We start from the raw sequence: 224480 nt of genomic DNA, 5'->3' as shown, positions 1-224480 counted from the left end.
CCACCCGGCCGTCCACGCTGGAGGCCGTCACGGTCGCGGTGGACGCGCAGGAGTCGCGGCGGCTCCAGGAGGAGTGGGACGCGCTGGACGTCCCCGTCCCGCTCAAGATCCTCGACTCGCCGTTCCGGGAGATCACCCGGCCGGTGCTCAACTACGTCAAGAACGTGCGCCGCAAGAGCCCCCGCGACGTGATCACCGTGTTCATCCCCGAGTACGTGGTGGGCCACTGGTGGGAGCATCTGCTGCACAACCAGAGCGCGCTGCGGCTCAAAGGCCGGCTGCTGTTCGTGCCCGGGGTCATGGTCACCAGCGTGCCGTGGCAGCTGCGCTCGTCCGACCGGCTCAAGGGCCGGCCCGAGCCGGTCGCGCCGGGCGCCTCGCGCCGTCCCCCGCGCGCGCCGTCCGATCAGGAGGGAGCACGCCCGGGCGGCGGTATCGTTTCGGACCGTGACTGATCTCGAGCCCGAAACCCCCGACCTGCTCGACCTGGAGGTCGGCAACGTCGCCAACGGCGGATTCTGCGTGGCCCGGTACGAGGGCCGGGTGGTGTTCGTCCGGCACGCCCTGCCGGGGGAGCGGGTCCGGGCCCGGGTCACCGACCGCACCCGCAACTTCCTGCGCGCCGACGCCGTGGAGATCCTCGAGGCGTCCCCGGACCGGGTGCCGGCGCCCTGCCCGTTCGCCGGGCCGGGCCGCTGCGGCGGCTGCGACTGGCAGCACGCCTCGCTGCCCGCCCAGCGCCGCCTGAAGGCCGCCGTGGTCGAGGAGCAGCTCCAGCGGGTGGCCGGCATCACCCGCGGCGTCACCGTCGAGGAGGTCCCCTCTCCGCCCGCCGAGATCGACCGCGGCCCCGGGCTGGGCTGGCGCACCCGGGTGCAGTTCACCGCCGTGGACGGCGTGATCGGGCTGCGCCGCCACCGCTCCCACGACATCGAGCCGGTCGACGAGTGCCTGATCGCCCACCCCGGGGTGGAGCTGATGGGCATCGAGCGCAAGCGCTGGCCGGGGGCGTCGTCGGTCGAGGGCATCGTGTCGGCGACCACCGGCGACCGGCTGGTCTCCCTCAAGGGCCGCCGCAACGCCCGGGTGCCGCGGCTGGACGTCCCGGTCCGGCTGGTCCGCAAGGGCCCGCCCCGCAAGCCGGGGCCGGGCGGCGCGCCCGCGCAGGTGCCGTACGTGCGCGAGGAGGTGTCGGGCCGCCTGTTCCAGGTGAGCGGCAGCGGGTTCTGGCAGGTCCACCCCGGCGCCGCGCAGCTGCTGGCCGACGCCGTCCTGGACGCCCTCGACCCGAAACCGGGCGAGATCGCCGTCGACCTCTACTGCGGCGTGGGCCTGTTCGCCGCCCTGCTGGCCGAGCGCGTCGGCTCCGACGGCCTGGTGGTCGGGGTCGAGTCGGACGCCCAGGCCGTCCGGGACGCCAAGTTCAACCTGCGCGACCTGCCGCAGGCGGCGGTGGAGCGGGGCCAGGTGGAGGAGGTCCTGCCCGACCTGGAGTTCGGCCGGGCCGACGGCTCGGACCGCACCCAGTCCAAGCGCGGCGGCGGCCACCACCGCGGCGCCCGGGTCCGCGGCGCCGACGTCGTCGTCCTCGACCCGCCCCGCGCGGGCGCGGGCCGCGAGGTCGTCGACCAGATCGCCCGGCTGGCCGACCGCAAGATCGCCTACGTCTCCTGCGACCCCGCCACCCTGGCCCGCGACCTGTCCTACTTCAGCGAGCGGGGCTGGACCCTGGAGACCCTGCGCGCCTTCGACGCCTTCCCGATGACCCAGCACGTGGAGTGCCTGGCGGTGCTGGTCAAGGGCTAGTCCCTCGCTCTGACCCGCATGGCCGCATGGTGACAGAACGCTGACCGCGTCAACGCGGACCGTGATCGTTTCGTCTCATCATCACCGTGCTTCGCGGGGGCCACGCCCCCGCCACGGACCATCCTGATGAACGGGGATCCACTATGCGCACCTCCATCACCGCCGTCGCCCTCGGTCTCACCGCGGTCCTCACCGTGACCGGCTGCGAAATCGAGGGCGCCGAGCCCACCGCCGTCCAGCCCGCCGACAAGGGTGCCGGCTCGGCCAAGCCCAAGAAGAAGACCACGGTGAAGCTGGCCGCGACGCCGGCCAAGGCCAAGGCCAGCGTGCTCAGCGACGGCAGCGCCCTGTCCTGCGTCCGCGTCACCATCACCAACCAGCGCAAGGGCAACCTCGCAGTCAACCCGCTGTACTTCTCCCTCGTCGACGGCAAGGGCGAGAAGCACGAGAGCAGCGACGCCCTGGGCGACTACCAGGGGCAGGTGCCCACGACCACGCTGGCGCCCGGCGAGACGGCCAAGGGCACCGTATGCGCGAAGGGGAAGTTCACCCCGGCGATCGTGGCGATGACCGATGAGCTGCTGCAGGAGCTGGCCCGCGCCGAAGTGGCCTGACGCACTGACGAGATTCGGCCCTGCGCCTTAGCCTGAAGGCGCGACCACTCAGGAAGGTGCAGGGCCAATGCACGATGGGATTACCGTCGGTGCCCGACTTCGGGCCCTACGGCGGTGGCGGCAGATGAGCCTCGCCCAGCTCGCCGGGCAGGCCGACCTGTCCGTCTCGTTCCTGTCCATGGCCGAGCGCGGCCTGCGGTCCCTTGACCGCCGCTCCCACATCTCCGCGCTGGCCGGCGCGCTGCGCGTGTCGGAGACCGAACTGGTCGGCGGACCCCACCTGGGCCGCGACCCCGCCCAGTCCGACCCGCACGCCGTCATCCCCCCGATCCGGCTCGCGCTCCAGACCAACAGCCTCGTGGCGCCGGCCGCCGAACGCGCCCGGCCGCTGGACGAACTGGTCGCCGAGATGGTCGAGATCGAGGCACACCACCAGGCGTGCGACTACGTGGCCGTGGGCCGCGCCCTGCCCGACCTCTTGGACGAACTCCACCTGCACGCCGCCGACCCCGCCGACGAGGCCGCCTACCGCGTCGCGCTCGAGACGCTGGTCGAGGCGTGCACCGCGGCGACGTTCACCAGCAAGGACCTCGGATACCCGGACCTGGCGCACCTGGCCGCCGTCCGTGCCGAGGAAGCCGCGGCGATCCTCGACGACCCGGTCCGCCTTGGGCAGGCCGCGTTCTGCCGCGTGCACACGATGCCGCGTGTCGGCTCGTGGAACAGGACGCTGGCGGCCGCCGAACGCGCGGCCGAAGCACTCCAGGCCCACGCCACCGGGACGCGCGGCCAGCAGGTCCTGGGCATGCTCGGCCTGTCGGCATCGCTGGCCGCGGCAGTCGAGAAGGACGCAGACCGCGCGCGCAGCTGGCTGAGCGAGGCCGCCGCCCTCGCCGTACACCAGCCGGACACGCCGGACGAGAACTGGATGAGCTTCTCCACCACCAACGTGCGCGTCTGGGACGTCGCGGTGAACGTGGAGTACGGAGAGCGCGGCGGCGCCGTCCTCGAACTCGCGAGCAGAGTGGACGAGTCCAAGCTGACCGGCGCCCCGGACCGCCAGACTGCCGGGCGCCGGGGCCGGTACGCCGCCTTCCTCGCCGACGTGGGCCGAGGCCTGGCGCGGGACCGCAAGACCCAAGGCCAGGCAGAACGGTGGCTGCTGCGGGCCGAGTACGCCGCGCCGCAGTGGATCCGCAACCACAAGCCGGTCCAGGAGGCGGTGGCGGTGCTCTACACCCAGGCGCACGCGCGCGCGACGACCCGGGAACTGCGCGGGATGGTCGCACGGATGGGCATCCCGCACTGACTTTCTTCCCCCGATTTCACACTTGTGAAATCGGAGTGTGTTCGCATGCCTACTGTCCGTGGGCATGGACGACATCGCCCACCTGAACAAGCTCCACGAGGAGTTCGTCGCGCGCGGCTGGCCGGCTGAGGCGCGGACGGCGCGCAGCCGCACGGTGCTGCACGTCACCAACCCCGACGACCCCGCCCTGAACGACACGTTCGTCGTCAAGAACGGGGTCGTCCGGTTCGCGTGGGGCCAAGGCGTAGGCCCGGTCACCGAACTCTCCGCAGTGGCCGACCGAATCCAGGACGTGCTGCGCGGGGTGGGCCGGTGACGGCGTCGGCGACGGACGAGGAGACCAAAGCTCAGCTCGTCCGGGACTTTCCGGGCTGGTCGATCATCCACACCGACCGGGGCAACTGGTGGGCGATCCGCCTGCCCGAGATCGACCGGGCAACGGGCTGGCCCGCACAGCACGCGGTCTCCGAGGTCGAGGCCGTCACCGCGGACGAGTTGGGCAACCGGCTGCGCCGGCTGGCGATGACCGACGTCGAGATCCTCCGGGAGCTCGGCCGGGCGCTGGCCGAGGCGGGCTGGCGGGTCGAGGTCCGCCCGCACGAGCTGCCCGTGCGGCTGCGCGTCGTCCACCCGTCCCTGCCGGAGACCGGCAAGACGGTGAGCATGGCGGCGAGCGGGGCGTGGTTCCGTTCGTCCACGGGCGCGCACATGGCCCGCTGCGACGACCTGCAGGGCGCCGTCGACTACCTCGGACGCGAGCTGGACGCGGTCCTGCGGAGGGCGACGTCGTGAGCGACGCGGAGCGGGCGCGTGTCGGCCGGAAGGCCGCGGCGTTCGATCGGTTGATGCGCAACCTCGGCACCGAGTCCGATCCGTTCCGCGGGAACCCGGACGAGGTCGACGAGGCGCTGGAGATCCTCGCCGAGCCCGTACCCGAGCCCGATTCGAACTCGGGCAGCAAGTAGGCCCATCTGAGGAGCCGCCGTGAACGATGAGCCGGTAACACCCTCGTCAAGGGCTAGTTTTTACCCGCTTTTACCCGCAGGGGCGCTGACCTGCGGATTCGTACGTAGACTCGGTCGTGCCCGACATGACTCACGTCCCGGGCACCGCGGTTTGGCCGGCCGCACACGGTGCGCGGACGTCCCCGTCAGGTCATGCACGCATGCCTGAGAAACGGGGACGAACCGCTTGCGCACCATCGTGACGAACCTGGCCCTGGCCGCCGCCCTGCCCCTGGTCCTGGCCTTGGCCCTGCCCCTGCTCGCGGCCGGTTGCACCGAAGACGCCGACCCGACCGCCGCCCAGTCCGCCCCACCCGCGATCGGCCGGAACGCGACCGGGCCGGTCGGGCTCGGCGCCGCGGAGGCCGGGTTCCGCCCGAGCACCCTCTACCACGGCGGCGACTTCTCCTGCGCCCGCGTCACCGTCGTCAACCGGACCCCCGGGACGCTGGAGGTCAACCCCATGTACTTCGCCCTCGCCGGTGCCGACGGGGCGGTCCGCGACGCGGGCCGGGCGCTCGGCCAGGACGCCGCCGAGCTGGAGTCGGTGACCCTGGGCCCCGGCAACATGGTCATCGGCAAGGTGTGCGCCAAGGGCGACTTCACGCCGAAGACCGTGACGTTCACGTCCGGCGGCACCGTGCAGGCCCGCGCCGAGGTCGGCTGACGCGCCTTCCCCGCCGTCTCCGGGGTCAGGGGGCCGCCAGGGCTTCGGTGGGAGAGAGGCGGGCGGCCCTGATGGCCGGGTAGAGGCCCGCCACCGCGCCGATGGCCAGGGTCGCGACGATCCCCCCGGCCATCGCCCACGCGGGGACGACCGTCGGCCAGTCCTGGCTGACGGCGTAGACCGCCGTCACCGCGATGCCCAGGCCGACCCCGCCCACCCCGCCCAGAGCCGCCAGGAGCTGGGACTCGGTGAGGAACTGCAGGCGGATCTGCCCCCGGGTGGCGCCCAGCGAGCGGCGCAGGCCGATCTCCGCCCGGCGCTCCAGGACGGAGATCACCATCGTGTTGGCCACGCCGACGCCCCCGACCAGCAGCGCGACCCCGCCCAGCCCCAGCAGCAGGCCCGTGAACGCCTGGTCGGTGGCGTTCTGGGCGGCCAGCGCGTCCGAGGGCCGGCTGACCTCGATCTCGTTGGGCGACTCCGGGTTGGCGGTCGCCGCGAGCAGCTCCCGCACCTCCTCGACCGCGTGCTTCTCCGCGCGCGTGTAGACCGTCGTGGGATGGCCGTCGAAGCCCAGCCGGGCCCGCGCCGCGTCCCAGCCCACCAGCGCCGCCGCGTTCAGCTCGGGCGCCAGGCCGTTGGCCTCCAGGATGCCCACGACGGTGAACCACTGCGACCCCAGCCAGACCTGGGCGCCGGGCGCGGCCACGCCGAGCCGCTCGGCGGCGGCCGAGCCGAGGACCACGGCCGGGTACCGGGCGGTGCCGTCGTTCAGCCACGTCCCGGCGGCCATGGTGAGGCCCACCGTGCGGGGCAGGTCGACCCGGGCCGCCAGCACGCTGATCCCACCCGTCTCGCCCTCCGGGATGCGGTCGTTGCGGTAGACGGCGGTGTCGGTGACCTTGCCGGTCGCCGACGCCGACTCCACCTTCGCCATCCGGCCGATCATGCCGACCGCCTCCTCGGGCATGCCGGCGTCCGCGCCGAAGAAGTCCCGGCCGGGCGCCACCGTCAGCAGGTTGGTGCCGAGCCGGTCCAGGGTGGCCTGCAGCTGGGCGCGGCTGGAGGTGGAGATCCCGACCACGCCGATCATCGCGGCGATGCCGATCGCGATGCCGAGCGCGGACAGGAACACCCGCAGCGGGCGGGCGCGCAGGCCCGCGGCGCCGACCCGGAGCACGTCGCCGGCGCCCAGCCGGGCGGGCGCGTCGTCGTCCACGGTGGTGGTCATCGAGCGGCCTCCACCGGGGTCCCGCCGGGGACGGCGCGGTCGTCCCCGACGATCCGGCCGTCGTGCATCCGCACCCGGCGGGGCAGCGTCGCCGCGATGTCCCGGTCGTGGGTGATGAGCAACACCGTCGTGCCGCCCGCCGCCAGCTCGCGCAGCAGATCGAGCACCCCGGCGCCGGACGCCGAGTCCAGGGCGCCGGTCGGCTCGTCGGCCAGCAGCATCGCCGGCTCGCCCGCCACCGCGCGGGCGATCGCCACCCGCTGCTTCTCACCGCCCGACAGCTGGTGCGGCCGGTGGCCGAGGCGGTGCCCCAGCCCGACGCGCTCCAGCGCCGCGCGGGCGCGGCGGCGGCGCCCGCCCACCGGGACGCCCCCGTACAGCAGCCCGTCGGCGACGTTGTCCAGCGCGGTCACCCCGGGCGCCAGGTGGAACTGCTGGAACACGAACCCGATCCGGCGGGCGCGCAGCGCCGACAGCCGCCGGTCCGGGAGCCGCGACACGTCCCGCCCCCGGACCAGGACGGTGCCCGAGCTCGGCCGGTCCAGCGTGCCGATCATGTGCAGCATGGTGGACTTGCCGGAGCCGGACGGCCCCACGATCGCCACCAGCTCGCCCGCCGCGACCGACAGCGAGACCGCGTCGAGCGCGGTGACGTCCCCCGGATAGGTCTTGGTGACCTCGCGGAGCTCCACGACCGCTTCGCTCACTTGGGCACCCCCACGCGCATGCCCTCGGCCAGGCCCGATCCGGAGACCTCCACCTTGCCGCCGGTGAACACGCCGGTCTCCACCGGCACGGTGCGGACCCGGCCGCCCTCCACCACCTGCACCGCGTAGCCGCCGCCCGGACGGGCCGTCAGCGCCGCGATCGGCACGGCCAGCACGCCCGCGTGCCGGTCGGCGGTGATGCGCACGGTCACCGGCGCCTTGTCGTAGGAGCCGAGCGAGCCCTGCCCCTCGACCGCGACCGTGACCGCCACCGTGGTCGGGTCCTCGCCCCGCCCCTGCTTGGCGACCTTGCCCACGGCGGTGATCGTGCCCTTGACGGTGTCGCCCTCCGGCAGCTCGATCTCCACCTCCGTGCCCTTCCTGGCCAGCCGCTGGTACTGCACGTCCAGGTCGACGCTGACCTTCCGGGCGGTGCCGGTGTAGGTGAACACCGCACCGCCGAGCCGGTCGCCGACGGTCGCTCTGCGCTGGGCGACCCGGATCTCGCCGGACGCGATCAGCACCGAGCCGGGTGCCACCGTCCCGGTCTCGGGCACCCCGAGATCGTCCTGCCAGCGCTTGACGGCGGCGGTGGTGCCGGACTCGAAGGAGCCGTCGACCGTGAAGCCGGTGTAGCCGAGGGCCCGCAGGTTGCGTTCGAGCTGCTTGACGTCGGGGCCCTCGCGGCCTTCGGACAGCGTCCGGTAGAGGGGCAGCGACCCGTACAGCAGCGGCACCGGACGGTTGTCGACCCGGTAGGCGGTCCGCCCGCGCGTGATGCGGTCGCCCGGCCGGGGCAGCCAGGTCACGGTGCCGCCGCCGGAGCCCGCGGCCGTGCGCTCCGAGCCGTAGCCCAGGGTGCCGTCGGCCTGCTGCGTCTCCACCAGCGTGGTCCGTTCGACGGCCGTGGTGTCGGGCGGCAGCGCCCCTCGCGCGGGGGCGGGACGGCCACCGCCGCCGAGGCCGGTGGTCGCCAGCCCGGCGCCGGCGACCACCACCACCCCGGCGGCGCTCAGCGCCGCGGCGCGCGACCTCCTCACTTGCCGTCCCCGCTGCCGCTCAGGCCGGGGCCGTCGCCGCCGTGGGTGACCATCCGCGCGCCGGCGGGGGCGCACTTCTTCTGCGCGTTCTTGAACGTCTGGCTGTCGGGGTCCAGGCCGCCGCCCTTCCGGGCCTTGATCGCGATGCCGCCGGACGCGGGGTCGGGGTCGGGGAAGTCCGGTACCCCGTTCTCCCGCATGCACTTGGACTCCGCGCGCATCTTGGCCAGCTGCTCGGGCTTGGGCTTGGGCGGCTTGCCGCCGTTCGGCATCAGATGGCGGCACTTCTGCTGGGCCGTCTTCATCTTCTCGTCGATCCTGGTGGGCGGGCCCGAGTGCCGGATCGAGACCCGGCCCTCGGCGTCCGGGTCGGGCATGTCCACGCCGTTGGCGCGCATGCACCTGGCGAACTCGCGCATCTTGTCCGCTTCCTTGGCGGCGGGCTTGCCGGTGGCGGTGCCGTTCCCCTGGCCGTCCCCGCCCCCGCAGGACGACGCCCCGAGAGCGAGCAGCGGCACCATGACCAGCGCCGCGAGCGCTTGCCGTCGCATCGATCGATCTCCTCGTGACCGCCCGCCGGGCCGTTCCCGGCGGGTTCCGAATCCGGGGAGCAGTCCAGTCGGCGGCCGGTAACCCCCGCGTAACCGGTTCGCGTTATGCCCGCGTTACGCCGGTTGCCGGATGCTGTGGCGCGGACCGGTACGAACGGGTGGATGGGGACGGGACCGTGCGGATACTGATCGCCGAGGACGAGCGGATGCTCGCCGACTCGATCGCCGAGGGGCTGCGGGCCGAGGCGCTGGCCGTCGACGTCGTCAACGACGGCGACGCCGCGCTGGAGCGGCTGGGCGTCAACGACTACGACGTGCTCGTCCTGGACCGGGACCTGCCGATCGTGCACGGCGACGACGTGTGCCGCGCCGTCGTGGAATCGGGCGCGCCGGTGCGGGTGCTGATGCTCACCGCGGCCGCCGCCGTCCCGGCGCGGGTGGACGGGCTGCGGCTGGGCGCCGACGACTACCTGACCAAGCCGTTCGCGTTCGAGGAGCTGGTGGCGCGGGTGCACGCGCTGGGCCGCCGCGCCCGCCCGGCCGACCCGCCGCTGCTGGAGCGCGCCGGCGTCCGCCTCGACCCCGCCCGCCGCGAGGTCTACCGGGACGGCCGGTACGTGCACCTGGCCCGCAAGGAGTTCGGGCTGCTGGCCGAGCTGCTGCGCGCCGGCGGCGCGGTCGTGTCCGCGGAGCGGCTGCTGGAGAAGGCGTGGGACGAGCACGCCGACCCGTTCACCAACACCGTGCGGGTGACGCTGATGAAGCTGCGCCGCAAGCTGGGCGACCCGCCAGTGATCGAGACCGTCCCGGGAGCGGGGTACCGCATCCCATGACGCTCATCGCCGCCGACAGGTTCAGGCCCACGATCCGGGTGCGGCTCACGCTGCTGTACGGCGGGCTGTTCATCGCCGCGGGCATCGTCCTGCTGGCCCTCACCTACTTCCTGGTGCAGAACAACCTCCGGCAGACCATGCAGCCGGCGGGCGCGGTCAGGACGGCCATCGCGCCGAGCGGTCCCGTCCCGGAGGGGGCCGGGCGTGCGGCGCCGCCGGCGCACGACTTCACGATGCGCCAAGTGGAGGGGGTGCTGATCCGGGAGCGCCAGGACTACCAGGAGACGACGACGCGGTCGCTGCTGACCCAGGGCGGCATCGCGCTGGCCGTGGTGGGCACGGCGGCGCTGGGGCTGGGCTGGCTGCTGGCGGACCGGGCGCTGCGTCCCCTGCACGCGATCACCGAGACCGCCCGGCGGGTGGCGTACGGCCACAACCTCACCGAGCGGATCGCCTACCGGGGGCCGCGCGACGACGTCCGGGAGCTGGCCGACACCTTCGACACGATGCTGGAGCGGCTGGCGCGGTCGTTCGACGGGCAGCGCCGGTTCGTCGCCAACGCCTCGCACGAGCTGCGCACCCCGCTGGCGATCAACCGGACGCTGGTGGACGTGGCGCTGCGCCGCCCGGACGCCACCGACGACGTGCGGCGGCTGGGGGAGTCGCTGCTGGTGGTGAACGGCCGGCACGAACGGCTCATCGACGGGCTGCTCACCCTGGCCGGCGGGGAGAACGCGGTGAGCGACCCGGCCCTGCTGGACCTGGCGGACGTGGCCGGGCACGTGCTGGACCAGGCGGCCGCCGAGGCCGCGGAACGGCGGCTGACGGTGCGGAAGACCGCGCGGGCGGCGCCCGCCGCGGGCGATCCGGTGCTGGTGGAGCGGCTGGTGCAGAACCTGGTGGAGAACGCGATCCGGCACAACCGCGACGGCGGCGAGGTGTGGATCGCCACCGGGCGGCGGGACGGCGCGGCGGAGCTGGTGGTCGCCAACACGGGGCCGGCGGTGCCGCCGTACGAGGTGCAGACGATCTTCGAGCCGTTCCGCCGGCTGCGGCAGGACCGGGTGCGCTCGGACCGCGGGTCGGGGCTGGGGCTGTCGATCGTGCGGGCGGTGGCGACGGCCCATCACGGGTCGGTGGCCGCCGAGCCGAGGGAGGGCGGCGGGCTGGTCGTGACCGTCCGGCTGCCGGTCCGCGAGGGGCCCGGCGCGGGCGTCGCGGGCTCCGGCGCGGGCGTCGCGGACGTGGGCGGGCCTCAGGAGCCGTGACGGACGCGGAGCTTGGCGTTTCGGCGCATTCTCGCGGGTATGCATGAGTCATGCATGACAGCCGGACCGCGAATCTGCTCGGGGCGACCGCGCTCGCCGTGACGGACCTGGTCCTGGCCGGGGCCGCGCGGGCGGCCGGTGTCGCGCCCAGCGGGGCGGCGGCGCTGGTGGTCCTGGCCGCCTCCCCCGAGGTCACCGTCACCGAGCTGGGGCGGCGCGTCGGGCTGACGCAGTCGGCGGCGGTCCGCATGGTGGACGGCCTGGCCGCCGCCGGCCTGGTCGAGCGCGGCCGCGGGCCGGGGCGCGCGGTGCCGGTCCGGCTCACCGGGCGGGGACGGAGCACGGCGCGCGAGCTGCTGGCCGCCCGCGACGCCCCGCTGGCCGCCGCGCTGGACGCCCTCGGCGCGGGCGAGCGGGAGACCCTGGCGGACCTGCTGTCCCGGCTGCTCACCCGCCTGTACAACGAGGTCGGCGACGCCGAGCGGATGTGCCGGCTGTGCGACCGCGATGCCTGCACGGCCGGCGCCGCCTGCCCCGTCGGCGCGGCCGAGCGCCGCCGTACCCGGGAGCGGGACGACGGCGCCGGGAGGGAGGGCGGCTGATGGGGCCGCTGCTCGCGCTGGCCTCGGCGGTGCTGTACGGGATCGCCGACGTGGCGGGCGGGCTGCTGTCGCGCCGCGCGGGCTTCGCCGCCGTCGCCCTGGCCGGGCAGCTCGGCGGGCTCGTCCTGACCCTGGCGGCCGCGGCGCTGTCGGGCGTCGGGACCGGGCTCGGCATGCTCTACCTCTACCGGGGGCTGAGCCGGGGGACGATGAGCGTGGTCGTCCCGGTCAGCGCGGTGAACGGGCTCGCTCTGCCCGTGCTGGCCGGGGTCGTGCTGCTGGGCGACCGCCCGTCGGCGCCGGCCTGGCTGGGCGTGGCCGTCGCGGTGCCCGCCCTGTGGCTGGTCTCGCGGGACGCGGGGAACGGCGACGGAGGGCACGGCGAGGGCGGTCCCGGGAGCGGGGCCGCGACCATCGACGCCATGATCGCCGGGGTGGGGATCGGCGTGCAGTACCTCGCGCTGGCCCAGGCCGGCCCCGAGTCGGGGCTCTGGCCGGTCGTCGCGGGCCGGTGCGCCGCGGCGCTGGCCATCCTGCCGCTGCTGCGGACCTCGCCGCGGACCTCGGACGGGGCCCGCGGCCTGCCCGCGCGGCTCGTCCCGTGGGCGGCGCTGACCGGCGGCCTGGCGGCGCTCGCGCTGGTCTGCTACATGCTCGCGGCCCGGCTGCAACTGGTCGCGGTGGCCGTCGTGCTGTCCTCGCTGTACCCGGCGATCCCGGTGCTGCTGGGCGTCACCGTGCTGCGCGAGCGGCTCCGCCGGGCGCAGGCGGCCGGGCTCGCCGGGGTCGCGGCGGCCATCGTGCTGCTCACGGCCGGATAGCGCACGGGCTTGGCCGAAGTTTGACCGTCCGCGTCGGTGGACACGCCGCGCCCGGGCTAGATGATCAAGCGCGCAGCCGCTAGAACGAAGATCATCGGCTGGACCCGACCGGTGTCCGGCCAGGTCGACGGGGGGCGACATGAACAACGACGCATCGAAGGGGCGCGCGGCCGCGCGCCGTCTCGCCGTGCTGGCCGCGGCGCCGCTGCTCGGCGCCGTCGCGCCGGCGGGCGCGCACGCTGCGGCGCACGCGACGGGGGGGCGCGCGGGACGTGGCCGACGTCTCGGTGGAGGCGGAGGCCCCGGCCAGGGTCCGGCCAGGCGCGGAGGTCCCGTACGACGTGACCGTCCGCAACGCGGGTCCGGACCGGGCGCGGAACGTGATCCTCACGGCGAGCCTGCCGGACGGGGCCGTCCGCACCGACAACATGGGGGACTTCCAGCACAGCTCGTGCACCCGCGGCGGTGCGACGGTGGCGTGCTCGATCGGCACGCTGGAGGCGAGCGAGGAGCGGTCGATGCGGATCACGCTGCGGCCGTCCCAGGACGTGCGGCCCGGCACGGTCCTGCGGGCGCCGGTGCGGGTGACGACCTCGACCCGCGAGACGGACCTGACCGACAACCGGACTCAGGTCCGCACGACCGTGGACGGCGCCGCGCCCGCGCAGAAGGGCCAGCAGAGCCAGGGTCAGCAAGGTCAGCAGAGCCAGCAGGGCCGGCCTTCCGCGCCGGAGGGGCGGCCCGCGACGAAGTACCAGCCCAAGCAGAAGGAGCAGTCGACCAAGTACCGGCCGTCCTGGCGGGACTGACGCCCGGCGGGATCCGGGACGTTTCCCGGCCCCGCGGCGCGCGGGGCCGGCCGTTCGTACGAGGATGGGATCATGCGTCTTCGGATCTTCACCGAGCCCCAGCAGGGGGCCGCGTACGAGACATTGCTGGCGGTGGCCAAGGCCGCCGAGGACCTCGGCTTCGACGCCTTCTTCCGCTCCGACCACTACCTCAAGATGGGGGACGTGTCCGGGGAGCCGGGGCCCACCGACTCCTGGGTCACGCTGGGCGCGCTGGCCCGCGAGACCAGCCGGATCCGGCTGGGCACGCTGGTGACGGCGGCGACGTTCCGGCTGCCCGGCCCGCTGGCGATCTCGGTCGCGCAGGTCGACCAGATGAGCGGCGGCCGGGTCGACTTCGGGATCGGCACCGGCTGGTTCGACGCCGAGCACACCGCCTACGGGATTCCCTTCCCCGGCCTGCGGGAGCGCTTCGAGCGGCTGGAGGAGCAGCTGGAGATCATCACCGGGCTGTGGCGGACGCCGGCCGGTTCCACCTTCGACTTCGAGGGCCGCTACTACCGGCTCGCCGAGTCTCCGGCGCTGCCCAAGCCGGCGCAGGACGGCGGGCCGCCGGTGCTGATCGGCGGGGTGGGGGCCAAGCGCACGCCGCGCCTGGCCGCCGCGCACGCCGACGAGTACAACGTGCCCTTCCACCAGGCGAAGGACACGGCGGCGGCGTTCGACCGGGTGCGGGCGGCCTGCCGGGAGGCGGGGCGCACCAAGCCGATGGTGTACTCGGCCGCGCAGGTGGTGTGCGTCGGCAGGGACGAGGCCGAGGTGAAGCGGCGGGCCGACGCGATCGGCCGCGCGGTGCCCGAGCTGCGGGAGAACGGCCTGGCCGGGACGCCCGGCGAGGTGCTGGAGAAGATCGGCACGTTCCGTGAGCTGGGCGCCGAGTGCCTGTACCTCCAGGTCCTGGACCCGCACGATCTCGATCACCTGGAGCTGGTGGCCGCGGAGATCCTGGCCAAGCTGTAGCGGGCGCGGGCCGCCCCCGTGCGAACGGGAGGCGGCCCGTCCCGGGAAGAACCTCGGGGCTCAGCCGGTGAGACCGGCGAAGACCTCCTCGAACGCGGCGTGCCTGGGCGCGCCCTCGGCGGTGTCCCAGACCGCGAACACCACGTGCTCGAACGCGCCCGCCCACTCCCCGCCCGGGCCGAGCAGCCCGGCGAACACGGCGGCGACCTCCCGCGGGTCGTTCCGGAAGACCCCGCAGCCCCACGCGCCCAGCACCAGCCGCCCGTGGCCGTGCACGGCCGCGACCGCCAGCACCTTGCGGGCCCGTTCCGCCAGCACCGCCGGGATCAGCGCGGTCTTCTCCGGGTCGCGGATCGCGCCGCGGTTGGGCGCGGGCGAGGTGAGGAAGGCCACCGGGTACGGCTCCTCCAGCAGCCGGCCCGCGTCGTCGCGGAACACCGGGACGGCGGGCGAGTAGATCATGTGGTCGCTGTAGAGCAGGTCGCCCTGCTCGCGGTGGAAGTCGTAGAACCGGCGCCGGGCGCGCAGCGACGCGTACAGGCCGGAGGAGCGCGCGAGGCCCTCTTCCTGCGCGTGCGCGCCATTGAGAAAGCCGCCGCCGGGATTCTTGGCGGAGGCGAAATTGAGTGCGAACGGCACTTCCGAGGCGTCGCCCAGGCGCCTCGCCGCCGCCAGTGTCGTCTCGCCGGTGACCTCGAGCCGGGTCCCCCGGTCGGGCTCGGCCGCCGCGCGGGACGGCCCGGCGGCCAGCAGCGCGTCCAGTTCCTCCGGGGTGTGCAGGACGCTGTCGCGCACGGATCGTTCGAGGTCGTCGGCGATCCGGACGGTCCGTCCGGACGGCGCGCCGTACGCGCCCCGCTCGATGATCGCCACCGTCTCCTGCGCGGTCGCCCGCCGCGGATGTCTGCTCATATCGCCGAGCATTCTGGCAGAAATCATTCGAAAGGGCGTCTGAATATCGGCCACACTGAACCCGTGCTTTTGACGATCACCACCACGGCCGCCCTCGCGGGATCGCCCGCGTCCGACCTCGGTTTCCTGCTGCACAAGCATCCGGACAAGGCGCAGGCGTTCGGGCAGTCCTTCGGCACCGCGCACGTGTTCTATCCGGAGGCGGGGGAGGAGCGCTGCACGGCGGCGCTGCTGCTGGACGTCGACCCGGTCGCGCTGGTGCGCACGCGGGGCAAGGGCACGCCCGACTTCTCCCTCGGCCAGTACGTCAACGACCGGCCCTACGCCGCGTCGTCCCTGCTGGCCTCGGCGATGGCGAACACCTTCCGCACGGCGATGCGCGGCCGCTGCGACGCCCGTCCCGAGCTGGCCGCGCGCCCGATCCCGCTGGAGGTCGTCCTGCCCGCGCTGCCGTGCCGGGGCGGGCCGGAGCGCGCCGAGCGGTACTTCGCGCCGCTGGGCTGGCGGGTCGAGGCGGCGCCGGTGCCGCTCGACCCCGCCTTCCCCGAGTGGGGCGACTCGCGCTACGTCACGCTCCGCCTGGCCGGTGAGCTGCGCCTGGCCGACGCGCTCAACCAGCTGTACGTGCTGCTGCCCGTGCTGGACGAGGCCAAGCACTACTGGATCGCCTCCGACGAGGTGGACAAGCTGATCAGGGCGGGGGAGGGCTGGCTGGCCGCGCATCCGGACCGGGCCGCGATCACCCGCCGCTACCTGGCCAACCGGCGCGGCCTGGTGCGGGCCGCGCTGGGCCGGCTCGCCGACGCCGACGGCGCGCCCGAGGACGAGCTGGACCGCGACCCGCTGGAGGAGGAGCCGCCCCCCGTCGACCCGACCGCCGCCGAGCCGGGCGCGCCCGAGCCCGATCCGGAGTCGGAGGGTGCCGCCGAGCCGCCGGTGCCGCTGGCCGAGCGGCGGATCCGCGCGGTCCTGGAGACGCTGCACGCCGAGCGCGCCGCGCGCGTCATCGACCTGGGCTGCGGCACCGGGAAGCTGGTCGCCCGCCTCAAGCAGGACCGCCGCTTCGAGAAGATCACCGGGGTGGACGTGTCGTACCGGGCCGTGCAGATCGCGCACCGCCGCGGCCTGCCCGACCAGGCCGGCCCGGACCGGCCGCCGCGGGTGGAGATCCTGCAGAGCGCGCTGACCTACACCGACGAGCGGTTCCGCGGCTACGACGCGGCGGTGCTCATGGAGGTGATCGAGCATGTCGACCCGCCCCGGCTCGGCGCCGTGGAACGCGTGGTGTTCGGCGACGCCAGTCCCGCGGTGGTGGTCGTGACCACGCCGAACGTCGAGTACAACGTCCGCTACGAGGGCCTGGCCCCCGGCGCGGCGCGCCATCCCGACCACCGGTTCGAATGGACCCGGGCCGAGTTCGAGGAGTGGGCGGGCCGGGTCGCCGCCGCGTTCGGCTACCGGGTCCGGTACGTGCCCGTGGGCGACGACGACCCCGAGGTCGGCGCGCCCACCCAGATGGGCGTTTTCGTGAAGGAGGCGGCTTGAATACGACCACCGCGGCGCCGACGACGATCAGGGTGCCGGAGATGGGCCTGGTCGTGCTCGTGGGGATCTCCGGCTCCGGCAAGTCGCACTTCGCCCGCAGGCACTTCGCGCCGAGCCAGGTGGTGTCGTCCGACCGCTGCCGGGCGATGGTGTCCGACGACGAGAACGACCAGTCCGCCACCGGCGACGCGTTCGACCTGCTGCACTACATCGTCCGCAAGCGGCTGCGGCGCGGGCTGCTGACCGTCGTCGACGCGACCAACGTGCAGCCCAAGGCGCGCGAGGCGCTGCTGCGGATCGCCAAGGAGCACGACGTGCTGTCGGTCGCGATCGTGCTGGACGTGCCCGAGCGGGTGGCCGCCGAACGCAACGCGGCACGCCCTGAGCGGTCCCACCTGCCCCCGCACGTGATCCCGAGGCAGCGCCGCGAGCTGCGGCGGAGCCTGCGGGCGCTGGCGGGACGGGAGTTCCGGCGGTCCTACGTCCTGGAGGGCACGGAGGCGATCGACGCCGCGACCATCGCCTACGAGAAGGCGTGGAACGACAGGCGCGAGCTGACCGGTCCGTTCGACGTCATCGGCGACGTGCACGGCTGCCGCGCCGAGCTGGAGGACCTCCTCGGCGACCTCGGCTACGAGATCGAACGCGACGCGCTCGGCCGCGCCGCCGGGGCGAACCACCCCGGCGGCCGCACCGCCGTGTTCGTCGGCGACCTCGTCGACCGGGGGCCGGACTCGCCGGGGGTGCTGCGCCTGGTCATGGGGATGGCGGCCGCCGGTCAGGCGCTGTGCGTGGCCGGCAACCACGAGGCCAAGCTGGTGCGGGCGCTGCGCGGCCGGAAGGTGCGGGTCGCGCACGGGCTGGCGGAGTCGCTGGAGCAGCTCGCGGCCGAACCCGCCGGGTTCCGCGACGAGGCGATGCGGTTCATGGACGGCCTGATCAGCCACTACGTGCTCGACGGCGGTCGGCTCGTGGTCGCGCACGCCGGGCTGAAGGAGGACTACCACGGGCGCGCCTCGGGACGGGTCCGCTCCTTCGCGCTCTACGGCGACACCACCGGCGAGACCGACGAGTACGGCCTGCCGGTGCGCTACCCGTGGGCCCGCGACTACCGGGGCGAGGCGATGGTCGTCTACGGGCACACGCCCGTGCCCGTACCGGAGTGGATCAACAACACGATCTGCCTCGACACCGGGGCGGTGTTCGGCGGGCGGCTGACCGCGCTGCGCTACCCCGAGCGCGAGCTGGTCTCCCGTCCCGCCCGGCAGGTCTGGTACGAGCCGGTCCGCCCGTTCGAGGCCGAGCCGGAGACGGCGCCGGCCGGAGGGCACCGGGAGAGCGACGTCCTGAAGATCGAGGACGTGCTGGACGCCGAGGGCGTGCACACCCGGCTGCTCGGCCGGGTCGCGGTCCGGCACGAGAACGCGGTGGCGGCGCTGGAGGTGATGAGCCGTTTCGCCGTCGACCCGCGCTGGCTGGTGTACCTGCCGCCGACGATGGCTCCCGCCGACAGCCGCAGCGAAGCGAGGACTGACGGCGCAGCCGTTGCCGGGGGGTCTGGGGGGTCGTCCCCCCAGAATGACACTGACACGTCCGAGCTGCCCGGTCTGCTGGAGCACCCGGCCGAGGCGCTGGCGGCGTACCGTGACGCGGGCGTGGAGCGGGTGGCGTGCGAGGAGAAGCACATGGGCTCGCGCGCCGTGGTCGTGGTCTGCCGCGACGACGGTGTCGCCGCCGCCCGCTTCGGCGTGAACGACGGCACGACCGGCGCGGTCTACACCCGTACCGGGCGGTCGTTCTTCCGCGACCCCGCCCGTACCGGCGAGGTCCTCGACCGGGTGCGCGCCGCGGTCACGGCCGCGGGGCTCTGGGACGAGCTGGAGACCGGCTGGCTGGCGCTGGACTGCGAGCTGCTGCCGTGGTCGGCCAAGGCGATGGACCTGATCCGCACGCAGTACGCGGCGACCGGGGCGGCGGCGCGGGCGGCGCTGCCGATGGCGTCCGGGGTGCTGGCGGCGGCGGAGGCGCGGGGATTGGACGTGGGCGCGTTGCGCGAGCACGTCGACCGCCGCGCCGCCAACGCCGGCCTCTTCCGCGACGCCTACGCCCGCTACTGCTGGACGGTCGACGGCCTGGACGGGGTCAGGCTGGCCCCGTTCCAGGTCCTGGCGGGCGAGGGCACGGCCTGGGCGATGCGGCACGGCCACGACTGGCACATGGCGGTGGCCGGGAGGCTCGCGGCGGCGGACGAGTCGGGGCTGCTCCAGGCGACCGAGTGGCGCGCCGTGGACCTGGGGTCGGAGCGTTCCGTCGCCGACGTCACCGCGTGGTGGGAGAAGCTCACGTCCGAAGGCGGCGAGGGCATGGTCGTCAAGCCGCTGCTCGGGGAACAGAACCCTCCCCCGGAGGAGAGGCGAATACAGCCGGGCATCAAGTGCCGCGGCCGGGAGTATCTCCGGATCATCTACGGCCCCGACTACACCGAGCCCGGGAACCTCGGACGGCTGCGGCGCCGTTCGCTCGGCCGCAAGCGGTCACTGGCGATGCGGGAGCACGCGCTGGGGCAGGAGGCCCTGACGCGGCTCGCGGCCGGGGAACCGCTGTGGCGCGTCCACCAGGCGGTGTTCGCCGTGCTGGCGCTGGAGTCCGAGCCCGTCGACCCCCGCCTCTGAGCGCCCTCCCCGCCCGGCCGCGGCGGGCACGGCTTCGACGGCGGGCACGCGGAACGCCCGCGGGATCGAGCGATCCCGCGGGCTCTTCCCTCTGGTCGCTCCCCCGCCTGGGATCAGGTGGAGAAGAGCATGTGGAAAACGCCGCCACCGTAGGGACGGTGGTGGTGCCCGCCGTGGTGGTGATGGTGCACCTGGGCGGGCGCGGCCGGGGCGCCCCACGCGGGCGCGGCCGGCGCGGCCGGCGGGGCGGCCCTGTACTGGGCCTCCATCCTGCTCAGCGCCTCAAGCTCGCCGTAGTCGAGGAAGATCCCCCGGCAGTTGTCGCATTGCTCGATGTGGACGCCGTTGCGGGTGTAGGTCCGCATCACGCCACGACACTTGGGACAGTGCATCGCCTTGTCGTCCTTCCGGTATGGATCCCCAGGTAGAGGCTAAATGTAGGGCAGCTTAGACGCCAGGTCATGCCGGGGACCCCACGCTGGAGATTCTGGTGCAGGTGTCGACGAGCGCCTGTTCGGGCCCGTCGAGCGGTCGTTCGTCCTTCCGTGCGGATTGGACGCACGTGGCCGCGATCTGGATCACCAGAGTTCGCGCGGGAACGTCCAGGACCTCCCAGGGGTCTCCCTCCGCCGGCACGGCGGGCCCCCGGAAGGCGCGGTAGGCGCCCAGGAAGCGGGACCAGTCGTCGTGCGCGAGGACCCCGGCGGAGTACAGCGCCGCGGGCCGGGCCAGGTCCCAGGCCGGGTCCCCGAGGCCGAGGTCCTCCACGTCGATCAGCCGCCATGTGCCTTGGACGCGCACCATCTGCCCCAGGTGCCAGTCCCCGTGCAGGAGGCCGCGCGGCGCGTCCGGCGGCGGGGCCGCGCCGGGCTCTTCGCGGATCCAGGCGGGGAGCGTGCCGAACGCGCGCCGGATCTCCTGCTCGGCGGCCGTGCCGCCGTCAAGTCGCGTCACCAGCCGCGCGACTCGCTCCGGCCGCCCCCAGCCCGGCGTGCCTTCGGGCGGCGGGGTGGAGTGCAGCCCGGCCAGCAGCCGTGCCCCGTCCTCCCAGGGCAGCGCGCCGGGTTCGGGCGTCACCGGCTCCCCGTACGGCCACAGCGTGACCACGCGGCCGCCGGCCTCGCGCGGCGGGCCCAGCGACGGCAGCAGCAGCTCGGGCAGCGCGTCGGCCACCCGCATCCGCGCCTCCAGGAGCGGGCCGCCGTCGCGGTCGGCCTGGTGGGCCTTGACGACCACGTCGCCGACCCGCACGACCAGGACGCCGTGCCGGTCGTACAGGATCTGCGGCTCATGCCCGGCCCCGGCCTCGGCCGCCCCGATCTCCGCGAGCCGGCCGAACAGCTCCGGCGAGGGGGGCGGCCGGTCGGGGTCGGGAGGCATCCGTCCAGTGAACACCATCCCGCCCCCGGCGCGTCAGCGGTCGTAGATCTCCATCTCCCACAGCGAATAGCCGTACGTGGTCGCGCGTTTGACGCCGTACACGCGCACCCAGCGCGCGTCGCGCGGCGTGAACGGGACGACGTCGATCCCCCCGTCGCCGTTCGTGCGGGTGTGCACGGTCGTCCACACGCCGCCGCCGGTGGAGGTCTCGATCCGGAACCCGGTCGCGTAGGCGGTCTCCCAGCGCAGCAGCACGTAGCCGACGCTGCGCACGGAGCCGAGGTCGACCTCCAGCCACTGCGGGTCGGCGCGGACGCTCGACCAGCGGGTCCCCGGCGGCGGGTTGGCCGGGATCCCGTCCACCGCCTTCGGGCCCTCCAGCCCCGCCTTCTCCACGCTGGACACCTTCACCGGCCGGTTCAGCGCCAGGTTCGTCTTCAGCTTGTAGTTGGCGGTGAGGGTGACGTCCCCGTCGTCCGCGGTGATGTTGTGGGTGGCGGCGCCGCCGTCGGACCAGCCGGTGAACTCGTACACCTTGCTCCCGACCAGCTGGGTCTCCGTCGGCGCCGACACCGACACCGTCGAACCGTTGATCACCGGGCCGGTGAACGGCGCCGCCTGCGTCCGCTCCAGCAGCGTCAGCGGCACGCCCGGCGGGTTGCTGGCCAGCGTGACCTGGCTGGTCTTGGGGTACAGCTCCACGCTGCGGGTGTCGGCCAGGCCGTCGGAGTCGGTCGCGGTCAGCCGCAGCTCCAGCCAGGACGGGTGCTCGTGGTCGGGCGCGGTGAACTCGCCGCTCTGCCCGTTCTGCCCGGTGATGGTGTGGACGTGGCAGTTGCTCGGGCAGTGGTGCATGATGATCTCCCATTTCAGGGAGTCCCCGGTCAGCTCGCCGTCCTCGGCGTCGGTGGCGCGCCCGGCGAACGGGACCTCGTCCCCGACCGTCCAGGTCAGGTCGGCGCCGGGCGAGGTGATCGCGGCGACCGGCGGGGTGGACCCGGCTGTGATCACCGTGGTGGCGGTGTCGGTGGCGCCGCGGGTGTCGGTCACCTTGAGCCCGACGGTGTACTTGCCCTTGGCCGTGTAGGTGCGGGTGGGCCTGGCCGCGGTGGAGTCGTCCAAGGCGCCGTCGCCGTCCAGGTCCCAGGCGTAGGTGAGCGGCACGTTGCCGTCGGCGTCGCTGGAGGTACTGCCGTCGAACGTCACCTCCAGCGGCAGCGGGCCGCTGGTCACGTCCGACTTCACGACCGCGACCGGCGGGTTGTTGACGCCGTTGTAGACGTAGCGGACGACCCGGCCGCCGGCGATGTCGACGGCGAAGACGTCCCCGCCGGGGCCCTGCTGCAGCTCGACCATCGACCCGGTGCCGGTCGCGAACGTCTCGATCTTGGTCTTGTCCGGGAGGCCGTCGGCGCCGGGCTTCATCGCCCACACGCACTTGCGGGCGTAGTCGGTGAAGAACAGCGCGTTCCGGTACTGCGCGGGGTAGGTCGTCCCGGCGTAGAACGACAGGCCGCTGATGGAGGAGCTGCCGGTGCCGCAGCTCTCCCCGGGCACGATCTTGTCGCTGTGCTTGTAGATGTAGCGGGCGTAGACGGTCGCCGAGTCGCCCGCCGCGTACAGGTTCTCGCAGATGTTCAGGTTGGCGGCGTCGTAGCCGGGGGTGCGGCCGTACCCCTCGTAGCAGGGCCAGCCGAAGTTGCGCACCTCGGTCGTCGGCGACCACACCCGGTTGATCTCCTCCCAGGTGGTGTAGCCGACGTCGCCCACCCACGCCTCGTTGGTGCCGGGACGCATCGTGAACCGGTACGGGTTGCGCAGCCCGTAGGCCACGATCCGCTTGGCGTTCTCGTCCCCGGTGGTGGTCGGGTTGCCGGGGGCGGCCCGGCCGGTGTCGGGGTCGAGCCGGACGATCGTGCCGTCCAGCGTGGTCGGGTCGGACGGGGTGCGCCGGTCCTGCGCGCGCAGCGCCCCGCCCTCGCCGGTCGGCGCGGTCAGCGAGGTGCCCGCGGGCCGCGGCGGGTCGCCGCACGGGTTGTTCTTCTGGCCGTAGTCGGCGTACTGGAAGCTGGCGCCGTCGCCGCCGCCCGCGTACAGCATCCCGTCGGAGCCGAACGCGATCGTGCCGACCGAGTGGCTGGAGAACTGCTGGCAGTAGTCCTCCAGCAGCACCTGCTCGGTGGGCGCGGCCCGCGCCGCCTTGAGGGCGCCCTGCGACTGCACCGCCTGCGTCAGCACGGAGATCCGGCCGGCGACGACGCAGCCCTCGTTGTTGGCGCCGGGCGGGTCGGGGCACTGCTCGTTGCTGCCGTCGGAGGACGGCCAGCGCGGGTGGGGACCGCCCAGCACGCCGTTGTAGGTGTACATCACGTACACCCTCGGGTCGGCGGGGAAGTCGGGGTGCAGCGCCAGCCCGAGCAGGCCGCGGTCCCAGCCGTTGAACGTCTGCGGCCGCAGGTCGGCGAACACGGTCGGGGTGGTGTCGGTGAGCGAGTCGAACACCTTGATGACGCCGCTCTTCTCGGCCACGAACACCCGGCCGTCGGGGGAGAACTCCACGTTCGTCGGCATCGTCAGCCCGGAGAAGACCGTCTTCTCCTGGAAGTTGGCCGGGAGCGCCGCCGCCCGCGCGGGGCGCGGCCAGTTCACGGCCGCCAGGAGCGTTCCGACGAGGGCGAGGACGAGGAGCCCGGCGAGAAGGGAACGGCCGCGATCGCCGCGTAGCGCGGAACGTCGCCCGGAATTTTCAAGGACCACGACGCAAACCCCTTCTGTGCCCCGAGGGGAGTCATACGATCTGCTACCCCGACTGGAACGATGAATGATTTCCAGGCGTAGGGAAGTGATCAGACCGCACGTGGCCAAGCCCCCAACCGCATGCGGTCAGCGGGTCAACGGCGCGCCGGGGCACCGCGTCTCACGCGCCTACAGGCCGCTCCGGGCGCGCGGGGCGGCCGCGGCGGCGGCGTCCTCGCGGATCCGGCGGCGGACGACCTTGCCGAGCAGGTCGCGGGGCAGGTCCGGCCGGGGGCGGTACTCGGCCGGCACCTTGTAGCGGGTGAGGTACTTCTCGCAGTGCCGGCGCAGCTCGTCGGCGGAGAACGGGTAGGCGGGGTGCTCGACCACGTGCGCGACGACGCGTTCGCCGCGCCGCTCGTCCGGCTCGCCGGTGACCGCGCAGTCGAGGACGGCGGGATGGCGGCGCAGCACCTCCTCCACCTCCGACGGGAACACGCTGAACCCGCTCACCTTGATGAGGTCGCTGCGCCGCTCCAGCACCGTGACGAACCCGTCCCGGTCCATGACCCCGACGTCGCCGGTGCGCAGCCAGCCCTTGGACAGCGTCTGGGCGGTGACCAGGGGGGCGTTCCAGTACCCGGCGAACACCTGCGGGCCGCGGACGACCAGCTCGCCCGGCTCCCCGGGCCCCAGCACCCGGGTCGGCCGCTCCTGGTCGACGACCACCACTTCGGTGCCCGGCAGCGGCACCCCGACCGTGGCGTTGCGGGCGCCCGGCCCGATCGGGTTGGCGGTCACGGCGGGGGACGCCTCGGTCAGCCCGTAGCACTGGATCAGCCGGTGCCCGCCGAGCGCGCCGAGCCGTCCGGCGGTCCGCTCCCCGAGCCCGGACGCGCCGGAGATGAAGACGCGCACGCCGCGCAGGTCGGACGGGCGCAGCCGCGGACTGTCGAGCACCTGGTCGTACAGCGTCGGCACGCCCGGGAACACGGTGGGCCGGTACCGGCGCAGCGCCTTCACCAGCTGGTCGCGGTCGAAGCGCGGCAGCAGCACCACCGCGCCCGCCTTCATCACCGGCGCGATCATCGAGCTGGTCAGGCCGAAGGAGTGGAACAGCGGCAGGACACCCAGCGTCACCTCCGCCCCGTCGCGGACACCGGTGTCCCAGGCGTGCTGCTGGCAGGCGTTGGCGACCAGGTTGCGGTGGGTGAGCATGACGCCCATGGGGCGGCCCTCCGTCCCGCCGGTGTAGCAGATCGCGGCCAGCCGGGACGGATCGACGCGGTGCCCGCCCTGCCGCCGCCGCGAGGGCCGCTGCAGCTCCGCGAACGGCACCACGCCGGGGTCGTCCGGCACCGGCGCGGTGAGCAGCGCCCGCCGCCGCTGCGCCTGCACCAGCGGGAGCCGCAGCGCCAGCCGCCTGCTCCACGGCAGGTGGTCCACGAGGGAGGTCACGATGAGGTGCTCCAGCGGCAGCGAGCCGCGCATCGCCCGGACCGCCGGGTAGGAACGATCCAGCACGACGGCGACGCGGGCCCCGCAGTCCGCGAGCTGGTGGCGCAGCTCCTCCTCGGTGGACAGCGGGTTGTGCGGGACGGCGATCGCCCCCCGCCGCAGCACCCCGAAGAACGCGATCACCTGCTGCGGGCAGTTCGGCAGGATCAGCGCCACCCGGTCGCCGGGCTGCACGCCCAGCCGGTGCAGCCCCGCGGCGAACCGGTCGGCGGCCTCGCGCAGCGCCCGGTAGCCGATCGTGCGGCCGAAGAAGTGCAGCGCGGGGCGGCGCGGATGGCGCTGGGCCGCCTCGTCCAGCAGCCGCGGCACCGAGACGCCGGGCACCTCGAGATCGGCGGGAACCCCCGGCTGATACCACCGCAGCCACGGCTGTGATCTTTGTGACGAGGGCCACATACCGTCCGATTCAACCATCAATCAGCTGCGCGTGTCGCGCCCGCCACGCGAACGACACGTCCCGCGTGGTCGGATGGGAAGGGCCGCGCAGGGGCGCGGCGCAGACCGAGAGCGAGGCCCGATGGAACCGACGATCCGCACCGTCTCCTCCCGCGTGGTGTACGAGAACCGCTGGATGACGGTGCGCGAGGACCGGATCGAGCGGCCCGACGGCTCCCGCGGCATCTACGGCGTCGTCGAGAAGAGCGACTTCGCCCTCGTGATCCCCGCCGAGAACGGCGGATTCCACATGGTCGAGGAGTACCGCTACCCGATCGGGCGCCGCACTTGGAACTTCCCCCAGGGCTCCTACCCCGACCGCCGCGCCGGCGCCCCCGAGGACCTGGCCCGGCACGAGCTGGCCGAGGAGACCGGGTTCCGCGCCGGCACCATGACCCCGCTCGGCTACCTGCACTGCTCCCACGGCACCAGCACCCAGGGCTTCCACGTCTTCCTGGCCACCGACCTGGAAGCGGGCGAGACCGCCCGGGAACCCGAAGAGCAGGACATGCGGCAGCGCTTCGTCACCCGCGAGGACTTCAAGCGCTACATCCGCGACGGCGCCATCACCGACGACTCCAGCCTCGCCGCCTACACCCTGCTCCTCCTCCACGAAGAGGCTCAGGGCTTGCGCGCGACACCGCAGAACTGAGCCACCTCGGCGTGCTCCCCGGGCTCGTCGGGACGCCAGCGCGAGCACGCCACGACCCCGGGCTCCAGCAGCTCCAGCCCCTCGAAGAACCCCTCCAGCTGCCGCCGCGACCGGGCCACCAGGGGCGTGCCGCCGCGCTCCATCACCTGCCGCATCGACTCGTGCATCGCCTCGCCGTGCAGGTCCGCCGTCGGATGGCTGATCGCCAGATAGCTGCCCGGCGGGAGGGCGTCCACCAGGCCGCGGACCACCATGCGGGCCTCCGCGTCGTCCAGGATGTGGTTGAGGATGCCCAGCAGCATCAGCGCGACCGGCTCGCCGAAGTCCAGCGTCCCGGCGGCGGCCTGCAGGATCGCGTCCGGGCGGCGCACGTCGGCGTCGATGTAGTCGGTGGCGCCCTGCGGCGTGCTGGTCAGCAGCGCGAGCGCGTGCACCAGCACCAGCGGGTCGTTGTCGACGTAGACGATCCTCGACTCGGGCGCGAGCCGCTGCGCGACCTCGTGGGTGTTGTTCTCGGTCGGCAGCCCCGTGCCGATGTCGAGGAACTGCCGGATCCCCTCCTCGGCCACCAGATGGCTCACGGCCCGCACCAGGAACCCCCGCGTGGCCCGCGCCGCCTCCGCGATCCCCGGTACGATCTCCGCCACCGCGTCACCGGCCTCCCGGTCGGCGGCGTAGTGGTCCTTCCCGCCCACCCAGTAGTTCCAGATGCGGGCCGAGTGGGGCCGCTCGGTCTGAAGCTCGGGCTCACCGCTCATAACCGCCATCCTGCCCCATGCCCCCGCCCGTCGCCGGTTCCTTTACCTCCCACGTCATCGCCACGCCCACCCGCGACCCGCCACCCTGGACCCATGACCGCAGACACCCGCGAGACCGTCCAGCTCCTCCTGACCCGCATGGCCGCCGGAGAGGACGTCGCCGACCTGTTCGCCGAGCGCGTCGACTGGCGCCTGGACTGGCCCGACGAGGAGCACCCCGACACCCCCTGGATCCGCCCCCGCTCCACCCCCGAGGAGGCCGCCGCCCACTTCCGCGAGCTGCGCGCCCACCACGTCCCCGAGAAGGACGCCTCCCGCGTCCACCAGATCCTCGTGGACGGCCCGGACGCCGTCGTCCTCGCCACCATCGACCAGACCGCCCGCTCCACGGGCCGCGCCTACACCTCCGCCTGCGCCCTCCACATCACCGTCGCCGGCGGCCTCATCACCCGCTACCACGTCTACGAGGACAGCCTGTCGGTAGCCCGGGCCCACCGGCCGTGATCAAACGGGCCGTCATCGCGCTCCTCGCGCTGGCCGTCGGCGCGGGCGCGTTCTTCTACCTCACCCGGGACACCCGGCACGACGTCGTGATGCGCCACGCCGCCGAGTTCACCGCCATCCGCGGGCAGCTCGCCCGCCTCGCCGCAGTGATCAAGCCCCCGCCGCCACCGCCCCGCCGCATCCCCGCCACCCACTGCGACGGCGTCCCGCCGGAGCCGTTCAAGTACGACCATGACGACCTGACCGGCACCAACACGGGCCTGGTGACCTACGACCAGCTGAAGAACCCCTCCGCCCCCGCCGGCAAGTGGTCGGTCACCACCACCGACCTCGCCCACTACGTCGCCGCCGCGACCCCCGGCTACCGGCCGACCGACGCCGACAAACAGCGGGCCGACGACGCGTACACCCGCTCGGTCGAGACGATGGCGAAGGTGCGCTACGTGGTCGCGGTCTGGACGAACCACTCCGAAGGCTTCGAGCAGAACGGCCCCTGGGACGACACCCTGGGCGTCGAGGCCCACATAGCCGACCTCCGCACCGGCAAGAGCCTCTGCTTCGTCCACGCGGCCGGCGGCCTGAGCGACCGCGTCCACTACGCCTACCCCCGCGACGGCGGCCCAGGGGCCCAGCGAGAACACGCCACCGAGGCGATCGAGAACAACCTCCGCGCCGCCGGAGCCACCGCCTTCGAGCAAAAACTCAACACCCTGGGCCACGGCCCCTTCAACCTCCCCACCCCGTAACCCCGCCCTGTGGCCTGTCTCTCAACGCTTCCTTAAGCACGGCATAAGCGGGTGTTCTTGGGGGGGCTTGGGGTGCGAAGTTCGGGGCGTGGCACTGCGATCCGGCAAGAACACGGACATGTACCTTCCCGCCAGGCCGGGGGAGCGGGTTCGTCCGGTGAGCGTTGTTCGGGCCTTCCAGGCGTTGCCGTCCGCTCACCGGGAGATCCTCAACGAGACCGTCTTCCGCGAGCGGTCGGTCAACGAGGCCGCTGTTTCGCTGGGGATTCCGGTGGACGTGGTGAAGACGCGCGTCTACCACGCCCTGCGCGCCCTCCGGGTGGCGCTCGACACTCCTGAGCCGGGGCGGTACGGCACCGGCTAGGCCAGGTCGCGGACGGTGTCGGCGAAGCCGCGTACGAGCGGGTCGCCGTCCTTGGCCCAGGCCAGGGCGACCTGCAGGGGCTCTACGTCGGTCAGCGGCACCCAGGCCAGGTCGGGCCGCGAGTAGTACAGGGACATGCTGAACGGGGCGAAGCAGATCGCCGTGCCCTCCGCCACCTGTTCCAGCATCTCTTCGACGTTGTCGTTGGTCGGGCCCCAGCAGGGGGCGGAGCCGTCAGGGCGGGGGTTGACCGCCCACCAGTCCACCCATGCGCGAGGGGCCTGCTCGGTCCACAGGAGGGGCTCGTCCTTGACGTCCATGATGGAGAGCCCCTTTCGGGTTGCGAGTGGGTGGTGTGCGGGGAGGCCCACGACTCTGGGTTCGGTGTGGACGACCTCGGCGTGCAGTCCTGTGAGGTCCGCGGGGAGCCAAACGAAGGCGATGTCCACGCGGCCCTCGCGGAGCGCGGCCACCTCGCCGCTCCAGTCGAAGCGTTTGGGCTCCATGCGGACGCCGGGGTTGCGGCGGGTGAACTCGGCGCGGGCCTTGGTGGTGAGTTCCCCGGCGCCGCTGGCCTCGAACCCGACCCGCAGCGTGCGGCCCCTGCGGTGCCGCTCGGCGGCGGCGGTGACGCGGTCGGCCTGGACGAGGGCCTTCCTGGCCTCGGCCAGGACGTCGCGTCCGGCGGGGGTGGGTGTGACGCCGCCCGCGTGCCGGTCGAACAGGCGGACGCCGAGCTCTGCCTCCAGGTTCTTCAGCGCGTAGGAGAGGGCCGGCTGGCTCACGTAGAGCTTCTGCGCGGCCCGGCCGATGTTGCCCTCGTCCGCGATCGCCACGAGATAGCGCAGCCGGCGGAGCTCCATGCTGCGATCATAAGCGCCCTTTATGGAGTTAGTGATCTTCTGTCTTGGACGTGCCGGGTTCGGCGGTGCGATGAATGGAGAGAGTCGAGCAGGGAGGAAGGGCTATGAAGGTCTGGCTGATCACGGGGGCGTCGTCGGGGTTCGGCAGGGCGATCGCGGAGGCGGCGTTGGAGGCCGGGGACACGGTGGTGGCGGCCGCTCGGCGGCCCGAGGCGCTGGATGATCTGGTCGCCGCGTATCCGGGCCGGGTGAACGCCGTCCGGCTGGACGTGACCGACCAGGCGCGGATCTCGGCCGTCGTCGCCGAGGCGGTGCTGTGGCACGGCAGGATCGACGTGCTGGTCAACAACGCCGGCCGCGGTCTGGTGGGCGCGGTCGAGGAGACCGGAGACCGGGAGTTGCGGGATCTGATGGACCTGCACTTCTTCGGGCCGGCGGCGCTGACGCGCGCCGTGCTGCCGCACATGCGCAGGCAGGGGTCGGGCGCGGTGGTGCAGATGTCCAGCATGGGCGGCCGCTTCTCCTTCGCGGGGGTCGGCGGGTACTCGGCCACCAAGTTCGCGCTCGAAGGGCTGTCGGAGGCGCTGGCCGCGGAGGTCGCCCCGTTCGGGATCAAGGTGCTGGTGGTGGAGCCGGGCGCGTTCCGGACCGCGTTCGCGGGCGAGCGGGCGCTGCTGCAGTCGGCCGCGCTGCCGGAGTACGAGGCGTCGGTCGGCCCGCTGCGCAGCGACCTGCCCGGTAGTGACGGCAAGCAGCCGGGCGACCCGGCCAAGGCGGCCGCGGCGATCATCCGGGCCCTGGACGCCGCGGAGACGCCGCTGCGGCTGCCGCTGGGCAACGACGCCGCCGACGCGGTCGCCGCGAGCCTCGAAGGGGCCCGCGCCGAATTCGCCGCCTGGGAGGACGTCGCACGCGGCACCGACTTCTGACGGGAAAAGGCGTTGCGTGCCCGGAGCAGATCCGGCACAGTGAAAGTCGAACGAAACGAGCCGGGACCGGAAGGGGTGCGGAAGGATGCGACGCCGAATGCGCAGCGACAGCAGCCGGAGCCTTTTCGGTCCAGGGCGCCATCGGACGTGACCAGCACGTGCGCCGCCCTCGTGGACCGGGTCCGCGAGGGCGGTTCTGTTTTTCCCGGGAGGGTTGGCCGAGCTGGTAAGGCAGCGGCTTGCTAAGCCGTCGTCAGGGGCGACTCTGGGCGAGTTCGAATCTCGCACCCTCCGCCCGGGCGGGTAGGAACGCTGGTGCGTTCGGCGGCCTCATAAACCGCTGCAGGTGGGTTCGATTCCCACACCCGCTACGCAGGAAAGTTCTGGTCTCCGTGGCGCAGTGGAGAGCGCGTCGGGTTGCGGACCCGAAGGCCGCAGGTTCGAGTCCTGCCGGAGACGCCATCACCAGCTCGGACGTACGGTGATCTGCCTGCTGAAGGTGTGGAAGACGGTTCCCTGCGCCTCGGTCAGCGTCGCCTGCGCGGATGCCGTCCCGTTGGCCCAGCGGTCGTCCGCGAAGCGGAAGGTCTGGACGAACTGGGTGTTGATCTCGGTACAGGTGAAGGGGCGTTCCTCGGTTCCCCCGGCGCCGGGGGCGGCCTGCTCGACGTTCATCGTGATCTGCGTGTCGAGAAGCGCGCGGCAGATGATGGAGATGTCGAAGCCCATGCGTTTCACGCCGTGATGTTCCGCCGGCAAAGGCGAATGAATGTGCGGCGGGCAATTCCCGGAAATCGGGGTGCGGCGGCGGGGGAGACGGAGCCGCGTGTATGTCCGGTTCGCGTGGGCAGGGTGTGGAGTGACCGGGTTCACCGGTCACTCCAAGACCGCCTGGTGGGGGAGGCTGACATGGAGTACGAAGCGGAGCGGCCCATGCCCGCCGACAGCCGTACCGTCTTCCAGGTCGCCGCCGATGTGTGGGCGATGCGGCACTGGATCCCCGAGGACGTCGTCCTGCGGCCGCTGGCCGACGACCTGGTCGAGGTGCGGGGCAGGGACAGGGTCCTGCTGCGGCGCGTCCCGGACCAGCTCCGCCTGGAGTGGGGAATCCTGGCGCGGCCCGACTACACGGGCTGGCTGCAGGTGCTGGACCGGGCGGACGGCAGGAGCAGCGTCCTCGCCCATCTGTCCTTCCTCGGCGACCAGCCGCAGAACACCGGCTCCAAACGGGTGCGCGCCGAGACCCAGCGGCTTCTCGAAGAGTCCCTCGGACGCCTCGCCGAAGAAGTGACCCGGCGTTCCGTCCGTACCTGAACGCGTTTCCCGCATTCGGAGATTTCCCCGTGGTGCGTGCCGTGACCGTCCCTTTTCCGGTTTTTCAGAAAATCGGGATACAGCCCCGGAAGAGACGGCCGTGGGCTGGTTCGATCACTGCGTTTACGCTGGTCGAGAACGGAAACACAGGTAGTAGTCAGACAACTCCGGAATCGGAGAGCGGGTACGGGGAAGCCCTGCTCAGTGGGGGTGTCGCCGCGGTGCAGGTCCGCGGGTCCGGCCGGGGGAACCCTTGATCCCGTCGCGCACGGCGCCGGATTCGGCCCTGCCGAGAGCACGTCCGCCCGGGCGCGGACGGGGCCGCCCGCCCACAGGGACGTCAGTGGAACAGGGGTGTTTTCGCGTGCAGACGCAGACGAATATCAAGGACCTGATGGACTGCGACGTGACCGACGGTTCCGGTCACAAGGTCGGGACGATCAAACAGGTTTATCTGAACGACGTTTCCGGAGAACCGGAATGGGTCAGAGTGCACACCGGCTGGTTCGGCACGCGGGAGAGCTTCGTGCCGCTGGCCGACGCCCATCTGACCGGTGACGCCCTCCAGGTGCCCTATGACAAGGACAAGGTCAAGCACGCCCCGGCCGTGGACGCCGACCAGCACCTGTCCCGCGAGCAGGTCGCCGATCTCTACCGCTACTACGGGCTCCGCGCCCCGACCGGGCGCAAGGCCGTCCCGGACCAGGTGGGGACCGCGCGCGAGGGCCGTACCCAGGCGCAGGCGCAGGAGCAGGCGAGGGCGCAGGAGCAGGCGGCGGCCGGGATGCGCGACCGGGCCGAGGCGGAGCAGCCGCTGCGGGAGGAGGCGCCCCAGGACTGGAGCGAGGGCGGCAGGAGGCCCGCGGCCGAGCCCGCGCCCCGAGCGGAGCCCGCGCCCGCGCCCCGGGCCGAGCCGGCGCCCCGGGCCGAGCAGCCCAGGGCCAGGGCCGAGCAGCCGATGTCGAAGACCGAGCAGATGCGCACCGCCCACGGCCGGGTGGCCGGGGAGCGCGCCACCGCGCGCGGCGCCCCCGGCGACGACGGCATGATCGAACTGACCCTGTCGGAGGAGCGGCTGCGGGTGGGCACCGAGCGGCGCATGGCCGAGCGGGTCCGGCTGCGCAAGCGGATCGAGATCGAGCAGATCGAGCGGACCGTCGCCGTCTACCGCGAGGAGTTGCGGATCGAGCGCGAGCCGATCGCCGACGAGGAGGCGGAGGCCGGGATCGGCCGGTTCCGCATCGGCGACGCGGAGGAGCGGGAGATCATCCTGCACGAGGAGCGCCCGGTGGTCACCAAGGAGACCATCCCGGTCGAGCGCATCCGGGTGCGCGCCGAGCGGATCGCGGGCGAGCAGACCGTCCGGGACGAGATCCGCAAGGAGCGCATCGACATCGCGCACGACGACGGCGAGGGGACGGCCGAGGGCTGGAGCGAGCCGGCTCCCGGCGGGACGGCCGGCCGTGGGATGGACGGCCATGTGATGGGCGATCGGGACATGTCCGGCCGTGCCGACCTGGGCGAACGCGAGTCGGGCGGGCGCGAGACCGGCCGTGACATGGGCCGCGAGATGGACCGCGAGATGCGTCCGCCCAGCGGTGGCGGCCGCCACGAGCGCCGGTAGCGGCGAGCGGCGGCGAACAGCGAGGCCCCGGCCCGATCCGGCCGGGGCCTTCGCGTGCCCGCCGGTGCATCGTTCCCACGTGGCCGCCGTCACGCTCCGGGGCGGCGCGGCCACGCGGAACCGCGGGACGCAGGACGCTCACGGGTATTGTCGCGCCGCCGTGCACGACTTACGTTGCTTTTTGTTGGGGCAGAACACAAATCTGCCGACATGCCCTGAGCGGAGGCGACGATGCACCGCAGCCCACCCCGGTCCCTCGTACTCGGCCTGCTCACCGCGCTCATGCTGCCCGCCGCCGCGGGCGGCGCCGCGGCGGAGGCGGTCCCCGCCCACCTCGACGCCGGACGCCCGGTGAAGGACCGCGTCGAGAGCCTGCTGTCCCGGATGACGCTGGACGAGAAGATCGGACAGATGACGCAGCCGGAACGGCAGAACGTCACCGCCGACGACATCACCCGCTACCGGCTCGGGTCGCTGCTGTCGGGCGGCGGCTCGGTGCCCACGCCGAACACCCCCGAGTCGTGGGCGGACATGTACGACGGCTTCCAGCGGGCCGCGCTCGCGACGCCGCGGCGCGTGCCGCTCATCTACGGCGTGGACGCCGTGCACGGCCACAACAACGTGGTCGGCGCGACGATCTTCCCGCACAACATCGGGCTCGGCGCCACCCGCGACCCCGAGCTGGTCCGCAGGATCGGCGCCGCGACCGCCGAGGAGGTGTCCGGCACCGGCGTCGACTGGAACTTCGCGCCCTGCCTGTGCGTGGCCCGCGACGACCGGTGGGGCCGCACGTACGAGTCGTTCGGCGAGGTGCCCGAGCTGCCCGCCGCGATGTCGTCCATCGTGACCGGGCTGCAGGGCCCGCGGCTCGGCGGCCCGGCCTCGGTCCTGGCCACCGCCAAGCACTACGTCGGCGACGGCGGCACGACCGGCGGCACCGACCAGGGGAACACCGAGGTGTCCAAGGCCGAGCTGCGCAGGGTCCACCTGCCGCCGTTCCAGGCCGCGCTGCGCCGCGGCGTCGGCTCGGTGATGATCACCTACAGCTCGTGGAACGGCGTCAAGGCGCACGGGCACGAGTACCTGATCAACGGCTTGCTGAAGCGGGAGCTGCGCTTCTCCGGCTTCGTGATCTCCGACTACAACGGGATCGACCAGATCGACGGGCAGCCCGGCTTCACCCCCGCCGAGGTCCGCACCGCGATCAACGCGGGCATCGACATGGTGATGGTGCCGAGCGAGTGGAAGAGGTTCATCGAGACGCTCAGGGCCGAGGTCGAGGCGGGCCGGGTGCCGCTGTCGCGGATCGACGACGCCAACCGGCGGATCCTCACCAAGAAGGTCGAGCTGGGCCTGTTCGAGCGTCCGCTGACCGACCGCCGCTACCTCGGGACCGTCGGGAGCGCCGAGCACCGGGCGCTGGCGCGGCAGGCGGTGGCCCGCTCCCAGGTGCTGCTCAAGAACGACCGGGACGTGCTCCCGCTGGCCCGCAACGGCAACAGGATCTTCGTGGCCGGCAAGAACGCCGACGACATCGGCAACCAGTCCGGTGGCTGGACGATCACCTGGCAGGGCTCGTCCGGGCCGATCACGCCGGGCACCACGATCCTGGAGGGGATCAGGCAGACCGCGGGCCGGTCCAGCACGGTCACCTACAGCAAGGACGGCAGCGGGATCGACGGGTCGTACAAGGCCGCGGTCGCGGTGGTCGGCGAGAAGCCGTACGCCGAGTTCATGGGCGACCGGCCTGGCGCGATGGGGCTGGACGACGAGGACCTGCAGACGATCGAGCGGCTGCGCGCCTCCGGCGTGCCGGTGGTCGTGGTGCTGGTCTCGGGCCGCCCGCTGGACGTGGCGGAGCAGCTGCCGCGGTGGAACGCGCTGCTGGCGTCGTGGCTGCCGGGCACCGAGGGACGCGGCGTCGCGGACGTGCTGTTCGGCGTCACCCGCCCCACCGGCAAGCTCCCGGTGTCCTGGATGAAGAGCGCCGGCCAGCAGCCGATCAACCGCGGTGACGGCAAGGCGCCGCTGTTCCCGTTCGGCTACGGCCTGACCTACCGCCGCTGAGCACCGGCCACGCGCCCGGCCGGGGATGATGGCGGGATGACGCAGATCCGGATCGAGGCCACGGACCTCCCGGGCCGCACGTTCGGCCCGGGCGACGATCACCCCGTCCACTCCGGCGTCCATGTGGGGGTCCAGCGGCGCGGCCGTCCCGGCGAGCTGCTGGACCTCCACCCGGGCGACGCGCCCGCCGCGGTGTGGACGCTGGAGTGCACGCTCAAGGGCCGGGACATCACCGGCCCGTACGTGGAGGGGCGTCCCGGCGGCCGGTTCGTCTACCTGTCCTGGGGGACGCTGGACGAGCGCGGCGCGTTCGCCATGTTCCGGCGGGCGAAGCTGATGTTCGACGGCATCGGGGCCGACGTCCTGGACGCCGCGGTGCGCTCGGGGCTCCTGGTGGCGAGGCTCCGGCTCACCGACTCCCGCGGCGGGCCGCTGTGCGCGGCCGTCCGTCCACCGCTGATCACCTGGTCCGCCCGTGCCGACTGACCGCGTCGTACTGGACGAAGCAAGGGGTGGCCTGGGTAAGCCCGGCCACCCCTTGCCTCATTCGTTCATGGTGTGAAGACGCCCAGTGCGTCGAAGGCGTGCCAGGAGCCGATCTGCTTGTCGATGGTCAGGACGTTCTCGCCTGCCTTGAGCGCGGACAGAGGCAGGGCCAGTTCGACATAGGACGGCTTGAGCGGAGTGCTGGGAAGGGTGGCGTCGCCCTCCAGCGAGCCGCGCGTGCCTCCGTTCTCCAGCTTCACCTCGCGTACGGGGGTGCCGTTGAGGGCGAGCTGGATCGTGCCCGGGATGGAGGCGTGGGTGTCCACGAGCCAGATGGCCAGCCACGTTTCGGCGGTGGGGACGCTCTCCAACGGGAACCGGAACGTCGTGCGGCTCGCCTTGTTGCCCGCCCAGGAGTCGGACGGGCCCGGCTGGATGTAGGACCAGTCCGTCCCCGGAGAGCTCGTGCCGTAGGTGTAGTCGACCCCGTTGGGGAAGCGCGTCCGGTATTGGGCGTAGCCGGCCGGGGCCAGGGCGAGTTCAAGGGTCTTGTGGTCGAAGCTCCCCACCGTGGCCACGGGCTTGCCGGACACGGTGACCGACTCGGCGCTGTGGGCGGCTAGCTCCGCCGTGGGGCGGCTGCGGTTTCCGGCGGCGTCCACGGTGACGACGCGGTAGTACCAGTCCTGGCGGCGCCCGCCCATGCGGTCGTGCAGGAAGTAGGTGTACACGGTCTTGCCGAGGAGCGTCGCCGGGCCGATCTCGAAGCCGCGCGACCGCGACCCGTAGACGGCGTAGTGGTCGACGAGCGGCTCGTACGCCTCGCCCTTCCAGCTCAGCCGGACGCGGCCGATCTCGCCGGCGCCGCGCAGCCGCTCGACGGGACGCGGCCCGCGCGCCGCCGCGCCCAGGCCGAGGGCGGAACGGCGGCTGACTGCGGTGTTGGTCATCGGTCACACCTCTCGGTTCAGGCCGGGCCGTCCGGCCTCGGTGACGAAGCGCGCCGCGGTGCGGACCGGGGCGCCGGGCTGCCGGACGTAGTCGACGGTCTTGAACTCGGAGGTGAGCCGCCCCGGCGTGAGGGTGGCGCTGACGTAGCCGCGGCGGGCGTTGTAGAGCTTGACGTGCGGGTTGCCCAGCCAGATCGGGCCGGTCCCGTCGGTCTCGCCGCCGTCGCCGTCGGAGCCGATCGACCCGGTGACCAGCTCGGTGCCGATCGTGCGCGAGCCGGGGTCCTTCCAGTCGGCCTTCAGCTCGGCGGCGACATGGCGGTGGATGTCGCCGGACAGCGCCACCGGGTTGGCGATCTTGTGCTGGGCGAACGCGTCCCACAGCCGGTTCCGGTTGGCCGGGAAGCCGTCCCACATGTCGTTGCTGTAGAGCTCGCCGGCGCCGGTGTCGCGGTCGATCTGGGCCATGACGACGCCGGTGCCGAGCAGGTTCCAGGTCGCGTCGGAGCGGCGGAGACCGTCGTACAGCCACTTCTCCTGGCGGGCGCCGAGGATCGTGCGGCGCGGGTCGTGCCGCTCCGGGGAGTTGTCGATGACCAGACCGGCCGGGTAGACGTCGCGGTACTGCCGGTTGTCGAGCATGTCGATCTGGGCCAGGCGGCCCCAGTGGTAGCGCCGGTAGAGGTCCAGGTCGGGGCCGTCCGGGCGCATCACGCTGCGCAGCGGCAGGTTCTCGTAGAAGGCGCGGTACGCCACGGCCCGGCGGCGCAGGAAGTCGGCGGGCGGGATCCCGGTCTCCGACCACTCGTCCGCGTAGTTGTTCTGCACCTCGTGGTCGTCGGTGGTGAACAGCCAGGGCGCGTTGGCGTGCGCGGCCTGCAAATGGGGGTCGGTCTTGAACAGGGAGTACCGGAGGCGGTACTGCTCGAGCGTCTGGATCTCGACCGCGTGCTCCGGGCCGGGCAGGGGCACGCCCTGGCGCCACATGTTGGTCTGGGTGATGCCGTACTCGTAGATGTAGTCGCCCAGGAACAGGACGAGGTCGAGGTCCTGCTCCTGGGCCATGTGCTGGTACGCCGTGAAGTGCCCGTGGTACCAGGCGGCACAGGACGCGGTGGCGAAACGCAGCGCGGACGGCATCGCCCCGGGGGCGGGCGCCGTCTTCGTACGGCCGACCGGGCTCAGCTCCGAACCCGCGCGGAACCGGTAGAAGTACTCCCGGCCGGGACGCAGGCCGTGCACCTCGGCGTGGACGGAGTGGGCCAGCTCAGGCGTCGCCACGACCTGGCCGCGCTTGACCACGCGGGTGAACGCCTCGTCCTCGGCGACCTCGTACCGGACCGTGTACGGGCGCGGCGGCATCCCGCCGTGCCCGTCGGGGGCCAGCGGGGCCGGCGCCAGCCGCGTCCACAGCACGACGCCGTCGGGCAGCGGGTCGCCGGACGCGACGCCCAGCCCGAACGGGTCGGCGGGCACCTTGCCGCCGACCGTCTCATCGGCCGCGGCGTGGCCGGTGCCGACCGCGAACGCGGCGGCGCCGACGCCGGTCATGGCCAGGAACGTCCGGCGCCTGGGGGCGGGCAGGGGGGATCTCATGCACGTACTCCAGAGGGATAGGGCCCCGCAAGGGGGCGACTGGAGGAATCTTGGGCACGGTGGGTGGACGGGATCCGTCCGGGGGGTCAACCCGCGGTGAGCAGCAGCGGTGCGATCAAGGGATCACGAGGTCACGGGGTCATTTGAGGCCGCCGGAGGTGAGACCGGCGACGATGCGGCGCTGGAAGGCCAGGACGACCAGCACCAGCGGCACGGTGACGATCACCCCGGCCGCCATCTGGGTGCCGAACGGCTGGTCGTAGCCGTGCTGGCCGGTGAACTGCGCCACGATGACGTTGGCGGTCTTCATCGACTGGTCGTTGACCATGCTGACCGCGATCAGGTACTCGTTCCACGCCACCACGAAGGTGATGATCGCGGTGGTGAACACCCCGGGCGCGGCCAGCGGCAGGATGATCTTCCGGAAGGCCTGCCCGGCGGTGCAGCCGTCCACCATCGCGGCCTGCTCCAGCTCGAACGGCAGCCGGCGGAAGAACGCGGTCAGGTTCCACACCGCCAGCGGCAGCGCGAACGACAGGTTCGGCACCACCATCGCCTGGTAGGTGTTGATCCATCCGATGTCGGTGAACAGCCGCAGCAGCGGGACGATCAGCAGGCTGCCGGGGAACATCGAGGTCGACACCACGATCGCCAGCACCAGCCGCTTGAACCGGAACCGCAGCCGCGCCAGCGCGTACGCCGCGGTCGTGCCGATGACCAGGGTGAGCACGGTGGTGGTCCCGGCCACCACCACGCTGTTGCCGAGCGCGCGGACGAAGCCGTTGCCGGGCTGGAACACGGCCCGGTAGTTCTCCAGCGAGAACGGGCTGGGCAGCACCGACATGTCGAGGATGTCGTTGGTGCGGCGCAGGCTGGAGACGACCATCCAGTAGAACGGCGCCAGGCAGAACAGCGCCATGAGGACCGGGGAGAGCCGGTCGGTCCACCGGCGGATCATCCTTCGTCCTCCTTGCCGATGATGTCGGCGCCGAGCAGCCGCACGAACACGTACGCGGCCAGGGCGATGTAGAGGAACAGGACGGTCGCGGTGGCGGCGGCCGGACCGTACCGGAGGTTCATCGCCTCGTCCCAGGCGAGCTGGGAGAGCGTCTCCACCGACGGTTTGCGGGTGCCGATGAGGACCTGCGGCAGGTCGAACATCCGCAGCGAGTCCATCATCCGGAACATCACCGCGACCAGCAGCGACGGCATCACCAGTGGCAGCGTGACGTTGCGGAAGCGCTGCCAGGCTCCGGCGCCGTCGACCCGGGCCGCCTCGTACACCTCCTCCGGGATCACCTGCAGCCCGGCCAGCACCAGCAGCGCCACGAACGGCGCCGTCTTCCAGGTGTCGGCGATGATCACCGCGAACCTGGCCTCCAGCCCGTCGGCGGTCCACAGGATCTCCCGGCCGAGGACCGCGTTGGCCACCCCGTCCGCGGAGAAGATCCACCGCCACAGCAGCGCGGAGATCGCGGTGGGGATCGCCCACGGCACCAGCACGCTGGCCCGGAAGATCGCCCGGCCGCGGAACGCCCGGTGCATCAGCAGCGCCATCGCCAGCCCGATGACGGTCTCGATCGCGACCGTGGTGACGGTGAAGAACGTGGTGTTCCACAGCGCGGTGGTGAACCGGTCGTTCCCGATCAGCGAGGTGTAGTTGGCCAGGCCGCTGAACCGCTCGGCCTCCACGACCATGCCGTCGGCGTCCACCTCCTCGCTGGTGCGGTGCAGCGAGTCCCACACCGCCGCGACGATCGGGAAGGCGATCACCACGCCCAGCACGGCGAAGGCCGGGGACAGCAGGGCCGCCGCCAGCCGCCCCTGCCCTCCGCCGCGCCGCCCGTGATCGCCGCGGGCGGGCCGTCCCCGGCCGGGGCCCTCGTGGCCTGGGGAAGCGCTCCCGGCCGGGGACGTGACCGACGGCGCGGCCGGATCGCGGCCGGCGTCGGTGGTCGGGTTCCTCATCGCCGCGCGGTCAGTCCGCCAGGCCCGACAGGGCGGTCTGCAGGTCGGCCGCGGCCTGGTCCACCGTCTTCTTCCCGGTGATCGCCGCGGTGACGTGGTCCTGGACGGCCGAGCTCACCTCGCTGTAGCGGATCGCGACCGGCCGCCCCTTGGCCGCCTCCAGGCTCTTCTTCATGACCGGCAGGTACGGGTACTGCTTGATCATCGCCGGGTCGTCGTACAGCGCGGACCGCGACAGCGGGAACGACTGCTCCTTGCCGTACTCGCGCTGCACGTCCAGGCTCACGATGTACTGGACGAAGTCCCGCGCGGTGGCCTGGTGCTTGGAGAAGGCCGACACCGAGAGGTTGTTGCCGCCGAGCGTGCCCGAACCCGGGCCGTCCTTGCCGGGCAAGGGCGCGACGTCGAACTTGCCGTTCACCTTGGACGTGCCGTCCTTGGCGGAGGCCAGCGCGTACACGTAGGCCCAGTTGCGGTGGAAGACGAGCTGCCCGTCCTGGAACGCGCGGCGGCTCTCCTCCTCCTTGAGGGTGACGCCCTTGGACGGGATAGTGCCGTTCTTGAAGCCGTCCACCAGGAACTGCAGCCCGGCCTTGGCCTGCGCCGTGGTCACCTGGGGCTTGCCATCGGCGTCGAAGACCTGGCCCCCGGCCGACTGCACCGACTCGGAGTAGTTGACGGTCAGGCCCTCGTACTTGTCGTACTGGCCCGCGTAGCAGTCGACCCCCTTGCCCTCGGAGGTCTCCTTCACCTTGGCGCAGGCGTCCTGGAGCTGGGCCCAGGTCGTGGGCGGACCCTTCACGCCCGCGGCGTCCAGCAGGTCCTTGCGGTAGTAGAGGATGCCGGTGCCGGTGAGCCACGGCGCGGCGTACAGCTTGCCGCGGTACTTACCGGTCTCCAGGGCGGCCGGGACGAACGTGCCCGGGTCCAGCTTGGTCTCGTCCAGGGGCAGCACCCAGCGGCGGGCGGCGAACTCGGCCGTCCACACCGCGTCCAGGCGGATCACGTCGTAGGCGTCCGACTTGATCTGGGCGTTCTGGACGAGCTGCTGCCGGGTCTGGTCGCCGTCCTCGGGCAGCTCGATGATCCGCACCTGCTCCTTGGGGTGCGCGGCGTTCCACCGGGCGGCCAGCTTCTGGATGGTGCCCGACAGGTCCTTGCCGGTGGCGAAGGTGATGTTCCCGCGCCCCTGGTTGGCGGCCGGCGCGGACGCCCCGTCCCCGCCGGAGTCGCCGCAGGCGCCCAGCGCCAGCGTCAGGGCCAGGGCCGACGCGGCTCCGGCGAAGAGTTTGCTGTTCATCGGATCCCAGTACCTTTCGCGGGGGAGTGCGGGGGTGGGGCGGCGAAGCCGTCCGGAGGGGTGATGTCGACGACCGCGCCCGCGTGCCGGGCGCGCTCGGCCGCCCACACCACGCGGTGCGAGTCCAGGCTCTGCCTGCCGTTGGAGCTGAGCGGGGCCGGGTCGCCGGTGGCCAGCGCCTCCACGAAGGCGTCGGCCAGCGCCTCGTCGGCCGCGTCGTGTCGGCCGTCGGGCGACTCGTGGTCGGACCCGGTGTCGACGGTCTCCAGCTCGCCGGTGACGAAGTCGCGCAGCGAGATCCGCACGCCGTCGCCCTCGACGCAGCCCGCCGAGCCGAAGATCCGGGTCTGCCGCTGGGCGTACGGGGTGAAGGCGGTCACGGTGAAGGTGCCGGTCGCCCCGGACGGGAACTCCATGTTCACGACCTGGTGGTCGACCACGTCGTTGTCGCAGGCGTACACGCAGCGCCCGTACGGGCCCTCGCGCAGCGCCGTCAGCACGCCCTCCTCGGTGAGGTCGTGGGTGACCGCGCCCAGCGGCCAGGCCTCCCGCCCGGGATCGCCGAGGCAGGACAGGTAGAGCCGCTTGGCCGAGTACGCGCAGCCCGGTTCGATCGCGCAGTTCAGGCAGCGGTCAGCCGCCCCCGCCGGGCGGTTCTCCGGGCGCAGGTGCGACAGCCGCCCGAACGAGCCGACCCGGGACGGCAATTCGCCCATCACGTGCACGATCCAGTCGATGTCGTGCACCGACTTGGTCATCAGCATCGGGCCGGACTCGTCCTCCCGGCGCCAGTTCCCGCGCACGTAGGAGTGCGCGTGGTGCCACCAGCCGACCGGCTCCAGGTGCTGGACGCTGATCGGCGTCCCGATCCGGCCGTCCTCGACCAGCCGCCGGATCGCCCGGGTGTAGGGCGTATAACGGAGCACGTGACAGACGGCCAGCATGGTCCCGGCGCGCTCGACGGCGGCGACCACCCGCTCCGCGTCGGCCTCGGTCGTGGCCATCGGCTTCTCCAGCAGGATGTGGTAGCCCTGCCCGGCCAGCCGCACCGCCGGTTCGGCGTGCTCGGCGTCCTGGGTCGCGATGATCACCCCGTCCGCCAGCCGCCCGGCGCCCTGCGCGTCGCCGGCCGCGACCAGCTCGCGCCACCCGGGGAAGACCCGCTCCGGCGGGATCCGGTGCTCGGCGGCGAACCGCGCGCGCCGTACCGGGTCCGGTTCGGCCACCGCGACCACCCGGCCGCGGCCGGCGGCCAGCACCCGCCGCGCGTAGGTGGCACCGCGCAGGCCCGCCCCCACGACCGCGACCGCGGGTCCCGTGGTGTCGACTGGAACCAACCCGTCACCTGCCCTCTGAGCTGCGTTTCCCTTTACGAAGGGATGTTTCATAAGTAGGTTGGCAATAATGTCCTCGGTCCGCCCATCCCTGTCAAGGGCCGATGTCCGATCAAGAGGTGACGTGTCCGAACCGTTCGACGCGGGACGACCCCCCGCACCCCCCGGCGGGGCGCGGGGCGCCCTGCACGGGGGCGACCCCTCGGTGCTCCGCCGGCTCAACTCCGCCGCCACGCTGCGCGCCCTGCGCGCCGGCGGCGAGCCGACCCTCAGCGAGCTCGCCCGCCAGGTCGGGCTGTCCCGTCCCACGACCGAGGGCGTGATCGCCGAGCTGACCGACCGCGGCCTGGTCACCGAGGTGGCGCCGCGCACCGGCACCGGCCTGGGCCGGCCCGCCCGCCGCTACCGCTTCCGCGCCGACGCCGGCCACGCGCTCGGCCTCGACATCGACGCGCACTGGGTCCAGATCTTCCTGGCCGACCTCAACGGCGAGGTCGTCGGCTCCCACCGCGCCGGCCTGGACGTCGACTGGGAGCCCGCCGAACGGCTCGCCGCCGTCCGCGCGGCGATCAAGACCTGCCTGGCCGGGGCCGGCGTCGAGCGCTCGGCGCTGTGGGCGGTGGCGGCCGGCACCCCCGGCGTCGTCGCCCCCGACGGCTCGGTGGCGTTCTGCACCGTCGTCCCCGGCTGGCAGGGCCTCCACCTGTCCCGCGAGCTGGGCCGCTCCTTCTCCTGCCCGGTGTACGTGGAGAACGACGCCAACCTCGCCGCCATGGCCGAGCGCTGGCGCGGCATCGCCGAGGACGTCGACGACGTGATCTGCGTGCTGGCCGGGCTGCACACCGGCGTCGGCGCCGTCATCGGCGGCCGCCTGCACCGCGGCCGCTGGGGCGCGGCCGGCGAGATCGGGATGCTGCCCGAGCTCGGCCTGCGCGACACCATGGCCACCCTCACCGGCGCCCCGATCGGCCGGTCCGGGCCGGGCGAGGCCGAGGCGGAGGCGGTCCTGGCCGCCGCGCAGCGCGACGACCCCGAGGCCGTCGCCCTGGTCGAGCGGCTCGCCGGCCGGATGAGCCGCGGCATCGCCGCGATGGCCCTGGCCATCGACCCCGAGATGATCGTCGTCGGCGGCGCCATGACGCGGGCCGGCGACCGGCTCATCGACGAGCTGCGGCGGCGGGTGCGGCCGCTGTGCCTCAGCGCCCCCCGGATCGAGGCGTCCCGGCTCGGCGACGAGGCCGTGGGGCTGGGCGCCGTCCGGCTCGCGCTCGACCGGATCGACGACAACCTCTTCCGCATCGACTAGGCATCGGCCGGGCGCTTTCTCCTGGATGTTTAATTCCGCGGGTTGTGTCCGGCAGATTGTGCTCAATCTCTGAAAGGAGCGTTGACGGGGCACCGCGCGCCGCCTAGCGTCCCGGGCATAGACGTCCACCCCGTTCGTCGAACGCTGTCATGGGCCTTGTCAGGGGGCGGCCCGCGAGGAGGCGCCGCGTTCATGCCCGCACGCTTTCCGCTCCCACGCTTTTCCTTTCACGCCCCGACCGCCGTCCTGGCGATGACCGCGCTCGTGCTGGCCCTCGTGCAGGGCGCCGCCACCGCCACTCCCCGTCTCGCCCCACCGCCGGACGCCTACACCTACCTCGACGACCCGGAGATGGTCGCCGAGGGCCAGGAACCCGCCCACGCCGTCCTGCGTCCCGCCGACGCCCGCCGCTGGACGCGCAGCCTGGACGGCGAGTGGCGCCTGAAGATGGCCGAACGCCCGGCCGAGGTCCCCGCCGGCTTCCACGGCAAGGGGTACGACACCTCCGCCTGGCCCAAGGTGACGGTGCCCCACACCTGGCAGAGCGACCGGCTCGACCACCCGGTGTTCCGCAACATCCCCACCGAGGTGTGGCCGGACGACCCGCCCAGGACCCCGCGCGACATCAACCCGACCGGCGCCTACGTCAGGACCCTCGACATCCCCCGCGACTGGGACGGGCGCCGCACCTTCCTGCGCTTCGAGGGCGTGACCAGCGCCTACTTCGTGTGGGTGAACGGCGAGTACGCGGGCTACGACCAGGGCGGCTACACGCCCGCCGAGTTCGACGTCAGCGACCACGTCCGCCCCGGCGCAAACACGGTGGCGGTGCAGGTGCACCGGTGGAGCACGGGCTCCTACCTGGAGGACGTCGACCAGTGGCGCTACAGCGGCATCTTCCGTTCGGTGTGGGCCTACTCCACGCCCCGCACCTACGTGCGCGACGCGTCCATCACCACCGACCTCGACCCCTCGTACCGGGACGCGACGCTCAACGCCACCCTCACCCTGGCCAGTAAGCAGGGCACCCGGGGCGACCACACCGTGAAGGCGACCCTCCTGGGCCCCGGCGGCGGCCCGGTGACGACCTTCTCCGGTAAGACCTCCATAACCGGAGAAGGCGCCACACTCCGCCTCAGCACCCCCGTTTCCAGCCCCGCCACCTGGACGGACGAAACCCCCACCCTCTACACGCTCCGAATGGAACTGAGCGACCCATCCGGAAAGGTCACCCACACCACCACGCAGAACATCGGCTTTCGGGAAATCGAGATCAAAGACCGGCGGCTCCTGGTGAACGGGAAACGCGTCCTCATCAAGGGCGTGAACCGTCCCGAGACCGATCCCGACACCGGACGCCACCAGACGCGCCACCGCCAGGAAAGCGACGTCGCGCTGATGAAGCGCCTCAACATCAACGCCGTCCGCACCGCCCACTACCCCTCCGACCCCTACCTCTACGAACTGGCCGACCGGCGCGGGCTGTGGATCGACGACGAGGTCGACATCGAGACCCACAACTACGAGGACTGCACCAAGCCCGCCGGCCACCCGCAGGACTGCCTGGCCGACCGTCCCGAATGGCAGAAGGCCTTCCTGGAGCGCTTCCAGGCGATGGTGGCCCGCGACAAGAACCACCCCAGCGTCATCCTCTGGGACACCGGCAACGAGGCCGGACTGGGGAAGGCCCACGACAGGATGGCCGCATGGGCGCGGGCGGCCGATCCGACCCGTCCCCTCTACCACCAGCCCAACAACCCCGACGGCGACGCCCCGTTCGCCGACGTCTGGGGCCCCCGCTACCCGACCCCGGCCAAACTCGCCCAGCAGGCCGCCTCCACCAAGAAGCCCATCATCATGGGGGAGTACGCCCACGCCATGGGCAACAGCCTGGGCAACTTCCGGGAGTTCTGGGAGGTCGTACGGCGCAACCCCCAGGTGCAGGGCGGCTTCATCTGGGACTGGGCCGAGGCCAACATCCGGCACCCGCTCATCACCACACCCGACGCCTCGGGCAACGACATCCCGGCCTGGCTCCAGGGCATGCCCAGAACGGTCGACGGCCACCGGGGCAAGGCCCTCTACTTCTCCGGCCTGGACGACTTCGTCGAGGTCTACCGCGATCGCAGGCTCGACCTCACCGGCAAGGCCGTCACCCTGGACGCCCGGGTCAAACCCGCACGCCCCTGGACGGGCGACTTCACCATCATGACCAAGGGCGACCACCAGTACGGCCTCAAGATGTCCGACGAGACGACGCTGGAGTTCTACATCTACAGCGGCGGGGCCTGGCGCACCGTGCGGGCGCCCGTGCCGTCCGACTGGTACGACACCTGGCACCGCGTCACCGGCGCCTACGACGGCACGGCCCTCCGCCTCTACGTCGACGGCCGCGAGGCCGCCCGGGTCCCCTACACGGGGAACATCGACTGGTCGTCGGGGGACGTCAACATCGGCCGCAACTCCGGGACGATGCAGGACAACTACAAGGGCCGCATGGCCAAGGGCACCATCGACGACGTCCGTATCTACGGACGCGCCCTGACCCCGGCCGAACTGACGTCCGGCGCGGACCCGTCCAAGGAAGCCCTGCTCGCCCTCGACTTCGACGACTTCACCCGCAAGGGCACGTTCCTCTCCAACGGCCAGAGCCTCTCCGGTGTGGACGGCCTGGTCGGAACGGACCGCTCCCTCCAGCCCGAACTGGCCCAGCTCTCCTGGGTCCATTCACCGATCCGCGTCACCCGCGCGGGGGACGCCGTCACGGTCACCAGCGAACGCGCCTTCACCGGCACCCGCGACCTGGAACTGCGCTGGCGCCACATCGAGGGCCGCCGCACGATCCGTTCCGGCGTGCAACCGCTCGACCTGGGACCCGGCGGCTCGACCCAGGTGACGATCCCGCCCGCCCCCTCCGGGAACGAACGCTGGCTGAACGTCGACGTCGTCCTCAAGAACAAGACCTGGTACGCCCCAGCCGGGCACGTCGTCGGCTTCGGCCAGTTCCCTTCCGGAGGCTCCACCGTCCCCGGCATCAGGAAGAAGCCCACCGGCACGGTCAAGACCACGCAGAAGGACAACGACATCATCATCACCGGCCGCGACTTCCGCTACGTCTTCGACCGCACCAACGGCACCCTCACCTCGATGCGCCACAACGGCACCGAGCTCATCCGCACCGGCCCCGAACTGGACGTGTGGCGCCCGCCCATCAGCAACGAGACCTACACCTGGGGCCGGGCCGAGGGCGAAGACTGGCGCAAGGCGGGCCTGGACCGCCTCACCACCACCCCCGGCCGCATCACCGTCACACCGGACGGCCCCACAGTGAAAGTCGAGATCCCCAGCCGGGTCACCGGCACGAACAACGCCTACTTCGACCAGACCACCACCTACGCCATCGACGGCTCCGGCCAAGTGCAGTTGACCCACCAGGTCGTCCCCCAGGGCGGCGCCCGCTCCCTGCCCTACCTCGCCCGCATGGGCTACACGGTCAAGATGCCCGACCGCTTCTCAACACTCTCCTGGTACGGACGCGGCCCGGTGGAGAACTACAACGACCGCAAGGACGGCACCCGCATGGGCGTCTGGTCCTCCTCCCTGGACGACCAGTACGTCTCCTACTACCGCCCCCAGGATCACGGCAACCATGACGACGTCCGCTGGGCCATGCTCACCGACGGCCGCGCAGGCCTCCTCGTAGGCGGAGACCTGGAAGTGAGCGCCACCCAGTACGACGACCTGGACCGCGCCCTGTACCCCTTCGCCCGCCAACGCAACAAGGGCTGGAACACCCTGCACGTGAACCACGCCGTCACAGGAGTGGGCGACACCCCCAACCCGGTACGCCCCGAATACCAGGTGAGCCCCGCCCGCGCCTACTCCTACACGACCGTCCTCCGCCCCCTAACCCCCACAGAAGCCCGAACCACAACCCCCGGCTGACCCCACCGCGCCCCCGGCCCGCCTCTCACAGCGGGCTGGCGGCGTTAACGGTGGCGTCGTGACGAGGAACTGTCGGTCACCGGCCCTATCGTTTGGGGTAGGTCCAGACGCCGGACTACGCTCGAAGGGAACCGGATGTGACCGCACAGCATGAGTCGCCCGACGTGTTCGTTTCCCCGATTCCCCGAACGATCAACGCCATCGGTCCGGCGCTGACCGAGGGGAAACGAGCGGAATTCAGCCGCGAGGTGCTCGCGGCCGAGCAGGGGGCGCAGCTCGACGAAGTGATGAACCGCTGGTGGATGGAGGCCATGCTCGACCGAGCCCCCGGTCGCGAGAGGCGCGGACGTGATGCCCGCGCAGGACGTGGTCTCGTGCCTCTACCTGGGCGTGTGGAGGACGGTGGATGACCGGGCCTGTGCGAGGTTGACCGTCTACTGCACGGAGGATGCGGCGGAGACGATCGAGATGTTGCCGGGCCCGTCCGGAATGCGATCGTCGACTTTCTCATCGACCGCTGGGCCGCCACCTGCCGCGTCCACCTGGGCCCTCAACGGGGTCGAACGGTCGTTCCTGGACGCGGCCGCGGGGCTGGCCAGGCGCCGCGGCAGGTTGCGCGGTCTGCTCACCGCCGCTGAGGCGTCGGGGCAGGCCCGATACGCCGCCTCAGTCGCAAGCCGGCCCCACCCTCCAGGCAGCGTGAGGGCTGTTTCTCGGCGGGGTGCCGGGGAGCGTCCCAGCCGGATCACGTCTCGGACCCGGTCCGGGCTGGTGAACGTCACCTCGGCGATCCGCGCCGTGTCCATGCCCTGCGCAGACAGCAGCACCATCTGAGCCTGCCGCCAGGTCACCGGATGATCCGCAGCAGCCGCTGTCCCTCGTCGTCATCGATCTCACGGACCCGCACCCGTTCAGCCATGCCCGCAGTCTGAGGCGAACCCGCCCGGCCGGACGGGAATCCCGGCGGGCGTGTCCCACGATTGGTGGCGGACGTCTGTAAGCGCTGGTGGTCGGTCTTGAAAGTGCTGGTCCGGAAGGACACGCAAAGGGCTGGGCGGCTCAGCCGGATTCTGCGAGCAGGTGAACGACGCCGGCCGGGTTCTTGATCCAGTGGGTTCTGGATTCGATGTTGTGCAGTGGTTCGACCTCGTCACACGGGCGGATGCCGGCGCCGGCCAGTGTGGCCGTCGCCGCGTCCAGGTCATCGGTGTGGAGCTGCAACCACAGGTCGGGCTGGCTGTAGTTGTCGACGCAGTCCAGCCACAGCGTGTTAGGACCGAACCGCACCGAATGAGTTCTTGAGACGGTCGGGGCGTAGGAAACGTCCTCCTCTTTGACGTCGAAGCCCAGGGTGTCGTGGTAGAAGGCCACGGTGGCCTCGTACTGCGCCTTGGGGATCTTCATGGCGATGTTCAGGCCGGCGGTGAACTCAGGCCGGTTCATTGTCAGGTGGCTCCCTGGTCGGGTGTCGGGGTGGCGTCCAGTGCGCGTTCCAGCGCGGTCAGCCGGTCATCCCAGCTGTTGGCGAGCGCGGCCAGCCATATCTGGGCCGCGCGGATGGGCGCTGGTTCCAACCGGTAGGGGTGGCGGCGGCCGGCCGGTTCACCGGAGCAGATCAGGCCCGCTTCGGCGAGCTGATCGAGGTGCTTGGCCACTGCCTGTCGGCTGATCGGCAGCCGCCGCGCCAGATCGGTGACGGTCGCGGGTCCGGCGCGGGCGAGTTCGTCCAGCAGCGCCCGCCGGGTCGGATCGGTGAGCGCCGCGAACACCGCGACGGCCTGCTCCTGTGAATCAGGCGGCCGCATCGAGGTAGGTCTCCAGGTCGCCGAGTTCTGCGGCCCATCCATGGCTGTTGGCCCGGTGGGCGCACCGGGCAAGGTGGTCGGCGGCCTGGGTGAACCCGCTCTCCACCAGACGCAGCCGGGTCCCATCGGCAACGGGCTCCAGGGTGAACGTCACCAGCGTCAGAGGCGCGTCGTCCCCCAGCCAGCCCTCGATCGGCCACCTGAACGCCAAACGGTGTGGTGGATCGACGATCGTGATCGTGGCGACGGATTCTTCGTCGAGGTCATCCCAGCGGAAATACGCTCGCCCGCCGGGCCGTAGATCGATCTCGGCCACCGAGCCGAACCATTGCGACAGCCCTTCTGCGGTGGTCAGCGCGGCCCACACCCGCTCGGCGGGGTGCCGCAGCACCGTCTCGCGTTCGATCCTGTCCGGAACCACACCCATACTCCTTCGCAACCCTTGAGTTGCCATCATGATGGCAACCTAATGGTTGCAATGGGCATCCCGCAAGCCCGGCCCGGAACGCGCGATCGCTCCACGACATGCCGACCGTCCGCCGTGACTCATCCACCACAGCTCGAGCCGCGACCGGCACTTTCCCTGGCCGCGTGTCGGCACCCGCTGTTCGTACATCTGTCCGACTACCGGCACTTCTGGGTGTCCACGAGCACGATCAAGGCCGGGCGAACATTGCCTGATGCGGCACTAGTTCAGCTAGGTCAGAAGAGCGGGTTTGCGGGCGCTGCCCCGCGCGGGCGTGCGGGGACCGGTCCGGATCTTGGCCGGGGACTTCAACGCCGGCGCTGACCGGATCCGGCTCTGGGATGTGGCGACCGCGCAGCCGGTCGGCCTGCCCATCACCGGCCACACCCATGAGGTGCACGGGCTCGCCTTCACCCCGGATCGCAGGTCTCTCCATCGGCATGGACGGCAGGATCCGCCAGCATCGGCTCACGCCGGAAGGGCTCGTCTCCGAGCTGTGCGGAAAGGCGGGCGGGCTGACGCGCGCGGAGTGGGACCGGCACGCGGGGCAGGTCCCGTACCGCGAGACCTGCCCCTGACGCGCCTCGGCCTCAGGCGACGATGAGGAGGGGGTTCTCCAGGAGTTCGGCGAGGCGGGCGAGGAAGGCCGCGCCGGTGGCGCCGTCGCAGGCGCGGTGGTCCACCGACAGCGTCACCGACAGGCGCGTGCCCGGGACGACCTGGCCGTCGCGGACGACCGGCTCGTCGCGGACCGCGCCGACCGCCAGGATCGCCGCCTCCGGCGGGTTGATCACCGCGGAGAAGCCGGCGATGCCGTACATGCCGAGGTTGCTGACGCTGAACGTGCCGCCGCTCATCTCCTGGGCCGACAGCTTGCCGTCGCGGGCCTTTCCGGCCAGCTCGCGGGTCTCGGCGCCGATCTGCGAGACGCTCTTGCGGTCGGCGTCCTTGACCACGGGGACGAGCAGGCCGTCCTCGACGGCGACGGCGACGCCCACGTTCACCCGCTTGTGGAAGAGCAGCTCCTCCTCGGTGTAGGAGACGTTCACCGCGGGATGCTCGCGCAGCGCGGTCGCGCACGCTTTCACGATCAGGTCGTTCACGCTGACCTTCGCGGGCGCGAGCGCGGTGTTGAGCGTGGCCCGGAACGCCAGCAGCGCCTCGGCGTCGACCTCGCGCGTGAGGTAGAAGTGCGGGGCGTTCCGCTTGCTCTCGGTGAGGCGGCGGGCCGCGACCTTGCGGAAGCGGGTAAGTGGGACGCGCTCCACGTCGGCGTCGTCGACCTTCGGAGCGGGCGTCTGGGGCGCGGGCAGTTGCGGGGCCGGGCCGGAGGCGCGCACGGCGGCCTCGATGTCGGCCCGCACGATGCGGCCGCCGGGGCCGCTGCCGGTCAGCGTGGCCAGGTCGATGCCGTGATCGCGGGCCAGGCGCCGCGCCAGCGGGGACGACGGCGGACGCGTCCCGCGCGAAGGAGCGGGCGAGGTCGTGGCGGGGGGCGCGGCAGCGGGTGGGGCCGGGGCGGGAGCCGGGGCCGCGGCAGGGACGGTGGCCGCGGCCTTCTCCTTGGGGGCGACCGTGGAACCGGCCGGGACGACCACCGCGATGGGGGCGCCGATGGGGGCCGACTCGCCCTCCGCGACGAGGATCTCGCCGAGCACGCCGTCCTCGTAGGCCTCGTACTCCATGACGGCCTTGTCGGTCTCGATGTCGACGATCACGTCGCCCACGGCGATCGCGTCTCCCGGCTTCTTCTGCCAGGAGCTGATGACGCCCTCCTCCATGGTGTCGGAGAGGCGGGGCATGAGGATCTCGGTCATGAGGCGGTCGTCTCCAGTGCGGGTACGCGTCCGGTCGCGCGGAGCGTGTCGCGGACGGCGGTGAGGAGGGAGTCGGCGGAGGGCAGCGCGGCCAGCTCCAGCGACTTGGCGTACGGCAGCGGCACCTCGGCCATCGCCACCCGGCGCACCGGGGCGTCCAGCCAGTCGAAGGCGCCCTCCTGGATCGTCGCGGCGATCTCGGCGCCGATGCCGTAGGTCAGCCAGTCGTCCTCGGCGACCACGGCGCAGCCGGTGCGGCGCACCGACGCGACGACGGTCTCGCGGTCCAGCGGGCGCAGGCTGCGCAGGTCGACGACCTCGGCGGAGATCCCCTCGGCGGCGAGGGTCTCGGCGACCTCGGCGGCGACCCGCGCCATCCGCGAGTAGCCGATGATCGTGATGTCGGTGCCGGGACGGGTCACGGCGGCGCGGCCGATCTCGGCGGGCTCGATCTCGGCGACGTCGGCGGGGAGTTCGCCCTTGGTGTTGTAGAGGGCGAGGTTCTCCAGGAACAGCACCGGGTCGTCGTCGCGGATCGCGGCCTTGAGCATGGCCGACGCCTCGGCGGGCGTGCTCGGCGCCACGACCTTCAGGCCGGGGATGAACGAGTAGAACAGCTCGACGTTCTGCGAGTGGGTGGCGCCGAGCTGCTGGCCGCCGCCGCCCGGGGTGCGGATGACCATGGGGACGCTGCACTGCCCGCCGAACATCCCGTAGATCTTGGCGGCGTGGTTGACGATCTGGTCCAGCGCCAGCAGCGAGAAGTTGATCGTCATGATCTCGACCACCGGGCGCAGCCCCAGCATGGCGGCGCCGATGGCCGCGCCGACGAAGCCCTCCTCGGCGATGGGGGTGTCGCGGACGCGGCGCGGGCCGAACTCCTTGAGCAGCCCCTCGGTGATCTTGTAGGAGCCCTCGAAGAGCCCGATCTCCTCGCCCATCAGGAGGACGTTCTCGTCGCGCAGCATCTCCGCGCGGAGCGTGTCCCGGAGGGCCTGGCGGTAGGTGACAAGTGCCATGGGACGACTCCTCAGGAACGGAAGACCGGGTCGGCGGGCAGCCGGCGCTGCTCGCCGGGGACCGGGGTGGCGTAGGTGTGGTCGAAGAGGGTGGACGGGTCGGGCGCCGGGCTCCGGTCGGCGAACGCGGCGGCGGCCTCGACCTCGGCCATGACCTCGGCCTCGACGGCGGCGCGGTCGGCCTCCGGCAGCACGCCGTCCTTCTCCAGGCGGGCGGCGAAGGCGGTGAGCGGATCCTGCTCGAGCAGCGCCTGCCGCTCCTCCTTGCTGCGGTAGCGGGCCGGGTCGACGACCGAGTGGCCGCGCAGCCGGGGGCTGACGGCCTCCAGCAGGTAGGGGCGGCTCTCGGTGCGGGCGCGCTCGACGGCGAGGCGGGCGGCGTCGCGGACGGCGAGCACGTCGGTGCCGTCGACCCGGGCGCTCTCCATGCGGTACGCGGCGCCGCGCCGGTACAGCTCGGGCTCGGCGGCGGACGCCTCGACGGTGGTGCCCATCCCCAGCCCGTTGTTGATCACGACGAAGACGGCGGGCAGGTCCCAGAGCGCGGCGATGTTCAGCGACTCGTGGAAGGCGCCGATGGCGGCGGTGCCGTCGCCCATCTGGCACATGACGACCTCGTCGCCGCCCTTGTACGACACCGCGAGCGCGGCGCCGGTGGCCAGCGGGAGCTGCCCGCCGACGATGCCGTACCCGCCCAGCAGCCGGGCCTCGGCGTCGAACAGGTGCATGGACCCGCCCCAGCCCTTGGACACCCCGGTGGAGCGGCCGTACAGCTCGGCCATCACGCGGTCGGCGGAGATGCCCTTGGCGAGGGCGTAGCCGTGCTCGCGGTAGTTGGTGAACAGGTAGTCGGTGGGGCGCAGCGCGGCCATCAGCCCGACGACGGTGGCCTCCTCGCCGAGGTTGAGGTGGCAGTAGCCGCCGATCTTGGCCTCGGTGTAGGCGCGGGCGGCGCGTTCCTCGAACCGGCGGATCAGCAGCATCAGCCGGTAGTGGGCGACCAGCTCGTCCCGGTCGGCGGGGGCCGCCTGCGCGGTGCCGGTGGCGGTTCGGCCGCCGGCCTTGGTCCGGGGACGGGTTGCCGCGCCCCGCGCTTTGGTGGTCTCGGCCATCGGCGTTCTCCTCAGGGCTCGGGAGCGCGCCGCGGGGTCGCCGCGGGACTCCACCCGATCATCATTGATCAATGATCGATCATATCTCCTCAAGGGTCAGTATGCACTGATCCGCACGTTACCGGCCGGTCACCGGGGCGATCCCTCCTGACCTCTACCATTGTGCGCGTGAACGTCTCCGCTCAACTGCTGCGCACCGGCCTGGCCGACCAGATCCGGGAGTTCATCGTCGAGGGGATCAGTTCGGGCCGCTGGGAGCCGGGCGAGCGCATCGTGGAGCGCCGGATCGCCACCGAGCTGGGCGTCAGCCAGGGCCCGGTCCGCGAGGCGCTGCGCCAGCTGGAGGCGCTGCGGCTGGTGGAGAGCCTGCCCAACCGCGGGGCCCGGGTGCGGGCGTTCACCGAGGAGGACCTGGGCGAGATCTTCCCCGTCCGGGCGGGCCTGGAGCGCACCGCCGCCGAGCTGGCGCTGCCCCGCCTGGCCGAGCGGGTGGACGCGCTGGAGCGGCACAACGCGCTGCTGGCCGAGGCCGCCGAGACCGGCGACCTGCACGCGCAGATGCGGCTGAGCATCGAGTTCCACCGCGAGGTGGTGGAGACGGCCGGCAACCGGCTGCTGATGTCGGTGTGGGAGTCGCTGGGCATCGAGTTGTGGACGACGCTGTCGCTGCGCCTGCACCAGACGGAGATCTACTCCAAGTCCGCCGAGCACGCCCTGCTGATCGAGGCGTTCCGCCGCCAGGACCCCGAGGCCCCGCGGATGCTGCACGACCACGTGATGAACTACGCCCCCTGAGCACCCCCGCGGTGATCCATTGTGTGATGGCTCACAGCGGTTTAGGCTGCACACGGCCGAGAAACTTTCGAAACGTTTCGACGGCCGCCGTTCCGCGGAGCCGAGGAGGGGCAGTGCTGGTCGCCGGGATCGATTCCTCGACGCAGTCGGTCAAGGTCCTGCTGTGCCGGGCGGAGGACGGGACGGTGGTCGACGCGGCCTCCGCGCCGCACCCCGACGGTACCGAATGCCATCCGCGGCACTGGTGGGACGCCCTGCAGCGGACACGTGACCTGCTGGAACGGGCCGACGCGGTGGCGGTGGCCGCCCAGCAGCACGGCATGGTCGCGCTGGACGAGGACGGCACCGTGGTCCGCCCCGCGCTGCTGTGGAACGACACCCGCTCCGCCCCGCAGGCCCGCGCGCTGGTGGAGGAGCTGGGCGGCGCCAAGACCTGGGCCGGGCGCGCCGGGAGCGTCCCGCTCGCCTCGTTCACCGTTTCCAAGCTGCGCTGGATGGCCGAGCACGAGCCGGAGAACGCCCGCCGCACCGCGACCGTCCTGCTGCCGCACGACTGGCTGACCCTGCGGCTGGGCGCGGCCGGGCCGGTCACCGACCGCGGCGACGCGTCCGGCACCGGCTACTGGTCGCCCGGCGACGGCCGCTACCTGCCGGAGTTCGTGCGGGCGGCGCTCGGGCACGAGCCGGTGCTGCCGCGCGTGGCGGGCCCCGCCGAGACGGTCGGCGAGACCCCGTGGGGCGGGCGGCTGGCGCCGGGCACCGGCGACAACATGGGCGCGGCGCTCGGCCTGGGCCTCGCGGAGGGCGACATGGTGGTGTCGATCGGCACCTCCGGCACCGTCTTCGCGGTCGCGCCGCGTCCGGCCGCCGACCCGTCCGGGCTGGTCGCCGGGTTCGCCGACGCGACCGGGCGCTACCTGCCGCTGGTCTGCACGCTGAACGCGGCGCGCGTGCTCACCTCGGCGGCCGCGCTGGTGGGCGCCGACCTGGACGGCCTGTCGGAGCTGGCGCTGGCCGCCGAGCCGGGCGCCGGGGGCCTGACCCTGCTGCCCTACCTGGACGGCGAGCGCACCCCCGACCGCCCGGACGCGACCGGGACGCTGGCCGGGCTGATCACGTCCAACGCCACCCGGGAGAACCTGGCCCGCGCGGCGGTCGAGGCGCTGCTGTGCTCGCTGGCCGACGCCGCCGGCCATCTGGTCGCGCAGGGCGCCCGGCCGCGCCGCACCCTGCTGATCGGGGGCGGGGCCCGGTCGGCCGCGGTCCGGGCACTGGCCCCCGCGATCCTGGGTACGCCGGTGACCGTGCCCGAACCCGCCGAGTACGTGGCGCTCGGCGCCGCCCGCCAGGCCGCGTGGGCGCTGGCGGGGACGCCCGCGCCGCCGGAGTGGCCGGCGCCGCCCGCCACCGAGCACACCGCCGGCACCGCCGCGGCCGCGGCGGTGGAGGAGATCCGCGGCCGGTACGCCCTGCTCCGGGACGCCGGGCGGCCGCGCGACACCACTGGAGGACAGGGATCGTGAGTGACGACCGTTTCACGCCGCGGCCGGAGGACCGGTTCTCGTTCGGCATCTGGACGGTGGGCTGGCAGGGGGTCGACGTGTTCGGCCCCGGCACCCGCCCGCCGATGCCCGCCGACCGCGCCGTGCGCAAGCTGGCCGAGCTGGGCGCCTACGGCGTGAACTTCCACGACAACGACGTGTTCGACTTCGACGCGACCGCCGCCGAGCGGGACGAGCGGGTCGGCGCGTTCCGCAAGGCGCTGGACGAGACCGGGCTGGTGGTGACGACCGCGACCACCAACCTGTTCTCGCATCCGGTGTTCAAGGACGGCGCGTTCACCGCCAACGACCGGGACGTGCGCCGGTTCGCGCTGCGCAAGGTGATGGACAACCTGGACCTGGCCGCCGAGCTGGGCGCCCGCACCTACGTGTGCTGGGGCGGCCGCGAGGGCGCCGAGTCGGGGGCGTCCAAGGACGTGCGGACGGCGTTGGACCGCTACAAGGAGGCGTTCGACACCCTGGCCTCCTACGTCGTCGACAAGGGCTACGACCTGCGGTTCGCGATCGAGCCCAAGCCGAACGAGCCGCGCGGCGACATCCTGCTGCCGACCGTCGGGCACGCGCTGGCGTTCATCGGCGCGCTGGAGCGTCCCGACCTGGTGGGCCTCAACCCCGAGGTCGGGCACGAGGAGATGGCCGGGCTCAACTACGCGCACGGCCTGGCGCAGGCGCTGTGGCACGGCAAGCTGTTCCACATCGACCTGAACGGCCAGAACGGCCCGCGCTACGACCAGGACCTGCGGTTCGGCGCGGGGAACGCGCGCGGCGCGTTCTGGGTGGTCGACCTGGTCGAGAACAGCGACTACGACGGCCCGGTCCACTTCGACTTCAAGCCGCCGCGCACCGAGGACGACGAGGGCGTGTGGGAATCGGCGCGCGGTTGCATGCGCAACTGGCTGATCCTGCGCGAGAAAGTGCGGGCGTTCCGCGCCGACCCCGAGGTGGGGGAGGCGCTGCGCGCGGCGCGGGTGGACGAGCTGGCCGTGCCGACCCTGGCCGAGGGCGAGGACTGGCGGGCGGTGCGCGACTTCACGCCCGACATCGAGGGGCTGGCCAAGCGCGGCGCGGCGTTCGAGCGCCTCGACCAGCTCGCCCTGGAGCATCTCTACGGCACCCGCTGACGGGCCCGCGGCCACGGGCGGCGGTCCGCCGTCCGTGGCCAAATGTGGGAGCGCTCCCATATAGCGTCGCAGGTCAGCGGCCCGCGCCGATTTTGATGCGGCCGGACGTATTGTGTCGCAGCTCACGTGCGGCATACGATCCCCGCACGATTGGCAGTCGAAGCGCTTCGATTGAGCGGGCCCTCGAGACCACCCCCCGGAGGAAACCCATGATCAAGGCACCCCGGAGCGCGGCGCTGGCGGCCGTGCTCGCCGCGGGATCCCTGGTGCTGGCCGCGTGCGGAGGCGGCGGCGAGTCCGACCCGAACGAGCTGCGCCTGTGGCACTACGAGGCCCCCGAGAGCGCGATGGGCGTGGCCTGGAGCCAGGCGATCGAGGAGTTCAAGAAGACCCACCCGGGCGTCACGGTGAAGTTCGAGGAGAAGGGCTTCGAGCAGATCCAGAAGACCGCGCCGATGGTGCTCAACTCCAAGGACGCCCCCGACGTCATGGAGTACAACAAGGGCAACGCCACCGCGGGCATGCTGTCGCGGCAGGGCCTCCTGGAGGACATGACCTCCGAGGTGACCAGGCGCGGCTGGGACAGGCTGCTCAGCCCCAACGTCCAGGTCACGGCCAAGTACAACGCCAAGGGCACGATGGGCGGCGACAAGTGGTTCGGCGTCCCCAACTACGCCGAGTACCTGCAGGTCTACTACAACAAGGACCTGTTCGAGCAGCACGGCGTCAAGGTGCCCGCCACCTACGCCGAACTGGTCGCCGCCATGGACGCCTTCGTCAAGAAGAACGTCGTCCCCCTGACCAACGCGGGCGCCGAGTACATGGCGCACCAGTTCGTCTACCAGCTCGCCCTGGACAGGGCCGACCGCCCCTGGGTGGACGCCTTCCAGCGCTACACGTCCAAGGCGAACCTCACCGACCCCGCCTGGACCTACGGAGCCGCCACGTTCGCCGACTGGGTGAAGAAGGGCTACGTCTCCAGGAGCTCGGTGGGCATCAAGGCCGAGGACGCCGGGGTCGCGTTCATGAGCGGCAAGTTCCCGATGATGTTCTCGGGCAGCTGGTGGTTCGGCCGCGTGGCCAAGGAGGCCAAGTTCGAGTGGGAGACCTCCGTGTGGCCCGGGGCCAAGCTGACCCCCGGCTCGGGCGGCAACCTGTGGGTCGTCCCCAAGGGGTCGAAGAACAAGAAGCTCGCCTACGACTTCATCGACATCACGATGAAGAAGCACATCCAGAACACGCTGGGCAACGCGGGCGGCATCCCGGTCGCGGCCGACGCCGCGGCCATCACCAACCCCAAGGCCAAGAAGCTCATCGAGGACTTCAACACCCTCGCCCGGAACAACTCCCTGGCCTACTACCCCGACTGGCCGGTGGCCGCGTTCTATGACAGGTGGGTCGCCGAGGTGCAGAAGCTCATGAACGGCTCGGCCACGCCCGCCCAGGCCCTCGGCGCCGTCCAGCGCGCCTACGACGACGGCCTGCCCAATTGACCTCCGCGCCTTCCAGGGAGGCGCGGCGGGAGCGGTTGGCGTACCTGCCGTACCTGGTCCCCGGCCTGGTCCTGTTCACCGGTGTCATCGGTGTGCCGTTCCTGATGAACGTCGGCACGAGCTTCACCGAGTGGAGCGGTGTCGGCACCCCCGAATGGGCCGGCCTGGCCAACTACCGGGAACTGGCGGGCGACGCGGAGTTCTGGTCCTCGTTCCGCAACAACGCGCTGGTCATCGTGGCGATGGCGATCGCGCCGACCGCGATCGGGCTGGTGCTGGCGGCGCTGCTGACCGACCTGGTGGACCGCCACTTCGGACCGCGTGCCGCCAGCTTCCTGCGCGCCTGCGTCTACCTGCCGCAGGTGCTGCCGATGGTCATCGCGGGCGTGGTGTGGAGCTGGCTGCTCAACCCCGACAGCGGCGCGGTGAACGAGGTGCTGCGCGCGCTCGGCCTGGACGCGCTGGCCCGCGACTGGCTCGGCGACCCCGGCACCGCGCTGTGGGCCGTGATGGCCGTCATGGTGTGGGTGCAGATCGGGTTCCCGCTGGTGGTGTTCATGTCCGGGCTGCAGCGCGTGGACCCGTCCCTGTACGAGGCCGCGGAGATCGACGGGGCCGGCTGGTGGCGGCGGTTCCGGCACGTCACCGTGCCGCAGATCCGGCCGGAGATCTTCGTGGTGCTGCTGTGGACGACCATCGCGTCCCTGAAGGTGTTCGCCCCGATCTACGTCCTCACCAAGGGCGGCCCCGGCGGCGCGACCAACGTGCCGTCCTACTACTCGTACCAGAACTTCTTCGACAAGACCGAGGTCGGCTACGGCTCGGCGATCACCACCGTGCTGACGCTGATCATCGTGGCGCTGACCGTGGTGTTCCTGCGCCTGCAGGGCCGGGGCCCCGAGGGGGAGCGATGACCACCGCCCTCACCGGATCGGCGACCGGCGCCCGCGCGAAGCGCGGCCGGGCGCGCCGGCGCCGCCGCGGCCCCTCCGCCTACCTGGTCCTGGCGGCGCTGCTCGTCCTGGCCGGGATCATGCTGGTCCCGTTCGGCGTGGTGGTGCTGAACGCGCTGAAGACGCCGCAGGAGTACTCCTCCAACGGCCCGCTGGCGCTGCCCGAAGGGTTCCATTTCGACGGCGTCACCGCGTTCTGGGAACGGGTCGGCTTCGGCCAGGTGCTGCTGAACAGCGCGCTCATCAGCGGTTCGGTGGCGGTCCTGGCGGTGCTGCTGTCGGTGCTGAACGCCTACGCGCTCGGCATCGGCCGGATCCGGGGCCGGATGTGGATCCTGGTGCTCCTGCTGCTGGCCAACACGCTGCCGCAGGAGGCGCTGGTCTACCCCCTGTACCACCTGTCCAAGCAGGTCGGCCTGTACGACACCCGGCTGGCCGTGATCATCGTGTTCACGGTGATTCAGAGTGCGTTCGGCACCTACCTGCTGGCGTCGGTGCTGTCGGCGTTCCCGCGCCCGCTGCTGGAGGCGGCGCGGATCGACGGGGCGAGCCGGTGGCAGGTGCTGTGGCGGGTGGTCGTCCCGGTGATCCGGCCGACCATGGCGGTGCTGGCGGTCTTCTTCTTCGTCTGGACCTGGAACGAGTTCCTCATCCCGCTGGTCTTCCTGGTGAGCAACGACAACCAGACCGTCTCGGTGGCGCTGGGCGTGCTGCAGGGGCAGCGGCTGATGGACGCCACCATGTCCAGCGCCGCCTCGCTGCTCGGGCTCCTGCCCACCGTGGTCTTCTTTCTCATCTTCCAGCGCACGCTGTCCCGCGGCCTCACGGCAGGAGCGATCAAGTAGATGAAGTTCAGTGATGGCTACTGGATGATGCGGGAGGGCGTGCGTGCCGTGCACCCGGTCGAGGTCCTCGACTGCACGGCGTCCCCCGGCGCCTCGCTGGTCGTCCACGCGCCCGTCCAGCGCGTCCGGCATCGCGGCGACCTGCTGAAGGGGCCGCTGGTCACGTTCGAGTGCTCGGCGCCGATGCCGGACGTCATCGGCGTGACGATCACCCACTTCGCCGGTGAGGAGCCGCGCGGCCCGGCGTTCGCGCTGGCCACCGACCCGCCCGCGGACGCCCTCGCGGAGGTGGCCGAGGACGCGGCCACCCTCACCTCGGGGGAGCTGACCGTGCGGTTCGCCCGCGGCGGCGAGTGGGCGGTGGACTTCCTGGCCGGGGGCCGCCGCCTGACCGGCACCCGGCCCAAGGCGACCGCGGTCATCGATACCGACGACGGCCGGCACTACGTCCGCGAGCAGCTCGACCTCGGCGTCGACCACTTTGTGTACGGGCTCGGCGAGCGGTTCGGGCCGCTGGTGAAGAACGGCCAGTCGGTGGACGTGTGGAACGCCGACGGCGGCACCGCCAGCGAGCAGGCGTACAAGAACGTGCCGTTCTTCCTCACCAACGCCGGCTACGGGGTGTTCGTCGACCATCCCGGGAAGGTGTCGTTCGAGGTCGCGTCGGAGGCGGTGGCGCGGGCGCAGTTCAGCGTCGAGGGCCAGTCGATGCGGTACTTCCTCATCTACGGGCCCACGCCCAAGGACATCCTGCGCAAGTACACGGCGCTGACGGGACGGCCCGCGCGCGTCCCGGACTGGTCGTTCGGGCTGTGGCTGTCCACCTCGTTCACCACCTCCTACGACGAGGAGACCGTTTCCTCGTTCATCGACGGGATGGCCGAGCGGGACCTGCCGCTGAGCGTGTTCCACTTCGACTGCTTCTGGATGCGCGAGTTCCAGTGGTGCGACTTCGAGTGGGACCCCCGGGTGTTCCCCGACCCGCCGGGGATGCTGCGCCGCCTCAAGGAGCGCGGCCTGCGGATCTCGGTGTGGATCAACCCCTACATCGCGCAGCGCTCGCCGCTCTTCGCCGAGGCGAAGGAGCGCGGCTACCTGCTCAGGCGCCCCAACGGCGACGTGTGGCAGTGGGACCTGTGGCAGCCGGGCCTGGCGGTGGTCGACTTCACCAACCCCGAGGCCCGCGAATGGTACGCGGCGAAACTGGACGCGCTGATGGAGATGGGCGTCGACTGCTTCAAGACCGACTTCGGGGAACGCATCCCCACCGACGTCGTCTACTTCGACGGCTCCGATCCTGAGCGCGCCCACAACTACTACACCTACCTCTATAACCAGACGGTCTTCGAGTTGCTGCGCAAGCGGCGCGGCGAGGGGGAGGCGGTCGTGTTCGCCCGTTCCGCCACCGTGGGCGGGCAGCGCTTCCCCGTCCACTGGGGCGGGGACTGTGAATCGACCTTCGAGGCCATGGGGGAGAGCCTGCGCGGGGGCCTCTCTCTGGGGATGTCGGGGTTCGGCTACTGGAGCCATGACATCGGCGGTTTCGAGGGGACGCCCGACGCGGGCCTGTTCAAGAGGTGGATCGCGTTCGGGTTGCTGTCGTCGCACAGCCGCCTGCACGGCAGCCACTCCTACCGGGTGCCGTGGCTGTTCGACGAGGAGTCGGTGGACGTCCTGCGGCACTTCACCCGCCTGAAGATGCGCCTGATGCCCTACATGGCGGGCGCGGCGCGGCAGGTGTACGAGGAGGGCCTGCCGATGATGCGGGCGATGGTCCTGAACTTCCCGGACGACCCCGCGTGCACCCATCTGGAACGCCAGTACATGCTGGGCGACGACCTGCTCATGGCCCCGGTCTTCTCTGCGGGCGACGAGATCGCCTACTACGTCCCCGACGGCGTGTGGACGCACTACCTCACCGGTGAGCGCGTGCACGGGGGCCGTTGGGTGCGGGAACGGCACGGCTACGGCAGCGTGCCGCTGCTGGTGCGGCCCGGCGCGGTCGTCCCCGAGGGCGCGGTCGAGGACCGGCCTGACTACGACCACGCGGAGGGCGTGACCCTGCGCGTGTACGAGCTGAGGGACGGCGCGGCCGCCACCACCCGGATCGGCGCGGCGTCGTTCACCACCTCCCGGAACGGCGCCGCGCTCACGGCCTCCGCCACGGGCGGGGGCGCGTGGAGCCTGCTGCTGGTCAACGTCGATCCGGCGGGTATCAGGGTCGACGGCGGCGCCGTGACCGGGCACGAACAGGGGGCCCTCGTCCGCGCCACCGCGAGAGAGGTCGTCGTCGACATGGAGGGGGCCGGCCGATGAGCCTGCCGGACGGTTTCCTGTGGGGCGCCGCCACCGCCGCGTACCAGATCGAGGGTGCGGCGGACGAGGACGGCCGCGCGCCCTCCATCTGGGACACCTTCAGCCGCACCCCGGGGAAGACGCTGAACGGCGACACCGGCGACGTGGCGACCGACCACTACCACCGCTGGCGCGAGGACGTCGCGGCCATGGCCGACCTGGGCATCTCGGCCTACCGCTTCTCCATCTCCTGGCCGCGCGTGATGCCGGGGGGCACGGTCAACCGGAAGGGCGTCGACTTCTATTCGCGGCTGGTGGACGCGCTGCTCGACAACGGGATCGCGCCCGTCGCCACCCTCTACCACTGGGACCTCCCGCAGGAGTTGGAGGACGCGGGCGGCTGGCCGGAGCGGTCGACGGCGTTCCGGTTCGCCGAGTACGCCGTCCAGATGGGGAAGGCCCTGGGCGACCGGGTGCACACCTGGACGACGCTGAACGAGCCGTGGTGCTCGGCGTTCCTCGGCTACGCCGCGGGGGTGCACGCGCCCGGCCGCACCGACCCGGTGGCCGCGCTCACCGCCGCCCACCACCTCAACCTCGCGCACGGCCTCGCCTCCCGCGCGCTGCGCGAGGAGGCCGTCCCGTCGGCCCTGCACTCGATCACGCTCAACCTGCACCACCTGCGCGGGGAGCCGGAGGCGGTGCGCCGCGTCGGCGCCGTCTCCAACCGGGTCTTCCTCGACCCGCTGACCGGCCGCGGCTACCCCGCCGACCTGCTGGACGACACGGCCGCGCTCACCGACTGGGCGTTCGTGCGGGACGGCGACGAGAAGACCGCGGCCGCGCCGCTGGACGTCCTGGGCGTCAACTACTACTCGCCCACCCTCGTCCGGACCTGGGACGGCGTGTCGCCCCGCGCCAACGCCGACGGGCACAAGCAGGGCGCCGCCACGCCGTTCGTGGGCTGCGAGGGGATCGACTTCCTCGACCAGCCCGGCCCGCACACGGCGATGGGCTGGCCGGTGGACGCGACCGGCCTGGAGGAGATGCTGCTGGGCCTGCGCCGCGACCGTCCCGGCCTGCCGCTGATGATCACCGAGAACGGTGCCGCGTTCGCCGACGAGCCCGGCCCCGACGGCCGGATCCGCGACCGCGACCGGATCGCCTACCTGCGCGACCACCTGGCGGCGATGCGCCGCGCGATCGAGGCGGGCGGGGTGGACGTGCGCGGCTACTTCGCCTGGTCGCTGCTCGACAACTTCGAATGGGCCTACGGTTACGACCGCCGCTTCGGGCTGATCCATGTCGACTACGCCACCGGGGAGCGCCGCTGGAAGGACAGCGCGCACTTCTACAAGGACGCGATCTCCCGCGGCGGCGACCCGCCGTGACCGCCGCGCCCGGGTTCGAGAAGGAAGTGGAGACACCTGGTGGTCAAGATCACTGATGTGGCCCGGCATGCCGGGGTCTCGCCCAGCACGGTCTCCTACGTGCTGAGCGGCAAGCGCTCGATCTCGCCGGAGACCCGCGAGCGCGTGCTGGCCAGCATCGCGGTCCTCGGCTACCGGCCGCACGCGGGCGCCCGCGCGCTGGCCAGCAGCCGGTCCAACGTGCTGGCGCTGATGGTCCCGCTGCGCAGCGGCATCCACGTCCCGGTGGTCATGCAGATCGCCGTCGCCGCGGTGGCCGAGGCCCGCCGGCACGACCACGACGTGCTGCTGCTCACCCAGGAGGAGGGCGTGGAGGGGCTGCGCCGGGTGGCCGACAGCGCGCTGGTGGACGCGCTGATCGTGATGGACGTCCAGATGCGCGACCCGCGGCTGCCGATGCTGCGCACGCTGGACCGGCCCAGCGTGCTGATCGGGTTCCCGGCCGAGGCCGCCGACCTCACCTGCATCGACCTGGACTTCCGGGCGGCGGGCCGGGCGTGCGCGGAGCGGCTGGCCGAGCTCGGGCACCGCCGGATCGCGCTGGTCGGCTCGCCGCCGGAGGTGTACGCGCGGCAGACCGGCTACGCGCAGCGGGTCGCCGAGGGGTTCCGCACGGCGGTGGAGCGGCGCGGCCTGGACGGCGAGGTGTACCCGTGCGAGTCCGGTGCCGAGGCCGCCCGCGCCCTGGTGGACCGGCTGCTGGCGGAGCGGCCTGGGCTCACCGGGGTCGTGGTGCACAACGAGCCGGTCATGGAGCCGCTGGTGCGGGCGTTCCGCGCGGCCGGGCGGCGGGTCCCCGAGGACCTGTCGGTGGTCGCGATCTGCCCGGAGGACCTGGCCGAGCGCGCCGATCCGCCGCTGACCTCGGTCGCCATCCCGGCCGATGAGGTGGGCCGCCGCTCGGTGGAACTGCTGATGGCCAAGCTCGGCGGCGCGCGGGTGCCCGCCGCCACGCTGCTGCCGCCCCGCCTCACGGCGCGCGCCAGCGACCGCCGGACGGCGTGAGACGTGCGGCGGCCGTGAACGCTCACGGCCGCCGCACGTCCCCTGACCGCCGTCAGCCGGCGAGGCGCCGGTGCAGCTCGCGCATCCGCTCGGTGAACTGCTCGACGGGCCCTTCCACGACCACGCCGGGCGCCACCTCCCGCGCCGGCAGCGCGACGACCGGCGACGCGGGCACGCCCCACTCCGCCCGCCACTCCGAGAGCCGGGCCGAGGAGACCGCGTACACGATCCGTCCCAGCCCCACCCAGCCGTGGGCGGCCGAGCACATCGGGCAGTGCTCGCCGGAGGTGTAGACGGTGGCGGCCGCCCGCTCGGCCTCGGTCATGTTCGCCGCCGCCCACCGGGCCAGCTCGAACTCCGGGTGCGCGGTCGGGTCGCCGGTCGAGGTGATCCGGTTGTGGTCCTCGGCCAGGACCGTCCCGTCCCCGCCGACCAGGACGGACCCGAACGGCTCCTCCCCGGCGTCGAGGGCCTGTTCCGCCAGTTCGGCGCACCGTTCCAGATGCCGGAGCGCAACCTCATCGATCATGAGCACCGTCCTACCACACGCCGCGGCGGTCAGAAGGCCGTCGTGAAGTGCGTGGTCGCGGACGGGACCGTCAGGACGGCGTCGAACGCCTCCGGGACGGGCGTCACCATCTCGGAGCTCTGGCTGCGGATGCCGCCGAGCAGAGCGTCCCCGTCCGCGGCGCGCGGGGCGTGCCGCAGACCGGTGAGCGTGATGGCGGAGCCCAGACCGGCGTCGAGGAGGGCGCCCTCGACGCTGCCCGGCCGGGCCGGGGCCGCGGCCGTGTCGACGAGCGAGAAGCCGACCTCGCCGCTCCCGTCGGGGTTCATCTCGGGGACGCTGTCGGCGGTGTGCGTCATGGCGATCGCCCGGTAGTCGCCGCCGAGCGCGCCGGCCAGGTAGTGGCCCATGACGTACCCGAACAGCTCGCCGTCGTAGTGGACGGCCGTCTTCTGGATGTGGTTGTTGTGGGCGGCCAGCACGACGCGCTCGCCCGGCTCCGCGCGGTCGAGATGCCAGAGCAGGCTGCCGGCCATGAAGTGGTCCCGCACGGAGGTGTCGAGCGGGAGGCCGGTGCCGGTGAAGACGCCGTTCAGGGCGCCGACCATGTAGTCGGCGTGCCAGGCCGCCTCGATCCGGCGCAGCGCGGTCTCGTAGCGCTCCCGGCCGCCGCGTTCGACGTAGCGCGGCTCGAGCGCGCGGGCGCGCAGGACGACGCGGCCCAGCGCCGCGGTCAGGGCGTCCTGGTCGGCGCGGTCGAGCCCGGCCCACACGGGCGCGGCCGCGGCCACCGATCCGCCGGCGAACCGGTCGGAGATCTCCAGGGCCCGCTCCACGAACGGGAGCGCGTCCGGGTCGACCTCCCGCAGGTAGCCGGCCACCGGCTCCAGCGCGGGACGCAGCGTCCCGCCCGCCTGCGGCACGTCGATCCCCAGGAACCGCAGCGGGCGGGCGGCGGTCGCGTTGTACCGGCGGAGCCAGCGCGCCAGCTCCCCGGTCACGCCGGAGGCGGTCGTGCCGCCGAGCGCGGCGAGGTCGTCCTCCCCGCCCTCGCCCCGCAGCCAGCGGTCGAGGGCCGGGCCCTCGGCGAAGCCGAACTCGAACGCCAGCGCGGTGAACCCGCAGCGTTCGGCGAGGAACCGCAGGAGGCGGCGGCGGGCGGTGGTGAACTCGCGGACGAAGTGGCAGCCCTCGCCCAGGGCGACGACGCGGGCGTCGCCGATGATGTCGCGCAGCGGCTCCAGGTCGTCCAGCGGCGCGTCGGGGTCCAGGGTGTCGAGGGTCGCGGCGTTCTCGCGGATCCAGCCGGCGAGGCGGGCGCGGTCGTGCTCGGGCATGACGGTGTTCTCGGGCATGACGAAATCGCTCCATGGTGAGACTGGTCGTTGTCACCGGGGGAGCGCGGCTGCGTGGTGTCGCGCGGCGCTCCTGGAGCGCGTCAGAGGAAGAGGCTGCCCACTGCCATGCGTCACACGCTACCAGCGTCGCGGCGGCGGTAGCCCGCGGTCAGCTGCGCCTCGGCGTCGTCGAGGTAGGACAGCAGCTCGCGCTCGGCGGCGCCGACCTCGCCGCGCGCCATCAGGTCGGCCAGCAGCCGGTTGCGGGCCAGGTACGGCTCGTGGAACTCGCGCGGCGAGCCCATCTCGTGGAACACCAGCCGCAGCTCGGCCAGCAGGTTGCGCATCGCCTCGTCCACCCGGGGGCTGCCGCACAGCGCACCGACCGCCTGGTGGAAGCGGATGTCGGCGGTGCCGACCTGCGGCCAGCGGCCGTCCCGGGCGGCGCGTTCGCCCTCGGCGACGGCGGCCTCGATCCGCTCCAGGGCCTCCGGCGGGGCGGCGGCGGCCTCCCGCACGCCCGCGCATTCCAGGATCCGCCGCACCCGGTAGACGTCGGCGAGGTCGTCCACGCTCAGCCGGCGGACGAACACGCCGCTGTTGAAGCGGTGCTCCAGCAGCCGTTCCTGCACCAGCAGCCGGAACGCCTCGCGCAGCGTGTTGCGCGAGACGCGGGCGGCGCTGCACAGCTCGGCCTCGGGAAGCCGCTCGCCGGGGGCGAGCAGGCCGTCGGTGATCTGCTCGCGCAGCAGCCCGGCGACGCGGGCGGCGGTGCTCGACCGGTCGAGCTCGCCGCGGGCCGCCTCGATTCTGCCGATCCAGGTCTCCTGCGCGGGCATCGGTCTCCCTTCACTCATGAAACATGACCGTCACATCAGAGTATCGCTCAATCCATCAATTCAAGGATTGCAGGATTGTTGAACAATCCTTACGCTGCTGGGAAGCGTACCCTCCACAAGAGGAGCGACATGACCGACCGCACCACGCTCGACAGGCAGGGGGCGTCAGCGGCCGCGCCTCACCGCGGCGCGCTGCTCGGCGCCATGTTCCTCATGGCCACCAGCGCCATCGGACCGGGCTTCATCACCCAGACCACGGTCTTCACCGCCCAGCTCGGCGCCGCGTTCGCGTTCGCGATCCTCGTCTCGGTCCTGGTGGACATCGCGATCCAGCTGAACGTCTGGCGCGTCGTCGGCGTCTCCGGCCGCCGCGCCCAGGACCTCGGCAACCGCGTCTTCCCCGGCGCCGGCTACCTGCTGGCCGGGCTGGACGTCGCCGGCGGCCTCATCTTCAACATCGGCAACGTGGCCGGCACCGCGCTCGGCCTCAACGCCCTCCTCGGCCTGGACGTCAGGATCGGCGGCACGATCTCCGCGCTGGTCGCCGTGGCCGTCTTCCTCAGCCGCCGCGCCGGGGTCGCGATGGACCGCATCGTCGTCGTGCTCGGCCTCGTCATGATCGTGATGACGCTGTACGTCGCGATCGTCTCCTCGCCCCCGATCGGCGACGCCCTGGTCCAGACCGTCGCGCCCGAACAGGTGGAGTTCCTGACCATCACCACCCTGATCGGCGGCACCGTCGGCGGCTACATCACCTACGCCGGCGCGCACCGCATGATCGAGTCCGGGCTCACCGGCGCGGAGAACGTCAAGGGCATCACCCGCAGCTCCGTCTCCGGCATCCTCATCACCGGCCTGATGCGGGCGCTGCTGTTCCTGGCCGTCCTGGGCGTGGTCGCGGGCGGCGCGAAGCTGGCCGCCGACAACCCCGCGCCCTCCGCGTTCGAGCACGCCGCCGGCGAGGCCGGGCTGCGCGTCTTCGGCCTCATCATGTGGTCGGCCGCGATCACCTCGGTCATCGGGGCGTCCTACACCTCGGTGTCGTTCCTGGTGTCGTTCTCCTCCTGGATCGAGACCCACCGCAACCGGCTGGTCGTCGCCTTCATCGCCCTGTCGACCGTCCTGTACCTCTCGCTCGGCACCACCCCGGTCAACCTGCTCGTCCTCGCCGGCGCGCTGAACGGCCTCATCCTGCCCGTCGGCCTCGGCGTGGTGCTGTGGGTCGCCTGGCGCCGCCGCGACCTGCTCGGCGGCTACCGCTACCCGGCCTGGCTGGCCTCGCTCGGCACCGCGGCCTGGGTCCTCACCCTCTACCTCAGCTGGAACTCACTGACCAAGATCCCGAACCTCTGGAACTAGGTGACTCCATGAGCGCCATGCCCACCGACCCCATCGACCCGGCCGCACTGACGCCCGACCAGGCCCGCGCGCTCTTCAGGGCCGGGCTGCGCGTCCCGACCGCGGGCTGGTGCGCGGGCCGCACCCAGGCGAACCTGATCGCCGTGCCGCGCGAGCACGCCTACGACTTCCTGCTGTTCGCCCAGCGCAACCCCAAGCCGTGCCCGGTCCTGGACGTCACCGAGCCCGGCCAGACCTCCGCCCGGCTGTTCTCCGGCGACATGCGCACCGACCTGCCCGGCTACGTCGTGTACGAGCACGGCGAACCGGTCGCGCAGGTCTCCGACGCCACCGAGTACTGGCGGGACGACCTGGTCTCCTTCCTCATCGGCTGCAGCTTCACCTTCGAGAACGCCCTGCTGGAGGCGGGCGTCCCGGTGCGGCACATCGAGCAGCGGCGCAACGTCCCCATGTACCGGACGAGCCGCCTGTGCCGCCGCGCCGGCGACCTGGGCGGCCCGCTGGTGGTGTCCATGCGCCCGATCCCGGCCGAGCAGGTCGGCGACGCCGTCCGCGTCACGGCCCGCTACCCGTCGGTGCACGGCGCGCCCGTCCATGTCGGCGACCCGGCCGAACTGGGCATCGCCGACCTCGACGCGCCCGACTTCGGCGACCCGGTCGACCTGCGGCTCGGCGAGGTGCCCGTCTTCTGGGCCTGCGGCGTCACCCCGCAGGCCGCCGTGATGGCCTCCCGCCCCAAGTTCGCGATCGGGCACGCGCCCGGTCACATGGCCATCACCGACGCCCGCGACTCCGACTACATCGTGCCCTGACCGGGGGCCGGCATGGCCCCCCGAGGGGAAGGGGCCATGCCGGGGCTCTCAGTGCCGGGCGGCGTAGACGATGATGTTGTCCCGGTAACCGCCCCTGGCGCGGTCGAACGTTCCGCCGCAGGTGACGAGGCGGAGCTCCGGGCCGGCCGCGGGCCGGTAGACCGCGTCCGGCACCCCGTTCTTGCTGTGGCGGACGACCCGCGTCACCCGGAACCGGGCGGTGCTGCCGTCGGCCCGGTCGACCTCGACCCGGTCGCCGGCCCTCAGCTCGCGCAGCCGGTAGAACACCGCCGGGCCGGTGCGGGAGTCGACGTGCCCCGCGATGACGGCGGTGCCGCGCTCGCCGGGTTCGGGTCCCGCCTCGTTCCAGCCCGCGACGTCGTAGCCCTCCGGCGCGGCGAGCGTCCCGGAGCGGTCGATCGCCAGGGGGACGATCCCGGCCGAGACCTTGATGGACGGGATGCGCACCCGGGACGGCGCCGCGGCCTGCGCGTCGGCGGCCATCGCCCTCGCGGGCTCCGGCGCGTCGGCGGCCATCGCCCTCGCGGGCTCCGGCGCCGCCGGCGTCCTTGGCCGCTCCGGCGGATGCGACCGCGGCACGGCGGCCTCGCCCGTGCAGCCGCCGAGGACGGCGGCCGCCGCGGCGGCCGCGAGGACGACGCCCCCGCGACCGCCGTGGCGGTGGATCCTGCCCGGCATCGTCAGCCGGCCGTGCCGCGCCGTCGCGTCCACAGGAGCCCGCCGCCGGTCAGCGCCGCCGCGCCGAGGAGCGCGCCGATCGCCCAGGCGGTGGAGTCGTCCGCGGTGCCGCCGTGGCCGGTGTCCACGCCGCCGCGCGGCTGCTTGTCGTCGCCGCCGCGCGCGGGCGGGGCGCCGCCACCGTCGTCATCGTCATCGTCGTCGTCAGGGTCGTCGTCGGCCTGCGCGACGGCCGAGACGCCCAGCCCGCCCAGACCGGCCGTCGTCGTGACCGTGGCCACGCCCGCCGCGGCGCCGACCGTCAGGGCCAGCACCAGCAAGCAGCGCTGGAACACTGCCGCCATGGCAACCTCCCGAGGAAGGGGCCGCGATGTCTTCGCGGCCGTACTTCGAGGCTCGGGCGCGCGGATGAGCCGGGGATGAGCGCCATATGAGGCGACTTTCACGAAACGCGCTGACGGGTTATGTGAAGCTTGGAACCCGGGACAGGCTGCGGGCGAGGGGAACGGCGATGGAACCTCTCGGGGCGGATGATCCGCGCCAGGTCGGCCCGTACGTGCTATCCGGACGGCTGGGGGACGACGCGACCGGCCGGTTGTTCCGCGGGACCTCGCCGGACGGGCGCGCGGTCGTGGTGACGCTGGTGCGCCCGGTGGACGGCGACGACGCCGGGTTCCGGCAGCGTTTCGCGAAGTCGGCGGAGGCTGCCGGGCGGGTCGGCGGCACCCGGGCCGTGCCGGTCCTGGACGCCGATCCGGAGGCGGACCCGCCCTGGCTGGCGAGAGCCCACGTGGAGGGCCCGTCATTGCTGGAAGCGGTCGGCTGGGACGGCCCGTTCCCGGTGGACGCGGTGCTCGCGCTGGCGGCGGACCTGGCGGAAGGGCTCGCGGCGATCCACGACTGCGGCCTTGCGCACGGGCGTCTGGAGCCGGGCAACGTGATCCTGAGCCCGGACGGGCCGCGGATCGTCGGCTTCGGAGTCCCGGGGCCGCCGCCCGCCGTGCCGTACGTGTCGCCCGAGCACCTCGGGGCGGCGGAGCCCGGGCACGCCTCCGACGTGTTCTCCCTCGGGTCGGTGCTGGCCTTCGCCGCGACCGGCGCCGCGCCGTGGGGCGACGAGGCCCTGTACACGATCCTCCACAGGGAGCCCGAGCTCGAAGGCGTTGCGGCGGAGCTGCGGGAGGTGATCGTCCGCTGCCTGGAGAAGGACCCGCGCCGCCGCCCCAAGGCCCGCGACCTCCTGGCCGCCGTGCCGGAACCCGCCGACGACGAGCCGTCGGCGGTGTTCCGGGTGTCGTGGAAGCGGGATCTGCTGCACAAGACCGCCCTCACCGCCCTGGCGGTCATGGGCTTTCTCCCGGCGCTCGTGGCGGTGCTGATGGTGCTGGACGTGCACGTCCCGGGCTTGCTGTGGGTCCTCGCGGTGCCTTCCGCGGCTCTGCTGGCCGCGGTACTGTTCGGAACGGTCATCACCGAGGAACGGCTCGTGGTCGACCGGACGGGGCTCACGAGGATGACCGGGGGCGATCCCCAGCACTACCCGTGGGAGGAGATCGAGGCGGTCGGCTTCCACGGGGCCTATCCGCGCAAGCCCCGATGGCTCTCGGACGAGTACCTCGCCGTCCGGCCGAGAAGCGGCACGGCGCTGGCCGTGGACCGCTCGTCGAGATGGTCGAAGGCGGACGGGCGCTTCAACGTGATCGACATCCCGATCCTGGCCGGGGCGCCGCGGGAGGAGATCAGCCGGGCCGTCGCCCTGTACTCGGAGGGGCGGTTCGAGGTCCGGCTGCCCCCGGCGGGGTCAGCGGGGCGCTGAAGGCCCAGCCCTTTTCCAGGAGGGCGTCCACCGTGGTGAGGGCCTGGCTCAGGCGGGTCTCGTGAGGGCCGGTGACGGTGATGTGGGGGAGGCCGCGGCGCTCCAGCTCCTCGCGGAACCGGCCGGCCATCCAGTCGCGGATCGTCGCGCCGTCGCGCCAGCCGTCCTGCTCGAACGGGACCCCGGCGGGGTCGGTGAGAATCCACAGGTGGTGGCGGTCGTTGCCGCGGTGGTACGACTCGGGCGCGGGCTCGCCCAGGTAGCGCTCGTACCAGAGGGCCGTGGCGAACGCGTCGGTGTCGCAGATCAGGACGGGCGATCCGGTACGGGCCGCCGCGTCCTCCAGGGCGAGGTGGCGTTCGGCGATGCGGGCGAAGTCGGCGGGCGTCCAGGTCAGGTCGTCCAGCCAGAGGGACGGGTCGGCCGCGGCGCGGCGGGCGGCGGCGAGCTTCTCTTCGGTGTAGGTGCGCCCGTACTCGGGGACGCAGCGGGTCGCCGCCCAGACGCCGCCGCGCTCGGCCAGGCGCGCGGCGAGGGCGCGGGCGAGGGTGGTGGTGCCGGTCGACTCGGCCCCGGCGACGACGACGCGGCGGGCCAGATGGCCGCGGACGGGCGGGGCCAGGTGGTGCCAGTGCGCGACCGGGTCGTCGCGGACGGCGGTGCCGCTGACGGGGAAGCGCGTGCGGGGCGGGTCGACGGGGACGTGCGCGGCGCCGAGCCGGCGGGCCAGTTCGGGACCGTACGCCTCGGAGCTGAAGACGGCGTCGACCGGGGCGGTGAGGCCGCCGCGGAACGCGGCGACGTGCGCGCCCCAGGCGTCCTCGGAGTCGTAGTCGATCTCGTGGTCGTCCACCACCGGGACGATCTCCACGTGCGGCTGCGGGTGCGTCTCGCGGAGCCAGGCGGCGCGCAGCGCGAGCGGGACGCTCTCCACCGTGGACGCCGCGACGATCACGGTGAGCCGGTCGCAGGCCGCGGCCGCGGTGTCGACGAGGTGGTGGTGGCCGGCGTGCGGCGGGTAGAACTTGCCGACGACGAGGCCGTGCCGGTGCGTCATGCGGGCGCCGGGGCGGTCCGGGCGCGGTGGTCGGCCCGCCAGGCGTTCAGGCCGAGCACGCACAGCGTGAGGAAGATGACGTAGAGCGCGCTGGTCAGCTTCAGGTCCTTGTGGAAGTAGAGCGGGATGTAGACCAGGTCCGCGGCGATCCAGATCCACCAGGACTCCAGCAGCTTGCGCGACTGGCCGTAGATCGCCATCAGGGACAGCGCGGTGGTGAGGGCGTCCCAGAACGGGACGGTGGAGTCGGTCCAGGCCGTCAGCGTCCAGGTGAGGACGGCGGTCGTGGCGGCGCCCGCGGCGGCCAGCGCGATCCAGGTGTCGCGGGACGTGCGGGTGACCGGCAGGTCGTCGCGGCCCTCGCCGCCGTACAGCCACACCCACCAGCCGTAGGCCTGGAGCGCGACGTACACGACCTGGAGCCCGGCGTCGGCGTACAGGCCGCCGTCGAGGAAGACCAGGCCGAGCAGGATGACGTTGGCGATGCCGATCGGCCAGTTGAGGATGTTCTGCCGGACGACCAGCCAGACGTTGACCGCGCCGGTGGCGAAGCCGAGCAGCTCGGCCCAGGTGGTGGGGACCGTTCCAAGGTGGAAGGCGGGCTGGAGCAGCGGGCCGAGCAGGTCGTGCAGCGTCATCGACGGCTCCCCGGGGGATCACAAATCGTCGAAGAGACGATAACAGGGGCAAGCCGCCCGAACGCGCTCAGGCGCTCTCCCGCACCACCAGATGGGGCTGCAGGATCACCACGGGATCGGCCACGGCCTCGCCCTGGATCCGGGAGATCAGCAGCCGGGCCATCCGCCGCCCCATCTCCTCCACCGACTGGTGCACGGTCGTCAGCGGCGGATCGGCGATCGGGGCGCTGGCCGAGTCCTCGAACCCGATCACCGACACGTCCTCGGGGATCCGCCGCCCCCGCTTCTTCAGCACCCGCATCGCGCCCAGCGCCATCGGGTCGTCGGCGGCGAACACCGCGTCCAGCTCCGGATCGAGCTCCAGCAGCTCCGCCGCCGCCGCGACCCCGCTGGCCTCGCTGAAGTCGCCGTACACCACCAGCTCGGGCAGCCCCGCCCCGGCCAGCGCCTCCCGGTACCCGGCCAGCCGGTCCACGCCCACGCCCATGTCCTGCGGGCCGGCGATCGTCGCGATCCGGCGCCGGCCCCGCCGCAGCAGGTGCTCGACGGCCTGCCGGGCGCCGTCGCGGTTGTCGACGTCCACGTACGACACCGGCGTCAGCCCCGGCGGCCGGCCGCCCAGCACCGTCGGCACCCCGCCCGCCTCCAGCTTGGCGGGCAGCGGGTCGTCGCCGTGCAGCGAGGTCAGCAGCACCCCGTCCACGTGCTGCCCGGTCAGGTAGTTCTCCAGCCGGGCGTACTCGTCGGGGGAGCGGGCCAGGGCCAGCAGGAGCTGCAGCCCGGTGTCGTTCAGCTCCGGGCTGATCCCGCGGATGATCCCGGCGAAGAACGGCTCGTCGAAGATCCGCTGCTCGGACTCGGCCACCACCAGCGCCACCGTGTCGGTGCGCCGGGTCACCAGCGTCCGGGCGGCCCGGTTGGGGACGTAGCCCAGCTCGTCGATCGCCGCCAGCACCGCCTCCCGGGCCTCCGCGCTCACCCGCGGCGAACCGTTGACCACCCGCGAGACGGTGCCCCGGCCGACCCCGGCCCGGGCCGCCACCTCCTCCAGCGTGGGGCGGCCCGAGACACGCCTCACCACCCTCGCCTGCCCATCGCCCGCATCGCGCCCCTCGCCCCTTCCGCCCTGACCCGCACCCGCCGCCGCGCGCCCGCTCAGCGGCGATCCGGCAGTCCGCCCGCCCGGATCACGCCCGCGTACCAGCGCGCGCTGTCCTTGGGCACCCGGCGCTGGGTGGCGTAGTCCACGTGGACCAGCCCGAAGCGCTTGGAGTACCCCCACGACCACTCGAAATTATCCAGCAGCGACCAGGTGAAATAGCCGCGTAGCGGAACTCCGCCGGCGATCGAGGCGTGCGCGGCGCGCAGATGCGCGTCGATGTAGGCGATCCGGCCCTCGTCGCGCACCGCCCCCTCGCCGTCGAGGGCCTCGTCGTAGCCCGCGCCGTTCTCGGTGATGTAGAGGTCGACCGGCGGGTAGTCGCGGTGCAGCCGGGTCAGCACCTCGTGCAGCCCGCCCTCGTCGATCTCCCAGCCCATCCCGGTGACCGGGCGGCCGCCGTCGACGAACCGCACGAACTCGCTGCCCACCCACGGCGAGTGGGTGGAGAACGGCGACGACACCGCCTGCCCGGTCACCTCGGTGTCGCCGGTCACCGTGAACCGCGAGTAGTAGTTGACGCCGAGCTGGTCGATCGGCTGGTTGATCGTGGCCAGGTCGCCGTCCCGCACGCACGCGTCGAAGTCCAGCTCCTCCAGGTCGGTGAGGACGTCCGCCGGGTACGAGCCGCGCAGCAGCGGGTCGAGGAAGAACCGGTTCTGCATCCCGTCGACCCGCCGCGCCGCGTCCAGGTCCCGGTCCGCCCCGCTCGCCGCGGAGATCGCGTACAGGTTGACGGCCGCGCCGAACCGGTGCCCGGGGTGCCGGGCCCGCATCGCCCGCACCGCCGCGCCGTGCCCCAGCATCAGGTGGTGCGCCGCCCGCAGCGCCGCGGCCGGCTCCCGGCGGCCGGGCGCGTGCTCGCCCGAGGCGTAGCCGAGGAACGCCGCGCACCACGGCTCGTTGATCGTCATCCACTGCGACACCCGGTCGCCCAGCGCCGCGTGCACGTGGCCGGCGTAGTCGGCGAACCGGAACGCGGTGTCGCGCTCGGGCCAGCCGCCCGCGTCCTCCAGCGCCTGCGGCAGGTCCCAGTGGTAGAGGGTCGGCCACGGCTCGATGCCCGCCTCCAGCAGGACGTCCACCAGCCGCCGGTAGAAGTCCAGACCGGCCTGGTTGAGCCGCCCCGACCCGTCCGGCTGCACCCGGGACCAGGAGATCGAGAACCGGTAGGCGGTCAGCCCGAGCTCGGACATCAGCGCCACGTCGTCCCGGAACCGGTGGTAGTGGTCGACCGCCACGTCGCCGGTGTCGCCGCCCAGCACCTTCCCCGGGGTCCGGCAGAAGGTGTCCCAGACGGAGGGCCCGCGCCCGTCCTCGGCCGCCGCGCCCTCGATCTGGTACGCGGCGGTCGCGGCGCCCCAGCGGAAACCGGCCGGGAACGCCAGGGCCGCGGCCGGGGCCCTCTCGTCGTCATGCTGCCCGTCGCCCTGCTGCCTGTCGCTCTGAGTGGGAGAGGTCACGCCTTGATCGCACCTTCCATGATTCCGCCGATGATCTGGCGGCCGAACACGATGAACACGACCAGCAGCGGCAGGATCGCCACGGTCGTCCCGGCGAACATGAGGGTGTAGTCCTTGAAGTGGGCGTTGGCCAGGTTGTTGATGGACAGCTGCACGGTCGGGTTCTCGGGGTTGAGCACCGCCAGCGGCCACATGAACTCGTTCCAGGTCTGCATGAACGTGAACAGCCCCAGCACGCCCGCCGCCGGCCGCAGCGCCGGCAGCACGACCCGCCAGTAGATGCCGAAGGTCGTGCAGCCGTCCACGCGCGCGGCCTCGATCAGCTCGTCGGGCACCGCCTGCTGGGCGTACTGCCGCATCATGAACACCCCGAACCCGGTGACCAGGAACGGGACGATGACCGCCTGGAGGCTGTTCTGCCAGCCCAGCTCCACCATGATCATGTAGAGCGGGATGATGCCCATCTGGACCGGGATCATCATGGTCGCGATGATCGTCAGCAGCAGCGCGTTCTTGCCGCGGAAGCGCAGCTTGGCGAACGCGAACCCGGCGAGCGAGGCGAAGAACACCGTCGACACCGTCACCGCCGACGCGACGATCGCCGAGTTCAGCAGGCCCTGCGCGAAGTAGGCGTCGGGGTTGTCGAACAGCCGGCCCACGTTGTCGCCCAGGTTGCCGCCGGGCACCAGCGGCGGCGGGACGTCCGCCACCACCTCGTTCGTCCGGGTCGCCACCACGATCATCCAGTAGATCGGGAAGATCGACAGCGCCACCGCCACGACCAGCGTCACGTAGGTGAGCGGGCTGGCCTCCCACAGGCCGCGGAGCCGGCCGTGGCCGCCGTTCCGGCGCCGCCCGGGGCCCTTCCCGGCGGGGGAGGTGATCAGTGTGGTCATCGGGTGCCCCCCGTACGCCGCACGAACAGGAAGTTGAGCAGGGAGAACACGATGATCAGCAGGAACAGCGCCCAGGCCACCGTGGCTCCGTAGCCGTAGCGGTCGTCGGTGAAGGCGTTGTCGTACATGTACATCGTGATCGTCTGGAACTGGCCCAGCGAGCCGCCGTCCATCCTGTTGGTGATGCCGCCGCCGGCGCCGAACAGCACCGGCTCGGTGAACAGCTGCAGCCCGCCGATCGTGGCGATGATGACGGTGAAGATGATCGTCGGCTGCAGCAGCGGCACCGTGATCCGCCAGAACTGCCGGGCCCGGGACGCGCCGTCGATCGCCGCCGCCTCGTACAGGTCCCTGGGGATCGCCTGCATCGCGGCCAGGTAGATCAGCGCGTTGTAGCCGGTCCACCGCCAGTCGACCATCACCGCGATCGCCAGCCAGGACCAGTACCGGCTCGCCTGCCAGTCGATCGCGTCCAGGCCCACCAGGTCCAGCGCCCAGTTGATCATGCCGAAGTCGCGGTCGAACATCTGCGTGAACACGATCGCGACCGCGGCGGTGGAGGTGACCAGCGGGGCCACCATCCCGATCCGGAACAGCGTGCTCGCCCGCATCCGCCGGGCGAGGGCGTTGGCGACGAACAGCGCGATGAGCAGCTGCGGGACGGTCGCCACGACGAAGATCCCGATCGTGTTGACCGTGGCATGCCAGAAGTCGCCGTCGGTGAGCAGGTAGCGGAAGTTCTCCAGCCCGGCCCACTCGCGGGTGCCGGAGGCCAGCCCCCACTCGTGCAGCGACACCCACAGCGTGTAGAGCAGCGGGAAGAGCCCGAAGAGGATGAAGACCAGGTAGAACGGCGAGATGAACAGGTAGGGCGAGGCCTTCACGTCGAGCCGGGCCAGCCGGGACCGCCAGCCGCGGCGCGGCGCGCCGCCCTTGGCCGGAGGCGGTGCCTCGGCCGTGCCGGCGGGACGCACAGAGACGCTCATGCGCCTCCTTCCGGGGTTCGCGCCGGTCCGTGGCGCGTCCGCCGAACGGCGAACGGGGAGGCGCCACGGACCGGCGGCGCGGGGGGAGGGGTGGTTACCTGGCGGCCTTCTTGGCGGCGTCGACCGCCTGCGTCCAGGCCTCCTCGGGCTTGACCTCGCCCTGGCCGACCGCGATCAGGATGTTCTCCACGGCCTGCCGGACGTCCTCGTTCTTCGGCCCGAGGTGCACCGGCTTGACCTGCGCGGCCATCTCACCGAACAGCTTGCCGGTGGGCGCGTTGCTGAAGTAGGCGTTGGTGGCCCCGGCGACCGCCGGGTCCTGCGCGGCCTGCGGCGAGGACGGGAAGGTGTTCTTGTCCTTGAACGCCCCGATCTGGCCCTGCGGCGAGCTCAGGAACTTGGCCAGCTCGGCGGCCTCCTTCTGGTGCTTGGACTGCTTGGGCACCGCCAGCCACGAGCCGCCCCAGTAGCCGCCGCCGCCGGGCACCGACGCCACGTCCCACTTGCCCTTGCCGAAGCCGGCGGAGAACTCCTCGATGCCGCCGAGCATCCACGACGGGCACGGCACGGTCGCGAAGGAGTCGCGCTTGAGCGCGGTCTGCCACGGCGGGGTGAAGATCGCCATGTCGGCGGTCATCTTCGCCTGGGCGAACTTCAGCGCGGTGTCGAACGCCTGTTTCACCGCGGGGTTGGTCTCGAAGGCCAGGTTGTTGCTCTTGTCGAAGTAGCTGTAGCCCGGCCCCGCCCCGGCGTTCTGCAGGACGGTGGCGCGCAGGATCGCGGTCGGCCCGTCCAGCCACTTGGTGCCGGGGACCTCCCGCTGGAACTTCTGCCCGGTCGTCAGGAAGGCGTCCCACGTCGGCCACAGCTTGCCGACCTCGCCGCGCTCGGTGGGCAGCCCGGCCTTCTCGAACAGGTCCTTGCGGTAGCACATGGCCAGCGGGCCGATGTCGCTGCCGAGCCCGACCAGCTGCTTGCCGTCGGGGCTGAGCCCCATCTGCCACTTCCAGGGCAGGAAGTTCTGCTGCAGGTCCCGTCCGCCGTGGTCGAAGAGGTTCACGAACTTGCCAGGCTGCTCCATGTAGGTGGGCAGGATGCCCTCCTCCAGCGCGACCACGTCCCCGGCCCCGCTGTTGGTGGCGATCCACTGCTGCAGCCGCGGCTTGTAGTCGTCCAGCGTGGAGACCTTCCGCTGCCGGATCTTCACGCCGGGGTGCGACTGCTCGTACTGCTTGTAGAGCTGCTCGTAGCCGAACTCGCCGAACACGTCGACGGTCAGCTCGACCGGCCCGGAGGCGCTGTCGCCGTCGTCCCCGCCGCCGCAGGCGGAGGCGGCGGCCAGGACGCCGGCCAGCAGCGCGGCGATCGCGGTCCTGGCAGCGGTCCTGCGTCCGCCTCGCTTGGTGACCCTCATTCCGACCCCTCTCAGGTCGTGCCGGGTAAATGGGATGGGTGTGCGCGGACGCCGAACCGGCCGGGCGGCCTCCGCATGGGAGCGCTCCCACGAAGCGAAGCCGCCGCGTCATGGACTTGTCAATGGCCCGCAACACAACCGTTATCTCGCCGCCCCGCGAGCCGTCCGGCCGGTGTTGACAGCGGGCGCGGAAGGAGTGAAGCTCTGATATGGGAGCGCTCCCATGCAGATCTCATACTGGCCGGGCCTCGGGCGCCGGCGCGGCGGACCGTACCTCCCCAGCCGCGCCGGACGTCCTCCCAGAGGGGGCGGAGGGCCGCTCCTCGTGTGCGCGGGGTGCACGAGGAGCGGCCCTCCGCCCCGAAACCGTCCGGACGGAAGAGCAGACCGCGTGGCCGCACACCGCCCTGCGGCCACGCGGTCACGGTGCCGCGTGGTCAGCCTTCGGCGGCCACCGACAGGTGGGCCGCGACCGGTGCGGTCGAGCGCCGCACGACCAGTTCGGGCCGGTACAGCAGCTCGGTGCTGGGCACCTTCGTGCCGCCGATCTCCTCCAGCAGCGTGCTCACCGCCGCCAGCCCCATCTCCCGCACCGGCTGGCGCACCGTGGTCAGGGGCGGGTCCAGGTAGGCGGTCATCGGCGAGTCGTCGAACCCCACGATCGACACGTCCTCCGGCACCCGCAGATGCCGCTGCCGCGCCCCCCGGATCGCCCCGATCGCGATGATGTCGCTGCCGCAGCAGATGGCGGTGCAGCCGCGGTCCAGCAGCCGCTGCACCGCCGCCTGCCCGCCCTCCACGGTGAACAGCGTGTTGGCGACCAGATCGTCGACCTCGGTGATCCCGAGATGCTCGGCCATCCCCCGGCGGAACCCCTCGGTCTTGCGGATCGAGGGCACGAACCGGTCCTGGCCCATCGCCAGCCCGATCCGCCGGTGGCCGAGAGAGGCCAGATGCGCCACCGCCATCTCCAGCGAGGCGACGTCGTCGTTGGAGATGAACGGCGCCTCGATGTCGGGGCGGTAGCCGTTGATCAGCACGATCGGCAGCCCCCGGTCGAGCAGCCGGGCGTACCGGGCCCGGTCGGAGCGGGAGTCGGCGTGCAGGCCGTTCACGAACACGATGCCCGACACCCCGCGCTCCAGCAGCAGCTCGGTGTAGTCGTCCTCGGTGATGCCGCCCGGGGTCTGCGTGCACAGCACCGCCGTGTAGCCCGCCAGCGCGAGCGCGCTCTCGATGACCTGGGCGAACGCCGGGAAGATCGGATTGCTCAGCTCGGGCACGATCAGCCCGATCAGCCCCGCCCGCTGCTGCCGCAGCCGCGCCGGCCGCTCGTAGCCCAGCACGTCCAGCGCGGTGAGCACCGCCTGCCGGGTGGCGGCCGCCACGCCCGGCCGGCCGTTGAGCACGCGGCTCACCGTCGCCTCGCTCACCCCCGCGTGGGCGGCGATGTCGGCCAGGCGCATCGTCATGGCCATAAACTTACCCGTCCCCGCTCTGCGCGCCCGTGTCCGTGACTTCGCACCATACGGCGGTGTCGGGCGGAAGGACCAGGCACTCGCCGTCCGGCCGGACCGGTCCACTGGCGAGCAGCGGACGGCCGTAGGAGGGGATCCGGGCGGTTCGCCCGCTCACGTTCACCGCGCAGGTGATCCGCCGCCCGCCGCCCTCGCGGGAGAAGACCAGCGTGCCGGGCGGGCCGACCAGCCAGCGCAGCGCCCCGTCCCCGAGCGCCGGATGCTCGCGCCGGAGCCGCAGCGCCGCCCGGTAGAGCGCGAGCATCGACTCGGGGTCCCGCGACTGCCGCTCGACCGTGAGCCCGGCCCACTCCGGCGGCATCGGCAGCCAGCTCGACCCGCCCGGAGTGAAACCGAAGGGCGGCTCCTCACCCGACCACGGCAGCGGCACCCGGCAGCCGTCCCGGCCCGACTCCGGGTCGCGGGCCCGCTGCGGATCCTGCAGGTACTCCTCCGGCAGGTCCAGGACCTCGTTCAGGCCCAGCTCCTCGCCCTGGTAGATGTAGGCCGAGCCGGGCAGCGCCAGCATCAGCAGCGCCGCCGCCCGCGCCCGCCGCAGGCCCACCTCGCCGTCCCCGTACCGGGTGACGTGCCGCTTCACGTCGTGGTTGGACAGCACCCAGGTCGACGGCGCGCCCACCTGCCCGGCGGTGAGCAGCGACGCGTCGATCACCTCCCGCTTGGCGCGCGCGTCCCAGTCCACGGTCAGGTAGTGGAAGTTGAACGCCTGGTGCAGCTCGTCCGGGCGCACGTACAGCGCGAGGCGGTCCTGCGTCGGCGCCCACGCCTCCGCAACGGCGATCCGCTCGCCGCCGTAGGAGTCCAGCAGGCGGCGCCACGACCGGTGGATCTCGTGCACGCCGTCCTGGTCGAAGTACGGCAGCACGGTACGGCCCAGCATCCTCACCTGGTCGGCGAAGCCCACGTCCGGCAGGCCGGGCGCCTTGACCATGCCGTGCGCCACGTCCACCCGGAAGCCGTCCACGCCCAGGTCGAGCCAGAACCGCAGCACGTCCTCGAACTCGGCGCGGACCTCGGCGTTCTCCCAGTTCAGGTCCGGCTGCTCGGGGGCGAACAGGTGCAGGTACCACTGCCCGTCCGGCAGGCGCGTCCAGGCGGGGCCGCCGAACACCGACTCCCAGTCGTTGGGCGGCAGCTCCCCGCCCTCGCCGCGGCCGTCGCGGACGATGTAGCGGTCCCGTTCGGGGGCGCCCGGCGCCGCCTCCAGCGCGGCCCGGAACCAGGCGTGCCGGTCGGAGGTGTGGTTGGGGACGACGTCCACGATGACCCGCAGCCCGAGCCCGTGCGCGTCCCGGACGAGCGCGCGGGCGTCCTCCAGCGTTCCGAAGATCGGGTCCACGTCCCGGTAGTCCGCGACGTCGTAGCCGAAGTCGGCCATCGGGGAGGTGTAGAACGGCGTCAGCCACACCGCGTCCACGCCCAGCTCGGCCAGATGGGGCAGCCGCGCGCGCACCCCGGCCAGGTCGCCGATGCCGTCCCCGTCGGAGTCGGCGAAGCTGCGGACGTACACCTGGTAGATGACCGCGTCACGCCACCACCGGGCCCGCGGCTCGCGCGGGCCCTCGGCGGCGGGCGTGACGTCGGCGATGTTCTGCGTCATCAAAGGACCTCCGAGGAAACCCCGGCCTTGAGGCCGGGGAGGAAGCGGACCCCTGCGGAACAAAGCAGGGAAAGGAGACTCGCTCCCCGGGGGCGAATGTCGGTTGACCAGGCACTATCCAGCACGTTCTCGTTCCTGTGTTCGAGTGTTCACGCTACGATCCTCGCGTGTCGCGTTACCGCCTGGCCCCGACGCCTGAGCAGGAGCAAGTCATGCTCTCGCATTGCGCGCACGCGCGGTACGTGTGGAACCTTGCGGTGGAGCAGCACGGTTTCTGGTCCCGGCACCGGCGATGCGGGGCGCCCGGCTACGGCGAGCAGTCCCGGCAGTTGACCGAGGCTCGTGCCGAGTTCGGGTGGTTGCGGGCGGGGTCGCAGACGGTGCAGCAGCAGGCGCTGCGTGATTTCGCGCAGGCGATGGGCAACTTCTTCGCCGGCACTCACCGCCGTCCGACCTGGCGCAGGCACGGGGTGCACGAGGGGTTCCGGCAGGTCGGCGTCAAGCCGCACCAGGTCGTGCGGTCGTCGCGTAAGTGGGCCGCCCCCACGAGACCAGACTCCTCTGCACGCTGGTGGGCACGGCGGCCGGACCGGCCGTCGCTGCGCGGGGACGCCCCGGGTCGCCGGAGCGGACGAACCGCGAACCCCAACCTGTCCTCCTCTCCTGAGGCCACGGGTTGAAATCCTTCTCGTTGACGAGGGGAGGAGGTCAAGGTGTCCTTTTCTACTTCACGCCGCCGGCCGCGAGACCCGCCACGATCCGGCGCTGGAATATCAGCACCACCACGACCAGCGGCACGGTGACGATCACCCCGGCCGCCATCTGGGTGCCGAACGGCTGGTCGAACCCGGAGACCCCGGTGAACTTGGAGATCGCCACGGTCGCCGTCTGCATCTCCTTCTCGTTCACCACCGACAGCGCAATGATGAACTCGTTCCACGTGGTGAGGAACGTGATGATGGCGGTGGTGAACACCCCGGGCGCGGCCAGCGGCACGATGATCTTCCGGAACGCCTGGCCGCGGCCGCAGCCGTCCACCATCGCGGCCTGCTCCAGCTCGAACGGCAGCTGCCGGAAGAAGGCGGTCAGCAGCCACACCGTGAGCGGCAGCGCGAACCCCAGGCTGGGCAGCACCATCGCCTGGTAGGTGTTGATCCACTCGATGTCGGTGAACAGCTTCAGCAGCGGGATCAGCTGGGAGATGCCCGGGAACATGGTCGTCCCGATGATGATCCCCAGGATCGCGTTCTTGAACGGGAAGTCCAGCCGGGCCAGCGCGTAGGCGGTGAACACGCCGATCACCAGGGTCAGCGCGGTGGTCGCCCCGGCGACCACGAAGCTGTTCACCAGCGCCCGGCCGAAGCCGTTCCCGCCGCCGAACACCGCGCCGAAGTTCTCCAGCGACCAGCGGACCGGGACGATCGAGTTGTCGAACTGGTCCTGCGGCCGCCGGAACGCCGACACGACCATCCAGTAGAACGGGACCAGGCAGTACAGCACCACGGCCGCGATGCCGGCGTACGGCAGGAGACGGCGCGCCCGGCGGGCCCGCGCCCGCGGCGGCGGTGCGGTGACGGCGGCGGTCATGCGGCCCGCCTCCTCTTCTTGGCGCCGCGGGTCTGCTGCCGGGCCTCGCCGATGATGTCGGCACCGAGCAGCTTCACGAACAGGTAGGAGATCACCGCGATGTAGACGAACAGGATCGTGGCGTAGGCGGCGGCCGAGCCGTACCGCAGGTTGTTCGCCTCGAACCAGGAGATCATCGTGAGCGTCTCCACGGACTTCTTGTTGACGCCGATCAGCACCGCCGGCAGGTCGAACATGCGCAGCACGTCCAGCATCCGGAACAGCACCGCGACCAGCAGCGCCGGCTTCACCAGCGGCAGCGTGATCCGCCAGAACCGCTGGAACGCGCCCGCGCCGTCCACCCGGGCCGCCTCGTACACGTCCCGGGGGATCAGCTGCAGCCCGGCCAGCACCAGCAGCCCGATGAACGGCGAGGTCTTCCACACCTCGGCGATCACGACGGCCAGCTTGGAGGCGAAGCCGTCGGCGGTCCACAGCACCTGGTGCCGGATGACCGCGTTGAACGCCCCGTCCGCCTGGAAGATCCAGCGCCACAGCAGCCCGGAGATCGCGGTCGGGATCGCCCACGGCACCAGCACGCTGGCCCGCACCAGGCCGCGGCCGCGGAACGCCCACGCCATGATCAGCGCCATGCAGACCCCGATCACCGTCTCCAGCGTCACGGTGGTGACGGTGAAGAACGTGGTGTTGGAGAAGGCGTTCCAGAACGCGTCGGAGCGCTCCCCGGCGAAGACCGCGGTGTAGTTGTCCAGGCCGGCGAACCGCTCGCCCTCGACCACGAAGCCGTCGGCGTCCAGGCTCTGGCCGCGGGTGAACAGCGACTCGCGGAACCCGGCGACCACCGGGTAGCCGACCACGAGCGCCAGCACCAGCAGCGTCGGCGACAGCAGCAGCGCGGCCAGCCGGCGCGAACCCGACACGTCCTTCCTGGGCTTCCGAGGACTGCGGGGCGTGCCGGGGCTCCCGGGCGTCGTCCGGTGCGGGGCCTGCTCCGTCTCAGGGGACGCGGCCATCCGCCTCATCTCTCTGCGCGCCATCACCGATCACTGCGCCGTGGTGAGCTGCCCCAGCTTGGACTGGAGGCCGGTCAGGGCCTGGCCGGTGGACGTCCTGCCGCCGAGCGCGTCGTACACCGCGCCCTGGATCGCGGAGGTGACGTCGCCGTACTTCACCGCCGACGGGCGCGACTTCGCCTTCTCGATCGCGGTCTTCAGCGTCGGCAGGAAGGCGTACTTCTTCACCATGTCGGGGTCGTCGTAGAGCGCCGCGACGGTGGGGGCCTGCGAGGTGGCCAGCGAGTTCGCCTTCTGCTGGGCGCCGTCGGCCATGTACTTGATGAAGTCGAGCGCGGTCGCCTTGTTCTTGGCGAACGCGGAGATCGCGTAGTTGTGGCCGCCCAGGTTGGCGGCTCCGGGGCCGTTCGGGCCCGGGATCGGCGCGACCCCGAACCTGCCCGCGACCTTGGACGAGCCGTCGGTCTTGTTCGCCAGGTCGTACTGGTACGGCCACTGCCGGTGGAAGAGCACCTTGCCCGCCTGGAAGTGGCGGCGCCCGCCCTCGCCGTCCAGGGTGAGCGCGGCCTTGGGCATCCGGCCGTCCTTGACCGCCTTCACCAGGAAGTCGAGCCCGGCCTTGGCCTGCGGGGTGTTCACGGTCGGACGGCCGTCGGGCCCGACGATCGTCCCGCCCGCGCTGTTGATCGCCTCGGCGGTGGAGACGGTGAGGCCCTCGGTCTTGCCGACCTCGGTGAGGAAGCAGTCGACGCCCTTGCCCTCGGGCAGCGCCTTCACCTTGTCGCAGGCGGCCCACATCGCCTGCCACGTGCTGGGCGGGTCGGCGACGCCCGCCTTCTCCAGCAGGTCGGTGCGGTAGTAGAGGAGGCCGGCGTCGGAGGTCAGCGGCATCGCGAACAGGCGGCCGCGGTACTCGCCGGTGGTGACGGTGGCGGGCAGCAGCTTGGAGGTGTCGAGGCCGCCGGGGCCTTCGGGCAGCTGCGCCAGCCACCGGTTGGCGGCGAACTCGGCGGTCCACACCACGTCGAGGTTGAGGATGGAGTAGGCGTCGGACCTGGTGGTGGCGTTCTGGATCATCTGCTGGCGCTGGTCGTTGGGCTCGTCGGGCAGCTCGATGACGCGGGCCTGCTGGTCGGGATGGGCCCGGTTCCAGGCGTCCACCATCTTCTGCATGTTGCCGGAGCGGTCCTTGCCCGTGGCCAGGGTGATCGGGCCGCGGCCGGTGAGCGGGGCGCCGGCCGCGGCCTTGCCGTCGCCCTCGGACGGGCCGCCGTCGCCTCCGCCGCACGCGGCCAGGGTGAGCGTGAGTCCGGCGAACGCGCAGGCCAGGGGGGTGCGCCGCATGGGGTCCTCCTCGAAGTGGGCGCCTGGTGTGCCGGGACCGTAGCAACGTTCTTGCAAACCGGTAAATCCCTTGCAGAAACTTTCTGCAGGATCGTGGCCGGACCGTTATCTCGACCGCGTCTCGGCGCCGTGGGTGGGGTCTCTGGGGCCATTGGGGAGGGGGCGGGTGGTATTTGGCTGCAATTTCTTGCTGAAGTCTTGCAAGAGGCGCCATCGGCTGTAACCATCCGGCACACGGAACGACTCCTGCCGTGACCACGCCCTCGGGGGACCCCCGCCCCACCCGTACAGGAGGCACGCAGATGGGATCGAGATCCAGAACGCGCCGCAAGGCCGCCGCGTCCGCCGTCGTGCTGGCGGCCGCCGCCATGGCGCCCACCACCGCCGCCGCGCCCGCCGCGGCCGCTCCCCCCACCGCGGCCGCTCCGCCCGGCGACCGGACCGTCATGGTCCAGCTCTTCCAGTGGAAGTGGGCCGACGTGGCGAAGGAGTGCGAGACCTTCCTCGGCCCGAAGGGGTTCGGCGCCGTCCAGGTCTCGCCGCCGCAGGAGCACATCGTCCTGCCGAACGCCGGTCAGGGCGGCTACCCGTGGTGGCAGGACTACCAGCCGGTCGGCTACCCGGGCCCCGGTTTCGCGACGCTCACCACCCGCCGCGGCGACGCCACCGCGTTCCGCGACATGATCCGGCGCTGCCACGCCTCGGGCGTGAAGATCTTCGCGGACGCCGTCATCAACCACACCACCGGAAGTTCGAGCGGCACCGGCAGCGCCGGGACGTCCTTCCCCGGCAAGTACACCTACCCCGGCACCTTCTCCGACGCCGACTTCCACACCTGCCGCCGCGACATCGCGAACTACGGCGACCGCTGGGAGGTGCAGAACTGCGAACTCGCGAGCCTCGCCGACCTCCGCACCGACGACGCCGGCTACGTCCGCCCCCGCCTCGGCCGCTACCTCAAGGACCTGGCCTCGCTCGGCGTGGACGGCTTCCGCATCGACGCCGCCAAGCACATGCCCGCCGCCGACATCGCCGCCATCCTCGGCGAGATGCGCGGGCAGATCGCCGCCGACCCCGCCTTCCCCGCGGACGGCACCCGCGACCCGTACGTCTACCAGGAGGTCCTGTACGGGGCCGGCGAGCCGGTGAAGCCGTCGGAGTACCGCGGCAACGGCGACCTCAAGGAGGTCCAGGCGATGAACTTCATCTCGCAGAAGTTCTGGACGACCTCCGACGCCGGAAACCGCCTCCACCAGTTGCACGCCTTCCCGAACAACTGGGGCGAGGACATGGAGCCCGGCGGCAAGGCCGTCGTGATGGTCGACAACCACGACAGCCAGCGCGACGCCCTCTCCGGCCGCCGCATCCTCACCTACAAGAACGGCGCCGCCTACCGGCTGGCCAACGTGTTCATGCTCGGCTGGGACTACGGCACCCCGCTGGTGATGTCCAGCTTCGCGTTCACCCAGCGCGACACCAGCCCGCCCACCTACGGCGGCGGCACGACCAAGGACGTGTCCTGCAACGGCACCGAGTGGGTCTGCGAGCACCGCTCCAGCGAGATGGCCGACATGGTCGGCTTCCGCAACGCGGTCGGCGGCGCGCCCGTCAACAAGGCCGACGACGCCCCCGAGCAGGACTGGTACACCGACTACGCGGAGGGCGGACCCGGCAACAAGATCGCGTTCAGCCGGGGCGACCGGGGCTACGTCGTCATCAACCGCGACGAGGGCACCGGCTGGAACCGCATGTTCCGGACCCGGCTGCCCGCCGGACGGTACTGCGACGTGATCGGGGGCGGGCACGACCCGTCCGCCGGGACGTGCGCGCCGTCCCACGTCGTCACGGTCGCCGCCGACGGCACGTTCACCGCGAACGTCCCGAGCATGACCGCCCTCGCCCTGCACGTGGGCGCCCGGCTCGGCTGACCGGGCGGCACGTCCCCGCGACCGCCGGGTGGGCCCGTTTCCGGCACCGTTTCCCGCACGGTTTTCCGCACGGCCCACCCGGCTCTGGCGTGCCCGAGTTCCCCCATGTCCCCCGAGTCGTCAATTATGTGTGGTTCGGCGCAACCGAGCAGGCGGACCGTTACGTACCAGTGGTGAGGTACCGACGGTGACGAGGGGGAAGATGCGCGACCACGCCATTGGCTACGAGGACATCGCGGAGGCCGAGCTCGTGACCCGGAGGGGAACCTTCCGGGCCGTGGCGTTCCGCGATCCGGTGGACGGCAACGAGCACATGGCCCTGGTACGGGGCGAACCGGGGGCGCGCGACAGCGCCCTGGTGCGGGTGCATTCGGAGTGCATGACAGGAGACATCTTCGGGGCGACGCGCTGCGAGTGCGGTGACCAGCTCGGCGCGGCCCTGGACGCGATCGTCCGCGAGGGCGCCGGAGTGCTGGTCTACCTGCGCGGCCACGAGGGACGCGGGATCGGGCTGGTCGCGAAGGTGCGCACCCACATCCTGCAGGACGAGCAGGGCCTGGACACCGTCGACTCGGCGACCGCGCTGGGCCTGCCGGTGGACGTCCGGGACTACGGCCCGGCCGCGCGGGTGCTGCGGCATCTGGGGATCGGCCCGGTGCGGCTGATGACGAACAACCCCGACAAGGTGGGCGCGCTGGAGGCGTGCGGGATCGAGGTGGCCGCGCGGGTCCCGCTGCTGGTGAAGGCCAGCGACGACAACGTCGCCTACCTCACCGCCAAGCGGGACCGGCTCGGCCACGACCTGCCGCAGCTCGACGCCTTCCCGGGCGCCCGGCTGGGCGAGGCGAGCGGGTCGGCGTGAGCGGCGGGCCCTCAGGGCGCCGCGACCTGCTCGGCGACCTTCTCACCGCCGCGCCCGGCGCGCCCGGCGCGTCCGGCGCGTCCGGCGCGCTTGGCGGCCTCGCCGGTGGCGGGCGCGTGCGCGTCGCGCCACAGCCCCGCGATGTCGCGGCCGAACGACCACAGCAGCGCGGCCAGCGCGGCGACGACCGCGGCCACCGCGACGGGACCGGGCAGCGCGCCCGATCCGGCCGCGACCAGCACGATGCCCTGGACCGCCGCGACGGTCTTGCGGGCGAAGCTGGGCGGCAGCGGCCCGCGCAGCCACGGCAGCGACCAGGACGCGGCGACGAACGCGTACCGCATCGCGCCGATCGCCGGCACCCACGCGCCGAGGGACGCGGCGACGTGCACGCTCAGCACCAGGACCAGGAACGCGTCGGTCTCCATGTCGAAGCGGGCGCCGAAGGAGGAGACGGTTCCGGTGCGGCGGGCGACCTGCCCGTCCACCCAGTCCAGCGCCAGGGCGACGGCGGCCACGGCGGTCAGCGCCGCGACGGCCGAGCCGTCCACCACCAGTGCCGTCACGACGCCGGTGAGGACGGCGCGGGCCAGGGTGACGCGGTCGGCGGGGCCGAACGGGCCGCGCCTGCAGCGGTGGAGGATCGCCCAGAGGGCGACCGCGTACAGGGCCCCGGCCAGCCAGGCCAGCGGAGTGATCATCACGTCGGTTCGTCGTCCTTTCGGGATCGCCTGGAACCGTACTCCCAGGGGAACGGCCGTCCGGGAGGGACGACGATGGAACGTACGGCTGCACTCGCCTTCTGGGTACGTGAACCCGGCCGTGGTGAGATCAATTCTGTGGAAATGGCCGAACGTGGGCCGAAAGATGTCCTAGTTCGTACGCTTTTTTCGGGGGTGAGCCGGGGGACCGAGGCGCTGGTCTTCCGCGGCGGCGTCCCGGCGAGCCAGCACGAGGCCATGCGCGCCCCGTTCCAGGAGGGCGACTTCCCGGGACCGGTCAAGTACGGCTACCTCAACGTCGGCGTGGTGGAGGAGGGGCTGCCGCACCTGCTCGGCCGCACCGTCTTCTGCCTCTACCCGCACCAGACCCGGTACGTCGTCCCGGCCGCGGCCGTCACGCCCGTGCCCGACGACGTGCCGCCCGGCCGCGCCATCCTGGCCGGCACCGTGGAGACCGCCGTGAACGCCGTGTGGGACGCGGCGCCGCTGGTCGGCGACCGGATCGCGGTCGTCGGCGGCGGGATGGTCGGGTGCGCGGTCGCGGCCGTGCTCGCCGGGATCCCCGGCGCCCGGGTGCAGCTGGTCGACGCCGACCCGTCCCGCGCCGAGGTCGCGCGGGCGCTCGGCGTCGGATTCGCCCCGCCCGGCGACGCCGCCGGCGGATGCGACCTGGTCGTGCACGCCAGCGCCACCGAGGCGGGGCTGGCCCGCTCGCTGGAACTGCTCGCCGACGAGGGCGAGGTCATCGAGCTGAGCTGGTACGGGGACCGGGCGGTGCGCGTCCCGCTGGGGGAGTTCTTCCACTCCCGGCGGCTGACCGTGCGGGCCAGCCAGGTCGGCGCGGTGTCCCCGGCCCGCCGGTCGCGCCGCACCCACGCCGACCGGATGGAGCTGGCGCTGCGGCTGCTGGCCGACCCCCGGTTCGACGCGCTCGTCACCGGGGAGAGCGGCTTCGCCGACCTGCCCCGCGTGCTGCCCCGGCTCGCGTCCGGCGACCTGCCGGCGCTGTGCCACCGCATCGTCTACGCACCGGTCGAGGAGGCCGCCCTTGTTCAGCGTCACCGTCCGTGACCACTTCATGATCGCGCACAGCTTCAGCGGCGAGGTCTTCGGACCCGCGCAGCGACTGCACGGCGCGACGTACCTGGTCGACGCGGCGTTCCGCCGGCCCGAGCTGGACCCCGACGGGCTCGTGGTCGACATCGGGCTGGCCATCCGCGAGCTGGGCGCCGTCCTCGCGGAGTTCAACTACCGCAACCTCGACGACGTGGCCGACTTCGCCGGGGTCAACACCTCGACCGAGTTCCTCGCCAAGGTCGTCGCCGACCGGCTCGTGGAGCGGATCCGCGCGGGCGCCCTGGGCGAGCACGCCCACGGGCTGGCGGGACTCACCGTCACCCTGCACGAGTCGCACGTCGCGTGGGCGAGTTACGAGTGCACGCTGTGACGGCGTTGCGGGAGATCCACCCGCGCGACATTCACATCGTGCTGCCCGGCGACGTGGACGACCCGTCCGTGCCCAGCGGCGGCAACGTCTACGACCGGCGCGTCTGCGAACGCCTGGCCGCCGCCGGGCGGACCGTGCGGGAGACCGCCGTCCCGGGCGCCTGGCCGCTGCCGGACGGCACGGCCCGCGACGCGCTGGCCCGCGCCCTCGCCGCGCTGCCCGACGGGTCCGCGGTGCTGCTGGACGGGCTCGTGGCCTGCGGCGTCCCGGAGGTCGTCGTGCCGGAGGCGCGGCGGCTGGCGCTGGCCGTCCTGGTGCACCTGCCGCTGGCCGACGAGCCGGGCCCCTCCGACCTGGACGAGCGGGAGCGGGCGACGCTGCGCGCGGCCGCCGCCGTCGTCACCACCAGCCCGTGGGCGTCCCGCCGCCTGATCCGGCACCACGGCCTCGACCCGGCCCGGCTGCACGTCGCCGAACCGGGCACCGACCCCGCGCCGCTCGCGCCCTCCGGCGGGGAGGGGACGCGGCTGCTGTGCGTGGCGTCGCTGACCCCGCGCAAGGGCCACGACCTGCTGGTCGAGGCGCTCGCGACGGTGTCGGACCGGCCCTGGACCTGCGAGTTCGTCGGGCCGCTGCGCCGCGACCGCGCCCACGCCGACCGGATCGCCGGGCTCGTGCGCGAGTACGGCCTCGGCCGCCGCGTCCACGTCGCCGGGCCGCTGGGCGGGGCGGCGCTGGACGAGGCGTACGCCGCCGCCGACCTGGTCGTGCTGCCGTCCCGCGCCGAGACCTACGGCATGGTCGTGGCCGAGGCGCTGGCCCGCGGCCTTCCGGTGCTGGCCACCTCCGTCGGCGGCGTGCCGGGCACCCTGGGACGGGCGCCCGGCGGCGAGATCCCCGGGCTGCTCGTGCCGCCGCGGGACGTCGGCGAGCTGGCGTCCGCGCTGGGCCGCTGGCTCGACGACGCCGAGCTGCGCCACCGCCTGCGCGGTGCGGCCCTGGCCCGCCGCGAGACGCTCCCCGCCTGGGACGGCACCGCGCGCCGCCTCGCCGCCGTCCTGGACGGCCTCCGCGCCCCCGTGGCGGACGGCCCCGGCCTGAGGGAGGCCCGGTGAACCTTCCGGACGCGGCCCGCTTCACCCCCGACTGGCTGGCGCTGCGCGAGCCCGCCGACGCCGGCGCCCGCGCCGCCGAACTGCTGGCCCCGCTGCGCGCGCACCTGGCCCGCACGGCCGCGGCCGCGCCCCTGGTCGTCCGCGACCTCGGCTGCGGGACCGGCGCGCAGGCCCGCTGGCTCGCCGGGCGGCTGCCCTTCCCGCAGCGCTGGATCCTGCACGACCGCGACCCCGGCCTCCTCGCCCGCGCCCGCGCGAGCCTGCCCCCGTCCCTCCCGGCCGAGGCGCGCGAGGGCGACGTCACCGCGCTGACCGCCGCCGACCTGGCCGGGACCACCTCCCTGGTGACCGCCTCCGCGCTGCTCGACCTCCTCACCTTCGACGAGGTGGACGATCTCGCCGCCGCGGTCACCGGGGCGGGCTGCCCCGCCCTGCTGACCCTCAGCGTCGTCGGACGGGTCACCCTGCATCCCTACGACCCCCTGGACACCGTGATCACCGCCGCCTTCAACGACCACCAGCGCCGCTCCACCGGAGGCCGCCGCCTCCTCGGACCGGACGCCGTCACCGCCGCCGCCGGGGCCTTCGGGCGCCGCGGCGCCACCGTCCGCACCGGCCCCAGCCCGTGGCGGCTCGGCCCCGGCCAGGCCGCGCTGGCCGCCGAATGGCTGCGCGGCTGGGTCGCCGCCGCCTGCGAGCAGGAGCCCGATCTGCCCGGTGAGGAGTATCTGCGGCGCCGCCTCGACGCGTGCGCCGCCGGGAACCTGAGCGTCGTCGTCCACCACCGCGACCTCCTCGCACTGCCCGCGTCCGGCGGAGGTGAGGCGTCATGACCGGACGGAGCGACGGCATGGACACCCTCCTCCCCGCCGCGCGGCTCGCGCACGCGACGCACGCGACGCACGCGACGCGCACGGCGCGCACGGCGCGGGTCAGGCGCGCGAGGGCCCTCGCGCACGGCGAGACCGCCACGACGGGGGCGGACGAGGTCGCGGGCGGCGACGCGTCCCCTCGCCGGCGGGCGGGCCGCGGGCGGGCCGGGTACGGTCCCTGGCTGCGCACGCTCGCCGGGGCCGCCATCATCGGCGCGCTCATCTGGTGGCACAGCGCCGACGCCTTCGTCGCCGCGCTCGGTTCGATCACCGCCGGCTCGGTCGCGGCCGCGCTCGGCGTCGGCCTGCTGACCACCGTGTTCAGCGCCCTGCGCTGGCGGCTGGTCGCGCGCCGCCTGGGCCTGCGGCTGCCGTGCGGCGCCGCCGTCGCCGACTACTACCGGGCGCTGTTCCTGAACGCGGTGCTGCCCGCCGGGGTGCTCGGCGACGTGCACCGCGCGGTCAGCCACGGCCGCGACGCCGGCGACGTCGGCCGGGCCGTGCGCGCCGTCGTCCTGGAACGCCTCGCCGGCCTGATCGTCGTCATCGTGGCCGGGGCCGCCGTGCTGCTCGCCCAGCCCGCGCTGCTCGCCGCCATGGCCCCCGGCCTCCTCGGCCCGGCCGCCGTCGTCGCGGCGGGCGGTCTCGCCGTCGCGGCCGTCGTCGTCCTCGCCCGCGGCCGACTGGGGCGCGCGCTCTCCGCGGCCACGGCCGACGCCCGCCGCGTCCTGCTCGGCCGCGACACCTGGCCGGGGATCGTGCTGCTGTCCGCCGCCGGGTTCGCGGGCCACATCTCCCTGTTCCTGGTCGCGGCCCGCGTCGCCGGGGCGGACGCGCCGCTCACCCGGCTCCTCCCGCTGGTCGTGCTGGCGCTGCTGGCGATGGGCCTGCCGCTGAACGTCGGCGGCTGGGGGCCGCGCGAGGCCACCATGGCGCTGGCGTTCGGCGCCGCCGGGCTCGGCGCCGGTCAGGGCCTGGCCGTCGCCGTGGTGTACGGGGCGCTCACGCTCGTCTCCAGCCTTCCCGGCGCCGCCGTGCTCGCCGTCCGGGCCCTCCCCGCCCTCCGCGCCCCCCGCGCCGCCCCGGCGCTAGCGGTCGAGGGCGCGCAGGTGGTCCCCGAACGCCGTGACGAGCGCACCGAGAAGGTCCCGGCCCTTACGGGAGGAGGCCAGTGACGGACGCCCGACGACCCCCGAGTCGGTGTACTCGTCCAGTCCCAGGGTGAGCAGGTGCCGCCGGTCGCCGGCCACCACGTCGCCCGTCTCGTACCCCGGCAGCACCAGCTCGGGATGGGCGTGCAGCAGGATCGAGGTCTCGATCTCCCCGGCGTGCATGTCCTCGTCGACGGACGTGCGGATCCCGGCGGCGGTCACCGCGTCCGCCCAGTCCTGCACGCCGGGGAACAGGGCCATGTCGCCGCCGGCCTCCTGCACGAGGTTCCCCAGCACGTAGTTGCCGCCGTGCCCGTTCACCAGGACCAGCTTGGGCACCCCGGCCCGGCGCAGCGACTCCGCCACGTCCCGGACGACCGCGTACAGCGTCGCGGCCGAGACGCTCACCGTCCCGGGCCAGGCCGCGTGCTCGTGCGAGCAGGAGATCGTCACCGGCGGCAGCGTCCGGACCGGGTGGACGGCCGCGATCTCCCGGGCGAGCGTGCAGGCGATCACGGTGTCGGTGGCCAGCGGCAGGTACGGCCCGTGCTGCTCGAAACTGCCCACCGGCAGCAGCGCCACGGCGGCGTCCCGGCCGGCCTCGTCGGCGGTGGTCGTCATCGGAAGGAGGTACGCGCTCGCATCTGGACCCATGCCGACCGATTTTTCCTTATTCCGGCCCGGCCGGCACCCGCCCGGGAACCCGTGCCGCGGCGCGGGGACGCCCGAGGGCGGCCACGGCCACGGCGCCGCCGAGGAGCGCCGCGGCCACCATCCCGTCCAGCCAGTAGTGGTTGGCGGTGACGACCACCACCAGCACCGTCGCGGGCGCGTGCAGGGCCACCACCCAGCGCCACGGGCTGCGCGACACCCGCAGCACGGCCAGCACGACCAGCAGCGCCCAGCCGATGTGCAGCGAGGGCATCGCGGCGTACTGGTTGGCGAGGCCGTCCGCCGCCGCTTGTACACGGCGAACAGGGCCAGCAGCAGGGCGGCCTCGGTGAGCAGCGGCCGCACCCGCGCCGCCAGGCCGAGGGGCCCCACCCGCCTGAACGGGATCGCTTCGTTCGCCATGCCGGGTGCCTTCCGTACGAGCCTTCCGCGCCGACATCACCACCCTCGCCGTGAACGCCCCGCCGGACAGGAGACCCACCACCCGGACGGAGGAGCCCGAACCCCCCGATCCGTGGTGGACTTAACCCCACCCCCGGTGAAGGAGGAGCGTTGCGACCGATCCCCTGGGACGACGGCACGTGGCTCAACCCGCCGCCCTCGGCCGTCCGCGACGGCGGCGACCTGCTCGTCACGGCGGAGCGCGGCAGCGACTTCTGGCAGACCACCTCCTACGGCTACGACCGCGACTCCGGGCACGCCCTGCTCGCCTCCCTGGGCCCCGAGGCCGCCGTCGAGGCGTCGTTCGCCGCCGCCTTCACCGAGCAGTTCGACCAGGCCGGGCTGCTGGTCCGGCTCGACGAGCGGACCTGGATCAAGGCCGGGGTCGAGTTCGCCGACGGCGTCGCGCAGGCCGGGGCCGTCGTCACCCGCGACCGCTCCGACTGGTCGACCGGGCCCGTACCGGACTGGACGGGCCGTACCGTCACGATCCGGGCCAGCCGCAGCGGCAACGCCGTCACCGTCCGCGGCCGTGCCGAGGACGAACCGTGGCGGATGCTGCGCGTCGCGCCGTTCCCGGAGGGCGTCCCGGCCACGGCCGGGATCTACTGCTGCGCTCCAGAACGGTCTGGCCTGACCGTGCGCTTCACCCGCCTGGCGTTCGGCCCTCCGGACCGTTCCCTTCACGGCTGAGCTTCCCGTTCCTGACCGGCCGGCTGTAGATCCTGGTGATGCAGGTGGGGAGCGCGTCGTCCCACTGGTGGGAACGCGCCTTGTAGGCGCTGGGGCACTCGCCGACCAGCTCGGTGAACCGGGTGCTGAACGTGCCCAGCGACGAGCAGCCCACGGCGAAGCAGACCTCCGTCACCGTCAGGTCGCCGCGCCGCAGCAGCGCCTTGGCGCGTTCGATCCGCCGCGTCATCAGGTAGCTGTAGGGCGTCTCGCCGAACGCTGCGCGGAAGCTCCGGGAGAAGTGCCCGGGCGACATCAGGGCCGTGCGCGCCAGTGCCTCCACGTTCAGCGGCTGCGCGTACTCGCGGTCGATCCGGTCGCGTGCCCGCCGCAACCGCACCAGATCCTCAACCGAAGCCACCGCCCCAGCATCCCATCCGCCACCGACATCCGGACCCCGCGGGCCGCCCGGCCGGGACCGGCCGCCGCGGGCGGGCCGGATGCGCGGGTTGTTGCACGGGCAAGGGCCCGGCGCTGCGATCATGAACGGGTGAACGACGCATGGACAGTCCTGCCCTTCGAGGGCCTGGCGGGTGTGGTCCCGGAAGGGATCGGCCTCGGCGGCCGCCGCTCGGAGATCGCCGGACGCCTCGCCACGGCGTTCGGCCGCGGCCTGGGGGAGCGGCAGCTGTTCCGGAAGGCGCCCTGGGCCACCGGCCTGTGCGAGCAGTACGCGGACGGCGGCCTCATCCTCTTCTTCGACGACGTCGACCGGCTCGTCTACCTGGAGCTGTACGAACCGGCCCCGGTCTCCTACGCCGGTGTCGCGCTGCTGGGGCGCGACACCGGCGCGGTCATCGCGGACCTGGCCGCCGCGGGCTGCCGCCTCGTGGAGGGCGAGGAGGGGTACGACGTCCCCGACGCGGGGTTCAACCTGACCGGTGAACCCGGACTGCCGGTGGAATCGGTCGGGATCTACGCGAAGAACCCCGCCGAGAGCCTGCTGGGCATGTCGGGCGAGGAGCCCGTCGAGGCGATCTCCGAGCACCACCTGGTGTCGGGCAAGGGGACGCGGATCGTCCAGCTCGGCCAGGACAGGCTGCGCCTGCGCTCCGTGCTCGGACCCGCCCAGCAGAGCCGTCCCGACTACGGCGGGGAGAACCAGGACTGGTACTTCGACCACGGCCTGATCCTGGGATTCGACGGGGACGACCGCCTGATCTCCCTCGCCATCAGCTATGTCGGCCGTACGGGCACGGCGTGGTTCAACGGCGTGCAGCTTCTCGACCGCCCCTATGACGAAGTGGTCGCCGACCTGGGGGCGCAGGGCGTGCGGGTCGAGCGCGAGGCCCTGGGAGGACGCGCTCCCGAGCACGGCTTCGCGCTGCATCTCATAGGACTGCGGAACCCCGCGATGCCGGTCGTCGCCGTTTCCTTCACCGCCGAGAACGAGTCTGGCCACGACCAGAGCTGAGCCCGCGCCTTGGGGCGGACGACGTCATCGCCTGGGCATGCCGCCCAGCGGGCTGTTCACGACCATGGGGGCTGAACCCTCTTCAAGATAGGGGTGGTCTGGATAGTGCTCGATGTGGACGTGGCCGCCGTCCGTTGAAGCGGCCATGTCCTCGAGGACGTCGGCCAGCACGCCCAGGTGCTCGCGGTCGCCGCTGATGGTCAGGGTGCGGCCCCCGGCATCGGCGGTGAGAAGGACGAGGCCGTCCGCCGTGCGGACCGTCACCCGCGTGAGCGCGATCTCCCCGTAGGGGGAGGCGCCCTCCTCGGCCGGAAGCGTCCCGTCGCCGGACGCCACCAGCGAGGCCAGGCGCGACAGGCCGGCACGGTCGGACGACACGTCCACCATCGCGGTCGGCGGATGGAACATCAGTCTCATCCGCGCGATTCTCCTACGTTCGCAGCGTCGCAGTGGTCACAGCGCGCGGAGTCGGCGGCGCAGGAAATCGCGTTCGGCGCCGTTGTCCGTGCGGGCGATGGCGGCCTCGTACGCCTGGGCGGCCTCGAACGTCCGGTCCAGGCGGCGCAGGAAGTCGGCCCGGACGGCGTGGAACAGGTGGTAGCGGTCGAGATCGAGATCGTCCAGGAGGGCGAGGGCGGCCTCGGGTCCGTCGACCTCGGCCACGGCCACGGCGCGGTTGAGCGCCACGACCGGCGTCGGCGCGATCGCCAGCAGCTGGTCGTACAGCCGGAGGATCTGCCGCCAGTCGGTGGGCGGCGACTCGCTGTGCACCGCGTTGATCGCCGCCTGGATCTGGTACGGGCCCGGCCGCCCGCGGCGCAGGCAGCGGCGCACGAGCTCCCGCCCCTCCCCGGCCAGGTCGCGGTCCCAGAGGGCGCGGTCCTGGTCGGCGAGCAGGACCAGGCGGCCCTCCCCGTCCGTGCGGGCCGCGCGCCGCGACTCCTGGAGCAGCATGAGCGCCAGCAGCCCCAGGGCCTCCGGCTCGTCCGGCATGAGCCCGGCCAGGAGACGGCCCAGCCGGACGGCCTCGGCGCAGAGGTCCGCGCGGATCAGCCGGTCGCCGGAGCCCGCCGCGTACCCCTCGTTGAAGATCAGGTACAGCACGGCCAGCACGGCGCGGAGGCGGCCGGGCAGGTCGGCCTCGTCCGGCACCCGGTACGGGATCCGCGCGTCGCGGATCTTGTGCTTGGCGCGCACCAGCCGCTGCGCCATGGTCGGCTCGGGGACCAGGAACGCCCGCGCGATCTCGCCCGTCCCGAGTCCGCCGAGCAGCCGCAGCGTGAGCGCGACCTGGACGTCGGTCGCCAGAGACGGATGGCAGCAGGTGAAGATCAGCCGGAGCCGGTCGTCGTGCACGGGACCCTCCTCCGTGGAGCCCTCGGCCCGCAGCAGGGCGGCCTGCGCATGCCGGTCCTCGCGGGACGCCTCGCGGCGCAGCCGGTCCAGGGCCCGGTTCCGCGCCGTGGTGATGATCCAGCCCGCGGGGCTGGGCGGCGTGCCGTCCACCGGCCAACGCCGGACGGCCGCGGCGAACGCGTCCTGGACCGCCTCCTCGGCGAGGTCGATGTCGCCGAAGCGGCGGACCAGGACGGCCACCGCGCGCCCGTACTCCTCGCGGAAGACGCGCTCGATCCGCGGTGCCTCGGGGGTCAGTGCGATCCGTCCTGGAACGGCCGCACCTCGACCGGCAGCGTCGTCGCGCGTGACAGCTTCCGCCCCCATTCGAGCGCCGCGTCGAGGTCCTCGGCCCTGATCACGGTGAGGCCGCCGAGGACCTCCTTCCCCTCGGTGAACGGGCCGTCGGTCAGCAGCGGCTCGCCGTCCTTGGTCCGGACGACGGTGGCGGTCTCCGGGGCGTGCAGGCCGCCGGCGAAGACCCAGGCGCCGGCCGCGTGCATCTCCTCGTTGACCCTGCCCACCTCCCGCATGATCGGCTCGAGGAACTCGGGCGAGGGGGCGGGACCGGCGGGCTGGTAGATGCTGAGCAGATAGTGCTGCATGTCTCCTCCTTGCGAGTCCGTACGAGTCCGTGCGAGCCCGGAGCCGTTCCGGGTGCTCACCCTCTACACGAACGCCTTCCGCCCAGATCGACAGCCGACACCGCACTTTCCGAAAAAAGGCGTCCGGACCGGGGATCAGGCGGGGGAGGGGGCGGCGGCGGCGAGGGCGGTGTCGACGGCCTCGGGGGTCAGGATGTGGTCCAGGACCAGGGCCGCGCAGCCGATCAGCCCGGCGGTGTCGCCCAGGCGGCTGGGCTCGATGCGCAGGCGGCGGGTCGCCAGGGCCGTGGCGCGCTGGTAGACGACCTCGCGGACGCCCGCGATCAGCGGTTCGTACGCGCCGGTCAGGTCGCCGCCGAGCAGCACCACCGCCGGGTTGAGCAGGTTGACCGCGCCCGCGACGACCTCCCCGACGCGGCGGCCCGCCTCCCGGACGAGGGTCACGGTCTCCGGGTCGCCCGCGCGGGCGAGGGCGACCAGCGCGGCCAGGTCATCGGCGGCGGGGGAGCGGGCGAGCAGCGCGGCGCCGCCCGCGACGGCCTCCACGCAGTCGAGGTTGCCGCAGCGGCAGCGGACCCCGCCGCCGTCCCGCACCGGGATGTGGCCGATCTCCCCGGCCGCGCCGAGCGCGCCGCGCTGCACCCGGCCGCCGGCGATCAGCCCGGCGCCGACGCCGGTGGAAAGCTTGACGAACAGCAGGTCGCCGGTCTCCTGGCGGAACCGGGACTGGTACTCGCCCAGCGCCGCGATGTTGACGTCGTTGTCGAGGTAGGCGGGGACGCCGAAGCGCTCGGTGATGGGCGGGCCCACCGGGAAGCCCTCCCAGCGGGCGGGGGCGAACTCCACGGCGTCGGGCACGCCGATGCCCGCTCCGCGCACCGCGGCGACGCCGGTCCCTTCGAGGAGCCGGGCCCACTCGGTGAGCAGGCCGGGGAGGGTCGCCTCCGGGGTCCGGCCGGTGGTGATGCCGGCCTGGGCGAGGATCGTCCCGGCCAGGTCGGTGACGGCGACCTGGCCGCGCGACCGGCCCAGGTTGGCGACCAGGAGGGCGCCTCCGGAGGCGTTGAACGACAGCCGCGCGGGGGGACGGCCGCCGGTGGACGGGCCGTCGGCGCTCTCGGCGACCAGGCCGTGCGCGATCAGCGCGTTCACCCGGAGGGCCACGGCGGGCCGGGAGAGGCCGGTGACGCGGCCGATTTCGGCGCGGGTGGCGACGCCCTCCTCGCGGATTAGGCGGAGCACGTCCCCGCTGGACGACGGGCGTCGTGTCATCCGGTCAGTGAAGCATGGCCGTGAGGCTGTCACAAGCTCGCCCACTTTTGTTAATCGCCATGCCTAAGTAGGTTGTGATGCTTGCCCGAAGGGCTTAGTTTTGCCGAAGTCCTCCTCCCCCCGGCCGAGAGCAGGAGCGTCCCCATGACAGGCTCACCGCAGGCAGGCACACCGCGGGCAGCTGCACCGCACCCCGTCGTCGCGCGGGTCACCGAGCGCGTCGCCGAGCGCAGCGCGGCGCGGCGCGCCGCCTACCTGGGCCGGATCGCGGAGGCGCGGAGCCAGGGCCCCGCCCGCGCAGGGCTCGGCTGCGCCAACCTCGCGCACGGCTTCGCCGCCTGCGGCCCCACCGAGAAACTGCAGCTCAGGGGGACGACGGCGAAGAACATCGCGATCGTGTCGGCCTACAACGACATGCTGTCGGCCCACCAGCCGCTGCACGGCTACCCCGAGCGGATCAAGGCCGCCGTCCGGGACGCGGGCGGCACCGCCCAGTTCGCCGGGGGCGTGCCCGCCATGTGCGACGGGATCACCCAGGGCCGCGCGGGCATGGAGCTGTCGCTGTTCAGCCGGGACGTGGTCGCCATGTCCACCGCCATCGCCCTCGCGCACGACATGTTCGACGGCGCCCTGATGCTCGGCGTCTGCGACAAGATCGTGCCCGGCCTGGTGATCGGCGCGCTGTCGTTCGGGCACCTCCCGGTGATCCTGGTCCCGGCCGGGCCGATGGCCTCCGGGCTGCCCAACGCGGAGAAGGCCAGGGTCCGCAAGCGGCACGCGGCGGGCGAGATCGGCCGCGAGGAGCTGCTGGCCGCCGAGGCCGCCTCGTACCACTCGCCCGGGACGTGCACCTTCTACGGCACCGCCAACTCCAACCAGATGCTGATGGAGGTCATGGGCCTCCATCTGCCGGGCGCCAGCTTCGTCCCGCCGGGCACGCCGCTGCGCGACGCGCTCACCGACGAGGCCGCGCGGCGGGTGCTGCGGCTGACCACGCCGGTCGGGGAGATGCTGGACGAGCGCGCGTTCGTGAACGGCGTCGTCGCGCTGCTCGCCACCGGCGGCTCCACCAACCACACGCTGCACCTGGTCGCCATGGCCGCCGCCGCGGGCATCGAGCTGACCTGGGACGACTTCGACGAGCTCTCCTCGGTCACCCCCCTGCTGACCCGGCTGTACCCCAACGGCACCGCCGATGTGAACCACTTCCACGCCGCGGGCGGCACCGCCTTCCTCATCGGGCAGCTCGCCGACGCCGGGCTGCTGCACGAGGACGCGCGCACCGTCGGCGGCGAGACCCTGGCCGCCTACCGCCGCACCCCGGAGCTCACCGCCGAGGGCATGACCTGGGTTCCGGCGCCCGCCGTCTCGGGCGACCCCGAGGTGCTCCGCCCGGTCGACGAGCCGTTCGACGCCCAGGGCGGCCTGAACACCGTGCGCGGCAACCTGGGCCGGGCCGTGATCAAGGTGTCGGCCGTCCGGGACGAGCACCGCGCGATCGAGGCGCCCGCCCGCGTCTTCGACTCCCAGCAGCAGCTCCAGGACGCCTTCGCCGCGGGCGAGCTGGACGGCGACCTGGTCGCGGTCGTCCGGTTCCAGGGGCCGCAGGCCAACGGCATGCCCGAGCTGCACAAGCTGACCCCGCCGCTGTCGGTCCTGCAGGACCGCGGCCACCGGGTCGCGCTGGTCACCGACGGCCGCATGTCGGGCGCGTCGGGCACGGTCCCGGCGGCCATCCACGCCTCCCCTGAGGCGGCCGCCGGCGGCCCCCTGGCCCGCGTCCGGGACGGGGACGTGATCCGGCTCGACGCCGGCAAGGGCCTGCTGGAGGTCCTCGTCCCCGACGAGGAGTTCGCGGCCCGCGAGCCCGCCGCGTCGACCGCCCCGCCCGGCGACGCGGGCACGGGCCGGGAGCTCTTCGCGGCCTTCCGCCGGGCGGTGGGCCCCGCCGAACGGGGTGCCGGGGTCTTCGCATGACCGGGTACCCGTGGCTGGTCGCGGACGTGGGCGGCACCAACGCCCGCTTCGCCCTGGTCGAAGGGCCGGGGCGGCCGCCCGCCCGGATCCGCGCCCTGCCCACGCGCGACCACGCCGGTCTCGCGGAGGCCGCCGCCGCCTACCTCGCCGGCCTCGACGCGCGCCCCGCGGCGGGCTGCCTGGCGATCGCGGGCCCGGTCGCGGACGGCCGCATCAGGCTGACCAACGCGGGCTGGGTCCCCGACTCCGTTGACCGGATCCGCGCCCACCTGGACCTTCCCGACCTTGAGGTCGTCAACGACTTCGCCGCGCTGGCCCTCTCCCTCCCGCACCTGGACCCTCGGCGGGATCTGCGTCCGATCGGCGCCGCCTCACCGCCCGCCGCCGACGGCACCGCCCCTCTGGCCGTCCTGGGCCCGGGCACGGGTATGGGCGTGGCCGCCCTGGTCCCGGTACCAGGGGCGGCGACCCGCTGGATCCCGCTGCCCGGTGAGGGCGGCCACGTGGACGTGCCCGCCGCGACCGACCTCGAGATCGAACTGATGCGCCTGCTCCGCGCCGAACTCGGCGTGGGCAACGCCGAGTACCTCCTCTCCGGCGACGGCCTGACCCGCATCCACCGCCTCCTGGCCCTGATCCACGGAATCAAGACCGCCCCCCTTACCCCCGCCCAGATCACGCAGGCGGACGACGCCCTGCGCGCAGAGGCGGTCGAGGTCTTCTGCGGACTGCTCGGGTCCTTCGCGGGGAACGTCGCGTTGACGCTCGGCGCGCGCGGAGGGGTGTACCTCGGCGGCGGTATCCTGCCGCGGATCGCCGACACGCTGGAGGCCAGCGGGTTCCGGCGCCGGTTCGAGGGCAAGCCGCCGGTTGAGGACTTCCTGCGGGCCATCCCGACCGCGCTCATCGTCCATCCGCATCCGGCGCTCGTCGGTGCCGCCGCGCACCTCGCCCGAAGCCGTGACACCTCATTCCTGGAGCCCGTGTGAAAGCCGAAGAACTGCTGGACCTCGCCCCGGTCGTGCCCGTCGTGGTGCTGGACGACCCGGACGCGGCCGTACCGCTGGCAAGGGCGCTGGTGGCGGGAGGGCTGCCGGTCATCGAGGTCACGCTCCGCACCGAGGGCGCCCTCGCCGCCATTGAGCGGATCGCCGCCGAGGTGCCGGACGCCGTCGTGGGCGCGGGCACGATCGTTCAGCCCGAGGACGCGGAGCGTTCGGCGCGGGCGGGCGCGCGTTTCCTGGTCAGCCCCGGTTGCACCGGCCGTCTCCGCGAGGCGATGACGGCGACGGCGCTGCCGTTCCTGCCCGGAGTTTCCAGCGCCTCGGAGGCGATGGCGCTGCTGGAGCACGGGGTGACCGCGATGAAGTTCTTCCCGGCGGAGGCGGCCGGGGGCGCGCCGTACCTGAAGGCGCTGAACGGCCCGCTGCCCCAGATCCGCTTCTGCCCGACCGGCGGCGTCACCCAGGACAACGCCACCCGCTACCTGGGCCTCCCCAACGTGGGCTGCGTCGGCGGCAGCTGGCTGACCCCGGCCGACGCCGTCCGGGACGGCGACTGGGACCGGATCGAGGACCTGGCCCGCAAGGCCGCCGCCCTCCGCTGAGGCCCCCGGCCGCGGGGCCGGGGGCGTGTCCGGCCCTAGCGGGGGCGGGTGCGGCGGACGGCGACCGCCAGGACGATCGCCTTGACCGTCCAGACCAGCAGCGCCAGTTGCAGCACCGCCAGCATCGCCGCGCCCGGCCCGACGGTGAAAGCCACGATCATGAACACGCCGATCATCAGCGGGAACGCCGGGAACGGGCCGTGCCGGTGGCCGTGGCGACGGGCCGGATGGCCGTGCGCCCACGCCGCTTGCGGCCCGCCGTGCGGGTGCCACGGCGCCGGGTGGCCGTGCCCGCGGGCCCGGGACGGTTCGGGCAGGCCGTTGTCCCCGGGCAGGTCGCGGACGACCGCCTTGAGATCGCCCTGGGTCTTGGCGGCCAGTGTCGCCGTGAGCCGCTCGTCGAGCTCCTCGCGGTCGAGGCGGCCCGCGGCGAAGTGCTCGTGCAGAGCCGCCGTCACCGCGTCGCGCTCGGCGTCACCGATGCGCATGTCGTCCAGACGGGTCGTCACCGTCGTTCACTCCTCCGGGGTGTCGCGGGTGGTGGGGCCCGGATCGGCCTCGTCGTCCTCGGCCAGGATGAGGTAGAGCCTGCGCCGGGCGTCGGCCAGCACCTCCTTGGCCTGGGCGACCTGCTCCGGCGACCCCGAGTGGACGACCTGCATCAGCGCGGCGCCGGTCTGGGCCGCGTGCTTGAACAGGTCGGGCACGCCCTCGCCGAAGTCGGGCGTCATCTCCGCCCAGGGCTCCGACAGCTCGTCGGCGTGCTCGGCGACGTGCGCGCGGCCCTCGTCCGTCAGCTGGAACGTCTTGCGCCCGCCGTCCTCCTCACTGCGGATGAGCCCCTCGTCGGCCAGCTGCTGCAGCGCCGGGTAGACCGCGCCGGGGCTCGGCTTCCAGCCGCCGCCGCTGCGTTCGTTGATCTCCTGGATGATCTGGTAGCCGTTGCGCGGCTCCTCGGCCAGCAGCGCGAGGACGGCCGCGCGCACGTTCCCCTTGCGCGCCCTCGGCCCCCGTCCGCCCGGGCCCTTGGCCCACGGTGGACGGCCCCGGCCCCACGGGCCGCCCCAGGGGCCAGGCCCGGGAGGCGGACCCCACGGCCCCGGGCCGCCGCCGAAGAACCATCCGAAACCGCCCGGTGCGTCACCGCGGGCCTTCGGGCCGCAGCCGGCCGCCCAGCCCCGTGCGTGCCCGTGCTCATGCCCGCGCTCATGCCCGCGCGCCGCGTGCGCCGCCAGGTGGGCGGCCTTCGCGCCGAGCGCCGCCGCGGCGAAGGCCCAGCGCAGGTCCGGACCCGGTCCGTGCGTCGTCCCCATGTTCTCCACCGCCTTCCGAGATCCCTCTTTGATCTCTCGCGATACGACAACGATATATCGAAGACGAACGCAGAGGCCAGTAGGTTCCCGCGGTCGCTGCGGGGAAGTGAACGACCCGGGAGGCGTGCCGTCCGGCGGCCTCCGCGTGCGAACGTCCTGGCAGGAGGGGTGGGACCGGCGGGGACAAGATAACTTGATATCGAGATAAATCAGAGATAGCTTGACGTCAAGAGAAAACCCGCGGAAGTTAGGCGGACCCGGGTCCCGAGCAGGCTTGCCACTAGGGCAGGATTCAGGGAGATGACCATCCGCCCGCCGCGGATCGCCGCACCGCCCGGCAGGCAGGGGCGACGGCCGCGTGGGCGCCGGTATCGACCGGTATATCGACACATGACGCAAGCGTCGCGCGCTCACGTCCCGGACCCGACGCGCGACGGTGACGGAGGAGGAGTCCGTGTCCGCGAACAGCTTCGGCAGCCGTAACACGCTGCAGGTGGGCGAAAAGTCGTACGAGATCTACCGGCTGGACGCCGTCGAGGGCTCGGCCCGGCTCCCGTACAGCCTCAAGGTGCTGCTGGAGAACCTGCTGCGCACCGAGGACGGCGCCAACGTGACCGCCGCGCACATCCGCGCGCTGGCCGGCTGGGACTCCCAGGCCCAGCCCAGCAAGGAGATCCAGTTCACCCCGGCCCGGGTGATCATGCAGGACTTCACCGGCGTGCCCTGCGTGGTCGACCTGGCCACCATGCGCGAGGCGGTGCGCGACCTGGGCGGCGACCCGTCCCGGATCAACCCGCTCGCGCCCGCCGAGATGGTCATCGACCACTCCGTCATCGTCGACTACTTCGGCTCGCCGGACGCCTTCGAGCGCAACGTCCAGCGCGAGTACGAGCGCAACGGCGAGCGCTACCAGTTCCTGCGCTGGGGCCAGACCGCGTTCGACGAGTTCAAGGTCGTCCCGCCCGGCACCGGCATCGTCCACCAGGTCAACATCGAGCACCTGGCCCGGGTCGTGTTCGACCGTGAGGGCGTCGCCTACCCCGACACCTGCGTCGGCACCGACTCCCACACCACGATGGAGAACGGCATCGGCGTCCTCGGCTGGGGCGTCGGCGGCATCGAGGCCGAGGCCGCGATGCTCGGCCAGCCGATCTCCATGCTCATCCCGCGGGTCGTCGGCTTCAAGCTGACCGGCAAGCTGCCCGCCGGCACCACCGCCACCGACCTGGTGCTCACCATCACCGAGATGCTGCGCGAGCACGGCGTGGTCGGCAAGTTCGTCGAGTTCTACGGCGAGGGCGTGGCCGCGCTGCCGGTCGCCGACCGCGCCACCATCGGCAACATGAGCCCCGAGTTCGGCTCCACCTGCGCCATCTTCCCGATCGACGGCGAGACCCTGTCCTACCTGCGCCTCACCGGCCGCACGGACGAGCAGGTCGCGCTCGCCGAGGCGTACGCCAAGGCGCAGGGCATGTGGCTCGACCCGTCCGCCGAGCCGGAGTTCTCCGAGTACCTCGAGCTCGACCTGTCCACCGTGGTGCCCTCCATCGCCGGGCCCAAGCGCCCGCAGGACCGCATCTCGGTCGCCGAGGCCAAGCAGACCTGGCGCCGCGACGTGCGCAACTACGTCTCCGCCGGCAGCATCCTGGGCCCCGCCGACGAGGCGTCGGACGAGTCGTTCCCGGCCTCCGACTCCCCGGCGATCTCCCGCGGCGGCAACGGCGACAAGCCGCGCCGGCACGCCGCCGACGGCGCCACCCGGCCGAACGCCCCGACCCCGGTGACCCTCGCCGACGGCACCACGTTCGAGATCGACCACGGCGCCGTCGTCATCGCCGCGATCACCTCCTGCACCAACACCTCCAACCCCTACGTCATGGTCGGCGCCGGGCTGCTGGCCAAGAAGGCGGTGGAGAAGGGCCTGACCCGCAAGCCGTGGGTCAAGACCTCCCTGGCCCCCGGCTCCCAGGTCGTCACCGGCTACCTGGAGCGCTCGGGCCTCGCCCCGTACCTCGACAAGATCGGCTACAACCTGGTCGGGTACGGCTGCACCACCTGCATCGGCAACTCCGGCCCGCTGCAGGAGGAGATCTCCAAGGCGATCAACGACGCCGACCTGGCGGTCACCTCCGTCCTGTCGGGCAACCGCAACTTCGAGGGCCGCATCAACCCCGACGTGAAGATGAACTACCTGGCCTCGCCGCCGCTGGTGGTCGCCTACGCGCTCGCGGGCTCGATGGACGTCGACATCCTCAACGACCCCATCGGCGACGGCGTCGACGGCCCGGTCTACCTGCGCGACCTCTGGCCGTCCGCCGAGGAGGTCAAGGAGATCGTCGAGGGCTCGATCGGCCAGGAGATGTTCCTCCAGGACTACGCCGACGTGTTCAAGGGCGACTCCCGCTGGCAGGAGCTGGCGATCCCGACCGGCGACACCTTCGAGTGGGACGCGGCGTCCACCTACGTCCGCAAGGCCCCCTACTTCGACGGCATGGGCATGGAGCCCGCCCCGGTCACCGACATCGGCGGCGCCCGCGTGCTGGCCAAGCTGGGCGACTCGGTCACCACCGACCACATCTCCCCGGCCGGCGCCATCAAGGTCGGCACCCCCGCCGCCGAGTACCTCCAGGACAACGGCGTCACCGCCAAGGACTTCAACTCCTACGGCTCGCGCCGCGGCAACCACGAGGTCATGATCCGCGGCACGTTCGCCAACATCCGGCTGCGCAACCAGCTGCTGGACGACGTCGAGGGCGGCTACACCCGCGACTTCACCCAGGAGGGCGCGCCGCAGTCGTTCATCTACGACGCCGCGCAGAACTACGCCGCCCAGGGCACCCCGCTGGTCGTCATCGCGGGCAAGGAGTACGGCTCCGGCTCGTCCCGCGACTGGGCCGCCAAGGGCACCGCGCTGCTGGGCGTCCGCGCGGTCATCGCCGAGTCCTACGAGCGGATCCACCGCTCCAACCTCATCGGCATGGGCGTGCTGCCGCTCCAGTTCAAGGAGGGCGAGTCCGCCGCCTCCCTCGGCCTGACCGGCACCGAGACCTTCGACATCACCGGCGTCACCAAGCTCAACGAGGGCGGCGTCCCCGACGAGGTCACGGTCAGCGCCGACGGCAAGGAGTTCACCGCCACCGTCCGCATCGACACCCCGGGCGAGGCCGACTACTACCGCAACGGGGGCATCATGCAGTACGTCCTCCGCAACCTCCTGCGCAAGTAGCCTGACCGGCACGAACGGACGGGCCGCCTCCCCCTGGGGAAGGCGGCCCGTTCCGCGTTCCGGGCGGGGGAGCGGCGCCAAGGGGTGGGGCGGTCGCCGGTGCGGTGGGGCGGGCGCGGTTGGATCGTGTCATGGCTGAGTTCAAGAACAAGATCGGGGACCTGGACGTCTATCCGCTCGCGCTCGGCGGGAACGTCTTCGGCTGGACCGCGGACCGGGAGGAGTCGTTCGCCGTCCTGGACGCCTATGCCGGAGGCGGCGGGAACTTCGTCGACACCGCGGACACCTACTCGGCCTGGGTGGAGGGCCACCGGGGCGGCGAGTCCGAGGAGATCATCGGGGAGTGGCTGGCGGCGCGCGGCGGCCGCGACCGGATGGTGCTGGCGACCAAGGTCGGGGCGCACCCCGAGCACCGCGGCCTGGCCGCCGGGACGATCAGGGCCGCGGCGGAGGCCTCGCTGCGCCGCCTGCGCACCGACCGGATCGACCTCTACTACACCCACACCGACGACCTCACGGTGCCGGTCGAGGAGATCATCACGGCGCTGGACGAGCTCGTGCGGGAGGGCAAGGTCCGGCACATCGGCGTGTCCAACATCGAGCCGGAGCGGCTGGAGGCGTCGCTGGCGTTCAGCGACCGCGAGGGCAAGGCCAAGTACGTCGCCATCCAGGCCCACTACAACCTGGTGTCCCGCGACACCTACGAGGGCGCGCGGATGCGGATCGCGCGGGAGCACGCGCTGGCGGCCGTGCCGTACTACGGGCTGGCCTCGGGCTTCCTCACCGGCAAGTACCGCGCCGGGGTCAGGGTCGACAGCGCCCGCGCGAAGAAGGCCGGCGCGCATCTGGGCACCGAGCGCGGCCGCAAGGTCCTGGACGTGCTGGACGAGATCGCCGCCGACCGCGGCGTGCCGGTGCCGACCGTGGCGCTGGCCTGGCTGCTGGCCCGGCCCACCGTGGTCGCGCCGATCGCCAGCGCCCGCACGGTGCGGCAGGTGCCCGCGCTGCTGAAGGTCGCCGAGCTCGCCCTCACCGCGGAGGAGGTGGAGCGCCTGACGGCCGCGTCCGCGTGATCGTCCCTTCGCCGGTCGGAAATCGGGGGATGTAACGTTCCAGCCCATGCCCTCACTCGAATTCCTCCTGGTCGGAGGGCTGGCCGCGCTCCTCGGCGCGATCGTGCAGAGCAGCGTCGGGCTGGGCGTGGGCCTGGTCGCCACCCCCGTCGTCACGATGTTCTTCCCCTCGCTGATGCCCGGTTCCATCCTGGTGGCCGCGACCGTGCTGCCGCTGGCCACGATGGCGCAGGAGATCAGGCACGCCGATCTGAAGGGCCTGGGCTGGGCGTTCGGGGGACGCCTGGCGGGGACGCCGCTGGGCGTCTGGGTGGTCGCCGCCGTCCCCGGCCGGGCCCTCGGCGCGATCGTCGGCGTCATGGTGCTGGCCGCCCTCGGCGCCGGCCTGTGGACGGGAAGGGTCCCGCGCAACCGGGCCACCCTCACCACCGCCGGCCTGGTCGCCGGGACGACCGGGACCGCGTCCGCGATCGGCGGCCCTCCGATCGCCCTCCTCTACCAGCACGAGAGCGGCCCCAAGGTGCGGGCGACGCTGGCGGTCTTCTTCACCGGCGGCGCCCTCCTCTCCCTCGCCACCCTCGCCGCCGGGGGACAGCTGCCGGGCGAGCAGGTGAACGCGGGACTGGCGCTGACCCCGTTCGTGCTGGCGGGATTCCTGGTGGCGGGCCCGGTGCGGCGGTACGTGGACGCGGGCCGCATGCGCACCGGCATCCTCGTCGTCGTGGGCGCGTCCGCCGTGACCCTGATCGTGCGTAGCCTGATCTGATGCGTCCGACCAAGGCCGACCTGGACGCGGCCCGCGACCGCGTCATCCCCGACGTCCTCCCGTCCGGCGGCGAACCGCTGCGCGTGCTGTTCTGCGGCATCAACCCGGACCCGCACGACTGGACGGGCCGCCTCCCCCGACGGGGAGGCGGCCCGTTCCGCGTTCCGGGCGGGGGAGCCGGGCCAGGGCCTTCGGCTGTGGGTCCTGCCCAACCGTTCCTAAGGACTGTGCATGAGTTGCTCAGCCGCGCGCCCCGAACGGTCTTGGACGCACTGGTCCCCGGCGTACTCGACCCCGGGGCGGCGACACGCATCCTGTGCGTGGTCCGTTCCCGGGAGGCCGGTTCCCTATGCGACCTGGCCATGTGGGCTCGACCAGAGGCGACGGGGAGGCCCCAGACCATCACTCCGGTGGAAAGGGGGCCCCGCACGCTGACACCGAACCCGGCGTCCCAGGTTGCGCTACTGAAAGTACGGAGGCCAACACAAAACGTCAAGTCCGATCACTTGATTACCCGCATGTTCACTCAACCGACCTCACAGGCGAACAGTTCGCACCCCAGCGGCCTCAACGCGAGCTGGACGCTCGACAGGCTCGCCGGGGAGTTCGGCCGCCTCCGCGACTCCGCGCTCGGCTGAAGCGGCGCTCAGGGGGCGGGATTGGCCGGCGCCGGCGTCGGTGCCGGGGCGAGCATCATCTGGACCTTCGTCATGAGCGTGGGAGCGGGCTCCCACAGGCTCGGGCGGCCCAGCGCGACGATGGGACGCGGCAGGGCCCGGACGGAGGTCAGCTGCCAGTGGTGGGCGCCCGCCTCGGCCCAGGGACCGCAGTCGCAGGCTTCGCCCTGGAACCCGGCCGAGCAGACGTGGTCCAGCTCGGCCATGGCGATGACCGCGCCGATCGTGGCCAGCGGGTCGCGCGGGTCCCAGCCCGCGGCCCGGATCAGCGGGGAGTCGCAGGCCTTGAGATCGACGCGCATGGAGGCGTGGATGAGCAGCGGGCCGCGATAGGCGGTGGGCACCGCCTGGTTGGAGATCGCCCGGCCGCCCCGGGCGATCGCGAACGCCCAGGGCTGCTGAATGCTGATCGCCTGCACGCGGTCTCCTTTGTCGTGCTCGACTGGTGTCCCCGTCCCGGCCGGTGTCCGCGGGGTGGGCCGGACGCTCGCCGCCTCGGGCGGCCTTGCTCGGCCGGGCCGTGAACGGGGTCAGAAGTGATTTTCCCCGATTTGTCGTTATCGGCCAAGCCAGGCACGCCGGGCCTGGACCGTTCCCCCTCCGGATGGGAGAGGGGGAACGGCGCCGAAAAGCAGGTCAGGCGGGCTGGACCAGCTTCGCGAAGGCGATGAGATTCTCTTTGTAATGCCCGGTGCCCGCGTCGAAAGCGCCACCGCAGGTGACCAGACGCAGCGAGGAGTAGTCGATTTCCTCGCCGAACACCTTCTGGTGAGGGAAGGCGTCCTTGTCCACGCTCTGCAGGCGCTGCACCGCGAAAGTCGCGGTGGAACCGTCCTGCCGGACCACCTGGATGAGATCGCCCGCCTTCAGTTCCTTCAACCGGTAGAAGACGGCCGCCTTCTTGCCGGCGTCCACATGCCCCAGGATCACCGAGGGACCGGCCTCGCCGGGCGTGACGCCCTCCTTGTACCAGCCCGTCAGGTCGGGACGGCTCAGCGGAGGCTCCTCGATCCGCCCGTCGGGCCGCAGCCCGATCTGGGAGACCGGGGCGGAGACGCCGATCTTGTCGATCTTGATCGTCTTCGGCAGGGACTCGCTCATCGGCGCCGCGTCCCGCCGCGCCTTCTGCGCGGTGGCCGCGGCCGAGGGCGAGGCGGCCGCGGGGACGACCGGGGGATCGTCGCCGCCGCCGTCGTCACCGCCGCAGGCGGTCAGCAGGAGAGCGGAGAGCAGCACGCCGGCCGCCGCGGCCAGAGCCCGGCGACCGGCGGCATGCGCGCTGCGAAGGAACGGCGTGCGCTCGGGCAACTCAGGAACGCTCCTGCCCGATCCCGCGGCGGCGCAGCAGCACGACGCCCGCGCCCGCGGCGGCCAGCACGGCGGCCGACCCGCCGGCCAGCAGCGCGGCCGAGCCGCCGCCGCCCGCCACCGTGCTGCCGTCACCGGTGTCGATCCGGCCGGTGGGGATCTTCCCGGTCGGCTTCTTCGGCGACAGGTCGCCCTTCTCGGGGCTGGTGGAGTACTTGACCGAGCCGTGGTTCTTGCAGGTCACGGTCGCCAGCGTGGGGTCGGGGAGCGAGGACTTGAACGTGCCCGTCGCCGTCCAGGTCTTCTCACCGGCCTTCTTCACCGGCAGCGGGTTCTGCGTGTAGCCGTTGCCGGTGATGGTGACCTCGGTCGGGCAGGTGACCGTGAACGTGGTCTTCCCGTTGGGGACGACGCGGGTCGTGGACAGCTTCACGTCGTCGTACCCGAAGTCGAACTTCGGCTGCTCGGGCTCGTCGTCGTCCTCGGCGGTCACGGAGACGCGGAGCGTGAACTCCTCGCCCTCCATCTCACAGGTGAAGAACGCCTGGTAGGTCTTGCCCGGGGCGACCTTGTTCGTCGTGGCGACGGCCGTCCAGGTGCCGTTGTCGCCGGCCTTCTCCCACACCGGGAACCCGGTGAACAGCCCGCCGTCCTCTTCCTGGACCGGCTTGGTGTCGCACTCGGTCGCCTTGAGGTTCAGCTTGCCGCCCGGCACGAACGGGTCGGGGGTCGCCGAGATCTTCGGGTCGGCCCAGGCGGGACCCGCCGAGAGGGCGACGGCGGCGACTCCCGCCGCTCCGGCCGCGGCCAGTCGTCTGATGGTCATTGACATTCCCTGTGGTCAGGCGGGGTTTCCTGTCACTGGCCTTTATACGACGCTTATGTGGCCGCAGTGGTTGACGTGAATTCCGCCCTTTTCGTTGATCAGCCGCCGGTCAGCCCTTGAGCGCGCCCGCCATCAGACCGCGCATGAAGAAACGCCCGAGCAGAAGGTAGACCAGCAGCGTGGGCAGCGACGCCAGCAGCGCCGAGGCCATCTGCTGGTTGTACTGGACGGCCACCGCCCCCGACCCCGCGGTGTTGTTGAGCAGCACCGTCACCGGCCAGCTGTCGGGCGCGCCCAGGAACACCGCGAACAGGAAGTCGTTCCACGCCGAGGTGAACTGCCAGATCAGCGTGACCGCGAACGCGGGGCCCGACACCGGGAGCACGATCGACCAGTAGGTGCGCAGCATTCCGGCGCCGTCCACCCGGGCCGCCTCGATCAGCTCGTCCGGGATCGTGACGTAGTAGTTCCGGAAGATCAGCGTGCAGATCGGGATGCCGTACACCACATGGGTGAGGACCAGGCCGCGAATGGTGCCGACCAGTTCGATGTCGGTGAGCATTCCGGCCAGCGGGATCATGACCGCCTGGTACGGGATGAACATGCCGAACAGGAACAGCGTGAACACCGCGTCCGAGCCCGGAAAGCGCCATTTCGACAGCACGTAACCGTTCAGCGACCCGAGCACCGCCGAGATCAGCGACGCGGAGACCGCGATCTTGACGCTGTTCTCCAGGCCGGGCCGCAGCGTCTCCCACGCCGACGACCAGCCCTGCGTGCTCCACTGCGCGGGCAGGTTCCAGGCGGTGCTCGGGTCGGCCTCCTGGAGCGACTTGAAGCTGGTGACGAACAGCACGTACACCGGCATCAGGAAGACCAGCACGAACGCCATCAGGATGACGAAGCGCACGATCCGCATGGTGCGGGGGTCGCGCAGCCGGGAGCGCCGCGCGTCCGGCGCCTTCTTCGCACCGGGCCCTCCCGCCGCCGGCTTCGCGGCCGTCCCGGCGCTCATCGGGGGCGCTCCGCCCGCACCGACCACACCAGGTAGGGGATCACCAGCACCGCCACCGCGAGCAGCAGGTAGGTGGCGATGGTGGCGCCGTTGGCCGGGTCGTGGGAGTCGAACACCTCCACGTACGTGGCGATGGCCGGCACGTACGTGATGATCTGCTTGCCCGCGATCGCCATGATCAGGTCGAACACCTTCAGCGAGATATGGCCGAGAATGATCAGCGCGGAGAGCGTCACCGGCCGCAGCTGCGGGAAGACGACGTACCGGTAGACCTTCCACTCGGAGGCGCCGTCGACCCGCGCGGCCTCCCGCAGGTCCTCGGGCACGGCGCGGAACCCGGCGAGGTACAGCGCCATCACGTAGCCCGACATCTGCCAGATCGCGGGCAGCGCCATGGCCGCCATGCCCCAGGCGGGGTCCTGCCACCAGTTGTTGGCCAGCGCGTCCAGCCCGGTCTTGCCGAACAGCTGGTTGAGGCCGACCGCGCGCTCGGGCGGCGCGGGGTTCATCAGCCAGCGCCACACCACCCCGCTGGCGATGAACGAGATCGCCATCGGGAACAGGTAGACGGCGCGGAACCCCGCCTCCCACCGGATGCCCTTCTCCATGAGGAAGGCGAGGAACGCGCCCAGCAGCAGCGCGCCGCCCACGAACACGACGGTGAACAGGAGCGCGTGCCGGACGGCCGGCGGCCAGCTCGGGTCGTCCCACAGGTCGACGAAGTTCCGGCCCTTGTCGAACCCGTACGGCGTGACCTCGTCGTGCCGCCCGCTCACCGCGACCCGCGTGTTCCAGAAGATCAGCCCGTAGACGAACAGGCCGATCGCCAGGATCGACGGCGAGACCAGCAGCAGTCCGGGGAGCCATCGCCGGCTGCGTCCCGGCGTCCACCGGCGTCTCACGCGGGCGCTCTCCAATCGCGTCAGTCGAGGGCGTTGCCAGCGTCGCCGGTCACTGGGCGTTGCTCTTGGCGGCGGTCACCAGGGCCTGCTGCAGCTTGCCCACGTTCCTGTCCTGCAGGAAGAGGCCCACCGCGGTGTCGATGTCGGTGTGCCACTTCTTGTTGGAGTACACGCCGTGCCAGAACGAGCCGGCGAGCTTGACGCCGGGCTTGTTCCACTCGTTGAACGCGTACTCCAGGTAGCCCTTGTAGAGGCTCTTGTCGGCGTCCTTGCGCGCGGGGATGGAGCCCTTCTTCGGGTTGAAGATGTCCTGGCCCTCCTTGCTGGAGACCTGCTTGAGCCAGGCCAGGGCCCCGCCGCGGTGCGGCGCGTCGCGCGGCAGCGTGAAGCTGTCCGAGAGCCACATGTAGGTGCCCTCGGTGCCCGGGGACGCCGCGTACTTGAAGTCGGTGTCCGGCTTCTTGCCGAGCCCGTTGGGAGCCGGGTTCACGAAGTAGCCGTAGGCCCAGTCGCCCATGATGTTGAAGGCGGCCTTGCCGTCCACGACCGCCTTGGACGCGCCCTGCCAGTCGGTGGAGGCCGCCTCCGCCGTCGTGTACTTCATGATCTCGGCGAAGTCGGTGAGCGCCTTGGTGACCGCGGGGCTGCTCCAGTCGCCGCCCGGCTTCCACAGCGCGTTGTAGGCGTCCGTGCCCAGGTCGCCGAGCAGGACGTTCTCCAGCAGGTGGTCGGCGGTCCACTGCGCGCCCAGCGACAGCGGCACCTTTCCGGTCTTGTCCTTGACGGCCTTCAGCGCGGTGATGAACTCGGCGATCGACGCGGGCGGCGCGGAGATCCCGGCGTCCTCAAGGATCTTCGGGTTGTACCAGAGCACGTTGGAGCGGTGGATGTTCACCGGCACCGAGTAGATCTTGCCCTGGTAGGTGATCTGCTCCAGCAGTTGCTGCGGGTAGGCCTGCTTGAGGTTGTTCTCCTCGTAGAAGGAGTCCAGCGGCTCGATCTGGCCGGCCTTGATGTAGTCGAGCAGCTCGGCGCCCGCGTGCCCCTGGAAGGAGTCCGGGGGCTTGCGGTTCTGCAGCCGGCTGGCCAGCACGGCCTGCGCCTGGGTGCCCGAGCCGCCGGCGATCGCCGCGTTGGTGAACTTGATCCCGGGGTTCTTCTTCTCGAAGTCGGCCTGCAGCGCCTTCAGGCCGTCGGCCTCGCCGGGCCCGGTCCACCAGGAGAAGACCTCCACCTCGGAGCTGTCGCCGCCGCCGTCATCGCCGCCGCCGCAGCCGGAGAGCGCCAGCGCGCCGCCGATGGCCACGGCGGCGATCGCCTTCCACCGTCCTCGCATCGCACGTCCCTTCGTCACCCAGAAGAACAAGCGTCTGCTCGACGGCGGGAGGGGTCAACAGGGCGAGGCGAAAAGAGATCTCGCGGTTACCGGGTGGCGGCCGGGTGGTGATGATCGTGGCCGGGCCGCTACCAGGCCAGGGACGGGGGGAGGCCGCCGACGCCCGCGTCCGGCCAGCTCAGCGGGGCTCCGAGCGGGGCGAGCTCGGCCATCTGCAACCGGAACCAGGGCGAGGACTCGGGGCGCTCGGCCAGCGCCAGGCACTCCTCCCACGTCCACCACCCGGCGTCCTCGACCTCCTTGGGGTCGCGCCGGACGGCGGGCGCGGCGGTGGCGGTGAGCGCGCGCACGACCGGGCAGCGCTCGTTCTCCAGCGTCCCGTCGTCGGCGGTCGCGCGGTAGCGGAACCCGGGCAGGACCGGCACCAGCGAGCGCGCCGACACGCCGAGCTCGTCGCGCAACCGCCGCAGCACCGCCGCCCGCAGCCCCTCGCCCGGACCCGGGTGGCCGCAGCAGCTGCCCGTCCACACGCCGGGGAAGGTGCGCTTCACCAGTGCGCGCCGAGTGATCAGAACCTTGCCCTCCGTGTCCACCAGAAAGCATGAAAAAGCCAGGTGGTAGGGGGTCTCCCGGTGGTGGCTCGGCACCTTGGGCGCCGATCCGATGACTTCGTCGACCTCGTTGAGCAGCACGATCTCTTCGACACCCATGGCCACCTTCCTACCCCATGGTCCACGATCTCTCGCGTGAGGGTTCTGTGCGGGAAACGTGAGGGAATTCGGTCACCGGTACGCGGCGGGCAAAGCGCGACTAAACTCGGAACGGCCCGAGTCCAGGGGCAGAGGGGCCCCTGATGGAGGAGTTGACGCGCGTGTCTCTGCTGGAGTCGATCAAGGGTCCCGAGGACCTCAAACGACTGGACGCCACGCAGGTGCCGCGGCTCGCCGGGGAGATCCGGGAGTTCCTCGTGGACGCCGTGGCCAAGACCGGCGGTCACCTGGGCCCCAACCTGGGAGTCGTCGAGCTCACGATCGCGCTGCACCGGGTCTTCGACTCGCCGCGCGACAAGATCCTCTTCGACACCGGCCACCAGGCCTACGTGCACAAGCTGCTCACCGGCCGGCACGACTTCGGCCGGCTCAAGCAGCGCGGCGGCCTCTCCGGCTACCCGAGCCGGGCCGAGTCCGAGCACGACATCATCGAGAACTCGCACGCCTCCACCGCGCTGTCGTACGCCGACGGGCTGGCCAAGGCGTTCGAGCTGCGCGGCGAGAGCGACCGCGTGGTGGTGCCCGTGGTCGGCGACGGGGCGCTCACCGGCGGCATGTGCTGGGAGGCGCTCAACAACATCGCCGACGGCAGGGACCGCCGCGTCATCATCGTGGTGAACGACAACGGCCGCTCCTACTCGCCGACCATCGGCGGACTGGCCAGCCACCTGGCCGACCTGCGCGTCACCTCCACCTACGAGACCGCGCTGGAGCTGGTCAAGAAGACCGTCCCGCGGGCCCCGGTCGTCGGCACCGTCGCCTACGAGGCGCTGCACGGCATCAAGAAGGGCCTCAAGGACATCCTGCAGCCGCAGGCGATGTTCGAGGACCTCGGCCTCAAGTACGTCGGCCCGATCGACGGCCACGACGAGCAGGCCGTCGAGCACGCGCTGCGCAAGGCGCACGACTTCGGCGGCCCGGTGATCGTGCACTGCATCACCCGCAAGGGCCACGGCTACGCGCCCGCGGAGAACGACGAGGAGGAGCAGTTCCACTCGCCCGGCCCGTACGACCGCGAGACCGGCGTGCAGAAGCCCAAGGGCCGGATCTGGACGAACGTCTTCAGCGAGGAGATGGTCGCGCTCGGCGCGGAGCGTCCCGACATCGTCGGCATCACCGCGGCGATGCTGCACCCGGTGGGCCTGGCCGCGTTCGCCGACGCCTACCCCGACCGCACCTACGACGTCGGCATCGCCGAGCAGCACGCGGTCACCTCGGCGGCGGGCCTGGCGATGGGCGGCATGCACCCGGTCGTCGCCGTCTACGCCACGTTCCTCAACCGGGCGTTCGACCAGGTGCTGATGGACGTGGCGCTGCACCGGCAGGGCGTCACCTTCGTGCTGGACCGTGCCGGTATCACCGGTGACGACGGGCCCAGCCACAACGGTATGTGGGACCTGTCGATCCTGCAGCTCGTCCCGGGCATGCGGATCGCGGTGCCGCGCGACGGCGCGCGGGTGCGCGAGCTGCTGCGCGAGGCGGTCGAGGTCGACGACGCGCCCACCGCGCTGCGCTTCCCCAAGGGCCCGGTCGCCGACGACATGGAGGCGGTCGGCGCGCTCGGCGGGATGGACGTGCTGGCCCGGCACGACGGCGCCAACGGCGCCCGGGTGCTGGTGGTCGCGGCCGGCGCGATGGCCGCCCCGGCGGTCGAGGTGGGCGAGCGGCTCGCCGCGCAGGGCATCGGCGCCACGGTGGTCGACCCGCGCTGGGTCAAGCCGCTCGACCCGGCGCTGGTGGAGGCCGCCGCGGGGCACAGCATGGTCGCGGTCGTGGAGGACAACGGCCGGGTCGGCGCGGTCGGCGACGCGGTGGCGCGGCTGCTGCGCGACGCCGACGTCGACACGCCCGTCCGCACGTTCGGGATCCCGCAGGAGTTCCTCGACCACGCCAAGCGGGCCATGCTCCTGGCCGATCTGGGGCTGACCCCGCAGGACCTCGCCCGCGACATCATCGAGGCGGTGTCCCGGGCCACCTCCGCCGAGACGCGGGAGCCCGCCCCGTCCGACTGAGCGGCCGTGCGCGGTATCGCTTCGCGATCTGGCCGGTGAGGCTCGCCTCACCGGCCAGGCCGTGTTTCAAAGTCCCGGCCTACGGCGCTCGCCTGGCGGCTCGCTCCTCACCGGGCCTTGGCGAGCGCGGCATCGCGCTCGCGCGGTACCTGGGGCCGCTTTGAGGCAGTCCCTAGAACCCCGGCGGGCCGGCGAGCTCGCGCGGCATGGCCGGCATGCTCGGCTCCTGCGGCAGGTTGGAATCGCGCAGCATGGCGGGCATGCGCGGCTCGCGCAGCGGGCGGCTCGGCCTGCGCGACTCGCCGCGCGGCTGCTGCGGCTGCTGCGCCTGGTGCGGCTTGTGCGCGGTGCGCTTGGGCGTGGTCGGCGTCTGCCTTGCCGGTCGGCGCGGCCCGCCGGGGCCGGAGCTCGTCGCGGCTGGAGCCTTCTGCGCGGCGGGCTTGCGTGCGGCCCCGGACGTGCCGTTCGCGGCCGGCCTGGCCTTTTGGGCGTTCTGACCGGTGGCGCCTCGCGGCCTGCCGGACGCGGCCCCCTGGCCGCGACCGCCGGCGACGCTGTGCGTCCGGCGGATCTCGGCACCCTGCGCCGTCGCCACGTACACGAACTCGGTGAAGCTGGTGCGCCCGTCGGCGCCCACGCGGGCCTCCCGGACGTGGAGCTCCGCCCCATAGGGCCGCGCGGTCATCTCACTGGACGAGTGCGCGGTGGAGGAGTCGGCCCACACCACCGTGGGCGTTGCCGTGACGAGGCCGAACGCGGCAAGGCCCGGCAGGGCGATGCGGCGTGCCGTGCGTCTGCTCATGGAAGTCCTTTACGAGAGGCAAGATCCTGAACGGCCCCGCCCGTGAGCGCGGGCGGGGCCTGGAACCGGGAACGGGTCCCGATCAGGGACGTCAGTCGGCGAAGCTGCCGACCTTGAACGATGTGGCGCCGTGCTTGTCAGCGATCGTGCCCCACTTCTTGAAGAAGGCCTTGCCGTGGCGGTGGTTGCCCTCCTTGCCGCCGTCCTTGCCCTCGTGGCCGTGGCCGGCGGCGGAGACGAGACCGAAGGACGCCGCGCCCTTCGGGGTGGCCGTCTCGAACTCGCGGGAGTGCCAGGTGTCGGCCATCGCCGCCGACCCGAACATGGCCATCCCGGCAGCGGCGAAGCCGACGATCGCGACGCGTTGCACGTTGTTCATTTCTTCGTTTTCCCTTCTCACCCCGACGGCGCCCTCGCACCGTCGCGGCCCAGTGGTCGCGGACCGTCCCCCGATCACGACCTCGGTGGCGGCCCGCGCGCTTCCACGCCAACAACTACCCCACGTGCATGATCAAACACAGTTCGTGATTAAACGTCGCCGGACGCGTACTTGGCCCTCTCCTGACCTGTACGCCGTTTGGTTTCAAAGCGTCGCCGTCTGGTAACAGTGTGTAGTTGACCGAAGTGATCAAGGTTTCGGCGTGACGGGAGACGAAGAACATGCGACACATGAACGCAGGACACGGGAACGGCAGACCCGGGAACGGGCGGGGCGCGGGGGCGGTCCGGCGGGCCGCGCTGCCGGCGGCGGTGCTGGCGGTGGTGACCGCGCTCCCCGCGGCGGCGGTGGCGGCGCACACGCCCGCCGCGGAGGAGGATGAGCCGACTTCGCTGGCGTGCCCGGAGGGCGTGGGGGACGAGGACGAGCTCGCCCAGGCGTTCCGGACGGGCGGCACCATCCTGCTGGAGTCCCGCTGCACCTACACCCTGACCAGGCGGCACGGCAAGGTCTCGGCGCTGCCGCCGATCGAGAACGACACCGTCATCGACGGCGGGGGCTCCACGATCGCCTGGGGCGGCAGCGAGCGGGTCGGGTCGCTGCTCGAGATCGCCGGGTCGCAGATCCGGCTCGAGCTGCGGGACGTCCACTTCAGGCCCGGCGCCGGGATGACCCTGATGCGGGTCCGGAGCGGCTCGTCGGTGTCGGTCAGCCAGACCGGGGGCGGCCGCGACCTGGCCAACCTGCGCGAGGGCGACAACGCCAAGGGCACCGTCAGGGACAAGTTCGAGGATGCGGGGAAACTGGCCTCGTGGCTGCTGCCGGCGCTGGGGGAGGCGCCCGCCATGCTGGGGGAGGCGGTGCGGGAGGAGCTGGCGGAGAGGTCCGACCGTTAGACGCCCTCCGCCGACGCCAGTCGCCAGTAGTGGGTGATGGACGCCGCGGCGGTGCCGAGGTCGCGGCCGGAGTAGGTCCACCGGCCGCGCAGCCGCCACGGCCGTCCGGCGCCGTCCTGGACGAACACCTGCAGAGGGAAGGTCGCGTCATGCGCCCGGATCACTCCGGACGGATCGACGGTCGGCCGTAGTTCGGGCTCGCCCTCGCAGCGCACGCCCATGACGCGCGTCCGCGGATCCTGGCGCAGCAGGCCGCGCGTGAGGTCGTACACGAGCACGGACACGTAGTCGGGGCCGAGCCACCGCAGATCGGGCAGCCTGCCGGGAGGGGGGAATCCGTACAGCTCTGGACCGCCGGTCACACGCGCACCGTAGCGCTCCGGTCAGGTCTGCGTCACCACCCCGTGGCGGGGATTGTCCGGCGGCCCAGGTGGTCTCCGCGGTGTCGGAACGGACCATTCACCGGCGTCAGCCGGGGTGGCAGGCCGACCGCATCGCCTCCCAGCGGGCCAGCTTGACCCGCTCGCCGCGGCCCAGCGAGCCGGCCAGCTCGATCTCGGCGGTGTCCAGGTTGAGCCAGTCGGCGTAGGTGACCACGCGCAGGCCCCGAGACTCCAGCAGTTCCTCGACCGTGCGGTCGGGGCGGGGGCCCTCGGGGTCGAGGTCCTCCAGCAGGTGCCGGACGGTCTCGGCCGCGTCGGACTTGTTGGTGCCGACGACCCCGGTGGGCCCGCGCTTGATCCATCCGGCCACGTACTCGCGCGGGATAGCGGCGCCGTCCGGGCCGGTGATCCGGCCGCCCTCGTTCGGCACGACGTAGGCGCGCTCGTCGAACGGGACGCCGTCCAGCGCCACGCTCTGGTAGCCGACCGAGCGCAGCACCAGGCCGACCGGGAGCGTCTCGAACTCGCCGGTGCCCCGCACCCGGCCGTTCTCGTCCAGCGTGGTGCGCTCGACCCGCAGCCCCTCGACCCGCTCGGTGCCGAGGATCTCCACGGGGGCGCGCCAGAACCGCACGTCGATGCGGCGCGGGGCGCCGCCGTCCGGTTCTCCGGTCCAGCCGCCCAGGACCTTGACGTTGCCGCGCACGTGCCGGTCGGACTCGACCTGCTCCGCGCTCGCCGGGTCCAGTTCCATGTCCTCGGGCCGCACGTGGACGGCCACGCCGGGCAGCTCGCCCAGCTCGCGCAGCTCCTTGGTGGTGAACTTGGCCTGCGCCGGGCCGCGCCGCCCGATCATGTGGACGCGCTTCACCCGGCTGGCGGCCAGCGCCTCCAGCACCTGCTCGGGCACGTCGGTCTCGCGCAGCTCGTCGGCGGTCTTGGCCAGGATCCGCACCACGTCCACGGCCACGTTCCCGACCCCGATGACCGCGACCTCCTCGGCGGTGAGGTCGAAGACGTGGTCGGCGGCGTCGGGGTGGCCGCAGTACCAGTTGACGAAGTCGGTGGCGGCGATGCTGCCGGGCAGCTCCTCGCCCGGCACGCCCAGGTGCCGGTCGACCATGGCGCCGGTGGAGTAGAGCACCCCGTCGTAGCAGTCGAGCAGGTCGGCCCGGGTCAGGTCGCGGCCCAGCTCGACGCAGCCGAAGAACCGGACGGCCGGGTTCTCCAGGACCTTCTGCAGGTAGCGGGCGATCGACTTGATGGACTTGTGGTCGGGCGCGACCCCATATCTGACCAGCCCGTACGGCGTCGGCAGCCGGTCGAAGACGTCCACGCGGACGTTCCCGTCGGTCTGCTTGACGAGGGCCTCGGCGGCGTACAGGCCCGCGGGCCCGGAGCCGATCACTGCGACACGCAGAGGAGCAGCCATGCGCGCCATTGTGCCCATCCGGCCGCGCGAAGGACACAGCGACCCCGGAAGAGGTTGCGAATTCGCAGGTCACAGGGGTGTAGCGCAGGCGCGCCGGGCGCGTCAGCGGGCCCCGGCACGGTGCGCGGCGGCGCCGAGGCGGCTCTTCCGGCGGCCGTAGGCGAAGTAGATCAGGAAGCCGATCGCCATCCAGACCAGGAACCGCAGCCAGGTCTCCACCGGCAGGTTGAGCATCACGAACAGGCAGGCCAGCACCGACAGCGCCGGGACCAGCGGCACCAGCGGGGTGCGGAAGGCGCGGTGCAGATCGGGACGGGTGCGGCGCAGCACCACCACCGCGATCGACACCACCACGAACGCGAACAGCGTGCCGATGTTGACCAGTTCGGCCAGCGCGGCCAGCGGGATGAACCCGGCCAGCACCGCCGCGATCACGCCCATCAGGATGGTCGAGCGGTACGGCGTGCCGAACCGCGGATGCACGGCCGACAGCCACTGCGGCAGCAGTCCGTCCCGGCTCATCGCGAAGAACACCCGGCTCTGCCCGAGCAGCAGGATCAGCACCACGGTGGTGAGACCGGCGACCGCGCCGATGCTGATGATGGTGGCGAAGCCGGGACTGCCGACGGACTTGAACGCGTCGGCCAGCGGCGCGGCCTCGCTGAGTTTCGTGTAGTTCTGCATCCCGACCACGACCAGGGACACCGCCGCGTACAGCACCGCGGTGATCACCAGCGAGCCGATCAGGCCGAGCGGCAGGTCGCGCTGCGGCCGGCGGGCCTCCTCCGCGGCGGTCGCGACGATGTCGAAGCCGATGTAGGCGAAGAACACGATGGCGATGGCGGCGAAGATGCCGAACCAGCCGTAGCTGACCGGGCTGATGCCGAACAGCACCTGCAGCAGCGGGGCCTGGAGCCCCTCGACCGCCGGGGTGGGCTCGGCCGGCGGGATGAACGGGGTGTAGTTGTCGGCCGTGACGTAGAACAGCCCCGCGATGATCACCAGCAGGACCACCGACACCTTGATGGCCACGACCACCGCGTTGACCCGCGAGGAGAGCTTCACGCCCAGCACCAGCACCGTGGTCACCGCCAGGACCAGCAGGATGGCGGGCACGTTGACGGCACCGCCCTCCGTGCCCGGCGGATTGGCCAGCGCCGGCGGCACCGTGAGCCCCACGGTGTCCAGGAGCGACACCGCGTACCCCGACCAGCCGACCGCGACCACGGCCGCGGCCAGCGCCAGCTCCAGGATGAGGTCCCAGCCGATGATCCAGGCGGGCAGCTCGCCGAGCGTGGCGTAGGAGAAGGTGTAGGCCGACCCCGCCACCGGGACCGTCGAGGCGAACTCGGCGTAGCACACCGCCGCCAGCCCGCACACCACCGCGGCGAGGACGAACGAGATCGCCACCGCCGGCCCGGCCTTGTCCTTGGCGACCTGCCCGGTCAGCACGAAGATGCCGGTGCCGATGATCACACCGACGCCGAACACCACCAGGTCCACCGCCGACAGCTCGCGGCGCAGCCGGTGCTCGGGGGACCCGGCCTCGGTGTCGCGGATCGACTCCTCGACGCTCTTGGTACGGAACAGGCTCACGCCGTCCTCCTCGGCGGGGGGAATGGTATGGACCTATGATCGCCATTTGCGACCGTCCGAAACCAGCGCGTGATGGTTCGGGAGGAACGCGCGGAAAGGGCGTTCCAGAGTGAAAACTCTGGAACGCCCTGTTCGCGATCCGCGGCAGACCTCCGGGCGGAACCTCCGGTGTCAGCGGGGCGGCGAGGCCACGCCTGGCTCCAGGAAGCGGACGCCGTTCACCCGCTCCGCGATCCCGGTCCGGTCCAGGTACGGGGTGATGCCGCCCAGGTGGAACGGCCAGCCCGCGCCCAGGATCATGCACAGGTCGATGTCCTGCGCGGCGGCCACCACGCCCTCGTCCAGCATGATCCGGATCTCCTCGGCCAGCGCCCGCAGCGCCCGGTCCAGGACCTCCTCCTCGGTGGACGGCGACGTGCCGCCCCCGAAGAGCTCCACCGCCTCGGGGTCGAGGGTGAAGTCGGGCCGGTACACCCCCGTCTTCCCGGCCTTGACGAAGGCGGCGAACTTCTCCGACAGCGGGAAGCGGCCGGGGAACGCGCCGTGCAGCGTCTCGTTCACGTGCAGCGCGATCGCCGGGCCGACCAGGCCCATCAGCACGAACGGCGGCATCGGCAGCCCGAGCGGGGCGGCGGCGCGCTCGGCCGTCTCGATCGGGGTGCCCTCGTCCACGGTCTGGATGATCTCGGCCATCAGCCGCAGCAGGATCCGGTTGACCACGAACGCGGGCGCGTCCTTGACCAGCACGCACGACTTCTTCAGCGCCTTGCCGGTCGCGAACGCGGTGGCCAGCGCCGCCTCGCCGGTCCGCTCGCCGCGCACGATCTCCAGCAGCGGCAGCACCGCGACCGGGTTGAAGAAGTGGAAGCCCACGACCCGCTCGGGGTTCTTGAGGCCGGAGGCCATCTCCGTGACCGACAGCGAGGAGGTGTTGGTCGCCAGCACGCACTCGGGGGAGACGTACTCCTCCAGTTCGGCGAACACCTTCTGCTTGACCGACATCTCCTCGAACACGGCCTCGATCACGAAGTCGGCGTCGGCGAAGGCGTCCTTGGCCAGCGAGCCGCCGATCAGCGACTTGAGCCGGTTGGCCTTGTCCGCCGGGACGCGGCCCTTGGCGACCAGCTTGTCGATCTCGCCGTGCGCGTACCCGACGCCCTTGTCCAGGCGGTCCTGGTCGAGGTCGGTCAGGACGACCGGGACCTCCAGGCGGCGGGCGAACAGCAGTGCCAGCTGCGAGGCCATCAGGCCCGCCCCGACCACGCCGACCTTGGTCACTTGACGGGCCAGCTCCCTTGCGGGCGCCCCGGCGGGCCGCTTGGCGCGCTTCTGGGTGAGGTCGAAGGCGTACAGTCCGGCGCGCAGCTCCTCGCTCATGATGAGGTCGGCGAGCGCTTCGTCCTCGGCGGCGAAGCCCTCGTCGCGGGTGCGGTCCTTGGCGGCGGCCACCAGGTCGAGGGCGCGGGTGTACGACGGCGCGGCGCCGTGCAGCTTGCCCTCGACCGTCCAGCGGGCCTGCGCGATCGCGTCGTCCCACGCCTTGCCGGTGTCGACGGCGGGCCGCTGCACCCTGATGTCGCCGTTGAGGACGCGGGCGGTCCAGGCCAGCGACTCCTCCAGGAAGTCGGCCGACTCGAAGATCGCGTCAGCCAGGCCCAGCTCGTGGGCCTCCCGGCCCTTGATCATGCGGTTCTGGGCGAGCGGGTTGTCGATGATGACCTTGAGCGCCCGCTCCGCGCCGACCAGCCGGGGGAGCAGGTACGTGCCGCCCCAGCCGGGCACCAGGCCCAGGAACGCCTCCGGCAGCGCCAGCGCCGGGACGCCCGCGGAGATCGTCCGGTACGAGCAGTGCAGGGCGACCTCCACGCCGCCGCCCATCGCCGCGCCGTTGACGTAGGCGAAGGAGGGCACCTCCAGCTCGCCCAGCCGCCGGAACACCTCGTGCCCGAGCCTGCCGATGGCGTGCGCGTCGCCCCGCTCCCGGATCAGCGGCACGCCCTTGAGGTCGGCCCCGACCGCGAAGATGAACGGCTTGCCGGTCACGCCGACCGCGGCGAGGTCGTCGCGGGCGGCCACGGCGTCCAGCGCGGCGTTCAGCTCGGCCAGGCCGGCGGGGCCGAAGGTGTTGGGCTTGGTGTGGTCGTGCCCGTTGTCGAGGGTGATCAGCGCCAGCGTGCCGGCGCCGTACGGCAGCGCCACGTCCCGGACGCGCGCGTGCGTGACGACCTCGTCGGCGAAGAGTTCCTTGATGCCCGTCACTTGGCGCCCTCCCGGTTCGCGTTCTCCCAGAGGACGGTGCCGCCCATGCCCATGCCGACGCACATGGTGGTCAGCCCGTACCGGACGTCGGTGCGCTCCTCGAAGAGGCGGGCCAGCTGGTTCATCAGCCGGACGCCGGAGGAGGCCAGCGGGTGGCCGAGCGCGATCGCGCCGCCCCACGGGTTCACCCGAGGATCGTCGTCGGCGAGCTTGAAGTGCTCGAGGAACGCCAGGACCTGGACGGCGAACGCCTCGTTGATCTCGATCAGGCCGATGTCGTCCATGGTGAGGGCGTTGCGGGCGAGCAGCCGCTCGGTGGCGGGCACCGGGCCGACGCCCATCACCTCGGGCTCGACCCCGGCGAAGGAGAAGTCGATCAGCCGCATCCTGGGCGTGAGGCCCAGCTCGCGGGCGACGTCCTCGGCGGCCAGCAGGCAGGCGGTGGCGCCGTCGTTGAGCCCGGCGGAGTTGCCCGCGGTGACGTTCCCGGCGACCCGGAACGAGGTCTTCAGCCCGGCCAGCCCCTCCATCGTGGTGCCGGGGCGGGGCGGCTCGTCCTCGGTGGCCAGGCCCCATCCCTTCTCCACCGAGCGGATCGCGGTCGGCACCAGGTCCGGCTGGATCCTCCCGGCGGCGTAGGCGGCGGCGACCTTCGCCTGGCTGCGCACCGCGTACGCGTCGGCGCGCTCCTTGGTGATCTGCGGGAACCGGTCGTGCAGGTTCTCCGCGGTGGAGCCCATGACCAGCGCGGACGGGTCGACCAGCTTGTCGGCGAGGAAGCGCGGGTTGGGGTCGACGCCCTCGCCCATCGGGTGGCGGCCCATGTGCTCGACGCCGCCGGCGATGGCCACGTCGTAGGAGCCGAAGGAGATGCCCGCTCCGGTGGTGGTCACGGCGGTCATCGCGCCCGCGCACATCCGGTCGATGGCGAATCCGGGGACGCTCTTGGGCAGCCCGGCCAGCACGGCGGCGGACCGGCCGATGGTCAGGCCCTGGTCGCCGGTCTGGGTGGTGGCGGCGATGGCGACCTCGTCCACCCGCTCGGGCGGGAGGGACGGGTTGCGGCGCATCAGCTCGCGGATCGCGCGGACGACCAGGTCGTCGGCGCGGGTCTCCGCGTACAGGCCCTTGGGGCCCGCCTTGCCGAACGGCGTGCGTACGCCGTCGACGAACACGACGTCACGTGCGGTACGGGGCACGGCTCGGCCCTCCTCTACTCGTCGGTAACCTCAATACTACTCGTCAGTAACCACTGACTCCCGCGAGGTCCGGCGAGGCCGCCCGCGGCGCCCTTGTCCACTGGGGGAACCCGTGGGTAACGTGGCCGGAAATCACCGGAGGAGGGCACGGTGGTGCACGCGAGGCCCGTCTATCGTCCGGGGGCGCGACGGCGGATCGGGCACGTGCGCGACCTCACCGCGCTCGTGCTGCGTTCCGGGGTCGTCTCCCACGGCCGCCCGCTCCGCACGTTCCGGCAGATGGGCGCGCTGCGCCGGTGGGGCACCACCCTCGCCGGCCTGGTGGCCGCCGCCGTCGCCCGCGTCCCCGACCGCCCCGCCGTCATCGACGAGCGCGGGATGCTCACCTTCGCCGAACTCGACGACCGCAGCACCCGGCTCGCCGTCGGGCTGCCCCTGGACGGCCCGCGCCCCCGCGTGGGCGTGCTGTGCCGCAACCACCGCGGCATGGTCGAGACCCTGGTGGCCTGCAGCAAGCGCGGCGTCGAGGTCGTCCTGATCAACACCGGGTTCGGGGCGGGACAGGTGCGGGCCGTGCTCGGCGAGCTGCGGATGGACCTCATCGTCGCCGACGCCGAGTTCGCGCCGCTGCTGGCGACCGTGCCGATCGCGCTGCGCCGTACCGTGGTGTGGGCCGACCACGCCCCGGGGCCCGAGGGCGGCCCGCCGGGCCCCGCCACCGGCTCCGGCCCCTTCGCCGCGCCCCCGCCCGCGACCGGCCACGCGGGGCCGACCCTCGACCAGATCGTGCACTCCGCGCCCGCGCCCAAGCTGGCGCCGCCGCAGGTCCAGAGCCGCACCATCGTGCTCAGCTCGGGCACCACCGGACGGCCCAAGGGCGCCCGCCGCCGCCCCCGCCCCGGACTCTGGTCGCTGGCGTCGATGGCCTCCCGGATCCCGCTGCGCGCCCGCCAGACGATGATCATCGAGGCGCCGCTGTTCCACACCTGGGGGTACGCCGCCCTCCAGATGGCCTGGGGGCTGCGCGCCCCCGTCGTGCTGCGCCGCCGCTTCGACCCCGAGGCCACGCTGCGCTCGATCGCCGCGCACCGGAACACCGCGGTGTTCCTCGTCCCGGTGATGCTGCACCGGATCATGGAGCTGCCCGAGGAGGTCCGGGGCCGGTACGACGCCTCGTCCCTGCGCATCGTCGCGCTCAGCGGCGCCGCCCTCCCCGGCGACCTGGCCACCCGCTTCATGGACGCCTTCGGCGACCGGCTCTACAACGTGTACGGGTCCACCGAGGTGTCCTGGGTCTCCATCGCCACCCCCAAGGACCTGCGGGCCGACCCCCGCACCGCCGGACGGCCGCCGCGCAACACCTCCCTGTCCATCCTGGACGAGGACGGCGCCGCGGTCGGCCGCTCCACCATGGGCCACATCTTCGTCGCCAACGAGCTGCTGTTCGAGGGCTACACCGGCGGCGAGCCCATGGAGGTCCGGGACGGCCTGCTGGCCACCGGCGACCTCGGCCACATCGACCACCGCGGCCTGCTGTTCGTGGACGGCCGCCGCGACGGCATCGTGGTCTCGGGCGGGGAGAACATCGTGCCGCGCGACGTCGAGGACGCCCTGACCCGGCTGCCGCAGGTGCACGAGGTCGCCGTGATCGGCCTCCCGGACGCCACCTGGGGGCAGCGGCTGGCCGCCTACCTGGTGCTGCGGCCCGGCGCGGCCCTGGACGCCGACACCGTCCGCGCGCACGTCCACGACGAGGTGGCCCGGTACGCCGTCCCGCGCGACGTGCACTTCATCGACGAGCTGCCCCGCAACGCCACCGGCAAGGTCGTGCACCGGTGGCTGGCCGCCGGACCCCGCGGATCGGCGCCCGAAGGCCGGGTCAGCTGGTCGCGCCCGCCCGCGACCCCGGGAGCGCGGCCGCGTCCGGGCATGGAACTGGCCGCCGCGCCCATCCCCGACGACGTCGATCCGCCGCCGCCCCGAGAGGACGGCCCTACGGCACCGGATCCCGCACCGGGGCCGAGCTCCGCCCCGCAGTGACCCGTCCCGGCGGCGCCGCCTCCGCGGACGACACCGGGAACCGCAGCGTGATCGCCAGGCCGCCGTCCGGGCGCGGCACGGTCTCGACCGTGCCCCCGTGCGCCTCCACCACCGCCCGCACGATCGACAGCCCCAGCCCCGCCCCGTCCGCCGACCCCACCCGGTCGGCGCGCAGCCGCCGGAACGGCTCGAAGATCCGCTCCACCTCGTAGGACGGGACGGGCTTGCCGGTGTTGGCCACGTGCAGGACCGCCGACCCGCCCCGGGTCCCGGTGCGCACCCACACCCTCCCGCCCGGCACGTTGTACTTCAGCGCGTTCTCCAGCAGGTTCACCGCGCAGCGCTCCAGCAGCACCGGATCGCCGTCGACGGCCGCGTCCCCCAACCTGGCCTCCACCTCGATCTCGCCGGACGGCTCCTCCAGCTGGTCCAGCGCGCTGCGCACCACGTCCGGCAGCGGCGTCGCGGTGCGGGCCTGCGGCTCCCGCTCCGAGCGGGCGAGCAGCAGCAGCCCCTCGATCAGCCGCTCGTGCCGGGCGGTGTTGCCCAGCAGCACCTCGGCCAGCGCCTTGGTCTCCGGCGGGTTCTTCCGGCTGGCCAGCGCCACCTCCAGCACCGTCCGGTTGATCGTCAGCGGGGTGCGCAGCTCGTGCGAGGCGTTGGCGACGAACCGCCGCTGCGCGTCGAAGGCGCCGCCGAGCCGGTCCAGCATCCGGTCGAAGGTGTCGGCCAGGTCCTTGATCTCGTCCTGCGGCCCGTCCAGCGAGATCCGCTCGTGCAGGGTGCTCTCCGACAGCCGCCGGGCGGTCGCGGTGACGGTGTGCAGCGGGCGCAGCATCCGCCCCGCCACCAGGTACCCGATCAGCACCGCGACCACCCCGAACGCCAGCAGCATGAGCAGCGAGGTCTGCAGCAGCTGCGCCAGCACGTCGGCCTTCTGCTCGTTCAGCTGCCGGTTGAGCTCGGCCTTGGCCATCGCGACCGCCTGCGCCCGGTCGGCCGCGGTGAGGATCCGCTCCACCTGCGCCGGCCGGATCGCCCCGCCCATCGGGTTGACGCTGAACCGCTCCTCGATGGCCCGCGCGGTGAGGAAGTAGCTCACCGCGACCAGCACGGTGATCGACACCAGGAACAGCGACCCGTACACCAGGGTCAGCCGGGCCCGCACGCTCATCCGGGTCATCGGGCCTCCAGCCGGTAGCCCGACCCGGTCACCGTCTCGATCACCGGCGGCTCGCCGAGCTTCTTGCGCAGCGTGGCCATGGTGACCCGGACGATGTTGCTGAACGGGTCGATGTGCTCGTCCCAGGCCCGGTCCAGCAGCGCCTCCGCGCTCACCACCCCGCCGTCGGCGCGCAGCAGCTCCTCCAGCACGGAGAACTCCTTCCTGGTGAGCCGCAGCGCGCGCCCGTCGCGGGCGACCGTGCGCCGGTGCGGGTCCAGGCGGATCCCCGCCCGCTCCAGCACCGGCGGCACCGCCCGCCCCGACCGCCGCGCCAGCGCCCGCACCCGCGCCACCAGCTCGTGGAACACGAACGGCTTGGGCAGGTAGTCGTCGGCGCCGAGCATCAGGCCGTCCACCCGCTCGTCCACGTCCCCGGCCGCGGTCAGCATCAGGATCCGGCCGGGATGCCGTCCGGCCAGCTCGCGGCAGACGTCGTCGCCGTGCACCGTCGGCAGGTCCCGGTCCAGCACGACCACGTCGTAGTCGGTGTACGAGGCGCGCTCGAGGGCGTCGTCGCCGTCGTACACGACGTCGACGGCGATCGCCTCCTCGCGCAGCCCCTCGGCGATCGTGTCCGCGAGCACGCGCTCGTCCTCGACGATCAGTACGCGCACACCAGCCCCCTCCCGGTCCGGGCCCCTGGCGAACCCGGGGCCAGCATGCACGACCCCGGGTTAAACGCCGATAAGCCCGGCGGTCAGCGCCTGATGGAGACCGCGTCGTAGGGGGTGTCGGGGGTGGGGGTGGTGGTGAAGCGGGCGTTGGGGAGGTAGAGGCGGTCCTTGTAGCGGGCGACGGTCGCCGGTACGTCGAACTTGGCGTCGCCGACGCGTTCCACCACCCGCGCCTTGGAGCCGTCCCGGGCGACCTTGAGGACGGCCACCACGTTGAGGCGGTTCTGCACCACGAAGAGGGTGTCGCCGTTCAGCAGCATGCCGTCGCCGTTGGGCAGGGACTCCCCGCCCAGGTCGACGGTCGTGGTGTGACCGCTCTTGGGGTCGACCTTGAACAGCGTGCCGGTGTTGGACTGGACGATCAGCAGCGACCTGCGGTCGGGGGTCTGCGCGATCCCGTTGGCGTTGACGCCCGTCTGGTAGGCGATCTCGCCCGTGAGCGGCAGCGTGCGGGCCTTGCCGTGGACGCCGCGCGGCAGCCGGTACAGCACCTTGTTGGTCGAGTCGGTCACCCAGGCGGCGTCCCTGGTCAGCACCACGTCGTTGACGAACGCGGGGGCGGTACTCAGGACGTACCGCTTCAGCACCTTCCCGCTGCGCTGGTCGATGACACGGGCGTCGCCGCCGCTGCCGCCCGCGACGTACAGCAGCCCGTCACCGGTCTTGAGGCCGAGGGAGGGGGTGCCGGGGCCCGCGCTGAACACGCCGCCCCTGCCGGTGCGCAGGTCGGCGCGGTAGATGCGCCCGTCCACGCGCGACCCCAGGTAGGCCACCGGGCCGGGGCCGATCGCGATGCCCTCGGGCTGGAAGCCGGCCGGGAGGGCGATCCGGTCGGGGAAGGGATGCGTTCCCGCCTGGGCGGCGCCCGCGGGGACCAGAAGGCCCAGCGCCACAACGGCCGGCAGCAATCGTGATCTTCTCATGTCCCCCAAGATCGCGCGTTTCGGACGACGGTGACAGGCCCATCGTGCTCGGGAACTGGCAGGATCAGGCCACCCCGTTCGGGAACCGTCCGGTACGCGGCGGACGGGCGAGGATGGGCCGATGACGACCGAACCGAACCTGATCCCCCGCCCGTCCCGGATCGACTGGAACGGGGAGTCCGGGCCGTTCACCGGGGACGTGCGCACCCGCGTCGACCCGTCGCTCGCGCCGGAGGCGTACCGGCTGACCGTCTCGTCCGGCGGCGCCGAGATCGCGGGCGGTGACGACGCCGGGGTCTTCTGGGGGCGCCAGACGCTGAGGCAACTGCGGGGCCTGGACGCGTTCCGCCGCGCCCCCATCGAGCGGGAACCGGCCACGGTGCCCTACGTGACCGTCGAGGACGCGCCGCGCTTCGCCTGGCGGGGTTTCATGCTCGACGTCGCGCGCCACTTCCTGCCCAAGGACGACGTCCTGCGCTACATCGACCTGCTGGCCGCGCACAAGCTCAACGTGCTGCACCTCCACCTCACCGACGACCAGGGGTGGCGCGTGGAGATCGAGCGGTACCCCAGGCTCACCGAGGTCGGCGCCTGGCGCCGCCGGACCCGCATGGGCTGGGGCGAGCCCCTCCTCTGGGACGAGCGCCCGCACGGCGGCTTCTACACCCGCGACGACCTGCGCGAGATCGTCGCCTACGCCGCCCAGCGGCACGTCACGGTCGTCCCAGAGATCGACCTGCCGGGCCACTCGCAGGCGGCCATCGCCGCGTACCCGGAACTGGGCAACGCCGACGTCCTCGATACCGCCTCGCTGGAGGTGATGACCGACTGGGGCATCAACCCCAACGTGCTGGCCCCCACCGAGGCCGTGCTGCGCTTCTACGAGGGCGTGCTGGAGGAGGTGCTGGACATCTTCCCCGGCCGGTTCGTCCACATCGGCGGCGACGAATGCCGCAAGGACCAGTGGCGCGCGTCGCCCACCGCCCAGGCGCGCATCCGCGAACTCGGCCTCAAGGACGAGGACGAACTCCAGTCCTGGATGATCCGCCACTTCGACCGGTGGCTCGCCGAACGCGGGCGCCGCCTCATCGGCTGGGACGAGATCCTGGAGGGCGGCCTGGCGGAGGGCGCCGCCGTGATGTGCTGGCGCTGGTACCGAGGCGGCGTCGCCGCCGCCCAGGCCGGCCACGACGTGGTGATGTGCCCCCAGCAGGAGGTCTACCTCGACCACGTCCAAGCCCCCGGCGACCAGGAGCCCGTCCCCTTCGGCTGGGTCCACACCCTCGAAGACGTCTACCGCTTCGAGCCCGTCCCCCCGAGCCTGGCGGGGACGCCCCACGCGGCCCGCGTCATCGGCACCCAGGCCAACCTGTGGACCGAGGTCGCCGAGAACCGCGCCCGCGTCGACTACCAGGCGTGGCCCCGGCTGGCCGCGCTCGCCGAAGTGGCCTGGTCCCGCCTGCCCGCCCCGGACGAGCGCGACTACGACGACTTCGAGCGCCGGATGAACGCGGCGCACTACGCCCGCCTGGACGCGCTGGGCGTCGACTACCGCAGGCCCTCAGGCCCACGCCCCTGGCAGCAACGCCCAGGCATCCCAGGCCGCATGCACAACAAACCCCGCCGCCCCTGGCACACGGCCTGACCGGCGACTAACCCAGGTTTAACCCCTGGGCGGGTCGAATGTGTGTCCGCCGGGGGTGTGTCGCCTCCGGTGGAGAGGACGACATGAAGATTCGCGCATGGGCCTTGGGCCTTGCCGTTCCGGTCGTGTTCGGGCTCGCGGGGTGCGGGGACGAGCAGAAGGGGAGCGGTGTCGCCAGTGCGGGGGGAGCGTCGGCGGCGCGGGTGTCGGCCTCGCCGACGCAGTCGCTCAGCCCCGAGGACGCGCAGCTGAAGTTCGCGCAGTGCATGCGGCAGAACGGCATCGACGTGCCCGACCCCAAGAGCGGCACGAACTTCCGGATGGAGATCGCCAAGGGCACCGACCGGGAGAAGCTGCAGGCGGCGATGGAGAAGTGCCGCCCCTTCCTGGAGGCCGGCGGGAAGCTGCCCGACATGAACGACCCCAAGGTCAAGGACCAGATGGTGAAGTTCGCGCAGTGCGCGCGCGGCCACGGCATCAACATCCCCGACCCGACCGGGGAGGGGTTGAAGGGTGTGATGGAGGGCGTCGACCGGGCGCAGCTGGAGAAGGCCCGCGAGCTGTGCGGCCAGCACCTTCCGGGGAGGGGCCGGTGAAGCGTGCGCTTGTCGTGGGCGCGGCCGTGACCGTGGTCGCGGGTGGCGGTGCCGCCTTTGCTTTGACGGGGGACGGCGGCGAGGCGCAGGCCAAGGGTGGTGACGTGAAGCTGTCCACCGCGTCCATCACCAAGGGCGACCTGGTGGACACCGAGAAAGTGCAGGGCACGCTCACCTTCGACGGGGAGCAGTCGGTGTGGACGGGGGCGTCGGGGGTCGTCACCTGGGCGCCGCCACAGGGCGCCACCATCGAGCGGGGCGACCCCCTGGTACGGGTGCAGGGAAAGCCCGTGACGCTGATGTACGGGGGCACGCCCATGTACCGGACCCTCCAATCGGGTGTCTCCGACGGGGCTGATGTGAGGACGCTGGAGACCAACCTGAAGGCCCTCGGCTATGGAGACGGCCTCACGGTCGACAAGCAGTTCACCTCGGCCACGGACGCGGCCGTCAGGGAATGGCAGGACGACAGGGGGCTCCAGGAGACGGGCAAGGTCGACTCTGGCCAGGTCGTGTTCCTCCCCGGGGCCGTGCGGGTGAAGGAGGTCAAGGCCCCTGAGGGCAAGCAGGCGGCCCCCGGGCAGCCGGTGCTGACGGTGGCCGGTACGCGGCGCGTCGTCCACGTTGATCTGGAGGCCGACAAGCAGGACCTGGCGGAGAAGGGCGCCAAGGTGTCGGTCGAGCTGCCGGGAGGGAAGGTCGTCCCGGGACGGATCGCGTCGGTCGGCACGATCGCCGAGAGCACCGGCACCGAGCAGAACCCCAAGACCACCGTGGACGTGGAGATCACCCTCGACCAGGGCGCCGGCACCGGGCGGCTCGACCAGGCGCCGGTGACCGTGGAGTTGGAGAGCGAGCGGCGCCGGGGCGTGCTGTCGGTGCCGATCGAGGCGCTGCTGGCGCTGCGCGAGGGCGGCTTCGGCGTGGAGGTCGTGGAGGGCTCGGCCAGGCGGATCGTGCCCGTCACCACCGGGACCTTCGGCGGCGGGCGGGTCGAGGTCGGCGGGGCCGGCCTGGCCGAGGGCATGAAGGTCGGGGTGCCGTCCGGTGAGTGAGCGACCGCCGATCGTGGAGCTGACCGGGGTCGCCAAGCGCTACCCCGGCGGCGTGGAGGCGCTGCGCGGCGTCGACCTGGTGATCGGGCAGGGGGAGATGACCGCGATCGTGGGCCCGTCCGGCTCGGGCAAGTCCACGCTGCTGCACATGATAGGGACGCTGGACCGGCCCAGCGAGGGCAGCGTCCGCATCGCCGGGTACGAGGTCGCCGAGCTGTCGGACCGGGCACTGTCGGCGCTGCGGGCCCGGCACATCGGGTTCGTGTTCCAGCAGTTCCACCTGGCGGTGGGCGTGAGCGCGCTCGACAACGTGGCCGACGGCATCCTGTACGGCGGCGCGGGGCTGCGCGAGCGGCGGGAGCGGGCGCGGGCCGCCCTCGACCGGGTCGGTCTCGGCCACCGCGTCCAGCACCGGCCGAACCAGATGTCGGGCGGCGAGCAGCAGCGGGTCGCGGTGGCCCGCGCGGTCGTCGGCGAGCCCGGCCTGCTGCTGGCCGACGAGCCCACCGGGAACCTCGACACCGCCTCCGGCGGCGAGGTGCTGGAACTGCTGGCCGGTCTGCATGAGAGCGGGACCACCGTCGCGATCATCACCCATGACGCCGAGGTGGCGGCCCGCGCGCCGCGCCGGGTCCGGGTGCGGGACGGCGCGATCGTCGCCGACGAGCGGGCCGGGGCGGTGACCCGGTGAGCCGGGGGCAGGAGGCGCTCGTCCCGGCCCGGCTGGGCGCCCGGGACGTGCTGCGGGTCGGACTGGGCGGGCTGCGCGCCCGGCCCGCCCGGGTGGTGCTGTCCGCGCTGGGCATCGCCATCGGGATCGCCACGATGGTCGCCGTCATCGGGATCTCCTCCTCCAGCAAGGAGGACCTGCTGCGGCGCCTGGACCGGCTCGGCACCAACCTGCTGACCGCCCGGCCCGGCGACACCCTGTTCGGCCAGGAGGCCGTGCTGCCCGAGTCGGCGCCGGAGATGGTCTCCCGGATCGGGCCGGTCACCGCGGTCGGCGCGACCGGCACGGTGCAGGCGTCGGTGCGGCGCACCGACCGCATCCCCGCGGAGATCACCCACGGCATCGGCGTCCAGGCGGCGACCACCGACCTGCTCGGGACGCTGGACGTGACCGTGCGGCACGGCACCTGGCTGAACGCCGGGACCGGCCGCTACCCGGGCGTGGTCCTGGGCGCGGAGGCGGCGCGGCGGCTCGGCTTCGACCGGGCCGGCGGGCAGGTGTGGATCGGCGGCCGCTGGTTCACCGTGCTCGGCGTCCTGAACGGCGCCGAGCTGGCCCCGGAGATCGACCGGTCGGCGCTGGTCGGCTGGGACGCCGCCCGGACCTACCTGGGCTTCGACGGCCATCCCACCACGGTGTACGAGCGGTCCGGCGACGCGGCGGTCGAGGACGTGCGGGCGGTGCTGGCCCGGACCGTCAACCCGGAGAACCCCGAGGAGGTCGAGGTCAGCCGGCCCTCGGACGCGCTGGAGGCCAAGGCCGCGGCGGCCGGCGCGTTCACCAACCTGCTGCTCGGCCTGGGCGCGGTCGCGCTGCTGGTCGGCGGGGTCGGCGTGGCCAACACGATGGTCATCTCGGTGCTGGAGCGGCGCCGCGAGATCGGGCTGCGCCGCTCCCTCGGGGCGACCCGCGGCCAGGTGCGGACGCAGTTCCTGGCCGAGTCGCTGCTGCTGTCGGCGCTGGGCGGGGCCGCGGGGGCCGTCCTCGGGACGGGCGTGACCGTGGCGTTCGCGCTCTACCGGGGCTGGCCGCCGGTCGTCCCGGCGTGGGCCCTGGGCGGGGCGCTGGCCGCGACCCTGGCGATCGGCACGGTCGCCGGGCTCTACCCGGCGATGCGGGCGGCGCGGCTGTCGCCGACCGCGGCCCTGGCCACCGTCTGACGAACCGGTGCATGATGGGGGCGATCCGACGACGCCCGTCCCCGGAGAGGTTCCCGACGTCATGCCGGTTCCACGCCCGCTGCGCGAACGATGCCGCGAGTTCCTCGGCATCGAGGGGGAGATCCGCTACATCTTCCCCGCGATGACCTACGGCGGCGGCGCCGGGTTCGTCTTCGTCGTGACCGACGAGCAGATCGCCGTGATCTCCACCGGGACGCTGAGCGCCTCCAAGCTCACCAGCGTGTGGGGCACCTACCCGCGCGGCACCCGGATCGGCCCGGTGGAGACCGGCAACGGCGCCTCCTTCGAGTTCGCGGGCGCGTTCTTCGAGGTGGACGACGAGTACGTGCCGGTCGTGAACGCCGCCGACACCGAGATATTCGCCCGCGACAGCCTGCCCAGGGACCCGCTCCCCGACCTGTGACCGCCCGCCGGGCCCCGGCGGCGGAATAGAGCGGGGGAGGCCGTGGTTGGGCGGGGCATGACGATGGAGCAGCACTTCGAGACCTACGAGAGGGCCCGCCTGTACTTCGAGCTCCGCGACCCGGCCGAGGCGGCGCGGATCCTCGAGCCCCTCGCGGACGCGCAGCCCGGCAACCGGACCGTCATCGAGCTGCTCGCCCGCTCCTACTTCCACTCCGCGCAGCTCTCCCGGGCCGAGACGACCTTCCGCCGGCTCCTGGACCTCGACCCCTGCAACGCCTGGGCGCACGAGGCCCTCGCCCGCACGCTGGAGCGGCAGAGCCGTCCGGCCGAGGCCGAGCCGTTCCGCAAGCTCGCCCTGGCGATGGGCGGCAAGACCGCCTACTGAGCGGCGCGCCCTGAGCCCCCGCGCCCCGGGACATGGACCCATGTCCCGGGGCGCGGCCGTCTCAGAGGTCGCCCTTGCACTCCAGGCGGAGGAGCGCCTTCGCCAGGGGCGTGGCGACGACGTTGACCTGCCAGGCGCGCGCGCCGAGCGTCAGCAGGGCCGCGCTGATCGCCTCCGGCGTGCTCTCGTCGGGGGGCGTCCACGCCAGCCGGCGCACGAAGTCGGGCTGGAGGAGGTTCTCGGTCGGCATGGTGTGCTCGTCGGCCAGCGCGGCGACCACGGTGCGGGCGGCGTTGAGCCGCTTGGCGGCCTCCGGGTCGCGCTCCGGCCACCGGTGCGCGGGCGGGGGGCCGTCGCCGGGCAGGTTGGCCTCGGGCAGCCCGCGGTCGGGCAGCCCGCGCGCACGCGACACCGCGCGCAGCCAGGCCGACTGGTGGCGGCGGGCGCCGCGGCTGCGCAGCGCCGGGAGGGCCTGCAGCTCGGCCGGGGTCTTCGGCGTGTTCAGCGCCAGCTCCACGATCGCCGCGTCCTGCAGCACCCGGCCCGGGGACAGGTCGCGCTCCTGGGCGATCCGGTCGCGGGTCTCCCACACCTCGCGGACCACCGCCAGCGCCCGCCGGTTCCGGACGCGGTGGATGCCGGACGTGCGGCGCCACGGGTCGGGGCGCGGCGTGCGCGGCGGCGTGGCCAGGATCGCCGCGAACTCCTCCAGCGCCCACTCCAGCTTGCCGGCCTGCTTCAGCAGGGCGTGCAGCGCCTCCCGCAGCTCCACCAGCAGCTCGACGTCCAGCGCCGCGTACCGCAGCCAGTCGTCGGGCAGCGGACGGGTGGACCAGTCGGCCGCCGAATGGCCCTTCTCCAGGGTGAACCCGAGGATGTTCTCCACCATCGAGCCCAGCCCCACCCGGGGGTAGCCGAGCAGCCGCCCGGCCAGCTCGGTGTCGAACAGCCGGTGGGGCGCCAGACCGACCTCGGCCAGGCACGGCAGGTCCTGGTTGGCGGCGTGCAGGACCATCTCGGCCCCGGCCAGCGCCTCGTCGAGCGCGGACAGGTCGGGGCAGGCGATCGGGTCGACCAGCGCCGTGCCCGCCCCGGCGCGGCGCAGCTGGATCAGGTAGGCGCGCTGGCCGTACCGGTAGCCGGAGGCGCGCTCGGCGTCGACGGCGACGGGGCCGGTGCCGGCGGCGAACGCCTCGATGACACGTTCCAAAGCGGCCGCGTCGGTGACGACGGGCGGCACGCCCTCGCGCGGCTCCAGCAGGGGGGTAGGAGGGGGCCCCTCGGGGACGGGGGGTGCGGACGGCGGGGGAGCCGCCGGCTCGGGCGCCTCCCCTGGGTCGGTGGGCTGGGCGGTCGTGGCGGACTCCTCGGACGCTGATACGGGCCGGACGGCCTGCGGGCCTGGCGCTCGCGCGCCTGCGCCGGTCGCCTCGGTCTCGGACGCTGTGCTTCCCACGCCCCCTACCGTACGTCGCTCATCCCGTCCCGCCGCCGGGGCGGTCGGGCAGCGTGCTGACGCCGGCGGGCGGCAGGCCGGCCGTGGTGCACATCACCTCGCACCAGGCCGCGATGTGCCCGGCCAGGTCGTCGCCGGTCGGCGACCAGGAGGCGCGCAGCTCCAGCTCGGTGGTGGACGGCTCGTCGCTCTTGTCGCCGAAGCTCTCGGACACGGCGCGGGTGATCGTGCCCGACTCGCCCGCGTACCCGGCCGGTTCCAGCGCCTCCAGCAGCCAGCTCCACGCCACCGAGCCGATCAGCTCGTCGGCGGCGATCTCCGGCTCCAGGTCGGCCCGGATGTAGGCGACCACGCGGAACCCGCCGGTCCAGCCGCTGCGCCCCTCGGGGTCGTACAGGACGATCAGCCGGCCCATGGCGATCTCGGTGTCGTCGTCGCGGTAGACCGACCCGGAGATCGCGGCGGCGTACGGCGCGAGGCGCTGCGGCGCGGGCATCTCCTCAAGGTCGAGCTCGGGCCGCAGCGGCGGGCCCTCCAGGAAGGAGTGCAGCGTGTCGACGGCCCGCTGGAAGGGGGCCGGGGGGCCTTGGCCGCCCCCTCCGCCGCCCGCGTCCGCGCCGTCCTGGCCGGGGGACGGCGCCGGGGCCGGGGCCTCCGGGCTCATGGCCGCACCGGCCGGTGGACGGTCGTGGCCCCCCGGCGGGCGGACCCCGCAGGACGGCCCGTGCGGCGGAGTGCCGGGGGCACGCTGGAACGACGCCTGACCTGAGGGCGTGGTGACGGGCGTAGAGGACGGGGATGCAGGCACAGCACAGGTGGTTTCGTTTCGGGGGCCGGGCCGGTCAGGCCACGGCCCGCTGGGACGCGGCCCGGACGGAGCCGGACGGGCCGGAGCCGGACAAAGTGGAGGCCGAGGCCGACGGACTGGAGGCCGGGGTGCGCGGCGGGGCGGGCCGGCCCGGGCCGGCCCCGGGCATCGGCGGGTCGACCAGGACGGCCGTGCCGCACGCGGTGCAGGCCCGCTCGGGGCAGTCGGCACCGTGCCCGTCCGGACAGGGCGGCTGCTCGAATTCGCGCTCGTCGCCGCAGGCGGAACAGTACAAGGGGGACCTCCCTCGGCTATGACACGGATCACGTTCGCATGCGGGAGTGATAGAATGCGGGACTTCGCTCGGCGTGTCCGGAACTTCGCGGCACCCGGCCCCGGCGGTCCCAGCGGTCCCGGCCGGTGTCAGTGTTCCCTTCCGTCACCGCCGTAACCGCGGGACGCGGGGCGGCCGAACACTCACCTCGGTGCCGGGCCGCGGTGAGACCGTGGGACCATCGAGGGGTGGCTGTCGACGCTGATGTTCCGCAGGACTCCGCCGGGCTCGGGGAGAGCGCCTTCCTGAAGGCGTGCCGCCGGGAGCCGGTTCCGCACACCCCGGTCTGGTTCATGCGCCAGGCCGGCCGCTCGCTGCCGGAGTACCTCAAGGCCCGCGAGGGCGTGGCGATGCTGGAGGCGTGCGCCCGCCCGGACCTGATCGTGGAGATCACGATGCAGCCGGTGCGGCGGTACGCGGTGGACGCGGCGATCTTCTTCAGCGACATCATGGTGCCGCTGCGCGCGATCGGCGTGGACCTCGACATCAAGCCGGGCGTGGGCCCGGTGATCGCCGACCCGATCCGCGACCGGGCGGGGGCGGCGCGGCTGCGCCCGCTGGAGCCCGGCGACGTCCCCTACGTCACCGAGGCGGTCCGCGGGCTGGTGGGGGAGCTGGGCGGCACCCCCCTGATCGGGTTCGCGGGCGGGCCGTTCACCCTGGCCTCGTACCTGATCGAGGGCGGTCCGTCCAAGAACCACGACCGCACCAAGGCGCTGATGTACGGCGAGCCCGAGCTGTGGGCCGAGCTGATGGAGCGGCTGTCCGACATCACGATCGGCTTCCTGAAGGTGCAGGTGGCGGCCGGGGCGAGCGCCGTCCAGGTCTTCGACTCGTGGGTGGGCGCGGTCGCGCCGGAGGACTACCGGGCCTCGGTGCTGCCGCACACCAGCCGGATCTTCAGCGAGGTCGGGTCGCTGGGCGTGCCCCGGATCCACTTCGGCGTCGGAACGGGCGAGCTGCTCGGCCTGATGGGCGAGGCCGGCGCCGACGTGGTGGGCGTCGACTGGCGGGTGCCGCTGGACGAGGCCGTGCTGCGGGTCGGGCCGGGCAAGGCGCTGCAGGGCAACCTCGATCCGTCGCTGCTGTTCGCCCCCTGGGAGGTCATCGAGCGCCGGGCCCGCGACGTGCTGGAGCGGGGCCGCACCGCCGAGGGCCATGTCTTCAACCTCGGGCACGGCGTGCTGCCGACCACCGACCCCGACAAGCTGGCCCGCCTCGCGGACCTGGTCCACGAGGCGAGCGCGCGCTGACGTCGTTCCCGGCGGGGCCGGGCCTCGTTCACTCGGGCGGCTTCGGGCCGTCCGGGGCCGGGGGCGGACTCGGCGGGTCGGGCGCCGATGCCGGAGGCGCGGCGGGCGTGGCGGCCTGCTGGGCCGGGACGGGCTGCTGGGCCGGGACGGGCTGAGGTTCCGCCGGTTCCGGGCCGGAGCCCATCAGCGAGCCCAGCGACGCGCGGGAACCCCGCGGTACACGCGAACCCCGCGGCGCGCGAGGCGGCCTGTGCTCCCTGATCCGGCGCTGGACGAGCAGGGCCGGGCCGCCGATCGCCGCGGCCAGGGCCAGGAACGGCAGCAGCCAGCCGAGCACCGCCGCCAGGCCGGACATGAAGGCGGTGAAGGCGTCCCAGCCGTTCTTCAGGCCGCCCACGAACCCGCCCTCGGGCTTCTCCGGCGCGGCGCGCCTCCCCGGCGCCTCCAGCGTGATCGACACCGTGGCGTACCGGGTGCTGTGCTGCAGCGCCTTCTGGCGGGCTTGGAGCGACTCCAGGTCGGCCTGCCGCCGCGCGATCTCCTCTTCCACGTTGATGACCTCGCCGACCGTGTTCGCCCGGTCGAGGAGCTTGCGGAACGAGGCGAGCGTGGCCTGCGCCGACCGCACCCTGCTGTCGACGTCGGCGACCTCCCGGGTGACGTCCTCGGCCTGCTGCCGCAGGGACAGCTTCTTGCCGAGCCGGGCGGTGAGGTCGTTCAGGACGGTGCCGTACCGGTCGGCGGGGATCTTCAGGGAGAGGGTGGCACCGGCCGGTTCGCTGGCCGACGACTCGTTCTCCACGTACCCGCCCGCCGAGGTGGCCAGCTGCTTGGCGCGGGTCGCGGCCTGCTCGACGTTGCCCGCGCGGACCCGCAGATCGGCCGTGTAGACCACGGAACGCGCGGCGGGCACGGGCTCCTGGGCGGTCGCCCGCCGGTTCGCGGTGTCGCCGGTGCCCGAGCCGCTTCCCCCGGTTCCGCCTCCGGAGCCGCGGTTCCCGGTGGAGTCGCGGTCGGCGGCGCGTTCGGGGGCGGCGGGTGCGGGCCGGCCCGCGCCGCTGGAGGAGGCGTCGTTCTGGCTGCTGCCGCCGCACGCGGCCAGGGCGCCGGCCAGCAGCAGGACGAGGAGCACGCAGGACGCGTGTCTGACCGTTCTGACGATCCGCATGGCGGTTCGACGGTGTGGTCCAGGTCACCGTTCCCGTGGCCGGATCGCGATCAGGCCACGAAGTGGCCGCGCCCAGATCACGCCCGGCGGGCGGGGACGCGCCGGGCGGGGGTGTTGACGGGTCCGCGGGAGGTATCTGGGATCGTTGGAGGCATGAGCACCTCCCATGTCGTGGTCGTCGGGGCGGGCATCGCGGGCCTGACGGCGGCGCGCCTGCTCGCGCGCGGCGGCGCGCGCGTGACCGTCCTGGAGGGCTCCCCGCGCATCGGCGGCAAGCTCCAGGTCAGCGAGATCGGCGGGCTGCCGGTGGACGAGGGCGCCGAGGCGATGCTGGCCCGCCGGCCCGAGGCCCTGGACCTGGTCCGCGATCTCGGGCGCTCCGATGATCTCGTGCATCCCGGGACGACCTCCTCGGCGATCCTGAGCCACGGGGCGCTGCGGAGGCTGCCCGAGGGTCATGTGATGGGCGTTCCGTCCGATCTGCGGGCGCTGGCGGCCTCCCAGGTGCTCTCCCCGGCCGGGCTGGCCCGGGTGCCGCTGGATCTCGTCCTCCGGGAGACCCCGCGCGGCGCCGACGTGTCGGTGTCGGACTACATCGGCGCGCGCATGGGCCGCGAGGTCGTGGACCGGCTGGTGGAGCCGCTGCTGGGCGGGGTGTACGCCGGGCGGGCGGAGCAGTTGTCGTTCGAGGCGACGCTTCCGGCCGTGGCGGCCGCCGCCCGTTCGCACCGGTCCCTGCTCACCGCCGTGCGCGGCATCAGGCAGGCCGCCCCCGCCCCCGAGGACGCGGGGGCCCGTCTTCGCGACGCTGCCCGACGGCCTGGGGAGCCTGCCCCACCTGGTGGCCGAGGACATCACCGCGGCCGGCGGGACGATCCGTACCGGCGTGATGGTGCGGGAGCTGCGGCGGCGTTCTGCACGACCGTCCGAGAGCCCGGAGGGCGGTCGTGCGTTCTTGCCGGGGGGCGCGGGGGGTCGTCCCCCCACAAGGGCCGGCTGGCGGCTGACCCTGGGCCCTGCGCGCGACCCCGAGGTCCTGGACGCGGACGCGGTCGTGGTGGCCGTGCCCGCCGCGCCCGCATCGCGCCTGCTGGCGGAGGACGTGCCAGCCGCCGCCCGGGATCTGGCCCGCATCGACTACGCCAGCATGGCGCTCGTCACCTTGGCCTATCACGTGACCGCGTTCTCCCGGTTGCCCAGGGGCAGCGGCTATCTCGTGCCGGCGGTCGAGGGACGCCAGGTGAAGGCCGTCACCTTCAGCTCCGTCAAGTGGCCGCATCTGCGCGACCGGGAACCCGGCATCATCGCCGTACGATGTTCTATCGGCCGGTACGGAGAAGAGCACACCCTCCAGCGCGACGACGACGAGCTCAAGGCCGCCGCCCTGACGGAGCTGGCCGCCACCTGCGGGGTCTCGGAGCTTCCGCTGGAGAGCCGGGTCACCCGCTGGGGCGGGGGGCTGCCGCAGTACAACGTGGGCCACGTCGACCGGGTGGCGCGCATCCGCGCCGCCGTGCTGCAGCAGCCGGGGCTGGCCGTGGCCGGCGCGGCGTACGACGGACTGGGCATCCCGGCCTGCATCGCCAGCGCGCGCGCTGCGGCGGCCAGGGTGCGGGAACATCTGGACAGAGAAGAGTTGAGCCATGGCAGCGACGGACAAGGCGAGCAAGCCCAAAGCACGCGACCTTAACCAGGTCATCCGCTACACGATGTGGTCGGTCTTCCGGGTGAAGGACACCGGCACGGTCGGTGAGCAGCACGCCGGAGAGGTCCAGGACCTCCTCGACCAGGCCGCGCAGAAGGACGTCACCACGCGGGGCCTGTACGACGTCGCCGGCCTGCGCGCCGACGCCGACTACATGTTCTGGTGGCACGCGCCCACCTCGGAGGACCTCCAGGAGGTCTACTCCCGGTTCCGCCGCACCGCCCTGGGCCGGGCCAGCGAGCCGGTGTGGTCGCAGATGGCCCTGCACCGGCCCGCCGAGTTCAACAAGAGCCACATCCCGGCCTTCCTCGCCGACGAGGAGGCCCGCGCGCACGTGTGCGTGTACCCGTTCGTGCGGTCGTACGAGTGGTACCTGCTGCCGGACGAGGAGCGCCGCGGGATGCTCGCCGAGCACGGCAAGATGGCGCGCGGCTACGCGGACGTGCGGGCCAACACGGTCCCCGCGTTCGCGCTGGGCGACTATGAGTGGATCCTGGCGTTCGAGTGCGACGAGCTGCACCGCATCGTGGACCTCATGCGGCATCTGCGCGGCTCCACGGCGCGCCGCCACGTCCGCGAGGAGGTCCCGTTCTTCACCGGCCGCCGCAAGCCGGTGGCCGAGCTCATCGCGAGCCTGCCGTAGCGTCCGCGGAGCCCGCGGGGGAGTCGGGGCACCGGTCCGCGCGGCGGCGTGCGCGTCGCGGGCCGGTCCCGACCCAAAGCCCAGTAAAGTGCTGGCCGTGACCAACGCCCCACCGAGGCACGGCCGTGGAAAGCACGCCAAGCCGCCGTCCGAGATCAGCGTCCGCTGGAAGCGGCTGATCACGTCGTCGCTCAAGGGCTCGGGCCGGCGCAGGCTGGTCGCGGCCGGCACGGGCACCGCCACCGTCGCGCTGGTCGCGGTGGCCGCCGCGGCGGGGTTCGCGGCCACCGGGGACGGGGAGAAGTCGCCGCAGGCGGCCGTGGCGGCGCAGCGGGCCAAGCCCGCCGCCTCGGGGTCGCCGGAGGCGACCGACCCCGCCCACAACGGCGGCGCCCCCGACGAGACCGCCGACGTCCTGCCCTACCTGCAGACCAAGGACCCGGACAAGAAGGTCTCCAAGTACGTCAAGGACGTCCAGCGCACCGGCGACTTCCTGAGGGTCTACACCGACCTGAAGGAGGGCGACGAGAACTCCAAGCCCGCCGTCTCCCTCTGCGAGTGGACGACCGAGTTCCTGCGCGGGGGCGGCGACGAGGAGCCCCGCGTCTTCATCCACGGCAAGAGCGAGGGCAACGGCAGCATCGTCCTGGCCAACAAGCAGAGCGACAAGGACGACTGCGAGGTCGGCGAGACCCGCTGACCCGCCGACCCTCGCTGCCCCGGCTACTCCAGCGGTTCGAGGGTGAGAGAGATCGAGTTGATGCAGTAGCGCTGGTCGGTCGGGGTGTCGTAGCCCTCGCCCTCGAACACGTGCCCGAGGTGCGAGTCGCAGGTGGCGCACCGCACCTCCGTGCGGACCATGCCGAGCGAGCGGTCCTCGATCAGCACCACCGCGTCGGACTTGGACGGCTCGTAGAACGACGGCCAGCCGCAGTGCGAGTCGAACTTGGTCTCAGAGCGGAACAGCTCGGTGCCGCAGGCCCGGCACCGGTAGACCCCGACGGTCTTGGTGTCGGTGTACTCGCCGGTGAACGGCCGCTCGGTGCCCGCCTCGCGGAGCACCTGGTACTCCTCGGGACTGAGCTGGGCCCGCCACTCGGCGTCGCTCTTCTGGATCTTTCCCATGCCTCGACGGTACCTCGCACGGGTCATGATCCGCCTGTTCGGGGACGCGCCGGGGCCCCCGCCCGATCTTGTCGGACCCGTGGGTTAACGTGCCGTCATGGCCTCGCCGTTCATCGAGATCCCGGTCGGGGATCGCCTCGTCAAGGTGACCAATCCCGACAAGGTGTACTTCCCGCAGCGCGGTTACACCAAGCGACAGCTCGTGGAGTACTTCATCGCCGTCGGCGACGGGATCCTGCGCGCCACCCGCGACCGCCCCACCACGATGGAGCGGTGGCCCGGCGGGGTCTTCGAGGGGGCCAGGCTGGCCACCCGCGACAACCCGCGCGGCGCCGACGCGTTCTACCAGAAGCGCATTCCCAAGGGCGCCCCCGACTGGGTGCCCTCGGCCCGGATCGACTTCCCCAGCGGGCGTTCCGCCGACGAGGTGGCCCCGTCGGAGGTCGCGGTGATCGCCTGGGCGGCCAACCTCGGCACGCTCACCTTCCACCCGTGGCCGGTCCGGTCCGGCGACGTCGACCATCCCGACGAGCTGCGCATCGACCTCGACCCGCAGCCCGGCACCGATTTCGGCGACGCCAAGCGGATCGCGCTGGGCCCGGCCCGCGACCTGCTGGGAGAACTGGGCTACACCGGGTTCGTCAAGACCTCCGGCAAGGGCGGCGTGCACATCTACGTGCGGATCGAGCCGCGCTGGACGTTCACCGAGGTCCGGCGGTCGGCGCTGGCCTTCGGCCGGGAGATCGAGCGCCGCGTCCCCGAGCAGGTCACCACCAAGTGGTGGAAGGAGGAGCGGGGCGAGCAGATCTTCGTCGACTTCAACCAGAACGCCCGCGACCGCACGATCGCCTCGGCCTACAGCGTCCGGCCCGCCCCGCACGCCCCGGTCTCCGCCCCGGTCACCTGGGAGGAGCTGTCCGACGTGGAGCCCGAGGACTTCACGATCGTGACCATGCCCGAGCGCTTCGCCGAGATCGGCGACCTGCACGCCGCCATCGACGACCGGGCCTTCTCGCTGGAGCCGCTGCTGGAGATGGCCGAGCGGGACGAGGCCGACCACGGCCTGGGCGACATGCCGTATCCGCCCAACTACCCGAAGATGCCCGGCGAGCCCAAGCGCGTCCAGCCCAGCAAGAAGCGCGACGACTGATCCGGCCCCAGCCCCGGGCCCCGTCCCCGGAAATGAACCAAACGGTTGATCGGTGAGTCTCACGATCATCAAGGGGTCGCAATCGCCGTTGGGCTGGGGGACAGATGGGGCTACCGGACGTGGGCCGGAACTTCGCGCTGAAGTGGGGAGGCGCGCTGCTCGGGTTGCTGCTGGCGGTCCTGGGTGTGATGGGAGTGCGCGGGGTGGGCCCGTGGAGGAGCCTCGATCCGCTGCCGGACGGCGAGAAGCGGCCGAGGCCGCTGTCGTTCAGCGGCAAGCCGATGTGGGACGAGCGCAAGCTCGGGCTGGAACGCGTCGCCGGCCTCGAGCTGGTCGGTGACACCGCCGTCGTCGCCGGGGACGCTGCGGGCGGCGGCTCCCGGCTGGCGGCGGTCGACGTCCGCACCGGAGCGCCGCGCTGGACGGCGGGCAGCGACCAGCCCCTCAGGGGCGGCGACGGCGCGGTCCCCGACCGCGGTTTCGGCTACCTGGCCGAGAAGCTGCGGGGCGTCACGGGCCGGCCGGTCGTGTACGGCGATGCGAACGACTGGACGGTCCTCGTCCAGTACGTCAGAGGCGACCAGAACCGTGAGACCGAGCTGGGGGCGGTCGCGCTCTCCGGCAAGGACGGCTCGGTCCGCTGGAGGCACGCGCTGGTCCGTCCCGCCTCCGGCGAGAAGGGCCGCGACGACCGCGACCGGCGGATCAGGCTCCTGGCCGCGGACCCGCGGATCGTCCTGGTGAGCGTGGAATCGAAGGACGCCACCGACCTGGAGACCGTCGCGCTCGACCCGTCGACCGGCCGCGAGCTGTGGCGGAGCGACGCCGGCTGGGCCCACCGCATCACCGGCGACGTCGTGCTCGGGGAGACGCGGGGCGCCGATGCGCCGCCGTCGTCGTCGTACGTGTGGGGGGAGAAGCGCAGGGACACCGACGTCTTCGCCCTGGACCTGAGGACCGGCCGGCAACTGTGGGATCTGCACGGCGCGTCCGAGAACTCCCACCTGTTGGCGGCCGCGGGCGGGACGGCCGTCCTCCAGGTGACCGAGAGGCCGCCGGGGTGGCAGTACGACCGGACGCGGACGGTGCTGCTCGATGCCGCCACAGGGCGCCCTGCCCAAGGCTCTCCGAAGGCGGAGGGCTCGGCTTCGCCGATCAGGGACCTCTCCGGCTGCGCCGACGACGGGCGGACGCTGATCGCCTGCTCGGCCCTGTACGGCAAGATCGTGACGATCCGCCCCGGTGCCGGCCGGGCGCCCGTCCTCACCGAGAAGCGGCCGTTCGGCGAGGACACCATGGCCCACGTGGACCTCGTCCGGCAGGACCGGATCTTCGTCCGGGGCTCGGGGATCGGGGGCCGGCCCGAACGGCACGCCGTCGTCGACCGGGCCGCCAACAGGCTCGGGGCCGCGCCGCCCGGCACGGTCGCCGCGGTGTCGCCGACGGCCGTCGCGTTCCGCGTCCAGCGCCCCGGTAGGTCGGCCACGTCCACCTCGTCCGGGATCGTCGTGCACGCGGCGGCCGTCGGCGCGAAGCCCGCCGAACCCGCCGCGCCCGGCAGGCCGACGCTCCAGCCGCCGCGGATCGACGCGGCGCCCCTGTGGACGGCCTGGGCCGGCCCGGCGTCCCCGCAGCCGGGTGACAGGGACACCGGGCTGAGCTCCCTGATCAGCCTCGACCTCGCCGGGGACGCGCTGGTGTACCGAGGCAGGGAGCGCGAGGGGGACGACCGGCGGCTCGTCGTCGCCGACGCCGCGACGGGCAAGGTGCGCTGGTCGGTCCGTGAGGGCGCGTCGCTCGGCGGCGGCGCCAAGGCGAGGCTCACCGGCGCCCTCCATCTGGTGAACTCGGGCGGGGAACGGCTGGCGCTCGTCCACTACGAGGCAGGCGGCGAGGAGGGGATCGCCGCGCTGGCCCTCAAGGACGGCCGCGTCCGGTGGAAGCAGCCCGTGGCCGCCGGGGGCCGCTGGACACTCCTGGGCGGGGCCGACGACCGGACGTTCGCGGTGGCCGTGTCAGGCGGCGATCGTCCCGGCGAGACGGTCGCCTACGCGACGGGTTCGCGGCGCGAACTGTGGCGCGAGCGCGGCGTGGAGCCGGTGAGCGTGGCCGGTGACCTGGTGATCGCCGCCAAGGAGAACAGGAAAGGCGACGCCCTCGACCTCATCGCCTACGGGGCGTCCGACGGGAAGCGGCGGTGGAACCTCGCCGGCCGCTACCCGGAACCGGAACTCCTGCACGACGGCGGCGGCCGGACGGTCGTGGTGAAGACGGCGGAGGGCGGCGCCGTCCTCGACCGGGCCACCGGCCGCGAGCTGGCCCGGACCAACACCCCGCTCGCCCGCTGCGACGGCGACACCGACGAGCTGATCGTCTGCCAGGCGGGGGCGGACCGCCCGGTAAGCCAGGCGGCCGACCGCGCCGTGACCATCCGGACCACCGGCGGCGCCACCAGGATCCTGGAACTGCTGGAGACGGGGACGCTCGCCCGCTACGGGGCGATCGGGCAGTGGTTCTTCGCCGTCCAGCCCGGCGGATCGGGCTCCGGCCAGGATGACCGGCACCTCGTCCTGGACGGCGAGGGCCGGCAGGTCGCGGCCGGCCTCCCGGGCAGGCCGGCCGCGATCGGCGACGGCTTCGCCGTCCTCATGCAGATCGGTGAGCGGTCCGGCGCCATCCTTGGCGAGACGGCGCGTTTCAGCGTGCATCGCGTGCGGGGCTGAGCCCGCCGAGGGACGAGCCGCCGGCCGTGGCGGGCCGGCGGCTCGTTTCGCGGACGGGTCAGAACAGGTTGCGCGGCTGGCGCGGCAGCACCACGTTGGACGGGCCTCGCCAGGCGTCCCGGGCCCGCGGGGCCACCAGCGACGACACGTCCGCGTCACCGGCGGGCACGACCGGGACGCCGACCGAGCTGCCCGCCAGGTCCACGGTCACCCGCGCGCCGGTGGGCGTCTCGGTGGTGTAGTCGGCGTCGGTGCCGGCCACGATCAGGGCCAGCCGGTGGCCCTTCTTGACCACGTAGTCCTGGCTGAGCGTCTGCCAGCGCACCCCGTGGAACCGGCCGGGGGTGAGCGGGGACGGGTCGCTGAGCGAGGAGCGGTTCTGGGCGTCCAGCCAGCCGCGGCCCACCACGTTCACCGGGGACGTGATCGTCTTGGTGCGGGTCTGCTTGTAGCAGGCGTCGTCGGCCGCGGTGCTCTCGCCGTGGCAGCTCTCGGTGGTCAGGGTCTCGATGCCCTCGCCCCTGCCGAGGTAGTCGATGCGGGTGTCCTCGCCGTAGTCGACCAGCAGCGCGGTGAGGTTGGCGGTGGGCTTGTCCAGCTTGACCTTGAGCTGCGCGGCCGGGGTGCCGGAGATGCGCGCGTCGGCGGGGACGGGCCCCGACACGTAGGCCAGGCGGTACGGCTTGGCGGCCGTGGGGTCGCTGACCAGGTCGCCCTCCGGGTAGCCCGCGCCCGCGGGGCCGGCGGAGTCGGTGTAGGACGCGGTCGTGCCCTTGGCGGCGGGTTCGGTGCCGAGCGAGCCGTCCTGTCCGGGACGCAGCGTCAGCGTGCGGGCGCCGGGGGCAGGCCAGTCGGCCTGCGTGATCCAGCGGTCCGGGCCGACCTCGACGTCCGCGCGCGGCTGCCGCAGCACGTCGTTGCGCACCTTGTGCAGCTCGTGGTCGAACCACTGGTGCAGTGTGGCGATCCACTTCTCGCGGCGGGTGTCGAACGGGTCGACGTGGCCGCGCTGGGAGATCCACACCTTGCGGGTCACGCCGCGCTCGGCCAGGCCCTTCCACCACAGGGAGAAGTGGTTGGTCTTGACGTTGAGGTCGTTGGCGCCGTGGAAGGCGAAGACGCTGGCGCGCACGTTCCCGACGTTCCCGACCGTGCCGCGCCGGTAGTTCGACTCGGCCCAGTACCGGTTGTAGTTCCCGGTGGCGTCGTCCTCGCCCTGGTCGAGTTCGGCGCGGACGGCGGCGCACTTGGCGGGCGGGTCGGTGTCGACGTAGTCGGCCAGCCAGGGTTGCTCGTCGGTCCAGTACTTCACGCCGTTCATCCGGCTGTAGTCGTACCAGCTGCTGATCGCCGAGATCGGGACGATGGTCTCCAGCCCCTTGACCCCGGTGGCGGCGACCCCGTTGGCCAGGGTGCCGTCGTACGACTTGCCGATCATGCCGGTGCGGCCGGTGCTCCAGGACGCCTTCACCGTGCCGCCGTCGGGCCGGTAGGCCGTGGCGCGGCCGTTGAGCCAGTCGACCACGGCCTTGGCGCCCAGCACGTCGGGCGCGCCGCCGCTGGTGGGGCAGCCGTCGGACCGGGTGGTGCCGATCATGTCGACGGCCAGGAACGCGTACCCGCGGGGCACGAAGTAGTTGTCGTAGAACAGCGGGAACTTCGCCGGGTTCCCGGCCGCGTCGTAGACCTTGCGCTCGGCCTCGTTGCCGCGCCCGGAGTTGTCGTAGTACGGGCTGGCGTCCATGATCACCGGGACCTTGAGCCCGCGGCCGGACTCCTTGGGCCGCACGATGTCGACGCGGACCCGGTCCTTGCGGCCGTCGCGGTCGCTGTCGACGGGCGACTCGACGTACACGTGCTCGCGGATCGCGTCCTGGTAGGAGAAGACCGGCTGGGTGACGCCGTCCTTCACCACGATCTTCGGCGCGGCGGCGCCGGCGTGCGCGACGCCGCCCGAGCCGATCACGGCCGCGACGGTCAGCACGGCGGCCGCGCCGGCCCCGAGCGCGCGACGTCGCGCGGCCGGGGCCTGTGGGGTTCGACGCAGGGGTCTCCTGGGCAACCCGCACCTCCGGGGGGAATTGAAAATGATCTCTACGGGGGCACAGGCTCCTCGTCCCGGAGCGCGCGGTAAAGGTCGCGGACTCACTAACTTTGGCCGCTTTTGAGCGCATATTGCCCTTGCGGCCCTCGGCCGCGCTCCGGCTTGTCCGAAACCCCGATTAAGGGCCGCATTCGGCGGATCGGGGGCGTGCGCCCCGGACGCCCGGGAAGGGATCGCCGCGACCACCGCCCAGGCGAAGGGAGGAGACGGTGGGCTGGCACTACCGGAAGTCGATCAAGATCGGGCCGTTCAGGCTCAACCTGTCGCGATCGGGGGTCGGGCACAGCGTCGGCGCCCGCGGCGCCCGCTACACCAGGGGAGCCGACGGCCGCAAGGCGGTGACCCTGCGCGTCCCCGGGACGGGATTGTCCTGGCGCCGCACGGTCGGCACGCGGGACTCGCGGCGGCCCGGACGCGCGCGGCCGTCCCGGCGGTCGCGGCGGCCGTCCTGGCGCGAGATCCTCCGCTAGACGGGACCAGCGGCGGGCCGCCGGCACGACAGGGCTGCGGCACCGGCGGCCCGCCGCATCCTCAGCGCCCGGCGGAGCGGTTGACGGCGGACAGGACCGCACGTACCGCCGGTGACCTGCGCCGGACCCTCGCCCATCGGGAAGCGATCTGACCGTTTTTGCCGTTGGTTGCCCGTTTCGTACAGTGGGGCGGTGGAGATCGTCCCCATGCTGCCCGAGCACGCCGCCGAGGTGCTCGCCATCTTCCAGGACGGGATCGACGGCGGGAACGCCACGTTCGAGACCGCCGCCCCGACCTGGGAGAAGTTCGCGTCAGGCAAGCTGCCCGAGCACCGCTTCGTCGCCCGCGACGCCGAGCGGGTGCTGGGCTGGGCGGCGCTCTCCCCGACCTCCGACCGCCCGGTCTTCGCCGGCGTCGCGGAGGTGTCGATCTACATCCACCCCGCCGCGCGGGGCCGCGGCGCCGGGCGGGCGCTGCTCGGGGCCGTGATCGACTCCAGCGAGCGCGGCGGCCTGTGGACGCTCCAGGCGGGCATCTTCCCCGAGAACACCGCCAGCCTGCGCCTGCACGAGGCCCTCGGCTTCCGCATGGTCGGGATCCGCGAGCGCATGGGCCGGCACGATGTCGGCGGCCGCTCGGAATGGCGCGACGTCGCCCTCCTGGAACGCCGCAGCCCGTCGATCGGATGATCGGACGCGGCGGTCAGGGCGTCACGGTCATCTCCGGGAAGCGGTCCGACGGGCCGTCCAGTAGATGGTCATCGATTCCGCGGAGCCAGAGGTCGAAGAAGGACACGGCATAGGCCCGCGTCGCCGCCAGCGCCCGCTCCGGCGGGATCGTCCCGACGACCTCCGCGAGGCCGCCCCCGGGCTCGACGCCCCGCCGCGCCAGCTCCGGCAGCAGCGCCTCGGCGTCGTTGAACGAGGCGTGCCGCGAGCCGCGCAGCGTCCCGTTGAACTTCCACCCCCGGGTGTTCCGCCAGAACGCCGCCCACGAGGGCGAGCGGCGGTAGTCCCCGGTCGTCTCCGACCCCAGGAGGAGCACCGGCCGGTCCACCCCGTCCCGCGCCACGCTGCTCAGCCCGCCCTCGCCGAAGTCCATCACGCCGTCCATGTTCACCGCGGCCCGGATGCGCCGGTCGTCGTGCATCGCCTGCGCGGCGGTGAACCCGCCGGCCGAGTGCCCCGCCATCCCGACCCGCCGCAGGTCGAGCACCCGACCGAGCCCCCGCAGCCGGTCGAGCACGAACCGGGTGTCGGCCACCCGCACCGCCATCAGCTTCCTCAGCAGGGCGGCGGCCTCGCCGGGATCGGACGGCGGCTCCCGCTCCAGCAGCAGGCTCGTCGCCAGCCGCCCGCCCGGGAACTCCACCTCGGAGGACTCGTAGGTGTGGTCGATCGCGACGACGGCGTACCCGCGGGAGGCCAGTTCCTCCGCCAGCGTCGTCCCGAGCGTCCGCGGGTCCGCCAGTCCCGGCGAGTACAGCACCACCGGCGGCCTTCCGGCGCTCCGGTCGGCCGGTGCCCCGAGGAAGGCGCTGGTCCGCGTCCGGCCCCACGCGACGCTCCCGGGCGGCATCCCGAGATTCGCCGTCCCCGCCCCGGCCGGGCCGCCGAAATGCGCTCCCGCGGCGGCGGTCATGTGCGTGACCGGCTCCCCGCCGTCCCCGCCCGGATACCACAGGCCGACCATCAGCTCCCGGGCCCGCCCCCGGACCCAGGGGTCCTCCCGCCCGTGATCCACGAGGTGGAGGACGCGCGTCCCCACCCGATGGCCCCCGGTGGGCCGGGGGAGCCGCAGGTCCGTGGACGCGCCCCGGGCGGAGACCCCCGTCGCCGTTCCTCCGACGAGCGCCAGCGAGCACGCACCGGCGAGGAGCCCTCGCCGGGAAACCTGAGCAGCGGTCATGCGAAGCCCCCCTTGAGCGGTACGCACCAACAATGCGTCCTGCCCCGGGTAACCCGCGACCCACCCAGGTACTGCCTGCGGCCCCCCTACCGGGGGACTCCTCAGAACTCGAAGATTCCCGCCTTCTCCCGGGTGTAGGCGAGGAGGGAGTCGTGGCCGTAGCCGCTGTCCTTGGTGCCCTCCAGGGGGAACAGGACCTTGCGGAAGGTGTTGACCCAGACCGTTCCGGTCTCCAGGTTGCGGAACATGCGCTGGGCGGTGCCGAGGTCGCGGGTCCAGACCCCGGCGGCCAGGCCGTAGGACGAGTCGTTGGCGATGGCGACGGCCTCCTCCTCGGTGTCGAAGGGGAGGACGACCGCGACCGGGCCGAAGATCTCCTCCTGGCAGACGCGGAGGGAGTTGTCCTCGGTGGCGAAGAGGGTGGGCTCGACCCAGTAGCCGCCCGCGAACCCCGGGTCGTCGACCACCTCGGGGCCGAAGCGGCCGCCGAAGACCAGCTCGGCCCCCTCCTTCGCGCCGATCTCCAGGTAGGAGGTGACCCGCTCGTACTGCTCCCTGGAGACGATCGGGCCCATCGTGGTCGCGGGGGAGAGCGGGTCGCCGAGCCTGATCCCGGCGGCGATCGTCCGCATCCGCTCGATCATCTCGGCGTAGACGGGCCGCTGGACGAGGACGCGGGAGCCGCCGTAGCAGATCTGGCCGGCGTTGGCGGTGAAGATGGCCTGGGTGGTGACGCCGGGGGCGGCCTTGTCCAGGTCCGCGTCGGCGAACACGATGTTGGGGGGACTTGCCGCCCAGTTCGAGGGCGAGCGGCTTGAGCGCCTCCGCCGACGCCCGCGTGATGATCCGGGCGGTCTGCACCGAGCCGGTGAGGCTGATCTTGTTGACGCCGCGGTGCCGGACCAGCGGGTCGCCGGCCTCCTCGCCCAGGCCGGACACGATGTTGAGGACGCCGGGCGGCAGCACCTCGCGCAGCAGCTCCCCGACGCGCAGGCTGGAGGCGGTGGCCTGCTCGGCGGGCTTGATGATGACGGTGTTGCCCGCGGCCAGCGCGAAGGCGGCCTTGGCGGAGAGGGTGGAGATCGGCGAGTTCCACGGGATGATGCCGAGCGTGACGCCGTAGGGCTCGCGCCGGGTCACGCCCTGGCTGGACGGCCCGAAGTCGACGCTCCTGCCCTCGGTGGCGGCCGCGCATTCGGCGGCGGCGTTGTTCCAGAGGTAGGTCATGCCGGGCAGGTCGCGCTTGGCGGTCTCGCTGATGATCCGCCCGTTGTCGCGGGTCTCCAGCTCGGCCAGCTCGCGGGCGTGCTCGGCGAAGACCCCGGCGACCTTGCGCAGGTGGTGGGCGCGGGCGGCGGCCGGCAGGGAGGACCAGGCGGGGAACGCGGCGCGCGCGGCGGCGACCGCGGCCTCGGCGTCCTCGGCCCCGCTCCGGGGGACCGCCGCCCAGACCTCGCCGGTGGCCGGGTCGACCGAGTCCAGCGTGCGGCCGTCCGCGGCGGGCCTGAGCTCGCCGCCGATCAGGTTGGAGTACTCCCGTGTCATCGCCGTCCCTTCCCGGATGGTGTGGAAGCAAGCGTACGCTTGGTTGCCCGCACGTGGAAAGCGGGGCATTGCGCGGCCGGGCCGATATTCCCTACTATCTCGGTTGGTTTTACTTCTCAGGTAGGGAAAGCGGGTTTCTGGTGGCCGGAATCGGTAGGAGAAGCGCCGTGGCGGGGGCCGCGGCGGTCGCCGCGGGGGCGGCACTGGGCGCGGGGACGAGCGCCGAGGCGGGCGAGCGGGCGGAGGCCGGCTTCCGCGCCGACCCGTCCCGCGCGCGGTCGCGGCGCCCGAACGTGCTGGTCATCCTGGGCGACGACCTCGGCTGGGCGGACCTCGGATGCTACGGCTCACCGCACATCCGCACGCCCCACCTGGACCGGCTCGCCGCCGGAGGAGTGCGGTTCACCGACGCCTACTCGGCGGCGGCCGTGTGCTCGCCCACCCGGTTCGGCCTCTACACCGGCCGCTACCCGGGACGCCTCAAGGGCGGCCTGGAGGAGCCGATCGGCCGGCCGGACGAGCTGCACGGCATCCCGCCCGCCCACCCGACGCTGGCCTCGCTGCTCAAGTCCGCCGGGTACGAGACCGCGATGTTCGGCAAGTGGCACTGCGGCTTCCTGCCCTGGTACAGCCCCCTCAAGTCGGGCTGGGACACCTTCTTCGGCAACCTGTCCGGCGCCGTCGACTACTACTCCAAGATCAGCTCCACCGGCGTCGACCTCTACGAGGGCGAGGTGCCCACCGAGTCGCTCGGCTACTACACCGAGACGATCGCCGAGCGCGCCGCCGGGTTCGTCCGCCGCGAGCACGGTGCCCCGTGGCTGCTCAACCTCAACTTCACCGCGCCGCACTGGCCCTGGGAGGGCCCCGGCGACCGCAAGGTCAGCGAGGAGATCACCGCGCGGGTGAAGGCGGGCGACCAGCGGGCGCTCTGGCACGACGACGGCGGTTCCCTCGCCACCTACCGCAGGATGGTCGAGGCCCTGGACGCGGCCGTCGGCGAGGTGCTGAACGCCCTGCGCGAGACCGGGCAGGAACGCGACACCCTCGTCCTGTTCTCCAGCGACAACGGCGGGGAGCGCTGGTCGTACCAGTGGCCGCTCAGCGGCGCCAAGGCGAGCCTGAACGAGGGCGGCATCCGGGTGCCCAACATCCTGCGCTGGCCCGCCCGCATCCGCCCCCGCCAGGTGAGCGACGTGCCGGTGATCACGCAGGACTGGACGGCCACCATCCTGGAGGCCGCCGGGGTCGAGCCCGCCGCGAGCCACCCGCTCGACGGCCGCAGCCTCGCGCCGTACCTCCTCCAGGGCGCCAAGGCCCCCGAGCACGACCTGTTCTGGCGCACCAGGTCCTCGCGCGCGCTGCGCCGCGGCCGCTGGAAGTACCTGCGCGCCACCACCGCCGACGCCCTGTACGACCTCGACTCCGACCCCCGGGAGCAGGCGAACCTGGCCCGCCGCCACCCCGAGGTCCTCAGGTCCCTCGCCACCCGCTGGGAGGAGATCAACAAGGACCTCCTCCCGTACGGGTGAGGCGGGCGGCGCCGGCCGATCAGCCCGCCAGGGACGCCAGGACGGCGGGGAGGTCGTCGTCGTGGACGACGGTCATGCGGCGGGTGGCCCGGGTGATGGCGACGTAGAGGTCCTGGCCGCCGCGCGGTGACTCGGCGGTGATGCCCGCCGGATCGACCACGACCACCGAGTCGAACTCCAGGCCCTTGGCCTCCTCGCAGGTCAGCACCACGACCGGGGCGTCCAGGGCCTCGGGGGTGGCGCCGGCCGGGGCGCCGGGCAGCGCGGCGCAGACGGCGGGGTGCCGGCCGGCGGAGGAGATCACCGCCAGCCGGCCCTCGCCGGCGCCGCCGCCGACCTCGGCCAGCTCCGCCCGGACCAGCGCGGGCAGCCGGCGCGGCAGCTCGGGGGCGGCGATCCGGGCGGCGAACGGCGGCGGGCCGTCGTCGCGCACCGGCTCCGGCGGGACCTGCTCGGGCGCGACCGCGGCCAGCACCTCCGCCGCCACCCGCATGATCGCGGCCGGGGTGCGGTAGTTGACCATCAGCCGCTGCTCCCGCCAGCGGCCCGGCACGTACCGGTCCAGCATCTGGCCCCAGGAGCGGGCCCCGGCCGGGCTGCCGGTCTGCGCGATGTCCCCGACGACGGTCAGCGAGCGGGTCGGGACGCGGCGCATGATCGTGCGCCAGGCCATCTCCGACAGCTCCTGCGCCTCGTCCACGATCACGTGCCCGTACGCCCAGTGCCGGTCGGAGCGGGCCCGCTCGGCGGTGGTGAGGTACGGGCCGTCGTCGCGGTTGCGGTCGGCGAGCAGGGCGGCGTCCAACAGCGGGTCGTCCGCCCCGGTCAGCTCGATCACCCCGCGGGCGTAGCGCTCCTCCTCGGCGCGCTCGGCGGCGGCCCGGCGCTCCCGGACGCGGTCGGCGGTGTCGTCCTGGCCCAGCCACTCGGCGGCCTCGTCGAGCAGCGGCACGTCGGAGGTGGTCCAGGGCGAGCCCGCGGGGCGGTGCAGCAGCCGGTGCTCGACGGGGGACAGGCCGGCCCCGGCCCGCTCGATGGCCGCGGGGTCGGAGAACAGGTCGGCGAGCAGGCGCTGCGGGGTCAGCTCGGGCCACAGCGCGTCGAGCGCGCGGCGGACGACCGGGTCCTGCCAGAGCGCCTCCTTGGACAGGCGCAGGTCCGTCTCGTCCAGGAGCGGGGTCTCCTCGGCCTCGTCCATCAGCTCCTGGAGCCAGTCCGGCACACTGCCCGAGGCCATCAGCTCTTCGAGGGGCTCGTCGGCGAGCCGGTCGTACTGCTCGGCGCGGTCGAGCGCCAGCGCGTCCAGCAGCTCGTGGATGTAGCGGCGGCGCTGGATGTTGTGCGGCACGCGCAGCGCGCGGGCGCGGTCGCGGGCCTGGACGCAGGCGTCGTGGGCCACCCGCAGCGTCATGTCGTCGGCCTCGACCTCCAGGTCGCCCTCCGGCGCGCGCTGCCGGTCCCGTACCGCGGCCTCCACCAGGTCCGTCATCCGCAGGCCGCCCTTGAGGACGGCGACGGCGGGCGGCTCGGCGGCGGTGGCGCGCACCCCCGGGTACAGCTCGCCGACGGTCGCGAGGGCGACGTCGGTCTCGCCGAGTCCGGGCAGCACCTGCTCGATGTAGCGCAGGAACGTCGCGTTCGGGCCGACCACCAGGACGCCGCGGCGCTCCAGCACGTCCCGGTGGGTGTAGAGGAGGTAGGCGGCGCGGTGCAGGGCCGCGACGGTCTTGCCGGTGCCCGGGCCGCCCTGCACGACCAGGACGCCCTGCAGCCCCGACCGGATGACCTGGTCCTGCTCCTCCTGGATGGTGGCGACCACGTCGCTCATCCGGCCGGTGCGGCCGCGGCGCAGCGTGGCCAGCAGCGCGGCCTCGCCGACGATGCTGCGGCGGTCCTCCTCGGCGAGCCCGTCGAGGTCGAACACCTCGTCGTCGAGCCCGGCCACCGTGCGCTCGCGCAGGTGGAGGTGGCGGCGGCGGGCGAGCGTGCCGGGCGAGCCCGGGGTGGCGGTGTAGAACGGGCGGGCCGCCGCGGCGCGCCAGTCGATCAGCAGCGGCTCGCGGTCCTCGTCGCGCAGCCCGATCCGGCCGATGTAGAAGGTGTCGCCCGGGGCGCCGTCGCCGTCCGGACGGTGGTCGATGCGGCCGAAGCACAGGGCGCGTTCGACGGCGGAGAAGCGGGCCAGCCTGCGGGACGCCTCGGTGGTGGTGACCTCCCGCTCCACCCTGGCCTGGAAGCCGGAGCCGCCGCCGGGGCCGGGGCCGGTGCGCAGCTCCACCGCGGCCTTCTCGCGCTCGGCGTCCAGGCGGGCGTACACGCGATCGACGTACTTCTGCTCGGTGCGCGTCGCGGCCTCGCGCGCGTCGTCAGCGCCGTCGGTGTCGGGCGCGGAAACTTCTTCCGTGACGGGCTTGACTTGACGGGCTCGCATGCGTCCAGTACACTCCTATACATAGGGTGGAGGTTTTGTACGCCTAATTTGCAAGCGGAAGCCTAGCATCCTTTCCCCGTCCCCGGACCGCGCACGCGCGCCGCCGGGGTTTTTTTCTTGCCCGTTTCCTGCTGAACGCCCCGCTGTGTCGGGCATGCCGGTCACCCACTGTGATGTGGGTAAAGGAACGGTTCTGTTGGAGGAAGCGCCATCTGTACGGAACGCTCTGGCCATCGGGCCGGGTGAGGCTTTCCGGCGATCACGACCGACCCCCCGAAAGGTCACCTCGCCATGGCCGACGTTCCGTACCCGCCCAACCGGAGATCGTTCCTCGTCACGACGGGCCTGGTGGCCGGCTCCGCCGTCGTCGCCGGGACCGCGGAGCCCGCCCTGGCCGCCGCCCGCCGCGCGCCTGGAACGCTCCCCGCCGACCCGTTCACCCTCGGCGTCGCCTCGGGCGACCCCGCCCCCGACGGCTTCGTCATCTGGACCCGGCTGGCGCTGCGCCCGCTGGCCGAGGACGGCCTCGGCGGCATGCCCGACCAGGCCTTCCAGGTGCGCTGGGAGGTCGCCTCCGACGACCGCTTCCGGAAGATCGAGCGCCGCGGCACCGCCAACGCCCGCCCCGAGTCCGCGCACAGCGTGCACGTCGAGCTGAAGGGCCTGCGGCACGGCCGCGACTACTGGTACCGCTTCCGCGTCGGCGACCACGTCTCGCCGGTCGGCCGCGCCCTCACCGCCCCCCGCGACGACTCCTTCGGCCCCGAGCTCGCGATGGCGTTCGTGTCCTGCTCCCAGTTCGAGCACGGCCTGTTCACCGCCTACCGGCGGCTGGCCGAGGAGCACCCCGACCTGATCCTGCACCTCGGCGACTACCAGTACGAGTACAAGAAGGGCTCCTACACCATCCCCGGCGGCAACGTCCGCGACCACGAGGGGCCCGAGACCGTCACGCTGGCCGGCTACCGGCAGCGGCACGCCCAGTACAAGAGCGACCTCGACCTCCAGGCCGCCCACGCGGCCGCGCCCTGGCTGGTCATCTGGGACGACCACGAGACCGAGAACAACTGGGCCGCCGAGATCCCCGAGGCGAACTCCGACACGCCCGACCCCGCCGACTTCCGCGAGCGCCGCGCCGCCGCGTTCCAGGCGTACTACGAGAACATGCCGCTGCGCCGCAGCTCGGTCCCGCACGGCCCGGAGATGCAGCTCTACCGCCGGATCCGCTGGGGCCGCCTGGCCAACTTCCACATGCTCGACACCCGCCAGTACCGCGACGACCAGGGCTGCGGCGACGGCTACAAGGACTGCCCCGCCGCCGTCGACCCCCAGCGCTCCATCACCGGCGACGCCCAGGAGAAGTGGCTGATCGACGGCTTCCGCCGCTCCACCGCCCGCTGGGACGTCATCGGCCAGCAGGTCTTCTTCGCCCAGCGCGACAACAACGCCGGGCCGCTCAAGGTCACCAGCATGGACTCCTGGGACGGCTACGTCGCCTCCCGCGACCGCATCACCAAGGGCTGGACGGACGCCGGGGTCCGCAACCCCGTCGTGCTCACCGGCGACGTGCACGCCCACTGGGCCAGCGACATCAAGGCGGACTTCGACGACCCCGGCTCCAGGACCATCGGGGCCGAGCTGGTGTGCAGCTCCATCACCACCGGCGGCGACGGCACCGACTCGAACCCGGCCGCGCACCCCTTCCTCCAGATCAACCCGCATCTGCGCTTCTACAACAACCAGCGCGGCTACGTGATCAGCCGGATCGGCAAGGAGGAGATGCGGTCGGACTTCAAGACGCTGCCGACCGTCCGCACCGCCGACGCCCAGGCCTCCACCAAGGCCACCTTCGTCGTCGAGGACCGGGTGCCGGGCGTCAAGCAGACCTACCTGCGGCCGCTGGCCTCCACCAAGTCGGCCAGGTCCGCCGACGACCTGATCCGCGAGACCGTCGAGAACGAGACCCGCCGCCCGTAGGACCCGTGGAGGCCCGCCCCTCGAGAAGCGTGTCCGCTCCGGGGGACGGGCCTCAAGCGTTGCGAGCGCGTCCGGAGGCCTGCGAGGTCAAAGCCGGAGGCGAGACCTCGCAGATCGCGAAGCGATGCAGCGCTCGCCGCGAGCGCGACAAGCGAGGAGCGCTAGCGACGAGTGCGGCTCGCGCACGCAATCAACGAGAGAAAATATTGTCGAGGTCGTAGGCGATGGGCACTTCGAGCTGCTCGTAGTTGCAGGATTCGGGGGTGCGGTCGGGGCGCCAGCGGCGGAAGCGGGCGGTGTGGCGGATCCGGTCGCCCTCCATGCCCTCGTAGGCCACCTCGGCCACCAGTTCGGGCCGCAGCGCCACCCAGGACAGGTCCTTCTTGCCGGTCCAGCGGGAGACCGCGCCCGGCATCCGGTCGCCGGTGGCCTCCGCGTCGGCCTGCCGCGCCCAGCCCTCCCACGGATGGCCGGTGTAGTCGTCCATCCGGTACGGCTTGAGCTCCTCGACCAGCTCGGCCCGCCGCTTCATGGTGAACGAGGCCGCCACCCCGACGTGCTGCAGGTGGCCCTCGGCGTTGTGGAGGCCGAGGAGCAGCGAGCCCACGATCGGGCCGGACTTGTGCCAGCGGAAGCCCGCGACCACGCAGTCCGCGGTGCGCTCGTGCTTGACCTTGAACAGCACCCGCTTGTCGGGCTCGTAGCCGATGCCGAGCGGCTTGGCGATGACGCCGTCGAGCCCGGCGCCCTCGAACTCGTCGAACCAGCGCAGCGCCAGCTCGTAGGAGTCGGAGGCGGGCGTCACGTGGATCGGCGCCTTCGCCTCGCGCAGCGTCTCGACCAGGCGCCGGCGCCGCTCGCCCAGCGGCACCTCCAGCAGCGACTCGTCGCCGAGGGCCAGCAGGTCGAAGGCGACGAACGAGGCGGGGATCTGCTCGGAGAGCAGCTTGATCCGGGACGCGGCCGGGTGGATGCGCCACTGGAGCCGCTCGAAGTCGAGCCGCGAGCCCTGGCGCAGCACGATCTCGCCGTCCACCACGCACCGCTCGGGCAGCTCCCGCTTCACCGCCTCGACCAGCTCGGGGAAGTAGCGGGTCAGCGGGCGCTCGCCGCGGCTGGACAGCTCCACCTCGTCGCCGTCGCGGAAGACGATGCAGCGGAAGCCGTCCCACTTCGGCTCGTACAGCAGGTCGCCCTGGGGCATGGTCTTGACCGCTTTGGCCAGCATCGGCGACAGCGGCGGGCTGATCGGCAGGTCCATCCCCCCATCATGGTCCCCACCACTGACAACGCGCCCCATCGGGGGCCGTTAACCTGCGGCTATGCGCCGCCTGCTGCCCGGTCCCGCCGCCGATGTCGACCCCTACGAGGCCTATGCCGACGCGCCCGCGCTGCGGCTGGGGATGGTGATGAGCGCGGACGGGTCGGTGACCGACGCCGAGGGCTGGACCGACGGGCTGGGCGGGGCCGCCGACTTCCGGGTCTTCCGCACGCTGCGGGCGCTGGCGGACGCGATCCTGGTCGGCGCGGGCACCGTCCGCACCGGGCGGCTGGGGCCCGCCCGGCTCCGCGCCGACCTGCGGGCGCGGCGCGGCGGGCCGCCCGCGCCGATCGCCGTGGTGAGCCGGTCGCTGGACCTGGACTGGTCGCTGCCGCTGTTCACCGAGGCCGAGACCCCGACGGTCGTGGTCACCTCGCGGGCGGCGCGGGAGCGGGCGGGCGTCCCGTCCCGGATTCCGGTGATCACGGCGGGGGAGGAGGAGATCGACCTGGCCGCCGCCGTCGGCGCCCTGCGGGAGGAGCGTCCGCGGCTGCTGTGCGAGGGCGGCCCCGCCTTGGCCGCCGCGCTGATCGGGGCCGGTCTGGTGGACGAGCTGTGCCTCAACATCGCCCCCGCCCTCCTCGGCGGCGCGCGGCACACGCGGCTGCTCACCGGGCTTCCGGCCGAGGTCCCGCTGGACCCGGCCGCGATCTACCTGGACGAGGGCGTGCTGTTCCTGCGCTACCGCCTCCGCACGTAGCGGAGGAAGAGGAAGCCCTCCTCCTCGGGGAGGTCTTCCGCGGCCTGGAGGGCGTGGGCGAGGCGCAGTTCCTCCGGCTTGGGCAGCGGCGCCCCGTCCAGGACGCGCGGCGCCGGGCCCGCCCCGAGCACGGGGCTCAGCGTCAGGCACAGTTCGTCGAGCGCGCCCGCCGCGGTGACCTGCGCCAGCACCGCCGGCCCGCCCTCGCACAGCAGCCGGGGACGGCCGGCCGCGGCGAGCCGGGCGAACGCGGCGGGGAAGTCGACCCGGTCCCGGCCCGCCGTGATCACCTCGGCGCGGTCGCGGGCGGCCCGCAGCCGGTCCGGGTCGGCGTCCTCGGCGGTCAGCACGACCGTCGGGGCGTCCGGGGCGGCCTCGGTGAAGGCGGGGGCGCCGAAGTCGAGGTCCAGCGACCGGGAGACGATCACCAGGGCCGGGGTGGTGGAGCGGCCGGCGCGCAGCGATCCCCAGGCGGGGGCGGGGCGGGGCGGGCCGTACCCCTCGGCGCGCACCGTCCCGGCGCCCACGACGATCGCGTCGGCGAGCCCGCGCAGGACCGAGAACAGGTGCCGGTCGGCCGCGCCGCCCAGTCCGCCGCTGCGCCCCTCCAGCGTCGCGGCCCCGTCCACGCTGGCGATCATGTTCGCGCGCACCCACAGGCCGGGGGACGGGTACGCGTACGCCTCCGCCGGGTCGACCGGGCTCTCGTCGGGGGACAGGCGCCGCATCAGCATGGCGTCAAGGTACCGCGCGCCGCGCTGAGGGCCGGGTGCGGGACCGGCGGTCCGTGCACGCGGCGGACACATTCCATAACGTTCTGTGCTGCGATACTCACGTTTCCGTCATGTCGCCGGGTCACCGGCGGGACACTACCTGCCACCAGAGGGAGAACCGCACCGGAAGGAGCGGGAGGTGGAGTACGCAGCACTGGGCACATGGATCATCGCCGCGGGCGGCGGGACGTACCTGATGGCCGGGTGGCTGGCGCAGGGCGGCCTGATGGAGCAGGCGACGAAGGTGACGCGGTACCCGGTCCTGGTCGTCGTGGGGCATCCGCTGGCCGCGCTCGTCGGCCTGGCGGCCTGGGTGGCCTACCTGGCGACGGGACGGGCGGGGTACGCGTGGGTAGCGTTCACGGCGCTGCTGGTGGTGATCCTCCAGGGGTTCCTGCTGTTCACGCGCTGGCTGGTGGGACGGGGCGGGCGGCACGCCAGGGGCGCCGAGCAGCCGTTCCCGGCGGTGGCCGTCACCGTGCACGGCGTGGTCGCGATCGCCACGTTCGTGCTGGTGTTCCTGACCGCGATCGAGGCGAGCCACGGCTGACACCCGCCGCCGCGCGGCCCGGCCGTCAGGCCAGGCGGCGCAGCACGGTCAGCGAGCGGCTGACCACCGTCACCTGGTCGCGGGCCTTGACCCGCGGGCGCTCCCCGACGGCCCGCGGGTCGGCGGTGTCGAGGGTGTACTCCCAGCGCTCGCCGTACTCGGGGCCGGGCAGGACGAACCCCACCGGCTCGGAGTGGGCGTTGAACAGCAGCAGGAACGAGTCGTCCTCGATCCTGCGGCCCCGCGGGTCGGGCTCGCTGATCGCGTCGCCGTTGAGGAAGACGCCCAGCGACTTGGCGAAGCCCGCGTGCCAGTCGTGGTCGGTCATCGGGTCGCCGCCCGGGGTCAGCCAGGCGATGTCGGCGGGCTCGGCGCCGGGCTCGCCGCCGGTGAAGAACCGCCGGCGGCGGAAGATCGGGTGGTCGCGCCGCAGCCGGGACAGGATCCGGACGAACTCCAGGTCGCCGGCCGTCGCGGCGCCGGAGTCCCAGGGCACCCAGGCCAGCTCGTCGTCCTGGCAGTAGGCGTTGTTGTTGCCGTGCTGCGTGCGGCCGAACTCGTCGCCGTGCGAGAGCATCGGCACGCCCTGCGACAGGAACAGCGTCGCCAGGAAGTTGCGGCGCTGCCGCGCCCGCAGCGTGAGGATGCCGGTGTCGTCGGTCGGGCCCTCGGTGCCGCAGTTCCAGGAGCGGTTGTCGTCGGTGCCGTCCCGGTTGTTCTCGCCGTTGGCCTCGTTGTGCTTGGTGTCGTAGGAGACCAGGTCGTGCATCGTGAAGCCGTCGTGGCAGGTCACGAAGTTGATGGACGCGAACGGGCGGCGCGAGCTGTTCTCGTACAGGTCGCTGGACCCGGTCAGCCGGGACGCGAACTCCGGCAGCGTCGCGGGCTTCCCCCGCCAGTAGTCGCGGACGGTGTCGCGGTACTTGCCGTTCCACTCGGTCCACAGCGGCGGGAAGTTGCCGACCTGGTAGCCGCCCTCGCCCACGTCCCACGGCTCGGCGATCAGCTTGACCTGCGACACCACCGGGTCCTGCTGGACCAGGTCGAAGAACGCCGCCAGCCGGTCGACGTCGTGCAGCTCCCGGGCCAGCGCCGAGGCCAGGTCGAACCGGAACCCGTCGACGTGCATCTCCAGCACCCAGTACCGCAGCGAGTCCATGATCAGCTGGAGCGCGTGCGGGCTGCGCACGTTCAGCGAGTTCCCGCAGCCGGTGTAGTCGAGGTGGTAGCGCTTGTCGTCGTCGCGCAGCCGGTAGTAGGCGGCGTTGTCGATGCCCCGGAACGACAGCGTCGGCCCCAGGTGGTCGCCCTCGGCGGTGTGGTTGTAGACCACGTCGAGGATCACCTCGATGCCCGCCGCGTGCAGCGCCCGCACCATCGCCTTGAACTCCAGCACCTGCTCGCCCAGCTGCCCGGAGGAGCTGTAGGCGTTGTGCGGCGCCAGGTAGCCCAGCGTGTTGTAGCCCCAGTAGTTGGTCAGGCCGCGCGCCACGAGCGCGTGCTCGGGGACGGACTGGTGGACCGGCATCAGCTCCACCGCCGTCACCCCGAGATCGGTGAGGTGGTCGATCATCACCGGGTGGGCCAGCGCCGCGTAGGTGCCGCGCCGCTCCGCCGGGATCGCCGGGTGCAGCCTGGTCAGCCCCTTCACGTGCGCCTCGTAGATCAGGCTCTCGTGGTAGGGCACCCGCGGCGGCCGGTCGTCGCCCCAGTCGAAGAACGGGTTGATCACCACGTTCTTCGGCATGTAGGGGGCGCTGTCGTCGGTGTTGAGGGCGTCGGGGTCGGCGAAGCGGTAGGAGAACAGCGACTCATGCCAGCTGAGCAGCTCGCCCCGCGTAACGCCCTCCACCGCCTTGGTGTACGGGTCGATCAGCAGCTTGGACGGGTTGCAGCGGTGGCCCTCGCGCGGCTCGTACGGGCCGTGCACCCGGTAGCCGTAGCGCTGGCCGGGGCCGACGCCGGGCAGGTAGCCGTGCCAGACGAACCCGTCGACCTCGGGCAGGTCGTGGCGCGTCTCCCGGCCCCCCGCGTCGAACAGGCACAGCTGCACGTGCTCCGCGGCCTCGGAGAACAGCGCGAAGTTGGTCCCGGTGCCGTCCCATGTGGCGCCCAGGGGGTAGGCCTCGCCGGGCCACACCTCCTGCATCTCCCCACCTTTCGGGTCCGGCGTGGCACGAGTTGCCACCGTCCCGGCCTTCGATTTTCCCCTACCCGCCGGACCACCGGGACCGGCACGCGGGGAACGGGGCGGTTCACCGCGCCGGGCCGCGGCCGCCGAGGGCGAACTCCGCCCACACCACGGTGTGGCGCCCCCGCCGCTCCGCGCCCCAGGCCAGGCTCAGCGCCTCGACCACGTGCAGGCCGCGCCCGCTCTCACCATTGTCGTCGGGGGCGCGCAGCCGCGGTGAACCGGCTCCCCCCTGGTCGGCCATCTCCAGCCGGAGGAGGTTCTCACCGGTGAGAAAGGTGATCGTGACCTGGCCGGCGCCGCCGTCCCCCGGGAGGCGCCCCGAACGGGAGTGCCGCACGGCGTTGGTGAAGAGTTCGCTGGCCACGACGGTGAGCTCGTACAGTCCGGGGAAGCCCGGGCCGAGCAGCGCCCGCGCGTACCGGCGCACCAGCGCGACGGCGGGCTCGACGCCCGGCAGCACGACGGCGCCCAGCACCGCGAGGGGGTCTTCCCGCGGGGAGCGCTGAACGTCCGGGGCTCGGGAGGCCATGGGCCGACTCCTCTCCGTGAGCGGAAGGCCGAAAGGGACCGGCTCACCTGGAGGTACGGCCGGCCGGGCGGGTAGCGCCGCCTCCAGAGCGGGAAATTTCCCCCTTTTCGGGGGCTCAGGAGTCCCGCTCGTCGCTCCAGACCTCCTCGTCCCCGGCGAACTCACCCGTGGGGCGCAGGCCCGCGCGGCGGGCGACGGCGGCGGAGGCGAGGTTGGCGGGGTGCACGTTGGCGGCCACGTGCCGCACGCCGTGCGCGGTGAGCCAGTCCACGAGCGCGCGGGCGGCCTCGGACGCGAACCCGAACCCCTGGTAGGGCATGCCGACCACCCACGCCACCGAGGCCCGCGGCCCGTCCCGGCCGGGGGTCACCGTGGCCTGGACGGTGCCGACGGCGCGGCCGTCCCGGCGCCGCCGCACGATCCAGTTGAGCCACTGCTCCTGGTGGAACGGCGAGGGGCCGGCGGCCAGGTGCTCGTACCGGGCCCGCAGTTCCTCCAGGGTGAGCGGGGCGCCGCCCATGTAGCGGTGCAGCCGGGCGTCGCCGAGCACGTCCGCCATCTCCTCGGCGTGGTGGACGGCCAGCGGTTCGAGCCGCAGCCGCGGCGTTTCGACGGTCTCGGTGATCGGCCGGTGCACCCGCCGACCCTATGCCCAGGCCCTAGGCCCCGGTGGCGGGGGCGGACAGCCGGTGCGTCCAGGCGCCCTCGGGGTGTTGGCGCGGGTCGAGCCACAGCCAGGGCTGGGCGCGGCGGAAGGGCAGTTCGGTGCCGGGCTGCCACGGGTACAGGCCGTTCTGGTCGGGCCACACCACCTGGAGGAAGGGCAGCGGCGGGCGGCGGTAGAAGGCGACGGCGCCGCCGAAGGCGCCCTCGTACCAGCGGGTGTCGACGGAGCGGAAGGCGGCCGGGCGGCCCCGGACGACGTCGTCGCGCTGCTCGCCGTCGGCGGGCGCGCTGTCCTCGGCGACCGCGCGGCCGAGGGAGTTGAGGATCTCCTCCATCTCGTACACGTCGCCGCCGAACATGGCCAGTTCCGGGGAGCGGTGGCTGTGCCAGAGCCCGATGGTGTACGCCCAGCCCGGCGCCGAGTCGCCGGCGGGGACCAGGACGACGCTCCAGCCGTACTGGGTGATGTGCACGATCGTGCGGAGTTGGAAGTTGTCCAGGCGGTCGCGATCGCCGTAGTCGTGGCAGATGATGCATGCGCAGGCGGGGCGGCCGTCGGACATGGTTGTCAGCTTAAGGCCAGTGATCGCCTTCGCCGACCGGATGTAACGTGCATATGCACGTGCATCGCCGGTTTCGGGTGATTCCGCCCCTCGACTTTGGTCCATGGGCCGTGGCCGGAAGGCGGTCGTCCACCCGGACCGGTGCGGTTAGCGTCGGGGCATGCCGCTGACGATCAAGGGGATCTCCTACACCGTCGAGGAGCTGCCGCCCGAGGTCGTGCGCCGCGATCTGGCCGCCGTCCGCGACGCGCTGCACTGCACGACGGTGATGCTCATCGGCACCGACACCGCGCGGCAGATCGAGGCCGCCCGGCAGGCCCTGGAACTGGGGCTCGCGGTCTACATCAGGCCCTACCTCCCCGACCGGCCCCACCGGGAACTGCTGGACCACCTCGCCGCCACGGCGGCCGCGGCCGAGGAACTGCGCGCCCGGTTCCCGGACCGGGTCACGCTCCTGGTGGGCAGCGAGTTCTCCCTCACCGCGCCGGGGATGCTCCCCGGGCCGCGCGTCTTCGTCCGCCTGCAGGTGCTGGTCCGGCCGCGGCTGCGGCGCCTGTTCGACCGCCGCGTCACCCGCGGGCTCAACGCGCTGCTCGCCGACGCCCTCGCCACCGCGCGGCGCTCCTTCCGCGGTCCCGTCACCTACGCCGCCGGCTTCTGGGAGGACGTGGACTGGTCGGGCTTCGACATCGTCGGGATCAACCTCTACCGCCTGGGCACCGACCACGCCGGCTACGAGGAGAGGCTGCGCGCCCTGCGGCGGGACGACGGCAAGCCGGTGGTGGTCACCGAGTTCGGCTGCGGCGCGTTCACCGGCGCCGACCTGATGGGGCCGGGGTCGTTCCGGATCGTCCGCTGGTTCGCCGACCCGCCCCGCGTCCGGGACGGCCACGTGCGCGACGAGCGCACGCAGGCCGCCTACCTCTCCGACCTCATCGGCCTGTACGGCGAGCACGGCGTGGACGGCTGCTTCGTGTTCACCTTCGCCATGCGCGACTTCCCCCACCGCGCCGACCCGGGCCGCGACCTCGACATGGCCGGGTTCGGCGTGGTGAAGGTGTCCGCCGACGACCCCGGGCGGTGGGAGCCGAAGGAGGCCTTCCACGAGGTGGCCCGCCGCTTCGGGGCATGAGCGGCGGGCCGCCCGCGGTCAGCCGGTCCCGGTCTCGGCGCGCCGCCACATCTGGAGGTAGACCTCCGCGCCGCGCGCCAGGTCCTCGGTGATCTCGGGTCCGGCGAGGGTGCGCATGTCGGCGATCCAGTCCGGGACGAGGCCGTAGTTGGCGACGCCCTCGGTGTTGACGTCCCAGGTGCGCAGGCCGGTGCGCTGCCGGTCGAGCGTCACCCCGGGGTCGACCGGCGAGGTGAACGGGTACTGCAGCCGGTTCCCGTCGTTGCCCGCGCGCGGCGGCGGCAGCGCGCCCATGCCGTTGGCGTCCAGGCCGTAGCCGTACCCGAAGGCGCGGCCCGGGGCGCGGTGCTCCTTGTTGGCCCGCCATTCCCGGACGAACTGGTCCGCCGCGTGCCCGTACCCCGTGATCATCCCGCCCAGCCGGTAGAGGCGGCGCGCGTAGTTCCCGTCCATCCAGCTGTGCGACGACACCACGCCCGAGTAGTCGTGCTCCTCCAGGATCGCGAGGGTCCGGTCGGCGGCCTTGACGCTCATGTGGTCGATCTCGACGATCATGTTGCGGTCGATCAGGCCCTTCAGCGCGTACTCGCCGAGCTCGCTGAGGCCGTGCACGTTGCAGTGCGGCGGGCTGGGATACAGCGGCAGGGTGAGCCCGGCCTGGCCGAGCCCGCTCAGCGGCCCCCGGAGCAGGTCGCCCAGCGCGCCGGACGGCTGGATCGCGTTGTCGTGCTCGGTCCCGGTGCACGGTTCCACCTGCCAGAACCGCCCGGTGCCCAGGAAATTGCCCAGGTTCACGATGACGCCGGTGGTGCCGGAGTCGAACCGCACGCCGCACAGCGCGTTGTCGAACTTGTGGCACAGGAACATCGAGCTGACGCCGAGGTCCTTCATCTCGTCCAGGCCCCGGTCGATCTGCTCGCGCGTGCATCCCGGCCGGCCGCCGGCCTGCCGGCAGCCGAACGGCTCGGACGCCTCGACGCCGAGGACCACGGCCAGCTTCCCGTCCTCGATCACCTTCCGGGCCTCGGCGGCGCCGCGGACGATCCGGAACCAGCCCTTGCCCGGGCCGCCGTTCAGCCGGTCGATGTAGTCCTGCATCTCGGTCATCCGCCGGGCCTCGAGCCGGACGATGTCCATCTCGTCGCAGGTGTTGCTCTTGATCGGGTAGATCTCGCAGATCTGCCGGTTGGCGACCAGGTGGTTGACCAGGACGCGCTGGCCGGCCCGCCAGGATCGCTCCAGCCACGTGTGGTACGCCTGCTGGTGGGTGCGCGAGTCCCAGGCGGGCCAGTCCTTGAACGTCGGCCAGCCGACCGGGTCGTGGGTGCCCAGCGGGGTGCCGTGCCTGGTGAAGTTCTCGAACCAGGCCAGGGCGCCGTTGCCGGCGTGGTCGAAGCAGTCGCGCAGCGCCGCCTGGACGCCGGCGGGGTCGAAGGGCTTGCCGCAGAACAGCCTGCCGCCGAACGCCTCGTACGCCATCAGGTGGGTGTGCGCGTCGACGTACCCGCGCACCTCCCCGTCGGGGGTCGTCCCCTTGAAGGGGGCGCCGGTCGCGCCGGTGCCCGGTTCGGGCACCCGTCCGGCGGTCGCGGCGGCGGTCGCGGGTTGCAGGGGGGCGGCGAGGACGGCGAGCAGGAGGGCGACGAGGGTCAGGGCGAGCGGTGCCAGAGCGGAACGCGACAGGGGGCGGATGTCGGACATGCGCACCTCGACGTGGGGGAGCGTCCCGTGGAGGATCGTTCCACGGCCGTTGGTGCAGGGATATCACCGATCCGGAAGAAAGTGAATAAGGCTCATGTTAACGGTCGGGCCCCAGTGGCCTAATATGAATGTCTCTCACGTTGTCTCGGGGCGGAGCAGGCAGGAGCGGACCGTGCAGGAGCCGACCATCGACGCGCTTCCCCGCTTTCCCGGCGGCTTCCTCTGGGGAACGGCCACCTCGGCGTACCAGATCGAGGGCGCGGTCGCGGAGGACGGCCGCGGCACCAGCGTCTGGGACGCCTTCTGCGCCGCACCCGGCCGGATCAAGAACGGCGACACCGGCGCGATCGCCTGCGACCACTACCACCGCTGGCCCGAAGACCTCGCGCTGATGGCCGGGCTGGGCGTGAACGCCTACCGCTTCTCGGTCGCCTGGCCCCGGATCCAGCCCGAGGGTCGCGGCGCCGCCAACGCCACGGGCCTGGACTTCTACGACCGCCTCGTCGACGCCCTCGCGGAACGCGGCATCGCGCCCGCCCTGACCCTCTACCACTGGGACCTGCCGCAGGCGCTGCAGGACGACGGCGGCTGGATGAACCGCGACACCGCCCACCGCTTCGCCGAGTACGCGGCCCTGGTCGCCGACCGGCTGGGCGACCGCGTGCCGACCTGGATCACCCTGAACGAGCCGTTCGTCCACATGACCGAGGGCTACGGGCTCGGCACCCACGCACCGGGCGAGGCGCTCCTGCTGGACGCCCTGCCCGCGGCCCACCACCTGCTGCTCGGCCACGGGCTCGCCGTGCCCGCGCTGCGCGAACGGACCTCCGGCCAGATCGCGATCACCAACAACTACAGCCCCGTCTGGGCCGCCACCGGCTCGTCCGCCGACCGCGCCGCCGCCACCGCCTTCGACGCCCTGCAGAACCGGCTGTTCACCGATCCGGTGCTGCTGGGCCGCCTGCCCGACCTGACCGCCTTCGGGATCGGCGACCCGCCGTTCGTCCGGGACGGCGATCTCCGGACCGTCTCCGCCCCGATCGACCGGCTCGGCGTCAACTACTACAGCCCGACCATGGTCGCCGCCCCGCACACGGCGCCCGCGCCGTCCGGGCCGTCCGGGGCCTCGGTCCTCGGCGAGGTCGGGGACCGGCTCGACGGCGCGGGCCTGCCCTTCCAGGACACCCCGATCGAGGGCTACCCGTCCACCGCGTTCGGCTGGCCGGTCGTGCCGGACGGCCTGCGCGAGATGCTGGTCGCGCTCCGCGACCGGTACGGCGACGCCCTCCCGCCGATCCTGGTCACCGAGAACGGGTGCTCGGCGCGGGACGAGCCCGGCCGCCCCGACCTGGAGCGGATCGAGTACCTGGACGGCCATCTGCGCGCGCTGCACCGGGCCGTCGAGGCCGGGGTGGACGTGCGCGGCTACTTCGTGTGGTCGCTGCTGGACAACTTCGAGTGGGCCGAGGGGTACGACCAGCGGTTCGGGCTTGTCCACGTCGACTTCACCACGTGGGAGCGCACGCCCAAGGCGTCCTACCACTGGTTCCGGAGGCAGCTCGAAGCGCAGCGCCGTCCCGCCCGGTGAAAGGGGCGGGCGGTCAGCGGAGGCGCACCACGACGCGTCCGGTGTGCGCGTCGCGGCCGAGCAGGACGAACCTGGCGAGCACGGCGAGGGCCAGCAGGCACGCCCCCATCTCCAGGGCCTCCTCGACGCTGGTCCCGACGGCGTAGACGACGTCGGCACCCTGGCGGCGCGCCCATCCGTTGAAGCTCTCGACCACCAGCGCGCCCGTCAGGTAGGCGGCCAGGGCGCCGAGCAGGCCGCGACGCAGGTCGGGCGGCAGGCGCCGGGCCCACAGCACCGCGCAGAGCGTTCCGGTCAGCGCGAGGGCCGCGCCCGGCAGGACCCAGGCGTAGGTGGGGAGGGCGAGGCCGAGCTCGCGGGCCCACGCGCGGCCGGGCCCGGCGAGCCGTTCGTGCACCTGCACCGTCTCGTCGATGCTGAGCCAGGCGGCGGCCGCCGCCAGCGCCAGCCAGGAGCGGCGGCCGGGACGGGCGTCCCGGCCGGACAGCACCGCCGCCACGAGCGCCGTCCCCGCCACCGAGAGCAGCAGCGTGCTGTTCCACCAGGTGGCCAGGTTCGCCTCGGCGCCGACGTTGAACGCCCATCTCAGCGCCGGCACCGGCTCGACGTAGTGGTGGAAGCCGCGGATGGCGAGATCGGCGGCGACGAGCGCGGCGGTGATCCCGGCCGCGATCGGCAGCACGGCGCGTCCCGGCCGGCGGGGCGTGTCCGCCGGCCGGGACCCGTGCCTGACGGGAGGTGCGCCAAGGGCGTCCTGAGGGGTCATGGCGCGGAAAGCTAGCGGCGCATGATGAGGAGAACGCCCCCGCGTTCGTCGCGGGCCCTCGCCCTTCGCCCGTGCCCGTCCGCTGTTTCCCAGGTCAGCGAGCGGGCGCGGGCGAACGCAGATGAAGAAGCCCTCATCGGCCTCTCATCATGCCGGTCGCCTGGCTAGGCGAATCGCGAGCAGGCCAAGGTGAAACGGACGGAGGCGATGTCGCCGGCGTAACCGGACCCTGCCCGCGAGGCTTCGTGCAGCGCGCCGCACGCGCGGCCGGCGTCGCGGGCCCTCACGTACTTGCGCGCCTGGTTCAGGTTCTTCTCCACCTGCTTGAGCGCGCGGTCGTGCCGGTCCTTGCGGTCGGCCTTGACGTGCGCCCGCAGCTCCGCGATCTGCGGGGCCGCGGTCGTGAACCGCTTGGCGTCGATGTCGTCCAGCAGTTGCTTGAGGACCGCCGGGACATCGGAGAGCAGCCCGGTCGCGCCCAGGCCGAGCAGCTCGTCCATCGCCTCGTAGCCCGCGTCGTTGGTCGTCGACCAGACGGGCGTGCCCCGCGACACGACGTCCTCCACCGCGCACGAGGCGGAGCCGGGATGCGACCGCTCGCCGCGCTGGTAGGCGGCGACCCGGGCCGCGTAGTCGGCCTTGCACTCGGTGGTGTCCCGGGACGCGGTGATCCACTCCGGCCACAGCCGGATGTAGTCCACGCCGGCGTCGATGAACGCGCCGGCGTCCGCGGCGGTGGCGATGAAGCCCAGGGTGGTCAGGCCCGGGTCGAGCCGCTTGAACTCGCCGAGCGCCTGGACCGTGCGCGGACCCACGATGACCTGCGAGGCCATGCCGTGCTCCTGGGTGATCCGGACGATCTCCGGGACCCGCGAGGCGTCCTTGATGTCGAGCAGCAGGCGCACGCCGCTGCCCTTGACCGCCTCCAACGTCTCGGTGTAGGTCGGGACGCGCTCCCCGGCGAACTCCTCGCCCGCGTGGCCGCCCGCGTCCAGCGCCTTGACCTGGGCCAGCGTGAGGTCGCCGATCCGGCCGGTGCCGTCGGTGGTCCGGTCGACGGTGTCGTCGTGCAGGATGACGATCTGGCCGTCCTTGGTGAGGCGCAGGTCGATCTCGATGGCGTCCACGCCCATGGCGATCGAGTTGCGGAACGCGGCGAGCGTGTTCTCCGGGAACCCGGGCGACAGCCCGCGGTGGTTGACGAGGGTGAGTTCGGCGTCGGGATAGGGGAAGGGCGCGGTCCGCTCGGGAGCGGCGTGCGCGGGCCCGGCCAGGGCGAGCGGTACGGCGACGGCGGCGGTCAGCACCGCGAGCGCGGCCTTCCGCGTCCACGAGGTGGTTCGGTGTGTCACATCCGGAAAATAGGGATGTTTCATGATCTACCACGCACTACGGAATGAACGTGAGATCTCGGATGCCGGAACCGTTGCTCGCGGCCGACCTGACCCGGGGCCCGCGCCCGCCGGATCAGATGGTGCCCGCGGCGGCCAGGGCGGCGACCTCCTCGTCCGCCAGGCCCAGGAGGCCGCCGTACACGTCGGCGTTGTGCTGGCCGAGGGCAGGGCCCAGGGAGCGGACCTCGCCCGGAGTGGACGACAGCTTCGGGAACACGTTGTGCATCGGGAAGTCGCCGAAGTCGGGGTGGGCCATCCGGATGATGGCCTCGCGGGCCCGGTAGTGGGGGTCGGCGAGCATGTCCTTGGCACGGTAGGTGAGCCCGGCCGGGATGCCGTTCTCGTGCAGGAGCTCCAGCAGCGCGGCCGAGTCCTGCCCGGCCGTCCACGCGCCGATGAGGTCGTCGAGCTCCTCGGCGTGGGCGCCGCGGGCGCCGTGCGTGGCGAACCGCTCGTCGTCGGCCAGCTCCGGACGGTCCATCAGCGCCGCCAGCCGCCGCCAGATCGTGTCGCGGTTGGCGGCGATGAGGACCGGCCCGTCCTTGGTGGGGTAGACGTTGCTGGGCGCGACGTTGGGCAGCACCGAGCCGGTGCGCTCGCGCTGGTAGCCGGCGATCTCCCACTCGGGGATCAGCGACTCCATCATCGCCAGGACGGCCTCGTACAGCGCCGAGTCGACGACCTGGCCGCGCCCGGTGCGGTGCCGCGCGTGCACGGCGACCAGGGTGCCGAGCGCCGCGAAGGTGCCCGCCAGCTCGTCGCCGAGCGAGATCCCGGCGCGGGACGGCGGCATGCCCGGATCGCCGGTCACGTACCGGATCCCGCCCATCGCCTCGCCGATCGAGCCGAACCCGGCGCGGGGCGCGTACGGGCCGTCCTGCCCGTACCCGGTGACCCGGGTGATGATCAGCCCGGGGTTCTCGGCGTGCAGGTCGGCGGGCGCCAGGCCCCAGCGCTCCAGCGTGCCGGGGCGGAAGTTCTCCACCAGGACGTCGGCGCGCGCGATGACGCGGCGGGCCAGCGCCTGCCCCTCGGGCGTGCGCAGGTCGCAGGTGACCGACTTCTTGTTGCGGGCGAGGATCGGCCACCACAGCGACTTGCCGTGCGGCTTCTCCCGCCCCCACTCGCGCATCGGGTCGCCGGCGCCCGGCGGCTCGATCTTGATGATCTCGGCGCCGAAGTCGCCGAGGAGCTGGCCGCAGAACGGGCCGGCCAGCAGCTGGCCCATCTCCACGACCCGCAGGTCGCCCAAGGCTCGGGGGGAGGTGTCTTCGCTCATCGTTCCCTGTCGTTCATCGTTCCCGGTCGCTGGTGTCCTCGGCGGCGGTCGCGCCGCGGAGATGGGCCGCGGCGGCGCGCACGTGGGCGCGCATCACCGACTCGGCCCAGTCCGGGTCGCCCGCGGTGATGGCCGCGACCAGTTCCCGGTGGTGGTTCATGCTCCGGGCCATGGCGTCCGCGTCGTACCGGCGGAAGGTGCCGAGGATCAGCGGGGCGTGCATGACCGAGGTGAGCATCCCCGGCAGCCGGCGGTTGCCGGAGGCGTCGATGACCGCGGCGTGGAAGCGGGAGTTCAGCTGGGCGACCCTGCCGAGGTCGCCGTCCGCCGCGGCCCGCTCCATCGCCGCGCACTGGCCGCGAAGAGCGTCCAGGACGGCCTCGTCCTGGCCGAGCCGGGCCGCGCGCGCCGCCGCGTACGGCTCCAGCAGCGAGCGCAGCTCGAAGATCTCGGCCAGGTCGTTCCGCGTCCACCGCACGACCCGGGCGCCGCGGTGCGGCAGCACCTCGACCAGCCCGTCGGCGCCGAGGCGCTGCAGCGCCTCCCGCACGGGGGTGCGGGAGAGGCCCAGCGTCTCGGCGAGTTCGGCCTCGCCGAGCCTGCTGCCCGCCTCGGCCTCCCCGGACAGGATCATCTGGCGCACCGCCTCGTAGGCGGTGTCAGTGGCGCGGGCCATCGATACTCCTTGACGTATTGCATGCAATATAGTCGAAAGAACAGGGAAACTGCGAGCTTGGGAGACAGATTGCATACAACAGTGCTGGAGGTCGGTCCTCGGGACGGCCTCCAGAACGAAGCGCGCACGCTGTCCCCGGAGGACAGGATCGCGTTCATCACCCGCTGCGTGGAAGCCGGGGCGCGCCGGATCGAGGCCGTCTCGTTCGTCAACCCCAAGCGCGTGCCGCAGATGGCGGGCGCCGAAGAGGTCATGGCCGGCGTGCCGCGCCGCGACGGCGTGTCCTACAGCGGCCTGGTGCTCAACCGGAGGGGTCTCGACCGCGCCCTCGCCGCCGGGGTGGACGAGGTGAACGTGGTCGTGGTCGCCTCCGACACGTTCAGCGTCCGCAACCAGGGCTGCACGACCGCCGAGATGCTGGACGCCTGGGACGCGATCGCCGCGGCCGCCGCGGACGCGGGCGTGCCCGCCGGGGTGACGATCGCCGCCGCCTTCGGCTGCCCCTTCGAGGGGGAGACGCCGCCCGCCCGGGTCGCGGAGATCGCCCGCCGCGCGCACGCGGCCGGGGCCTCGGAGATCGCGCTCGCCGACACGATCGGCGTGGGCGTCCCCGCGCAGGTCCGCGACCTGACGCGGCGCACGCGCGAGGCCGCCCCCGGCACCCCGCTCCGCTTCCACTTCCACAACACCCGCAACACCGGCTACGCCAACGCCCTCACCGCCGTGGACGAGGGCGTCACCGTCCTGGACGCCGCCGCCGGCGGGTTCGGCGGCTGCCCCTTCGCGCCCGCCGCCACCGGCAACATCGCCACCGAGGACCTTCTGTACGCGCTGCACCGCAGCGGTATCGACACCGGGTACGACATGGAGGCCGTCGCCGCCACGGGCATCTGGCTCGGCGAGCTGCTCGGCAAGCCCGCCCCCGCCCTCCTGGGCCGCGCCGGCCCCTTCTGATCAGGCGGGGAGCGACAGGTGGCGGGGGTTGGCGACCGTCAGCTTGTCCACGACGGACGCGCGGACCGCCGCCACGACCTCCTCCATCCGGCCGTCGAGCCGGCCGGTGCGGATGGCCAGGGCCAGGTCCGCGTCGTCCGCGCAGCCCAGGGCGCGCAGGCGCTCGCGGTGCGCGACCCAGTGCGCGTCGCCCAGCAGCAGCTCGCGCCGGGCGACGCGCAGCGCGGACGCCGCCACGCGGGCGTGGAAGCGCAGCCGCTCGTCGGGCTGCTCCGCGCCGTCCAGGAACGCGGCGGCCGCGTCGATGAGGGCGGCCGCGCCGGGACGGTCGTGCGGGACCGACGCCGCGCGCGCCCCGGCGGCGGCGCCGTCGCCGTCGAGCGGATCGGGGACGGTGACGGGGGAGGTCAGGCCCAGGGCCAGCAGCAGGTCGTGCTCCTGCTCGCAGACCTTCCGGCCCAGCACCGCGTACTCGACCGACGGGTCGGAGCCGTCCAGGAAGCGCTCGGCCTGGTGGCGGCACAGGACCGTCCAGCGCAGCGTGCCGAACACCTCCCACCAGCGCAGCGCCCCGGGCGCGGGCGGCGTGCCGCCCGCCGCGGCGTACCCCTCCAGCAGCGCCTCGCGCGGGCCGAAGCCGCCGACCGGATCGGGCGCGCCGAACCGCCACGCCTTCACGCACAGCCAGCCCAGGTCCTCGGCCGGGTCTCCGGCGTGCGCCAGCTCCCAGTCCAGGACGCCGCGGACGCCCGGCTCGCCGACCATCAGGTTGCCGTTGCGGAAGTCGCCGTGCACGACCGACCGGCGGGCGGACGGCTCCGGACGGTGCCGGTCCAGCCAGCGCAGCGCCAGTTCCACGGCGGGACGCGGCTCGGCGAAGCCGTCGTAGCGCGCGGCGATCTCCTCCAGCGGATCGCCGTCCGGCAGCCCCGGGACGGCGCCGGGCGGGATCGTGTGCAGCCGCGCGAGGATGGCGCCCAGTTCGCGGGCGAGGCGCGACCTGACCCCGGCGAAGCGCGCGTCGCGCAGCAGGCGGCGCGGGATCGTCTCGCCGTCCAGCCGCTCCATGATCAGGTAGGGCGGGCCGAGCAGGTCCGGGCCGTGGTCCACGAGCCGGGGGACGGGCACGCCCGCGGCCGCCGCGGCGGCGAGCAGCGCCGCCTCCCGGGCCATTGCCGCAGGGTCGGGGGACGCCGGCGGGTCGCGGCGCAGCACCAGGGCCCGGCCGCCGGCGTCGAACGCCCAGGTCTCGCGGCTCGCCCCGCCCGAAAGCCGGCGCAGCCCGGTCACCTCCGCCGCCAGCGCCGGGAGGGCGGCGAGCGCCGCGGCGATCCCCTCGGCCGTCCCGGCGGCGGGGGCCGCGTCCTGCACGGTCATGACCGGGCCGCGCGCTGCGCGTCGGCGAGGGCGTGCAGCGGGTCGGCCCCCCTGCTGTCGGCGTACTCCTCGATGCGCGCGATGCGGCCCCGGCCGTCCACGGTGACGAACAGGCAGGCGGCCACCTCGATCGGGGTGCGGCCGGCGTCCAGCAGGCGGCCGCGCAGTACGTGCCGCTGCACGTAGCCGTCCGGGAGCGGATCGCGGCGGAGCACCTCGTAGCGGAAGTCCTCCAGGTTGCGGGCGAGCCAGCGCAGCGTCCGCAGGTTGTCCTCCACCTCCTGCTCCGCCCCGCCGCCCTCGCCCGGCCCGTTGTGCCAGATCTTCGCGCCGGGCGCGTAGAGGGCGCGGAGCGTGTCCGCGTCGCCGCTCGTGATGGCGGTGATGAACTGGTCGGCGAGGTCCTGGTGCACGGGGTCTCCTCGTGGGGATGGGGCGGGTCAGTCGTCCGGCGGCAGGCCGAGGGCGCGGATGTTGAGGGTGTCCAGGGTGTCCAGGAGCCGCCGCGTGGCCGGCGGGTCCTCGCCCTGGACGAGCCAGAGGTACAGGGAGTGGTCGACCATCGCGGCGAGCGCGCGGGCCGTCGTCTCGGGGTCGAGGTCGGCGGCGACGAGCCCGGCGCGCTGCCACCGCTCGATCGCCTTGGCGGAGCGTCCGACGGAGAGGGCGCGGTGCTTGCGCCGCATCTCCTGGAACTCCTCGTTGAACGTCGCGACCTGCTCGATGATCGCCATCATCCTGGCGTTGCGCAGGTACGCCTCGTAGTAGGCGCGGTTGGCGCGGCGTATCCGCGCGGCGGGGGAGGGGGCGCCGGACGGCCCGTCGGCGGCGGGCCGGGAACCGGGGCCGGGCACGGCCGAGTGCCGCGTCATGTCCTCGAAGAGGCGGTCGGCGATCTCCAGGAAGACCGCCTCCTTGGACGGGAAGTAGGTGTAGAAGGACCCGTAGGCGACCTTGGCGTGCCGGGTGATGTGCGCGACCCGGGTGTCGAGGAAGCCGCGCTCCTCGAACACCTCCCGCGCGGCGGCGAGCAGCCGCTCCCGCGTCCGGGCGCCGCGCTCGGTGAGCGGCATCGGCTGCCCGCCCCCGTCCGCCGGCCGCGCCCCGTCCGCGGGCCGCGCCTGGTCCGGATCCGCGCCGCTGCCCATGTGGTGGTCCTCCCTCTCCCGTTCCCGCCGCTCCGGCGGGGTTGACAACCCGATGGTGGCAGGAACAGGATCCGAGCATCGAGCAACTTGATATGACTGTCAAGTCAACTCCGAGGAGGCGCGATGGACGGCACCGGGCCGGAGGATCCATGCTGATCAACGACATCGTCGAGTACGCGGCCCGCAAGCACCCCGGGCGGACCGCGCTGAGGTTCGAGGACGAGGCGATCACCTTCGCCGGGCTGCGGGACCGGGTCCGGCGCGTCGCCAACGCGCTGCCGTCGATCGCCGCGCCCGGCGACCGGGTCGCGGTCCTGGCGGGGAACCGGCCCGAGTACGTCGACCTCTACTACGGCGTCCCGGCCGCGGGCATGGCGCTGACCCTGCTCAACCACCGGCTGCACCCGTCCGAGATCGCCGCGCTGGTCGACCACGCCCAGGCCACGGTGCTGATCGTGAGCGCCGAGCACCTCGCCGCGATGGGCGGGCTGCGCGAGGCGATGCCCACCGTGAAGCACCTCGTCGCCCTCGACGGCCCGGACGCCGCCGCCGACCTCGCCTACGCCGACCTGGTCGCGGCCGCGCCCGCCACCGAGCCGCCCCGCGCCGACGAGGACTCCGCCGCCTGGCTCGTCTACACCAGCGGCACCACCGGAACGCCCAAGGGGGTGCCGCTGTCCCACCGGAACCTGGTCACCGGGGTGACGAGCTCGGCGGCGCAGTGGGAGATCCCGGACGAGACCGTGTTCCTGTTCTGCTTCCCGCTGTGCCACGTGGGCGGCTACGCGGTGCTGGTCAACCACCTGCGGTCCGGGACGGTCGGGATCGTGCGGGCCTACGACAACGCGACGTTCCTGCGCCTGGTCGCCGAGTGGAAGGTCACCCAGACCGGCCTGGCCCCGACGATGATCGCGTTCCTGCTCGACCATCCCGGGATCGAGGACCACGACCTGGGCACCCTGCAGGCCATCGGGTACGGCGCGTCCGCCATCCCCGCCGAGGTGCTGCGGCGCGGCATGCGGGTGCTCGGCTGCGACTTCTACCAGGGGTTCGGGATGACCGAGCTCGGCGGCAACATCCTGTACTTCGGGATCGCCGAGCACCGGCGCGCCGCCGCGGGCGAGGAGCACCTGCTCGCCGCCGCCGGCCGCGTCATGGACCTCGCCGACATCAGGATCGTGGACGCCGCGTTCCAGGACGTCGCGCCCGGCGAGCCCGGCGAGATGCTGGTCCGCTGCGACCAGGTGACGCGGGGCTACTGGCGCGAGCCCGAGCTGACCGCCGCCGCCTTCCACGACGGCTGGTTCCGCACCGGCGACGTCGTCCGGCGGGACGCGGAGGGCATGGTCTACATCGTCGACCGGATCAAGGACATGATCATCACCGGTGGCGAGAACGTCGCGTCCCGCGAGGTGGAGCAGGTGCTCTACGCCCACCCCGCGGTCGCGGACGCGGCCGTCTACGGCGCCCCGGACCCGCGCTGGGGCGAGGCGGTCCACGCCGCCGTCGTGCTGCGCCCCGGCGCGGCCGAGCCCGGCGAGGCCGCCGCCGGCGACATCATCGCGTTCGCGCGCGAACGCCTGGGCGGCTACAAGGTGCCGCGCCGGGTCGAGTTCGTCGCCGAACTGCCCCGCAACGTCGCGGGCAAGGTCCTCAAGCGGGACCTGCGCGCGCGCCACACCGCTCCCGAGGAGGTCCCATGACCGCGCAGAACACCGAGTTCGAGCTGGGCGGCATCAACCATCTCGCGCTGGTGTCGTCCGACATGCGGCGCACGATCGACTTCTACTCCGGCGTGCTCGGCATGCCGCTGGTCAAGACGCTGGACCTGCCCGGCGGGATGGGCCAGCACTTCTTCTTCGACTGCGGCGGCGGCGACTGCGTGGCGTTCTTCTGGTTCCCGGACGCGCCCGACGGCGTGCCGGGGATCTCCGCCCCGGCGACCCGTCCCGAGCAGGGCGAGCTGCTCAGCGCCGTCGGCTCGATGAACCACGTCGCCTTCCACGTGCCGCCCGCCAGGTTCGAGGAGTACCGGCGGCGGCTGAGGGACAAGGGCGTCGAGGTCAGCCCGATCCTCAACCACGACGACAGCCCGTCCGGGGTGTCGCGCGAGGTGCACGACGGGGTGTTCGTCCGGTCCTTCTACTTCCAGGACCCCGATGGGATCCTGCTGGAGTTCGCGTGCTGGACGCGGTCGTTCACCGGAGCCGACGTCGCCCACGAACCGAGGACCTCCGCCGACCGCACCGTCCCGCCCGCCCCCGCCCCCGCCCCCGCCGACGGCGCTCCCGCCGCCGCGCGCCGCTAGAGAAGGAGCACGATGCCCCGCCTGCGTGAGGTCCCCCGCGCCGAGGTCACCGACGAGCGGATCCTCTTTTTCTACGACCGCCTGTTCGCCCCCGACCGCGACCCCGCCGTCGACCACGGCACGGCCACCGGCACGCCCGGCGACTGGTGGACGGTGTTCGCCCAGTCCCCGGACGTCTTCCGGCACGCCGTCCGCGGCTTCGCCCTCTACCGCAACGCCTCCCTCGACCCCGTCCTGCGCGAGCTCGGCCAGTGCCGGGCCGGCTGGGCGCGCGGCAGCCAGTTCGTCTTCTCCCAGCACTGCAAGCAGATGCGGGCGCTCGGCATGCCGGAGGAGAAGATCAGCGCGATCCCGCACTGGCAGACCGCCGACTGCTACTCGCGGCTGGAGCGCGCCGTCCTGGCCTACACCGACGCGCTCGTCCTGGACGGCGGGCGGGTGTCCGACGAGATCTTCGACATCCTGCGCGAGCACCTGCCCGACAGCGAGATCCTCCAGCTCACCTACATCACCTGCATGTACGAGATGCACGCCACCATGGCCAGGGCGCTGCGGCTGGAGTTCGACGACCGTCCCGAGGCGGTCGTCGAGGTCGCCGCGCCCGAGGGCTACGGCGACCGCGACATCTCCGCCGACCTGACCGGGGAGGGCTGATGCTGTTCCCCGTGCCCGACCGGATCCGCAAGGTGCGGGACGAGGTGCACGCGTTCATGACCGAGCGCGTCGAACCCGCCGAGCCCGTGCTCAACGCGGGGGGAGAGGAGTCCCGCGACGCGCTGCTCCGGCTCCGCGGCGAGGCCAAGGAGGCCGGGCTGTGGGCCCTCGGCCATCCCGCCGGGCTCGGCGGGGGCGGGCTGCCGTTCCTGGACTACGTGTACGTCAACGAGGTCCAGGGCCGCAGCGAGTGGGGCCAGCTCGCGCTCGGCACGTTCACGCTCCAGGACTCGCTGATGCTGCACCAGTACGCGAGCCCCCGCTGGCGCGAGCGCTACCTGGCCCCGATGGTCCAGGGCGAGGTGTCGCCGTCGTTCGCGATGACCGAGCCGGACGTGGCCGGGTCCGACCCGACCGGGCTGCGCACCACCGCGGAGCTGGACGGCGACCACTGGGTCATCCGCGGCCGCAAGTGGTTCACCACCGGGGCGGCGCAGGCCGCGTACACGACGGTGATGTGCCGCACCGAGCCGGACGCGGCGTCCCCGCACCGCGCGTTCAGCATGATCATCGTGCCGACGGACACGCCCGGGTACCGGATCGTCCGCGAGACGCCGGTGCTCGGCCTGCACGGAGGCCACTACGAGGTCGCCTACGAGGACGTGCGGGTCCCGGCCGACAACCTGCTCGGCCCGCGCGGGCACGGCTTCGTCATCGCCCAGGAGCGGCTCGGCCCCGGGCGGATCTTCCACTGCATGCGCTGGCTCGGGCAGGCGCAGCGCGCGTTCGAGCTGATGTGCGCGCGGCTGGACTCCCGCGTCGCGTTCGGCGGGCCGCTGTCGGCCAAGCAGCTCATGCAGCAGCACGTGTTCGACTCCTACACCCAGATCCAGGCGGCCCGGCTGCTCACCCTCCAGGCCGCCGAGCAGATCGACGCGGGCGACCTGAGCCTGGGGCAGGGGGCCAGAATCGAGATCGGCGCGATCAAGGTCGTGGGGGCGCGGATGCTGCACGACGTGATCGACCGCGCCGTCCAGGTGCACGGGGCGGCGGGGCTCACCGACGACACCCCGCTGTCGCGCATGTACCGGCACGCCCGCGAGGCCCGCCTGTACGACGGGCCCGACGAGGTCCACATCCAGAGCACCGCGCGCCGCATCCTGCGGAAGATGGCGTCATAGCCGCGACGCCGCGTCCGGAACCGCGCCGGCCCGGGGCATCCCCGCGGGCCGGCGCGGCCCGGTCAGCCCGCGTGGTTGAGCCGGAGGCCGGGGCGCGGCCAGTCGACCTTCAACAGCTGCCCGGTGCTGGACGCGGTGACGTACGCGGTGCGCAGGTCCTTCCCGCCCCAGCAGATGTTGGTGATCCCCGGGTCGTCGTCCACGTCGATGTCCACGAACTCCACCAGCTTCCCGGACGGGCTCACCACGGAGATCCCCGCATGCACCATCGACGCCACGCACACGTTGCCGTGGCCGTCCACGCCCAGCGAGTCGAAGTTGGTGTAGTCGGGGGCGGTGTAGAGGAAGTTGCCGCCGCCCGAGCCGCCGAGCGACCGGCCGCCCCTGATCCGGCCGGGCGCCGTGACCTCCCACCACCAGACCCGCGCGGTGTAGGTCTCGCTGACGTACAGCCGCCCGCCGTCGGGGGAGAGGCCGATGCCGTTGGGCCCCTCCATCCCGCCGGCCAGCATCGTGATCGAGGAGCCGTCCGCCTTGGCGTAGAACAGCCGCCCCTTGTCGCCGGTCACGCCGTCGCTCTTGCCGTAGTCGGTGAAGTAGAGGCCGCCGTGGGCGTCGAACACCAGGTCGTTGGGGCCGCGCAGCGGCGCCCCGCCGGCCTCGGTGTAGAGGGTCTCGACCGAGCCGTCCGCCAGGTCCACGGCCTGGATGCTGCCGGTGGTGTAGTCGTCGGGGATGCCGCCGGCGAAGACGAACCCGCCCACCTCGAAGCGCCGCAGGCCGCCGCTGTTGGCGATGTAGACCCGCCCGTCCGGGCCCAGCGCGGCGCCGTTGGGGCCGCCGCCGACCTCGGCGGCCACGGACGTGGCGCCGTCCGGCCGGACCCGGGTCAGCGTGCCGCGGTGGATCTCCACCACCAGCACGTCGCCGTCCGGCAGCGCCACCGGGCCCTCGGGGAACAGCAGCCCGTCCGCCAGCTTGGTGATCTTCATTTTCCGTCCCTTCCGCCCCGGTCCGGCCGCCGCGGCCGCGGTTCCGGCCCCGCCCATGACGGCGAGGCCCGCGGTCGCCGCTCCGAGCCCGGAGAGCACTGTTCGGCGCGTGAGCCGTCGCATGCCAACCCCGTTCGCAGAAAGCGTCCTGGATCATCTGTCCGCCTAGATTGCACGCAATCTGGCGGAAAAGCTAGCCTTTGACCAGGAAAATTCGCCAGATTGTATGCAATCGGTTCCAGGGTCCTGCGAGTCGCTAAGATCCGCCCGGACCATGAGGAGGACGATGCGTTACCGACTGCTCGGACGGACCGGACTGCGGGTGTCCGAGGTGTTCCTCGGCGCGCTCGCGTTCGGAGAGGCGGCGGGCGGGGCCTCGCTGAAGGAGGCCCGCCGCATCCTGGACGTCTACGCCGACGCGGGCGGCAACGTCCTCGACACGGCGAACAACTACGGCGGCGGGCACAGCGAGCGGGACCTCGGCGAGCTCCTGCAGGGGCGGCGCGACCGGTTCGTCCTCGGCACCAAGTACACCTGGACCCGCGACACCACCGACCCCAACGCGGCGGGCAACCACCGCAAGAACCTGGTCCGGTCGCTGGAGGAGAGCCTGCGCAGGCTCCGCACCGACTACGTGGACCTGTACTGGGCGCACATCTGGGACCCGTACACGCCGGTCGAGGAGACCGTCCGCGCCCTCGACGACGCGGTCCGCGCGGGCAAGGTGCTGCACGTCGGCTTCTCCGACACCCCGGCGTGGACCGTCGCCCGCGCCGTCACCCTGGCCGAGTGGCACGGCCACGAGCGGCCCGCGGCCATCCAGGTGCCCTACAACGTCCTGCAACGCGACGTCGAGCGCGAGCTGCTGCCGATGGCCGAGAACCTCGGTCTCACGGTCGCGGCCTGGAGCCCCCTCGCCAAGGGCACGCTCGCCGGCCGCCACGACCCCGCCACCCTGGAGGGGCCCGCCCGCCGCGCCGCGGAGGAGGTCTCAGCCATCGCGGCCGAGGTGGGCGCGACCCCGGCGCAGGTCGCGCTGGCGTGGACGCGGGCGCGCTCGCGGGCCGTCCACCCGCTGGTGGGGGTGAGCAAGGCCGCCCAGATGGAGGACGTCCTCGGCGCCCTCGACCTCGTCCTCCCCGGCGAGGCGGTGGCACGGCTCGACGCCGCCGGCGACTTCGAGCTCGGCTTCCCCGGCAACTTCATCACCCAGGCGGCGCCGCTCTACGGCGAGACCTACCACCGCATCGACCCCGCCTGACCGGAATCGGCGGCAGTGCCCATACTGGGCCTGTGATGAGCGATCCCCCGCCCCCCGGGGCCTATCCGCCGCCCCCCTCTGACACTCCGCCGCCCGGGTTCTCCCCGCCGCCTCCCGGGCCGTCCCGCAAGATCTGGCTCATCCCCGTCCTGGTGGTCGCGCTGGCGATCGTCGTCGCGGCGGTATCGCTGACGGCCGCCCTGGTGCTCTCCGGCGACGAGGACGACGAGCTTCCGAGCGGGCCCGCGGTGCTGCGCCGGCCGGTGCAGTTCCTCGCCGTCCGGGCGGCGCAGCCCGGCCCCTGCGCGGCGGAGTGGCTGCCGATCGCGTCCGAGAACGAATGCCTGCAGGTCGGGAGCGGCATGACGATCGGCCGGGTCGACGACATCCGCGTCCAGCCGCCCGACCCCGCGCGCGGCAGCACCGGGTTCACGGTGGCCATCTCCCTGACCGCGCAGGACGCCCGGTCGTTCGCCCAGCTGACCACGACGGCCTCCCAGGCGCAGGCGCCCGCCGACCGGATCGCCATCGTCGTCGAGGGGCAGGTGCTGTCCGCTCCGCAGGTCGCCTCGCCCATCACCGGCGGGAAGGTCGAGATCAGCGGTCCGGCCGACCTGTTCACCAGGGATCACACCGAGGGCCTGGTACGCCGGATCACCGGCCGCTGAGCCGTCACCAGACCCCGAGAGGCCGATCATGGTGCTTGACCGGCGGCGGCGCGTCCTGCCCGTCCGCCGCCGTGCGCTGGAGATGCAGCAGCTGCGAGCGCAGCAGGGTCCATGCCCCCATGCGGTTGCGCTGTGTCGTCTCCTGCCCCGTGCAGGTGGCCAGGATTCCGGTGGGCACGTGCCGGAGCCCCACCGTACGGACCGGGCTCAAGGGCGGGCCGCCGTGGTCCCCGAGCGCCTTCGCCCACTCCTGCACGTCCTCCTCCTGGATGCGGATGCCGTCATAGGACGCGGCCACCGGCAGCACATCGACGTGCACCTCCACCATCGGCGTGACGCGCCGGAAGTGGTCCCACTCCAGGCGGTGCAGTCCGCGCTCACCGGCCAGGCCGCCGTAGGCGCCCGCACCGCCGATCCGCATCGCTCCCGAGGACATCGAGAACATGCGCCAGGACTGGTGGTAGACCTGCACCGGCCGCCCGTCCCGCTCGGCCCGCTTGACGAACCAGCGCCACAGTTGCTCGTCCAGCCCCCACGTGTCGGGGTGCTGTTCCACCTTGAAGAGCACGATGGCCTCGCGGTCGTCCAGCTCAGGGCCCGGCGTACGGCCGCGCAGGTCGTCGAGGACGGCGGCCAGCTCGCGCAGCCCGGCCAGGCATTCCGCCGCCAGGGCGTCGTCGTCAGCGGCCAGTCCCAGCAGCCCGCCCAGCGTGTCCAGCTCGGAATCGGCCTCGTCGAGACCGTGCAGGAAGGTTTCAATGGTCCGCAGCCGCCTGCCGGCGACCTCGGCGTCGCTTCAATGCGCGGGATCGGCCAGGATCTCGGTGAGCCTCCGGGCCTCGGCCCGCAGGGAGTCCGTGTCCGCCTGCGCGGTGAGTGCCTCCAGCGCGCGGCGGCATTCGTCCAGTAGCTGCGCGTTTCCGCTCATGGCGCCAGTTTAAGGGCGCGGCCGCCGGAGGAAGTCTGACAACCCTTGCAGCAGGCGGTCCACGTCCTCGGCGTTGTTGTAGGGGGCCAGGCCCACACGCAGCCCTCCCTCATCACCCAGGCCGAGGCGCCGGGACGCCTCCAGCGCGTAGAAGGACCCCGACGGCGCGTCCACCCCGCGTTCGGCGAGGAAACGATAGGCGTCGGTGGTGCTGCGGCCCTCGATGGTCAGCAGCAGGGTCGGGGTGCGCTCGGGCGCCCGCGAATGCACGGTGATGTCCGGGAAGTCCGCCAGCCCCTTCTCGATCCGGAGCCGCAGCACGTCCTCGTGCCCTTCCAGGGCCGTGAATGCCGAGAGAAGCCGTTCCCGGCGCGACCCCTGCCGCCGCGGGCCCAGCCCGGCCAGGAAGTCGACCGCGGCGCGTGTCCCCGCCAGCAGCTCGTAGGGCAGGGTGCCGAGCTCGAACCGCTCGGGGACGGCGTCGGTCGACGGCAGCAGCTTGTCCGGCCGCAGGGTCTCCAACAGCGCGGGACGGCTCGCCAGCACGCCCATGTGGGGCCCGAGGAACTTGTACGGGGAGCAGGCGAAGAAGTCCGCCCCCAGCGCCTCGATGTCGACGGAGGCGTGCGCGGTGTGGTGGACCCCGTCGACATAGAGCAGGGCCCCGGCCTCGTGCACCGCGCGGGCGATCTCAGCCACCGCGGGACGCGTCCCGATCAGGTTGGACGCGGCCGTGACCGCCACCAGGCGCGTGCGCTCGGAGAGCACCGCGCGGACCGCGTCCGTGGACAGCACGCCCGTCGACGGGTCGAAGTCGGCCCAGCGCACGGTGGCACCGGCCCTGTCCGCCGCCTGGATCCAGGGACGGATGTTGGAGTCGTGGTCCAGGCGCGTGACGACGACCTCGTCGCCCGGCGCCCACGTCCGGGCGAGGACGCGGGAGAAGTCGTAGGCCAGCTGCGTCGAGCTGCGGCCGAAGACGATCCCGGACGGGTCCGCGCCGAGCAGGTCCGCCATCGCGCCGCGGGTCTCGGCGACGATCGTCTCCGCGTTGCGCTCCCCGGCCGTGCCGTGCCCCCGGTTGGACAGCGGACCCGCCAGCGCCCCGGCGATGGCGTCGATGACGGGACGCGGCGTCTGCGTGCCGCCCGGCCCGTCGAAATGGGCGGACCCCGCCTCCAGCGCGGGAAACCGCGCGCGGACGGCGGTGACGTCGTAGGTCATACGCGAACTCCTTGCCGGATCACAGGACGAACGTGAGCATACGGTCGGCGCCGCGCTGGAACTCGAACGGCACCCGCACGCAAGCGCTGGTCACGCCGAGGGCGGCCTCGACGTCGGCCCGCAGCCGGTCGAGGAAGTCCACGGGCGCCCCGTCGCCCTGGTGCACCAGCGGGAAGAGCCTGACCTCCCCGCGGCTCACCCTGCACATCTCCAGGATCGCCGCGCGGTGCCACGCGTAGTCGAAGCGGTCGGCCCAGGTGAACAGCAGGTGCGAGGACAGCACGAGGTCCACGCCGGCGTCCGCGAGCGGCAGCCGGGGCAGGCTCCCGGCGAGGTAGCGCCCCGGGTGCCGCCGCAGGTCGACCAGGAACTCGGCACCGGCCGCCCGGCGCAGCTCGCGGTGGCGGCCGGGGGAGCCGTACCAGTCCCACAGGTAGCGGTCGCCGCCCGCGATGCCGATCGCCCGGCTCCGGTCCAGGTCGCGGGACAGCCGCCGGGCCAGCGCGTCGGCCCCGGCCGCGTAGGCAGGGTCCAGCGCCAGCGCGCGGCCGCCGCCGGCGCCGGCCCCCGCGACGAAGCTGGACGCGCCGCCGCCGCAGTCGAGAGTGACGCCCGCCAGGTCGTCGTCGGTGAGGTCGAACATCGCGCGGTACTCGGCATGGGATCGGGACGTGAGGAGCATGGGCGGCCTCCGGTTTCGCTGATCGAAGCGTGCGGATCAGGTGGCGGGGTCGCTTTGAACGCCTTCGCGAACGCGTACTCCGAGCCGTAGCCGGAACGTTAGGCCACGGTGTGCAGGGCGGCGTCCGACTCGCGCAGGAGACGGGCCGCGGCTTCCGGGGGCGGTCCCTACCCGCCGGCCAGCGTGAGGCGGCGCAGGACGGTGAAGCCGTCGCCGATGGTCTCGGTGAACAGCACCTCCCGTACGAGGAACTCCGAGTCCTGGAGCGCCACGTCCGGACGAGCACGCACAGATGCCGTCGCACGGCCGCAGCGTACCCCTGTTGAAACAATGTGTGCGCGGACGCGTTTATCGGCCGATCGGTTTACCCATGTCCGGTGGAATAGGCTGTGATCCTTTTGTGGCCGGGCCAATGTTGCCCGGCACTGACTCCGTGGCTTACTGTCCGGATTGCTCGATGCGACGTATGAGCGCGAAGGCCCCATTCCTTCTTTGTCTCCGACGTCGGCGGCGGCTGTTGGTTTCGGGTCGGTGTCGGAGGCGATCGCCTGTGCGCGGTGCACGTGATGTTTGCGAGAAGCCGTGATGGTGCTGCCGGAAGGGGCGCCCACGGCCGGTGCGGAGGACGAGGCCGCACGGAGCGGGCGGTTCGCGCGCGCGGTGGCGCGCCGCGTTCCCCCGCGGCTGACCGCCGCCGTCATCTGGACGATCTACCCGCGCGTCGAGCCCGAACTGGCGCGCGTCCGCGACTTCGTGCCCGCGGGCGGCACGGCCGTCGACGTCGGCGGATGGTTCGGCCCCTGGACGCGCCGCCTCTCCGGACTGGCCGACCGGGTGGTGACGCTGGAGGCCGCGCCCGCGCTGGCGGCCCTCCTGAAGCGCGCGTTCCCCCGATGCGAGATCGTGCACGCCGCCGCGTCCGACGAGTGCGGGCACATCGATCTGTCCATCCCGCCCGCGGGGGAGTTCGCGGGCGTCGCCTCGGTCGGGCGGCGCGGCGGCGACACCGTCCAGGTCCCCAAGGTCACCATCGACAGCTTGGGGCTGGAGGACGTCCGCTTCATCAAGCTGGACATCGAAGGGCACGAACTCCACGCGCTGCACGGGGCCGCCGGGACGATCCGGCGGGACAGGCCGGTCCTGCTGATCGAACTGGAAGAGCGCCACGCGCCGGTCCGGCCGGTCGTCGACCTGCTCGAGGGCTGGGGCTACACGGGGCACGTGCTGCTGGACGGCCGATGGGCGTCGCTCGTCCTCCGGGACCTGGTGGCCGCCCAGGAGGCGACCGCCCACCAGCTCGACCGCGGCCTGCTCGCCAAGGCGCTGAAGCCCGGCCGCCGCTACGTGAACCTCGTCCTCTTCACCCCGGCGACCGAACGGGCTTGACCGTATTCGGCCGGGGCACGGCGGGAATTGTCCATGGACTCCCGCGGAAGCGGAAAAACAAATGGCCGTGCGGACCACGACTATCCGCGACGGTAATCGCGCATTCTTCAGCCGGCCCGCTCCGGAACCGGAGTCGGGTCAGGGGATCTTCGGGGTGGCGCGTTCGATGAGGGGCGCGAGGTCGAGGCCGGCCGGGAGGGTGCCGAAGGCGTGGCCCCGGTCGGCGGTCAGGCGGGAGGCGCAGCGCCCGCCGGGTCGTCGAACGCCTCGCCCTCACCCATCTGCGAGGACGCGGCCAGGGCTGCCGCGTACGCAACCGCTCAGATACGCCGTCACATCGCCACCCATCCCTATGCCGCACGTGACGTGAGCTTCCCCCCGTAGCCCGGGCAGCTTGGCGAGGCCCGCGGGCGCGTGTGTCGCTTGCCGGCGCAGCCTGCCTGACGTGGCGTTTGATACTTGTGGGCGCAACGGGGTGGAGCCGAGAGCCAGATGGGTCGGGTCAGAGGTATTGGCCGGTCGTGGCGCTGTCCTTGCCGCACACACGGACCGAGACGACGTTGGCCAGGTTGATGACCACGGCGTTGGTATCGGGGTCGCGCTTGTAGCGAGCCTGGTGCAGGGTCAGGCATCGTTGGTGGTCCAGGGCGCGGGTGACGGCCTCGAGCGCTTGCTCGGGATCGTCGAAGTCGGTGGTGGCGACGGTGATGTCTTCGCCTCCGACCGGGTGGAAGCGGATGATCAGTTCATCGTTGTCTGGCATGACGAAGCCTCTTTCCGTGTCATCGCGGCCATACCCGGTCGCAGAGGGCGATCACCTCCGCTGATGGGCCCTGCTCAGGTTGCTGGTTTCTCCTTGGTCGGCTTCAGGCTTGACTGGAACTTGATCGGTTCCGCCGCGGCAGGGTACGGGCACCGTGCCGTGAGCGCCTGAATGAAGAAGGCGCCCTGCCTTGGCTGAAGCAGGATTTCGTGCCTTCCCGAGGAGAGCACCATGACCAGAACCGTTGCCACCGACGCTGTGAGCCAAGGTGTCGCCCGAGGCGGGGACGATGCCGGAGGGAAGCCGGGAGGCGGCCGGGGCAGTGACTACGCGGTCTTGTCCCGCGAGGTGAAGCGGGCCGGGCTGCTGGCCAGGCGCCCGGGCTACTATTCGGTCAAGATCGGGGGGAACCTGCTCCTGCTGGCCGCCGGCTGGGTCGCGTTCGCGGCGATCGGGTCGTCGTGGTGGCAGCTGCTGGTGGCGGCGTACCTGGCGGTGATGTTCACCCAGACGGCGTTCCTCGGGCACGACGCCGGTCACCAGCAGATCTCCGGTTCCAAGCGCGTCAACGACCTGCTCGGCCGCCTGCACGGCAACCTGCTGGTCGGGCTCAGCTACGGCTGGTGGACGTCCAAGCACAACCGGCACCACGCCCACCCCAACCAGGTCGACCGCGACCCCGACATCTCGCCCGGCGCGATCGCCTTCACCCGCGAGCAGACCCGATCCCGCCGTGGTGTCGGCGCTTGGCTCGCCCGCCACCAGGCCTGGCTGTTCTTCCCCATGCTGCTGCTGGAAGGGTTCCACCTGCACATTGCCGGAGTCCGCGCCCTCCTTACCCGTACCACCGGCTCGCGGGCGGCGAAGCCGGCCGAGGCCGGCCTGCTGATCGTCCACCTGGGCGGATACCTCACCGCCCTGCTCTGGGTGTTGTCCCCGGTTCAGGCCGTGTGCTTCCTGCTGGTTCAGCAGGGACTGTTCGGGGTGTATCTGGGCTGCTCGTTCGCGCCCAACCACAAGGGCATGCCGATCTTCGCCCGGGAGCATAAGATCGACTATTTGCGGCGGCAGGTGCTGACCTCACGCAACGTCCACGGTGGCCGCCTGACCGACTTTGCGCTCGGCGGGCTGAACTACCAGATCGAACACCATCTCTTCCCCTCCATGCCCCGGCCCAACCTGCATCGCGCCCAGGGGCTGGTGAGCGCCTTCTGTGCTCAGAACGGCATTTCCTACTGCGAGACAGGACTGTTCCGTTCCTACGCCGAAGGGCTGCAGCATCTGCATGCGGTCGGTGGGCCCCTGCGCCCCCGACTGGAGTACTGAAACGCACGGCATCCTGCCGGTCGGCCGCGCTGATGGGCCTGCCGGATATCGGCGGGGTTCTCAGGCCGGCGCTCCGCCCACTGGACGGGGCGCGGATGACATCACCGGCTACACCTTCGGCGCAGGTCCGCGTCGGCCCTTCGACCCGAAAGGACGGTGGACGATGCCCGTCGCCGCCGGTACCGCTCTCCTCACTGTCGGGGCCGTCCTCACCTTCGCCCTGACCGGTTCCCTGCGTGGCCTGAACTTGCACACCGTGGGTGTCATCTTGATGCTCGCCGGTGCGGCCGGACTCGCGCTGCGGTCGCTGACAGGCGCCAGAGCGCGCCCGAACGGGCTACGCAGCCGGCCATCCGGCCGTCCGCCCGCACGCAGCCGCCAGGACGCCATCGACGACGGCAACGCCATCGGCAATGGCGAGAGGGACTCCACGCGTTCGCAGGGTTCCGCGACGCGGAACCCTTCACTCGATGACGACCGCCGGGCTCGCGGCGGCCACCGTCGTTGGACACGCCCTGGCCGCCGCTGAACCGACGTCTCCCCGTGGCCGAGGACGGCGCGGTGGTCGCGGGCCTCGCATCTAGTCGTCAGAGGTGGCATCGAGGGGCCCCGGCCGCTCCGCCGTCCGATCGTTGGTGGCCAGCCAGCCCAGCCTCTGGGACATGGCTCGCGCGCAGCCGACGATGGCCGCCACGTGGTCGGAGTCGTCACCGGCCCGCCAGAGAACCGACCAGGGGTAATAGGAGGCCGGCTCGGTGAGCGGACGCCAGATGGTCCCGGCGATCGCCGTGAGGCAGGAGGACGGCACGCAGTACAGGCAGCGTCCCTGGGCGACCAGATCGGCGGCCGCGCGAATGCTCTCCACCGTTCCCGCGTACACGGCGGGAGTGAAGCCGGCGGCTCGGCACATCTCCACGGTGAACTGGTTGAACTCCGGCGCCTGGGCCTCTTCGGCGAGCAGCAGCGGCTCCTGGGCGAGCGCGGCGACGGGCACCGCGTCCAGGTCGGCGAACCGGTGACCGCGCGGGATCAGTACCCCGAGAGGGTCGTGGCGGAACAGGTGGGAGGCGATCGCGGCGGGGGCGAGCGAGGCCCGGCCGATCCCGACGTCCAGGCGCCCGTCGACCAGTTGCTGGTACTGCTCGGGCACCCCCGCCTCGACCTGGTGGATGACCAGATCGGGGAAGCGGGCCTGAACCTCGTGCAGGATCTGCGGCATCGAGTCGTAGCTGGGGTCGATGATCCCGACCCGCAGCGCCGGAGAGGCACCGACCGCGCTCCGGGCCACCCGGACGGCCCGGTCCACCTGGGCCAGGATCTGCCGCGCCTCGACCAGGAACAACGCCCCGGCGGTGGTCAGGGCCACATGGTGGGTGCTGCGTTCCAGCAGCCGGACCCCCAGCTCACGCTCCAGCCGCTGCACCTGCTGGCTCAACGCCGACTGCACGATGTGCTCGCGGGCCGCCGCCCGGCCGAAGTGCAGTTCCTCGGACAGGGTCACGAAGTAGCGCAGCTGGCGCAGCTCCACACCCGCCACCCTCCCTGGCAACGACACCGCCGGCACCCGCCACCACACCCGTACCCGCTGGTACCAGGATTGGCCCCCCATTCGGGGACCCGGCAGGTGGCCGAACCCGGATGCGCAGGGCGGCATGGCGATCCTACTTCCCCACCCGGATCGCAGGAAGGGTCGTAGGTCCCCCCCGAGGTGATCGGCCCTGGTGATGGGCCGGGCTCGGCTTGGCCGTTTCCCCCGCCGCCTCGACGGAGTTGTCTGGGAGACAAGGATCAAGCCGGGGCGTTCGTTCGAGTGATGGGGAAGGGGGCCGCACATGGGCGCCGGCCGTGAGAGAACCGACCAGAACATGTCCTTGTCCATGCCCCCGATCAGCCCGAACGGATCGGCGCCGCACTGGCCGCACTGTGAGCACCTCGACGGGCTGGTGCCCGTCACCCCGCGATCGAACGGATGCCCGGAGTGTCAGGTCCGCGGCGACATCTGGACGGACTTGCGGGTCTGCTTGACCTGCGGCTGGGTGGCTTGTTCCGACGACTCACCCAACCAGCACGCCCGAGCGCACTACCGGGAGACCGACCACCCGCTCGTCGCCGACGTGGAAACCGGATCGCGCTGGCGTTGGTGTTACGTCCACCAGCGCCTCGTCTGACCAGAGTGAGCCTGCTCTCATCGCAGTGCACGCCGGATTCGGCCGATTCCCCATCCTCGCCCTCGCGGCGACTCGCCTGATGGCCGTCGCCTGCTGGGTCATCCTCACCCCGGGGCGACTGCAGTCGAATGTGCCCGCCGCGCACGGCGATCTCCGCGGCCAGATCATCAGCGGGAGGGCCCGTTTCTCGCGTTCGGTCCTGTCGCCCATGGCCGTGCGGCGGCTGGCGGCTCTGGGGACGGCTCAGGTTCCCCAGTCTTCGTCGTCCAACTCGTCCCAGATCGGCTGGTCCACGGTCGGCCTCCGCGGCCAGGCGGGTTCGTCTCGTGCGGTGGTGCGGCGGGGGAGCGGCGGGGGCGGTGGGGCGGAGGGTTCGTCCAGGCGGGGTTTGAGTTGCCGGTAGCGTTCCAGGGCTGCTTCGGCGCTGAGACCGAAGATCGCGGCGATCTGATCGAAGCTCATTCCCGAGGCTTGCGCGGTGTTCAGCAGACGTGCCTCGGTCTGGTCCAGGTTCAGGCGGACCGCGCCCAGCACCACGAGTGCCGCGGCGACTTCCACCAGGTCAGGGTGATCAGCCGCGCCTCGTTGAGCTCGGGCGGAGGCGGTGATGATCGCGTCGATGGCGTCGCGGTCGGGCATCGGCCGTTCCCTGGCCTCCCAGAGGACTTCGTCCACCCCGGTGGCGTAGCGAGGGGTCAGGTAGGCCCGCGCCTCCTGTACCTGCGCCGGTGCGGGAGCGGGAAGACCGGTGGGCGGCAAGGGGCCGGCTGGGAGGGCGCGGGTGGCGGCCCTGGGTGAGGTGACTCGCTGCCGTTCTGGGGTGGCTCGGTTCGGGCTGGTCGTAGGGCTGCGACTGGCCGGATCACGGTCCGTGGTGGTCATCAGGCTCTTTCTGGCGCCGGTGCGTGCGGTGTCACCCGGGTCCACAAGGGCGGGCGGGATACGGTCTTCTGCGGTTGCGGCGGGCACCACGGTCGTGCGTCTTCCGTCCTCGCACTTTCGCCCGCAGGTCTGCCGCTGGTCGGCCGTGCCGGCCCGCCACGGTGGGCCGGTTCGCGGCCCACCGGCTGCGGGGGCCGTCGATGACGCTCATGAGGGAAGGGGGCAGGGCGGGCGCCGCGTCGGCTGTGCCGGTCCGATCACGCCGCCGCTGGTGGCGCCGGTTCTGGTAGGGCCGCGCTGGGCGGGTTCGGGCGCGGTGGTCGGGCCTTGGCCATCGGTAGCCGGGCCGAGGCGGTCGTCGCGACGGCGCTCGCGTTCGCTCGGCCGGGACGCGGTGACACGCTCGGTGCTCATGAGGCCCTCATCCGAACTGAACGGCTCGTGGCCAGGGCCGTCCGTCGCCCGGAGGCGCGGACGACCCTGGGATATCGGCGCAGCCGCCCCAGCCGTGGCTGCCCACCTCCCAACCAAGACCACCCGCCAGATTCCGGAAACCGTCAGTTCGCGCAAAGGCCATCACCAAAGCCGATCGCCTCACTTTCACGAAATGCGGGTGCCGGCATAGAAGGCGGTGCAGGTGGTCGCCTTGCCGCGCAATGGTGCGCGGCCGGCGGCGGGGTTCGGCCCGCGGTGGCGGTGAAGTCATCGACCGCGGTAACGATGCCGCGTGGGTGAGCGGTGAACACCGCCCCGCAGGTCCTCGGTAAGCCGGGTGGGCCGAGTGCCCCGGCGCCACCGGGCTTGCGGAACCCTGACCGGGCGGGTACCGCGAAAACCTCGCAAGCCGATTGCGCGGACCGGGAAACGGCCGGAATTGAGGTCGCGAAAGCCATAAATTTACTTCGGATATTTCGCGATATCGGAAGTTCTAGGAGTAGAATAAAAGTATCTGGCAACGACGACATCCCCACCCTGAGGGTGACCCGCCATACCGGCTCACCCCGGCAAGGGAATGCACATGCCGATCTTCACTCGTGCTCGCCGACCCGACCGGCCCGGAGCGATCCCGGACGGGCAGGTGTCCTGGACGGACCAGGTCTGGCCCGCTGTGATCGCTCTGGCCGCGACGACCGTGTTCATCGTCTTCCTGGTCCTGGCCGGCCTGCCGATGGCAGTGGGCATGGCGCTGACGACCCTGGTGGCCGCCGCGATCCTGGTCACGCTGGTGACCGGAACCGAATGGCTCACCCGGCTTCATCGCCTCGCCCCGCATCCGCGGGGACACCGCTGACCCACCCGGCCGGCCCCTCCGGCCGGCCACCCGATCGCCAACCGTTCCGAGCCGCCACCCGGCGGCTCGGGAGAAGGGGCTGTGCCCCATGCGCACCATCACCGAGCGACGAACAACGATCAGCCTCTCGCCGCCCTCGACCCCCCGGCTGCGGATGCGCCCGCCGGGCCCCGCGGGCTCGCCGCGGACGCCGCTGGACGGCGGCTGGTGGCCCCGCTCGACCGACCCGGTCGCCGAACTGCCCGGGTTGATCCTGGCCCTGCGAGCCGGGCCGCAGGCCGACGGGCCCGCCGATGACACCGACGGGCCCGCCGATGACCGCGGGCGCATCACCCATGTCATGCTGCGAGTGGCCGATTGGGACAGCCGGCCACGCCGGCTGCGCGTCGACGGCCCGGCCGACACCCGGGTGGTGCGGCTGAGCTGGTTCGACACCCTGCCCACCGGGCTGCTCACCGCGCTCTACGCCGACGGCCACCGCGTCGACCTGCTCACCGTCCCGCCCTACACCTCCCACGCGGCGGCACGATCGGCCCTGGAGTTGGCCGCCCACGACTCCAACCACCTGCCCGCCCCCAAGCTGCCGGCCGCTGCCGGCCGCACTCGTCACACCGACCGGATCGGCAGCCACGACCGGCCCGGATGTGACATCACCAGACCCCTGAGAACCACAGGACGCCTGAGAACGGGGGCGGACGGCCGCGAGAGCATCTCGGCAGGGCCCCGCCCCATGACGAGGATCGCTCGCCGATCCCGGCCGGATCGCACGCTTCCGCGGCCGGGGGCGAAAGTGGGATAGGACACGGACAAGTGGGATAGGACACGGACAAGCCGTGAGGAGTGAGGCTCATGAATGCAACGGTGACCGAGGTGTGGGTCGAGTGCCACGATGGCCGCGACCTGGTCCGTGCTGATGCGATCGTGATGCTCCGCCTTGACGAGGCCGGTCGGCTGACCGCCCAGCTCCGTGATGAGGCCAGAGTCAGTGTGACCTTCCTGGAAGGCTCGTCGCGCGGTCGGCCACCCGGTGATTTCCATCGTCGGCTGGTCCGGGCGGTCGCCGAACTCGCCGACTCCAGCGGGGCGCAACTGGTCCGCGCGCATCACGACGGTGAAGTCTGGCGTTGGGTCAGCGAACCACTCTAGGCGTACTTGGTCATCATCTCGGTGACACTGCCCGGACGGTGCCCACGGGTGCGGTGTCCCGGTTGTGCGGCGGACCCGTCCCGCACGCATGGCCATTACCGGCGTCGGCTGCGGGACGTTCCCGCGCTGGGCGGCCGGTGACGATCGAGCTGCGGGCGGGCCGGTCCGTTCCGCGCGAACCACGGCCACGCCTGCACCATTGAGATCAGGTGCACCGCTTCGACGACTCTCGCCTGCCCGTGGTGGTGCCGCCTGGGCATTCTTCGGTTCGCCCGTCGGGACGGTTGGGGGAACAGGGTTCCCGGCAATCTTGAACGATCTTTTGCGTGGCTGCGGCTGGTCGGCCTCTGCGAGCGGGGCGGTGCGGGGCATCAAGTGGACATGGCCGGATGGGAAGGGCAGCGGGAGAAGGTTGTGGTGGACCGGTCCGAGGGGTTCGGTGAGCGGTTGCTGGGCGTGTTGCTGGACCGGGCGCATGAGATGCCGCCGCAGTTGGTCGCGCCGTTGATCGCGGAGGAGGTCGCGAGGATCGGTGGCCGGGATGTCTCCATCCTGCTGCAGGACTATGACCAGATGCTGCTGCTTCCGTTGCCGGGCAGGCATCTGATGGTCGGTGAGCCTGAGCTGATCGACGGCTCTGTGGCCGGCAGGGCCTTCCTGGATGTGGTCATCGTCGAAGAGCCGCTGGCCGCCGCCGTCCGGGTGTTCCTGCCGCTGCTGGACGGCAGTGATCAGGTCGGTGTGCTGGCTTTGACGCTGGACTCCGTCGATGACGATGACCGGCGGTTGCTGCGCCGGCTGGCCGGTCTGGTCGCCGACATGCTGGTCACCAAGAACAGCTACACCGATCGGTTCTTCAAGGCGCGACGTCGCGAGCCGATGAGCGTGGCCGCCGAGATCCAGTGGTCGCTGCTGCCCCCGTTGAGGATGACCACCCCGCAGGTCGTGGTCGCGGGGATGCTGGAGCCGGCCTACAACGTCGCCGGTGACAGCTTCGACTACGCCCTCAACGACGACATCCTGCATGTGGCCGTCATCGACGCGATGGGGCACGGCTTGAACGCCGCGGTCCTGGCCACCGTCGCCATCGGCGCCTACCGCCATGCGCGGCGGGCCGATGTCGGGCTGGCCGAGTTGTACGCGTTCATGGACTCGGCGATCGTCGAGCAGTTCGAACCCGAGCAGTTCGTCACGGCGCAGATGGCGCGGCTGGACGTCGGGACGGGGCGCCTGGAATGGGTCAACGCCGGTCACCCCGCCCCGCTGCTGATCCGCGATCACCGGGTGATCCGCAGCCTGGAATCCGCCACCACCCTGCCGGTCGGGTTCGGCGGCGACCAGCCACAGGTCAGCGAGCTGGCGCTCCAGCAAGGTGATCAATTGTTGTTCTTCACCGACGGGCTCGTCGAGGAGCGCCAAGCCGGTGGGGAGCAGTTCGGGGAGCAGCGTCTCATCAACGTCATCGACCGGGCCGCACGCGAAGGCATGAACACCCAGGCGCTGGCACGCACGTACTCCCACAGCCTCATGCGGGAACGACGCGGGATCACCACCGATGACGCCACACTCCTGCTGGTCGAGTGGAACGGAGGCAGCGCCGACCACCTGGCCGTCCTGGAAACCTGATCACGGTCATCGCCGCCGACACCCGGGGCCGGGACGCTCCGCTGATCGGCGCAGCGGACCCGGCTCTCGCCGTCGCGACCGCCGGCCGAGGGGGAGCGACTCGACCGCACCCCGGTCACCGAACGGGCCTGCCGGCAGCCCAACACAGCAATGACCAGCACACCCGAACCTTCGCCCCCGGACCTGAGCAGCTGCACCCCAGACCCGGCCCTCGGCGACCACCCACCCATCACTCGACGGACACCAAGATCATGATTGGGAAAGCTCATGACCGCGTACATCTGGCGTTGAACGTGGGCAGCGGCCTCCTTGCCGATCTTTGGCGTAGAAGTCGACGTTGCCCGGGCGGGCGTGGTGCGGCTCGGTCCGCAGTTCGGCGGCGCTGTGGCCCGGCGGCCGCCAGATGTGTCAGGGCCGAGTGGCTCAGCCGGTGCGGGACGAACGGGCGGGCAGAGGTCGGCAACGAGGGAGAGGCATGGCCTCAAGTGGCGGCGCGATGGAAAGAAGCTTTTTCGAGATTGGGCAGCGGCACGTGAAAGAGAGGGAGCCTCTCATGCGCATCACCGACCGATCGGTCCCAGAGGTGAGCCGGGCGCACGGGCCGGTGCGGGAGCTGCAGGGCGACCTGGTCCGCTACGAGCGGACCATGCGGCAGACCGCGACGATCGCTGTGTGCAGCGGCGCCGCCAGTGGCCTGGTGCTGGGCGCGCTGATCGCCTCCGGCCTGTCCTGGGGCGGGAGGGGCAGGCTCGTGCTCGCGGTGAGCTGCGCGGCTTGCGGTGCGCTGTTGGCCGCCGGTGTGCTGCGCGTGGGGCGGGGGCGGTTGCGAGACCGTCTCGATCGCATGTTGGCGGCCGAGGCGGTGCACCACGAGCAGGCCATCCGCGAGCAGCTGGAGCGGCTGCGGCACTCGGGGCTGAGCCGCGGGAAGCTGGCGCGCTCGTGCGTGCACGCGATCGAGATGACGCAGCGCGCGAAGCGCCGCAGAGGTGGTGGTCACCGGTGAGCGAGCTGATCGAGGGCGCGGCCGGGAGCTGGGCGTGCCGGAGGCGCTGCGCGCGGTGCCAAGCGTTATGCCGGGTCAGGCACCTGTTAATGATCAACGAGCCCTCCGGGTAGCTGGCCGACCGCCGTGTGATCAGGCAGGGGGGACGGTTTGGCGATCGGTGCTGTTGGCGTCCGGCTGGTACCAGGTGAAGGCGTGGGTGTACCAGGTGGCGGTGCCGTTGCGGGCGGGGCGGAGCCCGTAGGTGAGGGCGATGATGCTGCGACGGGGCTCTGGGCCGCCTGCGGGTGTCGGGTCATCGGGGACGAGCCGGTCGGGGGTGGCGGCTTGAATCTCGCCCAGCAGCAGGCGGTCGGCTGAGCGTAGTTCCAGCCGCAGGTCTATCGGGCCGTGTGAGTGGGCGGCGGAGCGGGTGGGCAACTCTTGGATCAGTGACGCCACCTGATGGGCGAGGGCGTCCGCGGCCGGCCCCAGTCCCCACCGCCGCAGGGCGGTGTGGATCGCCCGGCGGGTGTGGGCGGTCGCCGACCGCCCGCTGGGCAGTCGCCATCGGCCGGTGCGCAGCACCGGTGGTGCGGCGCCGTCGGCGTGGTGATGGGGCACGGTGGTCACGGAGTCCACAAGCAGGCCCGGGCGGGGCCCGGGCTCGGTCGGCGGCACTTGGATCGCACCCGGTTTGGTCGCATCGCCGGTCCTGTGCCCGGCGTTCAGGTGCTTATGCGGCCGGTTCGGCCAGCGGCTGCAGGCGTTGAGTCAGGCTTGGAGTGCGGGCTCGGCGCTTGGGGTGGAGGCCGGGTGGACGGAAAGGCTGCGGTCCAGTCCTGTGATGCGCAGCAGTTTGGCGACCTGCGGCCGGGGGTTGGCCAGTTGCAGGGTGATGCCGATTCCGGTGGCGCGGCGTTGGATGCCGATCAGTACGGCCAGGCCGGTGGCGTCGCAGAACGACACCTCGCCCAGGTCCACGATCAGCAGCCGGGCGCTGTGGTGCAGTGAGCCGAGCAGGTGTTCGCGCAGCGCCGGGGCGGAGGCGATGTCGAGTTCGCCGTGGAGGGCGACGATGGTGTGGCCGGGGCGCCCATGGGTGGGCAAGTCCGCTTTGGTCGCGGCCTGGGAGCGCCGGAGGTTGGTGAACCCGGGGTGTCCGGCGTACCAGTTGGTCGCGGTGGATGCGGTGGTGGCGGGCGGGATGATGGTCATGGCGATCTCCGATCGCAGGTGTGCAGACCCGGCCGCTCCGGCCGGGGTGGCGGACCGGTCACTGCGCCGCCGGTTGTCGGTCTAGCCGCCCGCCCTCGCTCTCCCAGGCGTTGTGGGATGCCGTCTCGCTCCCCGCCGGGTCACGCGGGCCGACCGGTGCGGTGAGGGCGGCGAGCAGGTCGGGGGTGTGTAGATGGTTGGCGGGGTGGGCGGCCAGTTCCATGGCTGCGTGGGCCTCCGCGTGGGGTGTGGGTGCCGGGACGGTGAGCAGGTCGAGGTGCCGGCCGTCGGCGTAGATCGCGGTGAGCAGCCCGGCGGGCAGGGGGTCGACCCAGCTCAGGCCCACCGTTCGGATGCCGTCGGCGCTGTCGACGCGCAGGCTGGCAGGATGGCTGTCCCAGTCGGCGGCCCGCAGCGTGATGTGGGCGACGGGCCGGTGATCGTCGGGCGGGTTGGCGTTGTGGGTGCGCAGGGCCAGGGCCAGCCCAGGCAGTTCGGCGGCCGGGTCGGCCGAGCGTGGCCACCATCCGCCCTCCAGCGGCGCCTGTGGCGAGCCGGCGGCCCGCGGCGGCCGCAGGCACAGCCGTGGTGTCGAGGGCGGCGGGAGGCTGATCGTTGTTCCTGTTTCAGTGAGAGTCCACATGGGTCGTTGCCCTTTCCCCCGGGCCGCCGGGTGGCGGCTCGGGGCGGATGGTGATCGGGATGGCCGGCCGGACGGTTCAGTGGCGTTCCCGCAGATGCGGGACGAGGCGGCGAAGCGGGGTGAGCCACGCGGTTCCGGTCACCAGCGTGACCAGGATCGCGGCGGCCACCAGGGTCGTCAGCGCCATGGCCACCGCCATCGGCAGGCCGGCCAGGACCAGGAACACGACGAACACGATCATCGCGGCCGGCACGATCACTGCGGGCCGGACCTGGTCCATCCGGGAAACCCCCTTGCCCGCAATTGCACCGGGCCGGTCGGGTCGACGAGCACGATTGAACATCGGCATGTACAACCCCCTGTCGGGGTGAGCCGGTGTGGCGGGTCACCCTCAGCGTGGGGATGTCGTCGTTGCCGGATATCTTTATTCTACTCCAAGAACTTCCGATATCGCGAAATATCTGAAGTAACCTCCAGTTATGACTTCCGATACTTCGTCCCCGACCGGTTCCCCTTCCTCAGTACCGGCTTCCGAGACCTCGCCGCGCCCGTCCGACGGCGCGACTCCGCAGGCCGGGCGCCGTCGGGGCGCTCGGCCGACCCCGCTTCCCGAGGGCCTGCAGCCGGTGTTCGCCGCTTACCAGCGCAGCATCGCCCTCCCGAGCGAATCACTGGATGCCGATACGGTCCGCGTCTATGCCTCCCGGGTCCGCCAGTACTTGGCCTGGCTCGCCATCGCTCTCGCCGACGGGACGATCGAGGGCGACCCGCTCACCGACCCCGGCGCGAGCGACCGTGCTGCCCGGGACTACCGCACCCACTTGCAGACCGCGCTCAAACGCAAACCCGCCACCATCAACGCGCACCTGACCGCGGTCGATGACTTCTACCGCCGCCGCGGACTCGGCCCCGCCGCCGCCGAACGCGCCGACATCCCCCCGGCCGCACCCCGGCCCTTGGACGAAGGCGACCAGCTCGCCCTGCTGCGTGAGGCCGACCGCGCCCCGCTGCGCGACAAGGCGATCGCCTTCACCGCCTTCTACGCCGGCACCCGCATCAGTGAGACCACCCGCCTGGACACCGGCGACGTCCGCACCCCGGCTCTCAACGGCCATCTGATCGTCCGGGCCGGCAAGAACGGCAGATGCCGTGAGATCCCCCTGCACCCCAAGCTCCGCACCGTGCTGGAGGAGTGGCTGCGCGAGCGGGCCGACTGGAAAGGCGCCGATGCCAGCCCCGCACTGTTCCTTAACCGCCGCGGCGGCCGCCTGTCGGCCCGCTCGGCCTACACCGTGCTGCGCGCCATCGCCGCCGCCGCGAACCTGCCGATCGGCCGCGACGGCGTCTTCACCCCGCGCGTCCTGCGGCACACCGCCGGCACCATCATGACCCGCCAGGGCACCGACATCGTCGTCGTCGCCGAACTCCTGGGCCACACCCTCGAAACCGCCCGCCGCTACAGCCTGCCCACCCGCCGCGACCGCCAGAAAGCCATCGAACGACTCGCCGTCGACGAATGACAGTGCTCCAGGTCGCGCGTGTACATTCTGGACTTCACACAACCCGGGGCACCTCGGGAACCTGGAGTCGGTTGTCCGCTGCTGAGGGGACGCCCGAACACTCTGCACCGACTGCATCCTGCGCACGCACCGGCGGGCATGTTGGCTCGCTGTCGGCTCGGCGGGATCGGTACGGGACGGCACGCGACGACATGGCCCGGCACCGAAATGGGGCTGGACGCGGATAGAACGGCACAGAGCAACACCGTCTACACCGAGGCGACATGATCCCTGCGGGCTTTTAATCCGCAGGTTGTGGGTTCGAGTCCCACTCTGACCGCTGCAAACGAGCCCAGTTGGACGTGCCCACGATCAAGTCTGGGGCCGAACTGAGATGAATAACAGCAAGGGCGGACCCCAGCGCAGCAGCTATCTACTATCCGGTACGTTAGCGGATGATCTTCAGTGGGATTGTGGTCGGGCGCGCTGATCTGGTGCCTCGCCGCGCCCTCAATGGTGGTGCTTGAGCGTGGGCTCAGCCGATCTTCGGGGTCGCCCGGTCGATGATCGGAGCGAGGTTCAAGCCTGGGGGCAGGGTGCCGAAGGCGGCTCCCCGGTCGCCGGCCAGGCGGGTGGTGCAGAAGGCGTCGGCGACGGCCGGGTGACCGTACCTGACCAGCAGCGATGCCTGTAGTACGAGGGCCAGACGTTCGGCTACGCGGCGGGCGCGGTACTCGATCGTCTCAATGTCGGCGAAGGCGTCTTTCGCTTCCTTGACGGCGGCGTCGAGGCGCGGGTCGGCGCCCTGGGCGAGGTCGACTTCGTCGAAAAACGCATCCAGTGTCTGAGGCCCACGTAGAGTGGCCCTGAGGAGATCGAGTGCCGCCACGTTGCCCGAGCCCTCCCAGATGGAGTTCAGGGGCGACTCGCGGAACAGCCGGGGCATGCCCGACTCCTCGACGTAGCCGTTGCCGCCCAGGCATTCCAGGGCCTCGGCCGCGTGGGCGGGCCAGCGCTTGCAGACCCAGTACTTGCCGACCGCCAGGGCGAGCCGCTTGAACGCCGTCTCCCGCTCGTCGCCCCGCACGGAGCGGTCGGTGGCGCCCGCCAGCCGCGCCATCAGCGTGGTCGCCGCCTCCGACTCCAGCGCCAGGTCGGCCAGCACGTTGCGCATCAGCGGCTGGTCGATCAGGTACCGGCCGAACGCCTTGCGGTGCGCGGCGTGGTGCGCGGCCACGGTGACGCCCTGCCGCATCCCGGCGGCCGCGCCGATCAGGCAGTCCAGCCGGGTCATGTTGACCATCTCGATGATGGTGCGGACGCCGCGGCCCTCTTCGCCGACCCGCCACGCCACCGCGTTCTCGTACTCGACCTCGGCGGAGGCGTTGGACCTGTTGCCCAGCTTGTCCTTCAGCCGCATCAGGCGCATCGGGTTGAGCGCGCCGTCCGGCAGCACGCGCGGCACGAGGAAGCAGGTCAGGCCGCCGGGGGCCTGCGCCAGCGTCAGGAACAGGTCGCACATCGGGGCGCTGGTGAACCACTTGTGCCCCACCAGCCGGTACGTGCCGTCCGGCCGGGGCGCGGCCTGCGTGGTGTTGGCGCGGACGTCGGAGCCGCCCTGCTTCTCGGTCATCGACATGCCGGCCAGCAGCCCGGCCTTGCCGGACGGCTCGCGCAGCCCGAAGTCGTACACCGGCGCGGCCAGCAGCGGCTCGAACCGGGCGGCCAGCTCGGGGGCCTGCCGCAGCGCCGGGACGGCCGCGTACGTCATCGAGATCGGGCAGCCGTGCCCGGCGTCGACCCGCCACACGTAGAACTTCGCGGCGCGGGCGACGTGGGCGCCCTCGCGATCGTCGGCCCAGGGGGCGCCGTGCAGGCCGTGCTCCACGGCGGTGCGCATCAGCTCGTGCCAGGCGGGGTGGAACTCGACCTCGTCGACGCGGTGCCCGTAGCGGTCGTGCGTGCGCAGCGCGGGCGGGTGTTCGTTGGCGAGCCGGCCCCATTCCTGGGCCTCCTCGGTCCCGGCGAGCCGTCCGAGGGCGTGCACCTCGGCCAGGGCGGCGCCGGCGCCCTCCCGGGCGAGCCCGTCCAGCAGGGCGGGATCGTCGGCCAGGTCATGGCCGGCCAGCGGGGGAACCTGGTTGAACACTTCGTGTGTCGCCGTCACCGCACCGCTCCCAACACCGTCGCCGGCCGCTTCCACCCGCAGGATACCGAGCCGCGTTCGGCCTCTCAGACGACGACGGAGAGGAGGGCGATGAGCAGGGCGCGCAAGGCGGGGGCCGGTTCGGCCTGGAGCCGCAGCCCGGCGCGTTGCCCGGACCTGGCCGGCCAGACCGAGGCGACCACGGCCGTGCCGGGGTCGCGGACGACCAGGGCGCCGCGGGGATGGCGGCCCCTGTTCCGTGTCCGGCGGGCGGTGGCGAGGACCCGCTCCTCGGGGTCGCACAGCCTCCAGCGGGGGGACGTCGCCACGACCGAGCCCACCGCCGTGCCGTCCGGCCATCGGACGCGGTACTCGACGGGCCGGGCGCCCTCCACCCAACGGGTGATGTGGAGCAGGGGCCTGCCCTCGGGAGAGCGCAGGCATGTCCCTTGCGCGCGGTCGCCCTGCGTGGCGACCTCGATGCCGGCGTGCTGGTAGGCGTTCCTCACCAGGCGGAGGCCGGTGGCGGTGAACAGCGCCGAACGCTGGACGTCCGCGGGCGAGAGCGCCAGCCGTCCGTCGTCGCCACCGGTCCACCACTCGCCGAGCTCGGCCGCCAGGACCAGCCGCCGGACCCGCTCGACCCTGGCCTCGTTCATCCAGCCGGGTTCGCACAGCGGGATCACGGCGATGTCGGGATCGGGCCGCAGCCGTTCGGGGAAGCGCCGGCCGGTCACCGCGGTGCCGTCGCACCAGACGGCGAGCCGGGGCCGGCCCGCCGCGTCCAGGATCCCCACACCGGCGATGGCCGAGGCCGGGACGGTCACGCGGCGTCGTCCCCAGGGGCGCACGACGGTCAGCCCCTCCGGACCCAGGACGCAGTGGGGCTGCGTGAGGACCATCGCCACGGCCGGGACGCCTCCCAGCGCGGCGCCCGCGCCGAGCGAGAGCGGCATGGCGAAGCCGAACTCCGCGCCCCAGAGGAGGGCCATGCCGGCCGGCAGGGCCGTGAAGTACGCGGTCTCGAAGACGTTCCGCGCTGCCAGCGGGCGCCACCCGATCACGATGGGGCTGAGCGAGGCGGGCGCCGGGGACGAGGGGGAACCGATCGGCGCCATGTCCTTATTCTTACGCTTTGTCAGGACACCTGGCAGGACCATGGCCAGGCCGGAGGGGGCCACGGCCGCGGGGTCCTCCCAAAGAGCCGGGGCGATCTCGTCCGCGCGGCGGATTGCCTGCGGGCCCGGAGGGCATATTTTCTGAATCATGAGTCAGCCCACCCCGCCGCAGGGCCGACGGCCATCCGAGCACCGGCCGGCCGCCCCGTCCGAGTCCCCGTACACCTCCGCCGCGCCGGCGGACGGCGCGGCGGGAGGCTCGGTCCGCGCCTCCGACGCCGAGCGCGAGGCCGTGGTGGAGGGGCTGCGGGTGGCGTCGGTGGAGGGCCGGCTGACCTTCGAGGAACTGGCCGAGCGCACCGAGGCCGCCTACCTGGCCGTCACCCGCGGCGACCTGGAGAGCGTCACCGCCGACCTGCCCGGGATGGGCGCGCCCGGCGCCGACCCGGCGCCGCTGCAGGTGAAGCGGCGCTTCACCGCGATCATGGGCGACTGCAAGGAGCGCATCAGCGGCCGGGTCGACCAGCAGCTGGAGGCGCTGTCGGTGATGGGCGACATCGTCCTCGACCTGCGCGGCGCCCAGGTGCCCAGCGGCGAGGTCAGCGTGGTCGCCACCGCCGTGATGGGCGATGTGAAGGTCATCGTGCCGGACGGCGTGAACGTCGAGATGTCGGGCTACTGCGTGATGGGCGACCGGAGCGTGCAGGTCCGGGAGGCCCGGGAGGGGCGGCGGGTCCCGCTGGTTCGGGTGAAGGCGCAGGTGGTCATGGGCGACCTGAAGATCGTCGACGACGAGCACCACGCCCCCGTGCGGCGGGCGCTGGCGTCCTGGTGGGAGGGGCGCAAGGCCCGCCGCGACTGACGGTCAGCGGGGGTGGTCGCGGGAGGCGCCGCCGCCGCGGGTGACCGGGGCGAACCGTTCGTCGTGCGTCTGCTCGGGCTCGTGGCCGAGCTCCTCGCGATCAGTCATGTGGTCCGCATACCCGATGGGGCCGCGGTATGCGTGCCCCCGGCGGCGGGCCGTCCGGCGCGGCTGGCGCGCCGGTCACGTTCTGCGATAAGGTGGCTACAGGCAGGCAACGCTGTTGCCTGCGCGTGCCCAGTCCCGCAGTCGGCGTCCGAAGTCCCGCAGTCCCAGTCGCGCAGTCGCAGTCACGCGTCCCCGTCGTGCGTCGGCGTCCTCATGTTCTCGTCGTAGTTCCACGTCCCAGTCCTGAAGTCGGCGTCCGTCAGGAAGTCAGCGTCTTCGTTCGAGTCGCCCGGAACGACAAGCGTCAGAGGCGATGATGGACCAAGAGACCGAGTTTCTGATCTGTGCGGCGGTGCTCACCGGAACGGCCGTGGCGGCGGTGACCCTGCCGGAGCAGACGATCAGTCTGCTGGCGGGTCTGCTGATCGAAGCCCTTCTGAGGTGGGCCCTCCTCAAGCGGGATCGGCCATAGGCGATCCCGCTCACTCAGCTTCCGCTGGGGACCTCATCGCTCGGTGATGAGGTCCCCAGCGCAATCGGAGGGACCATGGACAGGTTTCTGATCGATCTCACCCGGGCGCACGCGGGAACCGAGGGCGAGGTGCTCCGGGCGCTCCACGACGCGCACCCCTGGAACTCGGGCACCGCGGTCGAATGCCTCGTACTCGCCGCGCAGGCGGTCGCGGACGGCCAGTACGGCGTCGTCCGCGCCGACGTGGGGGAGACGGCCGACGACGCCGCCGTCGCCGCGGCCGTCCACCAGCGGGTGAGCCAGGCCCGCGCCGACGGCCGGGAGGTGGCGGTCGCCTCGTTCCGCGGCAGCGTGAAGAACGTGGCGGAGATGCTCGGCGTCATGCTCGGCGGCGTCACCTTCGTCCACCTGGCGCCCTTCGCCCCCGCGGCGGAGGCGGCGGCCGAGGGCATGGTCTGGGACGACGCGTGGATGCCCCGCGACGAGGCCGTGGACGCGCTGGTCCAGGCGATCGGCCGGTCCGCCGCGCGGATGCGGATGACCGACCTGCGCAAGGCCCTGACCGCCTACAATCCGCGGTTCCGCAAGCAGGTCGGCACGTTCAACTCCCGGCCCAAGTTCGTCTCCACGCTGGTGGGCTTCGCGGTCGACCGCGGGCTCGCCGTCACCACGCACACCTCGGGCGAGGACAACAATCCGGTGCTGGAACTGACCCCGGCGGGCCGCGCCCGCGTCACCGCTCCGGTGCTGCCGTCCCCGATGCCGCCGCCGGGCCAGGACGCGATCGCGTCGGCGGACGGGAGCCGCTCCCGCTCGCACCTGTTCGTCGACGTGCTGCGCAAGAACGAGATGGGGCCGTTCCAGGAGTTGCGCCTGGACATCTACGAGGAGCTGGAGCGCCTCGTCAAGGAGGGGACCCGGCCGCCGCAGCAGCTGATCCGGGACGCGGTGAACGCGGTCCGCGACCAGCGCAAGGGGGCGCCCAGCAAGTCGGGCAAGCAGTTCCCCTGGACCGGCGTCCGGACGTTCATGGGCAAGCTGACCAGGCGGGTCCCGGTGCTGCTGCACGACGGCCGCCCGGTCACGCTGTCCCTGGGGCAGGACGCCGTCGCGGTCACCGAACTGGCCCACGGCTGGCGGCTGACCCTGGACGGCGAGCTGATCTGCTTCATGCTGGAGAGGGGCGTGCAGATCACCGTCGACGACTACGACGAGCTCGCCGGAGCCCTCTACAACAGCCGCCGCGACGAGTTCTACGACCTCGCCCACGAGGTCGTCGCGCACCTGGCGAGGAGCGGCCGCGTCGTGGAGTCGCCCGACGACGCGATGACGATCGTTCTCGCGCCTCCGGCCGGCTGAACGCCCCGTCCGACCGGTCCGGCGCCGACTCCGCTCGGGCCGGCCGTGTCCACGGGCGTGTCCGCGGACACGCCCGCGAACGGCTACGCCGTGGCCAGCACGCCCGCCCTGGGCGACCCCGGCGCCCTTCCGCCGGCCCCTTCGGCGCGGCCGGCGTCCAGCGCCTCGTCGTAGCGCCGCAGCACCAGCGCGGCGAGTTCGGGAGCGGCGCCCAGCACCGGGGACACCGCGTGCGCCCCGGCGGCCATGGCCTCGTCCCGCACCTTGTCGGCGAAGTAGCCGGGCGCCAGGAAGTACGACGCCACCACCACGCGCGGCGCCCCGGCCGCGCGCAGGGCCGTCACGGCCTCGCCCGGCGACGGGCGGGCCGCGGAGGCGAACGCGGGCACCACGTCCCGCCAGCCCCGCTCCCGCCACTCCCGGGCCATCGCCCCGATCGTGGCGTTCGCGGACGCGTCGCTGGAGCCGGCCGACACCAGCACCACGGCGGTGTCCGGGTCGCCGATCGGCACGCCCGCCTCGGCCAGCCGCCGCTCCAGCGCGGCCATCAGCAGCGGGTGCGGGCCCAGCGTCGCCGCCGTGCGCAGGCCCAGCAGCGGATGCCGCCTCCTGACCTGCGTCAGCACGCCCGGAACGTCGCTCTTGCTGTGGTAGGCGGCGGTCAGCAGCAGCGGCAGCACGACCGCCTCGCCCGCGCCCCCCGCGGCCAGCCCGTCCAGCACCGCGCCGGGCGAGGGCGGGGCGTGGTCCAGGAACGAGGTCAGGACCGGCACCACCGGCCGCCTCGCCCGCACCGCCGACAGCAGTTCCTCCACGGTGGCGGCGGCGCGCGGGTCCTTGCTCCCGTGCGCCACCGCGACCATCGGCGGGCCCACCGTCACAGGTGGATGCCGCATTCGGTCTTGCCCGTCCCGGCCCAGCGGCCGCTGCGCGGGTCCTCGCCGGCGGCGACGGGACGCGTGCACGGCGCGCAGCCGATCGAGGGGTAGCCGTCGTAGTGCAGCGGGTTCACGATGACGCCGTTGTCGGACATGTAGTTGTCCATGTCCTCCTGCGTCCAGTCCAGGATCGGGTTGACCTTGACCATCCCGCGCTTGCGGTCCCACTCGACGACCCTGCGGTCGCGGCGGCTGGCGGTCTCGTCCCGGCGGATCCCGCTGAACCAGGCCATGTAGCCCTCCAGCGCCCGGCCCAGCGGCTCCACCTTGCGCAGGTGGCAGCACAGGTCCGGGTTGCGGCCGTACAGCCGGGGGCCGAGCGCGGCCTCCTGCTCCTCGACCGTGCGGGACGGCGTCACGTTGATCACGTTGACCGGGTAGACGGCCTCGACCGCGTCCCGGGTGCCGATGGTCTCGGCGAAGTGGTAGCCGGTGTCGACGAACAGCACGTCGATGCCGGGCTTGACCTTGGACACCAGATGGATCAGCGCCGCGTCCGACATCGAGGAGGTCAGGCAGATCCGGTCGCCGAACGTGGCCGCCGCCCAGCGGATGACCTCCAGCGAGGAGGCGCCCTCCAGGGCCACCGCGGCCGATTCGACGATGTCTTCGAGATCAAGGGTCGGTCTGTCGGTCTCCAGCAGCGTCACCGAAGGGTCTCCTTGTGTGTGCGGGGCGCTCCAACACCGAGGAACTTCAACATGAAGGAACGGAGGCAGTCACGGCAGAACCACGCCGCTCCCTCGGGCTTGGACTTCGTCGGGCCCCCGGCGTCGCCGGAGGCGGGGGCGGGTGCTTCACGCGGCTCGAGATTCTCGTCACCGCAGTACGGGCAGTAGAACGGCGCGGCACGTTCGCTCATTCCGGTTGCCCGTTACTTGAGATCTGTGTCGTCGGCGCGCTGGACCCAGGCGGCGAAGGTCTCGCCGTCCTGGCGCTGCTCGTCGTACTTGCGCACGACCCGCTCGACGTAGTCGGTCAGCCCGGCCGAGGTGGTCTTCAGCCCGCGGACCTTCTTGCCGAACGTCGCCCCGACCTGGCCGCCCAGATGGATCTGGAAGCCCTCCACCTGGTCGCCGTTCTCGTCCACCACCAGCTGGCCCTTGAGGCCGATGTCGGCGACCTGGATGCGGGCGCACGCGTTCGGGCAGCCGTTGACGTTGATGGTCAGCGGCTGGTCGAAGTGGGGCAGCCGCTTCTCCAGCTCGTCGATGAGGTCCATGGAGCGCTGCTTGGTCTCGACGATCGCCAGCTTGCAGTACTCGATGCCGGTGCAGGCCATCGTCTGCCGGCGGAACGTCGAGGGGCGGACCTGCAGGTCGTGCTCGGCCAGCGCGGCGGCCAGCGGCTCGGTGTTCTCCTCGGGCACGTCGAGGATCACCATCTTCTGCTCGACCGTGGTGGCCACCCGGCCCGACCCGTACCGCTCGGCCAGGTCGGCGATGGTGGTCAGCAGCGGGCCGTTGACCCGGCCGACCTTCGGCGCGAAGCCGACGTAGAAGAGGCCGTCGTTCTGCCGGCGGATGCCGACGTGGTCGCGCTGGGTGAGCGGGGCGGCGGGCTCGGGGCCGTCGGGCAGCGCGTAGCCGAGGTACTCCTTCTCCAGCACCTCGCGGAACTTCTCCGCGCCCCAGTCGTTCATCAGGAACTTGATCCGGGCGCGGTGCCGCAGCCGCCGGTACCCGTAGTCCCGGAAGATCGACACGACGCCCTTCCAGACCTCGTGCGCCTGCTCCGGCTTGACGAACACCCCGAGGCTCTTGGCGAACATCGGGTTGGTGGACAGGCCGCCGCCGACGAACGCCTGGTAGCCGGCCTCGCCGTTCTCGTTCACCGTCCCGACGAACGCGATGTCGTTGATCTCGTGCACGGTGCAGTGGGAGGAGCAGCCCGACAGCGCGCTCTTGAACTTGCGCGGCAGGTTGGAGAACTCGGCCGACCCGATGTAGCGGTCGTGGATGTCGCGGATCTGCGGGGTGGCGTCGATCACCTCGTCGTCGGCGATCCCGGCCAGCGGGCAGCCGATGATCACACGCGGGGTGTCGCCGCAGGCCTCCATGGTGGACAGCCCGACGGCCTCCAGCCGCTCCCAGATCGCCGGGACGTCCTCGATGGCGATCCAGTGGAACTGGACGTTCTGCCGGTCGGTGATGTCGGCGGTGCCGCGCGCGTAGGTGGTCGCGATGTCGGCCACGGCCCGCAGCTGCGGCCCCGACAGCTGGCCGCCGTCGATGCGCACCCGCATCATGAAGTAGCGGTCGTCGAGCTCCTCGTCCTCGAGGATCGCGGTCTTGCCCCCGTCGATGCCCGGCTTGCGCTGGGTGTAGAGCCCGAACCAGCGGAACCGGCCGCGCAGGTCGGCGGGGTCGATCGAGTCGAACCCGGCCTTGGAGTAGATGTCGATGATGCGGCGGCGGACGTTGAGCCCGTCGTCGTTCTTCTTGTTCTCTTCGTTCTTGTTGAGCGGTTCCCGATAGCCGAGGGCCCACTGGCCCTCGCCTTTCTTGCGCTTGGTCGCAGGTGGCACGGCGCGATCCTCATCCATCCGGTGGTGGGACGCGTGGCGCACAGGGCATCGCGAACAGCCGGCTCGACGCTGAGCAGGGGTCGATCAAAGGTGACGCCGGGGCACCACGCGCCGGTGCTAAAACAGGGGGCGTGGTCGGGGCGTCACAGACAGATCGCGCTGCGGACGCGCAGGAAGTCGACGTGCCGGCGCATTACCAGCAACGGATCCGCAGCAGTCATATCTGAACTTTGACACGCCGTCTCGCGGGCTGTCCAGTTGCGTCCGGCATACGGACAGGTGAGAAGTGTCATCCCCGCCGCCTTCACCCCTGCCGCTTCCAGTTGACCGGCGGCTCGGACCGCTCTCCGCCGCCGTCCTCCGCACCGCTCGCGGAGCCGCCCCCGGACGCCGTCCCCGGTGCGGCGCGCCGCGTCGCGGGGGACGGCTGGTGCTGGCAGTCGCACCACGATCCGCCACGGCAGTCCCCGTGGCGGCCGTCGCGGCACGTCTGGCAGATCACCTCTCCATTGTCACCGACGTCCGGCGATGCGCCGAACGTCCGCGAGATGGGTGATCCCCGCAGGTAACGGACCGGTGACACTCTACGGTGTATCGGTGTGACCACGGTTTCGGACCCCGCCGGGACCCCGGCAGAGGAGGGCGACGCGGACTTCGGCAAGGAACGGGCCGCGCTGGGCGGCCGCCTGCGCGCCGGGCTGCTGCTCCCGGCACTGGTGATCGGGCGCGTGCGCGCCCCCCTGCACGCCGCCCGGCGGACCTGCTGGGAACTGGTCCGCGGCACGGCCGTGGCGGCGTTCCGCCACCGGGTGACGGGCCTGGCGGCCGAGGCCGCCTTCTTCGCCCTGCTGTCGCTGCCGCCGCTGGTCATCGGGCTGATCGGGACGATGGGGCACTTCCGCGGCGCGCTGGGGCCGGGCACCGTCGGCGAGATCCGCACCTGGCTGATCGAGCGGGCGCAGACCGTGCTCACCGGACCGGCGGTGGACTCGGTGGTGGTCCCGCTCATCGACGACGTGATCCGCGGCGGCAGCCCCGACATCGTGTCGGTGAGCTTCCTGATCTCGCTGTGGGCCGGTTCGCGGGCCACCAACGTCTACGTCGACACGATCACCATCGCCTACGGGCTGTCCGGGCTGCGCGGTGTGATCCGGACCCGGCTGCGCGCGTTCGTGCTCTACCTGCTCGGGCTGCTGGTGATGATCGTGGTGATCCCGCTGCTGGTGGCGGGACCGGCCCTGGTCCGGCAGGCGCTGCCGGAGAGCGCCGGGTTCCTGCCGGTGCTGTACTGGCCGGTGGTGGTGACGCTGTCGATCCTGTTCCTGGCGATGCTCTACCACATGAGCGTGCCGGTGCGGACGTCCTGGTGGCGCGAGGTGCCGGGCGCGGTGATGGCCCTGCTGATCTGGATCCTGGGCAGCTTCGCGCTGCGGCTCTACCTGGCCGGGTCGCTGGCCGGGGTGTCGGTGTACGGGTCGCTGGCCGCGTCCATCGCGGTGCTCGCCTGGCTGTACGTGGCGGCGCTGGCGGTGCTGATCGGGGCCGCGCTGAACGCCGAGATCGACCAGCGGTGGCCGAGCGCGAACACGGCCCGGGCCCGCGCCGTCCGCGCGGCCGCGCAGGACATCGACCCAGTTCCCGAGCCTGCCGCGGCATCTTCGGCCGGATCCGTGGCCGAAGGTGGCGGCGGGGAAAGGTAAAAACCTCCCCACTCTAGGTCCTGAAAAGGCCAAATATGTCGTAGCCTCGCATGATATGACCCCCCGCGAGGAGCCCGGGCGGCTGCGCACCGTGACCGGAACGATCCCGATCTCCGCCATCACCGGGCCGGTGCTGCCGCATGAGCATCTGCAGCTCGATCTGCGCTGGCCCGCCCGGCCCGCCACGCTGGACTCCGACCCCCGCCGCTGGCTGGACGAGGAGAAGCCGGTCACCCGCGAGCTGGCCGCCCTCCGGGGCGAGCACGACCTCGGCCTCGTCGTCGACCTCACGTGCACCGGGATGGGCCGCAGCGCCGCCTCCCTCGCCCGCATCGGCGCGGGCGCCCGCGTCGCGGTGGTCGCCGGCACGGGGTTCTTCACCCAGCCGTTCCACCCCGCCTACGTCAAGGACGCCGACGCCGACGCCCTCGCCGAGCGGCTGCTCGCCGAGATCGGCTTCGGGCTCGACGGCACCAACGCGCTCCCCGGCGTGATCGGCGAGATCGGCACCTGGGGTGAGACGCCCACCGAGGACGAGGAGCGCTGCCTGCGCGCCGCCGCCCACGCCGGCCGCTACTCCGGCCTGTCGGTGGCCACCTACGGCCGCGCCGGCCTGGCCCAGCTGGAGATCCTCACCGGCGCCGGCCTGCCCCCGCACCGCGTCGCGGTCGGCCAGCAGGACCTGGTGGACGAGCCCGCCGCGCACCGCAAGATCGCCGAGGCGGGCGCCTACGTCTCCTTCGGCTCCCTGGGCCTGGCCGCCGGCCGCCCCGAAGCGCTCGCGACCCGCGTCCGCAACGTGATGGAGTTCCTCGACGGCGGCCACGCCGACCGCCTGCTGCTCAGCACCGGCATCTCGCGCATGACGCAGATCTCCCGATACGGCGGCCACGGCTTCGGCTTCCTCTTCGACACCTTCGTCCCCGCCCTCCGCGCCGCAGGCGCGGACGAGGCCACCCTGAACCGAGTCCTCCACGACAACCCCTTGAGGTGGCTCACCGGGCAGCGCTGATCTGGGGGCTGTGTTTACCTGGGGGGCCACCCCCCAGACCCCCAGGGCGGGGCGATCGGCCCCTCCGCTCGCCTGGCGGCTCGCTACAGGGCCGCCCACCCCGGCAAGGGGCTCCGCCCCCTGCACCCCCGGCAGGAGGGGCTCCGCCCCCCTGCACCCCCCGACAAGCATCGCCGTATGGTGGATTGAGGGGTCCAAGACGCCGCTCAAGACCATCGGCTCATTGGTCGTGCGTGGACCTGGGTGATTGAGGTTCCACGTACGGATGGCCGTTGGGGGGTGCAGGGGGGCGGAGCCCTCCCTGCCGGGGGCGTGGGGGCGGAGCCCCCACCGGGGGGTGCGCGCCCTGGAGCGAGCCCCCAGGCGAGCGGAAGGGCGCGAACACCCCGCCCCGGGGGTCTGGGGGGTGGCCCCCCAGGTAGATAAGGGGTGACGCTGATGCGCTGGAACAGGAACGAGGGCGATCGTCCTTCCGTCCGGCTTCCGTTCACCGATCGTGCCGAGGCGGGGCGGGTCCTCGCCGAATGGCTGGTGCCGCTCGATCTCGACGGGGCGGTGGTCCTCGCGCTGCCCCGGGGTGGTGTGCCGGTCGCGTTCGAGGTCGCGCGGAGGTTGTCGGCGCCGGGCCGGCCGGCTCCGCTGGACGTGCTGGTGACCCGCAAGATCGGCTATCCGCGGCAGCCGGAGCTGGGCGTGGGGGCCATCGCCGAGGGCGGCGAGCCCGTCTTCGATCATGACCTTCTCGCGCGGCTCTCGCTGGAGGAGGCGGATCTGGCCGGCACCGTGGAGGCCGAGCGCGCCGAGTTGGTGCGCCGGGTGCGCGCCTACCGGGGCGATCGTCCGCTGCCCGCTCTGAAGGGGCGGTCGGTGATCGTGGTGGACGACGGGCTGGCCACCGGAGGGACGGCGCGGGCGGCGCTGCGGGCCGTGCGGCGGCGGGGGCCGTCGCGGCTGGTGCTGGCGGTGCCGGTGGGGGCCGCCGAGACCGTGCGGGCGATGGAGCGCGAGGCCGACGAGGTGGTCGTGCTGGCCGCGCCCTGGTCGTTCCGGGCGGTGGGGCAGTGGTACCGGCGGTTCGAGCAGCTGTCGGACGGCGATGTGATCGGGTTGCTGGACCGTTACGCGGCCCGGGAGGCGGCGGCGCGGGGGACCGATCGATGACGGGGGTCCAGGTGCCCGTCGGCGACGTGCTGCTGGAGGGGGATCTGGTCGAGCCGTCCGGCTCCCGCGGAATGATCGTCTTCGCGCACGGCAGCGGCAGCGGACGGCACAGCCCGCGCAACCGGCAGGTGGCCATCGCGCTCAACGCCGAGGGGTTCGGCACGCTGCTGTTCGATCTGCTCACGGTCGACGAGGAGACCGAGGACCGGCGCACGGCGCGGCTGCGGTTCGACGTGCCGTTGCTGGCGGGACGGCTCGGGGAGGTGGTGGCCTGGGTCCGGGCGGAGGGTCCTGTCGGGCTGTTCGGCGCCAGTACGGGGGCGGCCGCGGCGCTGGTCGCGGCGGCGGCCTCGGCCGAGAGCGTCGGTGCGGTGGTGTCGCGGGGCGGGCGGCCCGATCTGGCCGCGCGGGCGCTGGAGGAGGTGCGGGCGCCGACGCTGCTGATCGTGGGGGGCCGCGACCTGGAGGTGCTGTCGCTGAACGAGCGGGCCCTGGAGGGCATGGACCAGAGCGTCGGGCACCGGCTCACGGTGGTGCCGGGGGCCGGGCATCTGTTCGAGGAGCCCGGGGCGCTGGAGGAGGTGGCCCGGCTGAGCGCGGAATGGTTCTCCGCCAATTTGCGAGAATGGCCCGCACCGTGATGGCGAATGCGGTAATGGCGGGAGTTTCTCGTCGGCCATTAAGGGCGGGCGGGCACACGCACATGTGATGCACATGTGATGAACGGTCGTGCCGGAAGGGTCCTGATCCGTTCGTGATGCCCGGTCCGGGAACCCCGGAGGTCATCCGGAGTTCCCGGACCGGGCAACGCAAACGGCCCCGCGGGGCGGGGCCGTAACGTTTTCCGGTGGCGTGCCGGGGTGCGCGAGGGGAGCGGGCCGCTTCCGCGGGCCGTGGCCGCGGGAGCGGCCTCACGCGCCGGGTACGGGTCCGTGCACGTCACCGTGCACGTGGCCTGCGCGAGCGGGCCGGACCGCCGGGCCGAAGCCGGTGGTCAGGCGGCGTTGGCGCGGCGCATCCGGCGACGGCGCTCGGAGGCGCGCTCGTCCTCGTTGAGGCCGCCCCAGGTGCCGTACTTCTCGGGCCGGGACACCGCGTAGTCCAGGCACTCCGAGCGGACGGGACAGCCCATGCAGATCTGCTTGGCCTTGCGCTCGCGAATCTCGCGCTCTGGCTGACGCTCGCCGTCGGGGCCGAAGAAGAGCACGAGGTCTTCCCCCCGGCACGCCGCGGCGTCCTGCCAGCCCCAGCTGGGACGAGGGAGGTTTGCCTGCCGACGTACCTGAGCCATGGAACACCCACCTTGATTGGTTTTGCTGAGCAATTTCGGACATGGACGCTCGACATGCTTCGA

General features: G+C 72.8%; 214 protein-coding genes, 3 tRNA genes and 2 pseudogenes (1 of these 219 running past the window's edge). 109 read left to right on the top strand and 110 right to left on the bottom strand.

The annotated features are described in order from the left end of the window. The 8 genes from ACZ466_RS06070 to ACZ466_RS06035 all read left to right on the top strand — a co-directional run. Window positions 1-455: the 3' portion of an APC family permease gene (locus ACZ466_RS06070; protein ID WP_378284261.1), read on the top strand. 1594 nt of this gene lie to the left of the window's left edge; the window shows 455 of its 2049 coding nt (coding positions 1595-2049); its start codon lies beyond the left edge, outside the window; the stop codon is at window positions 453-455. Continuing rightward, the gene (locus tag ACZ466_RS06065; RefSeq protein WP_378284260.1) at window positions 448-1806 is read left to right on the top strand and encodes a class I SAM-dependent RNA methyltransferase; all 1359 of its coding nucleotides are present in this window, start codon (window positions 448-450) and stop codon (window positions 1804-1806) included. The genes ACZ466_RS06070 and ACZ466_RS06065 overlap by 8 nt, the downstream gene beginning before the upstream one ends. Before the next feature lie 143 nt (window positions 1807-1949). Further along, window positions 1950-2420, top strand: a complete 471-nt coding sequence (locus ACZ466_RS06060) for a DUF4352 domain-containing protein (RefSeq protein WP_378284259.1) — start codon at window positions 1950-1952, stop codon at window positions 2418-2420. A 67-nt stretch (window positions 2421-2487) separates the two neighbouring features. Then, window positions 2488-3729, top strand: a complete 1242-nt coding sequence (locus ACZ466_RS06055; protein WP_378284258.1) for a helix-turn-helix domain-containing protein — start codon at window positions 2488-2490, stop codon at window positions 3727-3729. 64 nt (window positions 3730-3793) lie between these two features. Continuing rightward, complete coding sequence (locus ACZ466_RS06050; RefSeq protein ID WP_378284257.1) at window positions 3794-4045, top strand: hypothetical protein; 252 nt, start codon at window positions 3794-3796, stop codon at window positions 4043-4045. Continuing rightward, window positions 4042-4521 (top strand): hypothetical protein, encoded by a 480-nt coding sequence (locus tag ACZ466_RS06045; RefSeq protein WP_378284256.1) that lies wholly within the window; start codon window positions 4042-4044, stop codon window positions 4519-4521. The genes ACZ466_RS06050 and ACZ466_RS06045 overlap by 4 nt, the downstream gene beginning before the upstream one ends. After that, window positions 4518-4694 carry a hypothetical protein gene (locus ACZ466_RS06040; protein WP_378284255.1) on the top strand — a complete coding sequence of 59 codons (177 nt, stop codon included), beginning with the start codon at window positions 4518-4520 and terminating at the stop codon, window positions 4692-4694. Before ACZ466_RS06045 ends, ACZ466_RS06040 begins: the two co-directional genes overlap by 4 nt. 226 nt (window positions 4695-4920) lie before the next feature. Then, window positions 4921-5400 carry a hypothetical protein gene (locus ACZ466_RS06035; RefSeq protein ID WP_378284254.1) on the top strand — a complete coding sequence of 160 codons (480 nt, stop codon included), beginning with the start codon at window positions 4921-4923 and terminating at the stop codon, window positions 5398-5400. A 25-nt stretch (window positions 5401-5425) separates the two neighbouring features. Here the strand turns inward: ACZ466_RS06035 and ACZ466_RS06030 are convergent, their stop codons facing one another. From ACZ466_RS06030 to ACZ466_RS06015, 4 genes are read right to left on the bottom strand one after another with little or no spacing between them, the layout of a single operon-like run. Further along, on the bottom strand, window positions 5426-6631 hold the full coding sequence (locus ACZ466_RS06030; protein WP_378284253.1) for an ABC transporter permease: 1206 nt from the start codon (window positions 6629-6631) through the stop codon (window positions 5426-5428). Beyond that, window positions 6628-7338 carry an ABC transporter ATP-binding protein gene (locus ACZ466_RS06025; protein ID WP_378284252.1) on the bottom strand — a complete coding sequence of 237 codons (711 nt, stop codon included), beginning with the start codon at window positions 7336-7338 and terminating at the stop codon, window positions 6628-6630. Before ACZ466_RS06025 ends, ACZ466_RS06030 begins: the two co-directional genes overlap by 4 nt. Then, window positions 7335-8378: a peptidoglycan-binding protein gene (locus ACZ466_RS06020; RefSeq protein WP_378284251.1), complete on the bottom strand. Its 1044-nt coding sequence runs from the start codon at window positions 8376-8378 to the stop codon at window positions 7335-7337. Before ACZ466_RS06020 ends, ACZ466_RS06025 begins: the two co-directional genes overlap by 4 nt. Further along, complete coding sequence (locus ACZ466_RS06015; protein ID WP_378284250.1) at window positions 8375-8929, bottom strand: hypothetical protein; 555 nt, start codon at window positions 8927-8929, stop codon at window positions 8375-8377. The genes ACZ466_RS06020 and ACZ466_RS06015 overlap by 4 nt, the downstream gene beginning before the upstream one ends. Window positions 8930-9105: 176 nt before the next feature. Here ACZ466_RS06015 and ACZ466_RS06010 point away from each other — a divergent pair, with 176 nt between their 5' ends. The 6 genes from ACZ466_RS06010 to ACZ466_RS05985 all read left to right on the top strand — a co-directional run bounded on the left by ACZ466_RS06010 (window position 9106) and on the right by ACZ466_RS05985 (window position 14261). Then, complete coding sequence (locus tag ACZ466_RS06010) at window positions 9106-9762, top strand: response regulator transcription factor (protein WP_378284249.1); 657 nt, start codon at window positions 9106-9108, stop codon at window positions 9760-9762. Continuing rightward, window positions 9759-11030 carry a sensor histidine kinase gene (locus ACZ466_RS06005; RefSeq protein ID WP_378284248.1) on the top strand — a complete coding sequence of 424 codons (1272 nt, stop codon included), beginning with the start codon at window positions 9759-9761 and terminating at the stop codon, window positions 11028-11030. The genes ACZ466_RS06010 and ACZ466_RS06005 overlap by 4 nt, the downstream gene beginning before the upstream one ends. Before the next feature lie 50 nt (window positions 11031-11080). Beyond that, complete coding sequence (locus ACZ466_RS06000; RefSeq protein WP_378284247.1) at window positions 11081-11632, top strand: MarR family winged helix-turn-helix transcriptional regulator; 552 nt, start codon at window positions 11081-11083, stop codon at window positions 11630-11632. Then, on the top strand, window positions 11632-12453 hold the full coding sequence (locus ACZ466_RS05995) for an EamA family transporter (RefSeq protein ID WP_378284245.1): 822 nt from the start codon (window positions 11632-11634) through the stop codon (window positions 12451-12453). The genes ACZ466_RS06000 and ACZ466_RS05995 overlap by 1 nt, the downstream gene beginning before the upstream one ends. Before the next feature lie 272 nt (window positions 12454-12725). Next, the gene (locus ACZ466_RS05990) at window positions 12726-13262 is read left to right on the top strand and encodes a DUF11 domain-containing protein (RefSeq protein WP_464042968.1); all 537 of its coding nucleotides are present in this window, start codon (window positions 12726-12728) and stop codon (window positions 13260-13262) included. A gap of 72 nt (window positions 13263-13334) precedes the next feature. Beyond that, window positions 13335-14261 carry an LLM class F420-dependent oxidoreductase gene (locus ACZ466_RS05985; protein WP_378284243.1) on the top strand — a complete coding sequence of 309 codons (927 nt, stop codon included), beginning with the start codon at window positions 13335-13337 and terminating at the stop codon, window positions 14259-14261. A gap of 60 nt (window positions 14262-14321) precedes the next feature. On the opposite strand, the gene ACZ466_RS05980 is transcribed toward ACZ466_RS05985, so the two are convergent. Continuing rightward, on the bottom strand, window positions 14322-15173 hold the full coding sequence (locus ACZ466_RS05980; RefSeq protein WP_378284242.1) for a TIGR02452 family protein: 852 nt from the start codon (window positions 15171-15173) through the stop codon (window positions 14322-14324). A gap of 63 nt (window positions 15174-15236) precedes the next feature. On the opposite strand from ACZ466_RS05980, the gene ACZ466_RS05975 reads away from it, so the two are divergent. Both ACZ466_RS05975 and ACZ466_RS05970 read left to right on the top strand, forming a co-directional pair. Next, window positions 15237-16718: a 3' terminal RNA ribose 2'-O-methyltransferase Hen1 gene (locus tag ACZ466_RS05975; protein WP_378284241.1), complete on the top strand. Its 1482-nt coding sequence runs from the start codon at window positions 15237-15239 to the stop codon at window positions 16716-16718. Then, on the top strand, window positions 16715-19390 hold the full coding sequence (locus tag ACZ466_RS05970) for a polynucleotide kinase-phosphatase (protein ID WP_378284239.1): 2676 nt from the start codon (window positions 16715-16717) through the stop codon (window positions 19388-19390). Before ACZ466_RS05975 ends, ACZ466_RS05970 begins: the two co-directional genes overlap by 4 nt. A 113-nt stretch (window positions 19391-19503) precedes the next feature. Here the strand turns inward: ACZ466_RS05970 and ACZ466_RS05965 are convergent, their stop codons facing one another. From ACZ466_RS05965 to ACZ466_RS05950, 4 genes are all read right to left on the bottom strand, one after another. Beyond that, window positions 19504-19782, bottom strand: a complete 279-nt coding sequence (locus tag ACZ466_RS05965) for a TFIIB-type zinc ribbon-containing protein (RefSeq protein WP_378284238.1) — start codon at window positions 19780-19782, stop codon at window positions 19504-19506. A 67-nt stretch (window positions 19783-19849) separates the two neighbouring features. Then, complete coding sequence (locus ACZ466_RS05960; protein WP_378284237.1) at window positions 19850-20770, bottom strand: phosphotransferase family protein; 921 nt, start codon at window positions 20768-20770, stop codon at window positions 19850-19852. Window positions 20771-20803: 33 nt separating this feature from the next. Beyond that, the gene (locus tag ACZ466_RS05955) at window positions 20804-23419 is read right to left on the bottom strand and encodes a PQQ-dependent sugar dehydrogenase (protein ID WP_378284236.1); all 2616 of its coding nucleotides are present in this window, start codon (window positions 23417-23419) and stop codon (window positions 20804-20806) included. Between the two features lie 276 nt (window positions 23420-23695). Continuing rightward, entirely contained in the window at window positions 23696-25348 is a 1653-nt protein-coding gene (locus ACZ466_RS05950) for an AMP-binding protein (RefSeq protein ID WP_378284235.1), read from the bottom strand. A 193-nt stretch (window positions 25349-25541) separates the two neighbouring features. Between ACZ466_RS05950 and ACZ466_RS05945 the strand changes: the two genes are divergently transcribed. Continuing rightward, entirely contained in the window at window positions 25542-26111 is a 570-nt protein-coding gene (locus ACZ466_RS05945) for an NUDIX domain-containing protein (protein ID WP_378284234.1), read from the top strand. Here ACZ466_RS05945 and ACZ466_RS05940 read toward each other — a convergent pair. Then, a complete protein-coding gene (locus tag ACZ466_RS05940; RefSeq protein WP_378284233.1) occupies window positions 26081-26869 on the bottom strand; it encodes an SAM-dependent methyltransferase in 789 nt (262 codons plus the stop codon). The two genes, ACZ466_RS05945 and ACZ466_RS05940, sit on opposite strands and share 31 nt — an antisense overlap. A 93-nt stretch (window positions 26870-26962) precedes the next feature. Between ACZ466_RS05940 and ACZ466_RS05935 the strand changes: the two genes are divergently transcribed. From ACZ466_RS05935 to ACZ466_RS05925, 3 genes are all read left to right on the top strand, one after another. Beyond that, window positions 26963-27373: a nuclear transport factor 2 family protein gene (locus ACZ466_RS05935; protein WP_378284232.1), complete on the top strand. Its 411-nt coding sequence runs from the start codon at window positions 26963-26965 to the stop codon at window positions 27371-27373. Then, window positions 27370-28119 carry a hypothetical protein gene (locus ACZ466_RS05930; protein WP_378284231.1) on the top strand — a complete coding sequence of 250 codons (750 nt, stop codon included), beginning with the start codon at window positions 27370-27372 and terminating at the stop codon, window positions 28117-28119. The genes ACZ466_RS05935 and ACZ466_RS05930 overlap by 4 nt, the downstream gene beginning before the upstream one ends. A gap of 157 nt (window positions 28120-28276) precedes the next feature. Continuing rightward, complete coding sequence (locus ACZ466_RS05925; protein ID WP_378284230.1) at window positions 28277-28483, top strand: sigma factor-like helix-turn-helix DNA-binding protein; 207 nt, start codon at window positions 28277-28279, stop codon at window positions 28481-28483. On the opposite strand, the gene ACZ466_RS05920 is transcribed toward ACZ466_RS05925, so the two are convergent. Continuing rightward, window positions 28480-29346, bottom strand: a complete 867-nt coding sequence (locus ACZ466_RS05920; protein ID WP_378284229.1) for a LysR family transcriptional regulator — start codon at window positions 29344-29346, stop codon at window positions 28480-28482. The two genes, ACZ466_RS05925 and ACZ466_RS05920, sit on opposite strands and share 4 nt — an antisense overlap. A 104-nt stretch (window positions 29347-29450) precedes the next feature. On the opposite strand from ACZ466_RS05920, the gene ACZ466_RS05915 reads away from it, so the two are divergent. The 4 genes from ACZ466_RS05915 to ACZ466_RS05900 all read left to right on the top strand — a co-directional run bounded on the left by ACZ466_RS05915 (window position 29451) and on the right by ACZ466_RS05900 (window position 30737). After that, window positions 29451-30275: an oxidoreductase gene (locus tag ACZ466_RS05915; protein ID WP_378284228.1), complete on the top strand. Its 825-nt coding sequence runs from the start codon at window positions 29451-29453 to the stop codon at window positions 30273-30275. Window positions 30276-30483: 208 nt separating this feature from the next. Further along, window positions 30484-30569 (top strand) — tRNA-Ser (locus tag ACZ466_RS05910). Window positions 30570-30573: 4 nt separating this feature from the next. Beyond that, a tRNA-Met gene (locus tag ACZ466_RS05905) sits at window positions 30574-30646 on the top strand. A gap of 15 nt (window positions 30647-30661) precedes the next feature. Further along, window positions 30662-30737, top strand: a tRNA-Arg gene (locus tag ACZ466_RS05900). Here ACZ466_RS05900 and ACZ466_RS05895 read toward each other — a convergent pair. Continuing rightward, a complete protein-coding gene (locus ACZ466_RS05895; RefSeq protein WP_378284227.1) occupies window positions 30738-31013 on the bottom strand; it encodes a hypothetical protein in 276 nt (91 codons plus the stop codon). It abuts the tRNA gene before it with no gap. A gap of 171 nt (window positions 31014-31184) precedes the next feature. Here ACZ466_RS05895 and ACZ466_RS05890 point away from each other — a divergent pair, with 171 nt between their 5' ends. The 4 genes from ACZ466_RS05890 to ACZ466_RS05875 all read left to right on the top strand — a co-directional run bounded on the left by ACZ466_RS05890 (window position 31185) and on the right by ACZ466_RS05875 (window position 35766). Then, window positions 31185-31589 (top strand): hypothetical protein, encoded by a 405-nt coding sequence (locus tag ACZ466_RS05890; RefSeq protein WP_378284226.1) that lies wholly within the window; start codon window positions 31185-31187, stop codon window positions 31587-31589. Between the two features lie 364 nt (window positions 31590-31953). After that, window positions 31954-33213: a PRC and DUF2382 domain-containing protein gene (locus ACZ466_RS05885; protein WP_378284225.1), complete on the top strand. Its 1260-nt coding sequence runs from the start codon at window positions 31954-31956 to the stop codon at window positions 33211-33213. A 231-nt stretch (window positions 33214-33444) separates the two neighbouring features. After that, the gene (locus tag ACZ466_RS05880; protein ID WP_378284224.1) at window positions 33445-35280 is read left to right on the top strand and encodes a glycoside hydrolase family 3 protein; all 1836 of its coding nucleotides are present in this window, start codon (window positions 33445-33447) and stop codon (window positions 35278-35280) included. Window positions 35281-35316: 36 nt separating this feature from the next. Continuing rightward, window positions 35317-35766 carry a DUF5990 family protein gene (locus tag ACZ466_RS05875; protein WP_378284223.1) on the top strand — a complete coding sequence of 150 codons (450 nt, stop codon included), beginning with the start codon at window positions 35317-35319 and terminating at the stop codon, window positions 35764-35766. A gap of 65 nt (window positions 35767-35831) precedes the next feature. Here the strand turns inward: ACZ466_RS05875 and ACZ466_RS05870 are convergent, their stop codons facing one another. The 6 genes from ACZ466_RS05870 to ACZ466_RS05845 form a co-directional block, all read right to left on the bottom strand. Then, a complete protein-coding gene (locus tag ACZ466_RS05870; RefSeq protein WP_378284222.1) occupies window positions 35832-36716 on the bottom strand; it encodes a polysaccharide lyase family protein in 885 nt (294 codons plus the stop codon). Between the two features lie 3 nt (window positions 36717-36719). After that, window positions 36720-38312 carry an alkaline phosphatase D family protein gene (locus ACZ466_RS05865; protein WP_378284221.1) on the bottom strand — a complete coding sequence of 531 codons (1593 nt, stop codon included), beginning with the start codon at window positions 38310-38312 and terminating at the stop codon, window positions 36720-36722. A 139-nt stretch (window positions 38313-38451) separates the two neighbouring features. Then, window positions 38452-39270, bottom strand: a complete 819-nt coding sequence (locus ACZ466_RS05860) for a carbohydrate ABC transporter permease (RefSeq protein ID WP_378284220.1) — start codon at window positions 39268-39270, stop codon at window positions 38452-38454. Further along, on the bottom strand, window positions 39267-40280 hold the full coding sequence (locus ACZ466_RS05855; protein ID WP_378284219.1) for a carbohydrate ABC transporter permease: 1014 nt from the start codon (window positions 40278-40280) through the stop codon (window positions 39267-39269). Before ACZ466_RS05855 ends, ACZ466_RS05860 begins: the two co-directional genes overlap by 4 nt. Window positions 40281-40290: 10 nt before the next feature. Continuing rightward, complete coding sequence (locus ACZ466_RS05850) at window positions 40291-41580, bottom strand: ABC transporter substrate-binding protein (protein WP_378284217.1); 1290 nt, start codon at window positions 41578-41580, stop codon at window positions 40291-40293. After that, window positions 41577-42917, bottom strand: a complete 1341-nt coding sequence (locus ACZ466_RS05845) for a Gfo/Idh/MocA family protein (RefSeq protein WP_378284216.1) — start codon at window positions 42915-42917, stop codon at window positions 41577-41579. The genes ACZ466_RS05850 and ACZ466_RS05845 overlap by 4 nt, the downstream gene beginning before the upstream one ends. Window positions 42918-43038: 121 nt before the next feature. On the opposite strand from ACZ466_RS05845, the gene ACZ466_RS05840 reads away from it, so the two are divergent. The 3 genes from ACZ466_RS05840 (at window position 43039) to ACZ466_RS05830 (ending at window position 48575) form a co-directional block, all read left to right on the top strand. Further along, window positions 43039-44220, top strand: a complete 1182-nt coding sequence (locus ACZ466_RS05840) for an ROK family transcriptional regulator (RefSeq protein WP_464042960.1) — start codon at window positions 43039-43041, stop codon at window positions 44218-44220. A 252-nt stretch (window positions 44221-44472) separates the two neighbouring features. Continuing rightward, window positions 44473-48165 (top strand): glycoside hydrolase family 2 TIM barrel-domain containing protein, encoded by a 3693-nt coding sequence (locus ACZ466_RS05835; RefSeq protein ID WP_378284214.1) that lies wholly within the window; start codon window positions 44473-44475, stop codon window positions 48163-48165. Between the two features lie 137 nt (window positions 48166-48302). Continuing rightward, on the top strand, window positions 48303-48575 hold the full coding sequence (locus ACZ466_RS05830; RefSeq protein ID WP_378284213.1) for a hypothetical protein: 273 nt from the start codon (window positions 48303-48305) through the stop codon (window positions 48573-48575). Window positions 48576-48599: 24 nt separating this feature from the next. On the opposite strand, the gene ACZ466_RS05825 is transcribed toward ACZ466_RS05830, so the two are convergent. The 4 genes from ACZ466_RS05825 to ACZ466_RS05810 form a co-directional block, all read right to left on the bottom strand. Beyond that, entirely contained in the window at window positions 48600-49016 is a 417-nt protein-coding gene (locus tag ACZ466_RS05825) for a hypothetical protein (RefSeq protein WP_378284212.1), read from the bottom strand. 208 nt (window positions 49017-49224) lie between these two features. Next, window positions 49225-49608 carry a VOC family protein gene (locus ACZ466_RS05820; protein ID WP_378284211.1) on the bottom strand — a complete coding sequence of 128 codons (384 nt, stop codon included), beginning with the start codon at window positions 49606-49608 and terminating at the stop codon, window positions 49225-49227. A 2-nt stretch (window positions 49609-49610) separates the two neighbouring features. Further along, window positions 49611-49970, bottom strand: a complete 360-nt coding sequence (locus ACZ466_RS05815) for an ArsR/SmtB family transcription factor (protein ID WP_378284210.1) — start codon at window positions 49968-49970, stop codon at window positions 49611-49613. Then, window positions 49957-50391: an SRPBCC domain-containing protein gene (locus tag ACZ466_RS05810; protein WP_378284209.1), complete on the bottom strand. Its 435-nt coding sequence runs from the start codon at window positions 50389-50391 to the stop codon at window positions 49957-49959. Before ACZ466_RS05810 ends, ACZ466_RS05815 begins: the two co-directional genes overlap by 14 nt. 485 nt (window positions 50392-50876) lie before the next feature. On the opposite strand from ACZ466_RS05810, the gene ACZ466_RS05805 reads away from it, so the two are divergent. Further along, on the top strand, window positions 50877-51014 hold the full coding sequence (locus ACZ466_RS05805; protein ID WP_378284208.1) for a hypothetical protein: 138 nt from the start codon (window positions 50877-50879) through the stop codon (window positions 51012-51014). A 12-nt stretch (window positions 51015-51026) separates the two neighbouring features. Here the strand turns inward: ACZ466_RS05805 and ACZ466_RS05800 are convergent, their stop codons facing one another. Genes ACZ466_RS05800 through pdhA form a run of 3 tightly spaced genes read right to left on the bottom strand, consistent with a single transcriptional unit; the run spans window position 51027 to window position 54384 of the window. Beyond that, window positions 51027-52253, bottom strand: a complete 1227-nt coding sequence (locus ACZ466_RS05800) for a dihydrolipoamide acetyltransferase family protein (RefSeq protein ID WP_378284207.1) — start codon at window positions 52251-52253, stop codon at window positions 51027-51029. Continuing rightward, a complete protein-coding gene (locus ACZ466_RS05795; RefSeq protein WP_378284206.1) occupies window positions 52250-53272 on the bottom strand; it encodes an alpha-ketoacid dehydrogenase subunit beta in 1023 nt (340 codons plus the stop codon). The genes ACZ466_RS05800 and ACZ466_RS05795 overlap by 4 nt, the downstream gene beginning before the upstream one ends. An 11-nt stretch (window positions 53273-53283) precedes the next feature. Continuing rightward, window positions 53284-54384 carry a pyruvate dehydrogenase (acetyl-transferring) E1 component subunit alpha gene (gene pdhA, locus ACZ466_RS05790; protein ID WP_378284205.1) on the bottom strand — a complete coding sequence of 367 codons (1101 nt, stop codon included), beginning with the start codon at window positions 54382-54384 and terminating at the stop codon, window positions 53284-53286. 168 nt (window positions 54385-54552) lie between these two features. Here pdhA and ACZ466_RS05785 point away from each other — a divergent pair, with 168 nt between their 5' ends. The 9 genes from ACZ466_RS05785 (at window position 54553) to ACZ466_RS05745 (ending at window position 65883) form a co-directional block, all read left to right on the top strand. After that, complete coding sequence (locus ACZ466_RS05785) at window positions 54553-55179, top strand: GntR family transcriptional regulator (RefSeq protein ID WP_378284204.1); 627 nt, start codon at window positions 54553-54555, stop codon at window positions 55177-55179. 113 nt (window positions 55180-55292) lie between these two features. Continuing rightward, the gene (xylB, locus tag ACZ466_RS05780) at window positions 55293-56702 is read left to right on the top strand and encodes a xylulokinase (protein ID WP_378284203.1); all 1410 of its coding nucleotides are present in this window, start codon (window positions 55293-55295) and stop codon (window positions 56700-56702) included. Continuing rightward, window positions 56699-57862, top strand: a complete 1164-nt coding sequence (gene xylA / locus ACZ466_RS05775) for a xylose isomerase (RefSeq protein WP_378284202.1) — start codon at window positions 56699-56701, stop codon at window positions 57860-57862. Before xylB ends, xylA begins: the two co-directional genes overlap by 4 nt. 209 nt (window positions 57863-58071) lie before the next feature. After that, complete coding sequence (locus ACZ466_RS05770) at window positions 58072-59355, top strand: ABC transporter substrate-binding protein (RefSeq protein ID WP_378284201.1); 1284 nt, start codon at window positions 58072-58074, stop codon at window positions 59353-59355. Next, the gene (locus ACZ466_RS05765) at window positions 59352-60269 is read left to right on the top strand and encodes a carbohydrate ABC transporter permease (RefSeq protein WP_378284200.1); all 918 of its coding nucleotides are present in this window, start codon (window positions 59352-59354) and stop codon (window positions 60267-60269) included. The genes ACZ466_RS05770 and ACZ466_RS05765 overlap by 4 nt, the downstream gene beginning before the upstream one ends. Continuing rightward, the gene (locus ACZ466_RS05760; RefSeq protein WP_378284199.1) at window positions 60266-61153 is read left to right on the top strand and encodes a carbohydrate ABC transporter permease; all 888 of its coding nucleotides are present in this window, start codon (window positions 60266-60268) and stop codon (window positions 61151-61153) included. Before ACZ466_RS05765 ends, ACZ466_RS05760 begins: the two co-directional genes overlap by 4 nt. After that, window positions 61154-63469: an alpha-xylosidase gene (gene yicI / locus ACZ466_RS05755; protein WP_378284198.1), complete on the top strand. Its 2316-nt coding sequence runs from the start codon at window positions 61154-61156 to the stop codon at window positions 63467-63469. Beyond that, on the top strand, window positions 63466-64839 hold the full coding sequence (locus tag ACZ466_RS05750) for a GH1 family beta-glucosidase (protein ID WP_378284197.1): 1374 nt from the start codon (window positions 63466-63468) through the stop codon (window positions 64837-64839). The genes yicI and ACZ466_RS05750 overlap by 4 nt, the downstream gene beginning before the upstream one ends. Window positions 64840-64875: 36 nt before the next feature. Then, window positions 64876-65883 (top strand): LacI family DNA-binding transcriptional regulator, encoded by a 1008-nt coding sequence (locus ACZ466_RS05745; RefSeq protein ID WP_378284296.1) that lies wholly within the window; start codon window positions 64876-64878, stop codon window positions 65881-65883. A 52-nt stretch (window positions 65884-65935) separates the two neighbouring features. Here ACZ466_RS05745 and ACZ466_RS05740 read toward each other — a convergent pair whose 3' ends face one another. The 3 genes from ACZ466_RS05740 to ACZ466_RS05730 form a co-directional block, all read right to left on the bottom strand. Further along, on the bottom strand, window positions 65936-66412 hold the full coding sequence (locus ACZ466_RS05740) for a nucleoside deaminase (protein ID WP_378284196.1): 477 nt from the start codon (window positions 66410-66412) through the stop codon (window positions 65936-65938). A 29-nt stretch (window positions 66413-66441) separates the two neighbouring features. Further along, a complete protein-coding gene (locus ACZ466_RS05735; RefSeq protein ID WP_378284195.1) occupies window positions 66442-67746 on the bottom strand; it encodes an erythromycin esterase family protein in 1305 nt (434 codons plus the stop codon). Between the two features lie 113 nt (window positions 67747-67859). Beyond that, window positions 67860-68567, bottom strand: a complete 708-nt coding sequence (locus ACZ466_RS05730) for a GntR family transcriptional regulator (protein ID WP_378284194.1) — start codon at window positions 68565-68567, stop codon at window positions 67860-67862. 129 nt (window positions 68568-68696) lie between these two features. On the opposite strand from ACZ466_RS05730, the gene ACZ466_RS05725 reads away from it, so the two are divergent. Together ACZ466_RS05725 and ACZ466_RS05720 are read left to right on the top strand one after the other, a co-directional pair. Beyond that, on the top strand, window positions 68697-69926 hold the full coding sequence (locus tag ACZ466_RS05725) for an NRAMP family divalent metal transporter (protein ID WP_378284193.1): 1230 nt from the start codon (window positions 68697-68699) through the stop codon (window positions 69924-69926). Window positions 69927-69934: 8 nt separating this feature from the next. Beyond that, window positions 69935-70738: a putative hydro-lyase gene (locus ACZ466_RS05720; protein WP_378284192.1), complete on the top strand. Its 804-nt coding sequence runs from the start codon at window positions 69935-69937 to the stop codon at window positions 70736-70738. A 48-nt stretch (window positions 70739-70786) separates the two neighbouring features. On the opposite strand, the gene ACZ466_RS05715 is transcribed toward ACZ466_RS05720, so the two are convergent. Further along, window positions 70787-71470, bottom strand: coding sequence for a class F sortase (locus ACZ466_RS05715; RefSeq protein ID WP_464042953.1), 684 nt, complete (start codon window positions 71468-71470; stop codon window positions 70787-70789). Then, a complete protein-coding gene (locus ACZ466_RS05710) occupies window positions 71440-71781 on the bottom strand; it encodes a hypothetical protein (protein ID WP_378284389.1) in 342 nt (113 codons plus the stop codon). Before ACZ466_RS05710 ends, ACZ466_RS05715 begins: the two co-directional genes overlap by 31 nt. Window positions 71782-71948: 167 nt before the next feature. On the opposite strand from ACZ466_RS05710, the gene ACZ466_RS05705 reads away from it, so the two are divergent. Beyond that, complete coding sequence (locus tag ACZ466_RS05705; protein ID WP_378284390.1) at window positions 71949-73253, top strand: serine/threonine protein kinase; 1305 nt, start codon at window positions 71949-71951, stop codon at window positions 73251-73253. Here the strand turns inward: ACZ466_RS05705 and ACZ466_RS05700 are convergent. The 9 genes from ACZ466_RS05700 to ACZ466_RS05660 form a co-directional block, all read right to left on the bottom strand. Then, window positions 73177-74310, bottom strand: a complete 1134-nt coding sequence (locus ACZ466_RS05700) for an AAA family ATPase (RefSeq protein WP_378284391.1) — start codon at window positions 74308-74310, stop codon at window positions 73177-73179. The two genes, ACZ466_RS05705 and ACZ466_RS05700, sit on opposite strands and share 77 nt — an antisense overlap. Further along, window positions 74307-74948 carry a nicotinamide riboside transporter PnuC gene (gene pnuC, locus ACZ466_RS05695; protein ID WP_378284392.1) on the bottom strand — a complete coding sequence of 214 codons (642 nt, stop codon included), beginning with the start codon at window positions 74946-74948 and terminating at the stop codon, window positions 74307-74309. Before pnuC ends, ACZ466_RS05700 begins: the two co-directional genes overlap by 4 nt. Window positions 74949-75015: 67 nt before the next feature. Further along, complete coding sequence (locus tag ACZ466_RS05690) at window positions 75016-76026, bottom strand: LacI family DNA-binding transcriptional regulator (RefSeq protein ID WP_378284393.1); 1011 nt, start codon at window positions 76024-76026, stop codon at window positions 75016-75018. A gap of 77 nt (window positions 76027-76103) precedes the next feature. Continuing rightward, window positions 76104-77495, bottom strand: coding sequence for a GH1 family beta-glucosidase (locus tag ACZ466_RS05685; protein WP_378284476.1), 1392 nt, complete (start codon window positions 77493-77495; stop codon window positions 76104-76106). Window positions 77496-77566: 71 nt separating this feature from the next. Then, a complete protein-coding gene (locus ACZ466_RS05680; RefSeq protein ID WP_378284394.1) occupies window positions 77567-78466 on the bottom strand; it encodes a carbohydrate ABC transporter permease in 900 nt (299 codons plus the stop codon). Further along, window positions 78463-79452 carry a carbohydrate ABC transporter permease gene (locus ACZ466_RS05675; protein ID WP_378284395.1) on the bottom strand — a complete coding sequence of 330 codons (990 nt, stop codon included), beginning with the start codon at window positions 79450-79452 and terminating at the stop codon, window positions 78463-78465. The genes ACZ466_RS05680 and ACZ466_RS05675 overlap by 4 nt, the downstream gene beginning before the upstream one ends. A 94-nt stretch (window positions 79453-79546) precedes the next feature. Further along, window positions 79547-80866, bottom strand: a complete 1320-nt coding sequence (locus ACZ466_RS05670) for an ABC transporter substrate-binding protein (RefSeq protein WP_378284396.1) — start codon at window positions 80864-80866, stop codon at window positions 79547-79549. A gap of 437 nt (window positions 80867-81303) precedes the next feature. Continuing rightward, the gene (locus ACZ466_RS05665; RefSeq protein WP_378284397.1) at window positions 81304-82338 is read right to left on the bottom strand and encodes a LacI family DNA-binding transcriptional regulator; all 1035 of its coding nucleotides are present in this window, start codon (window positions 82336-82338) and stop codon (window positions 81304-81306) included. Window positions 82339-82348: 10 nt separating this feature from the next. Further along, entirely contained in the window at window positions 82349-84004 is a 1656-nt protein-coding gene (locus ACZ466_RS05660) for a glycoside hydrolase family 13 protein (protein ID WP_378284398.1), read from the bottom strand. Window positions 84005-84171: 167 nt separating this feature from the next. Here ACZ466_RS05660 and ACZ466_RS05655 point away from each other — a divergent pair, with 167 nt between their 5' ends. Further along, on the top strand, window positions 84172-84684 hold the full coding sequence (locus ACZ466_RS05655; RefSeq protein WP_378284399.1) for a helix-turn-helix domain-containing protein: 513 nt from the start codon (window positions 84172-84174) through the stop codon (window positions 84682-84684). Between the two features lie 43 nt (window positions 84685-84727). Here the strand turns inward: ACZ466_RS05655 and ACZ466_RS05650 are convergent, their stop codons facing one another. The 3 genes from ACZ466_RS05650 to ACZ466_RS05640 all read right to left on the bottom strand — a co-directional run bounded on the left by ACZ466_RS05650 (window position 84728) and on the right by ACZ466_RS05640 (window position 87948). Then, window positions 84728-85591 carry a carbohydrate ABC transporter permease gene (locus ACZ466_RS05650; protein WP_378284400.1) on the bottom strand — a complete coding sequence of 288 codons (864 nt, stop codon included), beginning with the start codon at window positions 85589-85591 and terminating at the stop codon, window positions 84728-84730. After that, window positions 85588-86511: a carbohydrate ABC transporter permease gene (locus tag ACZ466_RS05645; RefSeq protein WP_378284401.1), complete on the bottom strand. Its 924-nt coding sequence runs from the start codon at window positions 86509-86511 to the stop codon at window positions 85588-85590. Before ACZ466_RS05645 ends, ACZ466_RS05650 begins: the two co-directional genes overlap by 4 nt. A 123-nt stretch (window positions 86512-86634) precedes the next feature. After that, window positions 86635-87948, bottom strand: coding sequence for an ABC transporter substrate-binding protein (locus tag ACZ466_RS05640; protein WP_378284402.1), 1314 nt, complete (start codon window positions 87946-87948; stop codon window positions 86635-86637). 302 nt (window positions 87949-88250) lie between these two features. On the opposite strand from ACZ466_RS05640, the gene ACZ466_RS05635 reads away from it, so the two are divergent. Then, window positions 88251-89876, top strand: coding sequence for an alpha-amylase (locus ACZ466_RS05635; RefSeq protein WP_378284403.1), 1626 nt, complete (start codon window positions 88251-88253; stop codon window positions 89874-89876). Window positions 89877-90078: 202 nt separating this feature from the next. Further along, the gene (locus ACZ466_RS05630; RefSeq protein ID WP_378284477.1) at window positions 90079-90738 is read left to right on the top strand and encodes a GTP cyclohydrolase II; all 660 of its coding nucleotides are present in this window, start codon (window positions 90079-90081) and stop codon (window positions 90736-90738) included. An 11-nt stretch (window positions 90739-90749) separates the two neighbouring features. Here ACZ466_RS05630 and ACZ466_RS05625 read toward each other — a convergent pair whose 3' ends face one another. Further along, a complete protein-coding gene (locus ACZ466_RS05625; protein ID WP_378284479.1) occupies window positions 90750-91439 on the bottom strand; it encodes a CDP-alcohol phosphatidyltransferase family protein in 690 nt (229 codons plus the stop codon). Window positions 91440-91514: 75 nt separating this feature from the next. On the opposite strand from ACZ466_RS05625, the gene ACZ466_RS05620 reads away from it, so the two are divergent. The 5 genes from ACZ466_RS05620 to ACZ466_RS05600 are packed head-to-tail and all read left to right on the top strand — an operon-like array spanning window position 91515 to window position 96069. Further along, a complete protein-coding gene (locus tag ACZ466_RS05620) occupies window positions 91515-92531 on the top strand; it encodes a zinc-dependent alcohol dehydrogenase (RefSeq protein ID WP_378284404.1) in 1017 nt (338 codons plus the stop codon). After that, complete coding sequence (locus tag ACZ466_RS05615) at window positions 92509-92907, top strand: 6-pyruvoyl trahydropterin synthase family protein (protein ID WP_378284405.1); 399 nt, start codon at window positions 92509-92511, stop codon at window positions 92905-92907. The genes ACZ466_RS05620 and ACZ466_RS05615 overlap by 23 nt, the downstream gene beginning before the upstream one ends. After that, window positions 92895-94022: a glycosyltransferase family 4 protein gene (locus ACZ466_RS05610; RefSeq protein WP_378284406.1), complete on the top strand. Its 1128-nt coding sequence runs from the start codon at window positions 92895-92897 to the stop codon at window positions 94020-94022. Before ACZ466_RS05615 ends, ACZ466_RS05610 begins: the two co-directional genes overlap by 13 nt. Beyond that, on the top strand, window positions 94019-94855 hold the full coding sequence (locus ACZ466_RS05605; protein WP_378284407.1) for a class I SAM-dependent methyltransferase: 837 nt from the start codon (window positions 94019-94021) through the stop codon (window positions 94853-94855). Before ACZ466_RS05610 ends, ACZ466_RS05605 begins: the two co-directional genes overlap by 4 nt. Beyond that, on the top strand, window positions 94852-96069 hold the full coding sequence (locus ACZ466_RS05600) for a lysylphosphatidylglycerol synthase transmembrane domain-containing protein (RefSeq protein WP_378284408.1): 1218 nt from the start codon (window positions 94852-94854) through the stop codon (window positions 96067-96069). The genes ACZ466_RS05605 and ACZ466_RS05600 overlap by 4 nt, the downstream gene beginning before the upstream one ends. Here ACZ466_RS05600 and ACZ466_RS05595 read toward each other — a convergent pair. Beyond that, entirely contained in the window at window positions 95983-96666 is a 684-nt protein-coding gene (locus ACZ466_RS05595; RefSeq protein WP_378284409.1) for a creatininase family protein, read from the bottom strand. The two genes, ACZ466_RS05600 and ACZ466_RS05595, sit on opposite strands and share 87 nt — an antisense overlap. A 49-nt stretch (window positions 96667-96715) precedes the next feature. Then, the gene (locus tag ACZ466_RS05590) at window positions 96716-97156 is read right to left on the bottom strand and encodes a phosphatase PAP2 family protein (protein WP_378284480.1); all 441 of its coding nucleotides are present in this window, start codon (window positions 97154-97156) and stop codon (window positions 96716-96718) included. Window positions 97157-97269: 113 nt separating this feature from the next. On the opposite strand from ACZ466_RS05590, the gene ACZ466_RS05585 reads away from it, so the two are divergent. Next, window positions 97270-97851, top strand: coding sequence for a DUF1349 domain-containing protein (locus tag ACZ466_RS05585; protein WP_378284410.1), 582 nt, complete (start codon window positions 97270-97272; stop codon window positions 97849-97851). Here the strand turns inward: ACZ466_RS05585 and ACZ466_RS05580 are convergent. Then, a complete protein-coding gene (locus ACZ466_RS05580; RefSeq protein WP_378284411.1) occupies window positions 97805-98251 on the bottom strand; it encodes a helix-turn-helix transcriptional regulator in 447 nt (148 codons plus the stop codon). The genes ACZ466_RS05585 and ACZ466_RS05580 overlap by 47 nt on opposite strands. 129 nt (window positions 98252-98380) lie before the next feature. Here ACZ466_RS05580 and ACZ466_RS05575 point away from each other — a divergent pair, with 129 nt between their 5' ends. After that, window positions 98381-99304, top strand: coding sequence for a hypothetical protein (locus ACZ466_RS05575; RefSeq protein ID WP_378284412.1), 924 nt, complete (start codon window positions 98381-98383; stop codon window positions 99302-99304). Window positions 99305-99328: 24 nt separating this feature from the next. Here ACZ466_RS05575 and ACZ466_RS05570 read toward each other — a convergent pair whose 3' ends face one another. The 4 genes from ACZ466_RS05570 to ACZ466_RS05555 all read right to left on the bottom strand — a co-directional run bounded on the left by ACZ466_RS05570 (window position 99329) and on the right by ACZ466_RS05555 (window position 102576). Beyond that, window positions 99329-99721: an Imm32 family immunity protein gene (locus ACZ466_RS05570; protein WP_378284413.1), complete on the bottom strand. Its 393-nt coding sequence runs from the start codon at window positions 99719-99721 to the stop codon at window positions 99329-99331. A gap of 36 nt (window positions 99722-99757) precedes the next feature. Continuing rightward, window positions 99758-100936 carry an RNA polymerase sigma factor gene (locus ACZ466_RS05565; RefSeq protein ID WP_464044005.1) on the bottom strand — a complete coding sequence of 393 codons (1179 nt, stop codon included), beginning with the start codon at window positions 100934-100936 and terminating at the stop codon, window positions 99758-99760. A gap of 17 nt (window positions 100937-100953) precedes the next feature. Next, on the bottom strand, window positions 100954-101304 hold the full coding sequence (locus ACZ466_RS05560; RefSeq protein WP_378284415.1) for a YciI family protein: 351 nt from the start codon (window positions 101302-101304) through the stop codon (window positions 100954-100956). 135 nt (window positions 101305-101439) lie between these two features. Then, window positions 101440-102576 carry an ROK family transcriptional regulator gene (locus ACZ466_RS05555; RefSeq protein WP_378284416.1) on the bottom strand — a complete coding sequence of 379 codons (1137 nt, stop codon included), beginning with the start codon at window positions 102574-102576 and terminating at the stop codon, window positions 101440-101442. A 144-nt stretch (window positions 102577-102720) separates the two neighbouring features. On the opposite strand from ACZ466_RS05555, the gene edd reads away from it, so the two are divergent. Genes edd through eda form a run of 3 tightly spaced genes read left to right on the top strand, consistent with a single transcriptional unit; the run spans window position 102721 to window position 106159 of the window. Next, window positions 102721-104553 (top strand): phosphogluconate dehydratase, encoded by a 1833-nt coding sequence (gene edd / locus ACZ466_RS05550; RefSeq protein WP_378284417.1) that lies wholly within the window; start codon window positions 102721-102723, stop codon window positions 104551-104553. After that, complete coding sequence (glk, locus tag ACZ466_RS05545) at window positions 104550-105542, top strand: glucokinase (RefSeq protein WP_378284418.1); 993 nt, start codon at window positions 104550-104552, stop codon at window positions 105540-105542. Before edd ends, glk begins: the two co-directional genes overlap by 4 nt. Beyond that, complete coding sequence (eda, locus tag ACZ466_RS05540; RefSeq protein WP_378284419.1) at window positions 105539-106159, top strand: bifunctional 4-hydroxy-2-oxoglutarate aldolase/2-dehydro-3-deoxy-phosphogluconate aldolase; 621 nt, start codon at window positions 105539-105541, stop codon at window positions 106157-106159. Before glk ends, eda begins: the two co-directional genes overlap by 4 nt. Window positions 106160-106194: 35 nt before the next feature. On the opposite strand, the gene ACZ466_RS05535 is transcribed toward eda, so the two are convergent. After that, complete coding sequence (locus ACZ466_RS05535; protein ID WP_378284420.1) at window positions 106195-106668, bottom strand: DUF1707 SHOCT-like domain-containing protein; 474 nt, start codon at window positions 106666-106668, stop codon at window positions 106195-106197. Window positions 106669-106674: 6 nt separating this feature from the next. Continuing rightward, window positions 106675-107472 (bottom strand): PadR family transcriptional regulator, encoded by a 798-nt coding sequence (locus tag ACZ466_RS05530; RefSeq protein ID WP_378284421.1) that lies wholly within the window; start codon window positions 107470-107472, stop codon window positions 106675-106677. 454 nt (window positions 107473-107926) lie between these two features. On the opposite strand from ACZ466_RS05530, the gene ACZ466_RS05525 reads away from it, so the two are divergent. The 3 genes from ACZ466_RS05525 to ACZ466_RS05515 all read left to right on the top strand — a co-directional run bounded on the left by ACZ466_RS05525 (window position 107927) and on the right by ACZ466_RS05515 (window position 112537). Next, window positions 107927-110698 (top strand): aconitate hydratase, encoded by a 2772-nt coding sequence (locus ACZ466_RS05525; RefSeq protein WP_378284422.1) that lies wholly within the window; start codon window positions 107927-107929, stop codon window positions 110696-110698. A gap of 131 nt (window positions 110699-110829) precedes the next feature. Further along, complete coding sequence (locus tag ACZ466_RS05520) at window positions 110830-111771, top strand: aldo/keto reductase (RefSeq protein ID WP_378284423.1); 942 nt, start codon at window positions 110830-110832, stop codon at window positions 111769-111771. Between the two features lie 46 nt (window positions 111772-111817). Beyond that, window positions 111818-112537 (top strand): sulfite exporter TauE/SafE family protein, encoded by a 720-nt coding sequence (locus tag ACZ466_RS05515; RefSeq protein WP_378284424.1) that lies wholly within the window; start codon window positions 111818-111820, stop codon window positions 112535-112537. A 646-nt stretch (window positions 112538-113183) separates the two neighbouring features. Here ACZ466_RS05515 and ACZ466_RS05510 read toward each other — a convergent pair. The 7 genes from ACZ466_RS05510 to idi all read right to left on the bottom strand — a co-directional run bounded on the left by ACZ466_RS05510 (window position 113184) and on the right by idi (window position 119311). Continuing rightward, on the bottom strand, window positions 113184-113633 hold the full coding sequence (locus ACZ466_RS05510) for an ASCH domain-containing protein (protein WP_378284425.1): 450 nt from the start codon (window positions 113631-113633) through the stop codon (window positions 113184-113186). A gap of 217 nt (window positions 113634-113850) precedes the next feature. Continuing rightward, window positions 113851-114522, bottom strand: a complete 672-nt coding sequence (locus ACZ466_RS05505; RefSeq protein ID WP_378284427.1) for a class F sortase — start codon at window positions 114520-114522, stop codon at window positions 113851-113853. 1 nt (window position 114523) lies between these two features. Next, complete coding sequence (locus ACZ466_RS05500; protein ID WP_378284428.1) at window positions 114524-115348, bottom strand: hypothetical protein; 825 nt, start codon at window positions 115346-115348, stop codon at window positions 114524-114526. A 109-nt stretch (window positions 115349-115457) separates the two neighbouring features. Continuing rightward, complete coding sequence (locus ACZ466_RS05495; protein WP_378284483.1) at window positions 115458-116267, bottom strand: carbohydrate ABC transporter permease; 810 nt, start codon at window positions 116265-116267, stop codon at window positions 115458-115460. A 92-nt stretch (window positions 116268-116359) separates the two neighbouring features. Next, window positions 116360-117265, bottom strand: coding sequence for a carbohydrate ABC transporter permease (locus ACZ466_RS05490; RefSeq protein ID WP_378284429.1), 906 nt, complete (start codon window positions 117263-117265; stop codon window positions 116360-116362). Window positions 117266-117314: 49 nt separating this feature from the next. Further along, complete coding sequence (locus ACZ466_RS05485; protein ID WP_378284430.1) at window positions 117315-118601, bottom strand: ABC transporter substrate-binding protein; 1287 nt, start codon at window positions 118599-118601, stop codon at window positions 117315-117317. Between the two features lie 128 nt (window positions 118602-118729). Beyond that, the gene (gene idi / locus ACZ466_RS05480; protein ID WP_378284431.1) at window positions 118730-119311 is read right to left on the bottom strand and encodes an isopentenyl-diphosphate Delta-isomerase; all 582 of its coding nucleotides are present in this window, start codon (window positions 119309-119311) and stop codon (window positions 118730-118732) included. 161 nt (window positions 119312-119472) lie between these two features. On the opposite strand from idi, the gene dxs reads away from it, so the two are divergent. Next, window positions 119473-121383, top strand: coding sequence for a 1-deoxy-D-xylulose-5-phosphate synthase (gene dxs, locus ACZ466_RS05475; RefSeq protein ID WP_378284432.1), 1911 nt, complete (start codon window positions 119473-119475; stop codon window positions 121381-121383). Window positions 121384-121555: 172 nt separating this feature from the next. Here dxs and ACZ466_RS05470 read toward each other — a convergent pair whose 3' ends face one another. Then, window positions 121556-122185 carry a hypothetical protein gene (locus ACZ466_RS05470; protein ID WP_378284433.1) on the bottom strand — a complete coding sequence of 210 codons (630 nt, stop codon included), beginning with the start codon at window positions 122183-122185 and terminating at the stop codon, window positions 121556-121558. Between the two features lie 91 nt (window positions 122186-122276). Next, complete coding sequence (locus tag ACZ466_RS05465; protein WP_378284434.1) at window positions 122277-122564, bottom strand: hypothetical protein; 288 nt, start codon at window positions 122562-122564, stop codon at window positions 122277-122279. Between the two features lie 290 nt (window positions 122565-122854). On the opposite strand from ACZ466_RS05465, the gene ACZ466_RS05460 reads away from it, so the two are divergent. Next, window positions 122855-123520 carry a hypothetical protein gene (locus ACZ466_RS05460; protein ID WP_378284435.1) on the top strand — a complete coding sequence of 222 codons (666 nt, stop codon included), beginning with the start codon at window positions 122855-122857 and terminating at the stop codon, window positions 123518-123520. Here ACZ466_RS05460 and ACZ466_RS05455 read toward each other — a convergent pair. The 5 genes from ACZ466_RS05455 to ACZ466_RS05435 form a co-directional block, all read right to left on the bottom strand. Then, complete coding sequence (locus tag ACZ466_RS05455) at window positions 123517-123882, bottom strand: hypothetical protein (RefSeq protein ID WP_378284436.1); 366 nt, start codon at window positions 123880-123882, stop codon at window positions 123517-123519. The genes ACZ466_RS05460 and ACZ466_RS05455 overlap by 4 nt on opposite strands. A gap of 106 nt (window positions 123883-123988) precedes the next feature. After that, a complete protein-coding gene (locus tag ACZ466_RS05450; protein WP_378284437.1) occupies window positions 123989-125344 on the bottom strand; it encodes an FAD-dependent oxidoreductase in 1356 nt (451 codons plus the stop codon). A 93-nt stretch (window positions 125345-125437) separates the two neighbouring features. Then, entirely contained in the window at window positions 125438-126931 is a 1494-nt protein-coding gene (locus tag ACZ466_RS05445; RefSeq protein ID WP_378284438.1) for an amino acid permease, read from the bottom strand. A 171-nt stretch (window positions 126932-127102) separates the two neighbouring features. Further along, window positions 127103-129190 (bottom strand): 3-hydroxyacyl-CoA dehydrogenase NAD-binding domain-containing protein, encoded by a 2088-nt coding sequence (locus tag ACZ466_RS05440; RefSeq protein ID WP_378284439.1) that lies wholly within the window; start codon window positions 129188-129190, stop codon window positions 127103-127105. Next, entirely contained in the window at window positions 129187-130389 is a 1203-nt protein-coding gene (locus tag ACZ466_RS05435) for a thiolase family protein (protein ID WP_378284440.1), read from the bottom strand. Before ACZ466_RS05435 ends, ACZ466_RS05440 begins: the two co-directional genes overlap by 4 nt. Window positions 130390-130539: 150 nt before the next feature. Between ACZ466_RS05435 and ACZ466_RS05430 the strand changes: the two genes are divergently transcribed. Beyond that, entirely contained in the window at window positions 130540-132429 is a 1890-nt protein-coding gene (locus ACZ466_RS05430) for an AMP-binding protein (protein WP_378284441.1), read from the top strand. Here the strand turns inward: ACZ466_RS05430 and ACZ466_RS05425 are convergent. The 3 genes from ACZ466_RS05425 to ACZ466_RS05415 form a co-directional block, all read right to left on the bottom strand. Next, the gene (locus ACZ466_RS05425) at window positions 132383-133603 is read right to left on the bottom strand and encodes a sensor histidine kinase (protein WP_417281730.1); all 1221 of its coding nucleotides are present in this window, start codon (window positions 133601-133603) and stop codon (window positions 132383-132385) included. The genes ACZ466_RS05430 and ACZ466_RS05425 overlap by 47 nt on opposite strands. A 5-nt stretch (window positions 133604-133608) precedes the next feature. Further along, a complete protein-coding gene (locus tag ACZ466_RS05420; RefSeq protein WP_378284443.1) occupies window positions 133609-134268 on the bottom strand; it encodes a response regulator transcription factor in 660 nt (219 codons plus the stop codon). Between the two features lie 83 nt (window positions 134269-134351). Next, window positions 134352-135251: an NHL repeat-containing protein gene (locus tag ACZ466_RS05415; protein ID WP_378284444.1), complete on the bottom strand. Its 900-nt coding sequence runs from the start codon at window positions 135249-135251 to the stop codon at window positions 134352-134354. Window positions 135252-135372: 121 nt separating this feature from the next. On the opposite strand from ACZ466_RS05415, the gene ACZ466_RS05410 reads away from it, so the two are divergent. The 7 genes from ACZ466_RS05410 (at window position 135373) to ACZ466_RS05380 (ending at window position 141248) form a co-directional block, all read left to right on the top strand. Beyond that, window positions 135373-136896 carry a beta-N-acetylhexosaminidase gene (locus tag ACZ466_RS05410; RefSeq protein WP_378284446.1) on the top strand — a complete coding sequence of 508 codons (1524 nt, stop codon included), beginning with the start codon at window positions 135373-135375 and terminating at the stop codon, window positions 136894-136896. A gap of 83 nt (window positions 136897-136979) precedes the next feature. Then, window positions 136980-137492 carry a hypothetical protein gene (locus tag ACZ466_RS05405; protein WP_378284447.1) on the top strand — a complete coding sequence of 171 codons (513 nt, stop codon included), beginning with the start codon at window positions 136980-136982 and terminating at the stop codon, window positions 137490-137492. Continuing rightward, window positions 137489-138547, top strand: a complete 1059-nt coding sequence (locus ACZ466_RS05400; RefSeq protein WP_378284448.1) for a peptidoglycan-binding protein — start codon at window positions 137489-137491, stop codon at window positions 138545-138547. The genes ACZ466_RS05405 and ACZ466_RS05400 overlap by 4 nt, the downstream gene beginning before the upstream one ends. Beyond that, window positions 138540-139238, top strand: a complete 699-nt coding sequence (locus ACZ466_RS05395) for an ABC transporter ATP-binding protein (RefSeq protein WP_378284449.1) — start codon at window positions 138540-138542, stop codon at window positions 139236-139238. Before ACZ466_RS05400 ends, ACZ466_RS05395 begins: the two co-directional genes overlap by 8 nt. Then, window positions 139235-140437 carry an ABC transporter permease gene (locus tag ACZ466_RS05390; protein ID WP_378284451.1) on the top strand — a complete coding sequence of 401 codons (1203 nt, stop codon included), beginning with the start codon at window positions 139235-139237 and terminating at the stop codon, window positions 140435-140437. The genes ACZ466_RS05395 and ACZ466_RS05390 overlap by 4 nt, the downstream gene beginning before the upstream one ends. A gap of 61 nt (window positions 140438-140498) precedes the next feature. After that, window positions 140499-140861, top strand: coding sequence for a hypothetical protein (locus ACZ466_RS05385; protein WP_378284452.1), 363 nt, complete (start codon window positions 140499-140501; stop codon window positions 140859-140861). A 57-nt stretch (window positions 140862-140918) separates the two neighbouring features. Continuing rightward, window positions 140919-141248 (top strand): tetratricopeptide repeat protein, encoded by a 330-nt coding sequence (locus ACZ466_RS05380; RefSeq protein ID WP_378284453.1) that lies wholly within the window; start codon window positions 140919-140921, stop codon window positions 141246-141248. Window positions 141249-141309: 61 nt separating this feature from the next. Here the strand turns inward: ACZ466_RS05380 and ACZ466_RS05375 are convergent, their stop codons facing one another. From ACZ466_RS05375 to ACZ466_RS05365, 3 genes are all read right to left on the bottom strand, one after another. Continuing rightward, the gene (locus tag ACZ466_RS05375) at window positions 141310-142509 is read right to left on the bottom strand and encodes a ribonuclease D (RefSeq protein WP_378284484.1); all 1200 of its coding nucleotides are present in this window, start codon (window positions 142507-142509) and stop codon (window positions 141310-141312) included. Window positions 142510-142723: 214 nt separating this feature from the next. Further along, entirely contained in the window at window positions 142724-143368 is a 645-nt protein-coding gene (locus tag ACZ466_RS05370; RefSeq protein WP_378284454.1) for a DUF3000 domain-containing protein, read from the bottom strand. 178 nt (window positions 143369-143546) lie between these two features. Beyond that, complete coding sequence (locus tag ACZ466_RS05365) at window positions 143547-143807, bottom strand: hypothetical protein (protein ID WP_378284455.1); 261 nt, start codon at window positions 143805-143807, stop codon at window positions 143547-143549. 227 nt (window positions 143808-144034) lie between these two features. Here ACZ466_RS05365 and hemE point away from each other — a divergent pair, with 227 nt between their 5' ends. Next, window positions 144035-145099 carry a uroporphyrinogen decarboxylase gene (hemE, locus tag ACZ466_RS05360; RefSeq protein ID WP_378284456.1) on the top strand — a complete coding sequence of 355 codons (1065 nt, stop codon included), beginning with the start codon at window positions 144035-144037 and terminating at the stop codon, window positions 145097-145099. Window positions 145100-145127: 28 nt separating this feature from the next. Here the strand turns inward: hemE and ACZ466_RS05355 are convergent, their stop codons facing one another. After that, entirely contained in the window at window positions 145128-146267 is a 1140-nt protein-coding gene (locus ACZ466_RS05355; protein ID WP_378284457.1) for a DUF4349 domain-containing protein, read from the bottom strand. 153 nt (window positions 146268-146420) lie between these two features. Between ACZ466_RS05355 and hemG the strand changes: the two are divergent. The 3 genes and pseudogenes from hemG to ACZ466_RS05340 all read left to right on the top strand — a co-directional run bounded on the left by hemG (window position 146421) and on the right by ACZ466_RS05340 (window position 149315). After that, window positions 146421-147957 (top strand): annotated as a pseudogene (hemG, locus tag ACZ466_RS05350) (protoporphyrinogen oxidase). Beyond that, window positions 147911-148615 (top strand): hydrogen peroxide-dependent heme synthase, encoded by a 705-nt coding sequence (hemQ, locus tag ACZ466_RS05345; protein ID WP_378284458.1) that lies wholly within the window; start codon window positions 147911-147913, stop codon window positions 148613-148615. Before hemG ends, hemQ begins: the two are co-directional and overlap by 47 nt. A 97-nt stretch (window positions 148616-148712) precedes the next feature. Further along, the gene (locus ACZ466_RS05340; RefSeq protein WP_464042936.1) at window positions 148713-149315 is read left to right on the top strand and encodes a hypothetical protein; all 603 of its coding nucleotides are present in this window, start codon (window positions 148713-148715) and stop codon (window positions 149313-149315) included. Between the two features lie 23 nt (window positions 149316-149338). On the opposite strand, the gene msrB is transcribed toward ACZ466_RS05340, so the two are convergent. Next, a complete protein-coding gene (msrB, locus tag ACZ466_RS05335; protein WP_378284460.1) occupies window positions 149339-149740 on the bottom strand; it encodes a peptide-methionine (R)-S-oxide reductase MsrB in 402 nt (133 codons plus the stop codon). A gap of 97 nt (window positions 149741-149837) precedes the next feature. Between msrB and ACZ466_RS05330 the strand changes: the two genes are divergently transcribed. Together ACZ466_RS05330 and ACZ466_RS05325 are read left to right on the top strand one after the other, a co-directional pair. Beyond that, window positions 149838-150890 carry a DNA polymerase domain-containing protein gene (locus ACZ466_RS05330; protein WP_378284461.1) on the top strand — a complete coding sequence of 351 codons (1053 nt, stop codon included), beginning with the start codon at window positions 149838-149840 and terminating at the stop codon, window positions 150888-150890. A gap of 104 nt (window positions 150891-150994) precedes the next feature. Then, window positions 150995-153613 (top strand): outer membrane protein assembly factor BamB family protein, encoded by a 2619-nt coding sequence (locus ACZ466_RS05325; RefSeq protein WP_378284462.1) that lies wholly within the window; start codon window positions 150995-150997, stop codon window positions 153611-153613. A 58-nt stretch (window positions 153614-153671) separates the two neighbouring features. Here ACZ466_RS05325 and ACZ466_RS05320 read toward each other — a convergent pair whose 3' ends face one another. Continuing rightward, the gene (locus tag ACZ466_RS05320) at window positions 153672-155597 is read right to left on the bottom strand and encodes a Xaa-Pro dipeptidyl-peptidase (RefSeq protein WP_378284464.1); all 1926 of its coding nucleotides are present in this window, start codon (window positions 155595-155597) and stop codon (window positions 153672-153674) included. Window positions 155598-155926: 329 nt separating this feature from the next. Here ACZ466_RS05320 and ACZ466_RS05315 point away from each other — a divergent pair, with 329 nt between their 5' ends. Both ACZ466_RS05315 and ACZ466_RS05310 read left to right on the top strand, forming a co-directional pair. Continuing rightward, a complete protein-coding gene (locus ACZ466_RS05315) occupies window positions 155927-156187 on the top strand; it encodes a DUF4236 domain-containing protein (protein ID WP_378284465.1) in 261 nt (86 codons plus the stop codon). A gap of 192 nt (window positions 156188-156379) precedes the next feature. Then, on the top strand, window positions 156380-156877 hold the full coding sequence (locus tag ACZ466_RS05310) for a GNAT family N-acetyltransferase (RefSeq protein WP_378284466.1): 498 nt from the start codon (window positions 156380-156382) through the stop codon (window positions 156875-156877). Window positions 156878-156890: 13 nt separating this feature from the next. On the opposite strand, the gene ACZ466_RS05305 is transcribed toward ACZ466_RS05310, so the two are convergent. The 3 genes and pseudogenes from ACZ466_RS05305 to ACZ466_RS05295 form a co-directional block, all read right to left on the bottom strand. Further along, the gene (locus ACZ466_RS05305; protein ID WP_378284467.1) at window positions 156891-158096 is read right to left on the bottom strand and encodes an alpha/beta hydrolase family protein; all 1206 of its coding nucleotides are present in this window, start codon (window positions 158094-158096) and stop codon (window positions 156891-156893) included. 101 nt (window positions 158097-158197) lie between these two features. Beyond that, window positions 158198-158869 (bottom strand): aldehyde dehydrogenase family protein, encoded by a 672-nt coding sequence (locus ACZ466_RS05300; protein WP_464042932.1) that lies wholly within the window; start codon window positions 158867-158869, stop codon window positions 158198-158200. 70 nt (window positions 158870-158939) lie between these two features. Continuing rightward, window positions 158940-159641 (bottom strand): annotated as a pseudogene (locus ACZ466_RS05295) (aldehyde dehydrogenase family protein); the annotation flags it as partial. 167 nt (window positions 159642-159808) lie between these two features. Here ACZ466_RS05295 and ACZ466_RS05290 point away from each other — a divergent pair. Beyond that, window positions 159809-161173, top strand: a complete 1365-nt coding sequence (locus tag ACZ466_RS05290; RefSeq protein ID WP_378284469.1) for a sulfatase family protein — start codon at window positions 159809-159811, stop codon at window positions 161171-161173. A 19-nt stretch (window positions 161174-161192) separates the two neighbouring features. On the opposite strand, the gene ACZ466_RS05285 is transcribed toward ACZ466_RS05290, so the two are convergent. Beyond that, window positions 161193-163604: a HelD family protein gene (locus ACZ466_RS05285; protein ID WP_378284470.1), complete on the bottom strand. Its 2412-nt coding sequence runs from the start codon at window positions 163602-163604 to the stop codon at window positions 161193-161195. A 291-nt stretch (window positions 163605-163895) separates the two neighbouring features. On the opposite strand from ACZ466_RS05285, the gene ACZ466_RS05280 reads away from it, so the two are divergent. After that, entirely contained in the window at window positions 163896-165581 is a 1686-nt protein-coding gene (locus tag ACZ466_RS05280; RefSeq protein WP_378284471.1) for an alkaline phosphatase D family protein, read from the top strand. Between the two features lie 190 nt (window positions 165582-165771). On the opposite strand, the gene ACZ466_RS05275 is transcribed toward ACZ466_RS05280, so the two are convergent. Beyond that, a complete protein-coding gene (locus ACZ466_RS05275; RefSeq protein ID WP_378284472.1) occupies window positions 165772-166842 on the bottom strand; it encodes an ATP-dependent DNA ligase in 1071 nt (356 codons plus the stop codon). A gap of 61 nt (window positions 166843-166903) precedes the next feature. Here ACZ466_RS05275 and ACZ466_RS05270 point away from each other — a divergent pair, with 61 nt between their 5' ends. Next, the gene (locus ACZ466_RS05270; RefSeq protein ID WP_378284473.1) at window positions 166904-167602 is read left to right on the top strand and encodes a dihydrofolate reductase family protein; all 699 of its coding nucleotides are present in this window, start codon (window positions 166904-166906) and stop codon (window positions 167600-167602) included. Here the strand turns inward: ACZ466_RS05270 and ACZ466_RS05265 are convergent. Beyond that, entirely contained in the window at window positions 167584-168336 is a 753-nt protein-coding gene (locus ACZ466_RS05265; protein ID WP_378284474.1) for a dihydrofolate reductase family protein, read from the bottom strand. The genes ACZ466_RS05270 and ACZ466_RS05265 overlap by 19 nt on opposite strands. 178 nt (window positions 168337-168514) lie before the next feature. On the opposite strand from ACZ466_RS05265, the gene ACZ466_RS05260 reads away from it, so the two are divergent. Beyond that, window positions 168515-168925 (top strand): hypothetical protein, encoded by a 411-nt coding sequence (locus ACZ466_RS05260; RefSeq protein WP_378284475.1) that lies wholly within the window; start codon window positions 168515-168517, stop codon window positions 168923-168925. A gap of 25 nt (window positions 168926-168950) precedes the next feature. On the opposite strand, the gene glgX is transcribed toward ACZ466_RS05260, so the two are convergent. The 4 genes from glgX to ACZ466_RS05240 all read right to left on the bottom strand — a co-directional run bounded on the left by glgX (window position 168951) and on the right by ACZ466_RS05240 (window position 172877). Further along, a complete protein-coding gene (gene glgX / locus ACZ466_RS05255) occupies window positions 168951-171074 on the bottom strand; it encodes a glycogen debranching protein GlgX (protein WP_464042928.1) in 2124 nt (707 codons plus the stop codon). A gap of 106 nt (window positions 171075-171180) precedes the next feature. Then, window positions 171181-171648 (bottom strand): ATP-binding protein, encoded by a 468-nt coding sequence (locus tag ACZ466_RS05250; protein WP_378288256.1) that lies wholly within the window; start codon window positions 171646-171648, stop codon window positions 171181-171183. Window positions 171649-171763: 115 nt separating this feature from the next. After that, window positions 171764-172285 carry a GNAT family N-acetyltransferase gene (locus ACZ466_RS05245; protein ID WP_378288257.1) on the bottom strand — a complete coding sequence of 174 codons (522 nt, stop codon included), beginning with the start codon at window positions 172283-172285 and terminating at the stop codon, window positions 171764-171766. 22 nt (window positions 172286-172307) lie between these two features. Continuing rightward, window positions 172308-172877 (bottom strand): DUF4262 domain-containing protein, encoded by a 570-nt coding sequence (locus ACZ466_RS05240; protein WP_378288258.1) that lies wholly within the window; start codon window positions 172875-172877, stop codon window positions 172308-172310. Between the two features lie 160 nt (window positions 172878-173037). On the opposite strand from ACZ466_RS05240, the gene ACZ466_RS05235 reads away from it, so the two are divergent. Then, on the top strand, window positions 173038-174009 hold the full coding sequence (locus tag ACZ466_RS05235) for a hypothetical protein (RefSeq protein ID WP_378288259.1): 972 nt from the start codon (window positions 173038-173040) through the stop codon (window positions 174007-174009). 18 nt (window positions 174010-174027) lie between these two features. Here the strand turns inward: ACZ466_RS05235 and ACZ466_RS05230 are convergent, their stop codons facing one another. Beyond that, window positions 174028-175710 (bottom strand): Coagulation factor 5/8 type domain-containing protein, encoded by a 1683-nt coding sequence (locus tag ACZ466_RS05230; protein WP_378288260.1) that lies wholly within the window; start codon window positions 175708-175710, stop codon window positions 174028-174030. Between the two features lie 124 nt (window positions 175711-175834). Here ACZ466_RS05230 and ACZ466_RS05225 point away from each other — a divergent pair, with 124 nt between their 5' ends. After that, the gene (locus tag ACZ466_RS05225; RefSeq protein WP_378288261.1) at window positions 175835-177298 is read left to right on the top strand and encodes a glycoside hydrolase family 1 protein; all 1464 of its coding nucleotides are present in this window, start codon (window positions 175835-175837) and stop codon (window positions 177296-177298) included. A 13-nt stretch (window positions 177299-177311) separates the two neighbouring features. Here ACZ466_RS05225 and ACZ466_RS05220 read toward each other — a convergent pair whose 3' ends face one another. The 4 genes from ACZ466_RS05220 to ACZ466_RS05205 all read right to left on the bottom strand — a co-directional run bounded on the left by ACZ466_RS05220 (window position 177312) and on the right by ACZ466_RS05205 (window position 181413). Continuing rightward, complete coding sequence (locus tag ACZ466_RS05220) at window positions 177312-177980, bottom strand: hypothetical protein (protein WP_464042924.1); 669 nt, start codon at window positions 177978-177980, stop codon at window positions 177312-177314. Window positions 177981-178228: 248 nt separating this feature from the next. Then, entirely contained in the window at window positions 178229-179416 is a 1188-nt protein-coding gene (locus ACZ466_RS05215) for a glycerophosphodiester phosphodiesterase (protein ID WP_378288263.1), read from the bottom strand. Window positions 179417-179531: 115 nt separating this feature from the next. Next, on the bottom strand, window positions 179532-180737 hold the full coding sequence (locus ACZ466_RS05210) for a CaiB/BaiF CoA transferase family protein (protein WP_378288264.1): 1206 nt from the start codon (window positions 180735-180737) through the stop codon (window positions 179532-179534). Between the two features lie 13 nt (window positions 180738-180750). Beyond that, entirely contained in the window at window positions 180751-181413 is a 663-nt protein-coding gene (locus tag ACZ466_RS05205; RefSeq protein ID WP_378288265.1) for a GntR family transcriptional regulator, read from the bottom strand. Between the two features lie 21 nt (window positions 181414-181434). Between ACZ466_RS05205 and ACZ466_RS05200 the strand changes: the two genes are divergently transcribed. After that, entirely contained in the window at window positions 181435-182367 is a 933-nt protein-coding gene (locus ACZ466_RS05200; protein ID WP_378288266.1) for a hydroxymethylglutaryl-CoA lyase, read from the top strand. On the opposite strand, the gene ACZ466_RS05195 is transcribed toward ACZ466_RS05200, so the two are convergent. From ACZ466_RS05195 to ACZ466_RS05185, 3 genes are read right to left on the bottom strand one after another with little or no spacing between them, the layout of a single operon-like run. Next, window positions 182368-183744 carry a phosphotransferase family protein gene (locus ACZ466_RS05195; RefSeq protein WP_378288267.1) on the bottom strand — a complete coding sequence of 459 codons (1377 nt, stop codon included), beginning with the start codon at window positions 183742-183744 and terminating at the stop codon, window positions 182368-182370. Next, window positions 183741-184157 (bottom strand): nuclear transport factor 2 family protein, encoded by a 417-nt coding sequence (locus ACZ466_RS05190; protein ID WP_378288268.1) that lies wholly within the window; start codon window positions 184155-184157, stop codon window positions 183741-183743. The genes ACZ466_RS05195 and ACZ466_RS05190 overlap by 4 nt, the downstream gene beginning before the upstream one ends. Before the next feature lie 27 nt (window positions 184158-184184). Further along, on the bottom strand, window positions 184185-184892 hold the full coding sequence (locus ACZ466_RS05185; RefSeq protein WP_378288269.1) for a TetR/AcrR family transcriptional regulator: 708 nt from the start codon (window positions 184890-184892) through the stop codon (window positions 184185-184187). Window positions 184893-185041: 149 nt separating this feature from the next. On the opposite strand from ACZ466_RS05185, the gene ACZ466_RS05180 reads away from it, so the two are divergent. From ACZ466_RS05180 to ACZ466_RS05165, 4 genes are read left to right on the top strand one after another with little or no spacing between them, the layout of a single operon-like run. Next, the gene (locus ACZ466_RS05180; RefSeq protein ID WP_378288270.1) at window positions 185042-186595 is read left to right on the top strand and encodes a class I adenylate-forming enzyme family protein; all 1554 of its coding nucleotides are present in this window, start codon (window positions 185042-185044) and stop codon (window positions 186593-186595) included. Next, window positions 186592-187200 (top strand): VOC family protein, encoded by a 609-nt coding sequence (locus tag ACZ466_RS05175; protein WP_378288271.1) that lies wholly within the window; start codon window positions 186592-186594, stop codon window positions 187198-187200. The genes ACZ466_RS05180 and ACZ466_RS05175 overlap by 4 nt, the downstream gene beginning before the upstream one ends. Before the next feature lie 12 nt (window positions 187201-187212). Further along, window positions 187213-187854: a carboxymuconolactone decarboxylase family protein gene (locus ACZ466_RS05170; protein ID WP_378288272.1), complete on the top strand. Its 642-nt coding sequence runs from the start codon at window positions 187213-187215 to the stop codon at window positions 187852-187854. Beyond that, complete coding sequence (locus ACZ466_RS05165) at window positions 187854-189035, top strand: acyl-CoA dehydrogenase family protein (protein ID WP_378288273.1); 1182 nt, start codon at window positions 187854-187856, stop codon at window positions 189033-189035. Before ACZ466_RS05170 ends, ACZ466_RS05165 begins: the two co-directional genes overlap by 1 nt. Before the next feature lie 62 nt (window positions 189036-189097). On the opposite strand, the gene ACZ466_RS05160 is transcribed toward ACZ466_RS05165, so the two are convergent. After that, the gene (locus ACZ466_RS05160; RefSeq protein WP_378288274.1) at window positions 189098-190027 is read right to left on the bottom strand and encodes an SMP-30/gluconolactonase/LRE family protein; all 930 of its coding nucleotides are present in this window, start codon (window positions 190025-190027) and stop codon (window positions 189098-189100) included. A 286-nt stretch (window positions 190028-190313) separates the two neighbouring features. On the opposite strand from ACZ466_RS05160, the gene ACZ466_RS05155 reads away from it, so the two are divergent. After that, window positions 190314-191288, top strand: coding sequence for an aldo/keto reductase (locus ACZ466_RS05155; protein ID WP_378288275.1), 975 nt, complete (start codon window positions 190314-190316; stop codon window positions 191286-191288). Window positions 191289-191323: 35 nt separating this feature from the next. Continuing rightward, window positions 191324-191956 carry a SecDF P1 head subdomain-containing protein gene (locus tag ACZ466_RS05150; protein WP_378288276.1) on the top strand — a complete coding sequence of 211 codons (633 nt, stop codon included), beginning with the start codon at window positions 191324-191326 and terminating at the stop codon, window positions 191954-191956. 4 nt (window positions 191957-191960) lie between these two features. On the opposite strand, the gene ACZ466_RS05145 is transcribed toward ACZ466_RS05150, so the two are convergent. Next, a complete protein-coding gene (locus ACZ466_RS05145; RefSeq protein ID WP_378288277.1) occupies window positions 191961-192512 on the bottom strand; it encodes a PCRF domain-containing protein in 552 nt (183 codons plus the stop codon). Here ACZ466_RS05145 and ACZ466_RS05140 point away from each other — a divergent pair. After that, the gene (locus ACZ466_RS05140) at window positions 192501-192866 is read left to right on the top strand and encodes a hypothetical protein (RefSeq protein ID WP_378288278.1); all 366 of its coding nucleotides are present in this window, start codon (window positions 192501-192503) and stop codon (window positions 192864-192866) included. The genes ACZ466_RS05145 and ACZ466_RS05140 overlap by 12 nt on opposite strands. 27 nt (window positions 192867-192893) lie before the next feature. Here the strand turns inward: ACZ466_RS05140 and ACZ466_RS05135 are convergent, their stop codons facing one another. Together ACZ466_RS05135 and ACZ466_RS05130 are read right to left on the bottom strand one after the other, a co-directional pair. Then, the gene (locus tag ACZ466_RS05135) at window positions 192894-194108 is read right to left on the bottom strand and encodes a cysteine desulfurase-like protein (RefSeq protein ID WP_378288279.1); all 1215 of its coding nucleotides are present in this window, start codon (window positions 194106-194108) and stop codon (window positions 192894-192896) included. Between the two features lie 19 nt (window positions 194109-194127). Beyond that, the gene (locus ACZ466_RS05130; protein ID WP_378288280.1) at window positions 194128-194790 is read right to left on the bottom strand and encodes a malonyl-ACP O-methyltransferase BioC; all 663 of its coding nucleotides are present in this window, start codon (window positions 194788-194790) and stop codon (window positions 194128-194130) included. 585 nt (window positions 194791-195375) lie between these two features. On the opposite strand from ACZ466_RS05130, the gene ACZ466_RS05125 reads away from it, so the two are divergent. Beyond that, entirely contained in the window at window positions 195376-196176 is an 801-nt protein-coding gene (locus ACZ466_RS05125; protein WP_378288281.1) for an FkbM family methyltransferase, read from the top strand. Between the two features lie 502 nt (window positions 196177-196678). On the opposite strand, the gene ACZ466_RS05120 is transcribed toward ACZ466_RS05125, so the two are convergent. Then, the gene (locus ACZ466_RS05120; protein WP_378288282.1) at window positions 196679-196939 is read right to left on the bottom strand and encodes a hypothetical protein; all 261 of its coding nucleotides are present in this window, start codon (window positions 196937-196939) and stop codon (window positions 196679-196681) included. A gap of 231 nt (window positions 196940-197170) precedes the next feature. Between ACZ466_RS05120 and ACZ466_RS05115 the strand changes: the two genes are divergently transcribed. Then, window positions 197171-198265 carry a fatty acid desaturase family protein gene (locus ACZ466_RS05115; protein ID WP_378288283.1) on the top strand — a complete coding sequence of 365 codons (1095 nt, stop codon included), beginning with the start codon at window positions 197171-197173 and terminating at the stop codon, window positions 198263-198265. A gap of 580 nt (window positions 198266-198845) precedes the next feature. Here the strand turns inward: ACZ466_RS05115 and ACZ466_RS05110 are convergent. Next, the gene (locus tag ACZ466_RS05110) at window positions 198846-199793 is read right to left on the bottom strand and encodes a LysR family transcriptional regulator (RefSeq protein WP_378288284.1); all 948 of its coding nucleotides are present in this window, start codon (window positions 199791-199793) and stop codon (window positions 198846-198848) included. Window positions 199794-200097: 304 nt separating this feature from the next. Between ACZ466_RS05110 and ACZ466_RS05105 the strand changes: the two genes are divergently transcribed. Beyond that, window positions 200098-200433, top strand: a complete 336-nt coding sequence (locus ACZ466_RS05105; protein WP_464042916.1) for a UBP-type zinc finger domain-containing protein — start codon at window positions 200098-200100, stop codon at window positions 200431-200433. Window positions 200434-200676: 243 nt separating this feature from the next. Here ACZ466_RS05105 and ACZ466_RS05100 read toward each other — a convergent pair whose 3' ends face one another. Further along, on the bottom strand, window positions 200677-201072 hold the full coding sequence (locus tag ACZ466_RS05100; protein ID WP_378288285.1) for a hypothetical protein: 396 nt from the start codon (window positions 201070-201072) through the stop codon (window positions 200677-200679). 1261 nt (window positions 201073-202333) lie between these two features. Between ACZ466_RS05100 and ACZ466_RS05095 the strand changes: the two genes are divergently transcribed. The 6 genes from ACZ466_RS05095 to ACZ466_RS05070 all read left to right on the top strand — a co-directional run bounded on the left by ACZ466_RS05095 (window position 202334) and on the right by ACZ466_RS05070 (window position 206384). Continuing rightward, window positions 202334-202606 (top strand): hypothetical protein, encoded by a 273-nt coding sequence (locus ACZ466_RS05095; protein WP_378288286.1) that lies wholly within the window; start codon window positions 202334-202336, stop codon window positions 202604-202606. Window positions 202607-202694: 88 nt separating this feature from the next. After that, window positions 202695-203405: a DUF5994 family protein gene (locus tag ACZ466_RS05090; RefSeq protein ID WP_378288287.1), complete on the top strand. Its 711-nt coding sequence runs from the start codon at window positions 202695-202697 to the stop codon at window positions 203403-203405. Between the two features lie 50 nt (window positions 203406-203455). Continuing rightward, window positions 203456-203752 (top strand): hypothetical protein, encoded by a 297-nt coding sequence (locus ACZ466_RS05085; RefSeq protein ID WP_378288288.1) that lies wholly within the window; start codon window positions 203456-203458, stop codon window positions 203750-203752. A gap of 21 nt (window positions 203753-203773) precedes the next feature. Then, window positions 203774-203893: a transposase family protein gene (locus ACZ466_RS05080; protein WP_464042913.1), complete on the top strand. Its 120-nt coding sequence runs from the start codon at window positions 203774-203776 to the stop codon at window positions 203891-203893. A 315-nt stretch (window positions 203894-204208) separates the two neighbouring features. Further along, window positions 204209-205378: a PP2C family protein-serine/threonine phosphatase gene (locus ACZ466_RS05075; RefSeq protein ID WP_464044004.1), complete on the top strand. Its 1170-nt coding sequence runs from the start codon at window positions 204209-204211 to the stop codon at window positions 205376-205378. 553 nt (window positions 205379-205931) lie between these two features. Then, the gene (locus ACZ466_RS05070; RefSeq protein ID WP_378288290.1) at window positions 205932-206384 is read left to right on the top strand and encodes a hypothetical protein; all 453 of its coding nucleotides are present in this window, start codon (window positions 205932-205934) and stop codon (window positions 206382-206384) included. 132 nt (window positions 206385-206516) lie between these two features. Here the strand turns inward: ACZ466_RS05070 and ACZ466_RS05065 are convergent, their stop codons facing one another. The 4 genes from ACZ466_RS05065 to ACZ466_RS05050 form a co-directional block, all read right to left on the bottom strand. After that, window positions 206517-206996 carry a hypothetical protein gene (locus ACZ466_RS05065; RefSeq protein ID WP_378288291.1) on the bottom strand — a complete coding sequence of 160 codons (480 nt, stop codon included), beginning with the start codon at window positions 206994-206996 and terminating at the stop codon, window positions 206517-206519. 141 nt (window positions 206997-207137) lie between these two features. Beyond that, window positions 207138-207581, bottom strand: a complete 444-nt coding sequence (locus tag ACZ466_RS05060) for an STAS domain-containing protein (protein WP_378288292.1) — start codon at window positions 207579-207581, stop codon at window positions 207138-207140. Window positions 207582-207639: 58 nt separating this feature from the next. After that, window positions 207640-208224, bottom strand: a complete 585-nt coding sequence (locus ACZ466_RS05055) for a DUF5994 family protein (RefSeq protein ID WP_378288293.1) — start codon at window positions 208222-208224, stop codon at window positions 207640-207642. Between the two features lie 76 nt (window positions 208225-208300). After that, complete coding sequence (locus tag ACZ466_RS05050) at window positions 208301-208504, bottom strand: hypothetical protein (protein ID WP_378288294.1); 204 nt, start codon at window positions 208502-208504, stop codon at window positions 208301-208303. Window positions 208505-208943: 439 nt separating this feature from the next. On the opposite strand from ACZ466_RS05050, the gene ACZ466_RS05045 reads away from it, so the two are divergent. Continuing rightward, the gene (locus ACZ466_RS05045; protein WP_378288295.1) at window positions 208944-209744 is read left to right on the top strand and encodes a tyrosine-type recombinase/integrase; all 801 of its coding nucleotides are present in this window, start codon (window positions 208944-208946) and stop codon (window positions 209742-209744) included. A gap of 514 nt (window positions 209745-210258) precedes the next feature. Here the strand turns inward: ACZ466_RS05045 and ACZ466_RS05040 are convergent. Further along, window positions 210259-211890: an acyl-CoA dehydrogenase family protein gene (locus ACZ466_RS05040; RefSeq protein WP_378288296.1), complete on the bottom strand. Its 1632-nt coding sequence runs from the start codon at window positions 211888-211890 to the stop codon at window positions 210259-210261. 65 nt (window positions 211891-211955) lie between these two features. Continuing rightward, window positions 211956-212987, bottom strand: a complete 1032-nt coding sequence (locus ACZ466_RS05035) for a hypothetical protein (RefSeq protein WP_378288297.1) — start codon at window positions 212985-212987, stop codon at window positions 211956-211958. 148 nt (window positions 212988-213135) lie between these two features. On the opposite strand from ACZ466_RS05035, the gene ACZ466_RS05030 reads away from it, so the two are divergent. From ACZ466_RS05030 to ACZ466_RS05020, 3 genes are all read left to right on the top strand, one after another. Continuing rightward, window positions 213136-213849, top strand: a complete 714-nt coding sequence (locus ACZ466_RS05030; protein ID WP_378288298.1) for a DUF1707 SHOCT-like domain-containing protein — start codon at window positions 213136-213138, stop codon at window positions 213847-213849. Between the two features lie 421 nt (window positions 213850-214270). Then, complete coding sequence (locus ACZ466_RS05025) at window positions 214271-214429, top strand: hypothetical protein (protein WP_378288299.1); 159 nt, start codon at window positions 214271-214273, stop codon at window positions 214427-214429. Window positions 214430-214504: 75 nt separating this feature from the next. Beyond that, window positions 214505-215788 carry a hypothetical protein gene (locus tag ACZ466_RS05020; protein ID WP_378288300.1) on the top strand — a complete coding sequence of 428 codons (1284 nt, stop codon included), beginning with the start codon at window positions 214505-214507 and terminating at the stop codon, window positions 215786-215788. Between the two features lie 83 nt (window positions 215789-215871). On the opposite strand, the gene ACZ466_RS05015 is transcribed toward ACZ466_RS05020, so the two are convergent. The 3 genes from ACZ466_RS05015 to ACZ466_RS05005 form a co-directional block, all read right to left on the bottom strand. Beyond that, on the bottom strand, window positions 215872-216684 hold the full coding sequence (locus ACZ466_RS05015) for a sirohydrochlorin chelatase (RefSeq protein ID WP_378288301.1): 813 nt from the start codon (window positions 216682-216684) through the stop codon (window positions 215872-215874). Beyond that, complete coding sequence (locus ACZ466_RS05010; RefSeq protein WP_378288302.1) at window positions 216666-217376, bottom strand: phosphoadenylyl-sulfate reductase; 711 nt, start codon at window positions 217374-217376, stop codon at window positions 216666-216668. The genes ACZ466_RS05015 and ACZ466_RS05010 overlap by 19 nt, the downstream gene beginning before the upstream one ends. Window positions 217377-217600: 224 nt before the next feature. Beyond that, window positions 217601-219271, bottom strand: a complete 1671-nt coding sequence (locus tag ACZ466_RS05005; protein WP_378288303.1) for a nitrite/sulfite reductase — start codon at window positions 219269-219271, stop codon at window positions 217601-217603. 581 nt (window positions 219272-219852) lie between these two features. Between ACZ466_RS05005 and ACZ466_RS05000 the strand changes: the two genes are divergently transcribed. The 4 genes from ACZ466_RS05000 to ACZ466_RS04985 all read left to right on the top strand — a co-directional run bounded on the left by ACZ466_RS05000 (window position 219853) and on the right by ACZ466_RS04985 (window position 223767). Continuing rightward, window positions 219853-220953, top strand: a complete 1101-nt coding sequence (locus tag ACZ466_RS05000; RefSeq protein ID WP_378288304.1) for a YihY/virulence factor BrkB family protein — start codon at window positions 219853-219855, stop codon at window positions 220951-220953. A 55-nt stretch (window positions 220954-221008) separates the two neighbouring features. Continuing rightward, a complete protein-coding gene (locus ACZ466_RS04995; RefSeq protein ID WP_378288305.1) occupies window positions 221009-221965 on the top strand; it encodes a phosphotriesterase family protein in 957 nt (318 codons plus the stop codon). 438 nt (window positions 221966-222403) lie between these two features. Continuing rightward, window positions 222404-223126: a phosphoribosyltransferase gene (locus ACZ466_RS04990; protein ID WP_378292669.1), complete on the top strand. Its 723-nt coding sequence runs from the start codon at window positions 222404-222406 to the stop codon at window positions 223124-223126. Next, window positions 223123-223767 carry a dienelactone hydrolase family protein gene (locus ACZ466_RS04985; protein WP_378292667.1) on the top strand — a complete coding sequence of 215 codons (645 nt, stop codon included), beginning with the start codon at window positions 223123-223125 and terminating at the stop codon, window positions 223765-223767. Before ACZ466_RS04990 ends, ACZ466_RS04985 begins: the two co-directional genes overlap by 4 nt. A 353-nt stretch (window positions 223768-224120) precedes the next feature. On the opposite strand, the gene ACZ466_RS04980 is transcribed toward ACZ466_RS04985, so the two are convergent. After that, window positions 224121-224417, bottom strand: coding sequence for a WhiB family transcriptional regulator (locus tag ACZ466_RS04980; RefSeq protein ID WP_081640018.1), 297 nt, complete (start codon window positions 224415-224417; stop codon window positions 224121-224123). Between the last annotated feature and the right edge of the window lie 63 nt (window positions 224418-224480).

It is taken from the genome of Actinomadura rugatobispora (assembly GCF_055379765.1).
Note: the sequence above shows the minus strand (reverse complement) of the source record. Positions and strands in the feature narration are given on the sequence as shown.

Excerpts from the sequence above, each read along its gene's own strand:
- ACZ466_RS06060 (WP_378284259.1), top strand. The coding sequence starts at position 1,950 with ATGCGCACCTCCATCACCGCCGTCGCCCTCGGTCTCACCGCGGTCCTC.
- ACZ466_RS06055 (WP_378284258.1), top strand. The coding sequence starts at position 2,488 with ATGCACGATGGGATTACCGTCGGTGCCCGACTTCGGGCCCTACGGCGG.
- ACZ466_RS06050 (WP_378284257.1), top strand. The coding sequence starts at position 3,794 with ATGGACGACATCGCCCACCTGAACAAGCTCCACGAGGAGTTCGTCGCG.
- ACZ466_RS06030 (WP_378284253.1), bottom strand. The coding sequence starts at position 6,631 with ATGACCACCACCGTGGACGACGACGCGCCCGCCCGGCTGGGCGCCGGC.
- ACZ466_RS06015 (WP_378284250.1), bottom strand. The coding sequence starts at position 8,929 with ATGCGACGGCAAGCGCTCGCGGCGCTGGTCATGGTGCCGCTGCTCGCT.
- ACZ466_RS06005 (WP_378284248.1), top strand. The coding sequence starts at position 9,759 with ATGACGCTCATCGCCGCCGACAGGTTCAGGCCCACGATCCGGGTGCGG.
- ACZ466_RS06000 (WP_378284247.1), top strand. The coding sequence starts at position 11,081 with ATGCATGACAGCCGGACCGCGAATCTGCTCGGGGCGACCGCGCTCGCC.
- ACZ466_RS05995 (WP_378284245.1), top strand. The coding sequence starts at position 11,632 with ATGGGGCCGCTGCTCGCGCTGGCCTCGGCGGTGCTGTACGGGATCGCC.
- ACZ466_RS05985 (WP_378284243.1), top strand. The coding sequence starts at position 13,335 with ATGCGTCTTCGGATCTTCACCGAGCCCCAGCAGGGGGCCGCGTACGAG.
- ACZ466_RS05980 (WP_378284242.1), bottom strand. The coding sequence starts at position 15,173 with ATGAGCAGACATCCGCGGCGGGCGACCGCGCAGGAGACGGTGGCGATC.
- ACZ466_RS05965 (WP_378284238.1), bottom strand. The coding sequence starts at position 19,782 with ATGCACTGTCCCAAGTGTCGTGGCGTGATGCGGACCTACACCCGCAAC.
- ACZ466_RS05960 (WP_378284237.1), bottom strand. The coding sequence starts at position 20,770 with ATGCCTCCCGACCCCGACCGGCCGCCCCCCTCGCCGGAGCTGTTCGGC.
- ACZ466_RS05945 (WP_378284234.1), top strand. The coding sequence starts at position 25,542 with ATGGAACCGACGATCCGCACCGTCTCCTCCCGCGTGGTGTACGAGAAC.
- ACZ466_RS05940 (WP_378284233.1), bottom strand. The coding sequence starts at position 26,869 with ATGAGCGGTGAGCCCGAGCTTCAGACCGAGCGGCCCCACTCGGCCCGC.
- ACZ466_RS05935 (WP_378284232.1), top strand. The coding sequence starts at position 26,963 with ATGACCGCAGACACCCGCGAGACCGTCCAGCTCCTCCTGACCCGCATG.
- ACZ466_RS05920 (WP_378284229.1), bottom strand. The coding sequence starts at position 29,346 with ATGGAGCTCCGCCGGCTGCGCTATCTCGTGGCGATCGCGGACGAGGGC.
- ACZ466_RS05915 (WP_378284228.1), top strand. The coding sequence starts at position 29,451 with ATGAAGGTCTGGCTGATCACGGGGGCGTCGTCGGGGTTCGGCAGGGCG.
- ACZ466_RS05890 (WP_378284226.1), top strand. The coding sequence starts at position 31,185 with ATGGAGTACGAAGCGGAGCGGCCCATGCCCGCCGACAGCCGTACCGTC.
- ACZ466_RS05880 (WP_378284224.1), top strand. The coding sequence starts at position 33,445 with ATGCACCGCAGCCCACCCCGGTCCCTCGTACTCGGCCTGCTCACCGCG.
- ACZ466_RS05875 (WP_378284223.1), top strand. The coding sequence starts at position 35,317 with ATGACGCAGATCCGGATCGAGGCCACGGACCTCCCGGGCCGCACGTTC.
- ACZ466_RS05870 (WP_378284222.1), bottom strand. The coding sequence starts at position 36,716 with ATGACCAACACCGCAGTCAGCCGCCGTTCCGCCCTCGGCCTGGGCGCG.
- ACZ466_RS05865 (WP_378284221.1), bottom strand. The coding sequence starts at position 38,312 with ATGAGATCCCCCCTGCCCGCCCCCAGGCGCCGGACGTTCCTGGCCATG.
- ACZ466_RS05860 (WP_378284220.1), bottom strand. The coding sequence starts at position 39,270 with ATGATCCGCCGGTGGACCGACCGGCTCTCCCCGGTCCTCATGGCGCTG.
- ACZ466_RS05855 (WP_378284219.1), bottom strand. The coding sequence starts at position 40,280 with ATGAGGAACCCGACCACCGACGCCGGCCGCGATCCGGCCGCGCCGTCG.
- ACZ466_RS05850 (WP_378284217.1), bottom strand. The coding sequence starts at position 41,580 with ATGAACAGCAAACTCTTCGCCGGAGCCGCGTCGGCCCTGGCCCTGACG.
- ACZ466_RS05835 (WP_378284214.1), top strand. The coding sequence starts at position 44,473 with ATGACCGCGCTCGTGCTGGCCCTCGTGCAGGGCGCCGCCACCGCCACT.
- ACZ466_RS05820 (WP_378284211.1), bottom strand. The coding sequence starts at position 49,608 with ATGAACCGGCCTGAGTTCACCGCCGGCCTGAACATCGCCATGAAGATC.
- ACZ466_RS05815 (WP_378284210.1), bottom strand. The coding sequence starts at position 49,970 with ATGCGGCCGCCTGATTCACAGGAGCAGGCCGTCGCGGTGTTCGCGGCG.
- ACZ466_RS05805 (WP_378284208.1), top strand. The coding sequence starts at position 50,877 with ATGGACGGCAGGATCCGCCAGCATCGGCTCACGCCGGAAGGGCTCGTC.
- ACZ466_RS05800 (WP_378284207.1), bottom strand. The coding sequence starts at position 52,253 with ATGACCGAGATCCTCATGCCCCGCCTCTCCGACACCATGGAGGAGGGC.
- ACZ466_RS05795 (WP_378284206.1), bottom strand. The coding sequence starts at position 53,272 with ATGGCACTTGTCACCTACCGCCAGGCCCTCCGGGACACGCTCCGCGCG.
- pdhA (WP_378284205.1), bottom strand. The coding sequence starts at position 54,384 with ATGGCCGAGACCACCAAAGCGCGGGGCGCGGCAACCCGTCCCCGGACC.
- ACZ466_RS05770 (WP_378284201.1), top strand. The coding sequence starts at position 58,072 with ATGATCAAGGCACCCCGGAGCGCGGCGCTGGCGGCCGTGCTCGCCGCG.
- ACZ466_RS05760 (WP_378284199.1), top strand. The coding sequence starts at position 60,266 with ATGACCACCGCCCTCACCGGATCGGCGACCGGCGCCCGCGCGAAGCGC.
- yicI (WP_378284198.1), top strand. The coding sequence starts at position 61,154 with ATGAAGTTCAGTGATGGCTACTGGATGATGCGGGAGGGCGTGCGTGCC.
- ACZ466_RS05750 (WP_378284197.1), top strand. The coding sequence starts at position 63,466 with ATGAGCCTGCCGGACGGTTTCCTGTGGGGCGCCGCCACCGCCGCGTAC.
- ACZ466_RS05740 (WP_378284196.1), bottom strand. The coding sequence starts at position 66,412 with ATGATCGATGAGGTTGCGCTCCGGCATCTGGAACGGTGCGCCGAACTG.
- ACZ466_RS05735 (WP_378284195.1), bottom strand. The coding sequence starts at position 67,746 with ATGCCCGAGAACACCGTCATGCCCGAGCACGACCGCGCCCGCCTCGCC.
- ACZ466_RS05730 (WP_378284194.1), bottom strand. The coding sequence starts at position 68,567 with ATGCCCGCGCAGGAGACCTGGATCGGCAGAATCGAGGCGGCCCGCGGC.
- ACZ466_RS05725 (WP_378284193.1), top strand. The coding sequence starts at position 68,697 with ATGACCGACCGCACCACGCTCGACAGGCAGGGGGCGTCAGCGGCCGCG.
- ACZ466_RS05720 (WP_378284192.1), top strand. The coding sequence starts at position 69,935 with ATGAGCGCCATGCCCACCGACCCCATCGACCCGGCCGCACTGACGCCC.
- ACZ466_RS05710 (WP_378284389.1), bottom strand. The coding sequence starts at position 71,781 with ATGGCGGCAGTGTTCCAGCGCTGCTTGCTGGTGCTGGCCCTGACGGTC.
- ACZ466_RS05705 (WP_378284390.1), top strand. The coding sequence starts at position 71,949 with ATGGAACCTCTCGGGGCGGATGATCCGCGCCAGGTCGGCCCGTACGTG.
- ACZ466_RS05700 (WP_378284391.1), bottom strand. The coding sequence starts at position 74,310 with ATGACGCACCGGCACGGCCTCGTCGTCGGCAAGTTCTACCCGCCGCAC.
- pnuC (WP_378284392.1), bottom strand. The coding sequence starts at position 74,948 with ATGACGCTGCACGACCTGCTCGGCCCGCTGCTCCAGCCCGCCTTCCAC.
- ACZ466_RS05680 (WP_378284394.1), bottom strand. The coding sequence starts at position 78,466 with ATGACCACACTGATCACCTCCCCCGCCGGGAAGGGCCCCGGGCGGCGC.
- ACZ466_RS05675 (WP_378284395.1), bottom strand. The coding sequence starts at position 79,452 with ATGAGCGTCTCTGTGCGTCCCGCCGGCACGGCCGAGGCACCGCCTCCG.
- ACZ466_RS05670 (WP_378284396.1), bottom strand. The coding sequence starts at position 80,866 with ATGAGGGTCACCAAGCGAGGCGGACGCAGGACCGCTGCCAGGACCGCG.
- ACZ466_RS05665 (WP_378284397.1), bottom strand. The coding sequence starts at position 82,338 with ATGACGATGCGCCTGGCCGACATCGCCGCCCACGCGGGGGTGAGCGAG.
- ACZ466_RS05660 (WP_378284398.1), bottom strand. The coding sequence starts at position 84,004 with ATGACGCAGAACATCGCCGACGTCACGCCCGCCGCCGAGGGCCCGCGC.
- ACZ466_RS05650 (WP_378284400.1), bottom strand. The coding sequence starts at position 85,591 with ATGACCGCCGCCGTCACCGCACCGCCGCCGCGGGCGCGGGCCCGCCGG.
- ACZ466_RS05640 (WP_378284402.1), bottom strand. The coding sequence starts at position 87,948 with ATGCGGCGCACCCCCCTGGCCTGCGCGTTCGCCGGACTCACGCTCACC.
- ACZ466_RS05635 (WP_378284403.1), top strand. The coding sequence starts at position 88,251 with ATGGGATCGAGATCCAGAACGCGCCGCAAGGCCGCCGCGTCCGCCGTC.
- ACZ466_RS05630 (WP_378284477.1), top strand. The coding sequence starts at position 90,079 with ATGCGCGACCACGCCATTGGCTACGAGGACATCGCGGAGGCCGAGCTC.
- ACZ466_RS05625 (WP_378284479.1), bottom strand. The coding sequence starts at position 91,439 with ATGATCACTCCGCTGGCCTGGCTGGCCGGGGCCCTGTACGCGGTCGCC.
- ACZ466_RS05620 (WP_378284404.1), top strand. The coding sequence starts at position 91,515 with ATGGAACGTACGGCTGCACTCGCCTTCTGGGTACGTGAACCCGGCCGT.
- ACZ466_RS05600 (WP_378284408.1), top strand. The coding sequence starts at position 94,852 with ATGACCGGACGGAGCGACGGCATGGACACCCTCCTCCCCGCCGCGCGG.
- ACZ466_RS05595 (WP_378284409.1), bottom strand. The coding sequence starts at position 96,666 with ATGACGACCACCGCCGACGAGGCCGGCCGGGACGCCGCCGTGGCGCTG.
- ACZ466_RS05590 (WP_378284480.1), bottom strand. The coding sequence starts at position 97,156 with ATGTCGGCGCGGAAGGCTCGTACGGAAGGCACCCGGCATGGCGAACGA.
- ACZ466_RS05570 (WP_378284413.1), bottom strand. The coding sequence starts at position 99,721 with ATGAGACTGATGTTCCATCCGCCGACCGCGATGGTGGACGTGTCGTCC.
- ACZ466_RS05560 (WP_378284415.1), bottom strand. The coding sequence starts at position 101,304 with ATGCAGCACTATCTGCTCAGCATCTACCAGCCCGCCGGTCCCGCCCCC.
- ACZ466_RS05555 (WP_378284416.1), bottom strand. The coding sequence starts at position 102,576 with ATGACACGACGCCCGTCGTCCAGCGGGGACGTGCTCCGCCTAATCCGC.
- edd (WP_378284417.1), top strand. The coding sequence starts at position 102,721 with ATGACAGGCTCACCGCAGGCAGGCACACCGCGGGCAGCTGCACCGCAC.
- glk (WP_378284418.1), top strand. The coding sequence starts at position 104,550 with ATGACCGGGTACCCGTGGCTGGTCGCGGACGTGGGCGGCACCAACGCC.
- ACZ466_RS05530 (WP_378284421.1), bottom strand. The coding sequence starts at position 107,472 with ATGGGGACGACGCACGGACCGGGTCCGGACCTGCGCTGGGCCTTCGCC.
- ACZ466_RS05520 (WP_378284423.1), top strand. The coding sequence starts at position 110,830 with ATGGCTGAGTTCAAGAACAAGATCGGGGACCTGGACGTCTATCCGCTC.
- ACZ466_RS05515 (WP_378284424.1), top strand. The coding sequence starts at position 111,818 with ATGCCCTCACTCGAATTCCTCCTGGTCGGAGGGCTGGCCGCGCTCCTC.
- ACZ466_RS05500 (WP_378284428.1), bottom strand. The coding sequence starts at position 115,348 with ATGACCATCAGACGACTGGCCGCGGCCGGAGCGGCGGGAGTCGCCGCC.
- ACZ466_RS05495 (WP_378284483.1), bottom strand. The coding sequence starts at position 116,267 with ATGCGGATCGTGCGCTTCGTCATCCTGATGGCGTTCGTGCTGGTCTTC.
- ACZ466_RS05485 (WP_378284430.1), bottom strand. The coding sequence starts at position 118,601 with ATGCGAGGACGGTGGAAGGCGATCGCCGCCGTGGCCATCGGCGGCGCG.
- idi (WP_378284431.1), bottom strand. The coding sequence starts at position 119,311 with ATGGGTGTCGAAGAGATCGTGCTGCTCAACGAGGTCGACGAAGTCATC.
- ACZ466_RS05470 (WP_378284433.1), bottom strand. The coding sequence starts at position 122,185 with ATGAGCAGACGCACGGCACGCCGCATCGCCCTGCCGGGCCTTGCCGCG.
- ACZ466_RS05465 (WP_378284434.1), bottom strand. The coding sequence starts at position 122,564 with ATGAACAACGTGCAACGCGTCGCGATCGTCGGCTTCGCCGCTGCCGGG.
- ACZ466_RS05460 (WP_378284435.1), top strand. The coding sequence starts at position 122,855 with ATGAACGCAGGACACGGGAACGGCAGACCCGGGAACGGGCGGGGCGCG.
- ACZ466_RS05450 (WP_378284437.1), bottom strand. The coding sequence starts at position 125,344 with ATGGCGCGCATGGCTGCTCCTCTGCGTGTCGCAGTGATCGGCTCCGGG.
- ACZ466_RS05425 (WP_417281730.1), bottom strand. The coding sequence starts at position 133,603 with ATGAGCGTGCGGGCCCGGCTGACCCTGGTGTACGGGTCGCTGTTCCTG.
- ACZ466_RS05415 (WP_378284444.1), bottom strand. The coding sequence starts at position 135,251 with ATGAGAAGATCACGATTGCTGCCGGCCGTTGTGGCGCTGGGCCTTCTG.
- ACZ466_RS05410 (WP_378284446.1), top strand. The coding sequence starts at position 135,373 with ATGACGACCGAACCGAACCTGATCCCCCGCCCGTCCCGGATCGACTGG.
- ACZ466_RS05405 (WP_378284447.1), top strand. The coding sequence starts at position 136,980 with ATGAAGATTCGCGCATGGGCCTTGGGCCTTGCCGTTCCGGTCGTGTTC.
- ACZ466_RS05385 (WP_378284452.1), top strand. The coding sequence starts at position 140,499 with ATGCCGGTTCCACGCCCGCTGCGCGAACGATGCCGCGAGTTCCTCGGC.
- ACZ466_RS05380 (WP_378284453.1), top strand. The coding sequence starts at position 140,919 with ATGACGATGGAGCAGCACTTCGAGACCTACGAGAGGGCCCGCCTGTAC.
- ACZ466_RS05370 (WP_378284454.1), bottom strand. The coding sequence starts at position 143,368 with ATGAGCCCGGAGGCCCCGGCCCCGGCGCCGTCCCCCGGCCAGGACGGC.
- ACZ466_RS05355 (WP_378284457.1), bottom strand. The coding sequence starts at position 146,267 with ATGCGGATCGTCAGAACGGTCAGACACGCGTCCTGCGTGCTCCTCGTC.
- hemQ (WP_378284458.1), top strand. The coding sequence starts at position 147,911 with ATGGCAGCGACGGACAAGGCGAGCAAGCCCAAAGCACGCGACCTTAAC.
- msrB (WP_378284460.1), bottom strand. The coding sequence starts at position 149,740 with ATGGGAAAGATCCAGAAGAGCGACGCCGAGTGGCGGGCCCAGCTCAGT.
- ACZ466_RS05330 (WP_378284461.1), top strand. The coding sequence starts at position 149,838 with ATGGCCTCGCCGTTCATCGAGATCCCGGTCGGGGATCGCCTCGTCAAG.
- ACZ466_RS05325 (WP_378284462.1), top strand. The coding sequence starts at position 150,995 with ATGGGGCTACCGGACGTGGGCCGGAACTTCGCGCTGAAGTGGGGAGGC.
- ACZ466_RS05305 (WP_378284467.1), bottom strand. The coding sequence starts at position 158,096 with ATGACCGCTGCTCAGGTTTCCCGGCGAGGGCTCCTCGCCGGTGCGTGC.
- ACZ466_RS05285 (WP_378284470.1), bottom strand. The coding sequence starts at position 163,604 with ATGCGAGCCCGTCAAGTCAAGCCCGTCACGGAAGAAGTTTCCGCGCCC.
- ACZ466_RS05280 (WP_378284471.1), top strand. The coding sequence starts at position 163,896 with ATGGCCGACGTTCCGTACCCGCCCAACCGGAGATCGTTCCTCGTCACG.
- ACZ466_RS05275 (WP_378284472.1), bottom strand. The coding sequence starts at position 166,842 with ATGGACCTGCCGATCAGCCCGCCGCTGTCGCCGATGCTGGCCAAAGCG.
- ACZ466_RS05270 (WP_378284473.1), top strand. The coding sequence starts at position 166,904 with ATGCGCCGCCTGCTGCCCGGTCCCGCCGCCGATGTCGACCCCTACGAG.
- ACZ466_RS05265 (WP_378284474.1), bottom strand. The coding sequence starts at position 168,336 with ATGCTGATGCGGCGCCTGTCCCCCGACGAGAGCCCGGTCGACCCGGCG.
- glgX (WP_464042928.1), bottom strand. The coding sequence starts at position 171,074 with ATGCAGGAGGTGTGGCCCGGCGAGGCCTACCCCCTGGGCGCCACATGG.
- ACZ466_RS05250 (WP_378288256.1), bottom strand. The coding sequence starts at position 171,648 with ATGGCCTCCCGAGCCCCGGACGTTCAGCGCTCCCCGCGGGAAGACCCC.
- ACZ466_RS05240 (WP_378288258.1), bottom strand. The coding sequence starts at position 172,877 with ATGTCCGACGGCCGCCCCGCCTGCGCATGCATCATCTGCCACGACTAC.
- ACZ466_RS05235 (WP_378288259.1), top strand. The coding sequence starts at position 173,038 with ATGCCGCTGACGATCAAGGGGATCTCCTACACCGTCGAGGAGCTGCCG.
- ACZ466_RS05230 (WP_378288260.1), bottom strand. The coding sequence starts at position 175,710 with ATGTCCGACATCCGCCCCCTGTCGCGTTCCGCTCTGGCACCGCTCGCC.
- ACZ466_RS05225 (WP_378288261.1), top strand. The coding sequence starts at position 175,835 with ATGAATGTCTCTCACGTTGTCTCGGGGCGGAGCAGGCAGGAGCGGACC.
- ACZ466_RS05210 (WP_378288264.1), bottom strand. The coding sequence starts at position 180,737 with ATGAGCGAAGACACCTCCCCCCGAGCCTTGGGCGACCTGCGGGTCGTG.
- ACZ466_RS05205 (WP_378288265.1), bottom strand. The coding sequence starts at position 181,413 with ATGGCCCGCGCCACTGACACCGCCTACGAGGCGGTGCGCCAGATGATC.
- ACZ466_RS05200 (WP_378288266.1), top strand. The coding sequence starts at position 181,435 with ATGCAATATAGTCGAAAGAACAGGGAAACTGCGAGCTTGGGAGACAGA.
- ACZ466_RS05195 (WP_378288267.1), bottom strand. The coding sequence starts at position 183,744 with ATGACCGTGCAGGACGCGGCCCCCGCCGCCGGGACGGCCGAGGGGATC.
- ACZ466_RS05185 (WP_378288269.1), bottom strand. The coding sequence starts at position 184,892 with ATGGGCAGCGGCGCGGATCCGGACCAGGCGCGGCCCGCGGACGGGGCG.
- ACZ466_RS05180 (WP_378288270.1), top strand. The coding sequence starts at position 185,042 with ATGCTGATCAACGACATCGTCGAGTACGCGGCCCGCAAGCACCCCGGG.
- ACZ466_RS05175 (WP_378288271.1), top strand. The coding sequence starts at position 186,592 with ATGACCGCGCAGAACACCGAGTTCGAGCTGGGCGGCATCAACCATCTC.
- ACZ466_RS05170 (WP_378288272.1), top strand. The coding sequence starts at position 187,213 with ATGCCCCGCCTGCGTGAGGTCCCCCGCGCCGAGGTCACCGACGAGCGG.
- ACZ466_RS05165 (WP_378288273.1), top strand. The coding sequence starts at position 187,854 with ATGCTGTTCCCCGTGCCCGACCGGATCCGCAAGGTGCGGGACGAGGTG.
- ACZ466_RS05160 (WP_378288274.1), bottom strand. The coding sequence starts at position 190,027 with ATGAAGATCACCAAGCTGGCGGACGGGCTGCTGTTCCCCGAGGGCCCG.
- ACZ466_RS05155 (WP_378288275.1), top strand. The coding sequence starts at position 190,314 with ATGCGTTACCGACTGCTCGGACGGACCGGACTGCGGGTGTCCGAGGTG.
- ACZ466_RS05150 (WP_378288276.1), top strand. The coding sequence starts at position 191,324 with ATGAGCGATCCCCCGCCCCCCGGGGCCTATCCGCCGCCCCCCTCTGAC.
- ACZ466_RS05135 (WP_378288279.1), bottom strand. The coding sequence starts at position 194,108 with ATGACCTACGACGTCACCGCCGTCCGCGCGCGGTTTCCCGCGCTGGAG.
- ACZ466_RS05130 (WP_378288280.1), bottom strand. The coding sequence starts at position 194,790 with ATGCTCCTCACGTCCCGATCCCATGCCGAGTACCGCGCGATGTTCGAC.
- ACZ466_RS05125 (WP_378288281.1), top strand. The coding sequence starts at position 195,376 with ATGGTGCTGCCGGAAGGGGCGCCCACGGCCGGTGCGGAGGACGAGGCC.
- ACZ466_RS05120 (WP_378288282.1), bottom strand. The coding sequence starts at position 196,939 with ATGCCAGACAACGATGAACTGATCATCCGCTTCCACCCGGTCGGAGGC.
- ACZ466_RS05115 (WP_378288283.1), top strand. The coding sequence starts at position 197,171 with ATGACCAGAACCGTTGCCACCGACGCTGTGAGCCAAGGTGTCGCCCGA.
- ACZ466_RS05105 (WP_464042916.1), top strand. The coding sequence starts at position 200,098 with ATGGGCGCCGGCCGTGAGAGAACCGACCAGAACATGTCCTTGTCCATG.
- ACZ466_RS05100 (WP_378288285.1), bottom strand. The coding sequence starts at position 201,072 with ATGCCCGACCGCGACGCCATCGACGCGATCATCACCGCCTCCGCCCGA.
- ACZ466_RS05095 (WP_378288286.1), top strand. The coding sequence starts at position 202,334 with ATGCCGATCTTCACTCGTGCTCGCCGACCCGACCGGCCCGGAGCGATC.
- ACZ466_RS05090 (WP_378288287.1), top strand. The coding sequence starts at position 202,695 with ATGCGCACCATCACCGAGCGACGAACAACGATCAGCCTCTCGCCGCCC.
- ACZ466_RS05085 (WP_378288288.1), top strand. The coding sequence starts at position 203,456 with ATGAATGCAACGGTGACCGAGGTGTGGGTCGAGTGCCACGATGGCCGC.
- ACZ466_RS05070 (WP_378288290.1), top strand. The coding sequence starts at position 205,932 with ATGCGCATCACCGACCGATCGGTCCCAGAGGTGAGCCGGGCGCACGGG.
- ACZ466_RS05060 (WP_378288292.1), bottom strand. The coding sequence starts at position 207,581 with ATGACCATCATCCCGCCCGCCACCACCGCATCCACCGCGACCAACTGG.
- ACZ466_RS05055 (WP_378288293.1), bottom strand. The coding sequence starts at position 208,224 with ATGTGGACTCTCACTGAAACAGGAACAACGATCAGCCTCCCGCCGCCC.
- ACZ466_RS05050 (WP_378288294.1), bottom strand. The coding sequence starts at position 208,504 with ATGGACCAGGTCCGGCCCGCAGTGATCGTGCCGGCCGCGATGATCGTG.
- ACZ466_RS05035 (WP_378288297.1), bottom strand. The coding sequence starts at position 212,987 with ATGGCGCCGATCGGTTCCCCCTCGTCCCCGGCGCCCGCCTCGCTCAGC.
- ACZ466_RS05030 (WP_378288298.1), top strand. The coding sequence starts at position 213,136 with ATGAGTCAGCCCACCCCGCCGCAGGGCCGACGGCCATCCGAGCACCGG.
- ACZ466_RS05025 (WP_378288299.1), top strand. The coding sequence starts at position 214,271 with ATGATGGACCAAGAGACCGAGTTTCTGATCTGTGCGGCGGTGCTCACC.
- ACZ466_RS05020 (WP_378288300.1), top strand. The coding sequence starts at position 214,505 with ATGGACAGGTTTCTGATCGATCTCACCCGGGCGCACGCGGGAACCGAG.
- ACZ466_RS05015 (WP_378288301.1), bottom strand. The coding sequence starts at position 216,684 with ATGCGGCATCCACCTGTGACGGTGGGCCCGCCGATGGTCGCGGTGGCG.
- ACZ466_RS05005 (WP_378288303.1), bottom strand. The coding sequence starts at position 219,271 with ATGGATGAGGATCGCGCCGTGCCACCTGCGACCAAGCGCAAGAAAGGC.
- ACZ466_RS04995 (WP_378288305.1), top strand. The coding sequence starts at position 221,009 with ATGACCCCCCGCGAGGAGCCCGGGCGGCTGCGCACCGTGACCGGAACG.
- ACZ466_RS04990 (WP_378292669.1), top strand. The coding sequence starts at position 222,404 with ATGCGCTGGAACAGGAACGAGGGCGATCGTCCTTCCGTCCGGCTTCCG.
- ACZ466_RS04985 (WP_378292667.1), top strand. The coding sequence starts at position 223,123 with ATGACGGGGGTCCAGGTGCCCGTCGGCGACGTGCTGCTGGAGGGGGAT.
- ACZ466_RS04980 (WP_081640018.1), bottom strand. The coding sequence starts at position 224,417 with ATGGCTCAGGTACGTCGGCAGGCAAACCTCCCTCGTCCCAGCTGGGGC.